The organism is Arthrobacter ginsengisoli (genome assembly GCF_031456935.1).
GTDB lineage: Bacteria > Actinomycetota > Actinomycetes > Actinomycetales > Micrococcaceae > Arthrobacter > Arthrobacter ginsengisoli.
In genome coordinates this window covers 1-230686 of sequence record NZ_JAVDVQ010000001.1, presented here as the reverse complement: position 1 = coordinate 230686, position 230686 = coordinate 1, and the positions used below count along the sequence as shown (strand labels likewise).

The window sequence follows — 230686 nt, the reverse complement described above, 5'->3', positions numbered from 1 at the left end:
GTCGCATTGAGCTCTTCGAGTACATACACCCCGACGCAATCGAGACGAAACCAACCCGTCCCAACGAGATCGGCATGCACCGTGTCGCCTTCTCTGTCGACAACATCGACGAAGCCCTCGAGATCGCCGCGAGGCACGGCTGCCACCCGCTGCGCGGCGTGGCGACCTACGGGGACGCCTACAAGCTCACCTATGTCCGCGGACCAAGCGGGATCATTGTGATGTTCGCCGAGGAGCTGAAGAAGAGCTGACCGAGGCTCGATCCGTTTTCGGGAATCGACCGCCCTGCAACCAATAGACCAGCCACCACCCCCCTTAGGGTGCCGGGCCGGCCCGCAGGTATTCGAGCTTCGTCAGGGCTGCCCGTTTGTACGGCACCCTGGGTGAGGCCTCCACGGCGAGCACGAGCAGCCGCAGGCGCAGGCCGAGTTCGGGCTTGCCCAGCAGCGCCCGCAGGGCCGGGACGGCCCGTTCGGGCTCCACATGCAGGGCGATGTCCACGGAGGTCCGCAGCGGGCTGGAGACCATCAGCCCGCCCAGGCTCACAACATCGGACGGACCAAGATGCACCTCGTGGAGCGTACAGCCACGGGTGGACCTGAGGCTGGAAATCCGCCGGGTCGAATCCACGAGCAGGGCGAGCCGGTCAGGTTCGTCGGCGCAGCCGTAAATCCACGCGGCCGTCATCCTGCCTGCGACGACGCGCTGTCGGATGGCCGGACGAATGAGGATGGACGCTGCGCGGGCCCGGAGCTGCGCCGTGGGCCGTGTCCCGGGAGGCAGATAGCCACGCTGGTAGAGCTGCGTCAGCACGCCGTCGGACGCCATCGCCTGCAGCTCGGGCCAGGAGAAAAGCGCTCCGGGGGAGTACAGCTCCGGCGGGGGCGGGTCCGGAGCGGATCGGCCTTGAACAATGACCATACGCCCATCGTGTCCGGTCCACGGAAAAGCCAACAGGCCCCGCACCGGTCATGTGGATAAACCGGTGCGGGGCCTGCCGCAAAACAGCCTGCTGCTTCGTCGCCTGACGGCTAGGAGAGCTCGCTCGCTGACTTCTCGAGCTGTTCCAGCCATGCCTCACGGGCCTCGAGGGCTTCTTTGGCGGCCTGGATCTTGCGCTCGTCGCCGGCCTTCTCGGCCTTGGCGAGGTCATCCCGGAGTCCGGCGATGGCGGACTCGAGCTGCGTCAGCGCGCTGTTCGTGCGGGCCTTCGTCTCCGGGTTGGACCGCTTCCAGTTCTCATCCTCAGCGTGGCGGACCGCGTCCTCGACCTTCCGCAGCCCGGCTTCAACCCGTCCCATGTCGCCGCGGGGAACCTTGCCGGCTTCTTCCCAGCGGTCACGGATGGACTGGAGCGCCTTTTTGGTGGCAGCGAGGTCCTTGATCGGTAGCAGCTGGTTGGCTTCCGCCAGCAGGGCTTCCTTGACCACCAGATTGGCGCCGTATTCCTGGTCGATCTCGTCGTTGGCTGCCTGGCGGTGCGTGAAGAAGACGTCCTGGGCGGCACGGAACCGGGCCCAGAGGGCGTCGTCGTCCTTGCGGCTGGCGCGCGGGGACGCTTTCCACTCATCCATCAGGCGGCGGTATTCGCCGGCGGCAAAGCCCCAATCGGTCGAGGAGGACAGCGCTTCCGCCTCGGCGATCAGTTTCTCCTTGGCGGCCTTGGCGGCCGAGTTGGTGCTGTCGAGCTGGGAGAAGTACGCGCGGCGGTGTCGGTCAAAGACCGTCCGGGCTGCCCGGAAGCGCTTCCAGAGGGCGTCCTCATTGCTGCGGCCGAGCCGGACGCCGCTCTTCTGCGCGGTCTTCCAGCTCTCGAACAGTTCGTTCATCCGGGCGCTGGAGGTCTTCCACTGGATCTGGGCCGGATCGTGGCCGGCGATCTCTTCCGCTTCGGCGACGATGGCCTCGCGGGCGGCCAACTCGGCAGCGCGGACGGCGTCGTGTTCGGCCTTCTCGGTCTTTTCGAGATCGGAGATTTGCGTGGCAAGGGTGTCCAGGCGGGCCTCGGCGGAGCGGAGATCTCCCACCATGTTGCGCTCGGCAAGCTGCTCGCGGAGGTGCGTGACAGTCTTCTGCATGTCCGTGGCGGGCGCTTTGGAACTCACGCGCTGTTCGAGCAGGAGAATCTGTGCGACGACGTCGTCGTACTTCCGGGCGAAGTACCCCAAGGCTTCGTCATTGCTGACACCCGGGTACTGGCCGACAGGATGTTCCTCGCCGTCGACGGTCAGGAACACGTGGCCGTCGCCTTCAACGCGGCCCCAGCGTGCGGCTTCGGCCAGCGACGCGGCGGATGACACTGCCGCCGGCGCGGCGGCCGGGGCAGCGGGTGAGGCCTTCGGCCGGGCAGCGAATGCCGCCGGTGATGGCGCGGGGCGGACCGCGGCGGGCGCTGCCGGTGCACTCTCCTTGACGGGAGCCTCGGAGGCGGCCTCGGGAGCGTCCTCGGCGGGAGCCTCGGGGGCGTCCTCGGCGGGTGCCTCGGCCGCGGCCTCGGCGGGAGCCTCGGGGGCGGCCTCGGCGGGAGCCTCGGGAGCGTCCTCGGGGGCGGCCTCGGCGGGAGCCTCGGGGGCGGCCTCGGCGGGAGCCTCGGGAGCGTCCTCGGGGGCGGCCTCGGCGGGAGCCTCTGGCGCCTCGGCGGTGTCCGCGGCGTCGGCCGTATCGGCCTCCGCCTCCGGCCCGGTTGCCGTCTCCGGCGCCGTGTTGGTGGGTGTGTCTGTCGACTGGGCTGTCACCGAAGCATCAGCTTCGGTTTCGTTGGCAGCTGCTGCTGACACTGTTTCGTCGGATTTCTGACTGTCTGTCACCGCTAGAAGTCTTTCGCTTGGAGGGAAATACCGGGGCCGTGGCCACAAGGGCAACGGCTGGTTACTTCAGAGAGAACGAGTCTATCGTGACTGGTTCCGCGGGGGCGCCGTCTGTGGCGTTATCCCCCGGTTTTAGTCCGGCGGCCGCAATATTGGCCACCACATCCAGGCCCGAGGTCACCTTACCCACCACGGAATAGCCTCCCGCGGCGTCGGCCGGAATGACGGTGTCCTTGTAGACAATGAAGAACTGGGTGCCGTTGCCGTAGGCGTTCCCGCCGCTCCTGGCGACGGCGATCGTCCCGGCCGGGTAGCTGTTGTCCGCCGGGGTGTTTTCCAGCGGACCCCAGGTGTAGCTCGGGTCGCTGCTTCCGTCGCCGGCCTTGGAACCGCACTGCAGCACGCCGAACGTCTCGGCCGTGGTGAGCCGGTGGCAGTTGAGCCCGGCGTAGAAGTTCTGGTCCGCGAGGGACTTGAAGACGGCGGCGGCCTGCGGGGCCCGGGTGCCGTCCAGTTCGACGCCGAGCGTGCCGCCGTTGAGCTTCAGTTCGCCGGTGAAGGTCTGTCCGGCCGCCGTTTCCGGCTTGGGGATGTTCCCGGCGTTGCTGGGGGAAGCCGGCGGCGTGGCGCCGGGCGTGGCCAGCCCGGCCTGCGCGGCGGCGTATTCGTCCTCGCTGGGATTGGAGGAGAACACCGTCAGCTGCAGTACCAGCGCCACGACGACGGCGGCCGTTCCAGCGCCGATGGCGAGGACGTTGTCGCGCTTGCGCCGCTTGTCCTGCTCCTTGCGCAGCTCGCGCTTTGCTTCCATTTGCTGGACGCGCCGCTTGGCATCGCGGGCGCTCCGTGAACTGGCCGCCAAATGTCCTCCTGGGTGTAGGGCCGAAACCGGGACAGCGCCAGGGCGCCGTCGGGGGTTCAGCGGTCATGCTGTCGGCAATCCGGCCGTACCCGGCCGCATTAGAAGATGCGGGCGGGGAAAGCATAAACTGACTGCCGCACACAGTTTATGCATGACCGGCCTGTCTGCCGCCCAACTGATCCTGTTTCGGACGCCCGTTTCGGCCCCGACGCGGCGCAGATGACTCCGGCCCGTTACCTGAGGAGAAACTCCACCATGGCACGCACCGCCTCCCTGTCCGGATTCCCCGAGTGGCTTCCCGAGGAGCGGCTGGTGGAGCTGCATGTGCTGGACACGCTCCGCCGGGTCTTTGAACTCCATGGATTTTCCTCCATTGAAACCCGCGCCGTGGAGACGGTCGGGCAGCTGCTGCGCAAGGGTGAGATCGACAAAGAGGTCTACGGGCTGAGCCGGCTGCAGGACGACGAAGGCGACGCCGCGGCGTCGCACAAGGCCGATCCGCACGCCCTGGCCCTGCACTTCGACCTCACGGTGCCGTTCGCCCGGTACGTTGTCGAAAACGCCGGCTACCTCGCTTTCCCGTTCCGCCGCTACCAGATCCAGAAGGTCTGGCGCGGTGAGCGTCCGCAGGAAGGCCGCGCCCGCGAGTTCACCCAGGCCGACATCGACATCGTGGGCGACGGCGAACTGCCGTTCCGTTATGACGTCGAGATTGCGTTGGTCATCGCCGAGGCCCTCAGTGCACTGCCGATCCCGGCATTCCTGCTTCGGATCAACAACCGCAAGCTGGCCGAGGGCTTCTACAACGGCATTGGGCTGACCGACACCGCCGGGGTGCTGCGCAGCATCGACAAGCTTGAGAAGATCGGCCCGGCCAAGGTGGCCGAACTGCTGAAGTCCGAGCTCGGCGCCACTGACGAGCAGGCCCAGTCCGCCCTCAAGCTGGCCTCGATCCGGACCGAGGACACGTCCTTCGTGGCGCAGGTCCGCGCCCTGGGAGTCAGCAATGAACTGCTGGAGGAGGGCCTGGCCGAACTGGAGCAGGTCATCGCGGCCGCCGTGCAGCGGGCACCGGGCAAAGTCGTCGCGGACCTCAGCATCGCCCGCGGCCTGGACTACTACACGGGCACGGTGGTGGAAACGGTCCTGGTGGGCCACGAACAGCTCGGCTCGATCTGCTCCGGCGGGCGCTACGACGCTCTCGCCAGCAAGGGCAACCGCAAGTTCCCCGGCGTAGGCCTCTCCATCGGCGTGACCCGGCTGGTCTCCCGGATCCTCAGCCAGGACCTCGCCAAGGCCTCACGATCCGTGCCGACGGCGGTGCTCGTGGCGCTCAACAGCGATGACAGCTGGAGCGCCGCGCAGGATGTCGCCGCGGAGCTACGCAGCCGCGGGATCGCCACCGAGGTGGCGGCAAAGGCCGAGAAGTTCGGCAAGCAGATCAAATTCGCCGACCGCCGCGGCATCCCCTTTGTCTGGTTCACCGAAGACGACGGCAAACACCAGGTCAAGGACATCCGCTCCGGCGAGCAGGTCGACGCCGATCCGGCCACCTGGACGCCGGCCGCGGAGGACCTGCACGTCCGGGTCTTCAGGGCCTAAGCGGCGGCGGCTTTGCGGCGCCGCAGCACAACGAAGCGGCCCGCGGCCCCCACGGCCAGCACCGCCGCCATGCCCAGCACCGAGGCCGGCGGCAGGGTCACCGCCAGGAGCAGGCAGCCGAGGAAGCCCAGCGCATTGAGCCAGCGCGGCGCATGCCAGGGACGCGCTGACAGGGTGAAGGCGGCGGCGTTCGTCACTGAGTAGTAGACGAGCACCCCGAAGCTGGAGAATCCCACGACTGTGAGCACGTTGCTGGTCAGCAGCAGCACGATCACGGCGGCGCCGACGGCCAGTTCGGCCAGGAACGGCACCGGGTGCGCTCCGCCCACCCGCGCCAGCGGGGACGGCAGGTCGCGTTCCCGCGCCATCGCCATCGCGGTCCGTCCCACCCCCGTGATCAGTGCCAGCAGCGCGCCGAGGCAGGCCGCGGCGGCCCCCGCCTGGACGAACGGGGCGCCGGCGCTGAGCTGTGAACTGGTGACAGCGTCGAGCAGCGGGGCCGTCGATGCGGCCAGCTGCTCCGCCGGCAGCTGCCACTGCAGCAGCAGGGCGAGCCCGAGGTAAATCACGAAGGCCGCGGCCAGCGCCGCGAGAATGGCCCGCGGAATGGTCCGGGCGGGGTCCCTGACCTCTTCGCCCAGGGTCGCGATCCGGGCATACCCGGCGAAGGCAAAGAACATCAGTCCGGCCGCCGGCAGCACACCCCAGCCGCCGGCCGCTTCGGCACCGTCCGGTGCAGCATGCGGCCCCAGCACCGCGGCGGCTGCCACGAACGCGAGGGTGGCGAGCACAACGCCCAGCAGGATCCGGGTCAGCAGGGCAGTCCGGGTGATGCCGAGCAGGTTCACGCCGGTCAGGACCACGACGGCGGCCACCGCCAGCGGCGTCGCGAATTCCGGGGCCGCGTAGTGGCCGAACGTCAGGGCCATCGCCGCGCAGGAGGCCGTCTTGCCGGTCACGAAGCCCCAGCCCGCAATGAAGCCCGGCCACTCGCCCAGCCGGATCCGTCCGTAGACGTAGGTGCCGCCGCTGGACGGGTACTTGGCGGCCAGCTGGGCCGAGGCCACCGCGTTGCAGTAGGCAATCACGCCGGCCAGGGCCACCGCGGCGGGCAGCAGGGGACCCGCCAGCGCAGCCGCCGGGGCGAAGACCACAAAAACGCCGGCGCCCAGCATGGAGCCGAGCCCGATCGCGGTCGAATCGAGGAAGCCCAGCCGGCGCTGCAGCTGCCGGGGGGTGTGCCGGTCGGGTGACGGTTGGCTCGGATACCGGCTTGCCATGGCGGGAGGCGCCTTTCCAACGGGTAAACTCGAACGGGATCGTTCCAGTAGCGATCCTATTGAACATGAGTTTTGCTTTCCCTCTGTCTTCTTCAGAAAGGCGTGCTGTGCTGCGCACACATGACCTCGGATCCCTTCGCTCCGAGCACATTGGACAAACCGTAACCCTCGCCGGCTGGGTCGGCCGGCGTCGTGACCACGGTGGTGTCGCCTTCGTTGACCTGCGTGACGCTTCGGGGGTGTCCCAGGTGGTTGTCCGTGAAGAGGAAGTCTTCCACGGCCTGCGCAACGAATACGTGCTGCAAATCGTCGGCACCGTCTCCCGGCGCCCCGAAGGCAACGAGAACCCCGCGCTGGCTACCGGCGAGATCGAGGTCATGGCCGACAAGGTCACCATCCTCAATACCTCCGATCCGCTGCCGTTCCAGATCGACGAGCACGTCGAGGTCGGCGAGGAAGCCCGCCTCAAGCACCGCTACCTGGACCTGCGCCGCCCCGGCCCCGCCCGCAACCTGCGCTTGCGCTCCGAGGCCAACCGTGTGGCCCGCGAACTGCTCCACCAGGACGGCTTCGTCGAGATCGAAACCCCCACGCTCACGCGTTCGACGCCGGAAGGCGCCCGCGACTTCGTGGTCCCCGCACGCCTCGCACCGGGGTCCTGGTACGCGCTGCCGCAGTCCCCGCAGCTGTTCAAGCAGCTCCTGCAGGTGGGCGGCTTCGAAAAGTACTACCAGATCGCGCGCTGCTACCGCGATGAGGACTTCCGTGCGGACCGCCAGCCGGAGTTCACCCAGCTCGACATCGAAGCCAGCTTCGTCGAGCAGGACGACATCATCCGGCTGGGCGAAGGCATCGTCAAGGCACTGTGGAAGCTGATCGACGTCGAGATTCCGACGCCGATCCAGCGCATCACCTACCACGACGCGATGGCCCGTTACGGCTCGGACAAGCCGGACCTGCGTTTCGGCCAGGAGCTCACCGAGCTGACCGAGTTCTTCAAGGACACCAACTTCGGCGTCTTCAAGGCACCCTATGTCGGTGCCGTCGTGATGCCGGGCGGCGCTTCCCAGGCCCGCCGGGCGCTCGATGCCTGGCAGGAATGGGCCAAGCAGCGCGGCGCCAAGGGCCTGGCGTACGTCCTGTACAAGGAGGACGGCGAACTCGCCGGCCCCGTGGCCAAGAACCTCACCGACACCGAGCGCGCCGGCCTCGCCGAGGCTGTGGGCGCCAAGCCCGGCGACTGCATCTTCTTCGCCGCCGGCGAGAAGACCCCGTCCCGCGCCCTGCTCGGTGCCGCCCGCGTGGAAATCGGCCACCGCACCGGCCTCATCAACCCGAGCGACTGGGCCTTCTGCTGGGTGGTCGACGCGCCGATGTTCGAGCCGGCCGCAGCGGCCGTCGCGTCCGGCGACGTCGCTGTCGGCGCCGGCCAGTGGACCGCCGTGCACCACGCGTTCACCTCGCCGAAGCCCGAGTTCATGGACTCCTTCGACACCGATCCCGAATCCGCGCTGTCCTACGCCTACGACATCGTCTGCAACGGCAACGAAATCGGCGGCGGATCAATCCGTATCCACGAGCGCGACGTCCAGGAGCGCGTCTTCGAGCTGATGGGCCTGGACAAGGCTGATGCCCAGACCAAGTTCGGCTTCCTGCTCGAGGGCTTCAAGTTCGGTGCGCCGCCGCACGGCGGCATCGCGTTCGGCTGGGACCGCGTGGTCGCGCTGCTGGCAGGCGTCGAGTCCATCCGCGACGTCATCGCGTTCCCGAAGTCCGGTGGCGGCTTCGACCCGCTGACCCAGGCGCCTGCCCCGATCACGGCGCAGCAGCGCAAGGAAGCCGGGGTGGACTTCAAGCCGGAGGCCAAGAAGGCGGCACCGACGACGGCGGAAGACGGCAAAACGGGCCAGGACGGCACCAAGTAGCCTGACGCCATGAACAGCAAAGGCTCCCCGGGAAACCGGGGAGCCTTTGCTGTCGCAGCATGCGCTGCCTCGGAAGTACGGGGAAACGGAGAAGAAGAAGAGCTGGACGGAGGAGGCCGGGTGGAACCGCAGGCGATGGCCGGGCTTGAGGCCCTGATGGATGCCGCGTGGCCGGCCGCCGAGCGGGAGGAGTCCGGCGGCTGGGTGCTCCGCGCCGCCTCCGGTGTGACGCAGCGGGCCAACTCGGTCTGGCCCCGCGAACCCGGGACCGACCCCCATGCGCTGCCCACCGCGCTCCGGGAGGCCCGCCTCTGGTACCGGAACCACCGGCTTCCGCTGATCCTCCAGGTTTTCGAGGACCCCCGGTACGCCCCGCTCAACGCCGTACTGGATGAGGAAGGGTTTACCCGGCAGTCCGAAACCCTGGTGCTGGTCCGGAACAGCGGCACGGATGCGCCGGCGGCTGACACCGGCGTCGAGATCTCCGCCAGGCCCCCTGCGGAGTGGCTGCGGCTGTGGTGGAGCGTCGAGGGCCGGGGCGATGACACCGCCCTCGCCGTCGCCCGCGGGATCCTTGAACGCTGCCCCTCGCTGTACGCCCTGGTGCGGGACGACGGCGGCCGGCCCGCCGCCGTCGGGCGCCTCGCTGTTCCTGTCGGCAGGGCCGACGGGGCCAGCGGGACAGGCGGGCTGTACTGCCTGGCGACCAGCCCGGACGCCCGGCGGCGGGGCCATGCCGCCCGGATCCTGCAGGCCCTGCTGCGTGCAGGTGACGCCCGGGGCCTCAGCGGCTACTGGCTGCTCGTCATGGCCTCCAATGCCGGTGCGCGGGAACTCTACGCCCGCGCCGGATTCACGGAAGCCGGGCGGTACCTCTACCGGCAGGAACGGCCGAAGCGGCACCTCACCGGCTGCTGAAACAACGCCTGCCGCCCCGAACGAATCGGGGCGGCAGACGCCGTCGGGCACTTCAGAGCAGACGGGCTCTAGCTGTCTTCGGTCTCCTCTGCGTCGGGGCGGTCAGGGAAGCTGCAGTGCCGACCGGGCCGGCTGCTGCTGCGCAATGAGTTCCTCCTGGGCCAGCAGCTCCCGGCGCCGTGCGGTTCCGGCCAGGTACGGGGCGCCCAGTTCTTCGATGGGGGTCCGGTATGTTTCGCGGGAGAAGTACACCGAGGCTGCCGCAATGAGCATGCAGACCGTCGCGAAGACGGCCACGGGAACCCAGCCGGTAACGCCCGGGGCCAGCAGCAGACCGGCGATCATCGGGCCGAAGCCGGCCACGACGAGTCCGAGCTGGTTTCCCATCGCCATGCCGGTGTAGCGCACGGGAGCGGCGAACTGCTCGGCGAAGAACGAGGGCCAGATGCCGTTGAAGCCCGAGTACAGCACCGTCATGTTCAGGAAGGCGGCCAGGAAAACGAGCACGATGTTGCCCGAGGAGAGCGCCAGGAAGTACAGGAAGATCGTGACCGAGCACCCGATAGCGGCGGTCAGGAGCACCGGCCGCCGGCCGATCCGGTCCGACAGCCGGGCGGCCAGCGGCATGGCGAACATTGACAGCCCGATCGCCACGGCGTTGACGGTCAGGATGGAGGCCCGGTCAAAACCTGCGGTGGAGGTCGCGTAGGCGAGTCCGAAGACCGTGAAGATGGTCTGCATTACGGACATGACGGACATGCCCACCACCCGCAGCACATCGGGTCCCTGGAACTTGAGCACTTCCTTGACCGGCATCGGGGCGACCTGGTGCTTTTCCTGTGCCTCCTCGAACACCGGGGTTTCATCCAGGTGCGTCCGGACCCAGTAGGCGATGCCCAGCACCACGATGGAGAGCCAGAACGGGATGCGCCAGCCCCAGCTCATCATGGCTTCCTGCGGGAGAGCGGTGACCGGGATGAAGACCAGGGTCGCCAGTACCATGCCGGAGGCGTAGCCGGTCATCACGAAGCTGGTGTAGAAGCCCCGCTTGCCTTCCGGGGAGTGTTCCAGCGTGAGCGTGGAGGCCCCGGCGGACTCGGCGCCGGCGGAGAATCCCTGGGCCAGGCGGCCGGCCACCAGCAGGATCGGCGCCCACATGCCGACCTGTTCGTAGCTGGGCAGGAATCCGATGCCCAGCGAAGCCAGGCCCATGATGCCCAGGGTGAGCAGCAGGATCTTCTTGCGGCCCAGCTTGTCGCCGAAGTGGCCCATGACCAGTCCACCCACAGGCCGTGCCACGTAGGCGACACCGAAGGTGGCAAAGGCCGCGACCAGTCCGAGGGCGGGGTCGGCGGACGGGAAAAACAGGTGCGGGAACACCAGCGCGGCGGCGGTGCCGTAGATGAAGAAGTCGTAGTACTCCAGGGTGCTGCCCAGGAACGAGGCCAGGGCAGCCTTCCGCGGCGTCTTGCGCGCGGCCAGGCGGGGAGCGGGTGCAGTGTGCATGGGGATCTCCTTAAGACAGCGTTGTCTTAGCGGCAGCCGGCTGGGCATCCCCAAAGTGGAAGTCCACCGAAAGGATCTGCTGGCTGTTGGGGAATGAGTAAGCCTTGAGCGGCTCGTGCAGCGGATGGGTGTTGTACACCTCGATGTCCTCGACCTTCTCGAAGTCCGCCACGATGGCGTAATCGAAGGACCGCTCGGTGTTGAGCAGGTCCGGGCCGTGGGTCAGGCTGAGCATGCCGGGGATGTTCCCGGTCATTTTGTTGAGTCCGGCGATCCAGGCCTGCCTGTCGGCGGGCGGGAAATCCGGCTTGAACTTGAAAAGTACGGTGTGGCGGATCATCTCAGGCACCCACCAGTTCGGCGCTGGCTGCTTCGGCGGGGGCTTCGGAACCGGAGACGAAAGCGGGGGCCTGGCCGGCGATCGTGCGTCCGGCGAGGTAGCCCATGGTCATGATCGGGCCGAGGGTGGCGCCGGCACCGGGGTAGCCGGCGGCGTAGGCGTTTTCGGTGGTGTTGCCGGCCGCGTAAAGGCCCTCGATGGGGCGGTTGTCCACGTCAAGGACGCGGGCCCGGCCGTCGGTGGCGACGCCGCCGTTGGTGCCGAAGGCGCCGTTCACTACTTCCATGGCGTAGAACGGTCCGGCCTGCAGCGGACCCAGGGACGGGTTCGGGAACGGGTTATTGTCGTCGCCCCAGTACTTGTCGTACGCGCTTTCGCCGCGGCCGAAGTCGGGGTCTTCGCCCTTGACCGCGAATTCATTGAACCGCGCCACCGTTGCGGCGAGGTTCTCCGCGGGAACGTTGATCTTTGCCGCGAGTTCCTCCAGCGTTGCCGCCTCGACCAGATAGGCAGGCGTGGGCTGGCCGGCGCGGTGGGCGAGGATGCCATACCGCTCCAGGTAGGCATGGTCGACGATCACGTGCGCAGGAGTGTTCAGCGTCTGGTTCCGGGGGGAGTCCCAGGACTGCAGGCTCCGGGCCAGATCGTTGTAGTTCTGGGATTCGTTGGCGAAACGGCGGCCGTGGCGGTTGACCATCAGGGATCCGGGGCCTTGGCGCTCGAACCGGAGCAGGGTGCCGATCGGCTGACCGTCGCGGGAGTCGCCGGTGACGGACATCGGGGCCCACCAGGCTTCACGGGTGCCGCGGGTCTGGCCGCCGATCCGCTGGGCCATCCGCAGGCCGTCGCCGGTGTTCGAGGGCGGCGAGCACATTGTGTAGAGCCGCGAGGCGAGCATCGAGTCGGCCAGCGCCTTGTCCCATTCGAAGCCGCCGGTGGCCAGCACCACGCCGTCGTTCGCCTGGAAGACTTCGCCGGATTCGAGTTCGACGCCGGTCACCCGGCTGCCGTCGGTGAGCAGCCGGTGCCCGCGGGCTCCGGTGACGAGGGCTGCGCCGTCGCGGACCAGGCTCGCCAGGAGCATGGACACGAGGGCCTGGCCCTTGGCGACGAGCCCGTCGGCCTGGCGCTGGTTGAGGTCGTCCCAGGGGAATTTGGTGAAGGCGCCCCAGTTTTCGTACTCCTGCATGGTGAACGGCGCGCGGCCGTCGGTGCGGACGTGCGCGGTGAGGGCGCCGAGCGCCACCTTGGAGTTGAACAGCTCGGGCTCGACCGTGCGGCCGCCCGCCACGGCGCCGGGCAGGTCCTGGCGGTAGTCGGGGAAGTTGTCCAGGAAGATGAAGCGCACGCCACATTCCGCTTCCACGAAGCGGAGCATCTGGTCCCCGTAATCCAGGGCGGCGTCCAGGAGCTCCTCGCGTCCGCGTCCGCGGGCCACGGCCCGGACGTACGCGGCGGCCGCTTCCTTCGAATCGGTGATGCCGGCTTTACGCGCGTGGTGGTTGTCGGCGACCCAGAGCATGCCGCCGGAGACGGCCGAGGTCCCGCCCAGCAGGGCGCTCTTCTCCAGGACAACGACGGACTTGCCGGCTCGGGCTGCGGTGGCCGCCGCGGTGAGGGCACCGGCGCCGGAGCCAACGACGACGACGTCGTAGCGGTCCGATGCGGTTCCATTGACGAATTTCATGGTGTGGCCTTTCAGGAAACAGGGAAGTGCAGGTGCGGCTGGCGGGCAGCCTCCCCGCGGAACGGGGTTCGGCGGAGAACCGGGGCGGAGACCTCAGACGGCGGTGTAGCCGCCGTCGATCACGAGCTCCGAGCCGGTGGTGAAACGGGATTCATCGGAGGCCAGGTACAGGACGCCGTAAGCGATTTCATCGGGCTCGCCCTGGCGGGGAAGCGGGTTGGAGCCGACCAACTGCTTGTAGTACTGCTCCGCGCCGATGTCGGACTGCTCGGCGGAGTGGCGGCTCATCCGGGTGTTCATGGATCCGGGGTGGATGGAGTTCACCCGGATGCCGCGGCTGCCGTAGGCGGCAGCATCGGACTTGCTCAGTAGCCGCACGGCGCCCTTCGTGGCGTGGTACAGCGGCACGTTCTTGCCGCCGGTGATGCCGTGGATCGAGGAGAAATTCACGATGCTGCCGGCACCCTTGTCGATCATTCCCGGCACCACGTACTTGGTCATCAGCCAGACGCCCTTGACGTTGACATTGAAGATGGTGTCGAAATCGGAGACGGAGGCGGTGTGGGATGCGCCGGCCGGGCCGATGATACCCGCGGCGTTCACCAGGATGTCCGGCGTGCCCAGGTCGTCGCTGACCCGTCGGATCGCCTCGGCGACGCTGTCCTCGCTGGTCACGTCGACGTCGTACTGGCGGACGCCGGCGTGGGTGGCGGCGGCCGGGACGCCAGCGACGTCGAGGCTGGCTACCTTTGCGCCGTGTTCGGCCAGCAGGGCGGCGGTGGCGCGGCCCAGATCGCCCCGACCGCCGGTAACGATTGCGGTCTTACCGGCCACGCGGTTCGCTGTGGTGTTCATGTGGTCTGCTCCTCGTAACTCCTGCAGCCTCTTTGCTGCGTCCTAGCCAGAGTGACAGCAGGGCTGTGATGGGGACCACAGGATTGCCGTTGAACGGAAAAATGGCGTTCAGCGGCTCTGGCGGAGGGCGCCCTTGAGCTCGCCCCGCCAGCCCAGGGCGCGGGAGATGCCGCGTGCGGAGGCCATGAGAACCGGAACCCGGGCGGGGACGTTCTCCTCGTTCCGGGGCACCACGACGCTGAGTGCGGCGACGACGGTGTTGTCCGGGCCGTAGACGGGGACGGCAATGCCGCTGGATTCCTTGACGATCACCCCGGGCATCACGGCGTAACCCCGCTGCCGGATCTCTGCCAGATGGCGGCGCAGCTGGGGAGGGTCGGTCAGGGTGGTTTCGGTGAACTTCGCCAGGGGCCGGGCCAGCGCGGATTCCTGGTACTCGGGCGTGGCATTGGCCAGTAGGACCAGCCCCGAGGACGTGGCGTGCAGCGGGAGGCGGCCGGCGATTTTTGTGATGTCCACAATGGTGGAATGCGAGCCGATCCGCTCGATGTACAGGACCTCATCGGAATCCAGGATGCCCAGTGTGGTCGAATGCTGGACCACGGCCTGGACGTCCTCCATGAACGGCAGGGCGGCTTCCCGCAACCCCACCATCTTGGACCCGCGCGAGACCAGCTCCCACATCCGGGTGCCGATGTGAACATTGCCGTCCGGCTCCCGGTCGAGCAGACGCTCCAGCAGCAGGTCGTTCACCAAACGGTAAGCGGTGGTCACGGGGAGGCCCGTGCGGCGGCCCAGCTCGGCGACGCTCATCGAGGGGTGGCTGTCGTCAAAGGCGCTGACGATCTTCACGAAGCGGCCGATGATCGACTCGCCCGACGCGGAGTTGGCCAATAATCCTCCTCTGGATTCCCGCTCAATGGTAATCCACCTCGCGGTGATCCGTGTCACCGGCTCTACTGGGGGTCAAGCATTCCACCCGGCTGCCGCAACGACGCGCGGCCGACTGAACGGAGCAAAACCATGAGCAAACCCGTCCATTGTGATGTCCTCGTCATCGGGTCCGGTGTGGCCGGTATGGCCGCAGCGTTGAAAGCCGCCTCGCGGGGACTGAACGTGATCGTCGCGGAGAAGGAGCAGTACTTCGGCGGCACGACGGCGATCTCCGCCGGCTGGGCCTGGGTGCCCGGCAACAAGCAGGGGCTGGAGCAGGGCGATACCCGCGAGGAAGCGGAGACCTACCTGCGCAGCCTCGCGCCGGAAACGTTCAACACGGCCGGGGTGCGTGACTTCCTGGACACCGTGCCCGAAGCCATCTCCTTCTTCGAGAACGAGACCGAGGTGAAGTTCACCTATCCGGAGAAGGCCCCGGACTACAAGATGGACCTGCCCGGCGCGAAACTCTCCGGCCGGGCAATCCTGCCGCAGGACGTCGACGCACGCGTGCTGGGGGACAAGCGGCTCCTGATGCAGCCCTACATGAGCTCCTACACCGTCTTCGGCTACATGCCGCAGGTGGGCCCGGACATCAACGAGTTCTTCCATGTGAACCAGTCGGTCAAATCGTTTGTCTACGTTGCGAAAAAGCTCCTGCGCACCTGGGCGGACGCGGCACGCTACCGGCGCCCGGTCCTGCGTTCCAACGGCAACGCGCTGATGACCCGGATGGTGAAAAGCGCCGATGACCTGGGCGTGCGACTCTGGAATTCCTCGCCGGCACTGTCCCTGACACGGGACGACGCCGGCACCATCACCGGCGCCGTCCTCGGGGGAGACCACGCCGCCTCCGTGGAGGCACGCCTGGGTGTCATCCTTGCTGCCGGCGGCTTTTCCGGCAACAAGGAACTGCGCAAGCAGTACTTCCCGCACGATCCCGACGGCGACGACCACTTCACCCCGACCGTGGGCCATGGCGGTGACGCCGCAACTCTGGCGATCAGCGCGGGCGGGCACATCGACAATTCGGTGTTCAGCGTGGGGTCCTGGGCGCCGGTCACGGTCTTCAAATACCTCAATGGCAAAGAGCGGCTCTTCCCGCACCTGCGGGCCATCGGCCTGCCGGGCCTGATCGCCGTCGACCGCCACGGCAAGCGCTTCGGGAACGAAGCCCTGAGCTACCACGACTTCGGCGGGACGATGATTGAGCACAACAAGGACGAGAACAAGACGTTCGGGTATGTGATCGGCGACGCGAAGACGATGCACAAGTACGGGATTGGCTACGCCAAGCCCTGGCCGATGCCGCGCGGCTACTTCTACAAGACCGGCTACCTGGTCAAGGGGGACACCCTGGCGGAGCTGGCCGGCAAGCTCGGCATCGACGCCGCCGGCCTGGAGGCGACAGTGTCTGGCTTCAACCCGGCCGCCGAACGCGGGGAAGACCCGGCGTTCGGCCGCGGCTCCACTCTGTACAACCACTTCCGCGGCGACATGGAGCACAAGCCGAACCCCAACCTGGCCCCGGTCGGCAAGGGACCGTTCTACGCGGCCAAGATCCAGATGGGTGACTTGGGCACCTTTGCCGGGATTGGCGTCAACGAACGCTCCGAGGTCACCACCGAAGAGGGAACGGCGGTTCCCGGCCTGATCGCCGTCGGCGCGGCGGCGGTCAGCGTCTTCGGCGGCGGCTACCCCGGCTACGGCTCACACATTGGCCCGGCCTTGGTGTTCGGCTACCGCGCGGGCCGCGACATCGCGAAACTCGCCGCCGACCGCGGGATCGTCCGCGGGGCCGGCGTCTGACCTCGGGGCGGGGAGCGCGCGTTGGCGAATTCGCCGACCGGTGAATCGGTCATCAGCCGCGTCGTGCGGCTGATGAGCGCGTTCGACCGGGATCTGCCCACGATGACGCTCTCCGGCCTTGCTCGGAGAGCGGGCCTGCCCTTGACCACCGCCCACCGACTCGTGGACGATCTGGTGCTGCACGGCCTGATCGAGCGGCTGCCGGACGGGAACCTGCGGTCGGGGATGCGGATGTGGGAACTCGCCGCCCGTGGGTCGAGGGCGCTGAACCTCCGCGAGGTCGCGCTGCCGTATATGGAAGATGTCCAGGCCGCCGTGCACCAGCACACCACCCTCGCCGTGCTGGACCACGGCACCGTGCTCTATGTCGAGCGACTGTCCTCGCCGGATTCCAGCCTGAACGCGGCCCATATCGCCCAGCGGATGCCGATTCACGCCTCGTCCTCCGGGCTGGTCCTGCTCGCGTATTCGGCGCCCGCCGTCCAGGAGGAAGTGCTCTCCGGCCGCCTGGAACAGGTCACCCCGGAGACCATCACGGAACCACAGCTGATCCGGAAGCATCTGGCTGAGATCAGGCAGCGCGGCTTCGTCGCCATCCCGGGCATCGGGGTGACCGAATGGACCGGCATCGCCGTTCCAGTCTTCGGCCCGGACGGCGCGGTCGCGGCTACGCTCAACGCCATTGTTCCGCGGGGCGAAGCAGCTGTGCCCCTAACCGTCCCGGCGCTGCTGACCGCCGCTCACGGGATCGCCCGTGCCCTCAAGGCCTCCGCCCCGGCTCCTCGCCGCCTGTAACTGTCGGCCGCTGTGATGCACTGATCATCGGCGGCGTGGAAAGTGTGTCCTGACGGCCTTGGGCCTCGTCCTGGCCGGAAAACCCAAGCGCTGTTGAATTTTGGCCGCGGAAACTGCACTCCCCGACGTCGCCACCCCCGAATTTCCCAAGTCGAAGAGTGTTCGCCATGGTCCCGCGCTGCGCGGCCGCCGGTTTCGTCAAAGTGTCAGAGGTGCCCAATATTCTGGGTTTATGGAAAGCACAGCGTGGAGTGCGGAGTGCAGGGAGGCCCTGGCGGCCGTCGCCGCGTCCGCTGCCGCGCTGACCGCCTTCGCCGGCGCGGCCGCTGACCATGCCGATCCGTCCGGCGCCGACCCTACTGAACTTTCCAGCTCGGACCCGGCTGATCCGTCCGGCGCGGAGCACACTGATCCGTTGCGGGTGCTGGCGGATGGTTGCCTGGACGGCATGGCCCTGGCGGCCCGGCTGGATGCCAGCACCGCGGCGCTGAAAGTCACGCTGGCCGCCGGCTACCTGCAGGCCACCGAAGCCCTGGCGCCCCCGGCCTTGTCACCGCACGACGCGACCTGCCAGGAAATGGCCGTGAGGGCCGAGGTCGCGTGCGTCCTGACCGTCAGCGAACAGACCGCCGGCGCGTTCCTGTCCGACTGCCAGGACCTCACGCAGGGCCTGCCGCTGACCCTCGCGGCGCTGACGGCCGGGACGATCTCCTGGGCCCACGCCCGGATCCTCGTGGCCGAAACCACCGGCCTGGATGCGGCCGGGGCGGCCGCGCTCGAGGCGCACTTCCTGGACCCCGCAGCACCGGACCCGGCCCGCGGGTGCCCGGCCGGGGACCTCGTCCCGGGACGGTTCCGCGCCAAGGCCCGCGCCTGGCGCGAACGCCACCACCCGGTCAGCATCGAAACCCGCCACACCAAGAGTGCCGCGGACCGGCGGGTCGAATACCGCCCGGACCGGGACGGGATGGCCTGGCTCTCCGCCTACCTGCCGGCCGACACCGCCGCCGGGATCTGGGACCGGACCACCGCGGCCGCCCGCGCCCTCCAGGGCCCCACCGAGGCCCGCACCCTCACCCAGCTCCGCGCCGACACCGCCGCGACCTGGCTCCTCACCACCGGCGAAACGGCGGACAACGGTGCCGGCGTGGGCGGGGGTGTGCCGTCGCCGCGGGCGCAGGTCCTGATCACCGTCCCGGTCCTGTCGCTGCTGGGCGCCGGCGAGGAACCGGCCACCCTGGACGGGTACGGGCCGATCCCGCCCTCGATGGCCCGCCGCCTCACCGCCGGCGGCGCCGGGTCCTTCTACCGGGTCCTGACCGACCCGCGGGACGGGGCCCCGCTGGAAATCGGCCGGACCAGCTACCGCCTCACCACAGCCCAACGGCACTGGCTCCAGCTCCGCGACGGCAGATGCCCCTTCCCGGGCTGCAACAACCACTCCCTGGACAACGACGCCGACCACCTCCTGGCCTGGGCCCACGGCGGCACCACCGGCATCACCAACCTCGGCCAACCCTGCCCCAAGCACCACCGGCTCAAACACAGCTCAGCCTGGACACCCGCCGGGGCCAGCAAAAACGCCCCGCCCGGCTGGACCTCCCCGTCCGGCCGGCACTACCCCAGCGAACAGCAGGACTGGGAACCACCCCACTGGCCACCCGGCCTCCTGGAAACATCCCCGGACCCGAACCCCGACGCGCACATGGACGCAGCCCCGGACCGCGGCCTCCCCCCGGACCCGGACATCGATCCGGACCGCAGCCTTCCCCCGGACCCGGACATTGATCCGGACCGCGGCCTGCCCCCGAACCCCGGCCAGGATCCAGAACAGAAACAAGAACAGGAACTTCCCCCGGATCCCTTCCCGGACTGGCACCTGCTCACGCCCGGGCACGCAGTGTCCACCGCAAAGGTGGACGATCCTGGCTGGCAAGAACCCCTCGAAGCCAGCATCCTGGAACACTTCCTGCTGCACTACGCCTGACCGGCTAAGTCGCGTCGATAGGTTGAGGTGTCTGTCCAAACCGCAGGCTGATGCGCCCCGATCCCCGGCGCGGGAACTGGGACGCAAGCCTGGACCCGCGCCAGGACCGCTGCCCTCGTAACGTGCTCCCAGGCGGCTCGTTCCGCTGCGCAGACGGCTTCTGCCTGCGTACCGTCCCGCTGCGCGCCGCCCGAAGATGATCAACACACGGATGAGCAACATCGGATTCCGATGAGCCGCCTCGCGGGTGGCATCTTCCACAACCGATGAACGGAAGCCCTATGGGGAGGACCGGTCCTCACAAGGCACTGTTGGTTGAGACGTACATCACGTCAATGCACTCCGACAGAAGGACAAAGATGTCTGCTGCCACCACTGAATTGCTGCCCGCCGACGCGCCTCCCTCCGAGCCTGCCGAACTGCCGCCTTACTCCCATGAACTCGCCTGGCCGGATGGCATGGCGCCGTTCAAGGTCGTCGACGACGGAACGCAGGGGGACCCGTACGCGCACTACGCATGGATGCGGGACAATGCCCCGGTCCTCCGCGCCGCATCACCGGTTTCGGATGTCTGGTTCATCTCTCGCTACGACGACGTCCGCAAAGCCATGCGCGCCCCCAAGGTCTTCTCCTCCCAGGTCGTGGACCCGGTACCGCTGACCTTCCTGACCCTGTTCGACGCGCCCAACCACACCCGCCTGCGCCAGGTGGTTGCCCAGGCGTTCACGCCCAAGGCGATCGCCCGCTTCGAGGAGCGGGTCCGTGAGAACGCCCACAAGTACCTCGACCCGATGATCGCGGCCGGTGGCGGCGACGCCGTCGACGACTACGCGATCCCGCTGAGCATGTCCACCATCAGCGCCCTGCTGGACGTCCCGGCGTCGGACTTCGAGAAGATGAAGTTCTGGTCCGACGAGACCTTCAGCTACTTCGGCCGGTTGGCCCGCAACGCGCAAGGCACTGGCACCGACGAACAGAGCACTTTCGAGTTTTTCGCGTACTTGAAGGACACCATGGAGCGCCTCTACGTGGAGGGAAACGAGTCAGTGGGCGGCCACATCGCGCGGATGTGGAAGGACGGCCTGCTCAGCGAGAAGGAAGCAAAGGAACTCTGCGCCTTCGTCTTCGTCGCCGGCCATGACACCACCACGATCCTGCTCGCCAACGCCTTCCGGGTCTTCAGCGAACAGCCCGAACTGCTGGACCGGATCCGGCAGAACCCCTCCGACGCGACCCTCTTCGTGGAGGAACTGGCCCGCTTCCGCGGAACGGTGCAGCGCGCCAGCCGGATCACCACCGAAGAAGTCGAGGTCGCCGGCGTGCGCATCCCCGCCGGCGCCATTGTCCGGCTGCTGCCTGCCGCCGCGAACCGCGACAGCAACAAGTACCCCGACGGCGAGTCCTTCGACATGGACCGCAACACCGACGGTCACCTCGGCTTCGGCCACGGCGTGCACAGCTGCCTTGGCGCCCCGCTGGCCCGGCTGGAAACCGTAGTGACGGTAGAACTCCTGGCCGCCAGGCTTGGCTCCCTGACCCTCAACCAGGACAAGCCGATCGAATACGTCCGGGGCAACAATCTGACCAACTCGGGACCGGAACACATGTTCGTGGAATTGGAGAAGTTCAATGCCTAGCCAGCAGCCGACCGAGAACGGCCTGAAACCAATCGTGATCGTCGGTGCCGGCCACTCCGGCGTCGCGGTGGCCGCAGGACTGCGCACCCGCGGCTGGGGCGGGGACATCCTGCTGCTCGAAGGCGAAAAGGAGACGCCCTACGAACGCCCTCCGCTGTCCAAGGAGCTCCTGAAGGCGGGCGCCCCGGATGAGTCCACCGTGCTGCGGAAAGTCAGGTTCTACGAGGACAAGCGCATTGACCGGCGGGCAGGGCTCACCGTCGATGCCATCGACCCGGCCGGCCGGACCGTCCTGCTGTCCGACGGCAGCCGCCAGGGCTACCACCGCCTCGTCATCGCCACCGGATCACGCGCCAGGTCCCTGACGGTCCCGGGGGCCGATCTTCCCGGTGTCCAGGCCCTGCGGACCCGGGATGACGCCCTCGAACTCAAGCGGGCTCTCGTCCCGGGCGCCCGGGTTGCCATCATCGGGGCCGGGTACATCGGGCTGGAAGTCGCTGCCGCCGCTTCCGCCAAGGGCTGCGAGGTCACGGTGCTCGAATACCAGGACCGCGTGATGAGCCGTGTGACCTCCGAACCGGTGTCCCGCTTCTTCGAGCAACTTCACGAGCAGAATGGCGTCCGATTCGTCTTCGGTGCAGCGGTCACCGCCATCGACGGGGCCGATCGGGCCGAGCGGGTCGTCACCGCCAACGGCACCTCCTACCCGGCCGACGTCGTGCTCGCCGGAATCGGTGTGGTGCCCAACCAGGAAATCGCCGCTGACGCCGGGCTCGAGTGCCAGGACGGGATCCTCGTGGACGGGGACGGACGGACCTCCGTCCCGGACATCTACGCCACGGGTGACGTCACGCGCTTCACCAGCAGCATCGATGGCGCCAGCCAGCGCCTCGAATGCATCCAGAACGCGATGGCACAGGCCGACAGGGTGGCAGCGGACATCACCGGCCAGGACGCCGCGGACACGGAAATCCCCTGGTTCTGGACGGTGCAGCACGGTGTCCGGCTGCAGACGGCCGGGGTCCGCCACCCCGCTGACGAGGTGATCGTGCGCGGCGCCCCGGCGGACGGCAGGTTCTCGGTGGTCTATGTTCGGGACGGGCGCCTCGCCGCCGTCGACACCATCGCAGGACTTACCGACTTCCGGCCGGCCAAGAAACTGATTGCCCAGAAGGCACGGATTGACCCGTTGCTTGCCGCAGATCCCGGCACCCCGCTGACCGACGCTGTGTTCACAGCTGCCTGACAACTAAGGAACCACCATGAGCAAGAACAAACTCACCGTCATCGACCGCGAGGGGTCCGCCCACGACCTCGAGTGGGAGCCGGACCAGACCCTGATGGAGGCCCTCCGCGACAACGACCTGCCCGTCCTGGCATCCTGCGGCGGCACAGCCTCCTGTGCCACCTGCCACGTCTTCCTCGACAAAGAGGTCTTTGACACCCTGGCCGAACGCAGCGAGGACGAACTCGAACTCCTTATCGAGGCCGAGGGCTACCAGGAATGCGGCTCCAGGCTCTCCTGCCAGCTCGACTTCAGCCAGGAACTCAACGGCGTCACCGTCACTTTGGCGCCGGAAGAATAGCCCCGCGTTCGGCACAGGACAGCGAAGAGGACGTCGTTCCATCTGCATACCTTGGGGGATGGAACGGCGCCCGTTCCTATGACGCCGGATCGGTCACCAGGATCCGCACAGAGCACAGCTCCGCGGCGGCCTTCTTCAGGACCGCTGCGCGCGGATCCGGGACGTCCAGGAACCCCAGCCGCGGCAGACCGGCGTAGCGCTTCAGCGCCGGTTCGGCGAGGACCTGATCGGCCAGGGTCCGGTCGCCGCCCGGCGCCAGGTATTCAATCCGGTGGTCCGCGAAAATCCGGGCCGCATGCCCGGCGACAGCCTCCACCAGCGCGTCCGCCTGGTTGGCGCGCCGCCGGGCGAAGCGCTGCTGGGACCAGCCGCCGGCAGCCGTCCGGGACTGGACGTGGCGGGTGCCGGTCTTGGACGCGAGCACGGCGCCGCCGCTGACCACCGCCACCGAGTACCCGCCGCGGCGGACCAGCACGGTGCCGATGCTCCGCGTTTGGGACGCCAGGGAGGCGAGACGGGCGACGGCGTCGGTCCCGCGTCCGGGCCGGCCGTCCGCGGGCCAGGGCGGCTGCAGCAGCGCCACCGCGCCGTCCGCGGCGCGCAGCTGCAGGCCGGCGTCGAGCTCCTCCTCGGCCAGCGCGCCGTGGCTCGCCGCGAAGCGGTCCACCCAGCCGGGCAGCCGGGCGCCGGAGACGAAGGCCACACGGGACTCGGGGCTGGGCATGGCAGGCACTCCCTTGCGGGGTAGGTATGGGACGGTGTCAGCGCGGGCGGGAACTAGAAGTAGCCTATCTATGTGGAAGATCTCTTTGGCGCAGGACGGGACAGCGGCAGCGCTATCGGGGACGACGACGACACCGAAGACACGGTCGACGCAGGCTCCGACCGCCGCGCCGCCTCACCGCGCAGCCCGCTCGCCGTCCGGATGCGCCCCCGGACCCTCGATGACGTGGTGGGCCAGCAGCACCTGCTCGGCCAGGGCTCCCCGCTGCGCCAGCTGGCCGCCGGCACCGACGCCACCGGCCCCGCGGGCCCCAGCTCACTGATCCTCTGGGGGCCTCCCGGCACCGGCAAGACCACCCTTGCCCACGTGATCGCGAAGGGCCCCGGCCGGAAATTCGTCGAGCTCTCCGCCATCACCGCCGGCGTCAAGGACGTCCGCCGCGTGATGGAGGAAGCCCTCACCGCCAGGGACCTCTTCAAGACCACCACCGTGCTGTTCCTGGACGAGATCCACCGCTTCAACAAGGCCCAGCAGGACGCCCTGCTGCCCGGGGTCGAGAACCGCTGGGTGGTGCTGGTCGCCGCAACCACCGAAAACCCCTCGTTCTCCGTCGTCTCCCCGCTGCTCTCGCGGTCCCTGCTGCTGACGCTCAAACCGCTCACCGACGCCGACGTCGAGGGACTGCTGCTGCGGGCCGCGGCCGACGCCCGCGGGCTGGGCGGCAAGCTGGAACTCAGCGCCGAAGCCCTGGCGCACCTGGTCAGGCTCTCCGGCGGGGACGCCCGCCGGGCCCTGACCGCGCTGGAGGCGGCCGCCGGCGTCGCGTTCGGCGACGCGGACGACACTGGCGAAGCCCCGGTGATGATCGAACTCAAGCACACCGAACGTGCCCTCGACGTCGCGTCCGTGCGCTACGACCGCGCCGGCGACCAGCACTACGACGTTGCCAGCGCCTTCATCAAGTCCATCCGCGGCTCCGACGTCGACGCCGCCCTGCACTACCTTGCCCGGATGCTTGAGGCGGGAGAGGACCCGCGGTTCGTGGCGCGGCGCATTGTTATTTCCGCGGCCGAGGACGTCGGCATGGCGGACCCGACGGCGCTGCAGACCGCCGTCGCCGCAGCCCAGGCGGTGCAGCTGATCGGCATGCCGGAAGGCAGGATCATCCTCGCGGAGGCCGTGGTCCACCTCGCCACCGCACCCAAGTCCAACGCTGCCTACTTGGGGATCAACCAGGCGATCGCGGACGTCCGCGCCGGCCTCGGCAACGGCATCCCCGCCCACCTGCGCGATGCCCACTACCCGGGGTCCAAGCAGCTGGGCCATGGACAGGGCTACAAATACGCCCATGACGCGCCACACTCGGTGGCCACCCAGCAATACCCGCCGGACGACCTGGTGGGCCGCAACTACTACGAGCCGACAGCCAACGGCGCCGAGCGCGACATTTCCACCAGGCTTGAACGGCTGCGCAGGATCATCCGCGGCACGTGACCGGCGGACCCGGAAACTCCCCGTTGACTTCCGGTCCATGAGGTCTAACGTTAATTTAAGTCAGCAAGGACCTGCTGCACGAGTCCGCGTGGTGGGGGACAGCGGCACTCACTGCCGGATCTTCGCTTTCCGGACCTCAGGTCGGCGGCCGGCACGTCAGTAGCTTGGCTTCACGCCCGGCTTCTTCGCACAAATTCCTAGGTCGTATCTCGATGTCCGTAACTTTCGTCACAGCTTTGGCCGTTAAGTCCTTTGATGTACCGGACAAGAAGCGGTGCCCCGACAACGCCGAATTCGACCTCGTCACCGTTGACGACTACTCGGTGGCGCGGTTGATCCTCGGCCCGGGCTGGCGCTGGTCCGAGTCCATCAGACCACTCGAGCAGACCGAGCAGTGCCAGCACCACCACCTCGGGTTCTGCATCTCGGGGGAGATGGAAGTGGAATCCTCGGATGGACTGCGCTCCACGATCCATGCCAACGACACCTACGCGATTCCGCCCGGCCATGATGAATGGGTCATCGGGTCCGCAGCGTTCGTGGCCGTGGAATTCCTGGGCGCTGCATCCTTCGGGCGGCGCAGCAGCCGGGGCGTGCACGCCAGGACCTGACCGTCCGCCGGCCACAGCATGGTAGGCTTGTTCGTTGTCTGGCAAGGCACAGGCGCACAATCCCCTCGATTTCAGCATTTCATGCTGCAGAGACGGGTTTGCCCTGTGCCCAGTAGCAAAAGGCAGCGGTTGGCCGATGCTCTCCATCGTGGAGGCCAGTAACACTGACACACCGCAGATATTGGAAGGACACAAGTGGCTAACAACACTCGTGCTCGCCGTACCGCACGCCTTTCGCGTGCACTCGGCATCGCTCTGACCCCCAAGGCCGCCAAGTACATGGAGCGCCGCCCGTACGGCCCCGGTGAGCATGGCCGTGCCCGCAAGAAGCAGGACTCCGACTACGCCGTACGTCTGCGCGAAAAGCAGCGTCTGCGCGCCCAGTACGGCATCCGCGAAGCCCAGATGACCCGTGCCTTCGAAGAAGCACGCCGCACCAAGGGCCTGACCGGTGAAAACCTGATCGAACTGCTCGAAATGCGTCTCGACGCCCTCGTGCTGCGTGCAGGCTTCGCCCGCACCATCGCCCAGGCCCGCCAGCTGGTTGTCCACCGCCACATCCTGGTCGACGGCATCCGCGTTGACCGCCCGTCTTTCCGCGTCTCTGAGGGCCAGCTGGTCCACGTTCACAGCCGCAGCGAGTCCATGCCTCCGTTCCAGGTTGCAGCAGCCGGCGCTCACCGCGACGTCCTGCCGATGGTTCCGGCATACCTGGACGTCAAGCTTGACGCCCTGCAGGCCCGCCTGGTCCGTCGCCCCAAGCGCTCCGAGGTCCCCGTGACCTGCGAAGAGCAGCTCGTCGTGGAATTCTACGCACGCTAGATCCAACGCGACACCTTACAAAGAAGCCCGTGGCAAGCGCCGCGGGCTTCTTTGTATGTAAGGTACTTGGGGGAGTTCTGCGGCTGCCGGCTGTGGCAGCCCGAAACCCCGCAGGGACACGACGCAACAAGGAGATGAACGACTATGACTGGTGGCGATATTGCCGGCCTGATCGCGGCCGGAGTGTTTGCAGTGCTGGTCGTGCTGCTCGCCGTGCCGATTCTGAAGCTCGGGGGAGTGCTGGACGAAGTGCGGACCTCCATCCGTTCGATCAGCGACGGCGCCACCCCGCTTATGGACGAAGTCACGGCGACCGTTTCCACCACCAATGAGCAGCTGAAGAAAGTCGACGGGATCGCGAACAACGTCTCCGACGCCTCCGCCAACATCTCGGCACTGTCCTCCCTGATGGCCGCCACCGTCGGTTCGCCGCTGATCAAGGTGGCGTCCTTCAGCTACGGCGTGCGCTCGGCCTTCACCGCCCGCAAAAAGCCCGCCACCGGCCGCCGCAGCCGCTAACCCCCGCTGGAGAACCTGACATGAACAGAATCATCTGGATGGGAATCGGCGTCGCCATCGGCGTCATCGCCTTCCGTAAGATCACCGAAGCGCAGTCCAACCTGGGCCCCGAGGGCCTCAACCGGGCGGTCGGCCGGCTCACGGACGGCCTGTACGACTTCGCCGACGCGATCCGCGAAGGCATGAACGAACGTGAGACCGAACTCCGGGGGGCCTTGGGCATCGACGCCGGCCTTGAAAAGGCCCTCGGCCACGGCACTGCCGGCCGGGATGCAGTGCGGCGCTAGCCGCGAGAGAATGAGAATTGGGCGGCACCCGGAAAGGGGCCGCCGGCACGGCCGCTGGCCGGGACCAGACCGTTCCGCGGATCACACGCGCGAACCACGAACGCAGTGAATATTGAAGGGTAAGTAATCAGCTCATGAAGTCGCAGGAGATCACCAAGCGCTGGATCGACTTTTTTGTCAGTAAGGGCCACACGGCGGTGCCCTCCGCCTCGCTGGTCTCCAGCGACCCGTCCCTGCTGTTCACGGTGGCCGGCATGGTCCCGTTTATCCCTTACCTGACGGCCCGGGAGGAAGCGCCCTACAAGCGCGCCACCAGCGTGCAGAAGTGCATCCGGACCGGCGACATCGAGGAAGTCGGCAAAACCGCCCGGCACGGCACGTTCTTCCAGATGTGCGGCAACTTCTCCTTCGGCGACTACTTCAAGGAAGACGCCATCAAGTTCGCCTGGGAACTGCTCACCACTGCGGTTGACGACGGCGGCTACGGCCTGCCGCCCGAACAGCTGTGGGTCACCGTCTACGAAGAGGACGACGAGGCCGAGCAGCTCTGGCTCAAGAACACGGGCATGCCCGCCGAACGGATCCAGCGGATGGGCAAAGCGGACAACTACTGGTCCACTGGACAGCCCGGCCCCGCCGGCCCCTGCTCCGAGATCTACTACGACCGCGGCCCCGCCTACGGCGTCGAGGGCGGTCCGATCGCCGACGAGAACCGCTACGTGGAAATCTGGAACCTCGTGTTCATGCAGTACCAGATCGACAACGTGCGCTCCAAGGTCGACTTCGACATCACCGGTGAACTGCCCCAGAAGAACATCGACACCGGCCTCGGCATGGAACGCCTCGCGATGATCCTGCAGGGCGTCGAAAACATGTACGAGACCGACCAGGTCCGCCCCGTCATCGACAAGGCGGCGGTCCTCTCCGGCCGGGAATACACCTCTGCCGAATCCGCCGAGGACCCGCACCACACCGACGACGTCCGGATGCGCGTCGTCGCCGACCACATCCGTTCCTCCCTCATGCTGATCGCCGACGGCGTCACGCCCTCCAACGAGGGCCGCGGATACGTGCTGCGCCGTCTGATCCGCCGCGCCGTGCGCTCAATGCGCCTGCTCGGCGTCGAAAAGGCCTGCCTGCCGGACCTGCTGCCCGCCTCACGGGACGCCATGAAGGGTGTCTACCCGATCGTGGAAACGGACTTCGACCGGATCAGCCGGATCGCCTACGCCGAGGAGAAGGCGTTCCTGCGCACCATCGCCTCCGGCACGGCTCGCCTCGAGGACGCCGTCAAGGAGTCCCAGGCTGCCGGCCGGGCGCTCTCCGGAGCCGACGCCTTCGCCCTGCATGACACTTACGGCTTCCCGATCGACCTCACCCTGGAAATGGCCGAGGAGGCCGGGCTGAAGGTCGACGAGCCCGAATTCCGCAAGCTCATGCTCGAACAGCGCCAGCGCGCCCAGGCCGACGCCAAGGGCAAGAAGGGCTCGCACGCGGACCTCAGCGCTTTCCAGGAACTGCTCTCCGCCGGGGAAACCGTTTTCACCGGCTACACCGAACTCACCGGCGAGTCCAAGGTCCGCGGCATCCTCGCCGGCGGCCGCAAGGTCGCCCAGGCCTCGACGGGTGACGAAATCGAACTCGTCCTGGCCGAGACACCGTTCTACGCTGAGGCCGGCGGCCAGGCTGCAGACACCGGGCTGATCACCGGCGACGGCTTCGTCGTCGAGGTTCTGGACGTCCAGCGCCCAGTCAAGGGCCTGAGCGTGCACAAGGCAATCGTCCGTGAAGGCGAAATCGGCGCCGACTCCCTCGTCCAGGCCGCCGTCGACCGGGAACGCCGGCACGCCGCCGAGCAGGCCCACAGCGGCACGCACATCGTGCACGCGGCCCTGCACCAGATCCTCGGCCCGGAAGCGCTGCAGCGCGGCTCCTACAACAAGGCCGGCTACCTGCGCTTCGACTTCGCCTGGGGTGAAGGGCTCAGCCCGGCCACCCGATCCGAGATCGAGGAAGTCTCCAACATCGCCATCCGCAACAACTACCGGGTGGAGACCAAGATCATGGGACTCGCCGAGGCCAAGGCCCTCGGAGCCATGGCCTTGTTCGGCGAGAACTACGGCAACGAAGTCCGCGTCGTGGAGATCGACGGCGCCTGGTCCCGCGAGCTCTGCGGCGGCACCCACGTCGCGAACACCTCGCTGATCGGCAGCCTGTCCCTGCTCGGGGAGCAGTCCGTCGGTTCGGGAAACCGCCGCGTCGAGGCTTTCGTCGGCATGGATGCCTTCCGGCACCTCGCCGCCGAACGCGCCCTTGTCACCGAACTCACCGAACTGCTCAAGGTTCCCTCGGGCCTGCTCGCGGACCGGATCGCCACCACCCTGACCAAGCTCAAAACGGCGGAGAAGGAACTTGAACGACTGCGCAAGGAACAGCTCACGGCGGCAGCCGCGCAGCTCGTGGGCACCGCCCAGGATGCCGCCGGCGTCAAGGTCATCGCGCACGACGCCGGCCAGGTCAGCGGCGCGGACGACCTCCGTGGCCTGGCCCTGGACCTGCGGACGCGCCTTGGCTCCGAGCCGGCCGCCGTTGCGGTCGCCGGCGTCAGCAATGACCGCCCGGTCATCCTGATCGCCACCAACGAAGCTGCCCGCGCGGCCGGCGTCAAGGCAGGCGCCCTGGTGCGCCTCGCCGCCGGAATCCTCGGCGGCGGCGGAGGCGGCAAGGATGATGTCGCCCAGGGCGGCGGCACGGACGCCGACAAGGTCGGCGCGGCCCTTGGCGCCGTCGTGGACGCCATTACCCGGCGATAACGGACGAGCCATGAACGAAGCTGCCGTGCCCGGCGACTACCCCCAGGGCGTGAAACTCGGGGTGGACGTCGGCACGGTCAGGGTGGGCGTGGCGGTCTGCGACCGGGACGGCATCCTGGCCACGCCCCTGCGCACCCTGGAACGGAACGCGAAGAAGAATACCGACGTGCGGATCCTCGCGGCCCTGGCCGTGGAACTCGGTGTAGTCGAGATCTTCGTCGGCCTGCCGCGGACAATGAAGGGCGAGGAACACGCCTCGGCCCGGATGGCCTCGGACTATGCAAAGCTACTGGCGGGTAAACTGGTGGCGTGCGGTTCCGAGGCGCCGGTATGGCTGGTCGATGAGCGGCTGAGCACCGTCACGGCCCACCGGAACCTGCACGAAGCTGGCATGAGCAGCAGAAATCACCGTAAGGTGGTTGATCAGGTTGCGGCCGCAGGTATCCTGCAACATGCGATCGATATGCAAAAGGCCAGGGGGACGGAGGTCGGAAGCCGCGTGTACGCGGAATCCGCTCCGGGGCCAACCGGGGATGGCGCTCAGACCGCTCCGGCATTAGACACACATATTGCACACCGCATTCTGCCCGAAATGGAAGGCTACAGTGAGCCCGGTCAACAGTGACGACCCCGCCGGTGATGCTTTCGGCGCCGCCGGCCGACCGCTGACGCGTAAAGAGATCAGGGCCCAGGAGAAGTTCCAGGGGACCCACGGTCACGACGCTATCCCGCCGCAGGCCTTCGAGACCGGCGAGGATACTCCGGCCGCCCCTGCCGCGGGGGCCGGGCGCGGGTACGCCGCCGTCGAGCCGGAACTTGTCGAGCCGGAGCCGGTTCAGCCGGAGCCGGTCGAGCCGGAGCCGGTTCAGCCGGAGCGGGTCGAGCCGGAGCCGATCCCGGCCGCCGACACGCCGGAACCGCCGACGGCGGCCCCTACCGTGCACCACGAGAAGTTCGACGAAGAGCCCGCGCAGCACGAGCAGTTCCACGAAGAGCCCCGCTACGACGCAACCAGCCACGAAGCGCCTGTGCACGAGTACGCGGGAGGGGTCGCCCATGAGGACATCCCCTATGCAGCAGACGCTGCGCCCGGCTACGAGCACCGCCATGATGCAGAGGTCCACGGCGACCACACGGTCCACCCCTCCCACGATGCCCACCACGGCTACGACTCCGCGGACATCCCCCCGGCCGAATACCACCACGAGGAAGACGGCCAGGTTGTCATGGCCGGAGGTGCAGCCATCCGCACAGCGAAGGGCCCATCCAAGAAGGTCCGCCGCCGCCGCCGCTTCCTTGCGCTGCTGCTGACGCTGTCCGTCTTCGTCATAGCGATCACCGTCGGCGCGCAGTTCCTGAAGCCCCTCCTCGGCGGCGATACGCTGGCAGACTACCCGGGCCCCGGAACCGGTGAGGTCGTCATCACGGTACCGCCGGGTGCCGGGCCGAAGTCCGTGGCGGCCGAGCTCCAGGACAAGAAGGTTGTCGCCAATGCCGACGCCTTCCTCCGGGACTTCATGGCCTCAGGCGGGGCGCTGGCTCCCGGTGATTTCACCATGCGCAACGAGATGAAGAACTCCGACGCCGTGGCCGTGCTCTTGAACAAGGACCAGGCCAAGGTCATGTACTTTGCCTTGAATGCCGGCCTCAGGATCGGAGAATCACTCGAGGCCATCTCCGAGGGCACCGGCGTTCCGGTCGCCCAACTCAAGGAGCTCAGTGACTCGCCCGGTCAGTTCGGCGTGTCGGCAAGGGCCCAGAACCTCGAAGGTTTCCTCGCCCCCGGCGAGCACCGGTTCGCGCTCGGCACCCCGGCCAAGGACGTGCTGCAGCAGCTCGTGACCGACACCCTGGCCGAGCTCACGGCCCAGGGCGTCACGGATCCCGAGAAACAATACGACGTCGTCACGGTCGCCAGCATCGTCCAGGCCGAAGGCGGCCAGGCCGAATACGGTGATGTGGCGGGCGCGATCTACAACCGGCTCAAGCCGGACAACACCGAGACGAACGGGCTGATCCAGTCCGACGCCACGGTCACGTACGGGCTCGGCATCAAGAGCTTCCACATTGACGAGGACCAGAAGGCCGACAAGTCCAACCCGTACAACACCTACGCGAACCCGGGCCTGCCGGTGGGACCGATCGGCTCACCGGGCAAGACGGCGATCGACGCTGCCGCCAAGCCCAAGACGAACGAGTACCTGTACTGGGTGACGATCAACCTGGACACCAAGGAGACGTTGTTCGCCAAGACGCTGGCGGAGCACAACACCTACGTGGCCCGGTACAACGCCTGGTGTGAGGGCAACCCCGGACGCTGCGTATGAGATCCCGGGCCGCCGTGCTGGGACATCCCATCGGCCATTCCAAGTCGCCGGCGCTGCACCGCGCCGCCTACGCGCATCTCGGCGTGGAGCTGGACTACACGGCGATCGACGTCACCGAGGAGGAACTCCCGGCCTTCATGGCCCGGGTCCGGCAGGACGTGCGGGAGAAGAACGACTGGCGCGGGCTGTCGGTCACCATGCCGCTCAAAGCCGGCATGGCCCGCGAAGTGGACGAGGTCCGCGGGGTGGCGCGCGAGCTCGGGGTCATCAACACGGTTGCGTTTGAGGCCCCGGCGCCGGGTGACAGCACCGGCTGCACCCGCCTGGTCGGTTACAACACGGACGTCGCGGGCATCGTCAACGCGCTGCGCCATGCGGGCGCCGTGTCAGCGCCCACCGGTGTGGTCCTGGGCGGAGGCGGCACCGCAGCCGCCGCCCTCGCAGCGCTGAAGGATCTGGGCGCGCCCGACGCGGAAATTTTTGTCCGCGATGTCAGCCGGGCCGCCGAGGCGCGGACGGCCGCTGCCGCCCTTGCCTTGCCGGTCCGGATCCTCCCGCTGAGCGAAGCAGCCGCGGCCATCGCCGCGGCCGACGTCGTGATCTGCACCCTGCCGCCCCGTGCCGCCGACCCGCTGGCGGACGAACTGGCGGAGCAGTTGGCCCGGCGCGCGGGTGAGCCGTCCCGGCAATCCGCACCGGGCCTGTCCGGTGTCCTGCTGGACGTCGCCTACGATCCCTGGCCGAGCAGGATCGCCTCCGTGTGGCAGGAGGCGGGCGGCACCGTGGTGCCCGGACTCGAGATGCTCATCTACCAGGCCGTGGAACAGGTCCGCCATTTCACCGGCCTCGGTGAGGCCGTGCCGGCCGAGGTCATAGATGTGATGTGTGACTCAGTCGGGGCACCCCGACGGGTGTTCTAGCCGCCGTACATGGCAGGATGGAAATATGCTGCGTTGGTTGACTGCCGGAGAATCCCATGGGCCGGCCCTGGTCGGAATTATTGAAGGCGTGCCCGCCGGTGTTGAACTCACCAGCGCCCAGATCGCCGACTCGCTGGCCCGCCGCCGGCTCGGCTACGGCCGCGGCGCCCGGATGAAGTTTGAGCAGGACGTGGTCACGATCCTCGGCGGCGTCCGCCACGGGATCACCCAGGGCGGCCCCATCGCCATCCAGGTCGGCAACACCGAATGGCCCAAATGGGAACAGATTATGTCTGCCGATCCCGTTGACCCGGAAATCCTCGCCGACCAGGCCCGCAACGCGCCGCTGACCCGTCCGCGTCCCGGCCATGCGGACTTCACCGGCATGCAGAAGTACGGTTTCGACGAAGCACGTCCCGTGCTGGAGCGCGCCAGCGCCCGCGAAACCGCAACCCGTGTGGCCCTCGGCACGGTCGCCTCCGCTTTCCTCCGGCAGCTCGGCATCGAGCTGGTCTCCCACACGGTATCGATCGCCAGCACATCAGTCCCGGAAGGCCGGCCGCTCCCGGTCCCGGACAACGTCCTCGCCCTCGACGCCGACCCGCTGCGCTGCTTCGACCGGGAAACCTCCGACGCCATGGTGGCCGAGGTCGACATCGCGCACAAGGAAGGCGAAACCCTCGGCGGTGTCGTCGAGGTACTCGCCTACGGGCTCCCGCCGGGACTGGGCAGCTACGTCCACTGGGACCGGCGCCTCGATTCACGCCTCGCGGCCGCCCTGATGGGCATCCAGGCCATCAAGGGCGTCGAGGTCGGCGACGGCTTCCGGACTGCAGCCCGCCGCGGCTCGGCGGCGCATGACGAGATTGTGAAGGACGCCGACGGCAGGATCATCCGCACATCCAACCGTGCCGGCGGCATCGAAGGCGGCATGAGCATCGGCGATGTGCTCCGCGTCCGCGCTGCGATGAAGCCGATCGCCACCGTGCCCCGCGCGCTGAAGACCGTCGACGTCAGCACCGGCGAAGCTGCCAAGGCCCACCACCAGCGCTCCGATGTCTGTGCGGTCCCCGCGGCCGGCGTCGTTGCCGAAGCCATGGTGGCACTGGTCCTGGCCGAAGCCGTCACGGAAAAGTTCGGCGGCGATTCCGTGCAGGAAACCGCCCGCAACATCAAGGGTTACCTGGACAACATTCCGGCGTCCCTGGACTCGATCGGCCAGTAGTGCCCGCTGAAATACCGGCAGTGCCGGCGACGAAAACTGCCCGGCCCATTGCGCTGATCGGACCGATGGCGGTCGGCAAATCCGCGATCGGCCACCAGCTGTCCCACCAGCTGGGAGCCCCGTTCGTGGACACCGACGTCGAGGTGGTGGCGAACCACGGTTCCATCGCGGAGATCTTCGCCAGCCGCGGGGAGCGCGCCTTCCGGGAGCTGGAAGCCAGGGCCGTCGCGCGTGCCATCGAAGACGCCCGGGGCAGCAACACGGTCATCTCCCTGGGCGGCGGCGCGGTGCTCGACTCCGGCACCCAGCAACTGCTCGGACAGTGCACCGTGGTCTACCTTGAGTGCGACGCGGACACCGTGGCGGAACGCATCGCCCGGAACTCGGGCCGGCCCCTGCTGGCCGGTGATGCCATGGACCGATGGAAGACGCTGTTCGCCACCCGCCGGCCGGTCTACGAACGGCTGGCCGACCTGGTCATCGACGTGCGGAGCGGATCTGTTCCCGACCTCGCGCACCGGATCGAAAATGCCCTGCGCGGTTACGCCGCCGCGGGAACCGCGGCCGTAACCACGCCAGCGGCGACAAAGGAAGTTGAAAAGTGATCACCGAATCAACAGTCATCAAGGTCACCGGGCCGACGCCCGGTGAGAACTACGATGTCGTTGTGGGCCGCGGCCTGCTGGCCAGCCTGCCGGGGCTGCTGGGGGAGCGGGTCAAGCGCGTCCTGGTCATCCACCCGCGCGCGCTGCGCCTCACCGGCGACACCGTCAGGGAAGAACTCGCCACGGCAGGGTTCACGGCACTCACCGCCGAGATTCCCGACGCCGAGGAGGGCAAGCACATCGAGGTGGCCTCCTTCTGCTGGCAGGTGCTGGGCCAGAACGATTTCACCCGCTCAGACGCCATCGTGGCCGTCGGGGGCGGGGCCGTGACCGACCTGGCCGGCTTCGTGGCCGCCACCTGGCTGCGCGGTGTCAAGGTCATCCACATGCCGACGAGCCTGCTCGGCATGGTGGACGCCGCCGTCGGGGGCAAGACCGGGATCAACACCGCCGAAGGCAAGAACCTCGTCGGGGCGTTCCACCCGCCCGCCGGTGTCCTGGCGGACCTCGACACCCTGGACACGCTGCCGAAGAACGAGATCATCTCCGGCATGGCCGAGGTCATCAAGTGCGGCTTCATCGCCGACCCCGCCATCCTGGAGCTGATCGAAAAGGATCCTGCCGCGGTCTCCGATCCCCGCTCGGACGCCGTCCGGGAACTCATTGAACGCGCCATCACAGTCAAGGCCCGGGTCGTCTCCGAAGACCTGAAGGAAACCGGCCAGCGCGAAATCCTCAACTACGGCCACACCCTGGGCCACGCCATCGAACTGGCCGAGCGCTACTCCTGGCGGCACGGCGCCGCCGTCTCCGTCGGGATGATGTTCGCCGCGGAACTGGCGCGCAGCGTCGGCCGGCTCAGTGACGCCGACGCCGACCGGCACCGCAGCATCCTGGAAAGCCTCGGGCTTCCCATCACCTACCGGCGCGACCGCTGGCAGGCCCTGCTCGACGGCATGCGGCGGGACAAGAAGTCCCGTGGCGACCTGTTGCGTTTCGTGGTGCTCGACGGCGTCGCCCGTCCCGGCATCCTCGATGTCCCGGACACCTCGCTGCTGTTTGCCGCGTACCAGGAGATCGCCTCCTGATGCCATTCATACCAGGCGGCACCAGCGACTGGCCGGATGCAGGGTTACCCGGGATCAGGATCAACCCGGACAGCCTGGTGCCGCAAATTGTCGACGACGAGGCCGTCGCCGCGGCGCTGGCAGCCTCGACCGACCCCGGTGACCTGATCTTCGTGCGGCTCGTCGAAGGGCACCCCGCCGAAGCCGCCGAGCTGCTCGCCGAGGCCCGGTATAACGACCCCGCTGCGCTGCGCCTGCGGATTTTCGAAGCGGACGTCCTGCGGGTCTCGCACCGGGTCGACCGGGCCGTCGAACTGTTCCGCCAGCTGCTTGCGGAGACGCGCGGCACGCCGGACGAGGCCGACATCCGCCAGCTGCTTGGACGCTCCTACTTCGCCAGCGGCAACATTGCCGCCGCCGTTGATAACTTTGCCAAGGAGCTGGACCTGCGCGTTTCCGGGTCCGCCGACGCGGCGCTGATCTACGCGTCCACGGTGGCGCTGCAGCGCGCCCGCGACGTGCTGGACCGCGCCTCCTGACGCGGTGCCGCCGGGACCTCGGCGGAGGTGCCGCGGAGGAGCCGCGGGGGGCGTCAGGCAACGGACCCACAAAACCGGTAGAATGGATCTTGGATTTTTGATAAATACGCGCTGGCGGGCCGTTCGGCATGCTGGCCTGGCATAGCCGGCTGGCAGCGCGAAGCCGTCAAAAACGAAACCAGAGGATACAGTGGCAACCACTAACGACATCAAGAACGGAACCGTCCTTAAGCTTGAGGGCCAGCTCTGGAACATCATCGAGTTCCAGCACGTCAAGCCCGGCAAGGGCGGCGCGTTCGTGCGCACCAAGATGCGCAACGTGATGTCCGGCAAAGTCGTCGACAAGACCTTCAACGCCGGACTCAAAATCGAGACCGCCACGGTCGACCGCCGCGACTACCAGTACCTGTACCAGGACGGCGCGGACTTCGTGTTCATGGACACGACCGACTTCGACCAGCTCACCGTTCCGGGCGCAACGGTCGGCGACGCCACCAACTTCATGCTCGAGAACCAGATGGTCAACATCGCCATCCACGAGGGCAACCCGCTCTACATCGAGCTGCCCCCGAGCGTCGTGCTCGAGATCACCTACACGGAGCCGGGCCTGCAGGGCGACCGCTCCTCGGCCGGCACCAAGCCCGCCACCCTCGAAACCGGCTACGAGATCCAGGTTCCGCTGTTCGTTGAGAACAACACCAAGGTCAAGGTCGACACCCGCGACGGCAGCTACCTCGGGCGGGTCAACGACTAGTGAGTGCACGCGGTAAGGCCCGCAACCGGGCCCTGGAGGTTCTCTTCGAGGCGGAACAGCGTTCGGTGTCGGCATTCGATGTGCTGAAGTCCCGCCGGGAGCAGACGGACCAGATCGTCAACCCGTACACCCTCGAGATCGTTGAGGGCGTCGTCTCGCACCAGCCGGCAATCGACGAATTCCTGGAAACCTATTCGCAGGGCTGGACCCTGGAGCGGATGCCCTCGGTGGACCGCATCATCCTGCGGATCGGCACCTGGGAACTTCTCTACAACGACGACGTTCCCGACGGCGTTGCCGTCAGCGAGGCCGTGGCACTGGCCAAGACCCTCTCCACGGACGAGTCGCCGTCGTTCATCAACGGCCTGCTGGGCCGCCTGCAGCAGCTGAAGCCTTCGCTGCTCGCCTAGCGCCCCGCTTCCAAGAACCCCGCCCGGGACATCCCCGGCGGGGTTCTTTCGTTCCGCCGGTTCACCCGACGACGGCGGACCGGAGGCCCGCGATTTCAGCAAGCTGGTGCCGCTCATCGAGCTGGTGCGCCGGCACGTCCCGACCGCTGAGGATCCGCTGCCGGGTGAAGGCGAGCCGGGTGGCGGCCTGGAGCAGGGCGTTCATCTGCGGGCGCCGGCCGATCGACCCGGCCCAGCGGAGGGCCGCACGCCGCCCGCCGCCGGTGGCCAGCATGTCCACCTCGGCCGCCGTGAACCAGCCTGCCGCCGCGTATTCCGTGAGCCGCTGGCGGGTGAGCCGGCGCTCCGCCAGCCGCAGCAGCACGATGACCAGGACCGCCAGCAGGAAGATCGGCACCTGTACCAGCAGGTACTGGGCCAGGAAGTCCTGGCCCATGCTGTTCCAGGCGCTGTGCAGCAGCATCGCGGGAACGAGGCCGACGCCGAACGCGAGCACGGACAGCCCGTTGTGCCAGCGTCGTGCGGCGAAGCCCATGATCAGCCCCGTGGTGCCGGTGAAAATGGCGTGGGCGAACGGTGACATGACCCCGCGGAGGAAGAACACCACCGCGAGGTCCGTGCCGGGGTCGCTGGAGGTGGCGATCGCGCGGCCGAAGTAGAGGATGTTCTCGGTGAACGCGAAGCCGGCCGCGATCGTGAAGGCGAACACCACCCCGTCGACCGGGCCGTCGAAGTGTTTCCGGGCGAAGAGCAGCAGCAAGAGCAGCCCCAGGGACTTGGCGAATTCCTCCACCACCGGCGCCTGAACGGTTACGGCGAACGTTGTGTAATCCAGTCCCGAGGCGGGACCGGCCACCAGCGTGAAGTACGGCTGGAGCAGCATCGTCACCGCAATCGAGACGACGGCTCCCCAGACGAACGCGAAGAGCAGCAGTGCCCTGGGCTCCGGCTCCCAGCGGTCGATGAAGCGTACGGTCAGCAGCACGGTCCCCAGCGGAACCAGCGAAGCGAGAAAGCCGATGACAAATCCGGACAGGCCGGTGCTGCCCAGCAGGAAGGGAAGCACCAGGAACAGGCTGATGAAAGCGAGGAAGCCGCCGGCCAGCACGAGCCCCACAACGCCGGCGGAACGAGGGCTGCGCGGGACCGCCGGGAGGGCGGGCAGCGGTGCAGCCGGAAACCGGCCGCCGTTGTGGACCGGAGCCGGCCGGTAGTCCTCCGGCCGGATCTGCCCCAGCCATGTCGGATTGGCCTGCCGGGGCAGCTGCCGCCGGCCGCCGGAGGAGGAGCCCGGGCGGTCCTGCCCCGGCCGCGGCCCGTTCGTTCTCATGCACCCGAGCCTATGTCCGTGTGAGGTTAAACGCATGCCGACGGCGCCAGGGCGCCAACCCTGCTGTGGTAATTTGGGAGCGCAAACAATCCTTTTTTAATTCCGTCCCGTGAGGCGGGGAAAGGGGAGACGAGCGTTGACTTCTGTTCCAGAAGCACCGGTTCCGGCCAAGGTTGTACTCACCCGCGTGGTACTCAACCAGGCGGACATCGACCGTGCACTCACTCGTATCGCCCATGAGATTCTCGAATCCAACAAGGGCTCCCAGGACCTGGTCCTGCTGGGCATCCCGCGGAGGGGCTACCCCCTCGCCGTCCGTCTCGCCGCCAAGATTGCCGCCGCCGATCCCACCGTGGATCCCGCCGCGATTGTGGGCCAGCTCGATGTGACGATGTTCCGCGACGACCTCTCCCACCAGGCCACGCGGCCGCCGTACCCCACCCAGTTGCCGCGCACCGGCATCGACAACAAGGTCGTCGTGCTGATCGACGACGTCCTGTACTCCGGCCGGACCATCCGGGCCGCCCTCGACGCGATCATCGACCTCGGCCGGCCCCGCATCGTCCGCCTCGCCGTGCTGATCGACCGCGGCCACCGGGAACTGCCCATCCGCGCCGACCATGTCGGCAAGAACCTCCCCACCTCCTCGTCCGAGAAGGTCCGGGTCCGGCTCGAGGAAACCGACTCCGTCGACGGCACTCCGGTCAACGAAGTAGTCATCGAGGCCACCGCATGAGGCACCTGCTCTCCACCGAGGACCTGAGCCGGTCCAACGCCATCCGCATCCTCGACACCGCCGAGGAAATGGCCGCCGTGGGGGAGCGTGAGGTCAAAAAGCTTCCCACCCTGCGCGGCCGCACCGTCGTGAACCTGTTCTTCGAGGACTCCACGCGCACCCGCATCTCCTTCGAGGCCGCCGCCAAGCGGCTCTCCGCCGACGTCATCAACTTCGCCGCGAAGGGTTCCTCCGTGTCCAAGGGCGAATCGCTCAAGGACACGGCCCAGACGCTCTCCGCGATGGGGGCCGACGCCGTCGTCATCCGGCACTGGGCCTCCGGCGCGCCGCACCGGCTCGCCGCCACGGACTGGATCGACGCCGCCGTCATCAACGCCGGCGACGGCACCCACGAACACCCCACCCAGGCGCTGCTGGACGCCTTCACCATGCGCCGGCACTGGTCGAAGCTGGCCGGCACCCCGTCCGCGGGGGCAGACCTGTCGGGCATGCGGGTCGCGATCGCCGGGGACGTGCTGCACTCCCGGGTGGCCCGCTCCAACGTCTGGCTGCTGCGCACCCTCGGTGCCGAGGTCACCCTCGTCGCCCCGCCGACGCTGCTGCCGATCGGGGTCGAAAAGTGGCCGTGCAGCGTGAGCTACGACCTCGACCAGACCCTGGCCGGCGGCGTGGATGCGATGATGATGCTGCGGGTGCAGGGCGAACGGATGAACGCGTCCTTTTTCCCCACCACCCGCGAATACTCGCGCCGCTGGGGCTTTGACGACAACCGGCTCCGCGCCCTGGACAGCCTGGGCTTCAAGGACACCATCATCATGCACCCCGGGCCGATGAACCGCGGCCTGGAGATCTCTTCCGCCGCCGCCGACTCGCCCCGCTCCACGGTCCTGGCGCAGGTCCGCAACGGCGTGTCGATCCGGATGGCGGCCCTGTACCTGCTGCTCTCCGGGGACACCCGTGAACCGGCGCACCACGCGAACTCCACCCATTCCACCCCCGCAGAGAACACCTCCGCCCTCGTCACCAAGGAGAGCCACTAATGGCATCACAGCAACCGGACGCAGGCACCGGCGCCTACCTGATCCGCGGCGCCGCCCTTCTCGGCGGAGCTCCTGAAGACCTCCTGATCCGCGGCGGGATCATCGCCGAACGCGGCCAGAACCTCGCAGCCGACGGCGCGACCGTCATTGAGGCCGCCGGACTCGTGGCCCTTCCCGGCATGGTGGACATCCACACCCACCTGCGCGAACCCGGCCGCGAAGACGCCGAAACGGTCGAGACCGGCACCCGCGCCGCGGCCCTGGGCGGCTACACCGCCGTGCACGCGATGGCGAACAGCACCCCGGTGGCGGACACCGCCGGCGTCGTCGAACAGGTCCTCACCCTCGGCCGCACGGCCGGCTGGGTCGATGTCCGCCCGGTGGGCGCGGTCACCGTCGGCCTCGCGGGGGAGCAGCTCGCCGAACTGGGCGCCATGGCCGACTCCCGCGCCCGGGTCAGGGTCTTCTCCGACGACGGCATCTGCGTCCACGATCCCGTGCTGATGCGTCGCGCGCTGGAATACGTCAAGGCGTTCGACGGCGTGGTGGCCCAGCACGCGCAGGAACCCCGGCTCACCGCCGGCGCGCAGATGAACGAAGGCGAGGTCTCCGCCGTCCTGGGACTCACCGGCTGGCCCGCCGTCGCCGAGGAAAGCATCATCGCCCGGGACGTTTTGCTCGCCCAGCACGTCGGTTCCCGGCTGCACGTCTGCCACGTCTCCACGGCCGGGTCCGTGGAGATCATCCGCTGGGCCAAGTCCCGCGGTGTCAAGGTCACGGCCGAGGTCACCCCGCACCACCTCTGGCTCACGGACGAACTCGCCCGCAGCTACGACCCGGTCTACAAGGTCAACCCTCCGCTGCGCACCGACGCCGATGTCCAGGCGCTGCGCGCCGCGCTGGCCGACGGCACGATCGACGTCGTTGGCACCGACCACGCCCCGCACCCGAGCGAGCACAAGGAATGCGAATGGGCGCAGGCCGCCATGGGCATGACCGGGCTGGAAACCGCACTGTCCGTGGTGCAGCACACCATGATCGAAACCGGGCTGATGGGCTGGGCCGACTTCGCCCGGGTCACCTCCAGTGCTCCGGCAGCCATCGGCCGGCTGGCGGACCAGGGCCGTCCGCTCGACGTCGGCGAACCCGCCAACGTCACACTCGTGGACCCGGCTGCGCGGTGGACCGTGGACCCTTCTAAGATGGCAACCATGGGCCGTAACTCTCCGTTTGCCGGCCGGGAACTTCCCGGCAAGGTGGTGGCCACGTTCTTCAAGGGCCACCCCACTGTCCTGGACGGCAAGCTCAACACCCCGTACCGCTATCCCGCGGAGGTTCCCGGCACCGCGGGGGCAGGCAGCAACTGATGGTCAAGGAACTTTCACTGCTCCTCACGCTGGTCCTGGTCGGCGTCGCGCTGATCCTGATCTGGCTCGGCTGGCGGAACCGCCTGCGCCGCCAGGCCGACGTCGACCCACTGCCGGAGATCCCGGCGGACCTCGGCACGGCGCTGGCCGCCGCCGACGGACAGTACGTTGCCTCCACCACCGCCGGGGACTGGCTGGACCGGATCGCCGTCCACAACTTAGGGCTCCGCACGAACGCGCAACTGAGCGTCCACCCGGAGGGCGTGCTCTTCGACCGCTCCGGCGCCGGCCCGGTCTTCATCCCGGCGGCCCGCCTGACCGGAGTCCGGCAGGAAAGCGGCATGGCCGGAAAGTTCGTCGAAAAGGACGGACTGCTGGTGCTCAGCTGGATGCTCGGCAGCCGCGAACTGGATTCCGGATTCCGTACCCGGCACGCCGAAGACAAAACCATCCTCCTCAACGCCCTGCAAAATTTGATCCCCGCGGCCCCTCAGGCCGATGCCGATAGTGGAAAGTAACAACGTGACCGACCCCAACTCAGTGTCAGAAAAAACAGTGTCAACAGACGCGGCAGCATCCACGCCGGCAGCCCTCGTGCTCGAGGACGGCCGGATCTTCCGCGGCACCAGCTACGGCGCCACCGGAACCGCCCTCGGCGAGGCCGTGTTCGCAACCGGCATGACCGGCTACCAGGAAACCATCACGGACCCCTCCTACGCCCGCCAGCTTGTCGTGCAGACCGCCCCGCACATCGGCAACACCGGAGTGAACAAAGACGACGCCGAGTCCCGGCGGATCTGGGTGGCAGGCTACATCGTCCGCGACGCCGCCCGCCGCCCCTCCAACTGGCGCTCCGAACGTTCCCTGGACGATGAGCTGATCGAGCAGGGCATCGTCGGCATCCAGGGCGTGGACACCCGCGCCATCACCCGCCACCTCCGTGAACACAAGACCATGCGCGCCGGGATCTTCTCCGGTGACGCGGTCCGCGCCACCGACCAGGAACTCGTGGACACCGTCCTGGCCAGTGCACCGATGGAAGGCTCCCGGCTGGCCGAGGAAGTCAGCGTCGACGAGGCCTACACCGTGGAACCCAAGGACTGGGGCTGGGACGGCGAACCGCGCTTCACCATCGCCGCTATCGACTTAGGCATCAAGCGGATGACCCCGATCCGGTTCGCCGAACGCGGCGTCCGGGTCCACGTCCTCCCGGCCACCGCGACCCTCGCCGACGTCCAGGCCGTCAACCCCGACGGCTTCTTTATGTCCAACGGCCCGGGCGACCCGGCGACCGCCGACAACCAGGTCAAGCTGCTCCGCTCGGTCCTGGACGAGAAGATCCCCTACTTTGGCATCTGCTTCGGCAACCAGATCCTGGGCCGTGCCCTGGGCTTCGGCACCTACAAGCTGCGCTACGGCCACCGCGGCATCAACCAGCCCGTGATGGACCGCCGCACCGGCAAGGTCGAGATCACTTCGCAAAACCACGGGTTCGCCGTCGACGCCCCGCTCGACGGCGCCACCCGGGCCCCCGAGGAGCGCTTCGGCCGCGTCGAGGTCAGCCACGTGAGCCTCAACGACGACGTCGTCGAGGGCCTGTCCTGCCTGGACATCCCGGCTTTCTCGGTGCAGTACCACCCGGAGGCAGCCTCCGGCCCGCACGATGCCGCCTACCTCTTCGACCGCTTCATCGAGCTGATGGCGGACACTGCTTCCGCTGCCAAGACTTCCACCGAATCCAAGACTGAGGACAAGAAGTAATGCCCAAGAGAACTGACCTTAAGAGCGTCCTGGTCATCGGTTCCGGCCCGATCGTGATCGGCCAGGCGGCCGAATTCGACTACTCCGGCACCCAGGCACTGCGCGTCCTCAAGGAGGAAGGCCTCCGCGTCATCCTCGTGAACTCCAACCCGGCCACGATCATGACCGACCCGGAGTTCGCCGACGCCACCTACATTGAGCCGATCACCCCCGAGGTGGTCGAAAAGATCATCGCGAAGGAACGCCCCGATGCGATCCTGCCTACCCTGGGCGGCCAGACGGCGCTGAACACCGCCATCGCGCTGGACAAGAACGGGGTGCTGGAGAAGTACAACGTGGAGCTGATCGGCGCCAACATCGCCGCGATCGAGCTCGGCGAGGACCGCGAGAAGTTCAAGGGCGTGGTGGAGCGCTGCGGCGCCGAATCGGCCCGCAGCCACATCATCCACACCATCGATGAGGCCCTCACCGCCGCCGAGGACCTCGGCTACCCGATGGTCGTCCGGCCCTCCTTCACCATGGGTGGCCTCGGCTCCGGACTCGCCTACGACGAGAACGACCTCCGCCGGATCGTCGGCCAGGGTCTGCAGTACAGCCCCACGTCCGAGGTGCTGCTCGAAGAGAGCATCCTCGGCTGGAAGGAATACGAACTCGAGATGATGCGGGACAAAAACGACAACGTCGTGGTCGTCTGCTCGATCGAGAACTTCGACCCGGTCGGTGTGCACACCGGCGACTCGATCACCGTGGCCCCGGCCCTGACCCTGACGGACCGCGAGTACCAGCGCCTGCGCGACATCTCCATCGCCGTCATCCGCGAAGTCGGCGTCGACACCGGCGGCTGCAACATCCAGTTCGCCGTCGAGCCGGACACCGGCCGCGTCGTCGTGATCGAGATGAACCCGCGCGTCTCCCGCTCCTCCGCCCTCGCGTCGAAGGCCACCGGCTTCGCGATCGCCAAGATCGCCACCAAGCTCTCGCTCGGCTACACCCTGGACGAGATCCCGAACGACATCACGCAGAAGACCCCCGCGTCCTTCGAGCCCACCCTGGACTACGTCGTCGTGAAGGTCCCGCGCTTCGCCTTCGAGAAGTTCCCGGCCGCGGACCCCACCCTGACCACCACCATGAAGTCGGTGGGCGAGGCCATGGCCATGGGCCGCAACTTCACCGAAGCCCTGCAGAAGGCGCTGCGCTCCCTCGAGCAGAAGGGCTCCCAGCTGGACTTCAGCCACGTCCCGGAATGGGAAGTCGCGGAGCTGATCGAGAAGTCCAAGCGGCCCACCACAGACCGCCTGCACCAGGTGCAGCGTGCCCTCCTCGGTGGCGCCACCGTGGAGCAGCTCTTCGAGGCCACGAAGATTGACCCCTGGTACCTGGACCAGCTCCAGCTGCTCAACGAGATCTCGGTCGAAATCCGCAAGGCCGCGGCCCTGACCCCGGAGATGCTCACCCGCGCCAAGCGCCACGGCTTCTCCGACGAGCAGATCGGCGCCCTGACGCACAACTCCGAAGACGTCGTCCGCGGCGTCCGGCAGGCCCTGGGCATCCGACCGGTCTACAAGACGGTGGACACCTGCGCGGCCGAATTCGCCGCGTACACGCCCTACCACTACTCCTCCTACGACGAGGAGGACGAGGTGGCGCTGCACGCCAAACCGTCCATCATCATCCTCGGATCCGGGCCGAACCGGATCGGGCAGGGCATCGAGTTCGACTACTCCTGCGTGCACGCCTCGATGGCGCTGCGCAAGGCTGGCTATGAGACCGTGATGGTCAACTGCAACCCCGAAACCGTGTCCACCGACTACGACGTCTCCACCCGGCTGTACTTCGAGCCGCTCACCCTGGAGGACGTGCTCGAGGTCATCGCGGCCGAGGAACGCACCGGCGGCGTGATGGGCGTCTTCGTCCAGCTCGGCGGCCAGACCCCGCTCAAGCTCGCCCAGCAGCTCGCCGACGCCGGCGTGCCGATCCTCGGCACCTCCCCGGAAGCGATCGACCTCGCCGAGCACCGCGGCGCCTTCTCCCGGGTGCTCGACAAGGCCGGCCTGATCTCGCCGAAGAACGGCACCGCCGTGTCCTTCGACGACGCCAAGAAAATCGCCGACGAAATCGGCTACCCCGTCCTGGTCCGCCCTTCCTATGTGCTCGGCGGCCGCGGCATGGAGATCGTCTACGACGAGCCCAACCTCTCGCGCTACATCGCCAACGCGACCGAGATCACCCCGGACCACCCGGTGCTGATCGACCGGTTCCTGGAGGACGCCGTCGAAATCGACGTCGACGCCCTCTACGACGGCACCGATATGTACCTCGGCGGGATCATGGAGCACATCGAGGAGGCCGGCATCCACTCCGGTGACTCGGCGTGTGTGCTGCCGCCCATCACGCTGGGCAACAACGTGCTGGAACGGGTCCGGACCGCCACCCTGGCGATCGCCGAGGGCGTGGGGGTCCGCGGCCTGATCAACATCCAGTTTGCCCTGGCCTCCGACGTGCTCTACGTCCTGGAAGCCAACCCGCGGGCCTCGCGCACCGTCCCGTTCGTTTCCAAGGCCACCGGGGTGCAGATGGCGAAGGCGGCGGCCCTGATCGGCACCGGCGTCACCGTCAACCAGCTCCGCACCGCCTACAAGATGCTGCCGGAAACCGGTGACGGCTCCACCCTGCCGCTGGACGCCCCGGTCTCGGTCAAGGAAGCCGTGCTGCCGTTCAGCCGCTTCCGCACCCCCGAGGGCAAGGTCGTGGACTCGCTGCTCGGGCCGGAAATGCGCTCCACCGGCGAGGTGATGGGCATCGACAAGCACTTCGACACTGCCTTCGCCAAGAGCCAGGCCGCCGCCAACAACGCGCTGCCCACCGAGGGCAAGATCTTCGTCTCGGTGGCGAACCGGGACAAGCGCTCGGTCATTATGGGCGTCAAGCGGCTCTCCGACCTCGGCTTCGAGATCGTCTCCACCGGCGGCACCGCCGATGTGCTGCGCCGCAACGGCATCCAGGCCACCCCGGTCCGGAAGGTCGCCGAGGGTTCCAGCGCCGAGGGCGAGGGCACCATCGCCGACCTCATCATCGCCGGGGAAATCGACATGGTCTTCAACACGCCCTCGGGCGGCGAAGCCCGCAGCGACGGCTACGAACTGCGCGCCGCGGCGACGTCGATCGGCATCCCCTGCATCACGACCGTGGCCGAGTTCAACGCCGCCGTCCAGGCGATCGAGGCGCAGCGCACGTACGAGTGGTCGGTCACGAGCCTGCAGGAGCACGCCGCGGCACTGTTCGCCTCGCACGAACGGGTGGCGCAGGAAGGCGTCGCGCAGAATGCCGGCTGACCGCATGTCTGACGCTGTCACCACGGACCGGCCCGGCCGGGAGTCCTTCGGCTCCCGGCTGGGCCGGGCCATGGCGGACCGGGGCCCTTTGTGCGTGGGGATTGATCCGCACCCGGCGTTGCTGCACGGCTGGGGACTGAACGACGACGTCGCCGGGCTGGAGCGCTTCTCACTCACCGTCCTGGAGGCGGTAGCTTCGCTCGCTGCCGCGGTCAAGCCGCAGGTGGCACTGTATGAGCGGCACGGCTCGGCGGGCATGGCCGTGCTGGAACGCACTCTCGCCGCGGCGGCGGAGGCCGGCGTACTGAGCATCGCCGACGCGAAGCGCGGCGACATCGGCTCCACCATGGCCGCCTACGCCGACGCCTGGCTGCGGGACGGTTCGGCCCTGGCTGCCGATTCGGTCACGCTGAGCCCGTACCTGGGCTTCGAATCGCTCCGGCCGGCCCTGGACCTCGCGGCGGAGACCGGTCGCGGCGTCTTCGTCCTGGCACTGACGTCGAACCCGGAGGGCGCCTCCGTCCAGCACGTTGGCGGGGCGGACTCCGTCGCCCGCCGGATTGTCCAGGCGGCAGCCGCGGAGAACCGGCGGTATGCGGGGGAGCTGGGTTCAACCGGCCTGGTCGTCGGCGCCACCGTCGGCTCCGCGCTCACGGACCTTGACCTGGACCTCGCGGCGGTGCGCGGCCCGATCCTCGCCCCGGGCCTGGGCGCCCAGGGCGCCACGGCCGCGGACCTGCGCCGCACCTTCGGCAGCGCCTACGACCAGGTGCTTGGCACGTCCAGCCGGGACATTCTCGGCGCCGGGCCGGGGATCCAGGCCCTCCGGGACGCCGCACAACGGACCCTCGAGGAGCTGCGCGCGGCCTAACTGCCGCTTACGGACGTCGTGCTGCGTTGGCGGGCACAGGGCGCAACGGGCACAAGGGGCACAGCGGCCCAGGAACTCCGGCGGCGAGCGGGGTTGCCGCGCTGATCCCGATACCCGGGAAACCGTCGTCACGGGGCACGGCGCGTCCATGTGACGCAAGTGGCCGCCATGGTGCCCGGAATGGCGGCCATTCGTGTCAGGTGGGCGCACCGGTGCCCGGAATGGCGGCCATTCGTGTCAGGTGGGCGCACCGGTGCCCGGAATGGCGGCCATTCGTGTCAGGTGGCCGTGGTTGGGGCGGGTATGGTGGCCATTCGTGTCAGGTGGCCGCCGTCGACTGGCCCCACGGGCTGGCCCGCCGAACTTTTCCATTGATTTCTGCCTCGCCCAGACGGTAGGTTCAGGACAAGTCCGCGGCACCGGCCGGGACGCTGTTCGGCCCGTCCGGCCGGACCGTTTGTGCGGTCCGTCCGACATATGCAGGGAGGCATTCAGTGAGTTTGCGACCCCTCACCCCGCAGGAGCGTGCCGACGCCCTCACCAAGGCAGCCGCCGCCAGGACCACCCGGGCCGCAGCAAAGGACCGGCTGAAGTCGGGCACGCTGACCATCGGGGAACTGCTCAGGGCCGGGGAGACCGATGACGCGATCGCCCGGATGAGGATCGTTGAACTGCTCGAGGCGCTGCCCGGCATCGGGCGGGTGCGGGCCGCGGCGATCATGGAACAACTCGGTATAGCGGCGTCACGCCGGGTCCGCGGCCTGGGAATTCACCAGCGCCGGGCGCTGGTAGATTTTATAGACGACAAACAGCCCGGTCCGCCGCGCTGACTCCAAACCCGCCTGAAGGAATATGTGAGCAACAAACCGGGACTGACAGTCCTCGCCGGCCCGACGGCTGTTGGCAAAGGCACCGTGTCCACCTATATCCGCGATAACTATCCCGAGGTGTGGCTGTCCGTTTCGGCGACCACCCGCCCCCCGCGGCCCGGGGAAATCGACGGAGTGCACTACTACTTCAAGTCGAAGGAGGAGTTCGAGTCCCTGGTGGCGGCAGGCGAATTGCTCGAATGGGCCGTGGTGCATGGGCAAAACACCTATGGCACCCTGAAGAGCACGGTCAACCAGGCCATCGCCGAGGGTCGCGCGGTGCTGCTGGAAATCGATCTGCAGGGAGCCCGCCAAGTCAGGCAGGCCGTTCCGGATGCCCAGTTTGTGTTCCTGGCGCCGCCCAGCTGGGACGAATTGGTGCGTCGGCTTGTGGGCCGCGGCACGGAAAGTGCCGAGGAACAGCAGCGGCGGCTGGAAACCGGTAAAGTAGAGCTTGCTGCTGAACCGGAGTTCGACCACACCGTTATTAATGACGACGTTCGCCGGGCAGCGGACGAGCTTGTTTCACTCATGGGGCTGACCCCCCACCCGCGCTAGCCGCGGGAAGCCATCAGCCCCTTAGAATTTGGAGAATTCGTGTCCACGAACCTTGAAGGCATCATCAACCCGCCGATCGACGAGCTGCTGAAGGCTGCCGATTCGAAGTACGGACTGGTAATTTTCGGCGCCAAGCGCGCACGCCAGATCAACGCGTATTACGCCCAGCTGCACGAGGGCCTGTTCGAGTACGTCGGTCCGCTGGTCGACACCAAGCTGAACGAGAAGTCCCTGTCGATCGCGCTGCGCGAGATCAACGAAGGCAAGCTCGTCTCCACGCCGATCGAAGCCACAGAGTAATTCCCTCCGCGGGAAAGCCAAATAAACAGACTGCCTGTTGACGGAGATCACGTGCGCATAGTCCTCGGAGTCGGGGGAGGGATAGCTGCCTACAAGGTGGCGTCGCTCCTCCGGCTTTTTACTGAAGCCGGCCATGACGTCACCGTCATCCCCACGGAGGCCGCAACCCGCTTCGTCGGGGTCGCCACCTGGGAAGCGCTGTCCGGGCATCCGGTCAGCAATAGCGTCTTCGACGACGTGCATACGGTCAACCACGTCCGCCTCGGGCACGAGGCCGAGCTCATTGTGGTGGCCCCCGCCACCGCCGACCTGCTGGCACGCGCCGCCACCGGCCAGGCCAGCGACCTCCTGAGCAACACGCTGCTGATGGCCGGCGATTGCCCGGTGCTGATGGCCCCCGCCATGCACACCGAGATGTGGCAGCACCCCGCGACCCAAGCCAACGTCGAGACACTCCGCAGCCGCGGCGTTACCGTCCTGGAGCCGGCGTCCGGCAGGCTGACCGGATCGGACTCCGGGCCAGGCCGGCTGCCCGAACCCGAGGCCATCTTCGAAGCGGCGCTGGCCCTCGCCGGTGCACCGGCCGTCCCCGCGACGGCCCCGCTGCCGACGTCGGAGGCAGCACTTTCCGCGCCGTTGCGTCCGCTGGCCGGGCTCACCGTCACGGTCAGCGCCGGCGGCACCCGCGAGCCCTTGGATCCCGTCCGCTTCCTCGGAAACCGTTCCTCCGGCAAACAGGGCGTGGCGCTGGCCGCCGCCGCCCGCGACGCCGGCGCGAAGGTCCGGCTGCTGGCCGCCCACATGGACGTCCCGCCGCCAGCCGGCGTGGACGTGGTCACGGTCGAGACCGCCCTGGAGCTGCGCGAGGCTGCCCTGCACGCTGCCGCCGATTCCGACGTCGTCATCATGGCCGCCGCCGTCGCGGACTTCCGCCCCGCCGATGTGTCCGGCACGAAAATCAAGAAGCGTGACGACGCAGCGGATCCCGTCATCTCGCTGGTCCGGAACCCGGACATCCTGCGGGAACTCGTCGAGATCCGCGACGCGGCCTCCCGCAACCAGCTGATCGTCGGCTTCGCGGCGGAGACCGGCGACGCCGACGGGGACGTGCTGGAGTACGCCGCTGCCAAGTTGCGCCGCAAGGCGTGCGACCTGCTGGTCGTCAACCATGTGGGACAGGACAAGGTCTTCGGCCAGGACAGCAATTCCGTAGTCATCCTTTCCCGGTCCGGCTCCGAACCCCAAGAGGCGTCGGGTTCCAAGACCGACGTTGCGGCTGCCGTGATCGACCGCATCAGCGCCGAACTGAGCCGGGTTGTTCCGCCGGCCTGAACCTGGCGCAAGCAACGTCTCCTTAGCACAGGGACACACGCCGCCGGACGTCCGTTTTCCAACCAGTAAGGTAGTTGAGTGACTTTACCGCTGCACATCCCTGACTTCCACGGGTCCACGCCCGCGTCGCTCCGGCTTTTCACATCAGAGTCGGTGACCGAGGGACACCCCGACAAGATCTGTGACCAGATCAGCGACGCGATCCTGGACGCCCTGTTGACCAAGGACCCTGAGTCCCGGGTCGCCGTGGAGACACTGGCCACTACCGGGCTGGTCCATGTCGCCGGTGAGGTCACCACTGACGCCTACGTCGAGATCCCGCAGATTGTCCGGGAGACCATCCTGGGCATCGGCTATGACTCCTCGGCCAACGGATTCGACGGCGCCCGCTGCGGCGTGTCGGTCTCGATCGGGCAGCAGTCCAACGACATCGCCGGTGGCGTCTTCAATTCGCTGGAGGCCCGCGAAGGACGCCAGGAAGACGACTACGACCTCCAGGGCGCCGGAGACCAGGGCCTCATGTTCGGCTACGCCAGCGACGAGACGCCGTCCTACATGCCGGTCCCGATCTGGCTCGCGCACCGGCTCTCCGAACGCCTGACCGAGGTCCGCAAGAGCGGCGAGCTCGCCTACCTGCGCCCTGACGGCAAGACCCAGGTCACCGTCGGCTACGACGGCGACCTGCCCGTCTCGGTCGAGACCGTCGTCATTTCCAGCCAGCACGCCGAAGGCGCCAGCCTGGACCAGCTCCGCGCGGACCTCGCCGCTTACGTCGTTGACCCGGTCATGGCGCTGTCCAACCTGGACATCTCCCGGGCACGGAACATTCTGAACCCGGCCGGTGCCTTCGTCATCGGCGGCCCGGTCGGCGACGCCGGCCTCACCGGACGCAAGATCATCGTCGACACCTACGGCGGCATGGCCCGCCACGGCGGCGGCGCCTTCTCCGGCAAGGATCCGTCCAAGGTGGACCGCTCGGCGGCCTACGCGATGCGCTGGGTCGCCAAGAACGTGGTCGCTGCCGGTCTCGCGAAGCGGGCCGAAATCCAGATCGCCTACGCGATCGGCCAGGCCCGCCCGGTGGGAACCTACGTCGAGACCTTCGGCACCGAGACCGTAGACCCGGCCAGGATCAGTGCGGCAATCGCCGAGATCTTCGACCTGCGCCCCCGGGCCATCATCGACGCCCTTGACCTTAAGCGGCCGATTTACGCCAAGACCGCCGCCCATGGCCACTTCGGCCGCGAGGATCCCGACTTCACCTGGGAGCGGCTGGACCGGGTCGACGAGCTGAAGGCATTCTTCAACGCCTGAGCCATCCCGTCACCGACCTGAAATAATGTCACTGCTTCGTGATGTGCTGTAGCCAGGCTGCCGATCCCGGCGGCCTGGCTACTCTTTGTTCAGGCCGGCACTGAACTTTTGCTGAAGGGAGAAGACGCGCGATGAGCCCCATCCATGGCGGAGCGCCGGAGGAACCCTTCCAGCTTTCGCTGCTCCAGGGCTTTCCAGCTTCCGCAGCCGCAGCGTCCGGCCCCGTACTGGCAGCCCGGCTTCCGGTGGCGCGGGTCCGGCTGGAGTCCTCCCTCCCGCACCTGGACCGTCCCTTCGACTACAGCGTGCCCGCCGGCCTCGACGCCGCGGCGCAGCCCGGGGTTCGGGTGAAAGTGAAGTTCAACGGCCAGGAACTTGCCGGTTACCTGATCGACCGGGCGGCGGAATCCGACGCCGGCCACCCGCTCGTCCCGCTGCACAAGGTGGTCTCTCCGGTTCCGGTGCTGACCTCTCCCGTTGCCGAACTCGCTGCACGCGTCGCGGCGCGCTACGCCGGCAGCGTCAGCGACGTGCTGCGCGTCGCGGTACCGCCGCGGATGGCGAAACTTGAGAAAGACCTCGCCCCCGATGGAACCCTGGATCCGTCCCTCTTCGCCGACGAGGCGGCCGGTAACGGGGCCGGAGCGGCAATCCCCGCCGGTCTCGAGGCCTCCAGCTGGATGTCCTACCGCAATGGCCCGGCCTTCCTCCAGCACCTTAGCGCGGGGGAATCGCCCCGGGCCGTGCTGAGCGCACTCCAAGGCTACGGCCCCGGCGGCTGGCCCCGGATGATCGCCGAGGCCGTCGCAGCCGTCCGGCTGTCCGGCCGCGGCGCGATCGTCGTCGTGCCCGACTACCGGGACCTGGACCGGGCCGAAGCTGCCCTCCTGCAGCTCCTGCCCGCAGGGGACGTCGCCAGGCTCACCGCGGACGACGGGCAGACACCGCGCTACCGCAGCTTCCTGCGGATCCTGTCCGGCGCGGCCGGGGTTGCCGTCGGCACGCGGTCGGCCGCCTACGCCCCGGTCAGCAATCTTGGCCTCGTGGTGAGCTGGGACGACGGCGACGATCTGCACATCGAGCAGCGCTCACCTTACGCCCACACCCGCGAAGTCCTGCTGCTGCGCGCCGGGCAGGAGAGCGCAGCCTGCCTGCTCGCCGCGCATACCCGGAGCACCGAAACGCAGCGCCTCGTCGAGTCAGGATGGGCGTGGCCGGTGGAGGCAGACCGCGCCGCTGTCCGCCGTTCCGTTCCGCGGGTGCTGAACACGGCGGACAGCTACGAACTCGAACACGATCCGCTGGCCAGGATCGCCCGGCTGCCCGGCGCCGCCTGGCGGGCCGCCAAGGACGGACTCGAACGCGGCCCGGTGCTGGTCCAGGTGGCGAGGTCCGGTTACGCGCCATCCCTTGCCTGCGAAAGCTGCCGCGAACCCGCCCGCTGTACTGCCTGCAGCGGGCCGCTGGCGATCGCCGGGGCCAGCGGGAGCTCAGCCGTGCCACAGTGCCGCTGGTGTTCGACGCCGGCGCCGGTCTGGCGCTGCGGCACATGCAACGGGGTCCGGCTCCGCCGGGGCGCCACCGGGGCGCTGCGCACGGCCGAAGAACTGGGCCGCGCCTTCCCCGGCAAGCCCGTCCTCACCTCGTCCGGGGACCGGGTGCTCGCCACCGTGCCGGACTCGAAAGCCCTGGTCGTGGCCACGGTCGGTGCGGAACCGGTTGCGGCCGGAGGCTACGCGGCGGCTCTGCTGCTCGACGGCGATTCGCTGCTGCGGCGCGAAAACCTGCGGGCGGGGGAGGACGCCGTCCGGCGCTGGTTCAACGCCGCTGCGCTGGTCCGGCCCGCGGGTGATGGCGGTCTTGTGGTCATCACCGCGGACGACGCGGCCGGCGTCGGGGCCCTGCTGCGCTGGGACCCTGCCGGCTACGCCCAGCGGGAATTGTCGCTGCGCCAGGAACTGCAGCTGCCCCCGGCCGTCCGGGTCGCCTCCATCACCGGCGGCCGGACCGCCGTCGGGCACTTCGGTGCGGCCGTCGAGCAGCAGCTGGGCCAGCAGGGGATCGTGCTGCGGACCGCCGGCCCGGCCCCCCTCGTGCTGGCCGGCGCCCCCGGCCAGGGTGGAGCGCCAGGGTCCGGCGTCGAGGACGTTCGGACGCTGTTGTTCATCCCGTACGGCCAGGCCACCCAAGTCACCCGGGTACTGCGCGCGGTCAAGGTCGCCGCTGCCGCCAAACGCACGGACGAGCCGGTCCAGTTGCGGCTCGACGGCGTGGATGTGCTCTAGGACTTTCCCGGCGACGCCGTTCGCGCAGCATAGTCCCGGGATCACCGGGATGCTGCGGGTTCGCCGTTAGGGAGATTCCGGCGACGCCGCAGGCTTCCGGCGATTTCGGCGCGGATTGGGTCTTTGTGCCGGCTACTTCCGGCCCTGCCCCGACCGGTGTGCGCGCACTGCCACGGCCTCCTCGGCGGCGGCCAGCAGCCTGCGGGCGGACTCGTCCCAGCTGAAGTCGGCGGCGCGTTCCACCGAACGCCGGGAACGGGTCTTCCACAGGTCCGGTTCCTCGAGCTTCCGGACCGCCGCGGCAAATTCCGCAGGGGCATCCGGATGGACGTAGCTGACGGCGTCGCCCCCCACTTCGCGGAAGATCGGGATGTCACTGGCGATCACGGGCGTGCCGTGGGACATGGCTTCCACGAGGGGCAGGCCGTAGCCCTCCGCCCGGGAGAGACTGACCAGGGCAGTGGTCCGTCCCAGCAGGGCCTCATATTCGGCGTCGGTCACGCCGTTGTGGAAGACGATGTCCGCGCCCGCCGGCGCCAGGGCCTCGAGTTCGGCCCGGCGTTCGGGGGTGATCCGGCTGAGCAGGTGCAGGCTCATGTCCGGGAGCTCCGCCATGCCCGTGATCATGGTCTCCACGTTCTTGTACGGCATGAAGGAACCCATGTACAACAGCGTTTTGTCGGCCCCCGCTCCGGGGTCCCGCGGCGTGTGGCCGTGCTGCGGGGCGTTGCCGACGATCCGGACGGGACGCCGCGTGAGCCGGTACTTCGCGATCAGGGCGGCGGTCGTGGAACTGATCGTGGCCACGACGTCGGCCCGGTTCAGCAGGAGCCGCTGCGGCCAGAAGGCCTTGTGGTACAGCCGCCAGAGGACGCGGACGGGACCGGGCAGGAATCCGGGCGGCGCCGGGTGTTCGTAGTAGATCAGGTCGTGCAGGGTCAGCACCAGGGCGTACTTCCGGCCCAGGCTGCCCATGGTCTGCATCGGACACACCACGACGTCGGCGCCGAGCCTGTTGATTTTGCCGGCGACAAACACTTCGGCAGGGGACAGCGGGCTGTTGATCAGGGTGTACGGAACATCCGGCAGCAGGGCCAGCTGGCGGACGTCGCTGATCAGCATGGAGACATCGGCGATCTTGGCTGTGGCCTCGATCAGGCTGGAACCGTAGCGGCTGATGCCGTCATGGTGGTCCAGCCGGGTGAAGCGGGCATCGATGAGGATTCTCACGCGGAATGGTCTTTCAGGAAGCGGCGGATGAACCCCGCGGCGGGTTCCGGGGTTTCGTAGTGGATCAGGTGGCCGACGCCCGGGATCACGTCCAGGTGCGCGTCCGGCAGCAGGGCGAGCAGCGTGTGCTGGTCCGGCAGCGTGGCGATCTCGTCCTTTTCGCCGGCGATCAGCAGCACGGGAAGGGTGAGGCTGCCGGCGACTTCTGCGACGTTGCTGCCGACTGAGGCCTTGAACGCCTCCAGCAGGCTGTCACGGTCCGCGAAGGCGGAGAAATAGGCGCTGTGCTGGGCATGCACAAAACGGCGGAGCTGCTGGTCCCGGGTCTTCGCCATCGTCTCGCTCATGACCCGCACGATCAGCTGGCTGCGCAACAGTCCCTGGCCCAGCCGGCGGGGCAGCCGTGCGGCGGCTTCGTAGTACAGGACGGCGAGTTTGGTCATGAGCCCCTTGGGCCCCTCGAGGGCGGGGGCGGCGATCGGGTTGACCAGGATCAGCGCAGCGACGGTGTCCGGGTGCGCCGCCACGTAGTGGCTGGCGATGATGGAGCCAAAGGAGTGCCCCAGCAGGACCGTGTCGGGGCCCAGACGCAGCGCCGCCAGGAAGTCGGAGATGAACCGGCCGTAGCGCTCAACAGTGTGTCCGGCAGCCGCGAACGCGGCCGAACTGCCGAAGCCTGGGAGGTCGGGCATGATCAGCCGCATCTCGGGAAGCTGGTCCGCGACCCGGAGCAGTCCGTGGTGGTCGCCGCGGAAGCCGTGAATGACCAGGATGGTCCGGGTCTCCGGCGTCACACGGACCGGCTCGTAGCTCCAGTAGGCGACCCTGGTGCCGTCCAGGACCATCCCGGCGGCATGGGTGCGGGCCTCGAGGCCGGCGCTGAACAGGGGAGTGGGGGCGGGCTCGGTGGCCACGTGTTCCATTCGATCAGTCCTAATTGACGGAGTCCGGGTGGGAGCCGGTGCGGAAGCCGCGTTCCAGACCGGCCAGGGCGTCCATGGCGGCGGCCTCGAGGCTGAAACCGAAGACGTTCAGGTTTTCCCTGATCCGGGCGTACGAGCTCGCCTTGGGGATGGTGACGTTGCCGAGCTGGACATGCCAGCGGAGGATGATCTGCGCCGGGGTCCTGCCGTGCGCGGCGGCGAGGTCCAGCACCACCGGATCCTGCAGGACCTGGCCGCGGCCCAGCGGGCTCCATGCCTCGGTGGTGATTCCCAGCCCGCCGTGCAGGGCGCGGAGTTCCTCCTGCTGGAGCCACGGGTGCAGCTCGATCTGGTTGACGGCAGGGACGACCTCTGCGGTCTGCAGCAGGCGGTCCAGGTGGGCTGGCTGGAAATTCGAGACGCCGATAGCCCGCGCCCTGCCTTCCCGGTACAGCGTCTCCATGGCGCGGTAGCTCTCGGAATACAGGCCCCGCTGCGGACACGGCCAGTGGATCAGGTACATATCCACGTATTCCAGTCCGAGGTTGGCCATGGACGTGTCGAAGGCCCGCAGCGTGGCGTCGTAGCCCTGGTCATCGTTCCAGAGTTTGGTCGTCACGAACAGGTCCTCGCGTGAAAGCGATGGGGAGGCCTCGCCGGATCCGCCCCGGGCGTCGTCGGTGCTCACGAAGCTGGACAGCGAACCAATGCCACGGGCAACGCCTGTCTCGTTCCCGTACATGGCGGCGGTGTCGAAGTGCCGGTAGCCGGCCTCGAGCGCCATGGTCACGAGTCCCGCGGCTTCGGCGGGAGGCACCTTGTAGAGTCCGAACCCCAACTGGTCGATCAGGACACCGTTGTTGAGGCTGAGCCGGGGAGAGGGTTTCATAACATCGACTTTACCGACTCCGTTGCCGGTGCTCCCCACGGCAGGCCGGGCGGGCCCGGCCGAACCGGGCAAGCCCGGCTCAGGACAAGCCGTCGAAGCTGACCAGCCGCCGGGCGCTGGCCTCGTCCAGGATGAGGTCCGTGGCCAGGCCCGCGGCGAGAGCGCCGCGCAGGCCGTTGATCTTGGAGGCACCGGACACCACACAGATCCGCCGGCGCACCTGACGCAACTGCGCAAGGTCCGGTCCGGTGGAGCGTTCGTTGAGGGTGATGCCATCAGCCGAGCCATCGGCGCGGAAGAACACAGTGGCGACATCGCCCACGACGTCGGAGTTGGCCAGAACATTCAGGTCGTCCTCATCGAGGTAACCGCCCGCGTAGACGTGGCTGGGGTAGTCGGCGTCGACCGATCCGACGCCGAAAATCGCGATGCTCATGCGGGCCTGGAGTTCAAGGATGCGTTGCACACTGCGCTCATTCCACATGGCCTTTTTGGTCGCGGCGTGGTCGAAAAACGCCGGCACCGGGAACTGTTCCACCCGCGCCCCGTAGGCGCTGCCAAAGCGGCGCATGATGTCAGAGGCATAGGTGATGCCAGTGGTTTGCATGTTGCCCGCACCGTTGAGCTGGACGATCACGCTGTCGTGGGTGATCTTCCGGGTCAGGTGCCGGCTGACGGCGCTCAGGGTTGAACCCCAGGCGACGCCGATGATGGCATTGGAGTCGACCAGGGGGCCGATGGTGCGTGCGGCCTGCATGGCCACGCGGTCAAGTGTTTCCGCCTCATTGAGCGTGTCCACGACCGGAACCACGTGCACATCGACTTTGTATTCGGCGCGGATCATGCTCGCCAGTTCGGGTCCGGTGTCCAGCGGACTGCGGATCTGGATCTGCACCAGGCCGGATTCCCGGGCCGAGGAAAGCAGCCGCGACACGGTGGACCGGGAGGTGCGGAGCTCACGGGCGATGGCGTCCATGGTCAGGTCCTGCAGGTAATACAACTGGGCCGCGCGGAGAGCGTCGGAGTGGCGTGAGGGCGTCATCCCATTTCCGTTCTGCACGTTTGTGCATAGTGCTTGACTCCATTTTCCATTAGTCCAAAGAATAGTGTTGAACGGCGCCGCGCCACGCGGCGCGCCGCACCAGAGCAAAGCAGTAGGAGCAGTTCTTGGGACAGAAGGATTCAGCCCGCAACCAGGCGCCGGCCGGCGAGCGAGCATCGGTGGAGAAGCTGCGGAAGCGGCCCCACGCGCAGGTGCTGATCATCGGAGGCGGGATCAATGGAGTGGGCACGTTCCGGGATCTGGCCCTGCAGGGTATCGACGTCGCCCTCGTGGAGCGCGGGGATTACTGCCAGGGGGCCAGCGGCGCCTCCTCACACATGATCCATGGCGGCATCCGCTACCTCGAGAACGGCGAATTCCGCCTGGTCCGGGAGTCGGTGGTGGAACGCAACCGGCTGCTGCGCATCGCGCCGCACTACGTGAAACCGCTGCAGACCACCATCCCCATCTTCAGCACGTTTTCCGGTGTCCTCGCCGCCCCGCTGCGCTTCCTGACGCACAAGCAGCAGGGCGCGCCGAAGGAACGCGGCGCCTTCCTGATCAAACTCGGGCTGAGCCTGTACGACTTCTTCTCCCGCGACGGCGGCACCGTGCCCCGGCACGAGTTCCGCGGGCGCAAGCGGGCGCTGGCGGAACTGCCGCGCCTGCACCCGGGCATCAAATACGCGGCCACGTATTTTGACGCTTCCGTCCACAACCCCGAGCGCCTGACCCTTGACGTGCTGCAGGACGGCGAGAAGGCCGGCGCCGCCGGCGCCAGTGACGCCCGGGCCAGCAACTACCTCGCGCTCGTCGCGGTCAGGGACGGTGCGGGAGCCGGGCATACCGGCAGCGTCGTGGAACTCCGGGATGAGCTCACCGGTGAACTGTTCGACTTCTCCGCGGACGTCATTGTCAACACCACCGGCGCCTGGGTCGACCTGACCAACGAGAAGATGGGCGCGCCGTCGGCCTTCATGGGCGGCACCAAGGGATCGCACATCGTGCTGGACCACCCGGAACTGCTGGCCGCCTGCAACGGGCGTGAGATCTTCTTCGAACACACCGACGGCCGGATCGTGCTGATCTATCCGATGGGCGACCGGGTCCTGGTGGGCACCACCGACGTCGACGCCGACCTGGCGGAGGACGCCGTGTGCACCGGGGCGGAGATCGACTACTTCCTCGAGCTGATTGGCCACGTCTTCCCGGATATCACCCTGGACCGGGAGCAGATCGTCTACACCTTCTCCGGAGTCCGCCCGTTGCCCAGGCACGACGCCACCCAGCCCGGCTTCGTCAGCCGGGACTACCGGATCGAACGCCGCGCCGGTTCCGGCTCCGGCAACGATGGCGGCGCCGTCGTGTTCAGTCTCGTCGGCGGAAAGTGGACCACGTTCCGGGCCCTCGCCGAGCACCTGAGCACTAACGTCCTCAATGAACTTGGCCTGGTACGGAAGGTCTCGACGGCGAAACTCGCCATCGGAGGCGGTGCCGGGTTCCCGGGCACCGGGGACGCCGTGCAGCGCTGGATCAAGGCGCACATGGCCGCAGGCCGCGACGCTGACCGTACCGCAGGGCTGCTGACCCGCTACGGCACCCGCGCCGAGGAAGTCATCAGTTTCCTCGACCGCGCCCCGGACCGGCTCCTGCACTCGACCCGCGAACTGAGCGTCCGTGAGCTGGAGTTTATGGCCCGGAACGAGCAGATCGGTCACCTGGCCGACATCCTGATCCGCCGCACCTCCCTCGCCTTCAGGGGACTGGTGACCGGCGAGCTGCTGAACGAGGTCGCCGACGTCCTCTCCGGCCCGCTGGGCTGGGACGCGGCAACACGGTCTGCCGAGATCAGCCACGCTCAGGAGGTGCTCAAGCGATTCCACGGCGTTCAGGTCCACAGCCTGGTCTCCTGATAGACCCCGGCGACCGGGCGGGGGACGTCCGGACGCAAGGACTGCGTGGTTCCTCTGGGGGACCGGCGCAGTGGCCGGCCGGCGGCGCCAACAGGCACCGGCCCAACAGCCCTTCAAACTCGCGACGGGCTGACAACAGAAAATAGAGGAGTCAAAGATGTCTCTTGGAATAGTTTTCCTGTCCGAAGTATTCGGTACCGCAATGCTGACCCTGCTGGGTTGCGGCGTTGTGGCAAACGTTGCACTCAAAGGCACCAAGGGCAACAACGGCGGGTTCCTGATGGTGACCTGGGGATGGGGCATCGCCGTCTTCTCCGGTGTCTATGTTGCTGCCCTGTCCGGTGCGCACCTGAACCCGGCCGTGACTTTTGGCCTGCTGCTCAACGGCAAGAGGTTTTACGCTCCCGGCGTTCCGGTCGACTTCGCTTCGACGCTGACGTACTTCGGCGGTGAACTGCTCGGCGCCTTCCTCGGCGCCGTGGTCATGTGGCTGGCCTACAAGCAGCACTTTGACGGCGAGCCTGTGCCCGCCAGCCAGCTGGCCGTGTTCTCCACCGGCCCGGCAATCCGCTCCAGCCAGTGGAACCTGATCACCGAGATCGTCGGCACGTTTGTCCTCGTGTTCGTCATCCTGACCTTCGGCGGGACTCCCTCCGGACTCGGCCCGCTGGCGGTGGCGCTGCTCGTTGTTGGTATCGGTGTCTCACTGGGCGGTCCCACCGGCTACGCCATCAACCCGGCACGTGACCTCGGCCCCCGCATCGCGCACGCGTTGCTGCCGATCAAGGGCAAGGGCTCGAGCGACTGGGGCTACTCCTGGATCCCCGTTGTTGGACCCCTCGTCGGCGGCGGAATCGCCGGCCTCGTGGCCGCAGTCGTGCCGATCATCGCCCCTGCAATCCCCCTCTAACCGCAGTTCAACCGCGAGGCCAAAAAAGACAAGGACGTCAACATGAACCAGTACGTAATCGCCATCGACCAGGGCACCACGAGCACCCGTGCCATCGTGTTCGACCACAGCGGACATATCGTGTCCTCGGGCCAGATGGAGCACGAGCAGATTTTTCCGCAGGCCGGCTGGGTGGAGCACGATCCCGCCGAGATCTGGGACAACACCCGTGAGGTGATCGCCTCAGCCCTCTCGAAAGCGAACCTGACCCGGCACGACATTGCCGCCGTCGGCATCACCAACCAGCGCGAAACCGCCGTCGTCTGGGACAAGACGACGGGCAAGGCGATCTATAACGCCATCGTCTGGCAGGACACGCGCACGCAGCCGATCGTGGATGAGCTGGCCCAGGACGGGGGGCCGGAGCGTTTCAAACAGAAGGTCGGCCTGCCGCTGGCCACCTACTTCTCGGGCACCAAGATCAAGTGGATCCTGGACAACGTCGAGGGGGCCCGCGCCAAGGCCGAGGCCGGGGACCTGGTCTTCGGCAACACCGACTGCTGGGTGCTCTGGAATCTCACCGGAGGGATCGACGGCGGTGTGCACGTCACGGATGTCACCAACGCCTCGAGGACCATGTTCATGGACCTGGAGACGCTCTCCTGGGACCAGGGGATCCTCGACGCCTTCGGGGTGCCGGCGTCCATGATGCCTGCGATCAAGTCCTCCTCCGAGGTCTACGGCACGGTGCACACCTCGCAGCTGCTGCGTGAAGTCCCCGTCGCCGGCATCCTGGGCGACCAGCAGGCGGCCACGTTCGGCCAGGCGGCCTTCGAGGCCGGCGAAGCCAAGAACACCTACGGCACCGGCTGCTTCCTCATCTTCAACACCGGTGAGGAAATCGTCCACTCCAAGAACGGGCTGCTGACCACCGTCGGCTACAAGCTCGGCGACGCCGCCCCGCACTACGCCCTGGAAGGCTCCATCGCCGTCACCGGGTCGCTGGTCCAGTGGCTGCGTGACAACCTCGGGATGATCAGCAGCGCCCCGGAAATCGAGTCGCTTGCGGCCTCGGTCGAGAACAACGGCGGCGTGTATATCGTTCCGGCGTTCTCCGGCCTGTTCGCCCCGTATTGGCGTTCCGACGCCCGCGGCGCGATTGTCGGCCTGACCCGCTTTGTGAACAAGAACCACATCGCCCGCGCGGCGCTGGAGGCCACCGCCTTCCAGACCCGCGAGGTACTCGACGCCGTCAATGCGGACTCGGGCGTGCCGCTGACGGAACTGAAGGTCGACGGCGGCATGGTCGCTAACGACGCGCTGATGCAGTTCCAGGCGGATATCCTCGGTGTTCCGGTGATCCGGCCCAAGGTGGTGGAGACCACCGCGCTGGGCGCCGCCTACGCCGCCGGGCTCGCCGTCGGCTTCTGGAAGGACCTCGGGGAATGTTCCGCCAACTGGTCCGAGGACAAGCGCTGGGAGCCGACGATGGACCAGTCCGAGCGCGAGCGCCAGATGCGCCTGTGGAAGAAGGCCATCACCAAGTCCATGGACTGGGTCGACGACGACGTCAGGTAGCCGTTCCCCGGGCCTCACGGCAAGAAAGTGCTCCGGGCCAGCGATGCTGGCCCGGAGCACTTTCTTGGCTGCGCCCCGCGAAGGATGTGGAGCGTCAGTGCCCGCGGCGCGGAGCCAAGCCGTGAAGCGTTTTCATGGGAGGGCCATGTCCCTGGCGTCTTTCTTGGTAGTAGTGGACCGCTGCTAGACGGCGGGTGCCGGCTGCGGCTGGTTGGGCCGGCGCTCACGCTTTGGACCCTTCTTGGCGAAGCGCAGGTAGAGCGACGGAACGATGAACAGGTTGACGAGCGTCGACGTGACGAGGCCGCCCAGAATCACCACCGCCATGGGATGTTCAATCTCATGGCCCGGAATGTTCCCCATCACCACCAGCGGCACGAGGGCGAGGGCGGTGGCAAGCGTGGTCATCAGGATCGGTGACAACCGTTCGGAGGCCCCCCGGAGCACCAGCGCCGGTCCGAAGGCCATCCCCTCGTACTGCTCCAGGTGCTGGCAGTGGTTGATGAGCAGGATGCCGTTGCGGGCCGCGATCCCCATCAGCGTCAGGAAGCCGACCAGCGAACCCAGCGACAGGATCCCGCCGCTGAGGTGGGCCGCAATCACCCCCCCCACCAAGGCGACCGGCAGCGTCAGGAGGGCCAGGATGGCCAACCGCCAGCTCCGGAAGGCCGCCTGGAGCAGGAGGAAGACCACAATGACCGCGCCGGCCGAGTAGAGCAGCAGGCGCTGTGTCGCGGCCTGGCGTTCCGCGTATTCGCCCAGGACCACCGCTTCATAACCGATCGGGAACTGGACCGACTCCATCTCTGACTTCAATTTCTCGACGACCTTCGCAAGGTCCCCTTCCTTGACGTTGGCGCTGACATCGATGCGCCTGGATCCCTCCGACCGCTCAATGACATTGGGGGTGGGTTTGACGGAAATCGTGGCGACGTCAGCCATCCGGATCCTTTCTCCGCCCGGGGTATCGAGTGGGAGGTTTTCAATGCTCGTGACACTGGTCCGGATCTCCGGCGGGCTCCACACCTGGACGTCGTAGGCTTTGCCGTCCCGGAAGACGTCTCCGACTTCCTCCCCGGCGACCAGGGTCGCGGCGGCGCGGCGAACGTCGCCCGGCTTCAGCCCGTATCGGTTCGCGGCATCCAGATTAACTTCCACGTTGATCTGGGGAATGTTGGCCTGGAGGGCAACCTTCGCACCGATGGCGCCCTCGATACCGCCGAGAATGCCCTTGATCTTGTCAGCCTCCTGGCGCAGCGTCGCAAGATCGTCGCCATAGACCCGCACGACGACGGCGTAGCCAGTTCCTGTCAGGACCTCGCGGATGCGTTCCTTGAGGTAGGTCTGGACGTCCCGGACGATGCCTGGATAGCCGTCCACGACCGCCTGCACGGCGGCCAGGGTCTCGTCGTAATCGACCGCGGGGTCGACGCTGATCCAGTTCTCACCGAAGTAGACACCCACCACCTCATCGGCGTTGAAAGCCTGGCCGATGTGGGAGCCGCAGTTGTTCACGCCCGGGATCGTCATGAGTTCCTTGCAGGCCAGCTGGCTGACCCTGACCTCCTCGGCGTTGGACGTGCCGGGCTGCGTGAGCCAGTGCATCAGGAAGTCCCGCTCCTTAAACGACGGGAGCAATGACTGGCCCAACAGGGGCGCCGCCACAATACCGATGACGCCCAGGGCGCCCAGGGCAAGGTACCCCGGGGCGGGCCTGCGGACCATGGGCTGGAGCAGCCGGGCGTACCAGCGCTTCAGGATCCGCACCACGGGCGGATCCCGGTCCTCCAGTTTGGCGTTCCGGAGGAAGATGTAGGCCATCGCCGGGGTGACGGTGAGGGCAACCAGCATGGACGCCATCACCGCGAGGGTGTAGGAGGTTGCCAGCGGACGGAAGAACGCGCCGGTCAGTCCGTCCAGGAAAAAGATCGGCACCGTGGCGGCGACGATGATCAAGGTGGCGTAGACAATGGGTCCGCGCACCTCAAGCGAGGCGTTGACCACGACCCTGGCGGTGCTGCCGGCCCCGCCGCTGGCCCGGTGGTGCCGGAGCCGTCGGACGATGTTTTCCACGTCGATAATGGCATCGTCCACCACCACCCCGACGGCAATCACCAGCCCCGCAAGCACCATCGTGTTAATCGTGCCTCCGGTCCAGTAGAGCACCAGGGCCGCGGCCATCAGGGACAAGGGGATGGCCATCACGCTGACCAGCGCCGTCCGCCACTGGAACAGGAAGACGCTCAAGACCAGGATGACCAGAAGGCATCCGAGCAGCAGGGCGACGCCCAGGTTGCCGAGGGACTCCTCGATGAAGGTCGCCGGCCGGAACAGTGTGGTGTCCACGGCAATCCCGGTGAGGCCGGGCTCAAGCTGCTTCAGGGCCTCCTCCACCCCGCGCGTCACTTCGAGGGTGTTGCCCCAAGGGAGCTTCTCGACGATCAGCATGAGCCCCGGGCCGCCATTAATGACGGCATCACCGATCAGCTGCTGGTGGTCTTCCACGACGTTGGCGACGTCGGACAGGCGCAGCGGCGCCTTGCCGTCACGGTCCTCCACGGCCACCTTCGCCAGTTCCTCCGGGGAGGTGATGGGTTGTACATGCCGGATGCCAATGGCCTGGCTGGGGGTATCGATCGAGCCGCCGGTACCGATGAGGGCGCCCGGGGAGTACTGGAGCAGACCCGCGTCCAGAGCGTCGGAGGTGGAACTCATCACTGTTTCCAGCGTGACATTGTTGGCCGCCAGCCTGGCCGGATCAACCTGCACCTGAAGCATCTGGAGGCGTTCGCCCCAGATGGCGACATTGGCCACCCCCGGAACCCGGAGCAGATGAGCCCTGATGTTCCAGTAGGAAATCATCGACATCTCAATCAGCGACCGTGTGTCCGAGGACAGGCCGATCTTCATCACGCGGCTGGTCGAGGACAAAGGCTGCAGCATCAGCGGCGGGGCAGCCCACGTGGGCAGGGTCGGGATGACCGTAGCCATCCGCTCGGACACCAGCTGCCTTGCGGTCAGCAGATCCGTGCCGTTCTCGAATTCCATCACAATTGACGAGAGCTGCGGCACGGACTTGGACCTCATGTGGTCGAGGCCGTCGATTCCGTTAAACGCCTCTTCCATCGGAACCGACACGAGTTCTTCGACCTCGGCGGCGGTAAGTCCCAGGCAGGCTGTCTGGACTTCCACCTTGGGCGGCGCGAACTCGGGGAACACGTCCACCGAGGCGCTGCTGAGTTGCGCGCCGCCCACGATCATCAGCGCAGCTGCCAGCGCGATGATGATCGATCTGAACTTCAGGCTGGCTGCGACTATCCGGCGCATGTCATTTCCCCGTGTTGAACTCGGCGCCGAACAGTTCAACCGCGCCGACTGTTACAACCGGAGTCCCCACGGCGGGACCTTGGCTGGCGGTGACCACGCCGGACTCGACCTTGCTGACGGTGACTGCCTGGCGTTCAAACACCCGCGGGGCGGGGTTGGTGTAGACCCAGGTCTTGCCGTTCGCATCGTAGAGCAGCGAGGCGTACGGCAGCAGCACGTCCGATCCCGCACCGGCGGCAACAGTTGCCGTCTGCAGATCGATGCGGCTCAGGCCGTGTTCGGTCAGGGTCAGCTTGGCGATGCCGGTCGTGGAGTTCTTCTCCACTTTCGCAGGGGCCTCGCCAACCGATGCGGGCGTCACCGCCGCGGGCTGCGCGCAGGCCGGGAGGGCGAAGAGGAGAGCGGCGCAGACAGCGGCCGCCAGGGGCAGATGCCGTTGGGGCTTCTGGCTGGTCATTTTACTTCCACCTTTTCCTGCGTATCGGGCTGAACGGGGACTTCCGCTTCGTACACTTCCGACCACTCTTCCGGTGCGGTGCGGGGACCGAACCATAGGGCCAGCAGAGGGAGCACCAGCAGGGCCACGAGGGTTGTGGTCACGAGGCCTCCGGCGATGATGAGCAGCATCGGGGCAATCACGGCCTGGCCGACGGTCCCGCCGAACACCGCGGGCGGAACCAGCACGAGTGCGGTGATCAGGGCAGCCTTCAATACCGGAGCTACCCGGTCCCTGGCTGCCACCATGATGATCTCCCCGCGTAATGACTTCGGCTGGGTACGCCACAGTTCATCGATACGCCCGGACAGCACGGTTGTGTTGCGGGCGGCGATGGCCAGGACCGCGGCAAAGGCCGTCATGGCAATCCAGGAGATCGTGGCGGCGCCGATCCAGGCGGCCACGGCCGCTCCGGCCAGCGCAGCCGGCAGTGCCAGGAAGTTGGCGAGGGCCAGCTTCCAGCTCCGGACCGCCGTCTGCAGCAGCAGGAATACGCCGAGGAGGGCGGCGGCGGCAATCCACAGCACCAGCGTGTCGGCGGCCTGCAACTGGCCGTACTTCGCCGGGATCTCGGCGTGGTACTCGAGCGGGAACTGGATTTGCTTGATCGTGGCTTCGATGTCGCGCTGCACGTCGGCCAGCGGCCGTCCGCTGACGTCGGCCAGGATATCGATCCGCCGCGACGTGTCGTCGTGCATGACGACGACTTCATTGGGCACCATCCGGATCACGGCGATCTGGCCCAGTTGGACGTGGCCGCCGGACGGAGTATCGATGAGCAGTTCACGGATGCTGGTCAGGTCATCCCTGACGTCAACCGCGCCGCGCACGACGACCTCGAAGACCTTCTGCTCTTCAAAGAGGTTGCCTACGACGACCCCCTGCATCAGCGTCGCGGCGGCGCGTCTGGCGTCACCGGGCTTGATGCCGAACTTCTGGGCAGCCTCCAGGTTGACCTCGACCTCCACGATCGGAGTCATAGCCGCTGCGTTGATGGTCGGGTTCTTGACCCCGTTGATGTTCTCCAGGGCCTTGCGGATCTCTTCGGCCTTTTCCCGCAGGACGGGCATTTCCGTGCCGTACACGCGGACCCCGAAACCGGGCTCCAGGCTGCTGTGCATGTCGCCGATCTTCTGCTCCGAGTAGTTCACAACGTTGTGCGTGATGCCGGGGTAGCCCTGCACCACGTCCCGGACGGCCTGCTCCGTCTCACTGAAGTTGGCCCCGGGATCAATTGACACCCACAACTCCGCCGCGCTGTTTCCGACGACCTGGTCGGAGGTGATGGCCCGGCCGATGTGCCCACCGACCCCGGTTACCCCCGGCAGGGCCTTGAGTTCGTCAGAGGCCCTGGACGCGATCCGGCGCACCTCGTCGTTGGAGGTGCCGGCCATCGAGTCCCACTGGACCAGCAGGGTCCTGTCCGGCAGCGTCGGAACAACCGGCCGGTTCCCCACCAACTGGGATCCGGCGGCCAGACCAAGCACGCCGACAACAGCTACGGCCACCAGGGTGAGGGTCCGGCGGGAGCGGGCGCCATCGAGCGCGCGCTCGTAGTTCGCGCGGGCGCGACCGGCTGCCGGAGGCTCCTTGCGGGGCGCCGCGTCGCGGGGCAGCAGGAGCTGCACCAGCACCGGCGTGACCGAGAGGCCGACGAGCAGGCCGATCACCAGGGCCAGCACCAGGGACCAAAACAGCGGAGTGAAGAAGGAGCCGCCGACCCCGGGTACGAACAGCGTCGGGATGAGGACGAGCACCATAATCAGTGAGGCCAGGAATATGGGCGTCCTGACACTCCGCACCACCGACACGATCCGGGACCGCAGCGTGGCCTCGGTTTCCGTGGCCTCGGTGACCAGGGGCCGACGTCGCTGGGCCTGGACGTCATCGACGATGTCGCCCACAATCACGGACATTCCGAGGATCATGCCGACCAGGACGGCGAGGTTCAACGTGGCGTCTTGCGCGTAGAGGACCACTGCCGCCGTCGTGACGGTCGTGGCAATGGCCGCGAGGGCAATTACCGCCACGCGCCACGAGCGGAAGAGCAGCCAGAAGAGTCCGACGGCGATCAGCAGGCTGATCAACAGGGCCAGGCCCAGGCCGGTCACCGAGTCCTGGACTGCGGTCGCGGGGCGGAACACTGTGGTGTCCAGCTGCACGCCGGACAGGCCGGGTTCCATGTCCTTGAGGGCGGCCTCAATAGCCTCGGTCACCTCAACTGCGCTGGTACTGGGGAACTTCTCGATGACGAGCATCAGCCCGGCGTCCTGTCCGACGACGGCGTCGCCGATCAGGGGCTGGTGGTCTTCCCTGACCTGGGCAATATCGCCAAGCAGCATGGCGGGGGACGAATCCTCCACGCTGACTTTGGAAAGGTCGGCCGGAGTCCGGATCGGGAGGACGTGCTGGATGCCGAGCCGCTGGCTGGGAGACTCGACGAAACCGCCTGTGCCCGGGGTGGACGCCTCGAGGAAACTCAACGGCGACACCCACACCGCGTTGCCGGTCGTCTTGATGACCTGTTCGAGGGTGATTCCCTTGTCACGGAGCTGCGTGGGGGTGACCTCGACCTGGAGTTGCTGCTCGCGCTGGCCCCAAATGGAAACGTTCGCCACGCCGGGAATGCCGATCAGCCGTGGTTTGATCTTCCACCGGGCCAGGACCGACATTTCAATGCCGGAGAGCTGCTTCGAGTTCATCTTCACCATCAGCACGCGGCTGGTGGAGGACATGGGCTGCATGATCAGCGGGGGAGCGGAGACGTTCGGCAGCGCCACGGCCTGGGTCATTCGTTCCGCGACGAGCTGGCGTGCGCGCAACAGGTCCGTGCCGGGCGCGAAGACGAGCTCGATGGAGGACAGCCCCGGGACGGATTTCGAGCGGATCTCGTCCAGCCAGGCCACCCCGTTGAGGAGGTCGGCTTCCATCGGGGAAGTAATCAGCTGTTCAACTTCCACAGCAGAAAGGCCAAGGGCCTCGGTCTGGATTTCGACTTGCGCCGGTGCGAATTCCGGCATTGTGTCCACGGCGATGCGGGGGACATTAATTATGCCGAAGGCGACAATTCCGGCTGCAAGCGCGAGCACCAGGATACGGAACTGCAAGCTGAAACGAGTAATCCAGCCAAACATGGCTAGACCGTTTCCGGGCTGCGTCCGGACGCGGCGCACCGCTCGGCCGGATCGATGATTGGTGGCAGGCTACAACTGCGCATGACAGACATGTCAGGCTCCTCAACCCGAGACCTGTTGCGAAATTCCCCAGCGGCCTTGAGTGCATAGTGTTCCTCCTTAGAGTGTTTGGCAAGGAGTAAATATTCACCCGGGATTGTCGAATCTGCATGGCCGCTCTCATGTAGGCACCAATTTGTCAATGGGTAAGTTCCCATTACCCGGACACGCGGCAAATGTACTTGGGTTGGTCTGGAAATCCACTTGGCAAATTGCGGCATGTACTTTCTGCGGGAGAGGCTGGTGGCCCGGCAGGATCGTCATTGTTGGCGTAAGTACACGTCTCTTCCGGGTGGTGCATTTATAACAATTCGGAATTGTCAGCTCGGGTGACGATCGCCGTGCCCCGCTCTTCGGCCGGCCGTACCGTTGGCGGCCCGGCTCCCGCAAGTCCGCTGAGGTTTCCCCGCGAACCGGCTGGAGGCGCTAAAGTAGAGCTATGCGTGCGATGCTCCTGCTTAGCTAGCCGCCCGGCATCCCGACGAGAACTCGGTTTGCCGAGCGGCAGCCCCTCCGTGTCGAGGGGCTTTTGTGTGTCTGGACCCTTTTGGGCGGACGGCAGGGGAGCGGGCGGGGCATCGCCTCCGCCTGAGAGATTTGACGGTACAAGACTTGACGGACCATAAGGCTTGACAGAACAGAAGAGGCCAGCAGTGAGCGTTCAGCCGGAGACAGAGACCGGAACACCAGCAGTCGCAGCGGAGATCCCCGACGAGGGTGCCTACAGCTTCGCGGCCATGGAGGCCAAGTGGCCCCAGGTGTGGGAGGACCTCAAGGTCTTCACGCCCGTCGACGACGGCTCGAAGGAGCGGCGGTACGTGCTGGACATGTTCCCGTACCCCTCCGGCGACCTTCACATGGGCCACGCGGAAGCGTTCGCGATGGGCGACGTCGTCGCCCGGTACCTGCGCCAAAAGGGTTTTGACGTGCTGCACCCGATCGGCTGGGATTCCTTCGGGCTTCCCGCCGAGAACGCCGCCATCAAGCGCAATGCCCACCCCAGCGAGTGGACCTACGCCAATATCGAGACCCAGGCGGCATCGTTCAAACGCTATGCCATCTCCGCCGACTGGTCCCGCCGGATCCACACGTCCGACCCGGAGTACTACCGCTGGACGCAGTGGCTCTTCAAGCGCTTTCACGAGCGCGGCCTGGCCTACCGCAAGAATTCCCCCGTCAACTGGTGCCCCAAGGACCAGACGGTGCTGGCCAACGAGCAGGTCGTCAACGGTGCCTGTGAGCGCTGCGGCACCCCGGTCACCAAGAAGTCGCTCAACCAGTGGTACTTCAAGATCACCGATTACGCCGACCGACTGCTCGACGATATGGACGAACTGCGCGGCCACTGGCCCGAACGCGTCCTCGCCATGCAGAAGAACTGGATCGGACGGTCCGAAGGCGCGCACGTCAACTTCGTGATCGAAGCCGACGGCGGCCGACCCGCCAAGGACGTCACAGTATTCACAACACGTCCCGACACCCTGTACGGCGCGACGTTCTTCGTCGTCGCCGCCGACGCGCCGATCGCCGTCGAACTGGTCACGGAGGAGCATGCCGCTGCCTTGGACGCCTACCGCGATCAGGTCAAGGCGCTCTCCGAAATTGAACGCCAGTCCACCGAGCGGGAGAAGACCGGCGTCTTCACCGGCCGGTACGCCATCAACCCGCTGAACGGCGAGAAGCTGCCTGTCTGGGCCGCCGACTACGTGCTGGCCGACTACGGCACCGGCGCCATCATGGCCGTCCCGGCCCACGACCAGCGCGACCTCGACTTCGCCCGGACGTTCGACCTGCCGGTCCGGGCCGTGCTGGACACGGGCGAGGAAGATCCCGCGGTCAGCGGCACCGCAACCTCCGGCGAGGGAACGCTGATCAACTCCGGCGCCCTGGACGGAATGCCCAAGGCAGAAGCCATCCCGGCTGCCATAGCGATCCTGGAGCAGCAAGGCACCGGCGAGAAATTCGTGAACTTCCGCCTGCGCGACTGGCTGCTCAGCCGGCAGCGCTTCTGGGGTACCCCGATCCCGATCATCCACTGCCCCGCCTGCGGGGAAGTCCCGGTCCCGGACGATCAGCTGCCCGTCACACTGCCCGCCGACCTGCGTGGCGAAGACCTGTCCCCGAAGGGCACCTCCCCGCTGGCCGCCGTCGAAAACTGGGTCAACGTCGAGTGCCCCAGCTGCAACGGCCCGGCCAAACGGGACACGGACACCATGGACACCTTCGTGGATTCCTCCTGGTACTTCCTGCGTTTCGTCTCCCCGCAGTTCACCGAGGGTCCGTTCGATCCGGAGAAGATCAACGACTGGATGCCGGTCGGCCAGTACGTGGGTGGCGTGGAGCACGCCATCCTGCACTTGCTCTACGCGCGCTTCTTCACCAAGGTTATCCACGACCTGGGCATGATCGACGCCGACGAACCGTTCAGCGCGCTGCTGAACCAGGGCCAGGTGCTCAACGGCGGCAAGGCGATGAGCAAGTCCCTGGGCAACGGGGTCGATCTGGGTGAACAGCTGGACAAGTTTGGTGTGGACGCCGTCCGGCTCACCATGATCTTCGCCTCCCCGCCGGAGGACGACGTCGACTGGGCCGACGTTTCGCCGTCGGGCTCCGCGAAGTTCCTGGCCCGGGCCTGGCGGCTGGGACAGGACGTCACCAGCGCCCCCGGCGTCGACTACGCCGCCGGCGACCGGGCCCTGCGCGCCGTCACGCACCGCACGATCGCCGACGCGGAAGCCCTGCTGGACCACAACAAGTTCAACGTGGTCGTGGCGAAGCTGATGGAACTGGTGAACGCGACCCGCAAGACGACCGACACCGGGGCAGGCGGCGCCGATCCGGCGGTCCGGGAAGCCGTCGAGACTGTGGCGGTCATCCTGAGCCTCTTCGCGCCCTACACGGCCGAGGACCTCTGGAACGTGCTGGGGCACCCCGCCTCGGTGGCCAATGCCGGCTGGCCGACACACGACGCGGCACTCCTCGTGCAGGACACGGTGACCGCCGTCGTCCAGGTCCAGGGCAAGGTGCGGGACCGCTTGGAAGTCCCGCCGGGGATCAGCGAGGACGAGCTGCGTGAACTGGCGCTGGCCTCGGAAAACGTCCAGCGTGCCCTTGACGGCCGCGGGATCCGCACGGTGATCGTCCGGGCGCCTAAACTGGTCAACATCGTCCCGGCCTAGCCTTTCAGGCTGGCCTGGCCGGCCGCCGGTGTAAGCCGGCGGCCAGCCGTCAGAGCGTGTCCCGACAGCAAGCGCAGACGCCAGGAGGTGCTTCGTGCCCGACCGCGATACCGCGGGGTGGCTCTGGCTGAAGGAGCGCCTCATCCCGCTCCGTCTGGCCAGGCGGCCCGAAGCGGTTCCCGAGGCGGCCCCCGCCGCCCGCACGGCCGTGGTCACCGACTCGGCCGCGGCACTGCCCGCCGACTGGGTCCGGGCCTTCTCCGCGGACGGACGGCTGACCGTCGTTCCGATGCCCGTGATGGTGGGCGCGGAAATCTACGGCGAAGGTGAGGACGACATCGCCGACAAGATCGCCGTGGCCCTTGCCAGCGGCAAGCCCGTCAAGACCTCGCGCCCTTCACCCGGACAGTTCGAACAGGCTTATCTGGCGGCCCAGCGGCGCGGATTTGAGTCTGTCGTGTCGGTCCACATTTCCAGCGAATTGTCCGGGACCGCGGACTCGGCCCGCCTCGCCGCCGCGCGGGTTTCCATTCCCGTGGAAGTCGTTGACTCGCGGACTGTCGGCATGGCGCAGGGGATGGGGGTCCAGAGCGCCGTTACCGCAGCGGCGGCCGGCCGGCCGCCGGCTGAAGTGCGGGAGTTCGCCGAGCAACAGCTGGCCCGCACCAGGGTGTACTTCTACGTGCCGAGTCTCGAACAATTACGGCGCGGCGGACGGATCGGGGCCGCCGCCTCGCTCTGGGGGACCATGTTCTCGATCAAGCCCATCCTCGCGCTCGAGGACGGCCGGGTGGTTCCGGTAGAGAAGGTGCGGTCGGCGCCGAAGGCCATCGCGCGGCTCCAGGAGATCGTTGTGGCCGATGCCGCCGGCCGGCCCGCGGGGCAGGCCCGGCTTGCAGTCCACCATTTCGGCAACCCGGCCGAGGCCGAACAGCTCGCAGCGCAGCTGGCCGAATCGGTTCCCGGCTGTGCTCCGGTCCAGATCAGCGCGCTGCCGGCCGTGCTGGCGGCCCATGCCGGACTCGGTGTGCTGGCCGTGATCGTCGGGGAGAGCCGCACCCCGGCACCCCAGGACACCACCGGCGCGTCGTAGTCCGGTGCGGCGCCCAAGGGCTGTTCGCTGTGCTTCCCGGACTCGCACCTCGTCACGGCCTGGCACCAATTTACCGCCGCATAGACGGACGCTGCCCGACGCTCCCGCGCAGTTCCTTCAGTATCCACATAGAACGCGCGGGCCCTGAGCCGGGACCTCGAAGCTTCGTACGATGGGCGCATGCCGCGCCACGACCTAGAAGACCCATCCAGAGACCAACCGGGCCCTGCCGGCCGCGGGTTGTTGTTCGCGGGCGGTAACAGGGACGGCGCCGATCCGCCAGGGGAACCGCCGCTGGTGACCCGGTCCGCGGCACAGCGCACCGCCGACGATTCGCCGGGCAGCCCCGCGCCCCGCCTCCGGTGGCGCACCGGACGGCAGGCTGCCACGCTGCTGTGCCTGCTGGCCACGGCCCTCCTGGGCTGGTTCTGGTGGCAGGCCGCGAACGTCACAGCGGCCGTCAGCCCGCTCAGTTCCGTCAGCGGTCCGGACAACGGCCAAGCGCCCACGCCGGAACCGGAGGACAGTTCCACTCCCGCCGCGGACCGCGCTCCGGCAGGCAGCGGAGCCGAATCGCCCGGAAAGATCATCGTCCATGTGGCCGGTGCCGTTGTCCGCGCCGGAATTGTCGAGTTGCCGCAGGGCAGCCGCCTGCACGAGGCCATTGCGGCTGCGGGAGGAAGCGCCCAGGACGCGGACCCCGACCAGCTCAATCTCGCGGCTGTCCTTGAGGACGGGCAGAAAGTGCTGGTGCCGCGGCAGGGCGAGACCGCCCCGGCCGGTCCTGCCCCCGGGGGTGACGCGGGAGCCGGGGAAAGCCCGACGGGCGGCGACGGATCCCCTCCCGCAGGGAAAATCAATCTGAACACCGCCGGACCGGATGAACTGGCAACCCTGCCGCGCGTGGGCCCGGTGCTTGCCCAGCGGATTGTGGACTGGCGAACGGAGCACGGCCACTTCCAGCGGGTCGAGGAACTGGACGCCGTGGACGGGGTTGGGCCCAAGCTGCTCGCGGCCCTGCTGCCCCTGGTCCGGGTTTGAGAGGCGTGACATGGAACGGCGGAGTCGCTGGCAGGGGTTCGTAGACGCCGCGGCAGGCCGGGAGCCGGGGCACTCCGGTTCACCGCCGCCCGCCCGGGCCAGGCCGGACCGGCAGCAAGCCAGCGGGAAGGAATCCCGGGGGACACGGCTCCGAGACCGGATTCCGTCATTCTTCCTTCCGGAGCGCAGCACTCCGGCCTCGGACGAACTGCTGCGCAGGACGGATGTACGTATGGTCCCCGCGGCACTGCTGGTTTGGTCGGCAGCGGCGGCGGCACACCACCTGAACCCCCTTGCGCTGGCCGTGCTCTGCCTCGTCCTGGTGGCAGGTTCCGGGCTGCTTCTGCTTCGGGCGTCGTCCAGCGCCGGCGCGCGGGCACTGGACGGCCGGCCCCGGCGGAGCTTCCCCGCGACGCTGGCCGTGGCGCTGCTCCTCGCCGCCGCGGCCGGGGGGAACGCAGCCGACGAGTCCTCGCGGCGGCATCAAAGTGCCGTGGCCGCGGCAGCCACGGCACACACAGCCGTCACGGTGGAAGTGGAGGTGACCGGGGCGCCGCGTCGGCTCAAGACGCCCGGGCGTTCCGGACTGGCGGACCGGTGGGCAGTACCGGTCACCCTGATCGACATGTCCTTCGATTCGCACCAGGTGCAAGCGCGGGCCAGGCTGCTGGTCCTGGGTGGCGCCGGCTGGGAAGATGCAGCCCCGGGGCAGCGGATCCGTACCACCGGAAAACTCAAGCCGTCCGAGCCCGGGCAGCCGGAAGCGGCAGTCCTGTCGGCGAGCTCTGCCCCGCTTACACTCGGGCCGCCGGGTCTGTGGCAGCAGGGCCCTGGCGAGCTTCGCGGGCGTTTCACCGCTGCCGCCGGGCACTTCGACGGCGACGCCCGGGGGCTCCTGCCGGGAATGGTCACCGGTGACACGAGCGCCCTGGACGCCGAGCTGGACACGGCCATGAAATCCGTCGGAATGACCCATCTGACTGCGGTCAGCGGGGCCAATTGCAGCCTGATCCTGGGTGCGCTGCTGCTGGCCGCCCGCAACCTGCGCTGCAGCCGGGCTTCCGCGGCAGTCCTCAGTCTCTTGGGGCTCGGACTCTTTGTGCTGATGGTTGGCCCGGACGCCAGTGTCCTGCGCGCCTCGGTGATGGGAGCCATTGGACTCGTGGCGCTGGCCGGCGGCCGACCCGGACGGGGTTTGAGCTTCCTGTGCCTGGCCGTGATCGGTCTGCTCCTGGCCCAGCCGGAGCTGTCCATCAGCTTCGGATTCCTGCTGTCCGTGCTGGCAACCCTCGGCATCGTCATGACAGGGCGGCCGATCATGTCCTGGTTCCCGGCGGCGGTCCCGCGCTGGGTGGCAGCGGCAGTCGCCGTTCCGTTGTCCGCGCAGGCCTTCTGCGGCCCGGTGATTGTGCTGCTTCAGCCGCAGTTCAGCAGTTACGCCCTGCCAGCCAACATGGCCGCCGCGGTCCTCGTCGCCCCGGTCACGCTGCTGGGGACCGCGGCAGTGCCGCTGGTGCCGCTGTCCCCGGTGCTCGCCGCTGCGCCCCTGGGCGTCGCTGCTGCCTTCGCGAACGGCGTGGGAGGAGTCGCCCGCTTCTTCGCCGGCCTTCCGGGCGCGGTCCTCCCGTGGCCGGAGGGAGCCTTCGGCGCCGTCACGATGGCGCTCTTCTCCGCCGTCTGCCTCGCCGCCTGGTGGCTGGCGTTCCACCCCGCCCGGACCGCAGGCCTGGCTCTGGCCGCACACGGGCGGACCGTCACCCTGCTCGGCCGGATGCCACGGTTCCCCGATGGCCTGCGGGCGCTGTGGCGAGGGCGTCGGACCGGCTTGGTGCACCGCCCGGGGCGTGGCAGGCTTAGAGTCTGCAATCAATCTTCCGGGAGGAAACCTCAGTGGCTGCTGCCCAGACCCCACGCGCCCGGCCCGCGGCATCGAAGACCGCCACCTGGCGCGATGTGACGCCGGCCGCCGTCGTGCTGGTTGGCGGACCGGAAGATTATCTGGGTTCGCGGGCCATGGACCGCGTCCGGGCCCAGGTCCGCGCCGCGGACCCCGACGTCGAAGTCACCAGGCTGAATGCCTCCAGTTATGAGCCCGGCTCCCTCGCCATGAATGTCAGCCCGTCCCTCTTCGGCGAACGGAAGCTCATCGAGGTGGAAGGCCTGGAGGGCATGAACGATGCGTTTTTGGCAGACGCGCTCAAGTACCTCGCCCGGCCCGAACCCGATGCTGTCCTGGTCCTCCGCCATGGAGGCGGTGTGCGGGGAAAGAAGCTCCTGGACGCGATCAAGGCCGGCGGGTGGCCGGTGGTGGACTGCCAGCCGCTGAAGAAGGACGCCGACAAGATCGCCTTCGTCACCTCGGAGTTCAAGGCGGCGTCCCGGCGTATTGATCCCGACGCAGTGCACGCCCTGGTCAACGCCGTCGGAGCCCATCTGGCCGAACTGGCGGCGGCCTGCAGCCAATTGATCGCCGACGCTGCCACCGGGGTGGACTCGGCCATGGTGGACCGGTATTACGGCGGCAGGGTGGAAGCCAGTGCTTTCAAGGTCGCCGATGCCGCCATGGCAGGGAACGCCCCGCTGGCGCTGTCCACGCTCCGGCACGCCCTCGCGACGGGGGCGGACCCGGTTCCGCTGGTGGCTGCGCTGGCATCGAAGCTCCGCACCCTCGCCAAGGTCGCTGGTGCCCAGGGATCCTCGTCCCAGATTGCCAAGCAGCTGGGCATGCAGCCCTGGCTGGTCGAGCAGGCGCAGCGGGAAGTGCGGCGGTGGACTCCGGACGGCCTCGTCCGGTCCATCCAGGTGACTGCCGAGGCCGACGCGCAGGTCAAGGGCCTTTCCCGGGACCCGGTCTACGCCGTGGAGCATGCCGTGACGGTGATTGCGACGTCTGTGCGCCGCTGACCTTGGACCAGTCTGCACCGCACTGTCGGGACAGCGCCGCTGCCGCCTTTTTGGCTGTTTAACTGGAAGTGGCCGGCACCCGAGGGTGCCGGCCACAATCATCAGTTCAGTGAACTGGAAACCTTACAGCGCGTTGACCTTCTTGGAGATGGCCGACTTGCGGTTTGCAGCGTTGTTCTTGTGGAGAACGCCCTTGCTGACAGCCTTGTCCAGCTTGCGGCTGGCGGAAAGCATTGCGGCCGCCGCAGCATCCTTGTCGGTGGACTCAACGGCGGTGTTGACGGCGCGGATGGCCGTCTTCAGCTCGGACTTGACTGCGTTGTTGCGCAGGCGTGCCTTCTCGTTGGTGAGGATGCGCTTCTTCTGGGACTTAATATTAGCCACGTGTGAACTCTCTTTTTCAATGCGGAAAATGGTCTAGAGGGCTTTCAGATTGGCCATTGACTGAGCGGCGTGGGGATACCTATGGCGACCAACCATCTGTGGCCGTCGACCTGCACGGACACACAGCTGTCAATAGTAGCAGAGACGCCGGCAGGGTGGTGATTCGAGGCCGTTCAGCGCCAGCCCTGGCGGGTCTGCAGGGCAGTGGCGATGGCGCCGAACCTTCGTGCGTCGAGAATGGCGCCCTCCCGGCGGACATCCTCCGGATTAATCTGCAGGATGCGGTCCAGTTTCGCCTCGCTGGGGCGCCCCTGCCGGTCCCAGGGGCCGGTACCGATGTCCACGTAGTCGTCGGCGCGGCGCGCGTCGCCGTCGTGGTCCTTGCTGGTCAGCATGAGGCCAAGCAGATAGCGGCCGCTGGTGCCCACCAGCAGCACCGGCCGGTCCTTGCCCCGCGAGTGATCCTCTTCATAGGGCACCCAGGTCCAGACAATCTCGCCTGGCTCCGGGCGGCCGTTGGGGGAGGGGGCGTAACTGGCTTTCGCCGTTCCGTGAAAGTCGCCGGGATAGCTGCCGGTCACCCCGGCCGCACCGGACCTGGCCTTGGTGCCGGAGCCGCCGGGCGCGCCGGAGCTCGCCTTGGTGGTGCCGGAGCTCCCGGGTGCGGAGCCGGGGCGGCCCTCCAGGAGGCGCAACGTACTGCGGACCGCATTGCTGATCGAGCGTAAGTTCCAAGCCATGGGGCCACCCTACCGGCAGCGCGGCCACGGGCGGGGCCCGCGGCCAAAAGCGGGAACGAGGATCTGCGGGGAAAACTGAGTCGGCGCCGGAATGCACGGATGCACTCCCACAGGCCCGGACGTGGGAGACTGTAGGTTCAGATATGCGGCACGTCGCAGTTGGGAACCCAGCCTCATCGCCGACCGTGCACAGCCAACAGAATGCCAAGAGTAAGGACCCTGCGTGTCTCCCATGGCCCGCACCGCCCCGGTGCCCGCCGCAACAGATCCGGCCATTATCCGGAACTTTTGCATCATTGCGCACATTGACCACGGCAAATCCACACTGGCCGACCGGATGCTCCAGTACACCGGCGTTGTCCAGTCCCGTGACATGAAGGCCCAGTACCTGGACCGCATGGACATTGAGCGCGAACGCGGCATCACGATCAAGTCCCAGGCCGTCCGTATGCCCTGGGAGCTCGACGGAACCAGCTATGCGCTGAACATGATCGACACGCCCGGACACGTTGACTTCACCTACGAGGTTTCCCGCTCGCTCGCTGCCTGCGAAGGCGCAGTGCTGCTCGTCGACGCCGCGCAGGGCATCGAGGCCCAAACCCTCGCCAACCTCTACCTGGCGATGGAAAACAACCTCACGATCATCCCGGTCCTGAACAAGATCGACCTCCCGGCTGCCCAGCCCGAGAAGTACGCGGCGGAACTCGCCAGCCTGATCGGCGGCGACCCCGACGACGTGCTCCGCGTCTCCGGCAAGACCGGCATGGGCGTCGAAGTCCTGCTCGACAAGATCGTCCGCGACCTTCCCGCCCCCGTCGGTGACCCGAACGCCCCGGCCCGCGCCATGATCTTCGACTCGGTCTACGACACCTACCGCGGCGTGGTCACCTACGTACGTGTCGTTGACGGCATGCTGCACCCCCGCGAACGCATCCAGATGATGTCCACCCGGGCCACGCACGAACTCCTCGAGATCGGCGTGAGCTCCCCGGAGCCCACCCCGTCCAAGGGCCTCGGCGTCGGCGAAGTGGGCTACCTCATCACCGGTGTGAAGGACGTCCGCCTGTCCAAGGTGGGCGACACCGTCACCAACCTGGCCAAGCCGGCGACCGAATCCCTGCCCGGCTACGCGGATGCCAAGCCCATGGTCTTCTCCGGCCTGTACCCGCTGGATGGCACGGACTATCCGGTGCTCCGGGACGCGTTGGAAAAGCTGATGCTCAACGACGCCGCACTGGTCTACGAGCCCGAAACGTCAGCCGCCCTGGGTTTCGGGTTCCGCGTTGGTTTCCTCGGCCTGCTGCACCTGGAAATCACCCGTGAGCGGCTCGAACGCGAGTACAAGCTGGATCTGATCTCCACCGCCCCCAACGTGGAATACGAGGTGACGCTGGAGGACAAGAGAGTCGTCCACGTCACGAACCCCAGCGAATACCCGAGCGGCAAAATCGCCGAAGTCCGCGAACCGATGGTCGCCGCCACCATCCTGGCGCCGAACGAGTTTGTCGGCGCCATCATGGAGCTGTGCCAGAGCCGGCGCGGCGTCATGGGCGGCATGGACTATCTCTCCGAGGACCGGGTGGAAATCCGTTACCGCCTGCCGCTGGCCGAGATCGTGTTCGATTTCTTCGACATCCTCAAGTCCAAGACCCGCGGCTACGGGTCGCTGGACTGGAAGGCCGACGGCGAGCAGGTCGCCGATCTGGTCAAGGTCGACATTATGCTCCAGGGCGAGCAGGTGGACGCGTTCTCGGCCATCACACACCGCGACAAGGCCTACGCCTACGGTGTGATGATGACCGGCAAGCTGCGTGAACTCATTCCGCGCCAGCAGTTCGAGGTGCCCATCCAGGCCGCCATTGGCTCCCGGATCATCGCCCGGGAAAGCATCCGCGCCATCCGCAAGGACGTGCTCGCCAAGTGCTACGGCGGCGACATCACCCGGAAGCGGAAACTGCTGGAAAAGCAGAAGGAAGGCAAGAAGCGCATGAAGATGGTGGGCCGCGTCGAGGTCCCGCAGGAGGCCTTCATCGCCGCCCTCACCACGGACGAGTCCAAGGACAAGGCCAAGAAGTAGCGGTGCTGGTGAAGACTGTCCCGATGCAGGCCGGCGGCGCCCGTGCCTAGCGCCCTTCCGCTGGGCGACCCGGCCCCGCCCGACGGGCTGCTGCCCGGCCAGGCGCTCGACGGCGCCGCGGGCCGCGCCTTCGGGCTCTACGTGCACATTCCGTTCTGCGCCGTGCGCTGCGGGTACTGCGACTTCAACACCTACACCGCCACGGAACTTGGCGGCGGGGCGTCCCAGGACGCCTACGCCGGCACTGCCGTCGCGGAAGTCGACTTCGCAGCCGCTGTCCTGAAAAACAGCGGCCTGCCCGCGCGTCCGCTCAGCACGGTCTTTTTCGGCGGCGGCACGCCCACGCTGCTGCCGGCCGAAGACCTGGCCCGCATCCTCAGGGCCGCCGTCGCGGCGTGGGGCCTCGAGCCCGGCGCCGAGGTGACCACCGAAGCAAACCCGGATTCCGTCACCCCCGCTTCACTCCAGCTGCTCGCCGACGCCGGCTTCACCCGGGTGTCCTTCGGCATGCAGTCGGCCGTGCCGCACGTCCTTAAGGTGCTGGACCGCACCCACACGCCCAGCCGCGTGCCCGAGGCGGTCCGGTGGGCCCGGGACGCGGGCCTGGACGTCAGCCTCGACCTGATCTACGGGACGCCGGGGGAGTCGCTGGAGGACTGGCGCTTCTCACTCGAGACGGCACTGTCCTACGCCCCCGACCACATCAGCGCCTACGCGCTCATTGTCGAGGACGGCACCAAACTGGCCGCGCAGATCCGCCGCGGCGAGGTGCCGGAAATCGACGACGACGATCACGCGGCCAAGTACGAACTCGCCGATGAACTCATCTCCGCGGCCGGGCTCGCCTGGTACGAGGTCAGCAACTGGTCCCGCACCCCGGAGCAGGCCTGCCGGCACAACCTGGCCTACTGGCGGGGGGACGACTGGTGGGGCATCGGCCCCGGTGCGCACTCGCACGTCGGCGGCGTCCGGTGGTGGAACGTCAAGCACCCCACCGCTTATGCGAACCGCCTGGGTGCCGGGCTGTCGCCTGCCGCCGGCCGGGAGACCCTTGATTCCCAGACCCGCAACGTGGAGCGCGTCATGCTGGAGGCCCGCCTGAACTCCGGGCTCGACATCCCAAGCCTCGGGGGCCTGGGTGACACCGGGCGGCACGCCGTCGCCGGTCTCATCGCCGACGGCCTCGTGGACCCCGCGGCTGCATTCAAGGGCCGGCTCGTCCTCACGCTCAAGGGCCGGCTGCTGGCCGACGCCGTGGTCCGCAGGATCCTGCCGGACTAAGCCAGCGGACCAGGCCGCCCGAAAAGGCTCCGCACAAAAAAGCCGGCCGCCAGCCCTGATGGGCAGCGGCCGGCTCCAATGCCCGGGTGCGGGCTCAGCTATTTAATCCAGCGGAGGTTGAACTCGTAGCGGTGCGGCTGGCCGCGGTTGACGTGGATGCCCGCAGCCACCGAGAAGCACGTCACAGCGATCCAGATGAGCGTGGCCAGGACGGCGAAAATATTGCCCACGACCGGTACAAACACCAGCAGGTTGCACAACACGGCCGCAATCGTGGGAGGCAGCGTAAAGTTCAGGGCCTCCTTGGACTCCTGCGCCGTGAAGGGGCCCCGGTCCTTGAAGATCAGGTAGATCAGCAGCGCGGGAACGCAGCCCAGGATGCCCCCGAAGTGGGCAAGCGTGGCCCACTGCCGGTCCTCATTCGCCGTCAGCGGCAGCGCATTCGCGGGAACGCCATGGTACGGGGGCTGGCCATGGCCAAGCTGATTGCCAGTCTGGTCGCGTGCGTCATCTGCCACGGTGTCGTCCTTCGGATTGCGGTGCTGCGTCGGTGCGTGGAGTTGCCGGGGCCGTGCCAGGAGCACAGCCGCCGTACCAAGAATACTTGCTCGGGGGCCGAATCGAGGATCGGCCCGCTGGCGGCGGCCCGCCGCGGCGTTCCTCAGGGAACGGTGAGGAAGTCAATGACCTCTTCCACCCGGCCCAGCAGGGAGGGCTCCAGGTCCGCGTAGCTGCGGACCGCACCGAGGAGCTTCTGCCAGCCCAGGCCAATGTCCTCCTTGGTGCTGTGCGGCCAGCCGAACGCCGTCAGGATGCCGGTCTTCCAATCCACCCCGCGCGGGATCACCGGCCACTTCTCGATTCCCAGCACGGACGGCCGGATCGCCTGCCAGACATCCACATAGGGATGGCCCACAATCAGCACGTTCCCCGCAGCCCCGGGGGAGGCCATCACGGCTTGGGCGATCCGGGACTCCTTGGAATCCGGCACCAGGTGGTCCACCAGGACGCCCAGCCGGCGTCCGGGTCCGGGCCGGAAGGCGGCGACGGCGCCGGCCAGGTCGTCAATGCCGTGCAACGGCTCGACCACGATGCCCTCCACCCGGAGATCGTCGCCCCAGACCCTTTCGACGAGTTCGGCGTCGTGCTTGCCCTCCACCCAGATCCGGCTTGCCTTTGCGACCTGGGCGCGCTGGCCCTGTACGCGGACAGAGCCCGAGGCGGTGCGGGTTCCTGCCGCCGCGGCGCGCGGCGCCGGTGGCATCAGCCGGATCGGCTGTCCCTCCAGCAGGAAGCCAAAGCCGAGCCTGAAGGACCGGGACTTGCCGCGGCGGTCTTCAAGGGCGACGACGTGCATCCCGCCGGACTTCTCCACGCGGGTGACGGCGCCGACCCAACCGGACTGCACATCTTCGAGCACCATGCCGCGTTCCACCGGCACTTCCGGCAGTTGCGTCTTGGCGGGGGCGGACAGGTCCTGCGGACCCCAGTTCTGGTACGACATCGGTTACACACTGCTTTGCACTCGGATTGCTGCGGCGGGCTGTGCCCGAAAACACCAGCCCCAGGAAGAACGCCCGGAGCGAATCCAATGCTAACAACGCGGCGACTCATATTAGACTGGTTAGCACTTAGGCATGTCGAGTGCTAACACAGCGCGTCCGGAGCGGCCGCTACGGCGGCATCGGATGCGGGACAGTCGATTGGAGGTGGAGCGTGAGCGAACCGCGCAAACTCGAAGTGCTGCGCGCCATCGTGGAGGACTACGTCCATTCACGGGAACCCGTCGGCTCCAAGGCCCTCGTCGAGCGGCACCACCTGGGCGTGTCCAGCGCCACGATCCGCAATGACATGGCGGCCCTGGAAGATGATGGCCTCATCACCGCACCGCATACGAGTGCCGGGCGGATTCCCACCGACAAGGGCTACCGGCTCTTCGTGGACCAGATTTCGGCGGTCAAACCGCTCTCCCCGGCGGAACGGCGCGCCATCCAGGCCTTGCTGGAGGGCTCCGACGACCTCGACGACGTGCTGGAGCGCACCGTGCGGCTGCTCTCGCAGCTGACCCACCAGGTCGCCGTGGTGCAATATCCGCATCTGAGCAGGGCCAAGGTACGGCACATCGAATTCGTCCTGTTGGCACCCCGTAAGGTGCTCGTGGTGTTGATCGCGGACACCGGCAAAGTGGAACAGCGCGTCATTGACGTGGGGCAGGACCTGTCCGAGGAGGCCCTGTCCGAGCTGCGGACGCGTTTCCTCGGAAGCCTCTCCGGGACACCGCTGAACCTGCTGCCGCAATCGTTGAAGTCCGTGGTTGTCACCTGCCCGGCCGCGCGCCGCGCCGACGCACAGGCCTTGGCCCGGGGCCTGGAGGCGCTGGCCGCGAGCAGCCGCGAGGAGCGCATGGTCATGGCCGGAACCGCCAACCTCGCCCGCTCCAACGTGGACTTCCCGCTCAGCATCGGCCCGGTACTGGAAGCGCTCGAGGAGCAGGTGGTCATGCTCCGCCTGCTGGGTGACATGGCCGCGGACCCGAGGGGTGTGACCGTCAGTATTGGCCGGGAGAATCCATACGACGGGCTCGCGGAGGCCTCGGTGGTGGCGACCGGCTACGGCCCGGACGCGAGCTCGAAGATCGGCGTCCTTGGCCCCACCAGGATGGACTATCCGACCACCATGGCCGCGGTCCGGGCGGTGGCCCGCTACCTGTCCAGGATTCTGGGCCCCTGACGGATCACGGCCGACCGTCCGGAACCCACCGGGACACACCGGACGTCCCACCCCACAAGGCTTCTTGCCCCTAACCGGCAGTACAACCAGGAAGAGATACAAAACTTTGAGCAGCCATTACGACGTTCTTGGAGTCTCCCGTGAAGCCACGGGCGAAGAAATCAAGAAGGCCTACCGCAAGCTGGCACGCAACCTCCACCCGGATGTCAATCCCGGGGATGACGCGTCGGACCGTTTCAAGGCCGTCACGCACGCATACGAGGTGCTTTCCGATCCGCAGAAGCGCCGGATCTACGACACCACGGGCAACGAGAACGGCACCGACAACGGCTTCGGCGGCGGCAGCTACTCCGGCCAGGGCTTCGCGTTCCAGGATATTTTCGACACGTTCTTCGGCGCCGGCGGCCAGGCCGGGCCGGCCTCACGGGTCCGCCGCGGCCAGGACGCCCTGATCAGCGTTCGGATCGACCTCCGCGACGCCGTGTTCGGTGTCAACAAGAAGATCGAAGTCGACACGGCCGTCACCTGCCCCACCTGTGAGGGCTCGTGCTGCCGTGAGGGCAGCCACCCGGAACGCTGCGACATCTGCGGCGGCAGCGGCCAGGTCCAGCGCGCCGTGCGCTCCATCCTCGGCCAGGTCATGACGTCTGCCCCCTGCGGTTCCTGCGCGGGCTTCGGCACCGTCATCAACGACCCCTGCAACGAATGCGCCGGCCAGGGCCGGATCCGCAGCCGGCGCACGCTGACAGTCAAGGTTCCCGCCGGCGTCGCCACCGGCACCCGCATCCAGCTCTCCGGCCAGGGCGAGGCCGGACCCGCCGGCGGACCCGCGGGCGACCTCTATGTGGAGATCCGGGTCAACAATGACGCCACCTACGTGCGAGACGGCGATGACCTCCACGCCAGCCTCAACATCCCGATGACTGCCGCCGCGCTGGGCACCGAGATCTCGCTCGACACTTTCGACGGCCGGCAGGAGATCGATGTCAAAGCCGGCACGCAGTCCGGCGAGGTCATCACCCTCCGCGGGCTGGGCGTCACCCACCTGCGCGGCTACGGCCGCGGCGACCTCAAGGTCCACCTGCAGGTGGACACGCCGGCGAAACTCGACCCGGCCCAGGAGGAGCTGCTCCGCCAGCTCGCCAAGCTGCGCGGGGAACACTTCACCGAAGGCAAGCTCGCCGGGACCGGCGGCGTCTTCTCGAAGCTCCGGGACCGGCTCGGTAACCTGTAGCGGTGAGCAACCCGGTCTTTTTCACTGCCCCCGGCACCCTGGACGGGCTGGCCCCCGGCGGCGTCTTCGTCCTTGACGGACCCGAGGCACGCCACGCGGTCACGGTGAAGCGTCTTGCCGTGGGGGAAGCGGTGGATATCGCCGACGGTGCCGGCAAACGGCTCAGCGGAACTGTCGCCGCCGTCGCACCCGGGGAGCTGACGGTGGAATGCACCGCCGTCTCCGACGAGCCCCGGCCTGCGGTCCGGCTCGTCCTGGTCCAGGCCCTCGCGAAAGGGGACCGGGATGAGCTCGCCGCCGAGACTGCCACCGAACTGGGGATCGATGCCGTCATCCCCTGGCAGGCCGAGCGATCGATAGTGCGCTGGAAGGCGGAGCGTGCGGCCAAGGCCCATGCGAAGTGGCAGTCCGTCGTCACGGCGGCCGCCAAGCAGGCCCGCCGGGCCTGGATCCCGGAGGTCCGCACCGCCGTCGACGGCGCCGGGCTGCAGGCGGCAGTGGCTGCCGCCGATCTCGCCATCATCCTGCACGAGGACGCCGTGCGCCCGCTGCGGCAGGTGCTGGAGGCCTGGCAGGGGGCCCGGCCCGCCGGCGACGGGGCGGAGCAGGACGGTGAGGTGCTGCTGATCGTGGGCCCTGAGGGCGGCATCAGCCCGCGGGAAGTCACCAGGCTCTGCGGCGCCGGTGCAGTCACGGCCCTGCTGGGCCACCATGTGCTGCGCTCGTCGACGGCAGGTCCAGCCGCGACGGTCCTCGCCAGCGACATCCTGGGCCGCTGGTAGCCGGTCCGGCTACTTAACCGTGAACCCGCGGGTGTCGACGTTGAGGTCCTCCGCCGGATTGCCGTCCTCAAGCTGGGACACGCGGACCTCATAGTTGCCCGGGCCCAGGTTGACCAAGAGGCTGAAGGCACCTGATTGTCCGGCCTCGGCCGAGGCGGTCATGGTCCCGTTCAGGTATGCGGTCTTGACGTTGCCGTCGATCCGCAGAATCTCCCACCGGAGCCTGCCTCCCGGCGCGGTACTGCGGCCGGAGATCTTGACCGCGCCGTCCGCGATGGAGGTCCCTTCCTGCGGATCAATGATCCACACCGGCGCGACCATCCCGACGCCGCGTGCGGTCGGGGAGCCCAGCCGGACGTGGTTGAACGCGACAAAGTCGGTATGCCCGTCCACGAGCACCACTACCTGGATCTGCTGGCCGGCGTCGATCAGTCCCGCACTCGCGGCGGCCGCCGTCGCCGTGTAGACAAGCTGCTGTACGGCACGCTCGGCCATGGCGGGATCCACATTGGAGTTGAAGGCGTCCGCCGACAGGTCCACCGTGATGACGTTCTTGCCCGAGATGGAGCTTGCCAGCTTCTTCGGATTCTGCCACGGCGTGAAGAAATCCGGGTCGAGCGGCTTCTGGGACATCATGACCCGCAGTGCCCGCGTGACCGGGTTGTCCTGTTCCGGAACTTCACGGAACTCCCGGTACAGGAACGTGCTCTCGTTGCTCCGCCCGATCCAGTACACCGGCGCCTTGTTGGATGCCTGCGTGGTTTCCAGCGGCGCGCTCGTGGTCGGCACCTGGGCAGACGTGACCTGCGACGGAGTACTGGAGTCCGTGATGCCGGGCTGCGGCGTGGCCACGCAGCCGGACAGGGCCAGCGCAGCGGGCAGTACCAACAGCAGCAGGCCAGGACGGAACCGCCTGCCTGCTGTTCTCTGGTCTACACCGCGCTGCCTGATTACCGCCGCCCTTTCGGCCTGGTTTCTGATGGCCCACCTGGGCCCAATCTGTCGGCCCGGCCAGCTGCAAGGCTCGTGCCGGAGGCCGATTTCCAGCATCGCACACGGGCCCGGCGCCAAACCGTGGATTCGCCCGACAGGCAGGAACTGCAACGGGAACGATATGAGGACGATACGAAGTTGATACCAAAATCCGGGAATCCCGGCAGATGACGGACCGATTGGCCGTCAGGAACGCGGCGTGCGGAGCCCCGCACTGGCGTAGGATAAGAGGATCCGCAGACACCCGGAACCAGAAGGCGAGCACCGCCGTCGGGGCCGGATCCGCGGACAAACCATTTCCGAACTGGAGGGGACCAGAGGCCCGCGGGCCAACACCATGACTGAAGCAGCGAACGGCAAGGCCCGGACCAGCGCCGGAGAGCGCTCCACAGGAGAATTTCCCCACTCCCTACCAGGGTTGCGGACAGAGGTGGTCCTGTTCGACAGCTCCGACCAGATGGTCCAGTCCCTCGGAAGTCATGACGAAGCCCTGCGGTACATCGAGACCCAGTTCCCGGCCGTCGACTTCCACGTCCGCGGCAACGAGCTCGCCATCAGCGGCCCGGCAGCGGACGTGCCGCGGATCATGCGCCTGCTCAACGAGGTCCGGGGCCTCGTGGCCCGGGGCACCGTCATCACGCCCGCCGTCCTGCAGCAGCTCGCGTCGATGCTCCGGTCCCAGTCGCTGCAGAACCCGGTCGAGGTGCTTACGCACAACATCCTCTCCAGCCGCGGCAAAACCATCCGGCCGAAAACGCTGAACCAGAAGAACTACGTGGACGCGATTGACGCCAACACGGTGATCTTCGGAATTGGCCCGGCCGGTACCGGCAAGACCTACCTGGCGATGGCCAAGGCCGTCCAGGCGCTGCAGCAGAAGGAAGTCACCCGGATCATCCTGACCCGCCCCGCCGTCGAAGCGGGGGAGCGGCTGGGCTTCCTGCCCGGCACGCTCAGCGACAAGATCGACCCCTACCTGCGGCCGCTCTATGACGCCCTGCACGAAATGATGGACCCCGAATCCATCCCGCGGCTGATAGCAGCCGGCACCATCGAGGTCGCCCCGCTGGCCTACATGCGCGGACGTACGCTCAATGACGCTTTCATCATCCTGGACGAGGCCCAGAACACCACGCCGGAACAGATGAAGATGTTCCTCACCCGGCTGGGCTTCGGCTCAAAAATGGTGGTCACCGGTGACGTCACGCAGGTGGACCTGCCCTTCGGGACCCGGTCGGGCCTGCGGATCGTCGAAGAGATCCTGCAGGGCATCGAGGACGTCAACTTCACCATCCTGGACTCCTCCGACGTCGTCCGGCACCGCCTTGTGGGCGACATCGTCAACGCCTACAGCGTCTGGGACGAGATCCAGCGAAACCGCGTCAAGCACTCCGTGGCCCGGGACAAACGGGAAGAACGCGCATGAGCATCGAGGTCAACAACGAATCCGGCGTCACGGTCGATGAAGCCGAGCTGGTGCAGCTCTCCCGGTTCATTTTCGAACGGCTGTTCATCCACCCGCAGGCCGAACTGTCCATCCTGCTCGTCGACGAGCCGGCCATGGAGAAGCTGCACATCGAACTGATGGACGAACCGGGCTCCACCGACGTGCTCTCGGTGCCCATGGATGAGCTGACCCCGGGCACGCCGGACAAGCCCACCCCCCAGGGCATGCTCGGCGACATCGCCATCTGCCCGCAGGTCGCGGAGGTCCAGGCGCTGAACGCCGGCCACTCCACCCAGGACGAGATGCTGCTGCTCACGACCCACGGCATTCTGCACCTGCTCGGCTTTGATCACGCCGAGCCGGAGGAGAAGGAGGAGATGTTCGGCCTCCAGCGCGAACTGCTCTCGGCCTTCACCGGCAAAGACGCCCCGTCAGAGACGATTCAGTGACGCCACTGATCCTTGCCGGCATGGCGCTGGTGTTTCTTAGCTTTGCGGCGTTCCTGACCGCGGCGGAATCGGCTTTCAACTACCTTTCCCGGCATGATGCCGAAGCTGCGATCCTGCACAGCCGCGGCAACGCGCTGAAGCGCATCATGGCACAGCCCGTCGCTCATATGCGCGCCCTGCGATTCTGGCGCATCTGGTTCGACATGGCCTCCGCCGTCGCCGTGACGGTGTTGTTGAACAGCGTGCTCGACAACGTCTGGCTCTCAGGGCTGATCGCGACCGGCGTTATGGCCCTGCTGGGCTTCGTGATCGTCGGCGTCTCCCCGCGGCAGATCGGCCGGGTGCACTCCGCCGGCCTGGTCCGCTTCAGCGCCCCGCTGATCCGCTGGCTGTGCTGGGTGCTCGGGCCGATCCCGGGCTGGCTCGTCACCCTGGGCAGTGCCGTGGCCCCCGGTGCCCCCGCGGACAACGAGGCCTTCTTCAGCGAAGAGGAATTCCGGGAGCTCGTGGACCGCGCCACGGAGTCCGACGTGATCGAGGACAATGAGGCCGAGCTGATCCAGTCGGTCTTCGATTTCGGCGACACCCTGGTCCGCTCGGTCATGGTGCCGCGTACCGACATCCTCAGCATCGACTCCGGTTCCAGCCTGCACCGGGCGATGTCGCTGTTCCTGCGCTCGGGCTATTCCCGGATCCCCGTGATCGGCGAAAATACGGACCAGGTCCTCGGCATCGTCTACCTCAAGGATGTCGCGGCCGTCATCCATAACCTTGCCCCCGGCGAGGAGCCCCCGGTGGTGGACGAACTGGCCCGCGACGTGCGCTACGTGCCGGACTCCAAGCCGGTAAGCGAACTGCTGCGCGAACTGCAGATGGAATCGACCCACGTCGCGATCGTGATCGACGAGTACGGCGGCACCGCCGGACTCGTCACCCTGGAGGACCTGATCGAGGAAATCGTCGGGGAAATCGTGGACGAGTATGACACTGAAAGCGCGGAGGCCGTGGAGCTCGGCGACGGAAGGTACCGGGTCAGCGCACGGATGAGCATCGATGACCTCGGCGAACTCTTCGACCTGGAGCTCGACGACGACGAAGTGGACACCGTCGGCGGACTGCTCGCCAAGGCCCTCGGGCGGGTGCCGATTGTCGGCAGCACCGTCGCGGTCCACGGGCTGTCCCTCCGGGCCGACCGGCTCGAGGGCCGGCGGAACCGCGTCAGCCACATCATTGCGGCCGCCGTACCAAAGGAACAAACTGACCTTGAAGACCTTCTCGACGAGGCCGCACCAATCCAACAGGGAGTCTCACGTGAGCAAGCAGAATAAGTCCGACGGCGAAGCAGCCCACGGCGGCTACCGGGCCGGATTCGCGGTGCTGGTCGGGCGGCCCAACGCGGGCAAGTCCACCCTCACCAACGCCCTGGTCGGCCAGAAGGTCGCGATCACCTCGGCCAAGCCGCAGACCACGCGGCACACCATCCGCGGGATCGTGCACCGGGCGGACGCGCAGCTGATCCTGGTGGACACCCCGGGCCTGCACCGTCCCCGCACCCTGCTGGGGAAGCGGCTGAACGAGCTCGTCGCCGACACCCTTGCCGAGGTCGATGCGATCGGCTTCTGCCTGCCGGCCAACGAGAAGATCGGCCCGGGCGACAAGTTCATCGCCGCGCAGCTCGCCGCCATCGGCAACAAGCCAGTCATCGCCATCGTGACGAAGTCCGACACCGTCGACCGGCAGGCCCTCACCGAGCAGCTGCTCGCGGTCGCCGCCCTGGGCCGCGAGGTGCTCGGCGAGGACGGCTGGAAGGATATCGTCCCGGTCTCCGCCACCGACGGTTTCCAGGTCGAAACCCTCGCCGACGTGCTGATCGGCCACATGCCGGCGTCACCGCCGCTGTATCCGGACGGTCACCTCACAGACGAACCCGAAGCCGTGATGATCGCCGAACTGATCCGCGAGGCAGCCCTCGAAGGTGTCCGGGACGAACTGCCGCACTCCCTTGCCGTCGTCGTCGATGAGATTGTTCCGCGGGAGGGCCGGCCCGAGGACCGGCCGTTCCTCGACGTCCGGGTCAATCTCTACGTCGAGCGCCCGTCGCAGAAGGCCATTATCATTGGCAAGGGCGGCGCCCGGCTCCGCGAAGTGGGGACCAACGCGCGCAAGGCCATCGAGGCCCTGCTCGGGGCCCGGATCTACCTTGATCTGCATGTGAAAGTCGCCAAGGACTGGCAGCGTGACCCGAAGCAGCTGGTGAAGCTCGGCTTCTAGGCGCCATGCCCGGCGCAGGCGAAGCCTGCGCCGCTCCGATGGGGCCTGCCATCGGGGAATTCCCAGATTCTGACTCTAAAATGGGCGGACCCCGTTCGTGAAAGAAGGCTCAACTGTGTCTCGACCCCGTGAAGACCGTGCAGGCGGAACCGGATCCCCGGTTCGGTCAGGTTCTGTTGCCCGGCACACGGATGACCCGGCGGTCGGGCCGGCACGGCACCTGGGCATTGTCCGCCGCATGCCCGGCTGGCTGAAGATCGGGACGGCCGTTGTTTCCGTCCTGCTGGTAGGAGTACTGGCCTTTGGCGGGTACTGGGTCATCCGCCTGCAGGGCAATCTCAACAAGGCGGCCCTGGGTGCCGGCAGCGAAAAGGCCGAAGGTACGGTGGACGAATCGCGGGACCGGATGCAGATCCTGGTCCTCGGCTCGGATACCCGCGACGGCAAGAACTCGCAATACGGCACGTCCGACGACGCCACCGGCTTCGGGCACTCAGACGTCATGATGCTGCTGGACATTTCGGCCGACAACAAGCGCGTCAGCGTGGTGAGTTTTCCCCGCGACCTGCTGGTGGACACGCCGAAATGCACCGACCAGAAATCCAAACAGGAATTTCCGGCGCAAACGAACGTGATGATCAACGCGGCGATGTCCGAAGCCGGGGTCGGCTGCGCCGTGGACACCGTCAACAAACTTACGGGTCTGGAGATCGACCACTTCATGATGGCCGACTTCAATGCCGTGAAGGAACTGTCAAACACCGTGGGCGGTGTTGAGGTCTGCATCAGCGACGCCGTGTATGACCCGGATTCGAAGCTGCGGCTCCCCAAGGGAACCTCCACGGTCCAGGGCGAGCAGGCGCTGGCCTTCCTGCGCACCCGGCACGCCTTCGCCGACGGCGGCGACCTCGGCCGGATCAAGGCACAGCAGGGCTTCCTGTCCGCCCTGACGCGGAAGATGAAGGATGACGGCACGATGTCCAACCCCGCGAAAATGCTGGAGATCGCCGACGTCGTCACCAGGAACCTGACAATCGACGAGGGCCTCGCTTCCATCCCGACGCTGCTGACGGTCGGGAACCGGCTGAAGAACATCGACGTCGGAAAGGTCGCCTTCGTCGCGGTACCGACGGTCCCGGCGGACATCGACCCGAACCGGCTGCAGGTGGCCGAGCCCGCAGCCTCGCAGCTCTTCGCGGCGATGCGGAAGGACATCGACCTGACGGACCCGACGGCGTCCCCCAGCCCGTCGGCGTCCCCGGACGCCAGTGCCAGCCCCAGTGCAGAACCGACGCCCAGTGAGACGGCCGCCGGCTACGACAAGGCGCTGCAGCAGGTCACGGTGGCGAATGGTTCCGGGGTTCCGGCGCGGACCCAGGAGATCATCCAGGCCCTCACCGCCGGCGGGTTCACCCAACTCGGCCAGCTGGCCGCCGCGCCCGTAGCGACGACCGCGGTCTACTACGGGGCGGGCTACGCCGATGTGGCCGCCGACGTTGCCGCGCTGCTGGGGATCCCGGCGACGCAAGTGCGGCCGGCCGCCGGCGTTGCCGGTGTCCAGGTCTATCTGGGCAGCGACCTGGTGGGCGGCACCCCGGGCGGGGACGTCCCGGTGCAGCTGCCCTCGGACATCGTCAACCAGACTGCCGGGGACGTTGTCTGCCAGCAGGCCAACCCGGCGCTCATCGTCCGGTAGCGCCGCCCGCACGGAAAAGGGCCGGTTGCGGGACAAGTTCCCGCGGCCGGCCCTCTTCCGTTGCCCGTATGTCGGCGTCGGCGGCGTCTACCAGATGCTGACGCGCTCGTCCGCGGGCATCCACATCCCGTCCTGCTCCGCAGTGCCGAAAGCCTCGTGGAAGGCGTCGAGGTTCGCGGCGATCTGGTTGGTGCGGAACTCGTTGGGCGAGTGCGGATCCGTGGCCAGCCTGCGGATGGCTTCCTCATTCCGCATGACCTGACGCCAGCCGGCAGCCCAGGATGCAAAGAAGCGCTGCACCCCGGTCAGGCCGTCCAACACCGGCTGCTCCTGGCCGTCCAGGCTGATCAGGTAGGCCTTGTACGCAATGGTCAGGCCGCCAAGGTCGCCGATGTTTTCGCCCAGGGTCAGTTTGCCGTTGACGTTGTGCCCCGGCGCAGCGGTGGGGGAGAGGGCATCGAACTGGGCCACCAGCTTGGACGTCAGTGCCTCGAAGGCGGTCCGGTCCTCCTCCGTCCACCAGTTGCGCAGCAGGCCGCTGCCGTCGTACTGGGAGCCCTGGTCGTCGAAGCCGTGGCCGATCTCGTGGCCAATGACGGCGCCAATGCCCCCGTAGTTAACGGCATCGTCGGCGTCGGCGGTGAAGAACGGCGGCTGCAGGATGGCCGCGGGGAACACGATCTCGTTCAGCAGCGGGTGGTAGTACGCATTCACCGTCTGCGACGTCATCAGCCACTTCTCCCGGTCCACCGGCTTGCCCACTTCGTCCAGGTGCCGGTCGATGTCGGCGCTGTGCGCGCGCTCCACGTTGCCCAGCAGGTCCGTCGGGTCGATCTGCACCGCGGAATAGTCGATCCACTTGTCCGGGTAGCCGATCTTGGCCCGGAAGGAATCCAGCTTCTTGAGCGCCTCGTGTTTCGTGTCCTCGCCCATCCAGGAAAGCCCGGTGATGGATTCGCGGTAGGCCTCGATCAGGTTTTCGACCAGGGACTCCATCCGGGCCTTGTGGGTTTCCGGGAAGTGCCGTGCCACGTAGATCTGGCCGACCGCCTCGCCGAGGGCCGCCTCGACGACGGCGACCCCGCGCTTCCAGCGGTCCTTGTTGCGCGGCGTGCCGCTGAGGGTGGTGCCGTAGAAGGCGAAGTTGGCGTCCACAACCGCGGCGGACAAGTACGGTGCGGCCGCACTGACGACGCGCAGGGCGAGCCATTCCTGCCAGACCGGCAGCGGCTCCGAGTCCAGCAGTGCAGCGGCCCCGGTGAAGAAGTCCGGGGTGCTGACGATCAGTTCGGCCCGCTTCTCCGGTGCAACCCCGGCGGCGTCGAACCAGGTCGTCAGGAGCGGGAAGAGCTGCGTCGCCTCATCGGCGGATTTCAGGTTGTAGGTCTTTTGCGGGTCGCGCAGTGTGACTTTGTCCCAGTGGTGTGAGGCCAGGACCGTCTCCAGCCGCACGACGCGGCCGGCCGCTTCCGCCGGCGCGGCGACACCGGCGAGGCTGAAGACCGTCTTCACGTGATCCATGTAGGCCTGGACCACCGGCGCGAACCTCTCCTCGCGGTAGTACGACTCATCCGGCAGGCCCAGCCCGGCCTGGCCGGTGTAGAGCAGGATCCGGTCCGGGTTTCCGGCGTCAGGGGCGGGATAGATGTAGAAGAGCCCGCCCACGTCCGCGCGGAACAGGCGCCCGGACAGGGCGACGAGTTCGGCCACCGAGTCCGTGGCGAACACCTCGTCGAGCCGCTGCCTGATCGGGTCCAGTCCCTTGGCCTCCACGGCGGCCTCGTCCATGAAGCTGTTGTAGAGGTCCCCGATTTTCTGTTCGATCCCGGTGGACTGCGCGCCGCGGGCGGCCGCGTCCTCGATGATCTCCTTGACCGCGAGTTCCGAGCCGTCCCGCAGGGCCGTGAACGTCCCCTCCAGGGGACGGTCGTCCGGTATCTCGGTGCTTTTGAGCCAGGTGCCGTTGACATGCTGGTACAGGTCATCCTGCGGGCGGACAGTGGAGTCGATGTTGGACAGGGCGATCCCCGAAAGTGGCACAGATACTCCTTTGGGAAGCAGCCCGGCGCGGCCGTGTTACGGGGTGCCGGTCTGCATGATGGACGTTACGCAACGTATGGCTCCTTCATCTTACGCACCGTGTTACTGTGAAATGGTGCGCGCAGAACTGCTTCTTCTTAGCTGCCGCAGCGAGGCCTCAGACGCGATCTAGCGCAAGGCCCATCCTCGCTGCGGAGTTTGTGTTGCCCGGCCACCCTTTCACCAGGAACCACAGAAAAGGCCCCGATTGTAATGCGAAACGCACAAAAGACCTCAGGAATGCCCGTCCACCGCTACGTCCCGTTCCAGGACCTGATCACGGTTGAACTGCCGGACCGCACCTGGCCGGACAAAGTCATCACCAAGGCCCCGCGCTGGTGCGCCGTGGACCTGCGCGACGGCAACCAGGCCCTGATCGACCCGATGAGCCCGGCCCGCAAGCTGAAGATGTTCCAGCTGCTGGTCCGGATGGGCTACAAGGAAATCGAAGTCGGGTTCCCCTCCGCCTCGCAGACGGACTTCGACTTCGTCCGGCAGCTGATCGAGGGCAACCACATCCCGGACGATGTCACCATCCAGGTCCTGACCCAGGCGCGCGAGCACCTGATCGAGCGGACCTATGAGTCCCTGGTCGGCGCGCGGCAGGCCATCGTGCACCTGTACAACTCGACGTCGGTCCTGCAGCGCCGGGTCGTCTTCAACCAGGACGAGGACGGCATCCTGGACATCGCCCTGCAGGGTGCGCGGTTGTGCAAAAAATACGAAGAGACCCTCCAGGACACCCACATCACCTACGAGTACTCGCCGGAATCCTTCACCGGAACCGAGCTGGAGTACGCCGTCCGGGTCTGCAACGCCATCGCCGACGTGTTCGAGGCCTCCGCCGACAGCCAGGTCATCATCAACCTGCCGGCCACGGTGGAAATGGCCACCCCCAATGTGTATGCCGACTCCATCGAGTGGATGAGCCGCAACCTGCACCCGCGTGAGGGCATCATCCTGTCCCTGCACCCGCACAATGACCGTGGCACCGGCGTCGCGGCCGCGGAACTGGGCTACCTGGCCGGCGCGGACCGGATCGAAGGCTGCCTGTTCGGCAACGGCGAACGGACCGGCAACGTGGACCTGGTGACGCTGGGCCTGAACATGTTCGTCCAGGGCGTCGACCCGATGATTGATTTCTCCGACATCGACGAGGTCCGCCGCACCGTGGAGTACTGCAACCAGCTGCCCGTCGCCGAGCGCGCGCCCTACGGCGGGGACCTCGTTTTCACCGCTTTCTCCGGCTCGCACCAGGACGCGATCAAGAAGGGCCTGGAAGCCCTCGAGAAGGACGCAGCCGCCGCCGGCAAGGACGTTGCCGACTACCCGTGGCAGGTCCCCTACCTGCCGGTCGACCCGAAGGACCTCGGCCGCAGCTACGAGGCCGTGATCCGGGTCAACTCCCAGTCGGGCAAGGGCGGCGTCGCCTACCTGCTGAAGAACGAACACAACCTGGACCTGCCGCGCCGCGCCCAGATCGAGTTCTCCGGGGTCATCCAGCGGCAGACCGACACCATGGGCGGCGAAGTCAGCGGCGCCCAGCTCTGGCAGGCCTTCCAGGATGAATACCTGCCCTCCGGCACCGCTGATGCGCAGTGGGGCCGCTACGCCCTCGGCCCGTTCAGCACCGAGACGGACGAGGACGGCTCCATGACGCTGCACGCGGCGCTCAAGGTCGACGGCACCGTGGTCCACCGCACCGGCACCGGCAACGGTCCGATCGCGGCGCTGCTGAGCGTCCTCCGCGAAGACGGCGTCGACGTCCGGGTGCTGGACTACAGCGAGCATGCCCTGTCCGAGGGCGGCAGCGCCCTTGCCGCGGCCTACGTCGAATGCGCCGTCGGGGAACGCGTGCTCTGGGGCGTCGGGATCGACGCCAACACGAGCACGTCCTCACTCAAGGCCGTCATCTCCGCCGTGAACCGGGCCATCCGGGACGCCCGCGCCTAAGCTGCCAGGCACTGCGCCGCCGGATCATCCGGCGGCGCAGCATTCCTGAAATGCGGCGTTTCCCCAATGGCAGCGTTTCCTGCTAGGACAGTGCGAAGATTAACCGTGGCCCAACCCTCCTCCTTTGCTTCCCGCGCGTACCGTGATGACGGCGTCGTGCTGCGAACCCACAAGCTGGGGGAGGCGGACCGCATCATCACGATCCTGACCAAACACCATGGCCAGGTCCGCGCCGTGGCCAAGGGCGTCCGGCGCACCAGCAGCCGCTTCGGCGCCCGGCTGGAACCCTTTATGGTTGCGGACCTGCAGCTGATTTCGGGCCGCACCCTGGACATTGTCACGCAGGCCGTCGCCAAGGGGGCCTACGGCGGCAACATCGCCGCGGACTACGGCCGCTACACCGTGGCCGCCGCCATGACCGAGACGGCGGAGAAGCTCACCGACGTCGACGGTGAAGCGGGCACCGCGCAATACAACCTCCTTGTCGGCGCCCTGGCCTCGCTGAGCCGCGGCGACCATACCCCCGAACTCATCCTCGATTCCTACCTGCTCCGCGCCCTCGCCACCGGCGGCTGGGCGCCGAGCTTTACCGACTGTGCCCGCTGCGGGGCCCGCGGGCCGCACACCGCGTTTTCGGCACCGCTCGGCGGCATGGTCTGCGCCGACTGCCGGCCGCCGGGGTCACCGGCCCCCGCCGCGGAAACTGTCCGGCTGCTCGGCGCACTGCTGACCGGAGACTGGACGACGGCGGACGCGTCCGTCCCCGTGCACCGGCGCGAGGCCGCCGGCCTGGTGGCCAGCTACCTGCAGTGGCATCTGGAGCGTGTCCTGAAATCCCTCAAACATGTGGAGCGAACGTAACTGTGGCGTTGGGTAAAACTGTGGCGTTGGGCAAAAAGAAAAATCCGGTCCGGCAGCGGAGCACCCCCGTCGTGGGCCCGTATCCGCACCCCTCCGGGGCCGTCCCGCCGGCCATCCCGGCGGAGTTCATTCCGCGGCACGTCGCGATCGTGATGGACGGCAACGGGCGCTGGGCCAACCAGCGCGGACTGCCGCGGATCGAAGGCCACAAGGCGGGGGAGCCCGCCCTGCTGGACGTGATGGCCGGCGCGATTGAGCTCGGCATCGAGTATGTCAGTGTCTATGCCTTCTCCACGGAAAACTGGCGCCGCTCGCCCGAGGAGGTCCGCTTCCTGATGGGATTCAACAAGGACGTGCTGCGCCGGCAGCGCAACCAGCTGGATGAGTGGGGCGTCCGGATCCGCTGGTCCGGCCGGCGGCCGCGGCTGTGGGGCTCGGTGATCCGGGAACTGGAGGAGGCCGAGGACTTCACCCGGGGCAACAGCACCTGCACGTTGAACATGTGTGTTAACTACGGGGGGCGCGCCGAAATAGCCGACGCGGTCTCCGCGATCGCGGAAGAGGTGGCGGCCGGGAGGCTCAAGCCGGGCGCCATTACCGAGAAGACGATCCAGAAATACCTGGACGAGCCGGACCTGCCGGATGTCGACCTGTTCCTGCGCAGCTCCGGCGAGCAGCGGCTCTCCAACTTCATGCTCTGGCAGTCGGCCTATGCCGAGTTTGTCTTTATGGACACGCTCTGGCCCGATGTGGACCGGCGCACCTTGTGGGACGCCGTGGAGGTTTATGCCCAGCGGGACCGCCGGTACGGCGGAGCGGTTGACGCGGCCCCCGCCGGCCCGGCCTGACCCGCGGCGGCACCACGGGAACTATTAAGCGGAGCCGTCGTCGTCAAGCACATACGCGCGGAGCCAGCGGGCCAGCCGGGCGTACGCGTCGCCCCGGACCCGCGGGGCGGACAGGAACACGTCATGCAGGGCTCCGTCGATCCGTTCCAGCGTGACCGTGCGGCCCAGGCTGAGGGCGCGCAGCGCGATGGTGTTGACGTCCAGCACCGCGTCGGTCCGCCGCATGGATTCGTTCCAGAACATTCCGTTGGCGCTGGCCCCGGAGATCAGCACCAGGATGGGGACGTCGATTTTCAGCCCCCGGGCGACCTGCGCCTGGCCGGAGAGGACAGCGCTGAGCCAGCCGGCCCGGACGGGAAACGCCCGGGGCGGGCGGTAGTTGTCATCGAGCGTCCATTCGCCCTCCGCGGCGCTGCTGATGCTCCGCCAGTAGAACGAACGTTCCGGCAGACGGATGATGGCTTCGGGCCGGAACCGTGCGAGCGGTTCCACCATGGTCCGGGCCGCACGGCGCACGGCAGGACTGCCGTGCATTTCCAGCCAGGGGCTGTCCAGGATCAGTTGCGCGACCACCCCCGGGTGCCGGTGGGCCCACAGCGCGGCGATCAGCCCGCCGGTGGAATGCCCCATCAGCGCCACGGATGGCGCGGGTTCCGCTTCGGGTTGCAGCGCGGCGATGATCCCGATCGCCGCGGTGATCTCGGCGTCGTAGTCGTCCAGGTCCGCTACGTAGCCGCCGTGCGTGCCGGCGTGGAGGCTCCGCCCGTGGTTGTGCATGTCAAGGGCGAAAAAACTGAAACCCTGGCCGGTCCAGAATTCCGCGAGCTCCTCGTTGAAGAAGTAGTCGCTCCAGCCATGCAGGAACAACACGGCCCGGGGCCGGCGAACGCCGGCTGCCCCCTCGTCGGTGCCGCCGCAGTGCCGGATCAGGGTCGCGGTGCGTTCGACGCCGTCCGGGCCGGCCGCCGGGAAGGTGCAGGCTTCGAAGTCATCCCCGAGGATGTCCGGTACCCATTCCATGGCTTCATGCTAGCCCCCGGGGACGTGCCGGTTTGGTCTGGACCGCCGGAACCGCAAAACTAGAGCAATGCGCGTATATCCGACTTTCTTCCGGCTGGCCTTTTCATGGATGGACGCCGAACGCGCCCACAAAATCGGTTTCAAAGCCATCCGGCTCGTCCACTCCTGCGGCGCCGGACGGGTGCTGCAGCAAATCACTGCACCCGCGGCGTCACTGCAGACCCAGGCGTTTGGCCTGACGTTCCCCTCGCCGTTCGGCCTGGCGGCCGGCTTCGACAAGGAGGGCCACGGCATCGAGGCCCTGGCCGAGCTTGGCTTCGGCCACGTGGAGGTCGGCACCATCACCGGCCAGGCCCAGCCCGGCAACCCCGCCCCGCGGCTCTTCCGCCTGGTCCAGGACCGGGCCGTGATCAACCGGATGGGCTTCAACAATGACGGGGCCGCCGCCGTGGCGCCCCGGCTGAAGTCCGCCCGGGCGGCCCTGCAGCGCCGCCACCCGGGTGTCCGCCCGGTGATCGGGGTCAACATCGGCAAGAGCAAGGCCGTGGACCTTGAGGACGCGGTGGCGGACTACCTCATCAGCGCCCGCAGCCTGGCCCCCGCGGCCGACTACCTCGTGGTCAACGTCAGCTCCCCGAACACCCCCGGCCTGCGGCTGCTGCAGGATGTGGAAACCCTGCGCCCGCTGCTCACGGCTGTGGGGGAGGAGGCGGACAAGGCTTCCGGGCGCCACGTTCCGCTGCTGGTCAAGATCGCCCCGGACCTCAGTGATGAGGACATCGACGACGTCGCGCGCCTGGCCCTGGACCTGAAACTCGACGGAATCATCGCCACCAACACCACGATCGCCCGCACCGGGCTCTCCTCCGGCCCGGACACCGTTGCCGCCTGCGGCGCGGGCGGCCTGTCCGGCGCGCCCCTGAAGCGGCGGTCGCTGGAAGTGCTGGCCCGGCTCAAAGCCGCAACCGGCGGCAGGCTGACCCTGGTGTCGGTGGGCGGCGTCGAGACGGCGCAGGACGTCCAGCAGCGGCTCGACGCCGGCGCCACCCTCGTGCAGGGCTACACCGCGTTCCTTTACGAAGGTCCGTTTTGGGCTGCCCGCATCAACCGGCTGCTGGCGAAGCACCCGTCCCGGCGCTGAGCCCGGCAGCGGCCCCGCGGGCTCCGGAACCCCCGGACCGACCGCTAGCGTACCGGGACGACAAAGCCCCCGGCAGCGAGTCTGCCGGGGGCTTCTTGTCCAGTGGGGTCAGGCGGGGAATTCGCCGCGCTTGACGAGGGGCTTGGGCATGCGGAGGCGGCGAAACTGCAGCGAGCGCATGGAGCCGTACCAGACGGTCCCGCGCTCCACGTCGCCGAACTTCTGCTCCAGGCGCTTCTTGAGCTTCCGGGACAGGATGAACACGTCGACGAACACGGCCAGGAACATCACCCAGAACCCGCCCAGGACGTAGATCATCTGTTCGCTGGAGGCCGGGACGATGAGCGAAACGATCACGAAGATCAGGGCGCCGAACATCAGGTACTCGCCGAGGCTGAAGCGGGCGTCCACGTAGTCCCGGGCGAAGCGCTTCTGCGGGCCCTTGTCACGCAGCGGCAGGAACTTTTCGTCGCCGGTGTCCATGGCCTGCCGCATCTTGAGCCGCTGCTCCTGGACGGCTGCGCGCTCAGCGGCCTTGGAGGCCTTGCGGTCCTCCGGCACGAGCGGCCGCTTGCGGGCGGCCACCTGTGCGCTGCGCTTGGGCGTGGGCGCGCCCTTGCCGGTGGTGGAGTCCCGGGCTACTGCCCCGGCCGCCTGCTGGTCAACTCTGTCCTGCGCCGTTGGCGCTTCTTTTTTACGTCCGAACACCCCTACAGAATACCCCGCGGCGGTGTGCGCGAGACCCCGCCCACACTGCGGGGAACGCCCCGCGGCCCTGTTTGAGGTGATCCGCGACACGGGTAGTGTTCTGGCCATGACTCCATTACCCGCGGGGAACCCGCAAACCGCATCAGCCCGTGTCGGAAACGTCGACACCGAGGCCCTCCGCCAGGCCGTCACCGCATCCTTCGACACCACGATCGCCCGGTTGAAGGACCTCGTCGCCATTCCGGGCATCGCCTGGCCGAGTTTCGACCCCGCCCCGCTGAACGCCAGCGCCGACGCCGTCGCGCAACTGGTCCGGGCCAGCGGCTTCGAGGACGTGCGGATCCTGCGCTGCGATAAGGCAGACGGGACGCCCGGCGGACCCGCCGTCGTCGCACGCCGCCCCGCCGCCGCGGGCAAACCGACAATCCTGCTGTACGCGCACCACGACGTGCAGCCCACCGGCGACCTGGCCCTCTGGGAGACGGAACCGTTCACCGCCGTCGAACGCGACGGGCGTCTCTACGGACGCGGCGCGGCGGACGACAAGGCCGGCATCCTGGCCCACATCGCTGCCTACGCGGCCGTGACCCAGGTGCTGGGGGACGACCTTGGCCTCGGCGTGACCTTCTTCTTCGAAGGCGAGGAGGAAGCGGGCTCCCCGACGTTCCGCACCTTCCTCGAAACCCACCGGGAACTGCTGCGCGCCGACGTGATCGTCGTCGCCGACTCCAGCAACTGGAAGGTCGGCATCCCCGCGCTGACCACAAGCCTCCGCGGCCTGGTCGACGGCACCATCGAGGTCCAGGTCCTCGACCACGCCGTCCATTCCGGCATGTTCGGCGGCCCCGTGCTGGACGCGCCGACCCTGCTTTCCCGGCTCATCGCCACCCTGCACGACGATCAGGGCAACGTTGCGATCGCCGGCCTGGTCAGCCGCGACGACGTCTCCGTTGACCTCTCCGAAGCGGAATACCGCGCCGACGCTTCGGTCCTCGACGGCGTCCGGCTCGCCGGCACGGGAACGATCGCCTCCCGGCTGTGGACGAAACCGGCGCTGTCCATCATCGGCTTCGATGCCCCGGCCGTGGACGTCGCCTCCAACACCCTCCTGCCCCGGGCGCGGGCGAAGTTCAGCCTGCGGCTTGCCCCGGGCCAGGACCCGGCGGAGGCCATGGACGCGGTCCGCTGGCATCTGGAAGCCAACGCGCCGTTCGGCGCCCGCGTGGTCTTCACGCCGGGGGAGAGCGGCAGCGCCTTCCTCACGGACACCTCCTCCCGGGCCGCCGGCATCGCCATGTGGGCGCTCGGCGAAGCGTGGGGCGTCCCGGCCGTGGAGACAGGCATCGGCGGCTCGATTCCCTTCATCTCCGACCTGACCGAGCTGTACCCGGACGTGCAGATCCTGGTCACGGGGGTCGAGGATCCCGATTCGCGGGCGCACAGCGCCAACGAATCACTCCACCTCGGGGACTTCCGCAACGCCATCGTGGCCGAGGCGCTGATGCTGGCCCGGCTGAATGAGGACGGGCTCGCCTGAAGCGACCGGCCGGGGCTGGTTCCCAGGGAACATCCAGCCGGCCCGGACGGTTACGTCAGGAGTTAGAGCTACAGGGCTGATCGACGTAGCATGTAGCTATAGCCCGTACCGTACAAGTAGGGGCGGGTGCCGCGGAAGCGGCGCCGCCACCACCGTCGTCAGAAGGTAGGCCATGAGCACTACAACCAATGAAAACAGCGCCGACACCACCGCCACGGCGGGCGAGGAACTGGCCACGCACGAGGTCAAACTGACCGACGTCGCGGCCGGCAAGGTCCGCAGCCTGCTCGAGCAGGAAGGCCGCACCGATCTGCGACTCCGGGTGGCCGTGCAGCCTGGCGGTTGCTCCGGCCTTATCTACCAGCTCTACTTCGATGAGCGGCTCCTCGACGGAGACGCTGTCCGGGACTACGACGGCGTCGAAGTTGTCGTCGACAAGATGAGCGTCCCGTACCTCAGCGGTGCCAGCATCGACTTCGAGGACACCATCTCCAAGCAGGGCTTCACCATCGATAACCCCAACGCCGGCGGCTCCTGCGCCTGCGGTGATTCCTTCCACTAAGGCCGGGCAAACTGCCCGGCCTTAGTGCCGCAGAACCCCTAACGATCGGGACCGGCAAAAAGGTCCCGACGCACGGCGTGGACATGTGGGCGAAAACTCGCGGGGAGCGGTAAGCTCTACACCGAGTAGTAAAACTTTTAGTGTGCCCTGAACGCCATTTTCCGGCCCGGGGCGACAGCAACAAGTAGGAAGGGCCGTCTGTGAGTTCGCAGAACCGAACCGGCAGCCGACGCAAACAGATCACTACGATCACTGGCTTGGCACTCGCCGGCGCGTTGGCTTTGACTGGATGTTCACCAGAGGTACAGAAAGGGTGGTTGCCCACTGAGCGTGGCACCACCAACCACACTGACCGCATCATGGACCTCTGGGTCAACTCATGGATTGCCGCGCTGGCCGTGGGTGTTATTACCTGGGGCCTGATGATCTGGTGCATCGTCGCCTACCGGCGCCGCAAGGGCACCGTAGGGTTTCCCCGCCAGAACAGCTTCAACCTGCCCCTGGAGGTCTTCTACCTGACGATCCCGCTGTTTATGGTCCTGGTGTTCTTCTACTTCACCGACCGTGACCAGCAGGCGATCGACAACCGCTCCGTGCCCGCCGACGTCGTCGTTGACGTCCGCGGCAAGCAGTGGGCCTGGGACTTCAACTACATAAAGGGCAACGTGATCCGCGAGGATGTCCACGAAGCCGGCGTCCAGGCGCATCTCACCGGCGAGGCAGTGGACAAGGAAAAGCTGCCCACCCTGTACCTCCCGGTCAACAAATCGGTTGATGTCGAGCTGAACGCCCGCGACGTCATCCACTCCTTCTGGGTCCCCGCCTTCCTGCAGAAGCGCGACATGATCCCCGGAAAGACCAACTACATCAGGTTCACCCCCACCAAGGAGGGGACCTACGACGGCAAGTGCGCCGAACTCTGCGGCGAATACCACTCCGAAATGCTGTTCCGCGTGAAGGTCGTTTCCGACGCCGAGTTCCAGGCGCACCTGGAAAAGCTTCGCCAGGACGGCAACACCGGCCTGCTCGGCGAAGAGTACGACCGCAACCCGGCCCCGACCGAAACCAAGTAAGGGGAGCGACGTGGCAACTACCTATTCCCAGCCCACCGGGATCCTTGAGGCTCCCGTAGTACCGAAGTCCAAGGGACGCATCGTCGTCAACTGGATCACCACCACCGACCACAAGACCATCGGGTACATGTACCTGATCGCGTCGTTCGTGTTCTTCTGCTTCGGCGGAGTCATGGCGCTGCTGATCCGCGCCGAACTGTTCGAACCCGGCATGCAGATCCTGCAGACCAAAGAGCAGTACAACCAGCTCTTCACGATGCACGGCACCGTGATGCTGCTGATGTTTGCGACCCCGTTGTTCGCCGGCTTCGCGAACGTCATGATGCCGCTGCAGATCGGCGCCCCCGACGTCGCCTTCCCGCGGCTGAACGCGCTGGCCTTCTGGTTCTTCCTCTTCGGCTCCACCATCGCCGTGTCCGGCTTCATCACCCCGCAGGGTGCGGCATCGTTTGGCTGGTTCGCATACGCGCCGCTGTCCAACACGACGTTCAGCCCGGGCGTCGGCGGTGACCTTTGGGTCTTCGGCCTGGCGCTCACCGGCTTCGGTACCATCCTCGGCGCGGTCAACTTCATCACCACGATCATCTGCATGCGTGCCCCCGGCATGACCATGTGGCGGATGCCGATCTTCACCTGGAACATCCTGGTCACGTCGATCCTGGTCCTGATGGCCTTCCCGCCGCTGGCTGCAGCCCTCTTCGCGCTCGGCGCGGACCGCCGCTTCGGAGCCCACATCTTCGACCCGGAGAACGGCGGCGCCGTCCTCTGGCAGCACCTGTTCTGGTTCTTCGGACACCCCGAGGTCTACATCATCGCCCTGCCGTTCTTCGGCATCGTCTCGGAGATCTTCCCGGTCTTCAGCCGCAAGCCGATCTTCGGCTACAAGGGCCTTGTCTACGCTACGATCTCCATCGCCGCGCTGTCCGTGACCGTGTGGGCCCACCACATGTACGTCACCGGCTCGGTCCTCCTGCCGTTCTTCTCCTTCATGACAATGCTCATCGCCGTGCCCACCGGTGTGAAGTTCTTCAACTGGATCGGCACCATGTGGCGGGGTTCCATCACCTTCGAAACCCCCATGCTGTGGAGCATCGGCTTCCTGGCGACGTTCCTCTTCGGCGGCCTGACCGGCATCATCCTGGCCTCCCCGCCGCTGGACTTCCATGTCTCCGACTCCTACTTCGTGGTGGCCCACTTCCACTACGTCGTCTTCGGCACCGTCGTGTTCGCGATGTTCGCCGGCTTCTACTTCTGGTGGCCGAAGTGGACCGGCAAGATGCTCAACGAACGCCTCGGCAAGATCCACTTCTGGATGCTGTTCCTCGGCTTCCACGGCACCTTCCTCATCCAGCACTGGCTGGGCGTCGAGGGAATGCCCCGCCGCTACGCGGACTACATGCCGCAGGACAACTTCACCTGGATGAACCAGTTCTCCACCTACGCCTCCTTCCTGCTGGGCGCCTCGCTGATCCCGTTCTTCTGGAACGTCTACATCACCTGGCGCAGCAACGAACGCGTCACGGTTGATGACCCGTGGGGCTTCGGCGCCTCCCTCGAATGGGCAACCTCCTGCCCGCCGCCGCGGCACAACTTCACGTCGTTGCCGCGGATCCGGTCGGAGCGTCCGGCCTTGGACCTGCACCACCCCGAACTCTCCCAGTCATACACCGCCGACTTTCCTGCCCCGGCAGCAGCCGTGCTGGGTAACGCCGACCAGAAGGATCAAGCCCAGTGAAAATCGAATCAAGGCTTTTTGGATTCGGAGCCTTCTTCTTCTTCCCCGTCTCAGTGATCTACGGATTCCTGACCGGCTGGACTGAGTGGGTCGGCATCCTGGGCGTCCTGCTGCTCGGCGGCCTCTCCCTCATGGTCGGCGCGTACCTCGCGTTCACCGCGAAGCGCGTCGGGATGCGTCCCGAGGACCGCAGCGACGCGGAGATCCACGAGGGCGCCGGCGAGCAGGGCCACTTCAGCCCCTGGAGCTGGTGGCCGCTGGTCCTCGGCCTGGCCTGCGCCGCAGGATTCCTCGGCCTGGCCGTAGGATTCTGGATCGTCTACATCGCGGCCGGTCTTGCCCTCGTCGGTTTGGTCGGCTGGGTCTACGAATACAGCCGCGGAGACCACGCGCACTAACGTCCGCAAGGACTCTTACCGAGTCAACTACGACGGCGGGCCCCACCAAATGGTGGGGCCCGCCGTCGTTTGCTGCTGCAACAGCGCCAAGCATGCCTGCGCGGCTCCGGAAGGGCTGTCCGGCGCTCAGCGGGACCGGGCCGACTCCAGCAGTGCGCGAAGGCCGTCCAGGGCCTTCTCCACGTCCTCAGGGCTGTAGCGGACCGGGACGGCCTCGGCGGCCACGGCCAGCTGCACCACGCAGCCGAAGTGGAAGTCCTCGGTCATGACTTCGAGCAGGGAGCGGGCGTCGACGCCCGCTCGGCCGTCCTTGCTGATGGTGACAGGCAGCCCGGTTTCATGGACGGCGCGGACAAAGAGCGCCGCGGGCCGTGCGTGCAGTCCGATGGGGGCCTGCACAATTGCGTTCCGAACGGGCAACGGGACATCCTTGTCTCTCATCGATTTTGTGCTGCCGGCGGGATACCGGCGGATTAAATCCTAGCCGGGGCCGCGGTTCCGGGCGAACCGAGACGGCCGGGTGGTCTAGACCTGCCGCCGGGGTGGCTTAACCTTGAGGTATGACTCATTCCGTAAGGCCGTGCAGTGGCGCCCTCTAACGCGGCAGGTATGGCCGGCGAGATCGACCGGAACAACGGCACGCCCATTTATGTCCAGTTGCGGGAAATCCTTAGGGCCCACATCGTGAAAGCCTGCCCGCCGGGCTCGGCGCTGCCCTCCGAGCGGGACCTCGCGGAGCGCTTCGGACTGGCCCGGATGACCGTGCGCCAGGCCATCGATGCGCTCGTCGGCGAGGAAGTCATTGAACGGGTGGTCGGCCTGGGAACCTTTGTCCGCAAACCCAAACTGGACCTTCAGGTCAAGCTGACCTCCTACAGCGAGGAAATGCAGCGCCGCGGCATGGTACCGGCCGCCAAGGTCCTCAGCTTCGAGCAGATCGGCGCCAGCGCCTTCCTGGCCCGGGAACTCCAGCTGGAGGAGGGGACGCCGCTGGTCCGGTTCCGCCGCCTCCTGCTTGCGGATAACGAACCCATGAGCGTGGACGAGAATTTCATCCCCGCCCACCGGGTGCCCGGCCTGCTCGATGGCGAACCGCCGACGTCGCTGTACAACGTGCTGAGCGAGCGCTTCGGACTGGTGATGGAGTGGGGGGAGGACATGATCGAGGCGACGGCCGCCTCTCCGTCGACGGCACGCCTGCTCAACGTTGAAGTGGGATCGCCGCTGCTGAAGATCCAGCGCCACGCCTTTGTGGCCCGGGCCATGGTGGACTATTCGGTGTCCTATTACCGGGCCGACCGCTACAAGCTGTGGGTGCCCCTGCAGCGGCCCGGCGTCCGCCCGACACGCAACTACGCCTCGGGGTACCGCCCGTAGCAGGAAACGGGGGCCCAGGCCCGCCGTTCCGCTGGTCCCAGGACCCGCCGTTCCGCTGGTCCCAGGATACGCAGAAAGGCCCGGTCCTGATGGACCGGGCCTTTCTGCGTGATCATTCCAGCCGGTTAGTGGCTGAGCGTCTTCTGGGTCTCGCCAGACTCGATCGCCTCGTGTTCGCCGTGGTGGCCATGGGCCGCCGCAAGCTCAGCGGGCGTCGCCGGGGCAACCCGGTCCTCGAAGAACCACTTCGAAAGCTTCGCGCGGCGCTTTTCCTTGCCGTCGACGACGCCATGGGCGTTCGGCTCAGCGGCAAGCGGCGACGGCGACTCGAAGCCGACGAGCTTGTAGCGCTTGTACTCGTCCAGCGGGGCGTGGACCTCGATGAACTCGCCGTGGGGCAAACGCACGATGCGGCCGGTTTCGCGGCCGTGCAGGGCAATCTCGCGGTCCTTGCGCTGCAGGGCCAGGGCAATGCGCTTCGTGACGATGAAGGCGATGACCGGGCCGACGAAGAACAGTGCACGCAGCCAGTACGTCACATCGTTCAGCGACACGTGGAAGTGCGTCGCGATGAGGTCCGAGCCTGCCGCTGCCCACATCACGCAGTACCAGACAAAACCAGCCATGCCGATTGCCGTGCGGGTCGGAGCGTTCCGCGGACGGTCCAGGACGTGGTGCTCGCGGTTGTCCTTGGTGATCCAGCGTTCAATCCACGGGTAGGTGAACAGAACGGTGAAGATGATGCCCGCCGGCACCAGGGCCGGGAGCAGGACGTTGAACGAGAAGACCTGCCCGAACCAGACCTGTTCGACGCTCCAGTTGCCGATGGTGCCCGGCATCAGGCGGAGTGCGCCATCCACGAACCCGATGTACCAGTCAGGCTGGGTGCCCGCCGAAACGGGGGAGGGGTCGTAGGGGCCGTAGTTCCAGATCGGGTTGATGGTGAAGAAGCCCGCCATGAGGGCGACAACACCGAACACGATGAAGAAGAAGCCGCCGGCCTTGGCTGCGTAAACCGGGCCCAGCGGGTAACCGACAACGTTGCCGTCGTTCCGTCCCGGGCCGGGGTACTGGGTGTGCTTGTGCACGACCACCATAAAGAGGTGCAGCACGATCATCAGGAGGATGAGTGCCGGCACCAGCAGGATGTGGAGCATGTACAGCCGGCCGATGATCACCGTGCCGGGGAATTCCCCGCCGAAGAGGAAGAACGAGATGTACGTTCCAACCACCGGGATGGACTTGATCACGCCGTCGATGATGCGCAGGCCGTTGCCGGAAAGCAGGTCATCGGGGAGGGAGTAGCCGGTGAAGCCGGCAGCCATCGAGAGGATGAGCAGCACGCCGCCCACCACCCAGTTCATTTCGCGGGGCTTGCGGAAAGCGCCGGTGAAGAACACGCGGAGCATGTGGACGGACACCGAGGCGACGAACAGCAGCGCGGACCAGTGGTGGACCTGGCGCATGAACAGACCGCCGCGGACGTCGAAGGAGATGTCCAGCGACGAGCTGTAGGCCACGGACATTTCGACGTTCCTCAGCGGAGTGTAGGAACCCTGGTAGTGCGTCTCCGCCATCGAGGGGTCGAAGAAGAACGTCAGGAACGTGCCCGAGAGCAGCAGGATGACGAACGAGTACAGCGCCACTTCACCGAACATGAATGACCAGTGGTCAGGAAAGACCTTGCGGCCGAATTCGCGGAGGATCCCGGAGCCGCCGACGCGCTCGTCAACGAAGTTCGTGATGCGGCCGCCCTTGGTCTTGGCGACGAAGGCGGGGGCATTAGGCGTTGATGTTGCGCTCATGCTGCACACGCTCCCAATAGCTAGGTCCAACAGGTTCATGGAAGTCGCTCGTGGCGACCAGGTAGCCCTCGGAATCAACCGCGATTGGCAGCTGCGGGAGAGGACGGCTGGCCGGACCAAAGATAACCTTGCATTGCTGGGTCAGGTCGAAGGTTGACTGGTGGCACGGGCACAGCAGGTGGTGGGTCTGCTGCTCGTACAGGGCAACAGGGCAACCGACGTGGGTGCAGATCTTGGAGTAGGCAACAATTCCGTTGTAGGCCCAGTCCGCCCGGCCGGGGGAGGGGTGGAGCTCCTCCGGGTTCAGGCGCATGAGCAGGACAACAGACTTGGCCTTCTCATTCAGCTTGCCTTCGTGCAGTTCGTTCAGGCCTTCCGGGATGACGTGGAAAGCTGAACCGATGGTCACGTCGGCGGCCTTGATGGGGGTGCCGTCTGGATCGCGGGCGAGCCGCTTGAGCCTGCCGTCCGGGGCCGGTGCCCACATGGTGTGCGCCAGGGCGTTGTCGGGACGCGGACCCAGGTCACCGAAGACGGCGAGGGCCGGCAGGGGAGCCAGCGCCACGGCGCCCAGGAGGGTGTTGCGGATCAGCGGGCGGCGCTTGATGCCGGTTTCCTCGACGATGTCGTCGACGATCCGGACAGCGGCCTGGCGGTCATCCTCGGTGCGGATGGCATGGCGCTCTTCCGAGACTTCGTGGTCCGGCATGAGGGCCTTGGCCCAGTGCACGATTCCGGTGCCGATGCCCAGCATCGCAAAGGCGGTGCCGAGTCCCAGCAGCGCGTTTTGCAGCCGGATGGTCGCGATCGTGCTGTCATCTCCCAGATCGATGGCGAAGTACGCCACCAGGAAGATCAGGGTGCCAACGACCGACGTCCCGAATAGCAGGGCTACCTGCCGTTCGGCTCGTTTTGCGGCCTTCGGGTCCGTGTCAGCCAGGCGCAAACGGTGCGGAGGGAGTCCAGGATCCTGGAACTTCTCCACCTCATTCTGACCAGCCGTAGCTACGGTGCCCGAGTGGTTCGGACTGCCGTCACTATGGTTGCCCATAATTCGCCTCATCCCTCTCTCGTCTCGGCGAGTGCCGAGTTAGCTTTCAATTTTAAACTGCTGACGGTTCAGCAGAAAACATATACAGGTGCAACAGGTGGGCTTAGGACGTCCGGGACGTAAGCCAGATGGTGAAGGCAATGATGACGCCCAGCCCGGCGATCCAGACAAACAGACCTTCAGACACGGGACCCAAGGAACCCAGGTCGGCGCCGCCGGGTGAACCGTTGGCCTCGATCTGCTTCAGGAAGGTGATGATGTCGCGCTTGCCCTCGGGGGTGATGTTGGCGTCGTTGAAGACCGGCATGTTCTGCGGGCCCGTGACCATCGCTTCATAGATGTGCTTGCCGGACACGTCCGCCAGGGCCGGAGCGAACTTACCCCGGGTCAGCGCACCGCCGGCAGCGGCGGCGTTGTGGCACATGGCGCAGTTTACGCGGAACAGCTCGCCGCCGGCGGCGGCGTCGCCCTTCTCATCGAGGACACCTGCCTCCGGGATCGACGGGCCGGGGGCGAGTGAAGCGACGTAGGCGGACAGCTGGTGCGTCTGCTCTTCATTGAACTGTGCGGGCTTCTTGTAGGCCTGCGGTCCGTTCATCTGCATGGGCATACGCCCGGTGCCGACCTGGAAGTCAACGGCGGCAGCGCCGACGCCGACCAGGGAGGGGCCGTCTTTGGACCCGCTGGCGCCCATACCGTGGCAGGTGGCGCAGTTGGCGGCAAAGAGCTTGCCGCCTTCCTCTGCGTCATTGGTGCTGAAGCTGGTGGTGGCCTTGGCCTGGTTGACGGTGCTGGCAACGGCGTACAGCCCGCCAGTGACCAGGAGGCCCATCAGCAGCAGCGCTATTGCTGCCAGAGGGTGACGTCGCTTCTGCGAGAGTGCCTTCACGTGGTGGTTCCTTTTTTCGATCCTGCGTCGGCTCCGGGAGCCGCGTTTTGAAATCCTGGCTCTTGTAAAAGAGTCAGGTCTGGCTACTTGAGGACGTAGATGACCAGGAAGAGGCCGATCCAGACGACGTCGACGAAGTGCCAGTAGTACGAGGTGACAATCGCTGAAGTTGCCTCGAAGTGGCCGAACTTCTTCGCTGCGAAGGATCGGCCCATGATCAGGAGGAAGGCAACCAGGCCACCTATAACGTGCAGGCCGTGGAAGCCTGTGGTGATGTAGAACGCCGAGCCGTAGGCGTTGGAGGAGAGCGAGACATGCTCGGAAACGAGCATGGCGTACTCAGTCGCCTGGCCGGCCACGAAGATGGAACCCATGACGAAAGTCAGGGTGAACCATTCGTTCATTCCCCAGCGGGTGAAGCTGAGGCGGCCACCGCTTCGACGCGGCTGGAGCCGCTCAGCGGCGAAGACGCCCATCTGGCAAGTAAAGGAACTTGCCACGAGGACGATCGTGTTTACGAGCGCAAAAGGGAAGTTGAGCTTGGCTGTCTCTTCTGCCCACATCAGTCCGGAAGTCGAACGGAGTGTGAAGTACATGGCGAAGAGACCGGCGAAGAACATCAACTCACTGGACAGCCAGACAACGGTTCCAACAGAAACCATGTTCGGGCGATTCAGCGTCGGGTGCGCCGGGGTACTGGGGGCATGGGTCGCAGATGTCACATAGACATTATGTCTATAAAACTCGCTCCTGCCCAACGCAAACCGCGTTTTCGGGGGACTTTTTCTACAAAGACGCGAATTCGCGCGGAAAAGTTCCCGGCGGCGTTCACATTGGTCATTGCAGGGCGCACCTCGATAGCATCGGAACGTGACTTCTCAGGCATCTGCACAGGCGGCAGGCAACACCTGGCCGCGGCTTATCAACGCCCTCATTAACGGTACTGATCTCACTACCGGCAACACAGAGTGGGCGATGAACTCGATCATGGCAGGAGAGGCCTCGCCCGCCCAGGTGGCCGGATTCCTGGTGGCCCTGCGGTCCAAGGGCGAGACCGTGGACGAGCTCGCCGGCCTGGTCGAAGCGATGATCGCGCACGCGAGCCCTATTGATATAGCAGGGCAGAAGCTCGACATCGTGGGAACCGGCGGGGACCAGCAGAACACGGTCAACATTTCCACCATGGCCGCGCTGATCGCCGCCGGTGCCGGCGCCAAGGTGGTTAAGCACGGCAACCGTGCGGCGTCCTCCACGTCCGGTTCGGCGGACGTCCTGGAGGCGCTGGGCGTCCGGCTGGATCTGCCGATTCCGCGCGTGGCCCTCAACGCGGAAGAGGCAGGTATTACCTTCTGCTTCGCCCAGGTGTTCCATCCCTCGATGCGGCATGCCGCGGTCGCGCGCCGTGAACTTGGCGTGCCCACGGCCTTCAACTTCCTGGGTCCCATGATCAACCCCGCCCACGTGCAGGCCTCGGCAGTGGGTGTCGCCAATGAGCGGATGGCCCCGCTGGTGGCCGGGGTGCTGGCCAAGCGCGGCAGCCGCGGGCTGGTGTTCCGCGGGAATGACGGGCTCGATGAACTGACGACCACCGGTCCGTCCCGCGTGTGGGAGATCCGGAACGGCGCGGTGAGCGAGGGGATGTTCGAGCCGGGCGATCTGGGCATCCGGCGGGCAACCCTGGAGGAGCTGCGCGGCGGGGACGCCGCTGCCAACGCCGCGGTCGTTCGTACCGTGCTCGCGGGTGGCCACGGTTCCGCGCGCGATGCCGCACTGCTGAACGCCGCTGCCGGTCTGGTGGCCTTCGATCTGGACGCCGTCGGTCCGCTGACCGAGCGGATGGCCGCCGCCTTCAGGCGGGCGGAACAGTCCATCGAGTCCGGTGCCGCCGCGGCCGTACTGGACCGCTGGGTCGCGCTTTCACGCAGCTGAGTCGTTGCCGGCGGCGTACCGGCCGCGCGGCTCCGCTGCCGGCCCGGCCCGCCGGGCGCTACTGTTCGAAGCCGAGGGCGAAGGCGGCGTCCAGGTCATGCTGGGAGTATGCGCGGAAGGCAATCTGGGTGGTGGTGTGGACAACGCCGGGAACCTTGGAAAGTTTGTCCGCGATGACGTCCGCGAGATCGTCATGCTTGGGAACCCGGGCCACCGCGATAAGGTCCCACTCGCCGGTTACGGAGTAGACCTCGCTGATGCCCTGGATGGCGGAGATTTCTTCCGCGGTCTCCGGGATGCGGGAAGCGTCTGTCTTAATCAGGACGAAAGCGGTGACCACGTGTGAACCTTTCCGGATCTGTTGCGCCGTTGCCGGCCAGGCTAAGCTCCCGGATGGTACTTCCGGGCCCGGCCATGTCCCTGCAAGCCTAGTCCATCAGGCCCTGCCGCGGCGTGTGTTGCGCCGCCGGACAACTGCGGCCAGCAGGCGGTATCCCAGCAGGAAAAGCCCCAGGCTGAGCAGGGCCACAATGACGAACGGAAGGACCACCACCTGGCCGGTGGCGGCTCGCAGAAGCATGCCAACCGTGACCGCTCCCAGCCAGACGCCGACGCCGGCAGGCCAGACGGCCAGCGGGGAGCGCCACAGCCTCAGGGCCAGCCAGGCCAGTGCCCCGCCGGCGAGGAAGGGCCAGGCAGTGGCAAACACGCCCGTGATGATGTCCCCGCGCTGGTGGGCGTCCCGGCCGATGGCGGCGAAGAGAAGAATCAGGGCGGCGTCGGCGCCGGCGGCCAGTGCCGCGGTCCGCCTGCCCGCTGCAGCGGGCGATCTTTTCGCGGCGGGTCGGGGGAGCGGCGGTGTTGAAGAAGGCATGCCTCCTAGCCTAGCGGGGCAGGCCGTTGTGCCCGCCAAGCTGCCGGACTAGGCTCGGGCTGAAAAACCCGCACGGCCGCCGGACACCACCCGGCGGCACGGGCCGAACGGACGAGGATGCGCTATGGCCGAGAAAATCACCACCTGCCTGTGGTTCGACAACCAGGCGGAGGAAGCCGCCGAGTTCTACGTTTCCATCTTCGACGGCGGGAAGCTGCTGGACGTGTCCCGTTACGGGGAGGGCGGACCCGCACCGGCAGGCCAGGCGATCACCGCACGGTTCGAAATTGAGGGCCGAACCTTCACCGCGCTAAACGGGGGACCGGCCTTCACCTTCAACGAGTCGATCTCGTTTGTCATTGACTGTTCCTCCCAGGAGGAAGTCGACCGCTACTGGAACGCACTCAGCGCGGGTGGCTCCGAAAGCCGATGCGGTTGGCTCCAGGACCGGTACGGGGTCTCGTGGCAGGTGGTCCCCTCGGTTTTGGGCCAGCTGATCGGCGGCCCCGACCCCGAGGGTTCCCAACGCGCCATGCAGGCCATGCTGGCGATGCAGAAGCTTGACATCGCGGCGCTGCAGAAGGCCTACGACGGGCGCTGAGCCGGGGGGAACCGGCCCGGATTGCCGGGACGAGGCAGCGCAGTTGGCCGTTGCATCTTGCCGTGGGTTCGTCGCAGGGTGTCCAATCCAAGGAGACAGCTGTACGACGCGCGGAGGCTGGGCGGTCCGGCCGGCCGAGGGACACCGGGAGGTTCGCATGCCAGCAAAAGACGTCAAGGCTCCGGCGAGGGCCGCCGCCCGGGGCACGGCTGAGCTCCGGCGGGCCGACGCCTCCGAGACCCTGCCGCCCGAACAGCCGGAGCAGATCCGGAACGTGGCGCTGGTGGGCCATTCGGGATCCGGAAAGACGATGCTGGCGGAGGCGCTCTTGGCCGCCACCGGGGCGATTGCGCGGAAGGGCTCGATCACCGAAGGCACCACGGTCAGCGACTCGGAGCCGGCCGCGATCCACCAGCAACGCTCCGTCGCCCTCTCCGTGGTGCCCGTGCTGGCCGGCGGCGTCAAGGTAAACCTGCTCGACACGCCAGGCTACCCCGACTTCATCGGCGAACTGCGCGCCGGGCTGCGTGCAGCCGACGCGGCGCTTTTTGTCGTCTCGGGCGTTGACGATATTGACGCTGCCACCACAGCTCTCTGGGCGGAATGCCAGCGCGTCGGGGTGCCTCGTGCGGTGGTGATCAGCCGGCTCGACCACCCCCGGGCGGACTTCGACGCTGCCCTCGAGAGGTGCCAGCGCGCCTTCGGCGACACGGTGCTGCCCCTCTACCTTCCGGTGCGCACGAGTGCGGAGATCACCGGGTTGCTGGGGCTGCTCTCGGGGACTGTTTCGGAGCACCTCACGGTTGACGCGCTGCCCGCGTACCGGAACGCCGACGACGTCGAACGCGACTCCGCCGAGGCCGCGCGCGGTGCTCTCATCGAAGGGATCATCGCCGAAAGCGAGGACGAAACGTTGATGGAGCGGTACCTCGAAGGCGAGGAGATCCCGGCTGACATTCTGGTCAACGATCTTGAGACAGCAGTCTCCCGGGGATCCTTCCATCCGGTGGTCGCAACCTCCGCCGAGACCGGCGTCGGGCTGGCGGAACTCCTGGAAATGGTGGCACGGGCCTTCCCGTCTCCCAAGGAGTGCCAGCGGCCGGCGGTCTCACGTCTCGACGGGACCGCCGCAGCCATCCCTGACTGTGACCCGGCTGGGCCGCTGCTCGGTGAGGTGGTCCGCACCACGATCGACCCGTTTCTGGGCCGGGTCTGCCTGGTCCGTCTCTTTTCCGGCACCTTGCGGGAGGACTCGTCCGTCCATGTGGCCGGCCACGGCCTGGCGGACCGGGGCCATGCCGACCACGACAGCGACGAGCGCGTCACGCACCTGTATTCCCCACTGGGGGCCAGCCTCCGGCCGGTGCCGTACAGCGTGGCCGGCGACATCTGCGCCCTCACGAAGCTCGGGCCCGCCGAGACCGGGGATACGATTTCGGCCCGGGAGTCGCCGCTGTTGATCCAGCCGTGGGAGATGCCGGACCCGCTGTTGCCGGTTGCCATCGAGGCTGCCTCGCACGGCGATGAGGATGTCCTGGCCCGGAGCCTGGGCAAAGTTGCGGCCGGCGACCCGGCGCTCCGGGTGGAACGGAACGCCGAAACCCATCAGCTGATCCTCTGGTGTATGGGCGAAGCGCACGCGGACGTCGTCCTGGGCAGGCTGCGCGAGCAGGGGGTCAAGCTGCAGACGGTCGACGTTGTCACGCCGCTGCGGGAGACGTTCGCGGCACCCGCCGCGGGCCACGGCAGGCATGTCAAGCAATCAGGAGGCCACGGCCAATACGCTGTCTGCGACATCGAGGTTGAACCTCTGGAACGTGGCAGCGGTTTCGAATTTGTGGACAAGACCGTCGGCGGAGTCATCCCGGGCCCGTTCATCACCTCGGTGGAAAAAGGCGTGCGGACACAGATGCAGAAGGGCGTCTCCGCCGGCTTCCCGGTAGTGGACATCCGGGTGACCCTGCTCGGCGGCAAGGCCCACAGTGTGGATTCGTCGGACGCGGCCTTTCAGGCTGCCGGCGCGCTGGCCTTGCGGGAGGCCGCGGCAGCCGGGCGGATCCAATTGCTGGAGCCCGTCTCGGCCGTAACCATCAGCGTGTCGGACGAACACGTGGGCGCGGTGATGGGCGACCTCTCCTCGCGCCGGGCACGCCTGACCGGAACGACGTCGACCGGGGGAGACCTGACCGAAATCATGGCGGAAGTGCCGGACCAGGAGCTCTTGCGGTACGCGATCGAGCTGCGGGCCCTGACCGCAGGGAGCGGCCGGTTCGGCCGGAGCTACCTGCGCCACGAACCGGTGCCCGCGGCCGCTGCCCGGGCTGCCACCAGGGACTGAGGAGGGCGTCCAAGCCACAAAGGCATGGAACTTGCCGCTGGCCCTGTTGCGGTACATGCAGGGATCTCATCCACCCTGCGTGGCCGCAAACCCGGCGGGTGCGGCTGCTGGCAGCGGAAGGTGCAGTTTCGACGTCGCGATGGCGCTGTCCATGACCACCCGGGTCAGGACGCCCAGGTCGAACTGGCCCGCTGCCATCGCGAACAGATTCTGGATGGCAAGGCCGTAGGCTACCGGCCATTGCTCCGGACGGGGTGCAGCCTGCCGGACCGAGGCCTGCAAGGAGTCCCACATGGCCAAATAGCTGCGTGGCGTTGCGCCGGCACTGGTTCCCGGGGCGAAACGCGGCAATCCGAAGTCGGCCCCGCCCAGGGTGCTGGCGCTGTGGTGGAAGAGCTCGTTGAGGTCCGGCACCTGGCCGCCGTGCTGATTGGCTGCCCCGGCCACGAGACCCCAGACGGAGTACTGGGATTCTGCTAGCGGACGGTTGATGGCATCGCCGACGCAGTACTCGTCGCCGTTGGCGCCACCGACTGTCATCAGTGACAGTCCCTGGTACTCTGCGGCACCAGAGCTGAGCCCCTGCAGTGCGGCGACCTGGCACGCGTGTCCGGCCAGAGCACCAAGCGCTGTCGCCAGGGATTCGACGTGGACGCCGCGCGCATCTTTCATGGAGCCGAGCATCCGCTCAAGGATGATCCGGCCGGCCAGCTGAGCTCCCGGCAGGGGATCGCTGGCGGCGCCGTCCTGCGGCCCATCGTTCTTTCTGCTGAACTTTCCGAACATGTTGTCCCCCCAAAATGAAGTCCCACCGGGCAGTTCATGGCTAATGCGCCGGACGGAAAGTTGTTGCGCCGGACGGAAACCAGTGCAATCGGGACAGCATATGCTCCTCAGGAGTTCAGGGGCCAGAGCCGAGGCTGCCTGCGTGGGCCACCGACTCGTCGTGTCGGCGGGCTCCACAGACTGCCGTCCCGCCGTCCCCACGAACTCGGCGACGCTTCCGGTGCTAGTCTGGCCGCATCGGCTATGGGAGTAGGCGGCATGGAGCCATGGGAATGGGCACTGGCAGCCTTGGGTTTGTTGTCCGCGCTGTATGTTTTCGGATCGATTATCTGGGGCATTTTCGATGCGCTCCGCGAGGAACGGCTCGACCAGACGGCACGGATCCTCTGGGTTGTGGCCATGTTCACCCTGCCACTGTTCGGCATCGTGGCCTGGCTTTTTGCCAAGCCGCGGCTCTCGGCGTCCGCGGGGCCACTGCATCTCAGGAACAGGGTCCAGCCATAAGGCGATCACCGAAGAGGGCGGCCGCGTTCCCGGGATGCATCGACCGGAGGCTATGATTTTACTTGTGCCTTCAACTAGTAAACCGCAGCCCAAGTCCCGTCGCCGCGCCCTCGCCATCACCGGTACTGTCCTCGCCCTCGCCGGCGGAGGGTCCTGGTGGGCGGTCTCCGCGAACGGGTCCGCTGACGCACCCGCGGCGTCGGTGCTGGGCGCCCAGACGCGGATGGGGGCCGTGCACCTGATCACTGCGGACCTGGATCCGATGCGCGCCTACTACGTGGACGTGCTGGGCCTGGGAGTGCTGGACGAGAACGACACTGCACTGTCCCTTGGCAGGGGAGGGGATGAGGTCCTGACCATCACCGAGGATCCGGACGGCACCAAGGACAGTCCCGGCCAAGCGGGTCTCTATCATTCGGCGTTCCTCTACGAGAACGAGTCGTCCCTTGCGTCCGCGATGGCGAAAGTCGCCGGGGCTGCACCGAACAGCTTCCAGGGGAGCGCGGACCACGCCGTCAGCCTGGCCTTCTACCTCGGCGACCCCGACGGGAACGGCATCGAGCTGTACGTCGACCGGCCCGCCGACGGGTGGAAGTGGAAGGACGGCAAGGTCACGATGGGCTCTGCGCCGCTGGACCCGAACGCGTTCATCAGCAAGCACCTCGGGGCGGGAACGGCAGGCGACCCGGGTCTGGGCCACGTGCACCTGCGCGTCGGCGACCTCGAACAGGCGCGCGCCTTCTATGCCGACACCCTGGGCTTCGCGGTCACCGCCGAAGCGAACGGGGCGCTGTTCTTCGCCGCCGGCGGCTACCACCACCACATCGCCACCAACACCTGGAGCAGCCAGGGCGCCGGGACGCGCAGTAACGACCTCGGCCTGGGATCCTTCACGGTCCAGCTCGGGAGCACGGACGAGCGCACGTCCGTCGAAGCGAGGCTGAACGCCGCCGGCATTGACCACCGGAATGTTGACGGCAACCTCGTCACCAAGGACCCGTGGGGAAACACCGTCACCCTGACGGCGCCCTAAACGCCGAGACAAGCCCCAATAGCAGCCTATTAAGGTTGCTGCCGGTAACCGTCCATATTCGATCTGGAACTGTTCGGCGCTTCCACTTGGACGAGATAAGACAACTGCTCCGTCGTGAGCAAGAGAGCCTGGGGCCGACGATGATGCATCAGATGCAATAACTATTATTCCGATGGCACCCCTGCGTACCGGGGTTGTGCGAATTCGCCGCGGAACAGGCGCTAACTGCGGGATGATTCGGCGACATTCTAGCGGCCGAGCGCGCCTTGCTCGAGTCCTCGAAGAGCTCCGGGAAGTGCGTAGACACTGTTGACGAAGCCGAGCTGAATGTCGAGATCGGGCCGAACCGTCCCTTGCTCAAGGCCCCAGACCTTCGACCCCTTGCGCCGTATCCAGCCGATCGTCCGGTTGACCCAGCGTTCATAATCCACCGATACCGCGGCCATTGCATCGGCCTGCGACCCGAGCTGGCTGACGCCTATGACTTCATTGGAGAGTCCGGCGGGCTCCCAGAAGAGCACCGGGGAGGCATTCGAGTCCACCAGAGCCCGATCCGGGGGAGGGCGGAGTCGGTCCCAATTGAGCCTGTTGAAGACGCCGGCTCTCGTCGGCTCATCCATCGCGCTGTCACCTGGCCGAATAGCCGCCGGTGGGCCGAGGTGCCGATTGACTATGAACACCTGCGGGCCTGCCAGGGCCTCCTCGCGCGTGAGGACATCCAGGGGAAATCGAACAACTGGCCACGGATGCAGAGTGACTTTGTCCGGTTCCCCCAGGTAGTCGAGCAGCGTCTCTTGGTCCTCTGGGGTCGCGAAATAGAAAGCGGCAGTTACCATGCTGGGAAGTCTCGCATGGGATGACCAAATCGTGCGCTAGGCACATGACCGTTCGGGTTCAGTCTCCAGCTGGTGACCGTGCGGCATCTGGGCACGTTTTCTGGAGGGCCTCCTGCGGTCAGCGCCGCCGGGCCACAGACTGTCCTACACGCCGAATTCGGCGTGCAGGCGCCCGGCTCGCACGGCCTTCTCCAGAGTCCTGTGGTCCCGTTCCGCCTGGTCGGCATAGCGGCCAGCCCAGTCGGTGACCGCCTGGTCGAAGGCGTTTCCTTTGCCCAGATACCCGGGGATGAACGCGCTGCCGGGGCTCTGGGAATGAGCGCGGGCCAGCAGCCGGCCGCAAAGCTCGCCGTACCAGACTTCCTGGTTCGGGTTGAGTTCCTCCAGCTTGAAGGATCCCTTCATGTCCCGGAACTGGCGGATGTAATAGTCCCTGGTCTGGCCGTCATTGCCCGTGACATTCGAAATCCAGCCGAGGAACGGGTCCGACTGTGCTTGCAGGATCCGCTGGCCGCCGACCACCCGGTAGCCCTGGCCATGGGTGGTCAGGGCGTGGATCACCGAACCGGGCGGGTCGGTGATGCCCCCGTGGGTCTCGAGCACCGACCGGCCGGCTTCCTTGCCCTGGAGGAAGAGCGCTTCCCCGCCCGGGCCCTGGAGCATGAATACCCAGCAGCGCGTGCCGACGCTGCCAACGCCCACGATCCGCAGCGCGTAGTCGACCATTCTGTATTGGCTCAGCAGCAGTGCGGTGTCCGCGCGGAGGGTACTGCGGTATGTCCCGAATAGTTCGTTCATCCGGGCCATATCCTTGACCTCTGAATGTCGGACAATCGGCGGCTGGTCCGCGATCCGCGGCTCACCAGTCGCCGTCGTGACTCCCAGATTGGACAGCACCTGCTCGGAGGTGCGTTGGCGGGCCTTTCTGACTTCCGTGCTTAGCCTGGTCGGTGCCGTGGTCTTCGCCGCGGCGAGGGCATCGGTTTCCACCTGGTGGTAAAAACGTTCCGCCGCGGTCAAAGCGTAGAGCCGTCGCAGCGTACTGCGGTAGGACCGCACCGCAGCCTCCGTGGCGGTGCGGCACTGTTCCTCGGAATGGCCGTTGTTGCGCCCGCTCAGCCAGATGCTGGCCGCGAGCCGTTTGACGTCCCATTCCCAGGGGCCGGGGAAGGCCTCGTCGAAGTCATTCAGGTCAAAAACCAGCCGGCGCTCCGGCGAGGCAAACAGTCCGAAGTTGGCCAGATGTGCGTCCCCGCACGCCACGACCCGATGCCCGGATACCGGCTGCGCGGACAGGTCATGCGCCATCACGGCGGCGGAGCCGCGGTAGAAGGAGAATGGCGTTTCCAGCATCCGGCCGATGCGCACCGAAACGAGGTCAGGCACCCGGGTGGCGTGCTGCTCCTCGAGGAGCCGGACAGGATCCCGTTCCGGCACGTTGAACTCTGCATGTTCGCGGCGCGGCATGGTTTGTCGCGCTGCTTTACCGGCGGCCCGGGCCCGGACGATGGCACCTTGGCCGGAAATGGTGGGCATCTCAGCCAACAATGATGCAGGCGGTGGCCTGACGGTCTGCTCTGGATAGTCCCATGATTGCTGGAGTCCTTCCCCGACTGTGGCGCTGGTACCAGCGTAACCTCCACTGCCTTTCGATTCGGCGCCTCCTTCGTCAAAATATAGTAAGTCCCCTTGAGAGGCAACGGAACGAAACCGGGCAATAGGGGGTGTCGGGTAACGATCATCTACCGACATCCCGAACCTGCCGGCGACAGGCCTGGTGGAACCATGACCCAGCTCGAGCCGGACCGTCGACAAATGAAAGGCCTCGCACGGGAAGCCCAACACCGTGCGTAGTGCGTCGTGAATACTGCCCTGATCGAGCTGTGGGGGAGCAAGGTCCCTGGCGGGGGAGCAAAGTCCCTGACCGGCTCGCACGCGATCTGCGGGCAGGGTTCCCGCATATGCGCGCCTTCGCCGCAGCATGGAACGGGCCAGCAAGCTTCAGCCCGAATACGCCGGCAAGCTAAATTTCTACGTGACGCTCGTCGATGACGTGCTCCGGCGCCAGCGCCATAACGAAACCGTCGGAATCCTCATCTGCGGCAACAACACCGACCCCAGCGTCCGGTACAGCCTGGGACGCTCCACCCGAAGTGTCGCCGGCAGCACCTTTCCGCATGACGGTAGAAGACCCGCCGATGGGGTTCTGAGTTCTCGGCGAGCAGACGCCACGAAAACCCGGCCATGCAGCCCCTTCTGAACCCTAGGTTGACATAATGTTGATTATCGGCGTTAAAATTATGGGAGTAGAAGTGGCTGCGAGAACTCCCATCCGGCGATGAACCGGACGTTTCCTCAAGTGGGGCCATGCAGAGCAAAGCCGCCCAGTCCGGGCTCACCATCGTTCCGCACCGCCGCGCCGCGCGACAGTTAGCAAATGAGCCCGTCTCGGCGTTTGTCAGGGACTCTTATGACGTTACGACGGGCCAAAGGTCGACCCTGACGTGCTCGGGCGATAAATCGCTAGGACCTTCGATGCTGATCAGAAACTGTGTCATCCCTTTGTGGGCTGGGACCACAACGTTCATATCGGCATCTCCTACCGAGAGTGTCCCCTCTGGAGTCGAGAGGATACCCTCACCGATTGCCTGCTTGCCGTCGTCCGGCGTCACCTCGTCTTGATGCAGGGATATCGACACCGTGGCCTCTGCGAAGCCATGATCAATGTCCTCAACATCCTGAGCGTGCCGCACCATGATGACCAGCGCTCCCGACGTCGAACAGAACGGCCGCCCTGGCTCGATTTCGGGAAAATCTTCCGTCTGGCCGGGGCCTGTTACTACAGCGATTCCCCAGTGCCATGGTCGTCGAATGGTGGTGACGAGTAACGACTGCTCCATGGAGGCAGTCTCTCACGCACAGTGTTCCCCTCCCCCGAACAACCGTGAATGCCAGTCAGGGGCGGCATGCCTGACTTGTGAGTGGCAACATTTTGGCAAGCGATTGCCTTGGCGCAGGCCGGCGACATACACTGTTCAACGCTTCAAGTGCGCCTCATAGACGAGTCGTCCGTCCGTGGCATTGCGCCGTGGCGAGCCTCCGCTTCCGGCCCTTCGAGTCGGTTGTCCGAATAGGATCAGCATGTCAATCACTAAGTCCGGCCCGACCCATGTCACGAGTGAGCTGGCCGATCCGTACGCCCTGAGCCCCGAGGACGTCCAGGAGCCACCCAAGACGATTCGGGGCCGGTTCAGGTTCCTTGGCCCGGGGATGATCACTTCCGCCGCTGTCGTTGGATCCGGGGAACTCCTGACGGCAACGACGCTGGGTGCCGAGGTCGGTTTCGTTCTCCTGTGGCTGGTTCTGGTTTCCACGTTCATCAAGGTGTGGGTGCAGGTCGAGCTGGGCCGCTGGTCCATTTCGACCGGCAAGGTTGCCGTCACGGGGTACGACGAGGTTCCGCCGAGGATCGGCAAGCGCGGCTGGATGGCCTGGCTCGTGCTGCTCATGTTTGTCCAGTTCCTCACCAGTCAGGCCGGCGTCATCAGCGCGTCCGCCTTCGCCTTCTCCTCGCTGCTGCCCATTGGTGGTGGTGGCCCGTACTCCTTCGTCTCGATCGGCAGCTGGGTGGCGATTCTGGTCGCCATCGCCATCGGAATCCACCTGGCCAACAAGTACACGGTGGTCGAGCGACTCTCGACATCGCTGGTTCTGCTCGTCGCTGTCTTCGCTGTGGTCATGGTGTTCGCGATCCAAGGCACCGAGTTCTCCTGGACTCCGGACCAGCTGGGCGACGGCATGCGGTTCCAGATCGCGCTCGGCTCGATGGGCGTCGCACTGTCGATGTTCGGCCTGACCGGCGTCGGCGCCGGTGAGATCAGCGCCTACACCTACTGGTGCGTCGAAAAGGGCTACGCCGCCTGGACCGGTCAGAACGACGGTTCCGAGGCATGGGTCAAACGTGCCCGGGGCTGGATCTCCGTCATGAAGCTCGACGCGTGGGTGTCCTGGTTCGTCTACACGATCTCGACCGCTGCGTTCTACATGCTGGGTGCCGCCGTCCTGCACCCACAGGGCATCGTGCCGAAGGGCGACCAGGTCATGACCACGATCTCCAGCATCTTCTCGACGCAGGTCGGCCAGTGGGGCGCCGTCGTGTTCCTCGTTGGCGCCGGCATCGCCCTCTTCAAGACGATCATCGCCAACGTCCCGAGCCTCGGCCGTCAGGTTGGGAACACGCTGGCCGTGTTCGGCGCGTTCGATTGGAACAACCAAAAGCAGCGCGACCGCTGGATGCGTGTCATCATGATCGTTCTGCCCATCGTGTGGGGCCTGTTCGGCACCATTGTCTCGTCGCCGCTCGCCCTGGTGGTCCTCGCCGGTATTCTCAATGCCGTGTTCCTGATGGGCGTCGCGGCGGCGACCATCTACCTGTCGCACCGGCAGACTGATCCGCGGGTCAAGGACGGCAAGGCCTTCACTGTGATGCTGGTGCTCTCCGCAGCGGCCATCTTCTTCGTTGGTGTCATGGGATTGATCAATACATTCTGAGCCACCGGCAGGTGGGTAGAGAGGAGATCCGGGCGTGAAGGCAGTAGTCGTGCACGGCAAGAACGACTTGAGGGTCGAGGAGATCGCGGACCCGGTCTGCGGCAGCGGGGAGGTCCTCGTGGAGATGGAGTGGGGAGGGATCTGCGGCTCTGATGTTTCCTACTGGAAGAGCGGCGCCTCCGGCACCGCCGTCCTCAAGGATCCGCTGGTCCTGGGCCACGAGGTCGCGGGCCGGGTGGTCCAGATCGGCCCAGCCGCGGCCGCGGAACTCGCGGAAGGCGGGATCCGCGTCGGCTCGCCGGTGACGATCCACCCCGCGACCCTGGCCGGCGAGTACGACGTCGCTCCGGAGATCACCGGACGCACCAACCTCTGGCCGGAGGTTCGCTACTTCGGTTCTGCGGCGTTCCAGCCGCACGAACAAGGCGGCTTCAGCAGGTTCCGCAGCGTGCGCCCGGATCAGCTCCGCGCTGTGCCCTCGAACGTGACGACGAAGGAGGCCGCACTCGCTGAACCGTTCGGCGTCGCGCTGCATGCGGTCTCACGGGCCGGAGACGTGTCGGGCCGGACCGTACTTGTCAACGGCTGCGGTCCGATCGGTGCCTTGGCCGTCGCCGCGGCCAAGGCTGCCGGCGCGGATCGCGTGGTCGCCGTCGACCTCGCCGATGCGGCCCTGGACATTGCCCGCCGGATGGGAGCGGACGAGACGGTCAATCCCGGCCGGGGAGGCAGCCTGCCGGAGGACGTCGATGTCGCCATCGAGGCATCCGGTGCGCCGCGGGCACTCGGCGGTGTCATCGCCGCGGTCCGCCGCGGCGGGATCATCGTCCAGGTCGGCAACTTGCCGGCGGGCGAGGTGTCCGCCGCGCTTGGGAACATAGTGACCCGCGAGATCGACTACCGCGGTTCGTACCGGTTCGTCGACGAGATCTCCCGGGCGCTCGAGCTCATGGCTGATGGTGTGGACGTCGGGCCGCTCATGACACATGAGGTATCGATCGAGGACGCCGTTCGCGGTTTCGAACTCGCCGCCGACCGGACAACGGGCTCGTCGAAGGTCATGATCCACCTCGGCTGAGCGCGCGCCGCGGCCGGGTCCATTGTCTTCTGCGCCGACCTCGCTGAGAATGAACCATGACGGTCTACCTGAGGTCCCTGGAAACTGCTGTCCCGCCGACTGTGTTGATTCAAACCGAAGCCCGGGAGGTTTTTGCGGCGCAGCCGGGGCTCACCAGGCTGGGAACACGGTTGGTGGGCACGTGCTTTGACTCTGCCGCCATCGATACCCGATACACGGCCGTTGCGGAACTGACCAAGGATCACCGGGCCGAGAATCCGCAGTTTTTCGACGCCGCAACCGGCCTGCTGCTGCGGCCCAGCACGAAGGTGCGCAACGATATCTTCGCCACCGAGGCGACCAAACTCTTCATTGAGGCGGCCCAGAACGCCCTGGACGCCTGCCCCGGAATCACATCACCGGACATAACGCACCTCGTGACGGTGTCCTGCACCGGGTTCTTCAACCCCGGCCCGGACTACAAAATCGTCCGGGCCCTCGGCCTGAATCCCGCGGTGCAGCGCTACCACCTTGGATTTATGGGCTGTTACGCGGCGTTCCCTGCGCTGCGGGCCGCCAAGTCGTTCTGCGAGGCGGACCCCAGCGCCGTCGTCCTCGTGGTCTGCGCCGAGCTTTGCTCGCTGCACGTGCGGACCTCGAACGATCCGGACACCATCATGGGGTCGGCATTGTTTGCCGACGGCGCGGCGGCGGCCATCGTGACCGCGCGTGAGTTCCCGGACGAACGCGCCCTGCTGCGGCTGGACCACTTCGAAACTGTCCTGACCCCGGTCGGCGAGGAATCCATGGCGTGGAACATCGGAGACGAGGGTTTCGAGATGGTCCTGGGCAACTACGTCCCGCACATCATCGATGACCACATCATCGGCGCCCTGGAGCCGCTCCTTTCCCGGGAGGCGTCCCTGCGGGGTCTCCCCTACCGCGAGATCCGGCACTGGGCCATCCACCCGGGCGGCCGCAGCATCCTGGACAAGGTCCAGTCCAGGCTGGACCTCAGCGACGAGCAGCTGGTGCCGGCACGGGAGACCCTGCGCAACTACGGGAACATGAGCAGCGCCACTGTCCTGTTCGTGCTCCGCCACATCCTTGACCTGCCGCCGGCGGACGGGGACGACGGCGGCGACGAACGGATCTGTTCCATGGCCTTCGGGCCCGGGCTGACCGTGGAGACGGCGCTTTTCACCCGGATCAGCAGCACACGCGATGGCGGGCCAACGCCAGTGTCCGGGGACGAAGCCACGCGGCCGGCCCAGCCGGAATCGGCGCTGGCCTGAGACCACAGGTGGAATTACTGCGCGGACGCGCGGCGCACGCCGTCGAGGAAATGGACCGGCCCGGCTGCGATCCGGTCCGGCTGGAGCGCACCTACGCCCAGTTTGCCCTGGTCAACCGGGCCGTCTCCGGCTGGCGGGGCATCTATCGAAGCCAGCTCAGGCCGCGACTCAGCCACGACACCCCGGCCACGCTGCTGGACATCGGCTGCGGGGGCGGCGATGTGCCCGTACTGCTGTCCCGCTGGGCCGCCCGGGACGGGCTCCGCCTGGAGATCACGGCCATCGACCCGGATCCGCGCGCCAGCCGCTTTGCCGTGGAACGGCACCCGGCCACCGGCGTGACGTTCCGTCAGGCCACTTCGGCAGAGCTGGCCGGCGAAGGCCTCAGTTTCGACCTGGTGGTGTCCAACCATGTGCTGCACCATCTGGCGGAGGACGGGCTTCCGGCGTTCCTGGCCGAGTCCGGCAGGCTCTGCCATGGCCGGGTCATCCACAACGACCTGCGGCGCAGCCCGGTTGCCTACGGTCTCTTCTTCGCCTCGTCCTGGGCCTTCACCGGTTCCTACATCCGGCAGGACGGCCTCACCTCGATCCGCCGCAGCTACACCGCAGCCGAACTCCGGGCCGCCGCTCCCCCGGGCTGGACGGTGCGCCACCACGCCCCGTACCGCAACCTGCTGATCCTGGACAAGGACGGAGCCGGTGGCTGACGTCCTGGTGATCGGGGGCGGTCCGGTGGGACTGTTTATGGCCGCGCTGCTCCTCCAGCACGGCGTGAGCGTCCGGATCCTGGAGCAACGCACCGGGGCCGAGCCGCACTCCCGGGCGATCGGCATCCATCCCCCGTCGCTGGACGCGCTCCAGGGAATCGGCGTGGCACCGGACCTCGTGGCCGAGGGGGTCCCGATCCGGCGCGGCATCGCCCTCGGCGGCGGCTCCCGGCTTGCCGAGATGTCCTTTGCCGGCGTCTCAGACCGCTTTCCCTTCGTCCTCGCCCTGCCGCAGTCCCGGACGGAGGCGATACTGGAGGAGCGAGTCCGCCAACTCGACCCCGGCGCCATGCGCCGCGGCGTCCGCGTCACCAGACTGCACCACGACGGCGGCCAGGTCACCGCGGAAACGGGCACGGGCGGCCCGGCAGCCCGGTACACAGCCGCCATCGCGATTGCCGCCGACGGCGTCCGGTCCACCGTTCGTGCCCGGCTGGGCACGCCCGTCCGTGCGAAGGACTACCCGGACAGCTACCTGATGGGCGACTTCGCCGACACGACCGGATTCGGTCCGGACGCGGCCCTGTTCCTGGAATCCGCGGGAATCGTCGAGTCCTTTCCCCTGCCCGGAAAACTGCGCCGCTGGGTCGTGCGCCTTGCGGACGCGGCGGGCGTCGGCGACCCCGGGAGCGGCACGGACGCCCGCTGGCTCGTACAACGGATCGGGGAACGTACCGGGATCGACGTCGATCCCGGAAGCAACAGCATGCTGAGCCGCTTTGGCGTGCGCTCCCGGCTGGCGCGCAGGATGGTGACCGGCAGGACGGTGCTGATCGGCGACGCGGCCCACGAGATCAGCCCGATCGGCGGCCAGGGAATGAATCTGGGCTGGCTCGACGCCGTCGCCCTGGCGCCGGTAATTCTCGCGTCGCTGCGCGGCGAGGACATGGGGATGAAAATCCGGAACTTCGAGATCGGCCGCCAAGCAGCGGCCGCCCGGGCGGCCCGCCAGTCCGAAATCAACATGGCTCTGGGCCGTCCGCTGCCGGCAGCGGCGTGGTCGATGCGGAACCGCGCCATAGCCGCGGCCGCCGCCGTGCCGGCGGTCAACGGATTCGTGGCCCGCCGGTTCACCATGCAGTGAGTGGCAGGACCGGCCCAGAGCCGCAGGGTCACTAAGTACTAGCCGACGGCGTCGGCCAGCCGGGATCCCACCGCGCCTGCACCAGGAATACACTGGCCGCATGGGCTGCTTCCCCCCGCCGTTCCGGCGCCCGGCCGGCGGTACTCGAATCTCAACCATGTGCAGACTTGCGGCCGCCATGGCTGTCATCGCCACGGCGGTCTCCTGCAGCACGGGAGGACCGTCCGATGTCGCCAGTCCGGCCACACCCACGGCACCGGCATCGGCCGCCCCGGTGACCGCCGAGATCAACCAGCTCCGCGACAACTACGGCCGGCAAATCATCGCCATCCAGTTGACCAACACCACCTCCGGCCCGGTGACGGTCCTCGGTGCGGGTCTGGCCAGCCCGCTCTTCGCCGGCACCATCGAATGGCAGGGGACGCCCGGCGGGATCGAACTGCCGCCGGGCCAGCCCAAGATTCTGCCGGCACAACTGCGCGGCCCGGCCTGCGGACTCTCGACCCAGCAGGTGAACAAGGAACCAGTGAACGAAGAACCAGTGAACGAAGAACCGGCCGTGGAATTACGCCTTGCTGAAGCTTGGGGACCCGGGTCCGCCGCGACGGTGCCCGCGGCTGACCCCTACGGCGTGCTCAGCCGGAACAACGCGGAAATGTGCCTCGCCCAGGCGGCCGCTGCGGTCGCCGCGATCCGGCTGGAACCCGAGCTCGTGGTATCCGCCGACGGGCAGGGCGCACTGATGGGACTCACCATCACGCCGCGGAGCACTCCCGGCGCTGTGAACCCCGGTTCAAAGGGAACCCTGACCATCAACTGGATCGACCCGACCACCCTGCTCGCCGAAGACCCGTCCGCCCCGTGGCCGCGCTCCGTCTCGGCCGCCGCCGGCGGTGCCGGCCAGCAGTACTGGCTGGGGATCCGGCCCGCGCGCTGCGATCCGCACGCCGTGGCGGAGGACAAAGTGGGGACCCTGCTGCCGCTCAGGGTGTCCGTCGGCGGTCGGGACGGCGTCCTCAGGGTCGATGCCGGAGCGCTTCTGCGTGGACGAATCTACGAGTTTATTACGGCGGCGTGCGGACGCCAGTAGTCTGTTGCCATGTCTCCTGACGCTACGCCGACTGACTACAGCGCCGCCCGCATCCACGAAACCGTCCAGGAAGTGCTGACTGCGGGGGTGCTTCCCGCCATTGTGCAGGCGGGACATCCCGTGCTGCGGCAGACCGCCGCGCCGTTCAGCGGCCAGCTGAGCGACGCCGAACTCGGCCAGCTGATCGACCTGATGCGCAGCGTGATGCACAAGGCACCCGGAGTCGGCCTGGCGGCACCCCAGCTCGGCATTCCGCTGCAGCTCGCCGTGCTCGAGGACCAGTTCGAGGTCGATCCAGCCGTCGCCGCCGTCCGCGGACGGGAGCCGTTGCCGTTCTTCATCATGCTCAACCCGAGCTTCCAGCCGAGCGGCGGCACCACCGTGGCGTTCTACGAAGGCTGCCTCTCCGTGAACGGACTCCAGGCTGCCGTCTGCCGCCCCGAGTCGGTGCGGCTCGATTTCACTGCCCTGGACGGGACCCGGCAGCAGCGGGAGTTCAGCGGCTGGCAGGCACGGATCGTCCAGCACGAAACCGACCACCTGCATGGCATCCTCTACCTGGACCGCGCCGAGCTGCGCTCCCTCAGCAGCAACGCCGAATACTCCGCGCGCTGGGCGCAGCCGGACATCAGCCTTGCCCGCAAGGAGCTCGGGTTCCTTCCCGACGCCTGAGACGTCCGCCGCACCGTTGGCACCCCGTCCGCTGTCCTGCCAGGTGGCTCCTCAGTGGCGTGCCTGCCCGGTGCCGGCCGAAACCGCCGGAACGGCCGGGTTCGCCGCGGTTGGAAGGTAGCGGGCCCACCACTGCAGGATCTGGTCGAAACGCTGCCTGCGGTGGTGCGGTGTGCCGGAGCGGGAGAGTTCATGGTTCTCCCCCGGGAAAACCAGGAACGCGGCCTCGACGCCGAGCTGTTTGAGCGCTGTGAAATACCGCTGGCCCTGCTCCACCGGGCAGCGGAGATCCTCCTCACTGTGGATGACCAGCGCGGGTGTGCGCACCTGGTCCACCCGGGCCATCGGGCTCTGTGCCGCCACCTGTTCGGCAGACCGGCCGGTGTATTCCCCGCCGAAGAACCAGCCGATGTCGGAGGAACCAGTGAAACTCACGGGATCGAGGAATCCGCGTTCCACGATGGCGGCTGTGAAGCGGTGGTCGTGGCTGATGGTCCAGGCGGTCAGGTAGCCGCCGTAGGAACCTCCCATGATGCCGAGCTGACCGGCGTCGAGCTCCTCGAACTTGGCCAGCGCGCCGTCCAGAAAGGCAAGCACGTCCTGCATGTCCAGGCTGCCCATCTTCTCCTTGATGGCCCGTCCGTGCGCTTGGCCGTAACCGGCGGACCCGCGGGGGTTGCACATCAGGACCGCGTACCCTGCCGCGGCGTAGACCTGGGCCTCATCGAAAAGCGCTCCGGTGAACTGGGCAAACGGGCCGCCGTGGATGGTCAGCAGCACCGGGTGCGGTCCCTGGCCCGCCGGCTGCACGAGCCAGCCGTGGACGGGGTAGCCGTCGGCGGAAGGGACCGTGAGTTCCAGGGGTTCGATAATGCCGGCGTCGGCGCGCAGTGGCGCGGAGAAATCAGTCAGGACCCGGGGCCGGCCGCCGTCCAGGACCGCAACGTCCCCGGCGGTCGCCGCGTCGGTGAAACTGACCACGAGCGATCCGCCGCCGGCGGCGGCACCGGTGACCAAACACCCGCCGTGGAGCAGCCGGTTGCTGCCGGTCGCCTGGAACTCGAGCAGCTCGACGATGCCCCGGGTGTTGTTCAGCAGCAGGGCCGAGTCGGGGCCGCCCAGGTCGATCCGGCCGCTGCAGCCGAGGTCCATCGCCTCCGGGTCGCTCAGCCTGGTGGCGTCGCCGCCGGCCGCGGGCATCACGTACAGGGCGGTGTTGCGTGCCACGAAGTCCAGTCCCGAGCTGCCGAGATCCTGGGCGAGGAAAAACAGCCACTGTCCGTCCCGTGACTGACGGACGGCGTGGACGGTCTGCGGGCCGGTGTTGGCAGGCGCCACGGGTTCCGGCTCCGCTCCCCCGGCGCCGTCCCCAACCGTGATGCGGTAGATGCCGGTGGCAAGGTCCGCGTCGCGGCCCTCGTGCAGGGCGGCGGTGAAGTATATGGAGCTCCCGTCGGCGCCGAAGCCGGCGCCGTTGTGGTCGGCGGCGGCGGTGGTCAGTTGCTGCGCGGCCGGGAGCAGGCCCGCCGCCGAATCGGCATCGCCGGGGGTGGACGATCCCCCGGGCGAAGCCGTGGTGCGGGCTTTCAGTACCCGGCCCGTGGGGACCACCTTCGGCTCCGCGCCAAGTTCCGGAAGCTCGATGAGGAACAGCTGTACCGGTTTGTCCGCGGTATACCCGACGCCGTTCATCCGGTACTGGTAGTCGGTGATCAGCCGCGCGTCCTCGGATCCGGCGGGGACCCCCTCGGTGCTGCCGTAGCGGCCGTCCGCGGGAGTGCGGGCACCGTAGACAATGCGCCGCGAGTCGGGCGACCATGCGAACGCCGACACTCCCAACGGGGCGTCGGTGACCGGCTGCGGCTCCCCGCCACCGGCCTCCACGATGTGCAGCTGGGGTTTTCCGCCGGCGGCGGCGCGGAGGAACGCCAGCACTTGTCCGTCCGGGGAGAAATCCGGTGCCGTGTCGCGGAAACCGCGGGTCAGGCGGCGCGGGGCGTGTTCCGGCTCCAGGGGCACCGACCAGAGCTGGCCGACGTAGGCATCCGCGTCGAAGTCGGGCCGGAGCACGGACACCACGGCACGCCTGCCGTCCGGATGCACGGCGGGGGCGGACACGGAATTGATCAGCGGCAGATGTTCTGGTTTCACCTGTGCGAGCCTAGCCGCAGTTTTCCGGGCTGTGAAATAGCTCACGCAGGTGAGCCCCGGCGGGGGGCGGCCCGGCCACGCCAGGCCGGGCCGGGCACCCTAGGATGGACACTATGCCCCCCGCCTCCGCCGCTTCCCTGCTGTGTCCGGTCTGCCGGAGCCGCCTCGGATTCAGCGACGGCACCGCCCGCACCCTGGTTTGTCCGTCCGGCCACAGCTTCGACGCGGCGAAACAGGGCTATTTCAACTTCCTGGTGGGCAAAGGCACCGCATTTGAAGCGGATTCCGCCGAGATGGTCGCGGCACGCTTCGACTTCCTCTCCGCCGGGCACTACCATAAACTCGCCGATGCCGTGGCGGAACTGGCCGCCCCCTCGCTCGCCGGCGGTACCGCACGAAACCCGGGGACGGTGCTGGACGCCGGAACCGGGACCGGTCACTACCTCCGTGCCCTGCTGGACCGGACGGCGCTGGACCGGATTCCCGCAGCGGCCGTCGGCCTGGACATTTCGAAGTACGCGCTCCGCCGCGCCGCCAGGTTGAACCCCGAGGCCGTGAACCTCGTCTGCGACGTGTGGCAGCCGCTGCCGCTCACTGATGACGCGGTCGACGTCGTCACGGTGGTCTTCGCGCCGCGCAACGCGACCGAGTTCGCCCGGGTGCTCCGGCCCGGCGGCCGGCTCGTCGTGGTGACCCCCCGGCAGGGCCATCTCGAGGAAGTTGCGGGCCGGGCCGGGATGCTCGGGATCCACCCGGCGAAGGAGGAACGGCTCGCGGCCTCGCTCGCGGGATACTTTTCGGCGCTCTCCGCGGACAACCTGGACGTACCGCTCCTGCTGGCCCCGGACGACGTCGCGAGGCTGGCCTTCATGGGCCCGGCCGGACACCATCTGGACCGCGGAGCACTGGCCTCCCGCGCCGCCGCGCTCGCGCCGCTTACCTCCGTGTCGGCAAGGTTCCGGATCAGTGTTTTCGAGCCGCGCCGGTAGCCCCGTGCCGGCGTCCAGGTAACGAGTTGGCCACGTTCACCGGCGGCCTTCCGGGGCCCTCCGCAGGCCCTTGCCCTTCGGCTTAGGATGGAATCACAGTTACTGAGGGTCTGCGCCTGCAGCCCCCGGGGCGAAGGGGGAAACGATGATTGAATGGCTACCTGAAAACTTGTGGGCCCTGTGGCTCACCCTCTTCCTCATGTTTGCCGTCGTGGAGATGCTCACCCTGGACCTGTTCTTCATCATGCTCGGCGGCGGAGCCCTTGCCGGCCTGGTGGCGGCCTTCGCCGGTGCCGATTTTGGACTTCAGATTGTGGCCTTCTGCGTGGTTTCCCTCCTGATGATCGGCTTCGTACGCCCGGTCGCGCTCAAGCACCTCCACAAAGGCCCGGCGGACCGCCGGAGCAACGTCGAACGGCTGATCGGCGAATCCGCCCTGGTGATGGAGTCCGTCAGCGAAAACGGCGGCCTGGTCAAAATCGGCGGCGACGTCTGGAGCGCCCGTTCCGAGACCGGAGTCCTGGCACCCGGCCAGCACGCGATCGTCAGCGCGATCGACGGCGCCACCGCCGTCGTTGCCCCGGAGCCGGAAACCGCCATCCAGTAGCGCGCGAATTTTCCGGCGGCCGCCACCGGCACCGGCAGGCGGCGGGACACCGCCGCACACGACAGCAAGACCAAATCTGGGGAATAGGTGATGTATGGATATCGCAGTCGCAATCGTGCTGCTGGTTCTCGTTGTGTTCGTAATAATCGTGCTGGTCCGGGCGGTGCGGATTGTCCCGCAGGCCCGCGCCGGCGTCGTTGAACGCCTGGGCAAGTACCAGCGAACGCTGAATCCCGGTCTCACGATTCTGATCCCGTTTGTGGACCGGCTGCTGCCGCTGCTCGACCTGCGTGAACAGGTGGTCTCCTTCCCGCCGCAGCCGGTGATCACCGAGGACAACCTCGTGGTCTCGATCGACACTGTCGTCTACTTCCAGGTGACTGATGCCCGGGCGGCGACCTACGAGATCGCCAACTACATCCAGGCGGTCGAACAGCTCACCACCACGACGCTCCGAAACGTCGTTGGCGGCCTGAACCTCGAGGAGGCACTCACCTCCCGTGACCAGATCAACGGGCAGCTCCGGGGTGTCCTGGACGAGGCGACGGGCCGCTGGGGCATCCGGGTCTCCCGGGTCGAGCTCAAGGCGATCGATCCGCCCCACTCCATCCAAGACTCGATGGAGAAGCAGATGCGCGCCGAGCGTGACCGCCGCGCCGCCATCCTGACCGCCGAAGGCACCAAACAATCCGCCATCCTCACCGCGGAAGGCCAGCGGCAGTCGTCGATCCTGAAAGCCGAGGGTGACGCGAAGGCGGCGATCCTCCGGGCCGACGGTGAGGCGCAGGCCATCCAGAAGGTCTTCGACGCCATCCACAAGGGCAACCCGGACCAGAAGCTCCTCGCCTACCAGTACCTGCAGACGCTGCCCAAGATCGCCGAAGGCTCGGCGAACAAGCTGTGGATCATCCCCAGCGAAGTCGGCGAGGCCCTCAAAGGCATTGGCAACGCGCTGGGCGGCAGCAGGGACGGCCAGTTCAATGACGGGCTCTTCGGCCCCGGATCCGACGCCGCGGCGGAACCCGCCGCCACCCGCCCGGCTGTCCCTGGCACCGCTCCAGCCGCAGGGCCTGACGCCGCAGGCTTCCCGGGCCAGCCGGAGGCCTGATCGCTTGAAGGAACGGGGAGGCAGCCGCGCGGCTGCTTCCCCGTCCTGCTGCCCGGAACCGGGTTCACCGTGCCCGAGCCTGGACCGGACCACGGGCCGCACCCGCCGAGGCTTTGCCGGGGAAGGCCTACTCCCGTATACTTGAGTATTTGTCCGGCTGGTTCAGTCCGGCGGAACAATTAAGCCTCGCGAAGCGTTAAATCCAGTGACGATTTTTCCGGTACAGGTCCAGTGAAACAGCGCACAGCAAACAACAGTCCGGCGCGGCCTCACGGCCCCCGGATCACGCAGGTCATGACCCTGCGAACCGAATAGAGGGAGAAAAGATGAGCGATCGCAGCCTGCGGGGTATGCGCCTCGGCGCACAGAGCATGGAGACCGAATCCGGCGTCGAACCGGCTCCGCGCCAGCGGGTTGAGTACCGTTGCGCGGACGGCGAGCAGGTATTCGTGACCTTCTCCTCCGAAGCGGAAATCCCCCCGGTATGGGTGTCGAAGACCGGCAAGGAAGCCTTGCTCGTCGATGGCGAACGCCCCGTGAACCTCAACGAGAAGGCAGTCCGCACGCACTGGGACATGCTCCTGGAACGTCGCTCACTGCCTGAGCTCGAGCAGATCCTCGCAGACCGCCTGACGATTCTGCGCGAACGCCGCGGCGAACGCCGGTCAGCCTAGACCGTCCGCGCACCCGCCGCCGAAAGGGCCGGTCCCGCATCATCCGTACAGGTGATGCGGGACCGGCCCTTTTGCTTATCCCGGCTGCGGCCAGGCCGCGCACGGTGGCCCTATTTGCCGGCTGCCCTACCCGTTGCCCTACCGGCGGGCTTGCCGCTGAGCTTCCCGGCGAGCGTGTTCCAGCGCGCGGTCAGGCCCCACTTGGTGACATTGATCATGGCTTCGACCACGATGTTGCCGCTCATTTTCGAGTCGCCCAGCTCGCGCTCGACAAAAGTGATGGGGCGTTCCACGATCGTCAGCCCGAGCTTGGCCACGCGCCAGGCCAGGTCCACCTGGAAGCCGTAGCCGACAGAGTCGACTGTGTCCAGGTTCAGCTTCTCCAGGGTGCTCCGGCGGAACGCCCGGAAGCCTCCGGTCACATCCTTGATCTTCACGCCCAGCATGATCCGCGCGTAGGTGCTGCCCACCCGGGAGATCGCCTGCCGGTACAACGGCCAGTTGACGACACTCCCGCCGGGCACCCAGCGGGAGCCCATGGCGAGGTCGGCACCTTGCTCCACGGCTTCGAGGAGCTGGGGAAGCTGCTCGGGCTGGTGCGAGCCGTCGGCGTCCATCTCAACGAGGACGTCGTAGCCGGCGTCGAGCCCCCATTTGAAGCCGGCGATGTACGCTGCTCCGAGCCCGGCCTTGCCTGCGCGGTGCATCACGTGGATCTGGCTGTCCTCCGCGGCGAACCGGTCCGCCAGCTGCCCGGTGCCGTCGGGGCTGTTGTCGTCGACAACCAGGACGTCGGTGCCTGGCACGGCCGTGCGCAGCCGCGCGAGCGTCTTGGGCAACGATTCCAGCTCGTTGTAGGTCGGGATGATCGTGAGGACACGCACAGCGAGGCCTTTCCTTGAAGGGGGCGGTCAAGCGCCGGGCGGTCTGTGGTGAGCTGACACCAGGCGCAACTTTCCATTATAGGGAGTCGCCGGTCTGTCCAGGGCGCTATTCCGGTTCCCGGGCAGGTCCACCCGCCTCGGGCCAGTTGCGGCAGCCCGCGGAGTACGCCGCCGGAACCGTTTTCTGCTGCGAAGTGGACCCGCCCCCTGGGAGTACCCATGGCCACGACCAGATAAAGCTGCCGCGGATGGCGGCAACCTCGAGCTGACCGGGGGACGTCCGGAGGCTGCCGTCTGCACATCCCTCCGTTGACCCTCAATGCTACGGGCCGGTCATGATCTGTCAACCGCTCGGTGACCTGCTGTTTCATTCATCATCGCAGGTCAACACCATCTTCCGGCGCAGGAAGATTACGCGCCGGGGCGGCGGTGCCAGGGCCGGCGGTCAGCCCCGGAGCGAGCCGCTGGAGTACAGTTCCCGGCCGTCCCGGACGGTCTGCAGACAGCCGGGCTCGGAGCCGGTGTCCAGCGCCGGCAGCAGCGGCGTCCGGGCACGGGGGTCGGTGCTCCAGGACTGGACCCGGCCGTCGGCCACCTGGACCATCAGTTCCTCGACGTCCCACACCGCGAAGCTCGCCGGTGCACCGGGGACCAGCTGGCCCGCCATGGGGTTCCGGTACCGGGCGGCCCGCCAGCCCGCGCGGGTGTGTCCGAGGAAGGCCGCCCGGGCGGAGATTTGTTCCGCCGGATTGTTGTGCTGCAGGCAGGCCCGGACGCTGGCCCAGGGACGCAGCGGCGTAACCGGGCTGTCACTGCCGAAGCAGATCGGAACACCGGCGGCGTAGAAGGAAGCAAAGGGGTTCATGCCGCCGCGCCGGGAGCCAAGCCGCTGCTGGTAGAGGCTGCCCTCCCCGCCCCAGGCAGCGTCAAAGCCGGGCTGGGCACTGACCGACACGGAGTATTTGGCCAGCCGGCGGATGGCATCGGCGTCGGCGAGCTCCACGTGTTCGAAGCGGTGTCCGGCGGCACGGATTTTCTGCTCGCCGACTTCCGCCGCCGCCAGGTCGAGGGCGTCCAGCGCTGCATCCAGGCCGGCGTCGCCGATCACATGGAAGCCGGCCTGGATGCCGAGCTGCGAGCACGCCGCCAGGTGGGCCGCCGCCTCCTCAACCGTGAGGTACAGGCTGCCGCGTTCGCCAGGGGCGTCGCTGTAGTCCGCCCGCAGGGCCGCGGTGCGTGAACCGATCGAGCCGTCAACGTTCAGGTCCCCCGCCAGGCCGAGAACGGACACGCCCAGCCCGTCCAGGATGGACTGGGCCTGGTCCGCCGAGCGGGCCAGCTGTCCCCAGTAGGGCAGGACCTCCGGAACCGCGTCCGGCCCGGCGTTCCAGCCCGCGGCGAGCTGCAGGTCCGCGGTGCCGCCGATTTGCGGCGCCGCCATCTCCGCGACGGCCACGTAGCCGTTGGCTGCCGCCTCCCGCAGGGCCTGCTGCTGGTAGCCGCGGATCGCCGCGGCGGGCAGCCGGCGCGCCGCGTGCCGGGCGGCCGTGTGCGCGGCGCGCTTGACCTGGCTGCCCGCACCGGAGCCGTCGATTCCGTCGAGGCCGGCGGAGAGCGCCAGCGAGGAGGACACAAGGGCAGAGTGCACGTCGACGCGGGAGAGGTAGACCTTCCGCCCGCCGGCGGCCCGTTCCAGTTCTTCCCGGGACGGCAGGGTGCGGTCCGCCCACCGGGTCTCGTCCCAGCCGTGGCCCAGCACGGTGCCGCCCGCGCCGGAAGCAGAGACGCAGAAGCCGGCGACGGCGTCGAGCAGTTCGCGGGCGGAGCGGACGGCGCCCAGCTGCAGGGAGTCCAGGGCGATTCCGGTTTCGGTGAGGTGGATGTGCGAATCGACGAAGCCGGGAGCCACGAGCGCTCCCTGCACATCGATGACTTCCATCGAGGAGTCCGCAATCGAGGTGGCCGCCTGCTCGGAACCGACCCACGCGACCGTGTCACCGGCGACCAGCATCGCCGTCGCGAAGGGGTCGGCGGCGGTGTAGACGGAACCGTTCCGGTACAGCGTCACCTTGTTCGGCGCGGGCGTGGCTGGTGACTCGGTCATGGGTCGGGGACTCCTTGTAGCTGGTGTCCGGCGCGGGCCGGGCAGTTCGACGGCGGTGGCAGGTTCCGGCGGGACGCCGGCCGCGGCGGTCAGGCCACGGAGGAATACGCGACGACGCCGCGCTTGATGAGTTTGATTGCTTCGCTGCACAGCCGCGCGGTGCGCGGGTCCAGGGACGGGATTTTTGCCAGCTGGTCCAGCAGGTCGATAACCTGTTTCACCCAGCGGACGAAGTCGCCGGCGGCCAGGTCCGTGCCGCTGAGGACGTCCTGCAGGTGCCGGCCCTTGGCCCACTTGAAAATCGGCCAGACCAGGCCGAGCTCGGGTTCACCGGTCAGCGGGAGCTTGTTCGCTTCCTCGGTGTCCTCCAGGGCGGACCATTCATGCACCACGGTGTCCACGGCGGATTCGAGTGACACACTCGGCATCTTGGGCCGGAGTCCGCGGTCCTCACGTTTGGCCTGGTAGACCAGGACGCTGGCGAGGGCGGCGATCTCGGCGGCGTCAAGGTCGCTGAAGGCGCCGAGGCGCAGGGACTGGGAAATCAGCAGGTCCTTTTCGCCGTAGATCCGGCGCAGCCGCTGCCCGTCGGGGCTGATGGTGAGCACCCCGGCGTCGGAGGTTTCCAGGTAGCCGTAGCTGGACAGGACGCCGCACACCCGGTCGAAGGTCTTGGCGATGGTGTTGGTGCGGCCCTGGATCTGCCGCACCAGGCCGTCTGTCTCCTGGCGGAGCTTCCAGTAGCGCTCGGACCAGCGGGCGTGGTCCTCGCGTTCGCTGCAGCCGTGGCACGGGTGGGCACGGAGTTCCCGGCGCAGCTCCGCGATCTTCTTCTCCTGGTTCGGCAGGGCGGCGGCCCGGCCGAAGTCGTCGTTCCGGCTCGGCGGCGCGGGGGGACGGTTCTCCCGGAGCGCGTTGCGGACCGAGGACGCCAGGTCCCGCCGCGATTTGGGCACCTTCGCGTTGAAGGATTTCGGGATCCGGACCCTGGTGATCGGGGCGAGCGGTCCTTCCACGTCCTGGGTGCCGATCCGGCGCAGCTGGTTGTCCAGGGTCATTACCGCGGGCCGCGGTTCGCGGGACTGGTGGTCGGAGCTGAGGACGACGGCGAGACCGGGTGACCGGCCGGTGGGCACATCCACCACGTCCCCGGGGAGCAAGCGGCTCAGTGAATCCTCGGTCACGGATTTCCTGGCCCGGGAGCTGGTCTGGGAGGCGTTCCTTTCCGCGTCGGAGAGCGCCCGGCGGATCCGGGAGTATTCGGTGAAGTCGCCGAGGTGGCAGCTCATCGCCTTGCTGAACCCTGCGAGGGATTCCTCGCGGCCGCGCACCTGCTTGGCGAGCCCGACGACCGAACGGTCGGCCTGGAACTGGGCGAAGGAGGACTCGAGGATCTCCCGGGCCCGGGCCCGGCCGAACTGGGCGAGCAGGTTGATGGACATGTTGTACGTGGGTCGGAAGCTGGAATTCAGCGGGTACGTGCGGCGCGAAGCGAGGCCGGCGACGGACGCCGGATCCGTGCCGGGCTGCCACAGGACCACGGCGTGGCCCTCGACGTCGATACCGCGGCGGCCGGCGCGGCCGGTCAGCTGGGTGTACTCCCCCGCGGTGATGTTGACGTGCGCCTCACCGTTGAATTTGTCGAGTTTCTCCAGCACGACGGAACGTGCCGGCATGTTGACGCCGAGCGCGAGCGTTTCGGTCGCGAACACGGCCTTGACCAGACCGTCGACGAAGAGCTTCTCCACGACCTCCTTGAACGTGGGCAACATGCCGGCGTGGTGGGCGGCCAGTCCGCGGAGCAGCCCGTCGCGCCAGCTCCAGAAGCCCAGGACGTCCAGGTCGTCGGCCGGGATGTCCTGCGCCGCCTCATCGACGCGCCGCGCGATGATGAGCTGTTCCTGCTCGGTGGTCAGCCACAGCCCGGCGGCGACGCACTGCGCGACGGCGGCGTCGCAGCCTGCCCGGGAGAAAATGAAGGTGATGGCCGGCAGCAGGTCCTGCCGGTCCAGGCTGGCGATGACCTGCGGACGGCTGGCCTTCCGGACCGGGCTGCGCGGGCCGCCCTCCGGGGCGTCGTCGCGCTGGCGCTGGTTGCGCTGGTTGCGCTGGTTCCGGCCCGCGTGGCCGAAGCGGCCGCGGAAGTTCATCTGGCTCTCGGCGCGCGCCATCGAGAGCAGTTCGGGGTTCACTTCGAAGCCCGGGCGGGCACTCAGGTCCGCGGTTTCGGCGGTCACGGCGACCGCAGCCACGGCGGTCTCGCCGGCCGGGGCGATCTCATCGAAACTGGTGTCGCCGGCAAAGAGGTCCACGATCTTCCGGCCCACCATCACGTGCTGCCAGAGCGGGACCGGCCGGTGCTCGGAAACGATCACGTCGGTCTGGCCGCGCACAGTATCCAGCCAGGCGCCGAATTCCTCGGCGTTGGACACGGTCGCGCTGAGCGAGGCCACCTGGACTTCGCTCGGCAGGTGGATAATGACTTCCTCCCAGACGGCGCCGCGGAACCGGTCCGCCAGGTAATGGACCTCGTCCATCACGACGTAGCCGAGATCGGCCAGGGTGCTGGAGTCCGCGTAAAGCATGTTGCGGAGCACCTCGGTGGTCATCACGACGACGGGCGCGTCGCCGTTGATGCTGGTGTCGCCGGTGAGCAGCCCGACCCGGTCGGCACCGTACTTGTCCGCCAGTTCCGAGTACTTCTGGTTGCTCAGGGCTTTGATCGGGGTGGTGTAGAAGGCCTTGAGCCCGCGCTGGAGCGCCAGGTAGATGGCGAACTCGCCCACGATCGTCTTGCCGGCGCCGGTCGGCGCGGCCACCAGGACACCCCGGCCCGCCTGCAGGGACAGGCACGCCTCACGCTGGAAATCATCAAGTTCGAAGGCGAGCGAACGGATGAAACCACCCAGATAGGTCTTGGCTTCTGCGGCCCGCTCGGCACTGGCTCGGTAGCGTTCGGACGGCGATACCGGCCCGGGTAGTGAGGACATGCTTCCAGCCTAGTGCGCCACAGGCTAGAGATTCTCCAGCTCGGAGCTGGGAGTCGCCTGGCCTGCGGTTGCCTCGGTCTCGGCGGCCCGCTTGACCGCGCGCCGTTCGCGCCGGCGGTCGTTGAGCAAACAGATTCCGATGGCGGCAAAGAAGAGGAGCAGCATGGGGCCGGCGAGGTAGAACATGCTCATCGCGTCCGCGCCGGGCGCGGCCATGGCGGCGAAGAGGCAGACCAGGAAGACGGTGATGCGCCAGCTCTTCACGAGCTGTTTGCCCTTGATGACTCCCGCCAGGTTCAGCCCGACCAGGACCACGGGCAGCAGGAAGGCGATCCCGAAGGCCAGCAGCAGCCGCAGCACGAACGAGAGGTAGACCTGGGCGCTGATGAAGTTGGAGCCGCCGCTGGGGGTGAAATCGGTCAGCACGCGGACCGCGTTCGGAAGCACCAGCCACGCCAGCAGGACGCCGCCCACAAACAGCGGAACGGCGGCCGCGACGAAGGACAGTGCGAGCCGGCGTTCCTTCTTGTGCAGGCCGGGGACGATGAAGGCCCACAGCTGGTACAGCCACACCGGGCTGGCGACGATCAGGCCCAGGAAAACCGAGACCTGAATCATCAGGTCAAAGGAGCTTGCCACGCCATCAAAGTTCAGCGTCGCCTGCCGGCCCTCATGTTCATTGAGGTCGCTGATGGGTTTGATCAGCGCCGCGAGCATGGGCTGGTAGACGAGGAATCCGACGACGGTGCCCAGGACGACGGCGATCGCGGACTTGAAGAGGCGGTTCCGCAGTTCTTTCAGGTGGTCGAGGAGCGCCATCCTCCCCTCGGGGTTTGACCGGCGGCCCATCGTTACTGCCACGCGGTGTTAGGCGCGGTTCGGCGGCGGAACGTCGGTTCCGTCTCCGGCGCGGGCTTCCGTGCCGTTGGACTTCGGGTGGTTCACGACCCGGCCCTCGACCGGCTCGGAGCCGTCCGCTGCGTCCGTGGAGCCGTCCTTCTTCATCTCACGGACTTCGGACTTGAAGATGCGCATCGACTGGCCGAGGCTCCGGGCCATGCCGGGCAGCTTCGGTGCAGCGAAAAGCACCAGCGCCAGAACGATGATGATGATGAGATGCCAGCCTTCAAGCCTCATGACAGGGAGGTCCTTTCGTTTGAATACATCTTATGTCTAACTGAATTCGATGTCGTGCAGCCGCTGGGGCTGGCCGCGGTCCAGCCTGCGCTGGACGCGCCGCTGGCGGCGGACTTCCTTGCGGGCCGCCTTGGCGGCGCGGTAGTCATGCCCCATCGCCACGGGTGAGGCAAATACGGCGGATCCGGGTTCCGGCGACGCTCCGCTGCCGTACCCTGTCCCGTCGGTGTCTGCGGACGCGGGGGCCACGGACGGGAAGGCGGAGAACCGCTCCCCCGCTTCCCCGAGGTCCTTGAACGTGGCCGTGAACTTCCGGAACAACCGGATGCCGAGCACAACAAAGAACAACAGCGACAGCGCGACGAGCGCTATCCAGATCACGATCCAGGACCACCAAGGCATGCTGAGTAGTCTAGCCGCCGCACTGGCTAGTCCCCATATTGGGCCAGGGCGGCGGCTAGCCATTCGCGGGAAGCGTCGGCGAGCTCGGGTGGCTGCAGGATCCGGGCCGTCCCGCCGTGCTGTGCCACGAACATCGGCAGCCAGTCGGTGCTGCCGAATCGGATTTCGGCCAACAGGCCGCCTCCGGGCAGTTCCGCCGTCCGCTCCGCGTAGTACTCATCGGCAAGTCCGGTGCCGCGGCGGGTCAGTTCAACGAGGACCACGGTGTCGTCGTCGTTGGGGGTGAAAAGTTTGACCGGGAAACTGCCGCCCGGGGCAGCTGTCTCCGAGACCGGCCGGCCGGTGGTTTCCAGGGTTTCGATCCGGTCCAGCCGGAAGTTGCGCAGGCCCTGCGCAGAATGGCAGTAGGCCTCGAGGTACCACGTGTTGTCCAGCGAATAGAGCCGCAGCGGATCAATGTCACGTTCGGAGACGGTGTCCCGGAGGGGCGAGAAATAGCGCAGCCGCAGCTGGGTGCCGGTCCGGATGGCTTCGCGCGCGGTCTCGAGGGCGGCGGAGTTGCCGGGCGCCACTTCGGGGCCGGACAGCGCGGCCGCCTTAAGCCCCTCCGCCCCTGCCGCCGCCATGAGCTTGAGCGTCACGGATTCCAGCGCGCTGCCTTCGGCCAGTTCGGGCAGGCCGTTGAGTGTTTCCAGACCGGTCAGCAGGGCGCAGGCCTCTTCAACGGTGAAGCGGACGGGGCGTTTCAGGTCGAGGTCCTCGCTGATGGTGACGTGGTCGTCGTCCCACTGGATGTCCAGCAGCTCGTCCGGATAGCCCTCGGGCAGGCCGGAGCAGATCAGGATCCGCAGGTCCGCTTCCAGTTCCTGGCGGGTGATCCCGAAATTCGCCGCCACATCGCTGATGTGGAGGCCCTGGTTGTGAACCAGGAACGGCACAAGCTGAAGCATTCGGGTCAGCTGGTCCTCGGAGGTGCGTTTGCGGCCGCGCCGGGGTGCCGGGGCGGAGAGTGCCGGGAAGGAGATCGGCGGGAGGGGCGACACGGCGAACTCAGCCGCGGCGGCCAGGCGGCGCCGCACGGACGCTGCAAGCTCCGCCGGGGACACCACGAGGACCCGGGGCCCATACGAGGCGAGTTCCTCGGCGAGGGTCTCGGCGTCCCGGTACGGCACGCTGAGCCGGTCCCGGCCGGGGGCAGGTGCGGCAGCATCCGACCCGGCTGCGGCCGGCACGACGGCGTCCGGGAACGCCCGCTGGCGGAGGCCGTGCAGCCTGCCGGCCTGGACGTCGAGGACGGCGGTCCGGACCGGGAGTTCCGCCAGCCCGGCCAGTTCGGCGCGGACGTTGAAGTCGGCCGGCGGGGTGAAGCGTTCCTGTTCCAGCACGGTCACGGCGGACGTGAGGCGGGAGAGGCGGAAGAAGCGCTTTTCCCCGCGGGTCCTGTCCCGGGCTACGAGGTACCACTGGCCAAAGCGGCTGCCGAGGCCCCAGGGTTCCACGAACCGCTCTTCCTCCTTGCCCGTGCTGCCGGCGAGATACCGGAAGCTGACGGGATGCTGGGCGTGCATGGCGGCGACGAGGTCCTCGAACGCCTGCCCGGCGGGGCGGATCCGTGGCTGGACCCCGGCGGGGAGTTCGGCGTCGACCAGGCCGCCGGAGGCCTGCAGCTTGCGGACCGCGTTGACGGCCGCGGAGCCGAGGGCGGCCTGTTCCCAGAGTTGGGCGGCGAGGATGAGCACGGTGCACTCCGCCGCGGTGAGGCTAACGTCCGGCAGCCGGTTGGAATCCTTGCCGATCCGGTAGCGGGTGGTCGCCGGATCGTCCGAACCCCAGCCTTTGTCGGTGACGGTTTCGACGTCGAAGCCGAAGTGCCGCAGCTCGCCCTTGTCGCGTTCGAATTTCCGGCCGAAGGCGACGTCGCTGCTGGTGGTGTCGTGGTAGACCTTCTCGCGCAGTTCACTGCGGCGCAGCCCGTAGGTGGTGTTGAGCAGGGCGATAAGCAGGTTCAGGAGGCGTTCTGTACGTGAGGCGGACACCCCGCAAGGGTACTAAAGTCCTTGCCCGAAACTGCCAAAAGCGCGGCAACAGCCGGAAGAACTTTTCCGATTGTTACCGCGCTTTTGCAGTCAGGACGCCGCCCGGTGGGGCGGCCGCCGGTGTCCGCCGGGTGCTTAGCGGACGCCGACGAGGTCGACGACGAAAATCAGGGCCTCGTTGGGGCCGATCGCCCCGCCGGCGCCGCGGGAGCCGTAGGCCAGTTCGGCGGGGATCTCCAGCCGGCGGCGGCCGCCGACCTTCATGCCCAGCAGGCCCTGGTCCCAGCCCTGGATGACCTGGCCGACGCCGACGCGGAAGTCGAGCGGTGCGCCGCGGCCCCAGGAGGCGTCAAATTCTTCGCCGGTGGACCAGGCCACACCCACGTAGTGGGTGGAGACGGTGTCGCCGGCCTTGGCCTCGGCGCCGTCGCCCTCGATCAGGTCGGTGATGACGAGTTCGGTGGGAACGTCGCCCTGGGGGAAGTCAATTTCCGGCTTCTGACGGTCAATGTTGCGCTGTCCAAATGACATGGTTGCTCCTTCTGGTGTGGCTTGGGGTTGGTGCGGTGGTTACTTGGTGCCGAGGATGTCGACGACGAAGACGAGGTCGCCCTTGGCGTCGCCCTGGCCTTCGTCACCGTAGGCAAGGTCCTTGGGGATGACGAGGAGGACACGCGAGCCGACCGTCTTGCCGGCCAGGCCCTGGGTCCAGCCCTTGATCACACCGGTAAGCGGGAAGGTCGCCTTCTCGCCGCGGTCGAAGCTGGAGTCGAAGACCTTGCCTTCGGCCAGGGTCACGCCGACGTAGTTCACGGTGAGCGTGTCGGTTTCCTTGACCTCGGGGCCGGTGCCCTTGATGAGGTCCTGGGACACCAGGGCGGTCGGGGCGGCCACGCCTGCGACGGTGATCTCCGGGATGCCCTTGTCATTTTCCTTGACGGTCGGCAGGCCCGCAGACGGCGTGACGGACTCGCCCTCGGGCTTGTCCAGGACCTTGGGTGCGTCCTTGGCGGAGAGCACCTTGACGACGAGAAGCTGGGTGGGCTGCGCTTCCGTGCCTTCAGCGGCTGCGGCGCCGGGAACGGCCAGCGCCACGTGGGAGCCGACCTTCGCGCCCACGAATGCGTTGTAGATGACCGGGCTGCCGGTCTTGAGCTCCTCGTTCAGTTCGAGCTCCTCCGGGTCCTTCGGGAAAGTGTCCTCGAGGGTGGAGCCGTCCTGGCCGCTGAGGGCAATGATCGAGATCGACGCGATCTGGTTCGCCTTGACCCGGTCGCCGCTGCCTTCCGTGAGCAGCTTGACGGTGGGTTCCTTGACCTCGAGGGGCTTGGTGAATTCAACACCGGGTGCTTTCTTGTCGCCATTCTCCGTCAGCTTGAGGGAGTCCAGCTTGGCGGTGTCGCCGGCGGACTGGCTGGTGGGCTCCGGTGCTGCTGGTTCGCCGCCGCCGCAGGCAGTCAGCAGCAGCAGTCCGGGAAGAAGAATTGCTAGTAGTCGGCGCACTTAAGAACTTTCGTCGGGGCAGGATGGACGCCTCGCCGGGCAGGTGCCAGCGGCAAAGCAAGCGGTGGCCGCGAACGGCACCCCACCAGAATAACGCGGAAAGCTGGGTATCAGCCCATAGAGTTCAGCAGGGCATCCACCCGCTCATCCACGCTGCGGAACGGGTCCTTGCACAACAGGGTCTGGTGGGCGCGGTCGTTGAGCTTCAGATGCACCCAGTCCACGGTGTAGTCGCGGCCCAGTTCCTGTGCCCGCCGGACGAAGTCGCCGCGGAGCTTGGCCCGGGTAGTCTGCGGCGGGGCGTCCACCGCGTCCTTGATGGCGGTGTCATCGACCACGCGGCGCACCGCGCCGCGGGACTGGAGCAGGTAGTAGAGCCCGCGGGTGCGCGATATGTCGTGGTACGTCAGGTCCAGCTGGGCGATCCGGGGCGCGTCGAGGCCGAGGTTGTGCCGTGCGCGGTAGTTGTCCATCAGCTTCTTCTTGATCGCCCAGTCCACTTCGGTGTCGATCTTGCTGGTGTCGCCGCTTTCGATCGCATCGAGGGTGCGTTCCCACAGGTCCAGGATCAGCGGGACGTGGGCATTGTGGGCGCCCTGCTCCGCGACGAACGCCGTGACCTTGCCCAGGTATTCGCGCTGGATTTCCAGGGCCGTGAGCTGGCGGCCGTTGGCGAGCCGGACGAGCGCGCGGCCGCTGAGGTCATGGGAGATTTCCCGGATGCTGCGGATCGGGTTCTCCATCCGCATGTCCCGCATGATCACCCCGGCTTCGATCATCCGCAGGATCAGGTCAACGGTGCCGACCTTGAGCAGCGCCGTGGTCTCGGACATGTTGGAGTCGCCCACGATAACGTGCAGCCGGCGGTAGAACTCGGCGTCGGCGTGCGGCTCATCACGGGTGTTGATGATCGGTCGGGACCGGGTGGTCGCGGAGGAGACGCCCTCCCAGATGTGGTCTGCGCGCTGCGAGAAGGCAAACGTCGCGCCGTGCGGGGTCTTCAGGATCTTGCCGGCGCCTGCGATGAGCTGCCGGGTCACGAGGAACGGAATCAGGATCTCGGCCAGCCGGGAGAATTCCCCGCGCCGCGGGATGAGGTAGTTTTCGTGGCTGCCGTAGGAGTTCCCGGCGGAGTCCGTGTTGTTCTTGAACAGGTAGACCGTGCCGTTGAAGCCCTCCGCCGCGAGCCGTTCCTGCGCCTCGTCGACGAGGTCGTCCAGAATCAGTTCCCCGGCCCGGTCATGCGCGATCAGCTGGACGAGGTCGTCGCATTCGGCGGTGGCATACTCCGGGTGTGATCCGACGTCGAGATACAGCCTGGACCCGTTGGTCAGGAACACGTTGGAGGATCTCCCCCAGCTGACCACCTTGCGGAACAGGTAGCGGGCCACCTCTTCCGGGGCCAGCGGGCGGGACTCCGGGCTTGAGTAGGAAATCCCGAACTCGGTCTCAATGCCGAAAATGCGCTTGTCCATCTCAGTTCTCCTCAGCCAGCAGTGCGGTGATGTCTGCGTCGTCGAGCCGGCGGAAGGCGCGGCGGGTGCCGCGGCTGCTCTCCGAGCCGCGGTCCAGCACTGCCACTTCGATGGCCGACGCCGGCAGCGTGGTGGTTTCCTTATCGGCCACGAGGCCGGCCAGGGCGAGCCTGATGGCGCCGGCGAAGTCGAGTTCGCCCTGCCAGCCCGCCGCGACGGCCTCAGATACCTTGTCGGCCTGGCCGCCCATCACGATGAAGCCGTTCTCGTCCGCGATCGACCCGTCGAAGGTCAGCCGGTAAAGGTGGTCCTCATCCGGGGAGGAACCCACCTCGGCCACGGCCAGTTCGACCTCGAAGGGTTTCTGCTCCGCGGTAAAAACCGCCCCCAGGCTTTGCGCGTAAACACTCGCGAGGCCCCTGGCGGTGACGTCCTCCCGGTCATAGGAGTAGCCGCGCACGTCGGCGTAGCGCACCCCGGCCTGCCGGAGGCTTTCGAATTCGTTGTATTTCCCTACGGCCGCAAACGCGATCTTGTCGTAGATCTCGCCGATTTTGTGCAGCGACGGAGAGGGGTTCTCGGCGACCAGGGCGATCCCGTCCCGGCAGCTGACAACCACCACGGAGCGCCCGCGCGCAATGCCCTTCCGCGCGAAATCCGCGCGGTCCTTCATCAGTTGTTCAGGCGATACGTAGAACTGCTGGGTCATCTCAGGCCTCCCGCTGGGCCACGGCCCTGGATTCAATGATGGTGCCCGCGATGGCCGCGAGCTCGCGCTCCGGAACCCGGACGGCCCCGCTTCGGTTGACGATGTAAACCACCGGCCACAGCTGCCGGACCGGGTCCGGGCCGCCGGTCGCCGAGTCGTCGTCAGCGGCGTCATATAGCGCCTCGACGGCGACTGCGACGGCGTCCTGTTCCGGGAGGTTGGGCCGCCAGAGTTTCTTGAGCGCGCCGCGGGCGAACATCGATCCCGAACCGACGCTGTGGTGCTCCTGCTCCTCGTACCGGCCGCCGGTGACGTCGTAGGAGAAGAGCCGGCCCACGCCCGCGGGACGGTCGAAGCCGGCGAACAGCGGCACGACGGCGAGGCCCTGCATCGCCATCGGCAGGTTGCTGCGGATCATCGCGCCGAGCCGGTTGGCCTTGCCGTCGAGACTCAGCAGTGTTCCCTCGATCTTCTCGTAGTGTTCGAGTTCGACCTGGAAGAGCCGGGTGATGTCGAGGGCTATTCCCGCCGTTCCGGCGATGCCGAGCACGGAATACTGGTCCGCCGGGAACACTTTCTCGATGTGCCGGCTGGCGATGATGTTACCCATGGTGGCGCGCCGGTCGCCCGCCATCAGCACGCCGCCGGCATAGGTCAGCGCGACGATCGTTGTCCCGTGCGGCGCCTGCAGGGGGGTGGCCGCGCTGCCCGCCGGCAGTTGCTGGCCCTGGCCGGAAGGCAATTGGCCGAAGGGCAGTAAGTCGGGGCGCTGGCGCTGCAGATGTTCCGTGAAGGAGGACGTGGCGTTGGCGGTTACCTGGTTGGCGGTGGTTTCCTGCACTGGTGCACTCCCTCAACGTAGTGAATCAACGACTTGCGGACCTCATCCCTGTCCCGGCGCAGCCCTTCGGCGGCCGTAGTCCGGCGGTGCTACTGTCCGCCCTTTTGGACGAATGCCCGGACGAACTCCTCGGCGTTGGACTCCAGCACACCGTCGATCTCATCGAGCAGGTCGTCGACGCCCTGGGTGGCGGCTGACGCCTGTCCCTCAGCGGGAGCCGGCGGGGCGGCGGGGACGTCCTCTTCGACTTCCGTGTCCCGCGACTTGGGCTGCTGCTGCTCCTGGCCTGCCATTGTTTTCTCCTTCTGTCCGTCCCTTTTCGCAAGGGACATCCTGTAAGCCATATTGCCACGCCAGGGGCTCCGGCGGGGCTCTTTTCCTCAGGAACCGGGTGGGAGTCCCAGCAGCTCAGCGAGGAACGGCCCGGCTTCCCGGTGCCGCGCGAACAGGCCGCCGGTCAGGGCCTCGGTGCCACGCAGCGGCTCCCGCGTGGGGACGCGCTGCAGCCTGCCGCGGCCGGGAACATCGAAGATCACGGAGTCCCAGCTGGCACCGACAACGTCGGCCCCGAAACGGCTGACGCACCGGCCCCGGAAGAAGGCCCGGGTGTCCGACGGCGGTTCGGTGACGGCGCGCTGGATTGCGCCGTCGTCGACGATCCGCTGCATGCGGTCCCGTGCCAGCAGCCGGTAGTAGAGCCCCTTTTCGGGGCGGATATCGGCCCACTGCAGGTCCACGAGGCCCAGCCGTGCGTGTCCCCAGTCCAGCCCGTCGCGGTCCCGGTAGCCGTTCAGCAGGGAGAGTTTCGCGAGCCATTCCACCGAGGTCGCCGCCGCCGCCCGGTTGCTGCCCAGTTCGGTCAGCGTCGCCGACCAGCGTTCCAGCACCTCGTGGGTGTGGCCGTCCCCGTCCACGGCGTCAGCCACGCCGGTGTCCTGGGCGTGCTTCGCAGCCGCTTCGTAGTAGATCCACTGCAGGTCCAGGGCGGTGATCCGCCGCCCGTCGAGCAGCCGCACGGTGGCCGAGAGTGAGGTGTCATGGCTGACAGCCTGCAGCGCGGCGACCGGCTCATGGATTTCCAGCTTGGGGGCCAGGCCGGCCTCGATCAGGCTCAACACCATCGCAGTGGTGCCGAACTTGAGGAAGTTGGACGCCTGACTGAGGTTGGCGTCGCCGATGATGACGTGCAGCCGCCGGTACTTGTCCGCCGTCGCATGCGGTTCATCGCGGGTGTTGATGATAGGCCGGCGGATGGTGGTCTCCAGCCCGACTTCGGTCTCGAAGAAGTCCGCCCGCTGGCTGATCTGGTAGCCGGGGCGGGAGCCGTCCTGCTTCATGCCGACCCGGCCGGCCCCGCAGATGATCTGGCGGGTGACGAAAAACGGCGTCAGGCCGCGGACGATGTCCCCGAACGGCACCGAGCGGGGCATCAGGTAATTCTCGTGGGACCCGTAGGAGACGGACTTGTTGTCGGTGTTGTTCTTGTACAGATTGACCGGCGGCAGCTCAGGGTCGGCCGCCAGCCGCCGCACCGCCGCCAGCGCCACCAGGTCCCCGGCTGCATCCCAGGCGACGGCGGCGCGCGGGTTGGTCACTTCCGGGCTGGAATACTCGGGGTGGGCATGGTCGACGTACAACCGTGCACCGTTGCCGAGGACCATGTTCATCAGCAGGGTGCCGGATTCGTCCTCGCCGTCGGCCTCCAGCTCCTGCCGCCCGTAGGCCAGGGCGACAGCCTCGGCGTCGAGAATGGGCGGCTGGTCGGTCAGCTGGTCCGGTTCAGCCTGGCCGCGCTCCAGGGTCCAGCCGCGGGCGTCGTGCAGCGGTTCCTCGTCGGTGTAGTCCCAGCGGGTCTCGGCGCCGCCGGCGGCGCGCTGCCGGGTGACCTGCGCGTACGCCTGGATCACGCGGGCGGACATCATCGTGGCGTTGGCCCCGGGCGCGGAGGGCGCGTGGATGCCGTATTCGGTCTCCGAGCCCATCACCCGCATGGCTCCGCCCGCCGGCAGGCCGCCGGAGACACCGGCCGGCCTGCCGGGCACGGCCGACGTCACAGGTACTGGCCCGTGCTCGGCATCGTCTCGATGGACTTCCCGGGTTCCTGCCCCGCTTTGCCCTGAACGATGGTGCGGATGTAGGTGATGCGTTCGCCCTTCTTGCCTGAGATCCGTGCCCAGTCGTCCGGATTGGTGGTGTTGGGCATGTCCTCGTGCTCGCGGAACTCGTCAACGACGGCCCGCAGCAGATGGTCGATCCGGATCCCCTTCTGGCCCACAGTGAGCAGGTCCTTGATGGCGTACTTCTTGGCCCGGTCCACGACGTTCTGGACGACGGCGCCGGAGTTGAAGTCCTTGAAGTAGAGCATTTCGGTGTCACCGTTGGCGTAGGTGACCTCGAGGTATTCGTTGGACTTGTCGGTGGAGTACATGGCCTCCACGGTGCGCTGGATCATCGCGTCCACGGTGGCCTGGACGTCGCCCTGGTGCTCGGCGAGGTCGGATTCGTGGAAGGGAAGGTCTGCGGTGATGTACTTGTTGAAGATGTCCGCCGCGGCCTCCGCATCGGGGCGGTGGATCTTGACCTTGACGTCCAGCCGGCCCGGCCGCAGGATCGCGGGGTCGATCATGTCCTCGCGGTTGGACGCGCCGATCACGATCACATTGTCGAGCCGCTCCACGCCGTCAATCTCGCTGAGCAGCTGGGGGACGATCGTCGTTTCCACGTCGGAGGAGATGCCGGTGCCGCGGGTCCGGAACAGCGAATCCATTTCGTCGAAGAACACCACCACGGGGCTGCCCTCGGAAGCCTTCTCCCGGGCGCGGGCGAAGATCAGCCGGATGTGCCGTTCGGTCTCGCCGACGTACTTGTCCAGCAGCTCGGGGCCCTTGATGTTCAGGAAGTAGCTCTTCATGTCCGTTTTGCCGGTGCGCTCGGCTGCCCGGGCGGCGAGGGAATTGGCGACGGCCTTGGCAATCAGTGTCTTGCCGCAGCCCGGCGGGCCGTAGAGCAGGATGCCCTTGGGCGCCTTGAGGCCGTGTTCGCGGTACAGGTCCGGGTGCAGGAACGGCAGTTCCACGGCGTCGCGGATCTGTTCGATCTGCGGTCCCAGGCCGCCGATGTCCTGGTAGGTGATGTCCGGGACTTCCTCGAGGACGAGGTTCTCGACCTCGGAGCGGGGGATCTTTTCGAGCGCGTACCCGGTGCGGGAATCGATCGACAGGGCGTCGCCGACCCGGAGCTTCTGCGCGAGCAGGGCGCCGGAGAGCCGGATGACGCGTTCCTCGTCCGCCCGGCCGACCACCAGGGCACGGTCCGCGCCCAGCAATTCCTTCAGCGTGACAAGTTCCCCGGCCCGTTCGTAGCCCAGCCCGGCGACCACCATCAGCGCCTCGTTCAGGAGGACCTCCTGGCCGACGGCGAGCTGGTTCATGTTGACCAGCGGGCTGATCCCCACGCGCATCTTGCGTCCGGCGTTGAAGATGTCCACCGATTCCTCGGTGGCGGCCTGCCCGCCGTTGCCGGCCGCGGGATGGCGTCGCGGGTTCAGTTGCAGCACGGTGCCGAAGCTGTACGGCGGCTGGCCCTCCTGGTCGAGGGCGTTCTTGAGCCGGAGGATTTCCGCTTTCGCGGTCTCCAGCATGCCCACGAGTTTGGAGTTGTTCTGCGTCGCGGCAGCGAGCTGGCGGTCAATATGCCGGAGCTTGTCCCGGAGGATATTGACCTGCCGCTCGGCCACGGACAGGTCACCGGCGGCGTAGCGGTCGCCGTCGGCGGCCTGCGCCCGTCCCGCGGCGGCACCCGCGTCCTCTGCCGGTGTCAGGTCCGGATCAGTGTTCGGAGTCACCATCGTGCATCAGCCCCTTCCTGCGCTTCTATTAAGACATTAGCCCCAAGAAGCCGGACGCCGCTGAAGACTTCCGAAATGCGGACTACTTCGTAATATCCGGATCGTCCTTGACGTTGGTCCCGGCAATGGCGTCCCGGGCGGCCCGGCGGAGCTTCTTGTCCGACACGGCCCGCTCCCCCACGGCGCCCGGCGTCCAGGCGTTGACGTCCTCTTCATTGAAGTCGGTCTTGGACGGGCGGCGCTTCACGGAGATGCCGGTCACGCCGTCGGCCAGCCGGCGGGTGACGAGCAGGAAGCCGGTGTGCGCGACCATTCGGTGGTCCGGACGCACGGCCAGGCCCTCCAGGTGCCAGCCGCGGACCATGGATTCCCAGGCGTCGGGTTCGGTGAAGCGGCCATCGGCGCGGATGGCCTCCGCCGTCCGGGACAGCTGCGTCACGGTGGCGACATAGTTGATCCACACGCCGCCCGGGGCCAGGACGGTGGCGACGGCGTCGAGGCATTCCCACGGTGCCAGCATGTCCAGGACCACGCGGTCCACGGACCCGGCTTCCTCGGTGCGGACCACTTCCTCCTGGAAATCCCCGAGGGAGATCTGCCAGGCCGGGTGTGGTCCGCCGAAGATCGTCTCGACGTTGCCGCGGGCGATGTCCGCGAATTCCTCCCGGCGTTCAAAGGAGTGCAGGTAGCCGTTGTCCCCCACCGCGCGGAGCAGCGAGATGGACAGCGCGCCGGAGCCCACGCCGGCCTCGACGACGCGGGCGCCGGGGAAGATGTCGGCCATGGTGACGATCTGGCCGGCGTCCTTGGGGTAGACGACGGCTGCGCCACGGGGCATCGAGAGGACGAAGTCCGAGAGCAGGGGGCGCAGTGTCTGGTACTGCTGGCCGACGTTGTTGACCACGACGGAGCCGTCCGGCTTGCCGATGATCTCATCGTGGTTGAGGAAACCGCGGTGCGTGTGGAACGCGCCGCCTGCTTCGAGGCTGATCGTGTTCATCCGGCCGCGTTCGTCGGTGAGCTGCACGCGCTCGCCTTCCCGGAACGGACCGCGGCGGCGTGCCGCCCCCACCGGGGCAGCGGCCGGTGTTGTGCCGGTCGGCGCGGCAGTATGGATTGCCGCGCTGCCGGCTGTCGCGGCGTCGTCGGGGCTGGTGCTGGCGGCGGTGTCGCTGCTCATGAAGATGTTCCTCGCTCCTGTAAAGCTGGGTGGCCGCGGATGTGCCGGCGGTCCGGCTGCTGAGGCCCGGGGACTTGAGCCCGGGCCGGAAATACACGACCGGCAGGTAACTCTACCGGCTTTGGCCGTCCATCCGCTTGCCTGCCCCGGCAGCCTTGCCCGTGAGCGCGCCCAGCACGGCGGATTGCCGGAGGAGCCCGGTGACTGTCCCGTCGCGGTCCACGACCGCATACTCCAGGCCGTCGAGTTGGGACAGGTACTGGATCAGTTCCTGTCCCCTGGACCACTCAGGCACGTAGGCGCCTGCGCCGAGGGCGTAGGCCACGGCCGTGACGGGTGTGGAGGCCGCGGCGGCCGGGGGAACCGCCGCGACGGCGCCGGCGTCGACCACGGCGGCCGGGCGCCCGTCCGGGCGGTACAGCACGACGGCGGGAACTGCCCCGGTGGCGCGGTCCCGGGGCAGCGACAGCAGGTCCGCCACGGTGGCCGACTCGGGGAGGCCGACCGCAAGAGCGGCCAGGGCTCCGGCTTCGACCAGCGGAAGCCGGCCCCGCAGCCGTGCCTGCCTGATCGAGGCGGTGGCACCCATCCAGAGGAAGCCGCTGACCAGGAGCGTGATGAGCATCAGTGACGTGTCCGGCCGGCTACCGCTCAGCAGGGGCAGGGCCACGAACCAGGCCACCAGGGCGACCACGATGATCCGGCCTCCCCAGCCGGCAGCCACGGTACCCTTTTCCTGGCTGCCGGTCAGCTTCCAGACGGCGGATTCGACGATCCGGCCGCCGTCCAGCGGCAGACCGGGCAGGACGTTGAAGATGCCGATCAGCAGGTTGGCCCAGACAAAGATGTTGGCCAGGATGCCGGCAACGCCGGTGAGCCCGCCGGCGGTCAGCAGGAGCCAGCCCCCGGCAGCGAGGACGAGGTTGGCCGCGGGACCGGCCATCGCGACGAGGACCGAACGGCCCGGAGACGCGGTGAAACTCTCAAACTGGGTGTGGCCGCCCCAGAGGTTCAGGACGATTTTTTCGCTGGGCCAGCGGTAGATCTTCGCGGTCAGCGCGTGCGCGAGCTCATGTACAAGGACCGAGATCAGCAGCAGGACGGCGTAGGCGAACGCCACGACGTAGGCGCCGATGCCCAGGTCCGGGTCGTTGGCCTGCAGCACCGGGCCGTAGACGATCACCGTGAACGCCGCAATGATGAACCACGAGTAGGCGAGGATTACCGGGATGCCGGCGATGCGTCCCAGCGGGATGCCCTCTTTGCGGCCCTGTTTCTGCGGATCCTGCCCGCTGCGGGTGTCGGTGTCAGTCATGGACCGGCACCTTTGCCGTGCCGCGTCCCCGCTCACCGTCGGGGGCGGTGTCGGTCCCGGCGGCAGCGCCGAAGGTCGCGTCCGGGAACTCGTGGCGCAGCGCGACAAGGTCTTCGAGGTCGGCGACGGTGCGCCCGGCCAGGGTGTCCCACACGGCGTGGCGCGAATCATGCGGCAGGGGCATGATGTGCGGGATGGCGACGGTCAGCACCCCTGAGGCGACGGCGGACGCGACGCCCGGCACGGAATCCTCCAGCGCTATGCAGTGATGCAGGCCGAGTTCGGGGTCCTGTTCCCGCAGCAGTTCCACGGCCCGGAGGTAGGCCTCGGGGTGCGGCTTGCCCCGTGTGACGGTGTCGCCGGTGACCAGGAAATCGAAGTAGGGCTTGGGCAGGCTGGCCACAATTTCCCGGGCCAGCGGGGCTTCGGACATGGTCACGAGGGCGCAGCGGATGCCCGCGGAGTGGAGTTCGTCGAGAAGTTCACGGGCGCCCGGCCGCCAGGGCACGGAGGTGCGGACCTGGCTGATGACCTGGGCCGTCAGGATGTCGATGATCTCCCGGCGCTCCAGTGTTACGCCGGCGTCCTGCAGGATGCCGGCGGAGAAGACCAGGGACTGGCCCACCAGCTGCATGGCCTTCTCATGGGACCAGTGTCCGCCGTGCGCCGCCACGAGGGCGTGCTCGGCCTCGATCCAGTACGGTTCGGTGTCGACGATGGTGCCATCCATGTCCCAGAGCGCGGCTTTGAGCAGTGGCTGGGGAGCTGGGGATCGCATGCTTTCCAGTCTACGGTGCGGCCCTGTGAGCGGACTGATACTACGCCTTGGGCGAATATCGCGCGGGCGCCGCTAATTCCCGGCGCTTCATTCCATGCGGGGGCCGGGTCCTTGGACGTAGGGTGAAGAGATGAATAGCTTCGAGGTAGACCCCGCGGAAACGGGCGGCGTGCCCGAGCCGGAACGGCTGCTGCAGCCTGTCCCCGAGGGCCGGCGCGTCACGGTGATGCTCGCCGCCTTCGAAGGCTGGAACGATGCCGGGGAGGCTGCCAGCGACGCCTTGCGGTACCTCAACAGGCTCTGGGGTGGCAAGAAGGTCGGTTCGGTCGACGCCGACGAGTACTACGACTTCCAGTTCACCCGGCCCACGATCCGCCGCACCGCAGCCGGGGAGCGGAAGATCAAGTGGCCGTCGACCCGGATTTTCAAGGCAAGTGTTCCCGGCTCCAACGTGGACGTGATCTTCGTCCAGGGCACGGAACCGTCCTACAAGTGGCGGGCGTACACCGCCGAGCTGCTGGTCCATGCCGAGGCGCTGCATGTCGACTATGTGATCCTGGTCGGCGCACTCCTCGCCGACGTGCCGCACAGCCGGCCGATTCCGGTGAGCACGTCCACGGATGACCCGGCGCTGCGTGAGCGGATGGACCTCGAGGCCTCCCAATATGAGGGTCCGGTGGGCATTGTCGGGGTCCTCGCCGAAGTGGCGCTGCTGGCGGGCCTGCCCACCGTCTCGCTCTGGGCTGCTGTTCCGCACTATGTTGCGCAGGCCCCCTCCCCCAAGGCCCAGCTCGCGCTGCTGCACCGCATCGAGGAGCTGTTGCAGGTTCCGCTCGACACCCAGGACCTGGTCGAGGAGTCTGATGCCTGGGAGCGCGGCGTTGATGAGCTGGCCACGGAAGATCCCGAAATTGCGGCGTATGTGCGCCAGCTGGAGGAAGCGAAGGACACCGCTGACCTCCCCGAGGCCAGCGGTGAGTCGATCGCCCGGGAATTCGAGCGCTACCTCAAGCGCCGCGGCAAGGACAAGCCTTAGGGCCCGGCGCCGCCCGCCCGGAGTCCGGCTGTCAGAGTTCCGATCAGAGTTCCACGCCGAGCAGCGCGTTAACGGCGTCGCTCACGAGCGCGGCGTCCGAGGGTGAGCCGGAACCGCCCTCCTGAAGTGCCGTCCGGGCCCAGTCATCCACGGCGGCGACGGCGCCGGGGGCGTTCAGGTCGTTGGAGAGTTCGTCCCGCAGCCGGGACACCAGCGCGGCGGCGGAGCCTGCGGGGGCGGCTTCGAGGGCGTCCCGCCACGTCCGGAGGCGGTCCTTGGCCGCGGCGAAGCCGGCCTCAGTCCAGGACCAGTCGCTGCGGTAATGGTGGGCCAGGATGGCGAGCCGGATCGCGGCCGGCTCCTCGCCCTCGGCGCGGAGTTTGGACACCAGGACCAGGTTTCCCTTGGACTTGCTCATCTTCTCGCCGTCTAGTCCCACCATGCCGGAGTGCGCGAAGTGGTGGGCCAGCGGCGCTCCGGACAGTGAGTAGGCGTGCCCGGCACCCATTTCGTGGTGCGGGAAGATCAGGTCCGAGCCGCCGCCCTGCACGGTGAACGGTGCGGGCAGGTACTTTTGGGCGATGACGGTGCATTCGATGTGCCAGCCCGGCCGGCCCTCGCCGAGCCCGCCGCCGGGCCAGCTCGGTTCGCCCGCACGCGCAACCCGCCAGAGCAGCGGGTCCAGCGCCTGCCGTTTGCCGGACCGGCCGGGGTCGCCGCCGCGCTCGGCGAAGAGCTCCAGCATCTCGGCGTCGGACAGTCCGGAGATGGCGCCGAGGGTCCAGGCATCCGTGGCCTCGGCGGAGTGCTTGCCGGCCGCTTCGACGTCGTAGTAGACATCCCCGTCAGGCTCGCCGGCACTGCCGGCCACCCGGTACGCCAAACCCCGCTGCACCAGCAGCTCGATGGCGGGCACAATCAGGGGAATGGCTTCCACCGCGCCGACATAGTGGTCCGGGGCCAGCACGTTGAGCGCTTCCATGTCGGTCTGGAAGAGCTCGATCTGGCTGGCGGCGAGATCGCGCCAGTCCACACCGGTCGCCGTGGCGCGCTCCAGCAGGGGGTCGTCGACGTCGGTGACGTTCTGCACGTAGGCGACCTGCTGGCGGCCGTCCCGCCAGGCGCGGTTGAGCAGGTCGAACGCGACGTAGCTCGCCGCGTGCCCCATGTGGGTGGCGTCATACGGGGTGATTCCGCAGACATACAATGACTGTTCGCCGGTTGCCCCGAGGGTGACGACGCTGCCTTTGGCGGTGTCGAAGAGGCGGAGGGCAGCCATGCTGCCCGGGAGCTGGGGAACGGGGCGGGAGATCCAAGACTTCACAGCCCAAGCCTAGTGCTAGGCGCTGATGACGTTGAAACCGAGCAGCAGATACAGGGCCAGGCCCAGCAGAATCCGGTACCAGACGAAGAGCCGGTAGCTGTGCGTCGAGACGTACTTCAGGAACCAGCCGATGATGATGTACCCCACCACAAAGGCGACCGCCGTCGCGAGGGCCGTTTCCGCGAGGCTGTAGGGACCGGTGACGCCGTCCTTCGCCACCACTTTGTAGAGCTGGTAGAGGCCGCTGCCGAACACGGCCGGGATCGCCAGCAGGAAGGAATAGCGGGCAGCCGCTTCGCGGGTGTAGCCCATCAGCAGTCCGGCGGTGATCGTGCCGCCCGAGCGGGACACGCCGGGGATCAAGGCCATGGACTGGGCCAGTCCGAAGTAGATGCCGTGCTTGTAGCTCAGCTGGGTCAGGTCGCGATCCTGGCGCCCGATGGCGTCGGCGACGGCGAGGATCATGCCGAAGACAATCAGCATGGTGGCGACCAACCAGAGGCTGCGCAGCACGGACTCGATCTGGTCCTGGAACAGCAGACCCAGGACGATGATCGGCAGGCTGCCAAGGATCACCAGCCAGCCCATCCTGGCATCCGGGTCCTGCCGGGAGACTTTGCCCGTCAGGGAACCGGCCCAGGCTTTGACGATCCGCACGATGTCCCGCCAGAAGTACACAATCACCGCGGTTTCCGTGCCGAGCTGGGTGATCGCCGTAAATGCCGCCCCGGGGTCGGCCGCGTTGGGCAGGAAGGAGCCAACGATCCGCAGATGGGCGCTTGAGGAGATCGGGAGGAATTCTGTCAGTCCCTGCACAAGGCCCAGAAAGGCCGCTTCAAACCAGTTCACGTTTATAGACCCTACGTCATCAAACAAGGCGGATCCCCGTAAGCTTGCTGACATGCAGCAGCGTTATGTCGGCAACAGTGGGTTGCGCGTGTCGTCCCTATCCCTCGGCACCATGTCCTGGGCGCGGGAAACCGATGAGCAGGATGCCTCGGCGCTGCTCCGCACCTTCGTGGACGGCGGCGGGACCCTGATCGACACGGCCGCGTCCTACGGCGACGGCCAGGCCGAGGCGATGCTCGGCGGAATGCTGGGCGACGTTGTGGCGCGCTCCGAAGTGGTCATCTCCACGAAAGCCGGCCTCTCGACCTCCGACGGCCGGCGCAGCGTCGACACCTCCCGGAACGGGATGCTCTCCGGGCTGGACGCGAGCCTGGCAAGGCTGGGCACCGACTACGTCGATCTCTGGTTCGCCCATGCCTGGGACCCCAACGTCCCCCTGGAGGAGACCCTGTCGGCGCTCGAATTCGCCGTCCGCTCGGGCCGCGCCCGCTACGCCGGCGTCTCCAACTTCAACGGCTGGCAGACGGCGAAGGCGGCCGCTGTCGCGGGATTCCCGCTGGTCGCGAACCAGTCGGAATACTCCCTGCTGCACCGCTCCCCCGAGGCTGAGCTCATTCCCGCAATTGAGGATGCAGGCCTGGGCCTGATGGCGTGGGGTCCGTTGGGGCGCGGGGTGCTGAGCGGAAAATACCGGGGGCACATTCCCGCGGATTCGCGGGCCGCCCATTCGCGTCTGGCCGGCTACGTGGAGCCGTACCTGGAGGGGGCCGCATCCAGCGTGGTGGAGGCCGTCGCGATGGCGGCGAAGGGATTAGGGCGGACGGCACTGGATGTCTCGCTGAGCTGGCTGTTGTCCCAGCCTGGCGTCGCCACGGCGATTGTCGGCGCACGCACGCCGGTGCAGCTCAAGGAAATGCTGGATTCAACACTGGCGCCGCTGCCGCCCCAGATCGCCCAGGCGCTCGAGGATGTTTCCAGCCCCGCCTGACGTTCCGGCCCGCCTCGGCGGGTTCCTTAGCGGTATGTCGACCAGGACTCAGTCCTGGAGAATTTCGAGGTCTTCCTCGTCGTCGACGTCTTCTTCCTCGTCCTCATCGCTGTCGTCCTCGATCACCTCAAGCGGAGTCACTTCACCATACGCTTCGTAGAGCGAGTCGTCGTAGACTTCAAAGGCATCAGCAACGGCAAAAAACGCTGCCTCAACCGCCGGATCCCCGGCTCCGCGGCGTGCCGACGCCGCGGCGAGATGTTCTTCCAAGGCAGCCGTCAGGGACTGAAGCGCGACACGCGGATCGATGCTCATGACTTCACGTTAGCCGGAAAAGGTAGAAAATGGAGAGCAATGAAGGAACATTTTCTCAGCAGTTCAGTCCGGCGGGAACGGGACTATGTGAGGCAGTACGAGTACCTCGTACTGACCGTCAGTCCTGAGGATTCCCTGCCGGAAGCACGCCGCCGACTGGTGGAGCACTCCGAGTACGGGAAGTGGGAACTGGAGCGCAGCGTGCTGTATTTGGGTGGCGGCCGGCGCTTCTGGCTTCGCCGCCGGGTCACCCAGGTCCAGCGGACCGTCTAGGGTGTAGACGGTTCAGCCTGGCTCGAGCGGTCCCAGCCAGGCGTTGGCCACCGTGTTGTGCGCTGATTCGTCATCGGAGGGGTGGAACATTCCCGCCAGCACGTCCCGGTACAGCCGTTCCAGCTCGGAACCCCGGAAGTAGCTGGATCCCCCGGACACCCGGATGGCCAGGTCCACGACTGTGCGGGCTGTCTCCGTCGCACTGACTTTCAGGCCGACCAGCTTAGGGAACCACTGCCCCCCATGATCGGCCAGCGCGTCGACGTCCGAGGTGACGGTGGACAGCTGGGGGTAGAGCGCGTCCATCGCCATCGCCGCGTCCGCCACCTTCCACCGGATATCAGGATCCTGGGCATAGCTGCGTCCGCCGTTCTTGAACGATGTCCGCCGCGTCACGGCCTCGACTGCCAGCGTGAGGGCCCGCTCACCGAGGCCCGTGTACACCGCCGCCAGCAGCGTCTCGAAGCAGGCGAAGATAGCGAAGATCAGCGGGTCCGCAATTGGGCCCACCGGCAGCTTCCGGAAGATCCGTTCCGCGGGCACCACAGCACCGTCCAGGACCGTGGTGTTCGACTGGCTGGCCCGCATGCCCAGGGTGTCCCAGTCGGCGAGGACCTCGTACCCCGGAGTGTCCCTGCTCAGAAAGCCGTGGATGAGTTGCCCGTCGCCGTTCCCGGCCGAGGCGTCCTTCCCGAAAATCCCCAGCCGGGTCCAGGCCGGCGACAGGCTCGTGAAAATCTTGCGCCCGGTGAACGAGTAACCGCCTCCGGCCTGCGGCACGGCGGCAGTGCGGGAGTCGAAGAGCACCGAGTCGTTCCCCGCCTCCGAGTTCCCGAACGCGAAGATTTCGCCCTGGCCGGCCTCCCGGAGGACGAAGTCGAGCGAGGAGTCGCCCCGGGCAGCCAGGACCTGCGCGACGCCGGTCCACACCAGGTGCATGTTGATGGCCAGCGCGGTGGCCGGTGCCGCCGTCGCCAGTCGACGCTGCAGCTGCGCGGCCGCCGCGAGACCGAGTCCCAGTCCGCCGTCGGACGCCGGAACGAAGATCTTCAGGTAGCCGGCTGCGGCCAGCTCCTCCAGATCCTCGTGGAAAAAGGCGTTGTCGCGGTCGTAGCCGGCGGCGCGGCCGCGGATCCGTTCCAGCAGGGCATCGGGCAGGACGTCGGACAGGGCAGCTTCGGGGCTCATCGGCGGGGCTTCCAGGCGTCAGTAATTGGTGAGCAGGGTATCGAGCACCCGGGCGCCGAACTTCAGCGAGTCGGTGGGGACGCGTTCGTCCACGCCGTGGAACATCCCGGTGAAGTCCAGTTCGTCCGGGAGCTGGAGCGGCGCGAAGCCGTACCCGGTGATGCCGAGCCGGCTCAGGGACTTGTTGTCCGTGCCGCCGGACAGTGTGTAGGGCAGGACTTTGGCGCCCGGGTCCTCGGCGCGCAGCGCGTCGATCATGGAGTCCACGAGGTTCCCGGCGAAGGGCACCTCCAGCGAGACGTCGTTGTGGACGTAGCTCACGTCCACGCCCTTGCCGGCGAGTTCGCGGACGATTTCGAGGACGTGCTCCTCCTGGCCGGGCAGGGTCCGGCAGTCGATGAGGGCCTCGGCCGATTCGGGGATGACATTGTGCTTGTAGCCGCCCTTGAGCAGGGTGGGGTTGGTGGTGTTCTGCAGGGTCGCCCCGACGAAGCGTGCCACCGTCCCGAGCTCCTTGAGGATCTTCTCCGGATCGTCGGGATCGAATTCCACACCCGTGAGTTCCGTCACGCCGTCCAGGAACTGACGGGTGGTGGGCGTCAGTTCCACCGGCCAGCGATATTCCCCGATCCGGGACACGGCGCTGGCCAGCCGCGTAACGGCGTTGTCCGTGTTGATCTGGGAGCCGTGGCCCGCGCGGCCGTGGGCGACGAGGCGCAGCCAGGACAGGCCCTTTTCGGCGGTCTGGAGCAGGTAGGTGCGCTGGCCGCCGATGGTGGCGGAGAAGCCGCCGACCTCGGAGATGGCCTCGGTGGCGCCGTCGAAGAGTTCGGGCCGCTTCTCGATCGCGTAGCGGGCGCCGTAGGTGCCGCCGGCTTCCTCATCGGCGAAGAACGCGAAGATCAGGTCCCGCTTGGGTTTGCGTCCGGTGCGGGCGAAATTCCGCAGCACGGTGAGGATCATGGCGTCCATGTCCTTCATGTCCACGGCGCCGCGGCCCCAGATCATGCCGTCCTTGAGTTCCGCGCCGAAGGGATCCACCGACCACTGCTCGCGGAGTGCCGGGACCACGTCGAGGTGCCCGTGGACCACCAGGGCGCTGGCGGAGGGGTCCTCGCCGGCGAGCCGGGTCACCACGCTGGCACGGCCCGGGGCGGATTCGAAGATTTCGGCGTCGAGCCCCACCTCGGTCATCAGCCCCGCGGTGTATTCGGCGGCCGCCCGCTCCCCCGGGCCGGAGCCGTCCCCGTAGTTGGACGTGTCGATCCGGATCAGTTCCTGGCAGATTCTGACGACTTCGTCCTCGGGCCTGATGTCAGTCATGCTTCACTCCTCGTGGGTCGTCTCTCGTGCTGGCTTCAGCCTACCCACCTGCCCGATCGGGCCCCGATTATTTGTTTCGGGAAACTTCATGCTAGAGTCTTTCTCGCTGCTTCGGAGAAAACCGAAACGCTGAAAGGCGAAAAGGTTCACCGAATACCACCTGCGCGGGTGGCGGAATGGCAGACGCGCTAGCTTGAGGTGCTAGTCCTCGAAAGGGGGTGGGGGTTCAAGTCCCCCTCCGCGCACAACGGGAAGACCCCTGGAATCCAAGGATTCCAGGGGTCTTTTTCTGTCCCATCCATGCGGGCTCCGGTGTTGTGGCTTACCTCGACGACAGAAAACGCTCGCTGCTTATCGTCGGCGGAAATCCGATCCTTCAGGCGCCTCCGTCAGGCCGCCAGCTCGGAGCGGCGGAACCGCAGTTCCCGCAACGCACCGTTCAGGGGTGACCCGGCGAACGGCAGGGCGCTCAGGTCGACGGTCTGGGCTGCGGAAAGGGCTGTCTTGTTGGCGGCGGTGGCGGCTCGTTCTGGGAGGCCGATGCTGGCGGCGAACTCCTGCCAATGCCTGGCCTTGAGGCCTTTGACCTTCCCGTCGATGGTGAGGGCCATGCTGTCGTCGCCGTACAGCAGGGTGCACGGGATGTCGTAGACAGGGGACACGACCCAGCCGCCGCGCTGGTCCTCCAGTATCGAGGCGTTCTTGGCGTGCAGGTCCCCGTTTCCGGTCAGCCAGGCAAACACGAACTGCAGATAGAGGTTCCTGACGGCGACGGCTTTCGCTTTGCAGAGCCCGGCCAATGCCAGGACGGCTTCCTCGGAGCTCACGGCATACTTTGATGCCGGTGGAAGGTTCAAAACCTGCGCGGCGTCTTCCAGGGCCAGCCGCTGCAGGCCGTCGTCCTGGGTGCGGTCGAACCTCTCCACCAGCAGTCCTGGTAGCCCGTTTCGGTCCGTGACGACGCTGTGCCTTGCTACGGGAATTTTCAGGGCCTTTGCCGCGGTGAGGTGGGCTGCTTCGTTGATGACCAGGTGTGGGTGCCGGGGCGGATCCAGTTTGAGCAGGTAGCGGCGGTTCGCCATTGCCAGCGGCGTCGTCAGCATGGAGGCGCTGGCCTTGGCCTGAACCCCTGGCAGCCCGTGCGGATCCACTGTTTCAGCAAGGATGGCGAAGTCGAGGTCCTCCGGGCGGGACGTGTCCGCCAACGGCGGGGGCTCGGCGGGCCGCTCCCCTGCCGGAACGATCTGGACGTCTCCGGGAACATCAGCCCCAACGGCCAGGAGAAGGCTCAGTTCATCGCCCAGGCTTGTCTTCACGGCATTCTTCAGGATGGTGAGACGGTGGCCTTCGGGCAGGAGGCCAGAGAAGAAGGACGGCAATGCACCGCTTGGCGCTTCCACTGCGTCCTCGGTGAGCGGCAGTGTCGTGGCGACGGCGCGGGCGCCTGGTCCGAGGTAATCAGGTGTGTAGGAAAAGATGACGCTGCCACGGTCTGTCCGGTCCAGGTGGCCGGCCAATGCCCCGGCCTTGTACACGTCAGCGCTGCGGACGAATTTCAGGCGGCCCAGGTCCTCAGTCATCGGCAGCCTTCAGGTGCAGCCCCACCGCGTTGGCGGCCGCAACAACGGTAACGAGGGAAGGATTTCCCGTCCCCGTTTCGATGGCGTGAATGGTGCGCGAAGACGTGCCGACCAGATCGGCCAGCGTTTCCTGCGTGATGCCGGCCTCTTTGCGGGCTCGACGGATAGTGACACCGATGGCCGGAATGTCCTCCAAGCAAAATGCCTTTCTGAAATATGTTGCTGATTACAGCACTCGTGCCGCTAACCATTCCCTACAAGCCCTGAATCTGCAAGATATTTCTGCAATACCTTGACTGGTTGGTCGGTCCTGCGGGAAGAGCACCCAATCAGAACAATATTTCCTATGGGGTCCGGAAAAGAGTCAGCCGAGACGATCAGGCGGGCATGGGCCGCCTGCTTACTCCTGCCGGAACCGACGCATCCAGGTGGAGATCCACCCGGTCCTGAGGCGCGGTGCGAGCCACGTCTCGAGCTCGCCGGCGCTCCACGACGGCGCCCGCACCAGGATGACATCACGGTCCTCGCGGAGGACCTCGAGGACGCCGCCCTCACGGGATAGCTTGCGGACCAGCAGATCGACCTTGAATGAATAGACGTGGGCGATCTCGTCGCTCAGGCCGATCTCGAAGTCGTACCCGCCCGATTCGTCATTGACTTCATCCACCTCGAACGGAGGCTCCGGCTCCATCAGCCAGTCGGTGTTTTCTCCGGGCCCGTTCAGCTGGTCGATGAGCCGCCGCGCGTGGTCCGCCATCGTGTCGTCCCTCGACTCCCGCGCCCCGTGAAGGACACCGCGCGCGTCGATCAGGGGCAACGAGGGCAGGAAGTTGTGGGTCTCACCCGTTCCGCTGACCAGGACCGGGTGCTTGTTGAGCAGGTAGCCCTTGATGCGATGGCGTGCGAACTCCCAGCGGGCCAGCGGCGAACGCGCCTGCACGACTTCGGCGAGGTAGGACACCAGCCCGTCGATGAGCGTCAGCGACTCCAGGGACAGGATCGACTCCTTCCCGGGTAGGTACCGGTCCCATGACGGCACCTCCTCCGGAGGCACGGAGTTGGGGTCGGTAGCGCCGGGGGCGTCCTGGCGCGTGAAGCGGGACAGCATCCAGCGCCACAAGGGAACGAGGCTCTCAGGAGTGCCGTCGAGGACGACAGCCGGATCCTGGCCGTCGGCCACCAACCGCTCCCGGAGCCGCTCCAGGGCCGGGCCGCGCTCGTCGAGATACTCCTGGAGGGCCGCAGCGGCCCTGGCTTCGCTAAAGTCGCGATAGTTAGTCATGAAATCCCCCAATGTCGTTCTCGAAGACTACACAGCACGCCGTGAGAGGCTGCTTCTGCCCGGCAGCGCTGATGCTCTCTCTTATGCCTACATATGCAGCGGTGCGCGTCACCATCAGCATCCGGCGGCTGGCGCCGGTTCCGGAAGTCAGTCCAGGGTTTCGGAGCAGATCATGCCGAGGCCCAGGACCATGCCGCGGCAGGGCGGCCTTTCCCGACAGGCGCTGCCGGAGCGCCGGCCTTGGCAAGGCAGGGTTTTCTGGCCAGCTCCCTGCCAAGGTTGGAAGTGTCGGGTTCACCCTCCAAGGCGGCGACGGAGAGTTCGCGCATGAGGCGTGCTACGTCTGCCGTGCTGAACTTCTCCCCCAGCAGGGCCCGGGTGAGCGGCTCGTTGATCCAGAGGGCATCCAGGACCGCCTTGGCGGCAGACATAACGATGGCGGAGTGGTCGAAGGGCAGCTCCACGTTGCCTGTCAGGAGGTGGTGGACGACGCCCTCCGGCTCGCCTTCGGGGTCGATCACGGCGACGTGGGCGATTGACAGGGTCGGTCCGCGGGGATCGCGGTCCGGGTTGTCGAAGGCTCCGGTGTTCATCAGGAACAGGACGCTCTCCTCAGCGACGTTGACCTTGGTCGACAGCGCCCGAAGCGCTGCCTCTTCGAGTCGCTCCATAGGGCGCAGGAGCACGCCGGGAAGGGCGGCCTGGCCTGCGTAGGGTTCGAACTCACGGATGCCCAGGATCACGCTCCAGTGCCCGTCCCGGAGGACCAGGGCCACCGTGTCGATGGACACGAGGGGCTGCTGCGGGAGGTTCGTGTTCATGCGTCCAATTCTTCTCTAAGTTCGGCGATGATTTCGCGCCGGGAGTTGCGGCCGGCGATGTAGGCCCGGGCACCGAGAGGGGGCTGGCGCTCGAACAGCTCCAGCTCCCTCTCTGCGTTGGCCAGCCGCTGGGCGGTGCTCAGCGGGTCCGGCATGGCGGTTTCCATGGTCAGGCGATATTGCCCAGGACTGCGCGGACGTCGGCGAAGGACTGGCGGCGGATGAATTCGCCGTTGGCCCAGACCGGCTGGAGCAGGGATTCGGCTTCCTGCTCCGGAGTGGCCTTTTCGATCAGTGCGAGCTCGCCGTCGGCGTTGCGGGTCACGGCCAGGCGTCCGGTGGCGGACTTCTTGGTGCCGCTGTCGGTCTTGGGGTCCTTGAGCAGGTTGTGCTCGACCTCGTTGATTTTCGCCCAGGTGGCCTTGATGGCGGAGGCGAAGGTGTCGCGGGTGACGTACTGGTAGGAGTAGGAGCCGACGCCGAAGACGATGTTCTCGGAGGCGAAGCCCAGGGATTCCAGGCGGGTCCAGATGTCCTTGGCGCGGTCGATGGTGATCGAGTCGCCATAGATGAGGCCGATGTGGGAGTCGAGGACCTTGTAGCCCTTGGCGTTGGTGGTGCCGCCGAAGGCGTTCCAGAGCAGCTGGATGGCCCCGTAGAATTCCGGGTCGTGTTCCATGGTGCGGACCTGGGTGGTGAAGATGGCGCCGGGGCGGGACATGGTGCCGCAGATGATGTCGGCCGGGTCGCCGGAGTCGGGGCGGATGACGAGCTTGCCGTCGCGCTCCATGATCCGGGTCTTGAGGGCCGGGAGGATGACGTTCAGGACCTGGAAGAAATCGTCGGTGTCGGAGACGACGGAGACGATGCCGGACTTGTGCTTGTCCAGGATGCGCTCGAAGGTTTCGAGTTCGCTGGATTCGCTGATGCCGGCGCACATCACGGAATGCTCGGTAGCGGGGACGGAGCCGAGGACCAGTCCGTTGTCCGTACCGGCCTCGGACGGGTAGTAGCGGTTGACCCAGTCGATGGTGGCCAGAGAGTCGCTGCCGGTGAAGGAGAGCAGGTGGCCGGCGCCGCTGGCGGCCGCCGAGCCGGTGCCGGACATGCCCCGGTAGGAGAAGTCGTGCAGTTGCCAGTTCACGGCGGCGCGGTCGACGCCGGTGAGGTCGGCGGCGTCGTCCAGGACGGTGCGGTAGCTGTCGGCGATGGTGGCCGTGGTGGACGGGTGCCAGACGGCGGCGGAGAGGACCGTCTCGATGTAGTTGACCAGCCAGAAGAACTCCGGCTGGGTGTTTTCGATCGTGAAGGTCGGGACGCGCAGCGGGACGCGGGTGCCTTCCGGGACGGCCCGGAAGATCAGCGGCAGGTAGCCGACGCGGTGCAGTGCCCGGATGTGGTCCGCCGCAATCCCGTTCGGGCCGAGGATCGATTCGAGGACCGCTTCGTACTCTGCGACAGCCTCGTCCTCACCTGCGGCAAAGAACGGTGCGAACGCCTCGGTGCAGTATGACTGCAGGAACGCCTGGAGGCCGAAGTGGACGACCTTGGTGACGCCGTCGATGCGGGAACCGCGGTTGGTGTAGTTGCTCAGGATCCCGGTGGTGCCCGCCGGGTAGAGATCGCGGTGGCCCAGCTTGTAGGCGTCGGTCTCGAACAGGGCGGCGGTGACGGACGGGGCGGTGATGCGGGTGGCGGTGGCGGTGCTCATGTTAGATGCGGCCTTCCAGAAGGTGGTGGATGAGGGGTGAGACGCGGGCCCCGACTGCGGGGTTGGTGGCGCCGGGGTGGGAGTCGGTGGTGAAGATGGTGCCGTAGTGCTCGTTCAGGGCGGCGGCGTTGCCGGAGAAGACGCCGTGGCTGACCCAAAGGTCGAGGCGTTCCTTTGGGAGGCCGGTCGCTGCAGCGAGGCCGCGGAAGGTGCCGCCGCCGTCGCAGATGTCGTCGACGACGAGGAACTTGCCGGTTACCGGGAGTGCCTCGCATTCGAAGCCGGAGAGCTTGCCGGTGGTGAAGTCGCGGTGCTTCTTGGCGTAGTAGACGGGCAGACCCAGTGCGGCGGCGACTTTTTCGGTGCGGGCGTGGGCTCCCTGGTCCGGGCAGATGACCCCGGCATACTCGCCGAGGCTCTTGCGGAGGACTTTCCGGATGACCGTGTCGGAGTAGACGACGCGCAGGTTGTTCACGAATGACGGCATGACCTCGGAGTGCGGGTCGAAACAGATGACTTCGTCGGCGTCCAGGGCGTTGATCAGGTTGGCGTAAACCTTGGCTCCGAACGGGGCGTTGCGGTCCTGGCGCGCTCCGGGCAGGTACGGGATCAGGGCCGTGACCTTGTGGCCGGCCTGGTGGGCGTAGTCGATCCACATGCCTGCGGTGACGAAGTCGTTGGCGTCGGCGCCGGTGAGGTAGAAGTACAGCGGGGTTTCGCCGTCCACGACCTTGTCGGTCGTGATGTGGCATTCCCCGGCGGAGAAGCGCATCCCGGCGGCCCGGGAGTAGGAGGTCCAGCCCTGCGGGAACTTGGCGAATGTCGTGATCATGCTTCAACCGTAGCCTATTAATCGTCATTTGACGATTATTTATTGGATCCTCGTCTTCATTGCTTTTTCTCTTGCTCGACCACATGTGTGCGGAGGTCCCCGGAAGCCACCCGGGCCTTTTGTGTCAGTGTGACCCCGCAGCCGTTTATCCTCGTTATCTGTTGTCGGGGACAACGAGTACCGGGCGCTGCTGACTTTGGATCAGCGATGCGGATACGGATCCTTCGAGGAGCCTGTCCACCCAGGCCAAGGATCCTTGCCGATCGGCGCCGACAACCAGCAGGGACGCATCGGTATTCTCTGCCAGGCGGCTGAGGGCTTTGGCGACATCGCCATTGAGCACGCGGAAGGACCACGTCGCTCCGGGCGGTCCGAGAACGGATTCCAGCTTCTGTTGCAGCTGCCCGGATGGGAAGTCGGACTCTTCATTGACGGTCGGGTCCAGTGAGAGAGCCGTTCGTTGGTCCTCCGGCTCCCATTCCGTCAGGTAACTGGCGGGATCCACGAATGCGCAGACAAGGTGTTGTCCCAGATCGGCGGCGATGCCGGCAGCGATGCGGATCAGGTGCTCTGGGCACATCCACCCGACGCCCAGCACGATCGGTCCGTCCGGCCATCCTTCATCCGGCATGGGGGCCTCTGGCGCAGCGCGCTGTGAACGGGGATATCGCCGGGCCGGGCATGGCCTAGTTCCCGGTCAGCTCCGCATGCAGTTTCCGGACCCGGAACTTGATGTCGTCCCGGACCAGTCGCATGCGTTCCATGCCTTCGATGCCGCGTTCGGAGGGCTCGTCCGTTTCCCAGACTTCAAAGCGGGTGCCTTCGTGTGGTTCGAGCTTGGCTTCGGTGCCAAGGACGATGACGACGTCGACAGCGTCCAGGACCTCGCCGGAGACGGGCTTGGGGTGTTCGCCGCTGATGTCGATGCCGAGTTCGGTCAGGGACTCCACGGCCTGGGGGTTGAGGGAATGACCGGGTTTCGTGCCGGCGGAGGAGACGGTGACGGCTCCGTTGGCGAGCTGGCGCATCAGTCCCGCGGCGAGCTGGGATTTTCCGCCGTTCTTGCTGCAGACGAACAGGATGCGGGGTGTTTTCGTGGTCGCGGTCATACGTTTGATTCTTCCTTGTCTGAGCTGGGGTTGTGGAGCAGTGATGCGGCCAGTTCCTTGACCCGGTCGTGGATCTCGTCGCGGATGATCCGCACGGCCGCAACGGGCAGCCCGGCCGGGTCTGCCAGCTCCCAGTCCTCGTAGCGTTTGCCGGGGTAGATCGGGCAGGAGTCGCCGCAGCCCATCGTAATCACCACGTCCGAGGCGCGCACGACGTCGTCCGTGAGTGGTTTGGGGTAGTCCCTGGTCAGGTCCAGTCCCATTTCGGACATCGCTGCGACGACGGCGGGGTCCAGCTCGGCCGCCGGCAGGGACCCCGCGGACCGGACGTGGATCAGGCCCTTGGCCTCGACGGTGAGCAGGGCTGCGGCCATCTGGGAGCGGCCTGCGTTCTGCGCGCAGACAAACAGGACTTCGGGGACCTCGGCGGCGACTGCGCCCTTGGATTTGGCCAGCGCGGTAAGCCGGTCGTTGGCGAAGTGTTCGGTGGTGGCCGGAAGGTGGGCGGTGATCTTCGCGGTACGGGCCAGGGCCGTGTACGTCTCGAACACATAGCGTTCTACGGTTTCGGCGGCGAAGATGCCCGCGAACTTGTCGGTGAGGCGGTTGCTGATGCGGTGCAGCAGTTCGGTGTTCTCCCGTAGCCCCCGGCTGGTTTCATACCGGTTTTCGTGGTGTTCGGTCATTTCAGCACTCCAGAGTTCATGGATGGGAAGTCCGCTTCAGTTGTTGTCGCTGGAGCGGCCGTGGGACAGTCCGGTGGGGAATCCGACGAGCACCGGTTCCGGAGCCGCGCAGCACGAGGACTCCGATGCCACGGCGGCGGCTGCCGGGACGTCGCAGCTGGTGCCGGCGTCGGAGGAGCAGACGCCGGTTTCGGGGAGTTCGAGCTGGACGGTGTCAGCAGCTTCGTGGTCCCCGGCCAGGGCGGCGGCGACGGAGCGGACCTGTTCGTAGCCGGTGGCGAGCAGGAACGTCGGCGCCCTCCCGTAGGACTTCATTCCGACGATGTAGAAGTCTTTGTCCGGGTGGGCCAGCAGAGCTGCACCGTGCGGCGGGACGGTGCCGCAGGAGTGGAATTCCGGGTCGATGAGTGGGCCCAGTTCGGTGGGTGCTTCGACGGCGGGGTCCAGGTCCAGCCGGAGTTCGCGCAGGATGTCCAGGTCCGGGCGGAAGCCGGTGCAGGGAACAACGACGTCGGCCTCGAGCGTCCGGCCGTCCACGGACCCGACGGTCACGCCGGAATCCAAGGACTTCAATGATGCAATGCCAAATCGGGTGTGTAGTCCGATGGTGCCGGCTTCGACGAGGCGGCGCAGGCGGGCGCCAAGCTGGCCGCGGGCGGGCAGCCCGTCGGCGTCGCCGCCGCCGTAGACCTTCGCGGCGGATGCGCCGCGGACCGCCCAGAGGATCCGGGTGGCCGGTTTGTCCTTGGCAAGGTCGGCGAGGTTGATCAGGGTGTTCGCGGCGGAGTGCCCGGCCCCGACCACCAGGACCCGACGGCCGGCGAACGCGGTACGGTCCTTGCCGGTGACGTCCGGGAGCGGGGAGGAGATCCGGTCCGCGGCGGAGTCTTCGCCGATGGCGGGGAGCCCCGAGGTGCCCAGCGGGTTGCGGGTGGACCAAGTGCCGGAGGCGTCAATGACCCCGGCTACGGTGTGGTCGCGGGTTTCTCCGTCGGCATGCTCGACGCGGACGACGAACGGTGTGCCCTCGCGGTTACGGGTGTGGGTCTTGTCCATCCCGGCGCGGCTCACGGCAAGGACCCGCGCGCCGGTCTGCAGCCGCGAGCCGATGGCCGGGAGCGCGGCAAGCGGGGCAAGGTACCGGTCGATGAGTTCTCCGCCGTAGGGAAGGGCGGTGGGCCGGGGCGGTTCCCAGCCGGCGGCTTCGAGCAGGCGGACGGCGGCGTCGTCGATGTTGAACCGCCACGGCGAGAACAGCCGGATGTGGCGCCACTGCTCGATGGCCGCACCCGCGGAGGGCCCGGCTTCGAAGATCAGCGGCTCGAGGCCGCGTTCGATCAGGTGGGCCGCGGCGGCCAGGCCCACCGGGCCGGCGCCGATCACGGCAACGGGAAGGTTCTTCGCTGAATCCATAGTGTCCTCTGTATTATCCGTAGGTGCGGCGGTTCTTTTGGGCGGCACCTGCCGGTCCCTGGTGGGGCCGGCAGGCGGGAGGGTGTCAGCAGCAGTCCGGCATGTCATCCGGGCAGTCGTCGCAGCAGCCCGGGTCACTGCAGCATCCTGTCTTCATTCAGCTCACCCCCTCTCCGTTCGGCGTCAGGCGTGGGTGGGTTCCTCGACCAGGGCGGTGGCGATGCTGTCGGCGTCGTCCAGTGCGGCGAGGTAGCGTTCGGCGTCCAGGGCGGCGGCGCAGTCCCCGCAGGCGAAGACGCCGGAGAGGTTGGTGACCGTGGTGGGCGCGTCGACCTTGATGTATCCCTCGGCGTCGAGCTCCACCTGCCCGATGACGAGTTCGGTGCGCGGGAGGTGGCCGATCGCGACGAAGATCCCGGTCGCCCCGTGTTCCCGGGTTTCGCCGGTGCGGGTGTCGGTCAGGGTGACGCCGGTGACCTTGGATTCGCCATGGATCCTGGTGACGGCGGAGTTCCAGGCGAAACGGATTTTGGGGTTGTCCTTGGCGCGCTGGGCCATGATGTCCTGCCCGCGGAAGAAGAACCCGTCGCAGGTGGCGCACCAGGAGAGCCCGTGGCCGCTGAACTTCTTCTCTTCCGGCAGGCCGAGTTCCTTGTAGGCCGAGCCCGTGGCGAGGATGACGGCGGGCGCCTCATGGGTCCCGCCGGCGCCGGTGACCACACGCTTGAGGTGACCGGTGAGCCGGACCTCGGTGGTGTTCATCAGGGCACCGCCCGCGGTGACCGCACCGGCCAGGACCAGGGGCTTCAGCCCGGCCCGGGCAGCGTAGATCGCCGCGGTGTAGCCGGCAGGGCCGGACCCGATGATGATCAGCTGATCAGTGTTCACGAAAAGACTCCTGGTGCCCGGTACGGGTTACTTGGCGACGGGCGTGAGAGACGCGATCAGCGCCTCGATGCGGGTCCTGATCTCGTCCCGGATCGGGCGGACCGAGTCCACACCCTGCCCTGCCGGGTCCTCCAGGACCCAATCCTCGTAGCGCTTGCCGGGGAAGTACGGGCATTCATCGCCGCAACCCATGGTGATGACGACGTCGGATTCCTTCACGGCCTCGGTGGTGAGGATCCTGGGGATTTCGGCGGACATGTCGATCCCGAGTTCGGCCATGGCCGCCACGGCGGCCGGGTTGACCGTGTCCGCGGGCTGGGAGCCGGCGGAGCGGACCTCGATCCGTCCTTCGCCGAGGGTGGTGAGGAAGGCCGCGGCCATCTGGGAGCGGCCGGCGTTGTGGACGCAGACGAAGAGGACGGAGGGCTTCTTGGCGGTTTCGGTGCTCACGGGGTTTCTCCTGGAATCAGTCGGGTGTGGATCGGTTTTGATGAGGTCGTCGTCCCCGCACCACTGACTAGACATTGATGTTTGTCGATGCATGAAGTATCGAACAACAGATCGATACTTGTCAATATTTGCGGGCTTCGGGTTCTAGGCGGCGTGCAGCCGGGGTGCGAGGTCGCTGATGCGGCGGGCGATGTCAGTGAAGGCGCCCTCGAAGGCGTCCTCGGTGTTCAGTCGGAGCGGATCCGGAACGGACCAGTGAACCCCTCCCAGGTTGGGGATTTCCTCGTGGGCGTTGTCGCACACGGTCACGACGAAGTCTTCATCGTGCGCCACCTCATCCAGCCGGCGCGGGGGAAGGTCCGCGAGAGCGACGCCGTGGCGGCGTGCGACATCAATGGCGCCGGGTGCGATGCGGTCCGCAGGGTGCGTACCCGCGGAGGTCGAGGGGATTTCGCTGACCTGGTTCCAGAGTGCGACGGCCAGCTGGGACCGGGCGCTGTTCCGGGTGCAGACGAAGAGAACGCGGCGGGCTCCGTGTTCGCAGCCGGGAGTCAGTCCTTCCAGTGCCCCTGCGGCGAGCCGGATGTAGCTGCGGCGCTTATCCGCCTCCGAACGGTGGCGGGTCGCCAGGCCCGCGCCTTCCAGCGCGCGCAGATGGTGGGACAGCAGGTTTGACGGCATCCCCAGCTCTGCCTGCAGCTCCGTCGGGGAAAGATCTCCCACGGTCAGCAGGTCCACGATTCGAAGCCGCGCAGGATCCGCGAGGGCCGCATGCTTGGCGACCCGCGCCCGAAAGACTTCAACTGGGTCAGTATTCATTGGTTCAATTTTGACTGAGTAAATATCTTGAGTCAAGCTGTTCGCATGACTTCTCAACAACCTCCGCTCTGGCGCCGTGCCGTCGCCGAACTGCTTGGCACCAGCCTGCTCGTGACCATCGTCGTCGGCTCCGGGATCGCCGCACAGCAACTCTCCCCCAATGACGTTGGCCTGCAGCTCCTCCAGAACAGCACCGCCACGGTACTGGGCCTGACGGTCCTGATCCTGGTGCTCGGACCCGTGAGCGGCGCGCACTTCAACCCCGTGGTCTCCCTCGCCGACTGGATCCTGGGCCGGCGCAGCGGCACCGGCTTGGCCCTTCCGGAACTTGGCGCCTATGTGGTGGCGCAGACCGCGGGGGCGGTCGGCGGCAGCGTGGTCGCCAACGCCATGTTTGAGGTGGGCACTTCCATCTCCGCCACGGAGCGCGCCACCCCCGGGCATCTGCTGGGCGAGGTTATCGCCACTGCCGGGCTCATCCTGCTGGTCTTCGCCCTGGCGGCCACCAAGCGGGGCGTCCTCGCCGCTCCCGCGGTCGGCGCCTACATCGGAGCAGCGTACTGGTTCACGTCCTCGACGTCGTTCGCGAACCCGGCCGTGACGGTGGGCCGCATCTTCAGTGACACGTTCGCCGGCATTGCCCCGGCCTCCGTTCCCGGCTTCGTCGTGGCGCAGCTGATCGGCGCGGCAGTAGGCCTTGGCCTCCTCCTGATCCTGTTCCCCGCCGCGGCCCGCACCGCAGACGACGTCGTCCTGACCCGCGGTGCCGAACGGGCCATCTCCTAGCCTCCGCCGTACTTGGCGGGCAGACGGTAGGCGTCTCGGTGTAATCGACGCTGCGCCGCGTTGAACCCGGCCCCACCAACATATTGATGTGTATCAATATCAAGGCATAATGGCTATATGAACTCGCTGCCTGTACTCGATCCCGCCCCGGATGACACCTGCTGCGCCCCCGCAGGACCCCCTGCCCTGGGCGCCGAGGAGGCGAAGCAGAAAGCCCTGGTCTTCAAGGCGCTGGCCGATCCGAACCGGCTAAGGCTGCTCTCCATCGTCAAGGCCGATCCCTCCGGTGAATCCTGCGTGTGCGACCTGACCGAACCGCTGGACCTGGGCCAGCCCACAGTCTCCCACCACCTGAAGATCCTGGTCGACGCGGGTCTCCTGCACCGCGAGAAGCGCGGCACGTGGGCCTACTACTCCCTGGTCCCCGGCGCCTTGGAGCAGACAGCCGGGCTCCTGGCGGCCCTGTGACCCCGCGCCTGGGGCGACCGGGACACCAATTCAGCCGACGTTCCGCGGCGCGAACATAATGATGCCGACACCCGCAAGGCAGACCACGGAACCCAACACATCCCATCGGTCGGGGCGGAAACCGTCGAAGACCATGCCCCAGGCAAGAGATCCGGCCACGAACACCCCACCGTAGGCAGCCAGGATGCGGCCAAAGTGCGCGTCAGGCTGAAGTGTCGCAACAAATCCATAAATGCCCAGGGCGATGACGCCGAACCCCGCCCACCACCAGGACTTGTCCTCCCGCACGGCCTGCCAGACCAGCCAGGCCCCACCAATTTCGGCGGCAGCAGCGAGGATGAAAAGCAGCACGGATTTTGCGATCGTCATGGATCCATCATCGCCTGCCGGCCGCAACGCCACCTCAGGTGCCGGCGTCAGGGCGGAACGGAACGATGCGGGGCGTCAAGCGCCGTCGTGGGCCAGGCTGTTGGAGAGTTCGAGGTGGGCGTCGGCCTGGTCCTGGAGTTCCTTTGCCCGCGCCGCGAAGACTCCGACAGCATCGGCTCCAGCGGCGAAGCGCAGCGGCGGCTCGTCCAGTTGGGCCAGTTCGACCAGCGCGTTGGCGAGCTTGGCCGGGTCCCCGCCCTGCCGTCCGTCCATGCTTTGCCAGGCGGCGACGGTTTGCCGGGTGCGCTCGGCGTAGTCCTCGATGGTGGATTTGGCGTACCGGGTGGACTCCGGGGTGAGCAGTTCGGTGCGGAAGAACCCCGGTTCCACGATCATGGTGCGGATGCCGAACGGGGCGACTTCGGGGGCCAGGGACTCCGCCCAGCCCTCGACGCCGAACTTCGAGGCGGCGTACGCGGTGAGGAATTCCCCGCCGACGATGCCGGCGGTGGACGAGATCGTGACGACCAGACCGGAGCGCTGGGCGCGCAGCACCGGCAGGGCAGCGCGGGTGACGTTGATGGGCCCGAACATGGTGGTTTCGATCTGCGCCCGGAAGTCCTCCGGGGTGATTTCCTCGAAGAATCCGGCATTGAAATTGCCGGCGTTGTTGACCAGCACGTCAATCCGTCCGAACCGGTCCACGGCCGCCCGGACGGCCGCCGTCGCATCGGCAGGGTCGGTGACGTCGAGCTTCACGGCCAGCAGGTTCCCGTTCCCGCCGAGCGCCCGGCTGACCTTCCCCGGGTTCCGGCCGGTGGCGACCACCGCGTGGCCGGCTGCCAGAGCCGCCCGCGCAATGTCCGTCCCCAGCCCGCGGCCTGCGCCGGTGATGAACCAGACCTCCTTCCGGGGCTTGGTTTCCTTCTGTTCACTCGTGTGGTGTTGTTCTGTCATGTGATGGACCTGTCTTTCCTGGATTACGTTTGCCTGGCTGCGCGGAGAAGCGCAGGTCAGGGACGGTCGTTCCACCGGCAGCACCGCCCGCGGTGGTTTCGGGCGGCGAGGCCGCCCAGCTTGCGAGGAACGCCAGCGCGTTTTCGGACGCGGAGCCTGGCTCCGCGGTGAAGGCGAAAAGTGTCTGCCCCTCATCGCCGGGAAGGGCGAGCGTCTCGAACTGCAGCAACAAATCCCCGGCCACCGGGTGGTGGAATCGTTTGGTCCCCGTGGTGTGGATCCGCACGTCGTGCCCTGCCCATAACGCGGCGAACTGCCCGCTTCGCGTGGTCAACTCCCCGACCAGTTCATTCAGCGCCCGGTCGTGGGGGTTCCGCCCCGCTTCCGAGCGCAGCATCGCCACCGTCGTGGCTGCGATCGACCGCCAATCGGGGTAGAAGTCACTGGCGTGCGGATCAAGGAACAGGTACCGCGCCTGGTTAGGCGGCCGGCCCGGAGACTCCGGATCCGACGCCGCAGCGAAACCGAACACCTCGGCGTACAGCGCCCGGCCCAGCAGGTTGGCGGCCAGCACGTCCGAACGGCCATTTTGGACCAGGGCTACGACGCCGGTCATACCGTCCAGGAGCCGCAGCACACCGGAACGGACCCGCTGCTGCGGTGGCCGGCGCGGCGCCCGGCGCGACGGTGCGTTGGCCGTCGTCGCCAGGTGCAGCAGGTGTGCCCGCTCGGCCTCATCCAGCTGAAGGGCGGAGATGACAGCCTCGAGCACCGAATCCGAGACGCCCCGCAGGTTGCCGCGTTCCAGCCGCGTGTAGTAGTCCGTGCTCACCCCGGCGAGCTGTGCCACTTCCTCCCGGCGCAGGCCCGGCACACGGCGCAGCTCACCATAGCTCGGGATGCCCGCCTGCTCGGGGCTGATCTTCGCGCGCCGCGAGATCAGGAAGTCACGGATTTCCTGTTTACTGTCCACGTCCACCACGCTACGCAGCCCCAGCACGCGGTGGCAGTGTCTGTCAGACACCCCCATCCCTCACCGCCCGCGCAACGGCCAGGGGCTCCATCCGCCGGCCACATCCCGCAGCCGGCTCCCGGCGCCGTGGAGGCGCGAGGCGGCGACGGGGCCGGGGCCGGGTTCGCCGCTACCGCTTTCAGAGCCGGAGCCGTCGAAGGCGTTCAGTGTATATTCGCTCCACCGCCGGCTGCCCACCGGGTAGCGCTCGCTGTACCCGCCGGCGGCGACCGTGAGCACCAGCATTTCCATCCGGTCCGCCACTGTCTCAGCCGTTTCGTCGCACGCGTCGCAGCCGCAGACCGGAAACGGGAAGTCGTGCAGGACCCCGGCGTGCACGATGACTCCCGGATAGCCGGTCAGCACAAACGTCAGGGATGCAGCTCGGGGATCCCGCGGGGTGAGCTTGACCGACTGCAGCACGTTCTTGGCCTCCAGCTGCAGTTCCGCGGCCTGGACCGGATCCTCGTGGACGTCGACGTCGTAAACGGCCGTGAGATGGTCGATTAGAGCGCGGGCGACCACGTGAAGCCCGGCGAAACGCTCGGGATGGCTGTCCACACTGTAGGAATCAGGGTCGGGCCCGTCTGAGCCCCATTGCCGGCTGTATGGAATGGGCTCCCCGTCGCGGGAGTAGTAGGTCGTCGTCGGCAGGCTCGGCCGGACATAGCGGGGCTGCCCTGCCGTCAGTAGTGCCGGGACGGACTGCACAGCCAGACGCTCAGCCGGCTCTTCCCGGGCCCAGTCCGACAGCACAGAAACGAGCCCTTGCACCGCTTCATCGTCCGCGCTGCGCAGACCGTCGAGCAGGCGGTCGACCTCGAACTGCTTCGCCCGGTTCCCCACCGTGGGAGAACTGCCTTCGTAGGCAGTCCACTGCGCATCCGGCCGCAGCGCGGCGATAGTGTTTCCAGCAAAGATTGCCGCCGCAGCTTTCAGTGTGCTGTCGTTTTCAATCTGGGCGCCGAACCTGCGCAGGAACCACATGAGCCGTCCAGGGTCCGACGCCAGTTCGTCGGCCCGCGCGCCATGCGCCGCACAGAATTCAATAAACGGGGCATAGCCTCCGACATGCCTGACGGCCGCCGCAGGGCCCGCCTCTGGCCGGTACATCGCACTGCCGCGTGATATCGGCGCCGGCAGCCCGGCGGGCGGCCCTTCGAACAACTCCCCTGTCGACCCCATACCGCGATCGTAGTCCGCGCGTGGGCGCGAGACGTCCTACTTGTCGTGTTGTCGGCGCACCATCTCGGCGATCCAGCTGGGGGCGAACGGAGACGTGCAGCCGGGGGAAGTCGGGTAGTCCCTGAGCACCTCCAGGCGCTCGCCGATGTCGATTGCACGTGCGCGGTGCCCGGCGTGCTCGATCCCGATCTGCGCCAGGCAGTGGTTCATCGCCCACTGCAGCCGGTCCGGGGCGTCTCTCATCTCCGCCTCAATGACGTCCAGGAGTCCTGTGAGGTCGAGGTCCCCGGGCTGCTTCGCCACGCGTTCGGTGGTCAGCGCCCAGCCGGCGCTCGCGACCACGGGATCCGGATCGGCGGACCAGCCAAGGCGCAGCTCCTCGGAATGCGGGTTCTTCTTCACCACGTAGTTCACCAGCCAGTCGTGCACCTTGGGTATCCGCGCCTCGCGCAACATGCCGTCCAGCTCGTCACGCTCGAACGCTTTCGGGCGGCAGATCAGGATCGCCAGCAGTCTCGCCGCGGTGTCACCCGTCGCCCAGAGCCGGCGCGCAAGGTCCTGCTGCGTCTTCAGCCGCTTCGCCAGCGCGCGCAGTTTGCTGAGGTTCACACCGTGATCGTCACCGTGTTTCTCGTTCACCTCGCGTGCCCGCGGGTCCTGAAGCGCAGCCAGCTCGGCCATCACCTCGCCGACTGTCATCGCGCCCACTGTCGTCCCGCCCACCATCGTCCCGGTCACCGCAGCCTCCTGTCCATCGCGTACGAGCATCAGCCTACGTCTTTTCCGAAGCGTGGTCCCACGCTGTGTCCGCCCACCCTTGCGGCTGACGGGACGTGCCGGTGCTGGTCCAGGGCCCGGGTCCGGGCGTAGCATGAGGTCCCGGAACGGAAGGCAGGCGGGGCCCCTTGGCATGACCAACGATCTTGAACCCAACGATCTCGAACACAATGAAGCGGCGACGGGGCTCGTCGCGCTCGTGACCGGTGCGAGCCGGGGCGTCGGCCGGGGCATCGCCCTTGGCCTTCTGGCAGCAGGGTTCCGGGTTTACGGCTCGGGCCGCTCAATCGACCAGGCGGACCTGCCGCCAGGGATACGGCGCCTGCGCTGCGACCATCTCAACGACGAAGAGACGGCGCGCGTCTTTGAAACGATCCGGTCCGAGTGCAGCGGCCTCGATCTCCTCGTCAATTGCGCCTGGGGCGGCTACGAGAAGATGGTCGAAGGCGGCGTGTTCACGTGGGCTGCGCCGTTTTGGGAACAACCGCCGCATCGCTGGACCGGGATGATGGACGCCGGAGTTCGCGCGGCCTTCGTGTGTTCGGCCCACGCGGCGCGCATGATGACACCGCGGCGCCGCGGCCTCATCATCAACATCAGCTTCTGGTCGGCGCAGCGCCACCTCGGCAATACGATCTACGGCATCGCAAAAGCGGCGACGGATAAAATGACGTCCGACATGGCCGTGGAGCTGAAACCATTCGCTGTTCCGGTCATCTCGCTGTACCCCGGCCTGGTCCGAACCGAGGCAGTCCTGGCGGCGGCGAAATATGGCGCATTCGATCTCTCGACCAGCGAAAGCCCTGAGTTCATCGGCCGCGTGATCAATGCGCTGTTCCACGATCCGGACCTGATGACACGGACCGGCCAGGTGCTGGTCGCGGCCGCGGTCGCTAAGGAGTTCGGCGTACTGGACGTCGACGGAAATTCGCCCCCGGCGCTGACCCTCGCGGACATCTAGGACACTCCCCTTGACCGCGGCCTGTCCCCGGCCTGTCCCCGGCCGGCCACGCGTGGGCCCGGTGAGAGGGCCACGGCTAAGCTGTTGCCGTGACACCGTCTGCAGATCCCGTCGAAGTCTTCGTCCAGACCGGCCCCGCCGAGTGGTGGCAGGTTCTCGCCGCCCTGGGCCCTTTGGCTGTGCTGATCGCAGCCCTCATCGGTGCCGTCATCAGCCTGCGCACCCTGAACCAGCGCGCCGCCGCTGACACGGCAGCCCTGGCCCAGCAGCGGGAGGCTGACAACCGCAGTGAATGGTGGCACCGCACGCAGTGGGCCCTGGACAGCTCGCTCTCCGCCGACCCGAACCGGGCCGAACTGGGCCTGGGCATCATGGCGGTCCAGGCCGAGAGTGAACTGGCCAGTCCCGAGGAACTCGAGATCATCACGGTCGCGTGGGTCGACCCGCTGGACCGGGCACCGGCCCGGCCGACCATCGTTCCGGCACCGGAAGCGGCAGCCCCCGGGAACCGGGCGGCATCCCGGGACCGCGGTGTTCAAATCGCCGCCGCAAAGCTCCGCCTCGTCACAGACCGGCGGCTCGGCCGCGCCACCCCCGACTGGGTCAAAGAACTTGCCGCCGCGAAGCATCATGGACTCCCCTAGAAAGTCCGCCGTCCGGTCGGTTATTTCGTCCCACAGGCAGTCCCACCCCTGGCGGCCGCAGCTACACCGACATGCCCAGCTACTGTGGGCACGTCGGTGCGGTGACGGCGCCAATGTTTGGCGAAACATACGGCGAGGGGAACCGTCCGGCGTCGTTCCTCTTTGTGGCTGCTAATTGAGCAGTTCGGCCATGCCCGCGGCGCCGCGGTCATTGTCGGTCAACGGATCCAGGCCCCAGGCGTCTTCGATCGTGCGCAGCAAGGAATAGTGCGTGTATCGGGTTTCCGAGACGTAGCCTTTCCGCGCCGCGGGTCCGGCGAAGACCGTGGCAACGTGGTTGCTGGAACCGCTCCCCTCGTCATAGGTGACCACCAGCAGGGAGTTCGTGGAGCTGAACGCGGGTGCGGCGAGGATTTTGGGAACCTGCCGCGACAGCCAGTCGTCGCCGGTCCGTACCGGGCAGTCGTGAGTGTCGCTGCACATGTCCGGAGTGATGAAAACGTAGTCCGGCAGGCTCCGGCCGGTCTTCAGGTCCTCGTCCAGCCGGCTGAAGGGCACCACGCGGTCCGTGCACAACTCCCGGTCGCCGGTCACCGAGGGGTAGTACATGAACGGGTTGTGCTTCACCGCGTAGCGGCCGGAATTGCCGGCCATGCAGGGTTCGGGCATGCCTTCGGCGTACATCCGCCATACTCTTCCGGTCTCAGTGATTTCATCGGCGATGGTGCGGACCCTGGCCTGGCAGTCGCTGGCCGCGGGGTCGCAGTTGCTCGTGATACCGGCAGTAGTACCGCTGGTCAGGGCGAGGTAGTTCGGCAGGCTGGGACGGGTGACCGCGTGGTAGTTGGCGGCCAGGGCGTAGTCCTTCGCCAGGCTGTTGAGGTAGGGCGCGTCATCGGCTCCGAGAATCCGGCTGGCGACTTTGTTCTCCATCACGATGATGACGACATGATCGACGGTGCCTTGGCGGGCCGGGCCGGACGGCACCGGCGTCCCCGTGGCCGGCTGCGACGGCGGCGCTAAGCTGGCCGACGGCGACGGGTCGGGTGCCGGCTCAGGACCGATGCACCCGGCCAGGCCCAGCGCCAGGACTACGGCCAGGGAGGGTCTGGCAACGCGCCTCATCGCTACATGCTAGCCGGGCCCGGTATCCCGGGCCACAGTGCCACCTTCCCGGGGTGGCGCCAATACTGACACGTATCAGGGCAGGGGACCCGCACCGCTGCTACACCTGCTGGTGCAGCGCCGTTTTCATGGTGCCGACGAGTGAGCGGAAGCCTGGATCGTCCTGCAGCGCGTCGAGCAGGACGGGTCCGCGCGGACCGGCCAGCGGGATGCGCCAGTTGGGGTACTGCGTGCTGGTTCCGGGCTGGTTTTGGGTCCGGGTTTCGCCCACCGCATCAACCAGCGCGACTCCCAGCAACGACGAGGGCGTCAGGGTGGTGAAGGCGTACAGCGCTTCGACCGTGTCCTGCACATTCTGGCGCCCGGGCCCGGGCAGAAGGCCGCGTTCCTGCAGGAGGTCCAGCACGGCTTGCTGCTCCGCGGCCGCCTCGGCGCGTTCCACCTCGATCGGGCGCCGCAGCAATCCCAGGGATTCGCGGAGGGTCACATGGTCGCCGGCCAGATATCCGGCCGTCGGCGGCAGGTCATGGGTGTTGACGCTGGTCAGGCATTGCTGCCGGTACCGTTCCGGCGGGATCGGGCCGTCGGCGTCGTGCTCAAACCAGAGGATGGAGGTACCGAAGATGCCGCGCCCGGCCAGGTAGTCCCGCACCCACGGCTCAAACACTCCCAGGTCCTCGCCAATCACGATTGCGCCGGCCCGCTGCGCCTCCAACGCCAGAATTCCAAGCAGCGCCTCGTGGTCGTAATAGACGTAGGTTCCCTCCCCCGGCCCAGCCCCTTCGGGGATCCACCACAACCGGAACAAGCCCAGAATGTGGTCCACCCGGATCCCGCCGGCGTGCCGCAGCACGGTCCGGAGCATGTCCCGGTAGGCGGCGTAACCGGACTCGGCCAGCCGTGCCGGATGCCAGGGCGGTTGGGTCCAGTTCTGTCCCTGCTGGTTGAACATGTCCGGTGGCGCGCCGACCGTGACGCCCCGGGCCAGCACCCCGGCGAGGGACCAGTCGTCCGCCCCGCCGGGTTTCACGCCCACCGCAAGATCGTGGATGATCCCGATTTCCATGCCGGACGCCCGGGCCGAGCGCTGGGCAGCTTCAAGTTGCTGGTCGCAGAGCCATTGCAGCCAGCGGTGGAATTCGATCCGGCCGGCGAGCAGGGCACGCTGCTCCCGGCAGTAGGCGGTTTCCGGCGTGGACGCCTCCGCGGCCCACTGCGGTGCCCCCGGGGCGAGCTTCTCGGCCAGGGCGCACCAGAGGGCGAAGTCGTCGAGTCCCTGCCCCTGTTCAGTGCAGAAGTCCGCAAACGCGCCTGCCCGGGCGGGGTCGCGCGGGACTCCAAAGACCAGCTCCAGGGCAGCCAGTTTGGCCCCGTAACTGGTGTTCCGGTCAAGCAGGCCCGCGGAATGGTTGACGGCATGCTGCCCAGAGGCCAGCCGCTCTACCTCGGCCCGTCCCGCCGGGTCAAGGTAGCCGTATTCGGGGATCTCCTCCACGCGAAGGTAGAGGGGGCTGAAAAAGCGCCTTGTCATGGGCAGATAGGGCGAGTCTTCGACCGGCGGCCGGGGCTCGGCGGCATGTAACGGGTTGACCAGCAGGAAACCGGCGCCGTCCTGCCCGGTGATCGTCGCGAGGTCGGCGAGGTCTGCGAAGTCGCCGATGCCCCAGGACCGGGAGGATCGCACGGAATAGAGCTGGGCCGTTAGCCCCCAGTTCCGCCGCCCGGCGAGCGCCTCGGTCGTGCCCAGCCGCCGCGGTGTGACGACGAGCGGGCAGCGGGCTGACGCGCCTTCGTTGTCTGCCAGCAGGGTGTGCCAGCCGAGGGGCACCCGGTCCGGGACCGCGAAGGTTGCCCGGCCGGTGAGGACGCCGTCGACGTCGACCGGCGCGTCCCAGTTCTCCAGCTGTGTCGCCTCGTACCGGCTACCGTCTTCGGCGACGACCCACACGCTGACCGTGCTTCCGTGGGGCACATGGACATTGAGGTGGAACTCCTGCCCCTCACGGGCAACGGCGACCGGCGGCAGCAGCCGCCGCCACGGTGCCAGCCTGGCCTCCGCGAGGGAGCGTTCCATCCCGTCCGCGTCCCCGGCCGGGACGCCCAGCGCCGCCAGGACACTGCGCAGGGTGCCGTCCGAAACGGAGCGTTCGACGCCGTCCCAGCCCCAGTAGGAAGTGCCCACGCCGTGGGCTGCCGCGAGTTCGCGCAGGAGTGCCGCTGCCACGCTCTCGTTGTCGTGGATCATCCCGTCCGCCATGGGGCAACTCTAGACGCTGTCCCCGCCCACCGTCCCGTGATGATGGACGTCGGTCACCCCGACCAGTTCGTGCAGGCCCTCCACGGCCCGCGCCAGCGACAGTTCGGGGGAAGCCGCGATGAACGGCATCAGGAGCCGGTTCTCCTTATCGAGGTGCAGGGCGAAGATGTTCCGGATGGAGCCGGCAGCCACTGCGGCTTCCACCCCGGTGGATCCGCGCAGTTCCTCGAGCAGGCCCACGATCACCTGGTGCTCGGCCAGCATCCCCTCAACGAGGAGCCTGCCCTGCGGCATGTTCCGCGGCCCGCTGTAGAGCGGCCCCTCCTCGGCGAGCGCATGCGGGACGAGATCGTTCTCGCACCACTCCACCAGCACCTCATGGGCGTCGTGCTCCGCCACTGTATCTCCGGACTGTACGGCGTGGCTGAGCGTCGCAGCCAGGGCGTTGAGCCGCTTGAGCATGCCCGCGTGGTGCTGCTCCACCGCGGCCAGGGCCCCGGCTTCCTCGTCCGGATCTTTGTTCAGGGTGTTGGCTGGCTGCTCCATGACGTCTCCTGGCTCGGCTGAAGGGCTGCTCTCTTCCTCACTCTACGGCGGCGCCCGCCCGGAGCCACGGGCCTTTGGGCCCCTCGGTGCCGGCCCTCCCCGGCTCAGCCCGCCGGCCGCTCTTCCGGCGGTGGTTTTAGGCGCGGCACCAACGTCCGCGCTAGCCTTGCAGCCTATGGTCGACGTCGAACGGTTCCGGATTCTCCTCGACGAGGAGCGCCGCCGGAAGCTTGCGCTCCTTCCCGCACTTCGCCGGGACATCAGTTCTGTGAACGCCGCCCGGCAGGATTCGAATGTCGACGACGAACACGACCCCGAGGGCGCGACGATTGCCTTTGAGCTCTCCCAGGCTTCGGCCCTGCTGGAGCAGAGCGGACGGGTACTGGTGCAGATCGAGGCAGCCCTGGCGCGGATCGATGCCGGCACCTACGGCAGCTGCGAGGTTTGCGGCGAGGAGATTTCGGCGGGCCGGCTGGAGGCACGGCCCTGGACACCGTTTTGCATCCGGCACAGCGCAGGCCCGGCAGGCGCCGCGGGGCCACGGGGACGAACATCAATATGACCGACGCTGCCGAAACCTGGTGGGCGCGGATCGTCGCCGGATTCACGCAGTCCCCCGTCCCGCACGTCACCGGCACCGAACTCGCCCTGGTGATCCTGATCGCCGTCGCGCTCTCGCTGCCGCGGGCGACGTGGCGGTACTTCGGGCTGCTGGCCACGGTAACCCACGAACTCGGCCATGCTTTCGCTGCCCTCATGACCGGGCAGCGCCTCGGCGGCATCCGCCTCGGCCTGGACCACTCGGGCACCACCACCACCTACAGCCGGCGACCCCTGGCCGCTGTCTGGTCCACCTTCTGGGGCTACCCCGTGCCGGCCGTCGTCGGCGCCGGAATGGTCTGGAGCGGCTTCAGCGGCTGGGGCCCGGCGGCGATGTCAATCGGAACCCTCATCCTGCTGGCCTCCTTCCTGTTCATCCGCAACGGCATCGGGCTGCTCATCACCGCCGGCGCGGTGCTCGGCGCCGTCCTGCTGGTGCTGTTCGTCCCGCCGGAATTCAACGGCCATGTCATGATCGTGCTCGGCCTGGCCCTGCTGGTCGCCGCCGTCCGGGACCTCGGCAAGCTGGGCAATGTTCATCTGCGGCGCCGCGACCGGCTGGCGACGTCCGACGCGTACCTGCTCTCCCGGGCCACGCGCATCCCCGCTGCCGTCTGGATCGTACTGTTCGCCGCGGTCGTTGGTGCCGCCTGGTGGTTTGCCTGGCAGCCGATGTCGCAGGTGTTCGCATCCGTGCCTGGCGCAATGTTGCCGGGACCCGGTGGACTCCGGGCATAGGCTGGAACCATGAGTCAAACACACACGGACGACCCTGGGTTCAGCACGAGGGGTTCCTACGTCACCGGCGGCGAGGAGTTCAACCGGGACACCAACTACATCGAGGACCGGATCACCCGGGACGGCGCTCCCGGCCGGAATGGCGAGCCCGGCTGGCCGGTCGAGCCGGGGCGCTACCGGCTGGTCGCGGCCCGCGCCTGCCCGTGGGCCAACCGGACCGTGATCGTCCGGCGGCTCCTTGGCCTGGAGGACGTCATTTCCCTCGGCCAGCCCGGACCCACACACGATGCGCGTTCCTGGACCTTCGACCTGGATCCCGGCGGCAAGGACCCGGTGCTCGGGATGGAACGGATCCAGGAGGCCTACTTCCGCCGGTTCCCGGACTACCCCCGCGGCATCACCGTCCCCGCCGTCGTCGACGTCGCGAGCGGCCAGGTCGTGACCAACAACTTCCCGCAGATCACCCTGGACTTCTCCACCGAGTGGACCGAATACCATCGGCCAGGCGCCCCGGAACTCTACCCGGAGGCACTGCGCGAGGAGATTGACACGGTCAACAAGAGGGTTTTCACCGAGGTGAACAACGGTGTGTACCGCTGCGGCTTCGCCGGCTCGCAGGAAGCCTATGACGCCGCCTATCTCCGGCTCTGGACCGCCCTGGACTGGCTGGAGGAGCGCCTCACGGCCCAGCGGTACCTCGTGGGAGACACGATCACCGAGGCCGACGTCCGCCTTTTCACGACGCTGGCCCGGTTCGACGCCGTCTACCACGGACACTTCAAGTGCAACCGGCAGAAGCTCAGCGAGATGCCCGCGCTGTGGGCCTACGCCCGGGATCTGTTCCAGACCCCAGGCTTCGGCGACACCATCGACTTCGTGCAGATCAAGCAGCACTATTACATCGTCCACGAGGACATCAACCCCACCGGGATCGTTCCGGCCGGGCCGGAACTGGGCAACTGGCTGGCCCCGCACGGCCGCGAATCCCTCGGCGGACGCCCCTTTGGCCACGGCACACCGCCGGGGCCGGTCCGGGCCGGGGAAGAAGTGGCTGCCGGGCACGGGGCAGGCTGATTCCGGCAGTCCCCCGGCGGGGTCCCTCCATTTGTCGCAGCAACATCGCCCGCCTAGGGTGAGCCGGGATGACTACAACAGACGAGGCCACGCACGCCGCCGGCCCCTCCCGGCTCCGGCGCCTGTGGCAGACCGCCGCCCGCAATGTGACCTCGGCGCTGCTGTGGCCCCGGTTGCAGCTGGCCCTGAAGGCCGGACTTGCTGCGGGCATTGCCTTCGCGCTCGCGCCGTTGATGCCCGGCTCCGCGGCCGACTACCCCTATTACGCTCCGCTGGGCGCCCTGGTGGCGATGTACGAGAATGTCGCGGGCTCCGTCCGGCAGGGTGTGCAGACGCTCGTGGGGCTGGCGATCGGGGTGGGACTGGCCTTTGTGCTGTTCATCCTCGGCAGTCCGACGCCGCTGACGGTCGGCATCGTGATGGGATTCGGCGTTATCCTCGCCGGACTCCCGAAGATCGGCGCGGGCCGGGACTGGATCCCGACGGCGGCGCTCCTGGTCCTGCTGGTCGGTGGGCACAATCCGGATCAGTTCTCCTTTGGCTACCTCCTGCAGATGGGGGTCGGGGTCACGGTGGGCATCCTCGTGAACCTGCTGGTCTTCCCGCCGCTGCACTTCCGTGCCGCCGAACTCAGCATCGCGGAACTGCGCCTGGCCCTCGCCCAGCAGCTCCGGGACATGGCCAAGGCGCTGAAGGAGAGTTGGCCGCCACAGCATGAAGACTGGTCAAAGCGGTCGGACGCGCTCGAAGCCTCCGCACGCTCGGTCCGGCTGGCCGTGGAGAAGGCGGACGCCAGCCGGCGGGCGAACCCGCGGCGCCGGCTCCACCCGCGGGACATCGAGCTGGACTACCGGAACCTGCGGGACCTGGAACGGGTGACCTTCCATGTCCAGGACGTGACGCAGGTGCTTTCGGATGTCATCTGGGCCAAGGACACACCGTTTGTCGTGCCGGATGAATACGCGGAGCCACTCGCCGACGCCATGACCGCCGTTGGCGATGTCCTGCGCTCGGTCGAGGAGGAGGCCCCGGACGAGCAGCTGGAGCGGATCGAAGCGGCCGACTCCGCCGTTAAGGCGCTGACGGCACGGGTCGGCTCCCGGGAAACGGCGGCCGGCGCCCCCAGCGCCGTCGAGTCAATCCTGATGAGCCTGCACCGGATGCTTCGCGTGGCGAAATCCTCCACGGCCGGCAGCTAGAGCGGGGCAACCGCCCCGCTGAAGTGCTTGCGCCCGGAACGTGAGTTCCAGGCGACATAGTCAGAGCGTTGCCACGTCCCGTCGGCCTGCACGGTGCTGATGTCCAGCGCGACGCGGGCCGGCAGGAACACGGGCGCATCGAAGGACACATCCCAGCAGAACGCATCGCCCTTCGCCGCGCCCACGTCCGCCAGGGCCCTCGACGCCAGGTACATGCCGTGCGCGATCGACCGGCGCAACCCCAGGGCCTTGGCCGAGAGGACACTCAAGTGGATCGGGTTGAAGTCGCCGGACACGGCCGCGTAGGCGCGCCCCGTGTCCACCCCCAGCAGCCAGAGCGCGGTCGGATCCGGCGCCGAGAAGCCCGGCGGAACCGAAGCGGCCGTGGGCTTGTCGATTGCCGGCAGGAACACGCCCTTCGCCAGGTAGCTGGAGACACCGCGCCAGCGGACCTCCTCCTCACCCGCACCGCGCACCTCCGTGACCAGGTCCAGCTGGCTGCCGGACCGGTGACCGCGCAGGTTCTCCGCCCAGGCCCGGATGTCCAGGGCCTGGGTGAAGAGGATCGGCGCCGACTGCACCACCTTGTTTTCCAGGTGGATCATCCCCAGCAGCGGCAGCGGGAAATCATCCCGGTTCATCACGCTGATGGCCAGCGGGAACGCCAGCGCGTGGACAAAACCGGCCGGCAGGACATCGCTCGCGGTCTCGCCGATCAGGTGCTGGTACGCCGTGAGGTTCTCCACCGCGGCCTTCACGTCGCGGACCTCGTGCCGCGTTTCCGGGAGCCTGGCGCCCGAATGGGTGCCCAGTACCCGTCGGCGGGCGGCAGTGGCGGCCGCGTTCAGGTACAGCTTGGACAGCGACGGCATCTCGCCCAGAATGACGGGCTGCGCAGCGGTCATGCTCCGACCAGGTTTTGCCCGCAGACCCGCAGCACCTCGCCGGAGATGCCACCGGCTGCATCGCTGGCCAGGAACGCGACCGCTTCGGCGACGTCGCCGGGATGTCCGCCCTGCTGCAGGGAGTTCAGCCTGCGGGCGACCTCGCGGGTGGCGAACGGGATCTTCGCGGTCATCTCCGTCTCGATGAACCCCGGGGCGACGGCGTTGACCGAGCCGCCGTGCGTGCCGATCAGCGGTGCGGTGGCCCGGACCATGCCCATTACGCCGGCCTTCGAGGCGGCGTAGTTGGTCTGGCCGCGGTTGCCGGCGATGCCGCTGGTGGAGGCGACGGACACGATTCGCGGCGAGCTGCGGAAACGCTCTGATGCCAGCAGCGCCTCGTTGATCCGCAGCTGCGCGGCGATGTTGACCGCGATCACCGAGTTCCAGCGGTCTTCGTCCATGTTGGCCAGCAGCTTGTCCCGGGTGATTCCGGCGTTGTGGATCACGATGTCCAGGCGCCCGTGTCGTTCCACGGCGTGGTCGATGATCCGCTGGCCCGCGTCCGGACTGCTGATGTCCAGCTGCAGCGCCGTGCCGTGCACCTCGTTGGCCACCGCGGCGAGGTGGTCGCCGGCCGCGGGGATATCGACGACGACGAGGGTGGCGCCGTCGCGGTACAGCGTGCGGGCAATCGCGGCGCCGATGCCGCGCGCGGCACCGGTCACGACGGCGACCTTGCCCGCGAGCGGCTTCTCGGCGTCGGCCGGGAGTTGCCCCCCGGCGGAGCCGACGGTGAGGAACTGCCCGTCGACGAACGCCGAGCGGCCGGAGAGGAAGAACCCGAGCGCGCCCAGCGTGCTGGGGCTGGTGGTGCGGGCGCCGCCGGCGAGCAGGATGCCGTTTCCGGTGGCCCCGGCGCGGAGCTCCTTGGCCAGTGAGCGGAGCAGTCCGTCCACCCCCTGTCGCGCGGCCGCGGCGGCGGGGTCCACTGTGTCACCGGCGCTGCGGGAGACGGTGATGACGCGGGCATTGGGGGCCAGGTCGCGGAGTGAGGCGGCCGCGGTGAGCACCGGTTTCGCCAGGTCCTCCGGGCGCGCCAGCTGGTCCAGTACGAGGATGATGGCGCCGAGCTTTTCCCGGGGCACCGCATGGCGGCGCACATCGAGCTGCCAGGACAGGAGCGCTGCGGCGAGCTCATCCGCGCCGCTGCCCGCGCCCTGGACCAGGACGGGACCGGTCATCAGCGGCTGGCCCCGCTGGTGGCGCCGGAGCACCACCGGCTGGGGAAGCCCAAGTTTCCTGGCAATGTCCTTGCCGAGGCCCTTGCTCACCAGTTGTGTGTACGTGTCGGTCATCGGGTCCCCCCAGTGGCTTCAAGGATGGCGACGACGCCCTGGCCGCCGGCGGCGCAGATGGAGATCAGGCCGCGGGCCGGGCGGCCGTCCACCTGGCCCGTGGCGTGCAGCATTTTCGCGAGCGAGGCGACGATCCGTCCGCCGGTGGCGGCGAAGGGGTGTCCGGCCGCGAGGGAGGACCCGTTGACGTTGAGCCTGGACCGGTCGATGCTGCCGAAGGCCCCGTCCAGACCCAGCCGGGTGCGGCCGAAGTCTTCGTCCTCCCACGCGGCCAGGGTGCTCAGCACGGTACCGGCGAAGGCCTCATGGATTTCGAAGAAGTCGATGTCGTCGAGGCTGAGCCCGTTGCGGGCCAGCAGCCGCGGCACGGCGAAAGCCGGTGCCATGAGGAGACCGTCCTTGCCGTGGACGAAGTCGACGGCCGCTGCCTCGCCGTCGACGACGGTGGCCAGCATGGGAAGGTCATGGGCATCGGCCCACTCCTCGGAAGCGAGCAGCACGGTGGAGGCGCCGTCGGTCAGCGGCGTGGAGTTGCCGGCCGTCATGGTCGCCGCGGCGCCCAGGTTCTTGCCGAAGACGGGTTTCAGCGCCGCCAGCTTCTCAAGGCTGGTATCGGCCCGCAGGTTGGAGTCCCGGGTGAGTCCGCGGTAGGGGGTGAGCAGGTCATCGAAGAAGCCGGCTTCGTAGGCGGCGGCCAGGTTGCGGTGGCTGTTGAAGGCCAGTTCATCCTGCGCTTCGCGGGTGATTTTCCACTGTGACGTGGTGAGCGCCTGGTGCTCTCCCATGGACAGGCCGGTGCGCGGTTCGCCGGTGTCGGGGGCGTCCGGGGTGAGGTCTTTGGGTCGGAGACGGCTGAGGACCTGCAACCGCTGCGGGACTGTCTTGGCGCGGTTCAGGTCGAGCAGCACCTGGCGCAGGCCCTCGCTCACCGCGATGGGGGCGTCCGAGGCTGAGTCGACGCCGCCGGCGATGGCCGATTCGATCTGTCCGAGCTTGATCTTGTTGGCCAGGCCGAGGACTGCTTCCAGCCCGGTGGCGCATGCCTGCTGTAGGTCGTAGGCCGGGGTCTCCGCGGACAGGGCGGAGCCGAGCACGGCTTCGCGGGCCAGGTTGAAGTCACGGGAGTGTTTAAGCACGGCGCCGGCGGCCACTTCCCCGATGCGTTCGTCCTGCAGGCCGAAGCGGGCGATCAGCCCGTCCAGGGCCGCGGTCAGCATGTCCTGGTTGGAGGACTTGATATAGGCGCCCCCGGTCCGGGCGAAGGGGATGCGGTTGCCGCCGACGATGACTGCCTTGCGGAGCCGCGGCGTTCCCGCTGCCGCGGCCGGAGCAGCCGCGCTTCCTGCCGCCGGGGCCCCGGACGCGTTGGAGGCCGGCGTCGTGGCGGCGGGGGTCGAATCCTTTGGTCCGGGTGTGGACTGTCCGTTGACGGACATGGGCTGTCTCCTTCGATCAAAGCGGGTTACCGATACCCAGCGTACCTGATACGCTGGGTATCGTGAACATCCCCCAGACTGGACTTCCCGGCGGCACCACGTCCGGCTCCGCTGCCGCCGGTGCCGGCGGTGTGGACGGCCGCGCCTCGCGCTGGCAGTCGCACCGGGAGGAACGCCGCCGGGAGCTGATCAAGTCGGCCCGCAAGGCCGTGCACGTACTCGGCAGCGACGCCCCGATGGAGGACATTGCGGCGGCGGCGGGAACTTCCAAATCCGTGTTCTACCGCTATTTCGGCGACAAGGCCGGGCTGCAGCAGGCGGTGGGCGAAGTCGTGCTGAGCCAGATGCAGCGCCGCATCCAGGAAGCCGCGCAGAGCGCCCAGACCCCCCGCGAGGGACTGTTCGCGATGGTCTCCGCCTACCTGCAAATGGCGGAAACCAGCCCCAATGTGTACACGTTCGTCACGCGCTACACCCCGGGGGAAGCGGAAGCCGCGAACGGGACCATCGCCACCGCGGGTGCCCTGGGCCATTTTTTTGCGGCCATCAGCGACATGATCGCCGGCCCCATGCGCGACCACCTCGGGGACTCCGCCGGTCGCGAGGCCGTGATCGGGTACTGGCCGAACGCGGCCATCGGCCTGGTCCGGAACGCCGGCGAACAATGGCTCGCCAGCCCGGCCTCCCCCGCCAAGCCGGACCAGGAGGCGATGGCCCGCCAGATTACCGACTGGCTCTGCCTCGGCATCGCCCCCGAGCTCCGCTCCGCGCCCGCCGCGGAACAAGCACCCTTGACTTCACCGCCGTCCTTGTCAGAATCAACGAAGGAATCGACATGATCGAACTGGCCGACCGCCGCGCTGGCGCCGCCAAGAACACTCCTGCCGCAGCCGCGGCAGCCGCACGCGTTGCGGTGCCACCCCGGGCGGGCACGTCCGGAGCGCAGGCGGCGGCCCCCGTCGTCGACGTCGCCGCGCTGGGTGAACTGCTCCTCGGAAAGTGGGCCGACACCCGCCGCACCGCCCGGGCGCTGGCGGGCCGGCCGGAGCTGCACAAACTTGAGGGCCTGACCCATACCGAACACCGCCGGCGCGCCTTTGGCCAGCTCAAGATCCTGGTGGAGAACGGCGCCGTACACCGCGCCTTCCCCGCATCCGTCGGCGGCGCCGACGAACACGGCGGCAACGTGGCCGGCTTCCAGGAACTGGTCATCGCCGACCCGTCGCTGCAGATCAAAGCCGGCGTCCAGTGGGGCCTGTTCGGCTCCGCCGTGAACCACCTCGGCACCGCGGAGCACCACCGGAAGTGGCTGCCCGGCATCATGAACCTGGACATTCCCGGCTGTTTTGCCATGACCGAGACCGGGCACGGCTCGGACGTCGCCAGCATCGCCACCACCGCCACCTACGATCCGGCCACCGAGGAATTCGTGGTGCACACGCCGTTCCGGGCGGCCTGGAAAGACTACATCGGGAACGCCGCGGTGGACGGCGTGGCCGCCGTCGTCTTCGCGCAGCTCGTGACGCGGGGCGTCAACCACGGCGTCCACGCCTTCTACATGGACCTCCGCAATCCCGACACGAAGGAATTCCTGCCGGGCATCGGCGGCGAGGACGACGGCGTCAAGGGCGGACTGAATGGCATCGACAACGGCCGGCTGCACTTCACGCACGTCCGGGTCCCGCGCACCAACCTGCTCAACCGCTACGGCACCGTCGACGCCGACGGCGGCTACAGCTCCCCCATCGCCAGCCCGGGCCGACGCTTCTTCACCATGCTCGGCACCCTCGTCCAGGGCCGAGTCTCGCTCGACGGCTCTGCGGTCACGGCGTCAAAGCTGGCGCTGAAGACGGCCATCCAGTACGCCACGGAACGCCGCCAGTTCAACGCCTCCTCGCAGACCGACGAGGAAGTTCTGCTGGACTACCAGCGGCACCAGCGCCGGCTGTTCACCCGGCTGGCCCGGACCTACGCCGCCGGTTTCGCGAGCGAACAGCTGCTGCAGAAGTTCGACGACGTCTTCTCCGGCCGCGCTGACACGGACGAGGACCGCCAGGACCTGGAAACCCTCGCGGCGGCCCTCAAGCCGCTCAGCACCTGGCACGCGCTCGATACCCTGCAGGAGTGCCGCGAGGCCTGCGGCGGAGCCGGCTTCCTGATCGAGAACCGCTTTGCCTCGCTGCGCGCCGACCTCGACGTCTACGCCACCTTCGAAGGTGACAACACCGTCCTGCTGCAGCTCGTCGCCAAGCGGCTGCTGGCCGACTACGCCAAGGAATTCCGGCACGTGAACTTCGGCGTGCTGGCCCGCTACGTGGCCGGCCAGGCCACCGGTGCCGCCATCCACCGGACCGGCCTGCGCGGCGTCGCGCAGTTCATGGCGGATACCGGTTCGGTGCAGAGGGCGGCCATCGCGATCAAGGACGAAGCGAGCCAGCGCGCGCTGCTGACCGACCGGGTACAGACCATGGTCGCCGAAGTCGGGTCGGCCCTCAGGGGTGCGAACAGGCTGCCGCAGCAGCAGGGGGCTGCCCTGTTCAACAGCCACCAGAATGAACTCATCGAAGCAGCCCAGGCGCATGCCGAGCTGTTGCAGTGGGAGGCGTTCACCGAGGCTCTCGGCCAGGTCAGTGACCCGGATACCAGGAAGGTCCTGACCTGGCTCCGCGACCTCTTCGGGCTGTCCCTGATCGAAGAGAACCTGTCCTGGTACCTGATGAACGGCCGGCTCTCCATGCAGCGCGCCCGGACCGTGGGTGACTATATCAACCGGCTGCTCGTGAAGGTCCGCCCGCACGCCCTGGACCTGGTTGACGCCTTCGGCTTCGGTCCGGAACATCTCCGCGCGGAGATCGCCACCGGCGCCGAGAAGGTCCGCCAGGACGAGGCACGCGGACACTTCCGCGCCCAGCGCGCCAGCGGCGATGCTCCGGTGGACGAGAAGATCCTGTTGGCCCGCCAGGCCCACGGGACCAGGGCGCACGGCGCCTGACCCGGCTGTCATTCAACGACGGCGTATACGACGGCGGCGCCGCCCCCTTGGCCGGGGCGGCGCCGCCGTCGTCTGCCCTTCCGGTGCAGGTGTCAGGAACGAGTGGGAAGAACCGAGCGGTACACCTCAAGGGTGGTTTCCGTGATGGATTCCCAGGAGAAGTGCTCCTCGGCCCGGCGGCGGCCTGCCTGGCCCATGGCGCGGGCCCGGGCCGGATCGGACACGACCGCGGTGAGCGCCTCGGCGAAGTCGGTGACGAATTTCTCCGGGTCCAGCGGGATGCCCGTCCCGTCGGTGACCTGCTCGATGTCCACCAGCAGGCCGGTCTCCCCGTGCCGGACGACTTCGGGGATCCCGCCGGTGGCGCTGGCCACGACGGCGGCCCCGCAGGCCATCGCTTCAAGGTTCACGATGCCAAGCGGTTCGTAGATGGACGGGCAGGCGAACGCGGTCGCGTGGCTGAGCACCTGGATCACTTCGTTGCGCGGCAGCATCCGCTCAATCAGGATGACGCCGCTGCGCTGGGTCTGCAGCTGCTGGATCAGGCGTGCCGTCTCGGCCGCCAGCTCGGGGGTATCCGCGGCACCGAGGCACAGCACCAGCTGGACGTCGGCCGGCAGCTTGGCGGCCGCCCGCAGCAGGTACGGGACGCCCTTCTGGCGCGTGTTGCGGCCCACGAAGACCACGCTGGGCCGTGCCGGATCAATCCCGAGGGCGCGGATGATGTCCTCGCCCTCGTCCCGGTTCCACTGGCTCACGTCGATGCCGTTGTGCACCACCTTGACCTTGGCCGGGTCCACGTCGGGGTAGCTGCGGAGGATATCCTGGCGCATCCCCTCGGACACGGCGATGATGGCGGCCGCGGCCTCGTACGCGGTTTTTTCCACCCACGAGGACAGGGCGTAGCCGCCGCCGAGCTGCTCGGCCTTCCACGGGCGCAGCGGTTCCAGGCTGTGGGCGCTGAGCACATGCGGAATGCCATGCAGCAACGACGCGATGTGCCCCGCCATGTTGGCATACCAGGTGTGCGAGTGCACCAGGTCCGCGCCGGCGATGTCCGGGACGATCCGCAAATCAACCCCCAGGGTCTGCACCGCGGCGTTCGCCCCGCCGAGATCCTCGGGCACGGCGTACGACGTCACCGTCGCACCGTGGTACTCCGGCTCACGGGGCGCGCCGAAGGCACGCACCTGTAGATCCACGTGTTGGGCGAGCACCCTGCTGAGCTCGGCCACGTGCACCCCGGCGCCGCCATAGATTTCGGGCGGGAATTCTTTGGTCACAATGTCTATACGCACAAACCCCAAGGTAGTCGTTACGGTGGAACTGATCTAGTGTGAAGACGTTCGGGCGTGCCGGACTGTTTTGGGGAAGTACAACGGCGTTCAGGAGCGTTCACTATGCCGAATAAAAAGGTTTTGGCCATTGTCCTCGCAGGTGGCGAGGGAAACCGGCTTATGCCGCTGACGGCGGACCGGGCCAAACCCGGCGTACCGTTCGCAGGCAGTTACCGGCTCATAGACTTTGCGTTATCCAACCTGGTCAATTCCCGCTATCTGCAGATCGTTGTCCTGACGCAGTACAAGTCGCACAGTCTGGACCGCCACATTTCCGAAACCTGGCGGATGTCCACCCAGCTGGGCAACTACATCGCCTCGGTCCCGGCGCAGCAGCGCGTCGGGAAGAGCTGGTTCCTTGGCAGCGCCAACGCCATCTACCAGTCCCTGAACCTCATCCATGACGCCAACCCGGACATCGTCGTCGTTGTCGGCGCGGACCACGTCTACCGGATGGACTTCGCCCAGATGGTGGACCAGCATGTCGCCAGCGGCGCCAAGGCGACGGTCGCGGCAGTCCGCCAGCCGCTGCACATGGCGGACCAGTTCGGTGTGATCGAAGTGGACCAAACCAACCCGGAGAAGATCGCCGCCTTTGTCGAAAAGCCGTCCTCCACGCCGGGGCTGGCCGCGGACCCCTCCCAGTTCCTCGCCTCCATGGGGAACTACGTCTTCGACGCCGACGCGCTCGTCGAGGCCCTGCACGTCGACGCCGAACGGCTGGACACCAAGCACGACATGGGCGGGGACATCATTCCCTACTTCGTCGACAAGGGCGAGGCCGGCGTCTACGACTTCACCATGAACCAGATCCCCGGATCCACCGAACGCGACCGCACCTACTGGCGCGACGTCGGCACCATCGACTCTTTCTACGATGCGCACATGGACCTCATCTCGCCGGTACCGGTGTTCAACCTCTACAACTCCGAATGGCCGATCTACACACGGCAGAGCATCTCCCCGCCTGCCAAGTTCGTGCGCGGCAAGAAAAACACCGTCGGAACGGCACTCGATTCGATTGTTGCCAGCGGCACCGTGATCTCCGGTGGCATTGTGGAAGGCTCCGTGCTTTCCAACGACGTGTATGTCGGGACCTCCAGCCGGGTGCTCGACTCCGTGCTGATGGACAAGGTCAACATTGGCGAAGGCGCCGTCGTCAAGCGCGCCATCATCGATAAAAACGTCAAAGTCCCGGCGGGCGCAGCGATCGGCCTCGACCACGAACTGGACCGGGCCCGCGGTTTCAAGGTCACCGACTCCGGCATCACCGTGCTGTCGAAGGGACAGGTCGTCCCGGAACCGGGCGAGGCAGAGCGTGACTTGTCGGCCGCCAACCTGATCCTGGTGCCGGATGCGGTAAAAGCCGCCACGGAGCACTGGCCCGCCCTGCGGGATTCCGTGGACAAGGTGGCGGAGGTCCAGGCCGCTGCGGTCGGCGTCACGGCTCCGCGGTCCACCGAAGCACCCTAAGGCAGGCCTGCTGCAGCGGGAGTCCGGTACCGGCGTCGGGCCGGGCTCCCCGCAGGCTGTAAAATTGGGGCAATGAGCTCCCCCGATCTGACGCCCGAAGAAATTCAGGCCTGCCTGAAGGTCCTGAACAGCATCCATGTCTACGACGAGGAGCACCCGGACTACGTGTTGGTGCGCCGCGCCACCGGCAAGATGTTCAAGGCCGTCAAGCGCCACCGGCGGGTCAGCAAGCGCGACCTGATCGCTGATGCGGACCGCGCTGTGATCGCGCAGACGGCGACGGCGGCCCCGGACCGGATCGACGACGAAACCCGCGGCAACAAACTCGCCCCCTCCACGACGGGCAGCATCGCCGGGCACCTGATCAAGTCCAGGCCCTGCTACATCTGCAAGCAGCACTACACCCAGGTGGATGCCTTCTACCACCAGTTGTGTCCGGACTGCGCCGCCTTCAGCCACAGCAAGCGGGACGCCCGGGCGGACCTGACCGGGCGCCGGGCCCTGCTGACCGGCGGCCGGGCCAAGATCGGCATGTACATCGCGCTGCGCCTGCTCCGCGATGGCGCCCACACCACCATCACCACCCGCTTCCCCAAGGACGCGGCGCGGCGTTTTGCCGCCATGGAGGACAGCGGCGATTGGCTGCACCGGCTCCGGATCGTCGGCATTGACCTGCGCGATCCGTCCCAGGTCATGGCGCTGACCGACTCCCTGGACGCGGCGGGCCCGCTGGACATCATCATCAACAACGCAGCCCAAACCGTGCGCCGCTCCGGCAACGCGTACAAGCCGCTCGTCGACGCCGAGGATGAGCCCCTCCCCGCCGCCCTCCAGGCCGCCAATGGCGGCCCGGAACTCGTGACCTTCGGGCACGCCCACGACAAGCACCCGCTGGCCCTGGCGAGCACCGTCCTGGAGCATCCGGTGCTGGCCGGGGACGCGATCACCTCGCTGGCGCTCTCCACCGGCTCCGCCTCGCTGGAGCGGATCGCTGCCGGCACGGCGATCGACGCCGGCGGCCTGGTTCCGGACGTGGCCAGCATCAACAGCTGGACCCAGGTGGTGGACGAAGTGGATCCCCTCGAAATGCTGGAAGTCCAGTTGTGCAACGTCACCGCGCCGTTCCTGCTGGTCAGCCGGCTCCGCGCGGCGATGAAGCGCTCCACCGCGCGGCGGAAGTACATTGTGAACGTCAGCGCCATGGAGGGCCAGTTCTCGCGTGCCTACAAGGGCCCCGGCCACCCGCACACCAACATGGCCAAAGCGGCGCTGAACATGATGACCAGAACCAGCGCCCAGGAGATGCTGGACGCCGACGGCATCCTGATGACCGCCGTCGACACCGGCTGGATCACGGATGAGCGCCCGCACTACACCAAGGTCCGTCTGATGGAGGAGGGCTTCCACGCTCCCCTGGACCTCGTCGACGGGGCGGCCCGCGTCTACGACCCGATCGTCATGGGCGAATCCGGTGAGGACCAGTTCGGCGTCTTCCTGAAGGACTACAAGCCGAGCCCTTGGTAGGCAGCTCCCAATACCAGAGGCGACCGGGGCGGGCTACGGGGCTTATGGCCCTAATGAGGGGCCGGGACAGTACGTAACGTGGGTCCACATGAATACAGAGACGACCCCTGCGCCCGATTTCGGACTTTCCATTGACCAGTGCTGGATGCTGCTGGATACAGAGGTCGTGGGGCGGATCGCCCTGATCGTGGATGCCCACCCGGAGATCTTCCCGGTAAATTTCGCGCTGGAGCGCCGCTCGATTGTGTTCCGCACCGCAGGGGGCACCAAACTGTGGGCGGCCATGACGGCCAAACCCGTCGCCTTCGAAATCGACGGCTACGACGTCCACGAACAGCAGGCCTGGAGCGTTGTTGCCCGCGGCGAGGCGGAGCTGATTGAGAGCCAGCAGGAAAAGGACGCCGTCGACGCCCTGTTGCTCGAACCGTGGCAGCCCGGCGACAAGGACTACTACCTCCGGCTCTCCCCCAAGGCGCTGACCGGGCGGAGATTCAAGGTCAACAACCCGGACCTGTGGACCACCAGGCTCTCCGATCCCCGCCGGGCATCGTTCGAATAGGCTACTGGGCGGCCGTGCCCGGCTTGGCCGGGGAATGGACGACCAGCACGGGGCAATGGGCGTGGGCCACGAGGGCAGAACTCACCGACCCGATCAGCAACCCGCCAAAGCCTCCGTGCCCGCGGCGCCCCACCACCACCATGTCGGCATCCCGGCTGGCCTCGATCAGAGTGTGCCGCGGGTGCCCCTGCACGAGGCGGGACTCGACGTTCGCGGGCGTTTGCGCCCCGAACGCTTTCTGCACCGTGTCCTGCAGGATTTCCCCGGCACGGACATCGAAGTCGTCGATGCCGACGGCGACATAACCGTCGTAGACCGGAGGGACGTCCCAGCTGGCCAGCGCCACCAGCGTGGCGGAGAGCGGTACGGCGAGGCTTTGGGCCTGGCGCAGCGCCTCCACCGAGGCTTCGGAGCCATCAACTCCCACCACAATGGTCCGGATGTCCCTGGCTTCGGTCATGGCAGATCCCTTCGTCGTACAGCCGGCGCGTCCAGCCTACAGTGCCGGTCCGGAGGCGGCAGCGGCTAGGGCCAAAAGGCACGGGGACAGGGGGTCCCGGCCGGGCCCCGTTGGGACCAAGGACCCTTGCCGGTCCCCGGGGCCGGGAGGAATATTGCAATCCTCGGGAACGGAACCGGCTTCCGCAGGGGACAATGTGAATCACGAAGTCAGCTGCGATGGTCGTGAAGTCAGTTTCGTCAGCAACGATGGATGACAATGGAAACAGCAGAACCACCCGCTGGCACGATCCGTTGAGCAGCCTGGGGGCACCGCACCATAGAGGGCAGCGCAAGCCGCCGGACAGGAGAATCATGATTGCCTGGGCAGACGCAGGTCTCACTAAACCCGACGGGGCGCGGGCCGTCATCCGCGTCTTTATTCTCGATGACCACGAACTCGTCAGGCGCGGCCTTCAGGAGCTCCTGGAGGGCGAGGGCTTCCTCGTGGTGGGAAGTTCCGGTTCCGCCATCGAGGCGACCCGCCGTATCCCCGCCCTTCACCCGGATGTGTGTGTCCTCGATGCCCGGCTGCCGGACGGCACGGGAATTGAGGTCTGCCGCGACGTCCGGTCCGTGGACCCCTCGCTGAACTGCATCATCCTGACCAGTTTCGACGACGAACAGGCCCTGCGCGGCGCCGTCCTGGCAGGCGCCAGCGGCTATGTCCTCAAGGAGATCGGCGGTACCGACCTGATCGGGGCGCTGCGCCGGGCGGCCGCCGGTGAGTCGCTTTTCGCGGAGGGCGTCGCCGCCGGCATCGTTGACAGCCTGGTGGAGGCCGACGAGGTGGATCCGCGGACATCGTCCCTCACCCCGCAGGAACGCCGGGTGCTGGAGCTGGTGGGCGGCGGACTCACGAACCGCCAGATTGCCGCGGAAATGTTCCTCGCCGAGAAGACTGTCAAGAACTACGTCTCCTCACTGCTCGCCAAGCTGGGCTTCGAACGGCGGACCCAGGCCGCCGTTTTCATCGCCGGCCCCACCTCCCCGGTCCCGGCCGGCGGCCATGCCGACGGAACCCGGACGCACAAGGTCCGCTAGCCGGCTTCCCGATTCGCGGCGCCCCCGTTCCGGCGGCGCCCGCCGCTACAGCGGCACCGACCATTCGAGGCTCGTGCCGGCGTCGGGGGCGCTGGTGATCGTGCATTCCCCGTCCAGCATCCGGGCGCGGTCCTCCAGGTTGGCGAGTCCCCGGCGTTTTTCCGGTTCGTCGAAGCCGGCACCGTTGTCCGTGATGACCACCGTCACCTTGCCCTTGACGACACCCACCGAGACGGCGATGGCATCCGCGCCGGAATGCCTGATGGCGTTGCTCAGGCCTTCCGAGATGACGGCAACGACATTGTCGGCCTTGTCCGGCGTCACGGCGTCAACCGGGCCGGTGAGGGTCAGCCGCGGCGTGAAGGCCATGGACTTCGCCGAGCTGCGGGTCACCCGCCGGATCCGGCCGCTCAACAGTTCCGTCTCGCCGCTGCTGCTCTTGAGCGAGTAGATGGTGTCGCGCAGGCTCCGGATCGCTTCATCAAGCTCGCCGGTGATGTTGCGGATCCGCTCGGTGGCCAGCTCATCCTTCGTGAAGCGGGTCAGGCTCTGGACGCTCAGCCCGGCCGCGAACAGCCGCTGGATCACCAGGTCGTGCAGGTCCCGGGCGATCCTGTCCCGGTCGGTGAAGACCAGCAGCTGCTCGCGGAGCCGGTGGACGCGGGCGAGTTCCAGGGCGAGGGCCACATGGGAACCGAAAACGGCCCCCATTTCGATGTCCGTCCGGGCGTAGTGGAGGGCGTCCGGGCCGCGGACCAGCAACAGGAGCCCGTGATGCGCGCCCTGGGTGCTCAGGGCCACCGCCAGCAGCGGCCCGCTGATCCCGCCGTCGATCTCCCCGAAGAGTGCGGACGCGTCATGGAGCACGAGCGGCTCCCCGCCGTCGAGGACGCTTTCCAACAGCGGCGAATCCAGCAGCAGCGAGCGGCCGCTGAACTGCGGGCTGCGTTGACCCGCGACGCCGGCGACAATATGGCCGGGACCGTTTGCGGCAGGCGCCACCAGCAGTGCCAGCTCGGAGCCTGACTCCTGCAGTGCCCGGCTGGCGATGGGATCCAGCCCGCCGGAGGTGTAGTCGCGGTCGGTGCTGAGCATCAGCCCGGCGACGTCCATGCAGGCCTCCAGCCAGCGCGCCCGGCGCCGGGCATCGTCGTAGAGCCGGGCATTTTCAATGGCAACCCCGGCGGCGGCCGCCAGGGCGACGGCCAGACCCTCGTCCTCGGCCGAAAAGTCGCTGCCGTCTTCCTTCTCGGTCAGGTACAGGTTCCCGAAGACCACGTCCCGGACGCGCACGGGGACGCCGAGGAAGGACTTCATCGGCGGGTGGTTTGCCGGGAAGCCATAGGATTCCGGATGTCTGCGCAGGTCATGGAGCCGAAGCGGGCGGGGATCGGAAATCAGCAGACCCAGGACGCCGTGGCCGGTGGGCAGCGGCCCAATGTGGCGGGCCAGCGGTTCGTCGATGCCGACCGTGATGAAGTGGCTGAGCGCGCGGTCGTCCCCGATGACGCCCAGGGCACCATAGCGCGCATGCAGGAGACGGCAGGCGGACTGCACGACACGTTCCAGCACTGCGTCAAGGCTGAGGTCCTCAGCGACGGCGACGACAGCTTCCAGCAGCCCGGCCATTCGCTCCTGGGACTGGAGCAGTTCCTCGGCCCGGGACACGAACCCCTTGAATACACTGTCAATCCTGGGCTCTGGCCCATCGGCCGTCTGGTCCGGACGTTCCTGCATGGAGTGCATGCTCATGGCCCCCATTTCGATACAACGGACACAACGATCGTCGGCGCTGACGATGGTGATGCCAGAATACCCCGTAACGGCGACAAAGGCCTCAGATGTCGGACCGCATAGCCCCGGATTGTGACCTTCTCCCCTACTCCGCCGCCGCCGGCGTGGCGTAGGCTCGGGCGCATGAGTACTGATCCGAACCCCGGCGCACACCAGAACAAGGACCAGCGGCCACATGACGTTGAGAACCTTGACCCCCACGAATGCTGGCGGCTGTTGCGCAGCGTCACCGTGGGCAGGCTCGCTGTGTGGGTCGACGACCACCCCGACATCTTCCCGATCAACTACAAGGTGGACCACGGGTCCCTGGTGTTCCGCACGGCGGAGGGCACAAAACTCCAGGCGGCCACGGGCGACACGCCGGTAGCGGTAGAGGCCGACGGCATCGACGCGGACAGCGGCATCGCCTGGAGTGTGGTGGTCAAGGGTCAGGCCGCACCGGTGCAGGACCCGCAGGAGGTCCTCGACACGGTGGGGCTCCTGCTGTTCCCCTGGCAGGCGGGCAAAAAGGAACACTTCGTCAGGATCACTCCGGAGACCGTAACCGGACGCCGGTTCAAGGTGGTTCCGCCGCTGACGTGGTGGACACCCCTGGACGATGCGACCCGCTCCGGACTCGAATAACCCCTGCCGGGACCCCCGTTGCGCTATCAGTTCCGGCTGCCCTGAGGGCTCAGAGCAGCCGGAACTGATAGGGCATCGAAGGGATGTACCCCGGAATCAGGCCAGCCGGGTGATCTCTACTGTCACGCAGAGCGCGGAGCCGCCGCCGCCGGACAGGATGCCCTTGAGCGGAGGCACGTCCCGGTAGTCGCGGCCCCTCGCCACGGTGACGTGGAAGTCTCCGGCCGGCTTGTGGTTGGTGGGGTCCCAGCTGCGCCATTCACCGTCCCACCATTCCAGCCAGGCGTGTGACTGGCCGGCGACCGTCTCGCCGAGGGCCGCCGTCGAGCGCGGGTGCAGGTAGCCGGAGACGTAGCGGGCCGGGATGCCCCGGCTGCGGAGCGCACCGATGGCGAGGTGCGCCAGGTCCTGGCAGACGCCCTGGCGCTGGTTCCAGGCCTCCTCGGCGTTGGTGGTGACGCCGGTGGAGCCCTTCATGTAGGTCATTTCCCCGCGCATCCATTCGAAGACCGCCATGGCGGCCTCGTGCGGGTTGCGGCCCGCCACGACGCCCGGAATGATCCCGAGGACCTCGGTGCCGGGCCGGGTGAGCTGCGATTGCGGAATCCAGTCGCTGAACTTGTTGAGGGTCTCCGGGGCGTCGAGGTCCTCCCAGCCGACGATGTCCGCCTCCGCCGGGATCCGCTCCGCCCGGTGGACCTCCACGGTCGTGGTGGACAGGACCTCGAGGTGCTCGTGCGGCATCTGCATGTCGAAGGCGGTGACGCGGGTGCCCCAGTAGTCGCGGTAGCTGCTCAGTGCCGCCTGGGACGGCGAGACCTTCAGCGAGGACTCCAGGACCACCTGCTGGGGGTCAGTCAGCGGGGTCATCCGCGCCTCGTTGTAGGAGAGCGTGACGCGTTTGTTGTACTTGTACGCAGTCTTGTGGACGATACTCAGCCGGGTCATGAAACTTCTCCCACCCAGGCCAGTTCGTCTGCCTGATTGAAGTACTTACGGGAAATGGCGTCCGAGGCCTGCGACACGGCCTTCTGCACGCGTTCCATATGTTCGGGCAGCTCGGACATCAGGTCGTCGGTGCGGTGGAACTCGAGGAAGGTGCGGGCCTGGCCCACGATCCGGCGGGCGTCGTTGATAAAGCCGACGCGCTGGGCCGAGGGGTCCAGCTTGGCGAGGCACTCGTCGGCGTCGCGCAGCGCATACACGATGGACCGGGGGAACAACCGGTCCAGCAGCAGGAACTCGGCGGCGTGCTGGTCGCCGAAGGCCGCGCGGCGGGTCCGCAGGAAAGATTCGTAGGCGCCGGCGCAGCGGAGCATGTTCACCCAGGACATGCCGGCGGAGAGTACATCCCGGGTGGAGAGCATCCGGGCGGTCATGTCGGCGCGTTCCAGCGAGCGGCCGAGCACCAGGAAGAGCCAGCTTTCGTCATGGCTGACAGTCGTGTCCGCCAGGCCGCTGACCATGGCGGTGCGCTCCAGCACCCAGTTGCAGAAACGATAGGTGCCGACGACGTCCTTGCGGTGCTGGTTCAGCCCGTAGTACGTGGTGTTGAGGCTTTCCCAGAGGCCCGAGGACACCGTTTCCCGGGCGCGGCGGGCGTTCTCCCGGGCCGCGCCGAGCGAACCGGCGATGGAGGTGGCGCTGTCCTTGTCGTAGGCGAGGGCGTTGAGCAGTTCGGGCAGGCCGAAGTCCTCGCTCTGCGCCCGGGCGCCCATAACGGCGAGGAGCTCCTGCGCGACGCTGCGCTGTTCCTCCATCGGCAGGTGGTTGAGCCGTTCGAGGTGGACGTCAAGGATCCGGGCGGTGCCGTCGGCCCGTTCCACATAACGGCCGATCCAAAACAGGGACTCGGCGATCCGGCTAAGCATTCGCGGTTACCTCCAGCACATCGGAAATCTGAAAAGAGCAAATCAGCGGAAAACGGGGCGGCATCGTGCCGCGGGTCATTGCTGCTGCTCCTTCTGGCTGTCGCGCCAGTTGCTCTCGACCGGCCAGACGGAGACCCGTTCGCGGACCGTGATGGCCGGGCGCGGCAGGTTCTCCACCGGCACCTCCGGGGAGTCCGCCAGGACCCAGGTGTCCTTAGAGCCGCCGCCCTGGCTGGAGTTCACGATCAGCGAGCCTTCCTTGAGCGCCACCCGGGTCAGGCCGCCGGGCAGGACCCAGACATCGTCGCCGTCGTTGACCGCGAAGGGGCGCAGATCCACGTGCCGGGGGCCGAACTTGTCGCCGCTGAGCGTGGGAACGGTGGACAGCTGCAGGACAGGCTGGGCGATCCAGCCGCGGGGGTCCGCGATGACCCGCTTGCGCAGGGCCTCCAGTTCGTCGTTGGAGGCATCGGGACCGATCACCAGCCCCTTGCCGCCGGAACCGTCCACGGGCTTGACGACGAGTTCAGCCAGACGGTCCAGGACCTCCTCGCGGGCTTCCTTTTCTTCCAGCCGGAAGGTGTCCACATTGGCGATCACCGGTTCCTCATTGAGGTAGTAGCGGATCAGGTCCGGGACGTAGCTGTAGACCAGTTTGTCGTCGGCGACGCCGTTGCCCACGGCGTTGGCGATCGTGACGCCGCCGGCCCGGGCGGCGTTGACCAGGCCTGGGCAGCCGAGCATGGAGTCGGCCCGGAACTGGAGCGGATCGAGGAACTCGTCGTCGATGCGCTTGTAGATCACGTCCACGCGCTGTTCCCCGGCGGTGGTGCGCATGTAGACGCGGTTGCCACGGCAGATGAGGTCCCGCCCTTCGACGAGTTCGACGCCCATCAGGCCGGCGAGGAGGGTGTGCTCGAAGTAGGCGCTGTTGAAGACTCCGGGGGTCAGGACCACCACGGTGGGGTCGTCGACGCCGGTCGGCGCCGTTTTCCGCAGGGCGGACAGCAGCCGGCGCGGGTATTCCTCGACCGGCCGGATGAGCTGCTGGCCAAAGGCTTCGGGCAGGCCCTTGGCCATGGCGCGGCGGTTCTCCAGGACGTAGCTGACGCCGGAGGGGACCCGGACGTTGTCCTCCAGGACACGGAACGTCCCGGCGGCGTCGCGGACCACGTCGATGCCGGAAATATGGACGCGGACGCCTCCGGCCGGTTCGAAGCCGTGCACCTGGCGGTGGAAGTGCGCGCTGGTGGTGACGAGCTGGCGCGGGATCACACCGTCGGTGACCACAGCCATCTTGTCGTAGACATCGTTGAGGAACGCCTCGAGGGCACGGACGCGCTGCGCCACGCCCTGCTCCAGCACGGTCCACTCGTCAGCCGGGATGACCCGGGGGACGATATCGAGCGGGAAGGGGCGCTCCTCCCCCGCGAAGTCGAAGGTGACGCCGCGGTCCAGGAAGGTCCGGGCCATGGAATCGGCGCGGGCGGTGACATCGGCGAGCGAAAGCTCACGCAACGCATCGGCGACCTGCCCGTAGGACTTCCGGGCCTGCTGCCCGGGGGTGAACATCTCGTCGTAGGCGCCGGTGCGGTCGGCGGCCACCGAGTAATCCTGGAATAGGTCAGACATGCTCACTAGACAATCACCTTTTTGTTGCGAAATCATTTCCACGCCCGCAGGCGCGTGACGCCGGAGGGCTGGAGGCAACGTGCCACGAGCCGGCAGACCGGCTGGCCGGGTGCGGCGGTGACGGCTTTCCCGGACTGTTGCGGCAAGGTAGTTGCGTGCCCCTCTTTTCTTCCCGCCCGCTGCGCAGCGCCAGTCCGCTCCGCTGCGCTGGCCCGCTGCCGGGCCTGCTGGCCGCCGCGGGCGCCGTCGTTCTTGCCCTCGCCGTGCACTCCCTGGTTCCGGTGCTCCCGGCCATGACCCTTGCGGTGGCAGCCGGGCTCCTCGCCGCGAACGTCCCGGGGCTGGCCGGCTGGACCGCCGGGCCGGGCCGCGCGGGCCTTGATTTCGCCGGCAAGCACCTGATGCGCGCCGGGATCGTGGTGCTCGGACTGAAAGTCAGTCTGATGGATGTGCTCGGCCTCGGCTGGGCGGCGCTGCTGCTGATCACGGGGGTGGTCCTGGCCGCCTTCGCCGGAACCTACGCCATCAGCCGGCTGTTCCGGCTGCCGCCGCCGGTATCACTGCTGATTGCCACCGGCTTTTCCATCTGCGGGGCCTCCGCGATCGGGGCCATGGCCGCGGTGCGGCGGATCCGGCAGCACGACACCGTGCTCCCGGTCGCCCTCGTGACCCTGTGCGGCACGCTCGCCATCGGCGTGCTGCCGCTGCTCATCCGGCCACTGGGACTCGGCCCGGAAGTCTTTGGGGCCTGGGCCGGGGCCTCGGTGCACGACGTCGGACAGGTTGTCGCCACCGCCCAGACCGCGGGGGCGTCGGCGCTGGCGGTCGCCGTCGTCGTCAAACTCACGCGGGTGATCCTGCTGGCGCCGATGGTCGCCGTCGCGGGGCTGCACCACCGCAGCAGCGCCGCGTCCGGCGCCGGACTGAAGCGGCCGCCCATCGTTCCGCTGTTCGTGCTCGGCTTCGTCGCGCTGGCAGCCCTGCGCAGCACCGGCTGGCTCTCCCCCGCCGTCCTCGACGCCGCCGCAGTGCTGCAGGACATTCTGCTGGGGATGGCGCTGTTCGGCCTCGGCTCGGCGGTCAGGGTGGGCCAACTGCTGCACACCGGCGCGCGGGCCCTGCTGGCCGCGCTGGCGTCCTGGCTGCTGATTGCCGCGCTGGGGCTGGGCGCCGCGTTCCTCATGATTAGATAGCGGGGTGCCGAACCAGAACCTGCGCCGCGACGAAGCCGCAACCCGCTCAGCCCTGATCACCACCCACAGCTACGACGTCTCCCTGGACGTCCGGCAGGCTGCGGATCCGGACGTCGCCGGCTACCAGAGCCGCAGCGTGATCACCTTCTCCGCGGGTGAACCCGGGGCCTCGACGTTCCTGGATTTCATCGGCAGCGAGGTGCACAGCGTCCTCCTCAACGGCAGGAACGTCCCCGTCGCCGACGTCGTGGACGGGTCCCGGATCCGGCTCGACAACCTCCAGGCAGAGAACGAGGTCACGGTCACGGGCACCGCGCTGTACAGCACCTCCGGGGAGGGCATGCACCGCTTCTTCGACCCGGCCGACGGCCAGTGCTACCTCTACACCCAGTACGAGCCCGCCGACGCCCGCCGCGTCTTCGCCAATTTCGAACAGCCCGACCTCAAGGCGGAATTCACGTTCCACGTTATGGCACCCTCCGCCTGGCAGGTGTCCTCGAACGGCATCGAAACGCAGCGCACGCTCCTCAGCAGCGGCCCGGACACCAGCCGCTGGGACTTCGCCCCCACCAAGGCGATGTCCACGTACATCACGACGGTGCTGGCGGGCCCGTACTTCAAGGCCGAGGACTCCTGGCGCGGGACGCTCGGCGACGGCACCCGCCTGGATATCCCGCTGGCCCTCTACTGCCGCGCCTCGATGGCGCCCTCGTTCGACCCCGAAGCCCTCTTCGCCCTGACCAGGAACGGCCTGGCCTTCTTCAACCAACTCTTCGATTTCCCCTACCCGTGGGGGAAGTACGAGCAGGCTTTCGTCCCCGAGTACAACCTGGGCGCCATGGAGAACCCCGGGCTGGTGACCTTCACGGAGAGCTACGTCTTCACCTCCCGGGCCGCCGATTCGCAGTACCAGGCCCGCGCCAACACGCTGCTGCACGAGATGGCGCACATGTGGTTCGGCGACCTCGTCACGATGCAGTGGTGGGACGATCTATGGCTCAAGGAGTCCTTCGCGGACTACATGGGCACCCTCGGTGTGGACCGCACCACGGACTGGGCCACGGCCTGGGTGAACTTCGCCAACAACCGCAAGGCCTGGGCCTACGTGCAGGACCAGCTTCCGACGACGCACCCGATCGTCGCCGACATCCCCGACCTCGAGGCGGCCAAGCAAAACTTCGACGGCATCACGTACGCCAAGGGCGCCTCGGTGCTCAAGCAGCTGGTCGCCTACGTCGGTTTCGAGGCCTTCGTGGCCGGCTCGCGGCGGTACTTCAAGGACCACGCCTACGGCAACACCACGCTGACGGACCTGCTCGCCGCGCTCAGCACCGCCTCCGGCCGGGACCTCGCGGGCTGGGCCCGGCAGTGGCTGCAGACCTCCGGCATCTCCACCCTCAGCAGCGAGATCGAGGAGCACGACGGCGTTCTCGGCGCGGTAACCATCATCCAGGACGCCGAGGACCCGACGACGGGCCGGCAGGAGCCGCGGCCGCACCGGCTGCGGATCGGCCTGTACGGGATGGACGACCGCGGTGCCCTGGTCCGCACCGACAGCGTCGAAACCGACGTCAGCGGGGCCCGGACCGAGGTGACGGCCCTGGTCGGGAAGGCGCGGCCGGCCCTGCTGCTGGTCAACGACGATGACCTGAGCTACGCCAAGGTCCGGCTCGACGCGCGCTCCGAAGCCACCGTGCGGGCCTCCCTGGGCGCGCTCAGCGATCCGATGGCCCGGGCACTGTGCTGGACCGCACTCTGGGACTCGGCCCGTGACGCCGTCACGCCGTCGTCCCTCTACGTGGACGCCGTCACACGCTTCGCGCCGGCGGAAACGGGCATCGGCGTGCTGCTCAACGTCCTCGGCAACGCGGCCACGGCGATCGAACGCTATGTCCCCGGGGCCGACCGGGCCGCGGTCCGCCGCGGTTTCCTGTCCCTCGCCGCCGACGAACTCCGGCGGGCCGCGCCGGGTTCCGACCAGCAGCTGGCGTGGGCGCGCACGCTCGCCGCGGGCAGCCGCTTCGACGGCGGCCGGCTGGACCTGCTGCGCGGCATCCTGGACGGCAGCACGGTCATTGCGGGCCTGTCCGTGGATGCGGAGCTTCGCTGGAACCTCTGGCACGCCCTGGCCGCCAACGGGCAGGCCACCGTTGCGCAGCTCGACCGGGAGCTGGCCCTGGACAACACCGCCGCCGGTAAATCCGGACACGCCACCGCCCTCGCGGCCCGCCCCGAGGCTGCCGTCAAAGAGGCGGCGTGGAAGGAGGCGGTGCACGGCACCTCGCTCTCCAACCAGCTGCTCAGCGCCACCATCGCCGGTTTCAACACCGGCCCGGCACCGCTGCTGCGCGACTTTATTGACCGGTATTTCGAGTGCCTGGAAGACGTCTGGGCCGGGCGCAGTATCGAGATCGCCAGCCGGATCGTCCGGGGGCTTTACCCGGCAGGGCAGGACCTCGACGGCGGCAGCCCCGAAACGCACGACGTCATCGTCCGGACGGACAACTGGCTGGCCGAACACCCGGACGCCCCGCGGGCGCTGCGCCGCATCATCATCGAACAGCGCAGCCACCTGCTCCGCGCCCTCACGGCCCAGGCCCTGACTCCGAACCCACCATCGGCTGCTCCGTAACGGCCCTTTTCACGGCTCTAAACGGCGGTTACGGAGCAACCGATGGGGTGGCGGGGGTTCTTAGGGGACCCGGTGCAGCCACTCCGGAGTGCCGAACTTGGACTCGACCCGGTGCTGCGCGGCGGCGAGCTCGGACTCGGTGAGCTCCGAGGGCGTCGCCGCGTAGCGTTCAGCGAAGACCTCCATCATGGCCGCGACAATCTCGGTCCGCGCCAGGCCGGTCTGCCGGCGGAGCGGATCCACCCGCTTTTTGGCGCTCCGCGTGCCCTTGTCGGAAAGCTTCTCCTTGCCAATCCGCAGGACCTCGACCATCTTGTCCGCGTCAATGTCGTAGCTCATGGTCACATGGTGCAGCATGCCCCCGTTCGCGAGCCGTTTCTGCGCGGCGCCGCCGATCTTGCCCTGCTCCGTGGCGATGTCATTGAGCGGGACGTAGAAGGCGCTGATCCCCAGCTTCCCGAGGGCTGCCATCACCCACGCGTCCAGGAAGCCGTAGGAGTCGGCGAAGCTGATGCCGTCCACCAGGGTCTGCGGCAGGTACAGCGAGTAGGTGATGCAGTTGCCGGCCTCCATGAACATCGCTCCCCCGCCGCTGATCCGGCGGACCACGCTGATGCCGTGCCGTTCGACGCCGGCGGGGTCCAGTTCGTTGCGGACGGACTGAAAACTGCCGATCACCACGGACGGTTCCTCCCAGTCCCAGAAGCGCAGGGTCGGGTTGCGGCGCCCCGCGCCGACCTCTTCGGCCAGGATCTCGTCGAGGGCGACGTTGACGTGGGTGGGCAGCACGGAGGGCGCAATGATGTTCCAGTGGTGGTCCGCCCAGCCGGTGGCCTTCGCGAGGGCGCGCCGCACGGTGACTGCCACGGCGTCGGCGGAAAAGCCGAACAGGATGGCGTCGGCCGGCAGGGCCGCTGCCACGGCGGCGGAGAGGTCCGCCGCGGAGGCATCCGCCGGGAGACCGGTGAGCGCCCGGTTGATCTCCGGCAGTGCCTCGTCCGGCTCCAGGAAGAAGTCCCCGCTGAGCGAGACGTTCGCGAGGACACCGTCGACGACGTCCAAATCGGCCACGACGAGTTTGCCGCCGGGAACCTTGTACTCCCCGTGCCGCCGGGCGCCGTCGTCAGCGCTGCCGGAACCGGGGATCGGGAGAAGGGGTGTCATGCGGTTAATCCTGCCACGCGCCAAACCCGCGGCCGGCGCGGGACGCAAAAAGCCCGCACCGTCGCCGGTGCGGGCTTTTCCAACAGACCTTGGGGAGAAGAAGTTACTTCTTGCCGCCGAAGCCCTTGAAGCGAGCGTTGAAGCGCTCGACGCGGCCTGCAGAGTCCATGATGCGCTGCTTGCCCGTGTAGAACGGGTGGGACTCGGAGGAGATTTCGACGTCGATTACCGGGTAGGTGTTTCCGTCTTCCCACTCGATGGTCTTCTTGGAAGACACGGTGGACTTGGTCAGGAACTTGACGCCGGAAGCCAGGTCGTTGAAAACAACAGCTTCGTACTTCGGGTGAGTATCAGACTTCATAATTGGACCTTTGTTCGCACAACTGGATTTTGCCAGTTGCCAGGTATGAATGGGATGGCCAGCGGAATGCACCGGACGGCCAGCTATCAATGATAGCGGAAAGTCAGCGCCTTCGCCGCCTGACCAGCGCTGTTTCAGCGCAGCAGCGGTCCAGCGCAGCGGTCCAGTCAGTCCCGGGGGCGCAGCTCCCAGAAGGCGACGGCGGACGCTGCCGCGACGTTTAGCGAGTCAACGCCCGCGCGCATGGGAATCTTCACGGCGAGGTCGACGGCGGCGAGCGTGCCCGGGCTCATCCCGGCACCCTCGGTGCCGAGCACCAGGGCGAGTTTCTCCGGCCGCCGGGCGGCCAGCGCATCGAGGTCCACGGCGTCGTCCGTGAGCTCGAGCGCGGCCACGGTGAAGCCCTGGCCGCGGAGCAGCTGCAGGTCCCCCGGCCAGTCCTCCAGCCGGGCCCACGGCACCTGGAACACGGTTCCCATGCTGACCCGGACGCTCCGGCGGTACAGCGGGTCCCCGCAGCGCGGCGAGACGAGGACGGCGTCGACGCCCAGGGCCGCGGCGGAGCGGAAGATCGCACCGACATTGGTGTGGTCCACGATGTCCTCCAGCACGGCCACGCGGCGCGCCCCGGCGAGCAGCTCGGGCAGCGGCACCGGGTCCGGCCGCTGCATGGCCGCCATCGCGCCGCGGTGCAGGTGGAAACCGGTGATGTCCTCGAGCAGGGCGGCGGAACCGATGTAGGCGGGGACGTCCGGGTACTGCGCAAAGACGTCGCCGAGGTCCTCCAGCCATTTCTCTGCCAGGAAGAAGGAGCGCGGCCGGTGTCCCGCCGCGAGGGCCCGGCGCAGCACCCTGGAGGACTCGGCGATGTACATGCCCTCGGCGGGTTCCCGGAGTTTGCGCAGGTGCACGTCCGTCAGCCGGGTGTAGTCCGAGACCCGGGGGTCGTCGGCGGAGTCAAGGTGGTGGAAGGTCATGGGGAGGCCATTTCAGCGGGGGATCTCAGCGGTCATGGAACGGGTCACTTGAAGAGGTTGGCGGTCATGAACCCCAGGGCGACGAGCCCCAGGACGAAGATGACGCCGCGCAGGACCACCGGAGACAGCCGCCGGCCGACCTTGGAGCCGACGAAACCGCCGATCAGTGAACTCACCGCGATCAGTCCAACGACGGCCCAGTCGATCCGGTCGAAGGCGAAGAGCAGGTAGGAGGCTGCCGCCACGACGTTCACGCCGAGGACCAGGATGTTCTTCATGGCGTTGGCGTTCTGGATGGTTCCGGTCATGAAGATGCCAAGGATCCCGACCAGCAGAATGCCCTGGGCCGCGACAAAGTAACCGCCGTACACGCCGGCCAGGTAGACCAGAACCACGAGGAGGACGCCGTGGCCGCGGTCGCGGATGGCGTGTTCGGGATTCTCCTCCCGGTTCCGGACCCACTGCTGCAGCCGGGGCTGGAAAACAACCATCAGGAGCGCGAGCACGATCAGGACGGGTGCGGCGTAGTGGAAGACCTTCTCGGGCAGGTGCAGGAGCAGGTAGGCCCCGGTGATGCCACCCAGCAGCGAGGCCGGCAGCAGTTTGAGCAGTTGCTTCCCGCGACCGGCCAGTTCCTTGCGGTAGCCCCAGGCGCCGGCGGCATTGCCGGCCACCAGCCCCATCGCGTTGCTGATGGACGCGGTGACCGGCGGGTAGCCGAGGGCGATCAGGACCGGAAAGGTGACGAGGGTTCCGGACCCGACCACACTGTTGATGGTGCCTGCCCAGAGCCCGGCAAAGAAAATGAGGACACTATTGAGGAACTCCACGCGCGGTCAGCGGCCCGCTCAGCGGCGCGCGGTTGCCGTGTACCGGCCGGCGCTGGCGCTGACGTCCAGCGGCAGCCCGAAGGTCTCGCTCAGGTTTTCGGCCGTGAGGACACTGTCGATGGGGCCCTGCGCCACCACACCGCCGTCGCGCATCAGCATGGCGTGGGTGAAGCCCGGCGGCACCTCTTCAAGGTGGTGGGTGACCAGCACGATGGCCGGCGCGGCCTCGTCGCGGGCCAGCTCGCTGAGCCGGTGGACGAGATCCTCGCGGCCGGCAAGATCCAGCCCGGCGGCGGGCTCATCGAGGAGCAGCAGTTCGGGATCGGTCATAAGTGCCCGGGCGATCTGGACGCGTTTGCGCTCCCCCTCGGACAGCGAGGCGAACGGACGGTTGAGCAGCGGGCCCATGCCCCACTCGTTCAGCAGGGCAAAGGCGCGGCGTTCGTCGTCCCTCTCATAGCCCTCGCGCCAGCGTCCCGTGACGCCGTAAGCAGCCGTCACGACGACGTTGAGGACCTTCTCGTGCTCCGGGATCTGGTTGGCCAGCGCGGCCGAGGACAGGCCGATCCTGGGCCGGAGTTCGAACACGTCGACGGCGCCGAGGATCTCCTCCAGGATGCCCGCCATGCCGCTGGTGGGGTGGATCCTGGCGGCGGCGATCTGCAGCAGTGTGGTCTTGCCGGCGCCGTTGGGGCCCAGGATCACCCAACGCTCGCCTTCCTTGACCTGCCAGTCCACCTTGTCCAGGAGCGTTTTTGCCCCACGTACAACGCTGACGGCGGCCATTTCAAGAACATCACTCATAGGAGTAGACACTAGGACAAAACAGCGGACGACTGATAACCGGACCGCGCCGCGTGCGCGCTCCCGCGCTGCCGCGGCGTCACCGGAGCGCAACGGATTCGGACCCCGCTCCGCGTGATCGATAGGATTGCAGTCATGAACCTGTTCGTGACCGCAGTGAGTTATGCCCGGAAACTGACCCTTCCGGAGGTGCAGCAGCTCAGGTCGCTGCTCGCCGGGGCGGGCATGGCGCTGGACGCCGAAACCCGCACGGGGGACGCCCGCTTCGAGGTCTACACTGCGGACGGCAGCGTTGACGCCGGACCCGGCCCGGTCCACCCGTCGGCGGCGCTGGCCGGTCTGCGCCGGGCGGCGGCCGGGCACGGCCCGGCCGGAGTGGACACCGCCATTGTGCCCGCCTCGCTGCGCCAGGCGCGGCGGAAGCTCCTCATCATGGACGTGGACTCGACCCTGATCCAGCAGGAAGTGATTGAGCTCCTGGCCGCCCACGCCGGCAAGCGTGACGAAGTCGCGGCCGTGACCGAGGCCGCCATGCGGGGCGAGCTGGACTTCGCCCAGAGCCTGCACGCCCGTGTGGCGGTGCTCGCCGGGCTGCCCGCCGACGTCGTCGATTCCGTCCGTGCCGAGGTCACCTTGAGCCTCGGGGCGGCGTCGCTCGTGGCCGCCTTCCAGGCCGCCGGGCATGTAGTCGCCGTGGTCTCCGGCGGCTTCAACCAGATCCTCCGGCCGATTGCCGAGGGCCTGGGGCTTGACTACTGGATCGCCAACGAACTCGAAATCGTCGACGGCGCGCTGACCGGAAAGGTGGTCGGGGAGGTCATCGACCGGGCGGCGAAGGAGAAATACCTGCGCGAATGGGCCGCCAAGGAAGGCATCCCGCTGGAGCACACGATCGCCGTGGGCGACGGCGCCAACGACCTGGACATGCTCGGGGCGGCAGGGATTGGCGTGGCGTTCAACGCCAAACCGGCGGTCCGCGCTGTCGCGGATGCCGCGGTGAACCTGCCGTACCTCGACGCCGTCCGGCACATCGCCGGCGTCTAAGGCTGGACCGGAACACACAGAAGACCGGGGCGGCGTCCGCCCCGGCCTTCTGTATTTAAGCCACTAAATCCTGTGTTCAAGTCGGGGCAGTTCCTGCCTGACTACGTGATGCGCTAGTGGTTGCCCTTGTCGAAGTAGTCGGCGCCGCCGACGTATTCGGTGTGGCCGCTGGGGACGTCGGCAGTGACCATCTTGGCGATCTCCGCGGCGAACTCCTTGACCGAGTACAGCTTCCCGGCCTCGGCGCGGCGGGCCTCGATGGCGCCCGGGTTGGAGCGGTCCAACAACGTTGCCGTGACGGTGCCCTCGATCATGTCGCCGGAGACGACAACCAGCGAGATGCCCTTCTCGGCCAGATCCGGAACGAGTTCGCGGAGTGCGTCCTCACCGGCGCGCTTGCTGCGTGCCACCGGCTCGTAGTTGGCCATGGTGGGCACGGTGTTGATGAAGTGGGCCTGGTGGCTCGTTATGAAGACCACGCGGCTGCCCTCGGGCATCAGCGGCACGGCAGCGTTGAGCATGTTCAATTGGGCGTCGCGGTTGAGCTTGAGGGCATAGTCCTCCGCCATACCCGTTTCCATCCCGCCGGAGGCGTTCAGGACCAGGACATCGAGTGAGCCGAAGTTCTCCATCGCGGCGCTGGCCAGGGCCTGGACGCCTTCCTGGGTGGTGAGGTCGGCGCCGACGGCAGCGGCACGGCCGCCGGCCGCCTCGATCTCCGCGACGACCTTGTTGGCGCGCGGCGCCTTCTGGCGGTAGTTGACGACGACGGCGGCACCCTCGGCGGCAAGGAACTTGGCGACGTCAGCACCGATGCCCCTCGATGAACCGGTCACTATTGCGGTCTTGTTGTCCAGCAGTCCCATACGAGCTCCTTTGTTCCAAACATCCAAAAACGGTGGGTCTGCAGTCCATCATGCCAGCGGCGCAGGAGTTTTCCGTTGTTCGAGTTCCACAAAGAAGCCGCGGCAGGCTAGTGACGGCCCGGCCCGCAGGCGCAGGCTCGCCCGCATGGATTGTCCGCACCCCCAGCGCCACCGGGGCGGCCGGACCGCTGGTGTCCGCCCGCCCCGCCGGACCGGCCGCGGTGCGCGGCACCCAGTCCGGCTGCTACGTGTGGTCAATCCTGATCTTTTTCGCCGTTGCGTCCGACGCCTTGACCGGGGCGGGCGCCCGCACCTCAAGAACACCGTCCTTGTACGTTGCGGTGATGTCCTCTTCCCTGGCGCCGGGGGGCAGCGCGATGCTGCGCGAGAAGGAGCCATAGCGGAACTCCGAGCGGTACCCGTCCTTGCCCTTGTGCTCGGTCTTCTCCTCCCGCTCCGCCCTGATGTGCAGCATTCCCTCACTCACGGAGACGTCAACGTCCCGGTCGGGATCAATCCCCGGAACCTCAGCACGCACCACCAGGGTGGTGCCGTCCACAAACTGCTCGACCTTGATGGAGGGGGTCATTGTCAGGTCACCGTCGAGGAAACGCTTGATCGGCTCCAGCACGTCCGATGGGACCCACTTGTTCAGTTCAGCCACGATTGTCCTCCTGATTCCATGCCCCTGCCGGTGTGTGGTCAGGGGCTGTAGCCCCATTACACACCCCGGCTGTCACCGGCGCTATGGCTGAAAGTCCTGTTGTGGCTGACCCGGTGTACCCCGCCGGGCGGGCGGACAGCTACGGCGGCTCCCGCCGCCGTCGTTAGCCTTGGGGCCCTGGCCTAGTGGCCCATGCCGAGGCCGCCGTCGACGGGGATGACGGCGCCGGAAATGTAGGCGGCCTCGTCGCTGGCGATCCAGCGGACCACGTTGGCGACCTCGGAGGCTTCGGCGAAGCGGGCGGCGGGAACCCGGGACAGGTAGTCCTTCTGGGTCGCTTCGGGGAGTTCGGCCGTCATATCCGTGTTGATGAAGCCGGGTGCCACCACGTTGGCCGTGATGCCGCGGGCGCCCAGCTCGCGGGTCAGCGAGCGGGCGATGCCGACGAGTCCGGCCTTGGACGCCGAGTAGTTGATCTGGCCGGGCGCCCCGTAGAGGCCGGAAACGGAGGAAATCAGGACCACGCGGCCCTTGCGGGCCCGGATCATGCCCTTGGACGCACGCTTGATCACGCGGAACGCGCCCGTGAGGTTGGTGTCGATGACCGAGGTGAAATCGTCTTCGCTCATCCGCATCAGGAGGGTGTCCTTGGTGATGCCGGCGTTCGCCACCAGTACCTCGACGGGGCCGTGGGCGGCTTCCACCTGAGCGAACGCGGCGTCCACGGAGGCTTCGTCCGTGACGTCGGCCTTGACGCCGAGGATGCCGGCGGGGAGCGCTGATTCGCTGCGGTACGTCACCGCCACCTTGTCACCGTTGGCGAGGAAGGCTTCGGCGATGGCGAGGCCGATGCCGCGGTTCCCGCCGGTGATCAGGACACTGCGGCCGGCGGTTGCTGTTTCAGACATGGTGGGGCTCCGGAATTCTGCGGCGGGAGGGCGCCGCGCTGGGGGAGGGATTTTCCTGCCTCCGATCTTAGCGCCCGGTGCCGCCCCGTTTGGGTGGCCCTGCCGTTGGTGAGAGAATTGGATTAAGCCTTGGGAGCGTGATCTGACAGCCTTGACACTCAAAAACCGACCCGGTGTACCTGTGCCCGGGAACCCGGGAGTACCCACTGGTGATTCCGAGGTTCACAGCATTACGGATGCCGCCGCCGCGCACTCTGAAGAGATGCGCCAGCGGATGATCAAGTACGCCGTGGCGATGGGTATCCGCATGGTGTGCCTGATCCTGATTTTTGTTGTGGACGGCTGGTTTAAGATCATCCCGGTCCTCGGGGCCGTGTTTCTGCCCTGGATTGCCGTCATCATCGCGAACGGCAGCGACACGGCCGAGGTCCACGCTGACGCGCTGCTGGACTACGCGCCGCTGCCCGAACTTGAAACGCCGGCCACCGGCGGGCCGGCTGACCCGTCGTTGACGCTGCTGCAGGGCGAAATCGTCGATGATGAGGACTCCCCGGAGGATGGCCGAGGCAGCCGCGGCGCCCCCGGCGGACAATCCGACATCGACGGTGACCATGGACGGGCGGCATCGTGAACCTATTTGACCTGGCCGGGGAGGGCGCGACAGCCGGCCCGGCGGAGCCCGTCTGCTCGCGCAAGGCCTGCCGGAGCGGCGCCGAATGGCAGCTGCTCTGGAACAACCCCAAGATCCACACCCCGGAACGGCGGAAGATCTGGCTCGCCTGCGGAGAGCACCGGGCCTGGCTCGAGGACTACCTGCAGACCCGCGGGCTCTGGAAGGACACCGTGGCACTGGACCCGACAGGCAAGGCAAGCTGAATGTACCGTTTTCTTTTCTCCAGCAAGTGGCTGGGGTATCTGTTGCTGGCCGCGATTTTTGCCGCCGCGTGCGTCGGGCTGGGCCGCTGGCAGATGGACCGCCGGGCCGAGACCCTCGCCGAGATCAACCGCGTCACCTCCAACTATTCCGCCGCGCCCGTCCCTTTCGCCGAGGTCAAGGACCAGTTCCGCTCGCTGGCGGGGGAACGCGAGTGGACCCAGGTGGAACTCCGGGGCAGTTATGACGCCGCCGGGCAGCGTATCGTCCGGAACCGTCCGCTCAACGGCCAGCCCGGCTATGAAGTCGTGGTCCCCTTCAAGGTGGAAACCGGCGAGACGGTCGTGATCGACCGCGGCTGGCTGCCGATCGGCAACAACAACCCTGGCCGCCCGGACGCCGTCCCGGCTCCCCCGCAGGGGACCGTGACGGTCATCGCCCGCCTCAAACCCGCCGAGCCCGAGCTCCAGCGTGGCGCCCCGGACGGCCAGCTGGCGTCGATCGACCTCGCCGCATACTCCGGACAGTTGGGCTATCCCCTGCTGACCGGCGCCTACGGGCAGCTGGCGTCCGAGAGGCCCGCGGTAGCGGACATGCCCTTCCCGTTCCCCAAGCCTTCCACCGAAGAGGGCACCCACCTGTCCTACTCGCTGCAGTGGTTCGCTTTCGGCGTGCTGATGTTCATTGGCTTCGGGTACGCCGCCCGTCAGCAGGCCCGAAACGCGGCCATTGACGCCGCGGACGCCGAAGGCCAGGCCGCAGAAGCGGACGGCTTCCGCATGCACTCGAGCGGCCCGGTGGCCCGCCGCCGGCCCGTTCCCCGCCAGCGGAAGAACGCGACCGCCGAGGAAGAGGAAGACGCCATTCTGGACGCCCAGGGGTTCTGAGGAGTGGCCAGGCTGTTGCCGGAGCCCGTGGTCCGGGTCAAGCTGGCGCTGGCGGCGCTCGGCGCCGAGGACACCGTGACGGTGTTCGATTCGAAGGTCCCGACGGCGGCTGCGGCGGCCGCAGCGCTGGGCTGCGACCTCGCCGCCATCACGAACAGCCTGGTGTTCGACGTCGGCGGCGCGCCGCTGCTGATCCTTGCCAGCGGTGCCGGCAGGGTCGATGTCCGCAAGGTCGCGGCGCAGCTGGACGCCGGGCAGATCCGCCGGGCCTCCCCCGAGTTTGTCCTGGAACACACCGGCCAGGAAGTCGGCGGCGTGGCCCCGGTCGGGCATCCGGAGAAAATCACGACGTTGCTGGACGAGTCCCTGGCGGCCCAGCCCGTGCTCTGGGCCGGGGCAGGCGACCACCACGCAATGTTCTCCATCAGCTACGACGAACTGCGCCGGATCACCGCGGCCAGGGTGATGCCCGTCCGCTGACGAAGCAGCCCGGCGAGAGCTACGCCAGCGTGATCAGGTCCAGGTAGTCTTCGTTCCAGTGGTCCTCGATGCCGTCGGGCAGCAGCACCACACGCTCCGGGTTCAGCGCCTCAACGGCACCTTCGTCGTGGCTGACCAGCACCACGGCGCCGGTGTAGTTGCTCAGGGCGCCGAGGATTTCGGCGCGGCTGGCGGGGTCCAGGTTGTTGGTGGGCTCGTCGAGGAGCAGCACATTGGCACTCGAGGCGACGATGGTGGCCAGGGCCAGGCGGGTCTTCTCGCCGCCGGAGAGCACGCCGGCGGGCTTGTCGACGTCGTCGCCGGAGAACAGGAACGAGCCCAGGATATTGCGCACTTCCGCGTCGTTCATGTCCGGGGCGGAGGAGCGCATGTTCTGCAGCACGGTCCGGTCCACGTCGAGCGTCTCGTGCTCCTGGGCGTAGTAGCCCACCTTCAGGCCGTGGCCCGCGACGACTTCGCCGGTGTCCGGCTTGTCGACGCCGGCGAGCATGCGCAGGAGGGTGGTCTTGCCGGCGCCGTTGAGGCCGAGGATGACCACCTTGGAGCCGCGGTCGATGGCGAGGTCGACGTCGGTGAAGATCTCCAGCGAACCAAAGGACTTGCTGAGCCCGTCCGCGGTGAGCGGGGTCTTGCCGCAGGGCGACGGATCCGGGAAGCGCAGGGCTGCCACACGGTCGGTCGCGCGGACGGCTTCGAGGCCGCCCAGCAGGCGCTCGGCACGCTTGGCCATGTTCTGTGCGGCGACAGCCTTGGTGGCCTTGGCGCGCATCTTGTTGGCCTGGTCGAAGAGGACCTGGGCCTTCTTCTCGGCGTTGGCGCGCTCCCGCTTGCGGGCACGCTCGTCGGTTTCGCGCTGCTGGAGGTAGCGCTTCCAGTCCATGTTGTAGAAGTCGATCTGCGCACGGTTGGGGTCCAGCAGGAAGACCTTGTTCACCGTGGCCTCGAGCAGTTCGGTGTCGTGGCTGATCACGATCAGGCCGCCCTGGTGGTTCTTGAGGAACTCGCGCAGCCAGGTGATGGAGTCGGCGTCGAGGTGGTTCGTGGGCTCATCCAGGAGCATCGTTTCGGCGTCCGAATACAGGATGCGGGCCAGCTCCACGCGGCGGCGCTGGCCGCCGGAAAGGGTCTTGAGCGGCTGGTTCAGCAGCCGGTCCGGGAGGGCGAGGTTGGAGCAGATCGCGGCGGCCTCGGCCTCGGCAGCGTAGCCGCCGGCAGCCAGGAACTCGGATTCGAGCCGGTCGTAGCGGTTCATCGCCTTGCGCTGGACCTCGGCGTCATCGCTGGCCATGTCCTCATGGGTCTGCCGGAGTTTGCCGACGGCGATGTCCAGGCCGCGGGCGGACAGAATCCGGTCGCGGGCCAGCTGCTCCATGTCCGGGGTCCGCGGGTCCTGCGGCAGGTAGCCGATCTCGCCGCTGCGGGTGACCTTGCCGCCGGCGGGCAGGCCTTCGCCCGCGAGCACCCGGGTCAGCGTGGTCTTGCCTGCACCGTTACGGCCCACGAGGCCGATCTTGTCTCCCTTGTCGATCCGGAAGCTCACCTGGTCCATAAGGAGGCGGGCGCCGGCGCGCAGTTCGAGATCCTGGACGGTAATCAATGCAGCTAAGGCCTTTCACAACAGGGAACGCCGCGGCACAGCGGTGGAATCTGCAGGGGGCCGGGGCAGTGCGGCCGAGAGCACGGCCTCTACAAGTCTACCGGCCCTGCCCCCGCCCGATGACAAGGGCCGCGCCGTTTGCGCTAAACGACGGACGACGGCGGCGGCGCCCCACCGCTGCCCGGCACCATGGGGGGCTTTTGGTGCGGTCCTCCAGCCAGCGGGCTTCCGGTTAGTGGAGCACCTACAAAAAACCCGGCCCGCTGGGCTCGTAAAGTCAAAATCTGATGCACGTAGTGATTCACTCGCGATAGGAACTTCCCATGACACAGACCGACGGCAGCGCCGCCGCCACGCCCGCCGGACGGCGGAACCGCTGGAACGCCACCGACCTTGGCCTGATCGCGGTTTTCGCCGCGCTCGTGGCCTGCTCCGCCCTGATTGCGGCCATTCCGGTGGGCGGGATGGGGGTCCCCATTACCCTGCAGACGCTTGCCGTGATGCTCACCGGCCTCGCCCTGGGCCCCGGCAGGGCCTTTGCCGCCGTCGGGCTGTACGTTCTCCTCGGACTCGCCGGGCTGCCGATCTTCAGCGGCGGACGCAGCGGGCTCGGAGTCCTGGCCGGCCCCTCTGCGGGCTACATCATCGGCTTTGTCTTCGCCGCGACGGCCGTCGGCTGGCTGACCGTCGTCGTTCTGCGCCGCACGGCGGGCCGTCCGGGCAAGCTGCGCGCGGTCCTGCTGTTCGCCGCCGCAATGGTGAGCAGCATCATCTTTGTCCACAGCCTCGGCATCCTGGGCATGATGGTCAACGCGAAGCTGGACTTCGCAAAGGCCTTCCTGGCAGACCTGGTCTTCTACCCCGGAGATGTGATCAAGAACGTCCTCGCGGTGACCATTGCCCTGGCGCTGCACAAGGCGTTTCCGGATCTGCTGATCCGCCGGGTCCGGACCGGCGGGACCGTGACCGCCGCGGCCGGCACCGGCATTCGCAGCGCCAAGGTGGATCACCTGCCGTGAGCACCATTGTGCTGGACCGGGTGGCGGTGCGCGTGGCGGTTGACGGCCGCCCCGCACCCAAAACCCTGCTCGGGGAACTGACCCTGCGGCTCACCGAGCAGCGGATCGGCGTCATCGGCGCCAACGGTTCCGGCAAGTCCACCCTGCTGCGGCTCCTCAACGGACTCGTGGCGCCGAGCACCGGCACCGTCACGGTGGACAAATGGGACACCGTCCGCGCAGTCCGGGAGGTCCGCCGGCGGGTCGGTTTCGTCTTTACAGACCCACTGTCCCAGCTGGTGATGCCGACCGGGCGGGAGGACGTGGAACTGTCCCTCCGGCGTTCGGTCCGGAACGGCCGGGAACGCAGCCGCCAGGCGGAAGCAACCCTCGACCGCTTCGGGCTGCTGCCGCTGGCCGACCAAAGCATCTACGAGCTGTCCGGCGGGGAGCGCCAGCTCCTCGCCCTCGCCGCGGTCCTCGCCGTGAACCCCGAGGTGCTGGTCCTGGACGAGCCGTCCACCCTGCTGGACCTGCGCAACCGGGAACTGCTGCGCAGGACCCTGGCCGGACTCAGCCAGCAGATCATCCTCTCCACCCACGACCTGGAGCTCGCACTGGACCTGGACCGGGTTCTCGTGGTCGACGCCGGTGCGGTGGTGTTCGACGGCGGCCCGGCCGCCGCCGTCGACCACTACCGGGCGCTGTGCGGTGCGGGGCTCACGCGTTCCGGCGCAGGCCAAGACCGGCCGGGCCTGGACCAGCCGGGTCCGGAGCGGCCGTGAGCGGCCACGGATTCCTGCTGGCCAATTACGTGCCGGGCAGCTCGCTGCTGCACCGCACGCCGCTGTGGCTGAAGTTCCTGCTGGTCCTTGGCTGCGGCATGGCGTCGTTTTTGATTGTGGACTGGGCCGTGGCGGCCGTCGCCCTGGCGGTGATGTGCACGGTGTTCCTGCTCAGCGGGGCGGGTCTGCCGCGGCTGTTCCGGGCGGTCCGGCCGGTGCTGCCGGTCCTTGCCATGATCGGGCTGTTCCAGTGGTGGCAGCTCGGCGGACCCACCGCGGCACGGATTGTGCTCAACGTGCTGGTCTGTATTGTGGCGGCCTCGATCCTCACCGCCACCACCCCGGTGCAGCGGCTGCTGGACGGCGTGGCTTCCCTGGCGCGGCCGTTCCGGCGCTTCGGCGCGGATCCGGAGCGCTTCGCGCTGACCATCGCCATTATGCTGCGCAGCATCCCGTTCATCGCGGGGGCGTACAGCGACGTCCGGGATTCCGCCCGCGCCCGCGGCCTGGAACGCAACCCCCGTGCCCTGATCCTCCCCGTCTTCATCACCACCGTGGCCTTCGCGCGCCAGACCGGCGACGCCCTCGCCGCGCGCGGCCTGGGCGAGGCGGACACCGCGGAGCATGCCCAGCCCGCGGACCCCGCAGACCCCGTGGGACATGCCCTCCCCTGACCCGGACCACTGGACATGCCCTCCCCTGGCTGCGGCCACTGGACGTAAGCCCACTATGTCCACTGGGTGTCCCCAGGACTGGGCATGTCCCCCGGGTGGCACGGCGGGGGCTTGCGCTTCCTGTCCCAGGGTCACGGGGCATGCCCTCCCTTGATCCGGGCCACTGGACATGCACTCCCCTTGCTGCGGCCACGGGACATAAGTCCACTATGTTCACTGGGTGCGCCCGGGACTGGGCATGTCCCCCGGGTGGCACGGCGCGGGCTTGCGCTTCCTGTCCCAGGGTCACGGGGCATGCCCTCCCTTGATCCGGGCCACTGGACATGCACTCGCCTGGCTGCGGCCACTGGACATAAGCCCACTATGTCCACTGGGTGTCCCCAGGACTGGGCATGTCCCCCGGGTGGTACGGCGCGGGCTCGCGCTCCTGTCCCAGGGTCACGGGGCATGCCCTCCCCTGGCTGCGGCCACTGGACATAAGTCCACTATGTTCACTGGGTGCGCCCGGGACTGGGCATGTCCCCCGGGTGGCACGGCGCGGGCTTGCGCTTCCTGTCCCAGGGTCAC

At 67.5% G+C, this 230686-nt stretch carries 211 protein-coding genes, 1 tRNA gene and 1 pseudogene (1 of these 213 cut by a window edge); 112 read left to right on the top strand and 101 right to left on the bottom strand.

What is annotated here, in order from left to right; genetic code table 11:
- Positions 1-251 carry the 3' portion of a VOC family protein gene (locus J2X01_RS01065; RefSeq protein WP_310049750.1) on the top strand. It extends 187 nt beyond the left edge of the window, so only the last 251 of its 438 coding nucleotides appear in the window; its start codon lies beyond the left edge, outside the window; the stop codon is at positions 249-251.
- 64 nt (positions 252-315) lie between these two features.
- On the opposite strand, the gene J2X01_RS01060 is transcribed toward J2X01_RS01065, so the two are convergent.
- The 3 genes from J2X01_RS01060 to J2X01_RS01050 all read right to left on the bottom strand — a co-directional run bounded on the left by J2X01_RS01060 (position 316) and on the right by J2X01_RS01050 (position 3669).
- The gene (locus tag J2X01_RS01060) at positions 316-921 is read right to left on the bottom strand and encodes a type IV toxin-antitoxin system AbiEi family antitoxin (protein ID WP_310049748.1); all 606 of its coding nucleotides are present in this window, start codon (positions 919-921) and stop codon (positions 316-318) included.
- A 110-nt stretch (positions 922-1031) separates the two neighbouring features.
- Positions 1032-2807 (bottom strand): DUF349 domain-containing protein, encoded by a 1776-nt coding sequence (locus J2X01_RS01055; RefSeq protein WP_310049747.1) that lies wholly within the window; start codon positions 2805-2807, stop codon positions 1032-1034.
- 61 nt (positions 2808-2868) lie between these two features.
- A complete protein-coding gene (locus tag J2X01_RS01050) occupies positions 2869-3669 on the bottom strand; it encodes a peptidylprolyl isomerase (protein ID WP_310049744.1) in 801 nt (266 codons plus the stop codon).
- 255 nt (positions 3670-3924) lie between these two features.
- Here J2X01_RS01050 and hisS point away from each other — a divergent pair, with 255 nt between their 5' ends.
- Positions 3925-5271 carry a histidine--tRNA ligase gene (hisS, locus tag J2X01_RS01045; RefSeq protein ID WP_310049743.1) on the top strand — a complete coding sequence of 449 codons (1347 nt, stop codon included), beginning with the start codon at positions 3925-3927 and terminating at the stop codon, positions 5269-5271.
- On the opposite strand, the gene J2X01_RS01040 is transcribed toward hisS, so the two are convergent.
- Positions 5268-6551 carry an APC family permease gene (locus J2X01_RS01040; protein WP_310049742.1) on the bottom strand — a complete coding sequence of 428 codons (1284 nt, stop codon included), beginning with the start codon at positions 6549-6551 and terminating at the stop codon, positions 5268-5270. The two genes, hisS and J2X01_RS01040, sit on opposite strands and share 4 nt — an antisense overlap.
- 107 nt (positions 6552-6658) lie before the next feature.
- Between J2X01_RS01040 and aspS the strand changes: the two genes are divergently transcribed.
- Together aspS and J2X01_RS01030 are read left to right on the top strand one after the other, a co-directional pair.
- A complete protein-coding gene (gene aspS / locus J2X01_RS01035) occupies positions 6659-8476 on the top strand; it encodes an aspartate--tRNA ligase (protein ID WP_310049741.1) in 1818 nt (605 codons plus the stop codon).
- A gap of 135 nt (positions 8477-8611) precedes the next feature.
- On the top strand, positions 8612-9394 hold the full coding sequence (locus J2X01_RS01030) for a GNAT family N-acetyltransferase (protein ID WP_310050185.1): 783 nt from the start codon (positions 8612-8614) through the stop codon (positions 9392-9394).
- 102 nt (positions 9395-9496) lie between these two features.
- Here the strand turns inward: J2X01_RS01030 and J2X01_RS01025 are convergent, their stop codons facing one another.
- The 5 genes from J2X01_RS01025 to J2X01_RS01005 form a co-directional block, all read right to left on the bottom strand.
- Complete coding sequence (locus tag J2X01_RS01025; protein WP_310049739.1) at positions 9497-10900, bottom strand: MFS transporter; 1404 nt, start codon at positions 10898-10900, stop codon at positions 9497-9499.
- A gap of 10 nt (positions 10901-10910) precedes the next feature.
- Entirely contained in the window at positions 10911-11240 is a 330-nt protein-coding gene (locus J2X01_RS01020) for a Dabb family protein (protein WP_310050183.1), read from the bottom strand.
- A gap of 1 nt (position 11241) precedes the next feature.
- Positions 11242-12927: a 4-oxocyclohexanecarboxylate 2-dehydrogenase gene (gene chcC1 / locus J2X01_RS01015; protein ID WP_310049737.1), complete on the bottom strand. Its 1686-nt coding sequence runs from the start codon at positions 12925-12927 to the stop codon at positions 11242-11244.
- A gap of 93 nt (positions 12928-13020) precedes the next feature.
- Positions 13021-13782 carry an SDR family NAD(P)-dependent oxidoreductase gene (locus J2X01_RS01010; protein ID WP_310049735.1) on the bottom strand — a complete coding sequence of 254 codons (762 nt, stop codon included), beginning with the start codon at positions 13780-13782 and terminating at the stop codon, positions 13021-13023.
- Between the two features lie 108 nt (positions 13783-13890).
- Positions 13891-14676 (bottom strand): IclR family transcriptional regulator, encoded by a 786-nt coding sequence (locus tag J2X01_RS01005; RefSeq protein WP_310049733.1) that lies wholly within the window; start codon positions 14674-14676, stop codon positions 13891-13893.
- 129 nt (positions 14677-14805) lie between these two features.
- On the opposite strand from J2X01_RS01005, the gene chcC2 reads away from it, so the two are divergent.
- The 6 genes from chcC2 to J2X01_RS00975 all read left to right on the top strand — a co-directional run bounded on the left by chcC2 (position 14806) and on the right by J2X01_RS00975 (position 22529).
- On the top strand, positions 14806-16524 hold the full coding sequence (chcC2, locus tag J2X01_RS01000; RefSeq protein WP_310049730.1) for a 4-oxocyclohex-2-ene-1-carboxylate 5-dehydrogenase: 1719 nt from the start codon (positions 14806-14808) through the stop codon (positions 16522-16524).
- A 21-nt stretch (positions 16525-16545) separates the two neighbouring features.
- The gene (locus J2X01_RS00995; RefSeq protein ID WP_310049727.1) at positions 16546-17319 is read left to right on the top strand and encodes an IclR family transcriptional regulator; all 774 of its coding nucleotides are present in this window, start codon (positions 16546-16548) and stop codon (positions 17317-17319) included.
- Positions 17320-17551: 232 nt separating this feature from the next.
- Entirely contained in the window at positions 17552-19306 is a 1755-nt protein-coding gene (locus J2X01_RS00990) for an HNH endonuclease signature motif containing protein (protein WP_310049726.1), read from the top strand.
- 359 nt (positions 19307-19665) lie between these two features.
- Complete coding sequence (locus J2X01_RS00985) at positions 19666-20943, top strand: cytochrome P450 (RefSeq protein ID WP_310049723.1); 1278 nt, start codon at positions 19666-19668, stop codon at positions 20941-20943.
- Positions 20936-22189, top strand: coding sequence for an NAD(P)/FAD-dependent oxidoreductase (locus J2X01_RS00980; RefSeq protein ID WP_310049720.1), 1254 nt, complete (start codon positions 20936-20938; stop codon positions 22187-22189). The genes J2X01_RS00985 and J2X01_RS00980 overlap by 8 nt, the downstream gene beginning before the upstream one ends.
- A gap of 16 nt (positions 22190-22205) precedes the next feature.
- A complete protein-coding gene (locus J2X01_RS00975) occupies positions 22206-22529 on the top strand; it encodes a 2Fe-2S iron-sulfur cluster-binding protein (protein ID WP_310049717.1) in 324 nt (107 codons plus the stop codon).
- Positions 22530-22605: 76 nt separating this feature from the next.
- Here J2X01_RS00975 and J2X01_RS00970 read toward each other — a convergent pair whose 3' ends face one another.
- Positions 22606-23253, bottom strand: a complete 648-nt coding sequence (locus J2X01_RS00970; RefSeq protein WP_310049715.1) for an acVLRF1 family peptidyl-tRNA hydrolase — start codon at positions 23251-23253, stop codon at positions 22606-22608.
- Between the two features lie 72 nt (positions 23254-23325).
- Between J2X01_RS00970 and J2X01_RS00965 the strand changes: the two genes are divergently transcribed.
- The 15 genes from J2X01_RS00965 to nusB all read left to right on the top strand — a co-directional run bounded on the left by J2X01_RS00965 (position 23326) and on the right by nusB (position 37646).
- Positions 23326-24747, top strand: coding sequence for a replication-associated recombination protein A (locus J2X01_RS00965; RefSeq protein WP_310049712.1), 1422 nt, complete (start codon positions 23326-23328; stop codon positions 24745-24747).
- A gap of 212 nt (positions 24748-24959) precedes the next feature.
- Positions 24960-25358, top strand: a complete 399-nt coding sequence (locus J2X01_RS00960; RefSeq protein WP_310049709.1) for a cupin domain-containing protein — start codon at positions 24960-24962, stop codon at positions 25356-25358.
- Between the two features lie 195 nt (positions 25359-25553).
- A complete protein-coding gene (gene rpsD / locus J2X01_RS00955) occupies positions 25554-26180 on the top strand; it encodes a 30S ribosomal protein S4 (RefSeq protein ID WP_024364981.1) in 627 nt (208 codons plus the stop codon).
- A gap of 144 nt (positions 26181-26324) precedes the next feature.
- On the top strand, positions 26325-26699 hold the full coding sequence (locus tag J2X01_RS00950; RefSeq protein ID WP_310049704.1) for a DUF948 domain-containing protein: 375 nt from the start codon (positions 26325-26327) through the stop codon (positions 26697-26699).
- Between the two features lie 20 nt (positions 26700-26719).
- Positions 26720-26986: a DUF6167 family protein gene (locus J2X01_RS00945; RefSeq protein ID WP_310049700.1), complete on the top strand. Its 267-nt coding sequence runs from the start codon at positions 26720-26722 to the stop codon at positions 26984-26986.
- A gap of 134 nt (positions 26987-27120) precedes the next feature.
- Positions 27121-29799, top strand: coding sequence for an alanine--tRNA ligase (alaS, locus tag J2X01_RS00940; RefSeq protein WP_310049697.1), 2679 nt, complete (start codon positions 27121-27123; stop codon positions 29797-29799).
- 10 nt (positions 29800-29809) lie between these two features.
- A complete protein-coding gene (gene ruvX / locus J2X01_RS00935) occupies positions 29810-30424 on the top strand; it encodes a Holliday junction resolvase RuvX (protein WP_310049694.1) in 615 nt (204 codons plus the stop codon).
- Positions 30405-32126 carry an endolytic transglycosylase MltG gene (gene mltG / locus J2X01_RS00930; RefSeq protein WP_310049693.1) on the top strand — a complete coding sequence of 574 codons (1722 nt, stop codon included), beginning with the start codon at positions 30405-30407 and terminating at the stop codon, positions 32124-32126. The genes ruvX and mltG overlap by 20 nt, the downstream gene beginning before the upstream one ends.
- Complete coding sequence (locus tag J2X01_RS00925; RefSeq protein WP_310049690.1) at positions 32123-33046, top strand: shikimate dehydrogenase family protein; 924 nt, start codon at positions 32123-32125, stop codon at positions 33044-33046. Before mltG ends, J2X01_RS00925 begins: the two co-directional genes overlap by 4 nt.
- 25 nt (positions 33047-33071) lie before the next feature.
- Positions 33072-34271 (top strand): chorismate synthase, encoded by a 1200-nt coding sequence (gene aroC / locus J2X01_RS00920; protein WP_310049687.1) that lies wholly within the window; start codon positions 33072-33074, stop codon positions 34269-34271.
- A gap of 11 nt (positions 34272-34282) precedes the next feature.
- On the top strand, positions 34283-34876 hold the full coding sequence (locus J2X01_RS00915) for a shikimate kinase (RefSeq protein WP_374724911.1): 594 nt from the start codon (positions 34283-34285) through the stop codon (positions 34874-34876).
- Positions 34873-35964: a 3-dehydroquinate synthase gene (aroB, locus tag J2X01_RS00910; protein ID WP_310049685.1), complete on the top strand. Its 1092-nt coding sequence runs from the start codon at positions 34873-34875 to the stop codon at positions 35962-35964. Before J2X01_RS00915 ends, aroB begins: the two co-directional genes overlap by 4 nt.
- Entirely contained in the window at positions 35964-36482 is a 519-nt protein-coding gene (locus J2X01_RS00905; protein WP_310049684.1) for a tetratricopeptide repeat protein, read from the top strand. The genes aroB and J2X01_RS00905 overlap by 1 nt, the downstream gene beginning before the upstream one ends.
- Positions 36483-36672: 190 nt before the next feature.
- The gene (gene efp / locus J2X01_RS00900; protein ID WP_056429593.1) at positions 36673-37236 is read left to right on the top strand and encodes an elongation factor P; all 564 of its coding nucleotides are present in this window, start codon (positions 36673-36675) and stop codon (positions 37234-37236) included.
- Positions 37236-37646, top strand: coding sequence for a transcription antitermination factor NusB (gene nusB, locus J2X01_RS00895; protein WP_310049682.1), 411 nt, complete (start codon positions 37236-37238; stop codon positions 37644-37646). Before efp ends, nusB begins: the two co-directional genes overlap by 1 nt.
- Positions 37647-37707: 61 nt before the next feature.
- On the opposite strand, the gene J2X01_RS00890 is transcribed toward nusB, so the two are convergent.
- Entirely contained in the window at positions 37708-38976 is a 1269-nt protein-coding gene (locus tag J2X01_RS00890) for a PrsW family intramembrane metalloprotease (RefSeq protein ID WP_310049680.1), read from the bottom strand.
- Between the two features lie 136 nt (positions 38977-39112).
- Here J2X01_RS00890 and pyrR point away from each other — a divergent pair, with 136 nt between their 5' ends.
- From pyrR to J2X01_RS00825, 13 genes are all read left to right on the top strand, one after another.
- Positions 39113-39712: a bifunctional pyr operon transcriptional regulator/uracil phosphoribosyltransferase PyrR gene (gene pyrR, locus J2X01_RS00885; protein WP_310049678.1), complete on the top strand. Its 600-nt coding sequence runs from the start codon at positions 39113-39115 to the stop codon at positions 39710-39712.
- On the top strand, positions 39709-40752 hold the full coding sequence (locus J2X01_RS00880; protein ID WP_310049674.1) for an aspartate carbamoyltransferase catalytic subunit: 1044 nt from the start codon (positions 39709-39711) through the stop codon (positions 40750-40752). The genes pyrR and J2X01_RS00880 overlap by 4 nt, the downstream gene beginning before the upstream one ends.
- Complete coding sequence (locus J2X01_RS00875; RefSeq protein ID WP_310049671.1) at positions 40752-42119, top strand: dihydroorotase; 1368 nt, start codon at positions 40752-40754, stop codon at positions 42117-42119. The genes J2X01_RS00880 and J2X01_RS00875 overlap by 1 nt, the downstream gene beginning before the upstream one ends.
- Positions 42119-42637, top strand: coding sequence for a PH-like domain-containing protein (locus J2X01_RS00870; RefSeq protein WP_310049668.1), 519 nt, complete (start codon positions 42119-42121; stop codon positions 42635-42637). The genes J2X01_RS00875 and J2X01_RS00870 overlap by 1 nt, the downstream gene beginning before the upstream one ends.
- Positions 42618-43880: a glutamine-hydrolyzing carbamoyl-phosphate synthase small subunit gene (carA, locus tag J2X01_RS00865; protein WP_310049664.1), complete on the top strand. Its 1263-nt coding sequence runs from the start codon at positions 42618-42620 to the stop codon at positions 43878-43880. The genes J2X01_RS00870 and carA overlap by 20 nt, the downstream gene beginning before the upstream one ends.
- Positions 43880-47212, top strand: coding sequence for a carbamoyl-phosphate synthase large subunit (carB, locus tag J2X01_RS00860; RefSeq protein WP_310049661.1), 3333 nt, complete (start codon positions 43880-43882; stop codon positions 47210-47212). The genes carA and carB overlap by 1 nt, the downstream gene beginning before the upstream one ends.
- Positions 47213-47216: 4 nt before the next feature.
- Complete coding sequence (gene pyrF, locus J2X01_RS00855) at positions 47217-48083, top strand: orotidine-5'-phosphate decarboxylase (protein WP_310049658.1); 867 nt, start codon at positions 47217-47219, stop codon at positions 48081-48083.
- Between the two features lie 494 nt (positions 48084-48577).
- Positions 48578-48913 carry an integration host factor, actinobacterial type gene (gene mihF / locus J2X01_RS00850; RefSeq protein WP_310049656.1) on the top strand — a complete coding sequence of 112 codons (336 nt, stop codon included), beginning with the start codon at positions 48578-48580 and terminating at the stop codon, positions 48911-48913.
- A gap of 24 nt (positions 48914-48937) precedes the next feature.
- Positions 48938-49510, top strand: coding sequence for a guanylate kinase (gmk, locus tag J2X01_RS00845; RefSeq protein ID WP_310049654.1), 573 nt, complete (start codon positions 48938-48940; stop codon positions 49508-49510).
- Between the two features lie 39 nt (positions 49511-49549).
- Positions 49550-49810 carry a DNA-directed RNA polymerase subunit omega gene (gene rpoZ, locus J2X01_RS00840; RefSeq protein ID WP_229994566.1) on the top strand — a complete coding sequence of 87 codons (261 nt, stop codon included), beginning with the start codon at positions 49550-49552 and terminating at the stop codon, positions 49808-49810.
- Positions 49811-49861: 51 nt separating this feature from the next.
- Complete coding sequence (coaBC, locus tag J2X01_RS00835) at positions 49862-51142, top strand: bifunctional phosphopantothenoylcysteine decarboxylase/phosphopantothenate--cysteine ligase CoaBC (protein ID WP_310049649.1); 1281 nt, start codon at positions 49862-49864, stop codon at positions 51140-51142.
- 78 nt (positions 51143-51220) lie between these two features.
- The gene (gene metK / locus J2X01_RS00830) at positions 51221-52456 is read left to right on the top strand and encodes a methionine adenosyltransferase (protein ID WP_310049646.1); all 1236 of its coding nucleotides are present in this window, start codon (positions 51221-51223) and stop codon (positions 52454-52456) included.
- Between the two features lie 131 nt (positions 52457-52587).
- On the top strand, positions 52588-54741 hold the full coding sequence (locus J2X01_RS00825) for a primosomal protein N' (protein WP_310049644.1): 2154 nt from the start codon (positions 52588-52590) through the stop codon (positions 54739-54741).
- Between the two features lie 132 nt (positions 54742-54873).
- On the opposite strand, the gene J2X01_RS00820 is transcribed toward J2X01_RS00825, so the two are convergent.
- From J2X01_RS00820 to J2X01_RS00805, 4 genes are all read right to left on the bottom strand, one after another.
- The gene (locus J2X01_RS00820; RefSeq protein ID WP_310049642.1) at positions 54874-55971 is read right to left on the bottom strand and encodes a glycosyltransferase family 4 protein; all 1098 of its coding nucleotides are present in this window, start codon (positions 55969-55971) and stop codon (positions 54874-54876) included.
- Positions 55968-56894 carry an alpha/beta fold hydrolase gene (locus tag J2X01_RS00815; RefSeq protein ID WP_310049640.1) on the bottom strand — a complete coding sequence of 309 codons (927 nt, stop codon included), beginning with the start codon at positions 56892-56894 and terminating at the stop codon, positions 55968-55970. The genes J2X01_RS00820 and J2X01_RS00815 overlap by 4 nt, the downstream gene beginning before the upstream one ends.
- Positions 56895-56904: 10 nt before the next feature.
- Positions 56905-57783 (bottom strand): aldo/keto reductase, encoded by an 879-nt coding sequence (locus tag J2X01_RS00810; RefSeq protein WP_310049638.1) that lies wholly within the window; start codon positions 57781-57783, stop codon positions 56905-56907.
- Between the two features lie 79 nt (positions 57784-57862).
- Entirely contained in the window at positions 57863-58825 is a 963-nt protein-coding gene (locus J2X01_RS00805) for a sugar-binding transcriptional regulator (RefSeq protein ID WP_310049636.1), read from the bottom strand.
- A 125-nt stretch (positions 58826-58950) separates the two neighbouring features.
- Here J2X01_RS00805 and J2X01_RS00800 point away from each other — a divergent pair, with 125 nt between their 5' ends.
- From J2X01_RS00800 to glpK, 3 genes are all read left to right on the top strand, one after another.
- Positions 58951-60738 (top strand): glycerol-3-phosphate dehydrogenase/oxidase, encoded by a 1788-nt coding sequence (locus J2X01_RS00800; RefSeq protein WP_310049635.1) that lies wholly within the window; start codon positions 58951-58953, stop codon positions 60736-60738.
- Between the two features lie 157 nt (positions 60739-60895).
- On the top strand, positions 60896-61648 hold the full coding sequence (locus tag J2X01_RS00795; RefSeq protein WP_310049633.1) for an MIP/aquaporin family protein: 753 nt from the start codon (positions 60896-60898) through the stop codon (positions 61646-61648).
- 42 nt (positions 61649-61690) lie between these two features.
- Positions 61691-63205 carry a glycerol kinase GlpK gene (gene glpK / locus J2X01_RS00790; RefSeq protein ID WP_310049631.1) on the top strand — a complete coding sequence of 505 codons (1515 nt, stop codon included), beginning with the start codon at positions 61691-61693 and terminating at the stop codon, positions 63203-63205.
- 183 nt (positions 63206-63388) lie between these two features.
- On the opposite strand, the gene J2X01_RS00785 is transcribed toward glpK, so the two are convergent.
- The 3 genes from J2X01_RS00785 to J2X01_RS00775 are packed head-to-tail and all read right to left on the bottom strand — an operon-like array spanning position 63389 to position 70135.
- Positions 63389-66532, bottom strand: coding sequence for an efflux RND transporter permease subunit (locus J2X01_RS00785; RefSeq protein WP_310049630.1), 3144 nt, complete (start codon positions 66530-66532; stop codon positions 63389-63391).
- A 1-nt stretch (position 66533) separates the two neighbouring features.
- Positions 66534-66989 carry a hypothetical protein gene (locus tag J2X01_RS00780; protein ID WP_310049629.1) on the bottom strand — a complete coding sequence of 152 codons (456 nt, stop codon included), beginning with the start codon at positions 66987-66989 and terminating at the stop codon, positions 66534-66536.
- Positions 66986-70135, bottom strand: a complete 3150-nt coding sequence (locus tag J2X01_RS00775; protein WP_310049628.1) for an efflux RND transporter permease subunit — start codon at positions 70133-70135, stop codon at positions 66986-66988. The genes J2X01_RS00780 and J2X01_RS00775 overlap by 4 nt, the downstream gene beginning before the upstream one ends.
- Before the next feature lie 779 nt (positions 70136-70914).
- Here J2X01_RS00775 and leuS point away from each other — a divergent pair.
- From leuS to holA, 5 genes are all read left to right on the top strand, one after another.
- The gene (gene leuS / locus J2X01_RS00770) at positions 70915-73440 is read left to right on the top strand and encodes a leucine--tRNA ligase (protein WP_310049626.1); all 2526 of its coding nucleotides are present in this window, start codon (positions 70915-70917) and stop codon (positions 73438-73440) included.
- A gap of 94 nt (positions 73441-73534) precedes the next feature.
- Positions 73535-74533: a DegV family protein gene (locus J2X01_RS00765; RefSeq protein ID WP_310049623.1), complete on the top strand. Its 999-nt coding sequence runs from the start codon at positions 73535-73537 to the stop codon at positions 74531-74533.
- A 297-nt stretch (positions 74534-74830) separates the two neighbouring features.
- Positions 74831-75574: a helix-hairpin-helix domain-containing protein gene (locus J2X01_RS00760; protein ID WP_310049621.1), complete on the top strand. Its 744-nt coding sequence runs from the start codon at positions 74831-74833 to the stop codon at positions 75572-75574.
- A 232-nt stretch (positions 75575-75806) separates the two neighbouring features.
- Positions 75807-77531 carry a ComEC/Rec2 family competence protein gene (locus tag J2X01_RS00755; protein ID WP_310049619.1) on the top strand — a complete coding sequence of 575 codons (1725 nt, stop codon included), beginning with the start codon at positions 75807-75809 and terminating at the stop codon, positions 77529-77531.
- Complete coding sequence (gene holA / locus J2X01_RS00750; protein WP_310049616.1) at positions 77465-78478, top strand: DNA polymerase III subunit delta; 1014 nt, start codon at positions 77465-77467, stop codon at positions 78476-78478. Before J2X01_RS00755 ends, holA begins: the two co-directional genes overlap by 67 nt.
- Before the next feature lie 123 nt (positions 78479-78601).
- On the opposite strand, the gene rpsT is transcribed toward holA, so the two are convergent.
- Together rpsT and J2X01_RS00740 are read right to left on the bottom strand one after the other, a co-directional pair.
- A complete protein-coding gene (gene rpsT, locus J2X01_RS00745) occupies positions 78602-78862 on the bottom strand; it encodes a 30S ribosomal protein S20 (protein ID WP_310049613.1) in 261 nt (86 codons plus the stop codon).
- 173 nt (positions 78863-79035) lie between these two features.
- Positions 79036-79602, bottom strand: coding sequence for a type II toxin-antitoxin system PemK/MazF family toxin (locus tag J2X01_RS00740; protein WP_310049610.1), 567 nt, complete (start codon positions 79600-79602; stop codon positions 79036-79038).
- 223 nt (positions 79603-79825) lie between these two features.
- On the opposite strand from J2X01_RS00740, the gene lepA reads away from it, so the two are divergent.
- Entirely contained in the window at positions 79826-81679 is a 1854-nt protein-coding gene (gene lepA, locus J2X01_RS00735; RefSeq protein WP_310049607.1) for a translation elongation factor 4, read from the top strand.
- A gap of 42 nt (positions 81680-81721) precedes the next feature.
- Positions 81722-82960, top strand: coding sequence for a radical SAM family heme chaperone HemW (gene hemW, locus J2X01_RS00730; protein WP_310049605.1), 1239 nt, complete (start codon positions 81722-81724; stop codon positions 82958-82960).
- A 98-nt stretch (positions 82961-83058) separates the two neighbouring features.
- Here the strand turns inward: hemW and J2X01_RS00725 are convergent, their stop codons facing one another.
- Positions 83059-83478, bottom strand: a complete 420-nt coding sequence (locus tag J2X01_RS00725; protein WP_310049603.1) for a DUF4870 domain-containing protein — start codon at positions 83476-83478, stop codon at positions 83059-83061.
- A 143-nt stretch (positions 83479-83621) separates the two neighbouring features.
- A complete protein-coding gene (locus tag J2X01_RS00720; RefSeq protein ID WP_310049600.1) occupies positions 83622-84464 on the bottom strand; it encodes a DUF3097 domain-containing protein in 843 nt (280 codons plus the stop codon).
- Positions 84465-84676: 212 nt separating this feature from the next.
- Here J2X01_RS00720 and hrcA point away from each other — a divergent pair, with 212 nt between their 5' ends.
- From hrcA to J2X01_RS00705, 3 genes are all read left to right on the top strand, one after another.
- Positions 84677-85690: a heat-inducible transcriptional repressor HrcA gene (hrcA, locus tag J2X01_RS00715; RefSeq protein WP_310049595.1), complete on the top strand. Its 1014-nt coding sequence runs from the start codon at positions 84677-84679 to the stop codon at positions 85688-85690.
- Positions 85691-85796: 106 nt separating this feature from the next.
- The gene (gene dnaJ / locus J2X01_RS00710; protein ID WP_310049591.1) at positions 85797-86924 is read left to right on the top strand and encodes a molecular chaperone DnaJ; all 1128 of its coding nucleotides are present in this window, start codon (positions 85797-85799) and stop codon (positions 86922-86924) included.
- A 2-nt stretch (positions 86925-86926) separates the two neighbouring features.
- Positions 86927-87706 carry a 16S rRNA (uracil(1498)-N(3))-methyltransferase gene (locus tag J2X01_RS00705; RefSeq protein ID WP_310049589.1) on the top strand — a complete coding sequence of 260 codons (780 nt, stop codon included), beginning with the start codon at positions 86927-86929 and terminating at the stop codon, positions 87704-87706.
- A gap of 9 nt (positions 87707-87715) precedes the next feature.
- On the opposite strand, the gene J2X01_RS00700 is transcribed toward J2X01_RS00705, so the two are convergent.
- Positions 87716-88594, bottom strand: a complete 879-nt coding sequence (locus J2X01_RS00700; RefSeq protein WP_310049586.1) for a GerMN domain-containing protein — start codon at positions 88592-88594, stop codon at positions 87716-87718.
- Between the two features lie 442 nt (positions 88595-89036).
- Between J2X01_RS00700 and J2X01_RS00695 the strand changes: the two genes are divergently transcribed.
- From J2X01_RS00695 to J2X01_RS00675, 5 genes are all read left to right on the top strand, one after another.
- Positions 89037-90125, top strand: a complete 1089-nt coding sequence (locus J2X01_RS00695; RefSeq protein ID WP_310049583.1) for a PhoH family protein — start codon at positions 89037-89039, stop codon at positions 90123-90125.
- Positions 90122-90595, top strand: coding sequence for an rRNA maturation RNase YbeY (gene ybeY, locus J2X01_RS00690; RefSeq protein WP_310049578.1), 474 nt, complete (start codon positions 90122-90124; stop codon positions 90593-90595). Before J2X01_RS00695 ends, ybeY begins: the two co-directional genes overlap by 4 nt.
- A complete protein-coding gene (locus tag J2X01_RS00685; protein WP_310049575.1) occupies positions 90592-91923 on the top strand; it encodes a hemolysin family protein in 1332 nt (443 codons plus the stop codon). The genes ybeY and J2X01_RS00685 overlap by 4 nt, the downstream gene beginning before the upstream one ends.
- A complete protein-coding gene (era, locus tag J2X01_RS00680) occupies positions 91907-92866 on the top strand; it encodes a GTPase Era (RefSeq protein WP_310049572.1) in 960 nt (319 codons plus the stop codon). The genes J2X01_RS00685 and era overlap by 17 nt, the downstream gene beginning before the upstream one ends.
- Positions 92867-93104: 238 nt before the next feature.
- A complete protein-coding gene (locus J2X01_RS00675; RefSeq protein WP_310049569.1) occupies positions 93105-94562 on the top strand; it encodes an LCP family protein in 1458 nt (485 codons plus the stop codon).
- Between the two features lie 87 nt (positions 94563-94649).
- On the opposite strand, the gene J2X01_RS00670 is transcribed toward J2X01_RS00675, so the two are convergent.
- Positions 94650-96602: a M13 family metallopeptidase gene (locus J2X01_RS00670; RefSeq protein ID WP_310049567.1), complete on the bottom strand. Its 1953-nt coding sequence runs from the start codon at positions 96600-96602 to the stop codon at positions 94650-94652.
- Positions 96603-96854: 252 nt separating this feature from the next.
- Here J2X01_RS00670 and leuA point away from each other — a divergent pair, with 252 nt between their 5' ends.
- From leuA to J2X01_RS00655, 3 genes are all read left to right on the top strand, one after another.
- Entirely contained in the window at positions 96855-98594 is a 1740-nt protein-coding gene (gene leuA, locus J2X01_RS00665) for a 2-isopropylmalate synthase (RefSeq protein WP_310049566.1), read from the top strand.
- A 66-nt stretch (positions 98595-98660) separates the two neighbouring features.
- Complete coding sequence (recO, locus tag J2X01_RS00660; protein WP_374724900.1) at positions 98661-99455, top strand: DNA repair protein RecO; 795 nt, start codon at positions 98661-98663, stop codon at positions 99453-99455.
- Positions 99456-99475: 20 nt separating this feature from the next.
- Positions 99476-100303 carry an isoprenyl transferase gene (locus J2X01_RS00655; protein ID WP_310049561.1) on the top strand — a complete coding sequence of 276 codons (828 nt, stop codon included), beginning with the start codon at positions 99476-99478 and terminating at the stop codon, positions 100301-100303.
- 24 nt (positions 100304-100327) lie between these two features.
- Here the strand turns inward: J2X01_RS00655 and J2X01_RS00650 are convergent, their stop codons facing one another.
- Entirely contained in the window at positions 100328-101323 is a 996-nt protein-coding gene (locus tag J2X01_RS00650) for an alpha/beta hydrolase (RefSeq protein WP_310049559.1), read from the bottom strand.
- 67 nt (positions 101324-101390) lie between these two features.
- On the opposite strand from J2X01_RS00650, the gene J2X01_RS00645 reads away from it, so the two are divergent.
- Entirely contained in the window at positions 101391-102464 is a 1074-nt protein-coding gene (locus J2X01_RS00645) for a quinone-dependent dihydroorotate dehydrogenase (protein WP_310049556.1), read from the top strand.
- A gap of 108 nt (positions 102465-102572) precedes the next feature.
- On the opposite strand, the gene J2X01_RS00640 is transcribed toward J2X01_RS00645, so the two are convergent.
- Positions 102573-103172 carry a DUF3043 domain-containing protein gene (locus tag J2X01_RS00640; protein ID WP_310049553.1) on the bottom strand — a complete coding sequence of 200 codons (600 nt, stop codon included), beginning with the start codon at positions 103170-103172 and terminating at the stop codon, positions 102573-102575.
- A gap of 106 nt (positions 103173-103278) precedes the next feature.
- Between J2X01_RS00640 and J2X01_RS00635 the strand changes: the two genes are divergently transcribed.
- The 5 genes from J2X01_RS00635 to J2X01_RS00615 all read left to right on the top strand — a co-directional run bounded on the left by J2X01_RS00635 (position 103279) and on the right by J2X01_RS00615 (position 108477).
- A complete protein-coding gene (locus J2X01_RS00635; RefSeq protein WP_310049552.1) occupies positions 103279-104709 on the top strand; it encodes a dipeptidase in 1431 nt (476 codons plus the stop codon).
- 172 nt (positions 104710-104881) lie between these two features.
- Complete coding sequence (locus J2X01_RS00630) at positions 104882-105271, top strand: HesB/IscA family protein (RefSeq protein WP_024368088.1); 390 nt, start codon at positions 104882-104884, stop codon at positions 105269-105271.
- 200 nt (positions 105272-105471) lie between these two features.
- Entirely contained in the window at positions 105472-106344 is an 873-nt protein-coding gene (ctaC, locus tag J2X01_RS00625) for an aa3-type cytochrome oxidase subunit II (protein WP_310049548.1), read from the top strand.
- A gap of 10 nt (positions 106345-106354) precedes the next feature.
- Positions 106355-108079: an aa3-type cytochrome oxidase subunit I gene (gene ctaD / locus J2X01_RS00620; protein WP_310049544.1), complete on the top strand. Its 1725-nt coding sequence runs from the start codon at positions 106355-106357 to the stop codon at positions 108077-108079.
- Entirely contained in the window at positions 108076-108477 is a 402-nt protein-coding gene (locus J2X01_RS00615; RefSeq protein ID WP_310049539.1) for a cytochrome c oxidase subunit 4, read from the top strand. The genes ctaD and J2X01_RS00615 overlap by 4 nt, the downstream gene beginning before the upstream one ends.
- Before the next feature lie 126 nt (positions 108478-108603).
- On the opposite strand, the gene J2X01_RS00610 is transcribed toward J2X01_RS00615, so the two are convergent.
- Positions 108604-108897, bottom strand: a complete 294-nt coding sequence (locus tag J2X01_RS00610) for an HPr family phosphocarrier protein (RefSeq protein ID WP_310049535.1) — start codon at positions 108895-108897, stop codon at positions 108604-108606.
- A gap of 189 nt (positions 108898-109086) precedes the next feature.
- On the opposite strand from J2X01_RS00610, the gene J2X01_RS00605 reads away from it, so the two are divergent.
- The gene (locus J2X01_RS00605) at positions 109087-109854 is read left to right on the top strand and encodes a GntR family transcriptional regulator (RefSeq protein ID WP_310050178.1); all 768 of its coding nucleotides are present in this window, start codon (positions 109087-109089) and stop codon (positions 109852-109854) included.
- Between the two features lie 125 nt (positions 109855-109979).
- Here the strand turns inward: J2X01_RS00605 and qcrB are convergent, their stop codons facing one another.
- The 4 genes from qcrB to ctaE form a co-directional block, all read right to left on the bottom strand.
- A complete protein-coding gene (gene qcrB / locus J2X01_RS00600; protein WP_310049534.1) occupies positions 109980-111659 on the bottom strand; it encodes a cytochrome bc1 complex cytochrome b subunit in 1680 nt (559 codons plus the stop codon).
- Positions 111637-112710, bottom strand: a complete 1074-nt coding sequence (gene qcrA, locus J2X01_RS00595) for a cytochrome bc1 complex Rieske iron-sulfur subunit (protein WP_310049532.1) — start codon at positions 112708-112710, stop codon at positions 111637-111639. Before qcrA ends, qcrB begins: the two co-directional genes overlap by 23 nt.
- Positions 112711-112813: 103 nt before the next feature.
- Complete coding sequence (gene qcrC, locus J2X01_RS00590; protein ID WP_310049529.1) at positions 112814-113599, bottom strand: cytochrome bc1 complex diheme cytochrome c subunit; 786 nt, start codon at positions 113597-113599, stop codon at positions 112814-112816.
- Positions 113600-113682: 83 nt separating this feature from the next.
- Positions 113683-114357 (bottom strand): aa3-type cytochrome oxidase subunit III, encoded by a 675-nt coding sequence (ctaE, locus tag J2X01_RS00585; protein WP_445344430.1) that lies wholly within the window; start codon positions 114355-114357, stop codon positions 113683-113685.
- Positions 114358-114469: 112 nt separating this feature from the next.
- Between ctaE and trpD the strand changes: the two genes are divergently transcribed.
- Complete coding sequence (trpD, locus tag J2X01_RS00580; RefSeq protein WP_310049522.1) at positions 114470-115528, top strand: anthranilate phosphoribosyltransferase; 1059 nt, start codon at positions 114470-114472, stop codon at positions 115526-115528.
- A gap of 58 nt (positions 115529-115586) precedes the next feature.
- Here the strand turns inward: trpD and J2X01_RS00575 are convergent, their stop codons facing one another.
- Both J2X01_RS00575 and J2X01_RS00570 read right to left on the bottom strand, forming a co-directional pair.
- Positions 115587-115868: an Lrp/AsnC family transcriptional regulator gene (locus J2X01_RS00575; RefSeq protein WP_310049519.1), complete on the bottom strand. Its 282-nt coding sequence runs from the start codon at positions 115866-115868 to the stop codon at positions 115587-115589.
- 96 nt (positions 115869-115964) lie between these two features.
- Positions 115965-116402, bottom strand: a complete 438-nt coding sequence (locus tag J2X01_RS00570) for a DUF3054 domain-containing protein (RefSeq protein WP_310049515.1) — start codon at positions 116400-116402, stop codon at positions 115965-115967.
- 124 nt (positions 116403-116526) lie between these two features.
- On the opposite strand from J2X01_RS00570, the gene J2X01_RS00565 reads away from it, so the two are divergent.
- Positions 116527-117003 (top strand): VOC family protein, encoded by a 477-nt coding sequence (locus J2X01_RS00565; protein ID WP_310049512.1) that lies wholly within the window; start codon positions 116527-116529, stop codon positions 117001-117003.
- A 157-nt stretch (positions 117004-117160) separates the two neighbouring features.
- A complete protein-coding gene (locus J2X01_RS00560; protein ID WP_310049509.1) occupies positions 117161-119341 on the top strand; it encodes an elongation factor G-like protein EF-G2 in 2181 nt (726 codons plus the stop codon).
- 66 nt (positions 119342-119407) lie between these two features.
- Here the strand turns inward: J2X01_RS00560 and J2X01_RS00555 are convergent, their stop codons facing one another.
- Positions 119408-120127, bottom strand: a complete 720-nt coding sequence (locus tag J2X01_RS00555; protein WP_310049507.1) for a hypothetical protein — start codon at positions 120125-120127, stop codon at positions 119408-119410.
- Positions 120128-120385: 258 nt separating this feature from the next.
- On the opposite strand from J2X01_RS00555, the gene J2X01_RS00550 reads away from it, so the two are divergent.
- Together J2X01_RS00550 and J2X01_RS00545 are read left to right on the top strand one after the other, a co-directional pair.
- Complete coding sequence (locus J2X01_RS00550; RefSeq protein WP_310049504.1) at positions 120386-120631, top strand: PLD nuclease N-terminal domain-containing protein; 246 nt, start codon at positions 120386-120388, stop codon at positions 120629-120631.
- A 64-nt stretch (positions 120632-120695) separates the two neighbouring features.
- Positions 120696-121664, top strand: coding sequence for a VOC family protein (locus J2X01_RS00545; RefSeq protein ID WP_310049501.1), 969 nt, complete (start codon positions 120696-120698; stop codon positions 121662-121664).
- 248 nt (positions 121665-121912) lie between these two features.
- Here the strand turns inward: J2X01_RS00545 and J2X01_RS00540 are convergent, their stop codons facing one another.
- The gene (locus tag J2X01_RS00540) at positions 121913-122500 is read right to left on the bottom strand and encodes a hypothetical protein (RefSeq protein WP_310049499.1); all 588 of its coding nucleotides are present in this window, start codon (positions 122498-122500) and stop codon (positions 121913-121915) included.
- 144 nt (positions 122501-122644) lie between these two features.
- Positions 122645-124036, bottom strand: a complete 1392-nt coding sequence (locus J2X01_RS00535) for a DUF2252 domain-containing protein (protein WP_310049496.1) — start codon at positions 124034-124036, stop codon at positions 122645-122647.
- A gap of 445 nt (positions 124037-124481) precedes the next feature.
- Between J2X01_RS00535 and J2X01_RS00530 the strand changes: the two genes are divergently transcribed.
- Positions 124482-124760, top strand: a complete 279-nt coding sequence (locus J2X01_RS00530; RefSeq protein ID WP_310049493.1) for a PDDEXK nuclease domain-containing protein — start codon at positions 124482-124484, stop codon at positions 124758-124760.
- Between the two features lie 208 nt (positions 124761-124968).
- Here the strand turns inward: J2X01_RS00530 and J2X01_RS00525 are convergent, their stop codons facing one another.
- The gene (locus J2X01_RS00525; protein WP_310049490.1) at positions 124969-125400 is read right to left on the bottom strand and encodes a hypothetical protein; all 432 of its coding nucleotides are present in this window, start codon (positions 125398-125400) and stop codon (positions 124969-124971) included.
- Between the two features lie 241 nt (positions 125401-125641).
- Between J2X01_RS00525 and J2X01_RS00520 the strand changes: the two genes are divergently transcribed.
- From J2X01_RS00520 to J2X01_RS00490, 7 genes are all read left to right on the top strand, one after another.
- A complete protein-coding gene (locus J2X01_RS00520) occupies positions 125642-127051 on the top strand; it encodes an Nramp family divalent metal transporter (protein WP_310049488.1) in 1410 nt (469 codons plus the stop codon).
- Between the two features lie 34 nt (positions 127052-127085).
- On the top strand, positions 127086-128129 hold the full coding sequence (locus tag J2X01_RS00515; protein ID WP_310049486.1) for an L-idonate 5-dehydrogenase: 1044 nt from the start codon (positions 127086-127088) through the stop codon (positions 128127-128129).
- A gap of 56 nt (positions 128130-128185) precedes the next feature.
- The gene (locus J2X01_RS00510) at positions 128186-129403 is read left to right on the top strand and encodes a type III polyketide synthase (protein ID WP_310049483.1); all 1218 of its coding nucleotides are present in this window, start codon (positions 128186-128188) and stop codon (positions 129401-129403) included.
- Between the two features lie 50 nt (positions 129404-129453).
- The gene (locus tag J2X01_RS00505; protein ID WP_310050175.1) at positions 129454-130113 is read left to right on the top strand and encodes a class I SAM-dependent methyltransferase; all 660 of its coding nucleotides are present in this window, start codon (positions 129454-129456) and stop codon (positions 130111-130113) included.
- On the top strand, positions 130106-131257 hold the full coding sequence (locus tag J2X01_RS00500) for an FAD-dependent oxidoreductase (RefSeq protein ID WP_310049481.1): 1152 nt from the start codon (positions 130106-130108) through the stop codon (positions 131255-131257). Before J2X01_RS00505 ends, J2X01_RS00500 begins: the two co-directional genes overlap by 8 nt.
- 157 nt (positions 131258-131414) lie before the next feature.
- The gene (locus tag J2X01_RS00495) at positions 131415-132347 is read left to right on the top strand and encodes a hypothetical protein (protein ID WP_310049478.1); all 933 of its coding nucleotides are present in this window, start codon (positions 131415-131417) and stop codon (positions 132345-132347) included.
- A gap of 9 nt (positions 132348-132356) precedes the next feature.
- The gene (locus tag J2X01_RS00490) at positions 132357-133019 is read left to right on the top strand and encodes a peptide deformylase (RefSeq protein WP_310049476.1); all 663 of its coding nucleotides are present in this window, start codon (positions 132357-132359) and stop codon (positions 133017-133019) included.
- A gap of 51 nt (positions 133020-133070) precedes the next feature.
- Here J2X01_RS00490 and J2X01_RS00485 read toward each other — a convergent pair whose 3' ends face one another.
- Positions 133071-135170 carry a S9 family peptidase gene (locus tag J2X01_RS00485; protein ID WP_310049472.1) on the bottom strand — a complete coding sequence of 700 codons (2100 nt, stop codon included), beginning with the start codon at positions 135168-135170 and terminating at the stop codon, positions 133071-133073.
- A gap of 113 nt (positions 135171-135283) precedes the next feature.
- On the opposite strand from J2X01_RS00485, the gene J2X01_RS00480 reads away from it, so the two are divergent.
- The 4 genes from J2X01_RS00480 to J2X01_RS00465 all read left to right on the top strand — a co-directional run bounded on the left by J2X01_RS00480 (position 135284) and on the right by J2X01_RS00465 (position 138548).
- Positions 135284-136159, top strand: a complete 876-nt coding sequence (locus J2X01_RS00480) for a methyltransferase domain-containing protein (RefSeq protein WP_310049470.1) — start codon at positions 135284-135286, stop codon at positions 136157-136159.
- Between the two features lie 145 nt (positions 136160-136304).
- Complete coding sequence (locus J2X01_RS00475) at positions 136305-136766, top strand: NfeD family protein (protein ID WP_310049467.1); 462 nt, start codon at positions 136305-136307, stop codon at positions 136764-136766.
- Positions 136767-136860: 94 nt separating this feature from the next.
- Positions 136861-137874: an SPFH domain-containing protein gene (locus tag J2X01_RS00470; protein WP_310049463.1), complete on the top strand. Its 1014-nt coding sequence runs from the start codon at positions 136861-136863 to the stop codon at positions 137872-137874.
- Between the two features lie 326 nt (positions 137875-138200).
- The gene (locus J2X01_RS00465; protein ID WP_226761285.1) at positions 138201-138548 is read left to right on the top strand and encodes an RNA polymerase-binding protein RbpA; all 348 of its coding nucleotides are present in this window, start codon (positions 138201-138203) and stop codon (positions 138546-138548) included.
- Positions 138549-138658: 110 nt separating this feature from the next.
- On the opposite strand, the gene J2X01_RS00460 is transcribed toward J2X01_RS00465, so the two are convergent.
- From J2X01_RS00460 to J2X01_RS00375, 18 genes are all read right to left on the bottom strand, one after another.
- On the bottom strand, positions 138659-139432 hold the full coding sequence (locus J2X01_RS00460) for a polyprenol monophosphomannose synthase (RefSeq protein WP_310049457.1): 774 nt from the start codon (positions 139430-139432) through the stop codon (positions 138659-138661).
- A 445-nt stretch (positions 139433-139877) separates the two neighbouring features.
- The gene (locus J2X01_RS00455) at positions 139878-141536 is read right to left on the bottom strand and encodes an amidohydrolase (protein WP_310049454.1); all 1659 of its coding nucleotides are present in this window, start codon (positions 141534-141536) and stop codon (positions 139878-139880) included.
- Between the two features lie 89 nt (positions 141537-141625).
- Positions 141626-144526, bottom strand: a complete 2901-nt coding sequence (locus tag J2X01_RS00450) for a DEAD/DEAH box helicase (RefSeq protein ID WP_310049452.1) — start codon at positions 144524-144526, stop codon at positions 141626-141628.
- A 24-nt stretch (positions 144527-144550) separates the two neighbouring features.
- Entirely contained in the window at positions 144551-145345 is a 795-nt protein-coding gene (gene tatC, locus J2X01_RS00445) for a twin-arginine translocase subunit TatC (RefSeq protein ID WP_310049449.1), read from the bottom strand.
- Between the two features lie 48 nt (positions 145346-145393).
- Complete coding sequence (gene tatA / locus J2X01_RS00440) at positions 145394-145663, bottom strand: Sec-independent protein translocase subunit TatA (protein ID WP_310049447.1); 270 nt, start codon at positions 145661-145663, stop codon at positions 145394-145396.
- Between the two features lie 36 nt (positions 145664-145699).
- Positions 145700-146065: an Asp23/Gls24 family envelope stress response protein gene (locus J2X01_RS00435; protein WP_310049444.1), complete on the bottom strand. Its 366-nt coding sequence runs from the start codon at positions 146063-146065 to the stop codon at positions 145700-145702.
- A gap of 26 nt (positions 146066-146091) precedes the next feature.
- Positions 146092-148101 carry a helix-turn-helix transcriptional regulator gene (locus tag J2X01_RS00430; protein ID WP_310049443.1) on the bottom strand — a complete coding sequence of 670 codons (2010 nt, stop codon included), beginning with the start codon at positions 148099-148101 and terminating at the stop codon, positions 146092-146094.
- A 135-nt stretch (positions 148102-148236) separates the two neighbouring features.
- Positions 148237-148632: an FKBP-type peptidyl-prolyl cis-trans isomerase gene (locus J2X01_RS00425; RefSeq protein ID WP_310049439.1), complete on the bottom strand. Its 396-nt coding sequence runs from the start codon at positions 148630-148632 to the stop codon at positions 148237-148239.
- 39 nt (positions 148633-148671) lie between these two features.
- Entirely contained in the window at positions 148672-149604 is a 933-nt protein-coding gene (locus J2X01_RS00420) for an FKBP-type peptidyl-prolyl cis-trans isomerase (RefSeq protein ID WP_310049437.1), read from the bottom strand.
- Between the two features lie 110 nt (positions 149605-149714).
- Positions 149715-151079 (bottom strand): Pup--protein ligase, encoded by a 1365-nt coding sequence (gene pafA / locus J2X01_RS00415; RefSeq protein WP_310049434.1) that lies wholly within the window; start codon positions 151077-151079, stop codon positions 149715-149717.
- 1 nt (position 151080) lies between these two features.
- A complete protein-coding gene (gene prcA, locus J2X01_RS00410) occupies positions 151081-151788 on the bottom strand; it encodes a proteasome subunit alpha (protein ID WP_310049432.1) in 708 nt (235 codons plus the stop codon).
- A gap of 1 nt (position 151789) precedes the next feature.
- Positions 151790-152629, bottom strand: coding sequence for a proteasome subunit beta (prcB, locus tag J2X01_RS00405; protein ID WP_310049430.1), 840 nt, complete (start codon positions 152627-152629; stop codon positions 151790-151792).
- An 89-nt stretch (positions 152630-152718) separates the two neighbouring features.
- Positions 152719-152922, bottom strand: coding sequence for a ubiquitin-like protein Pup (locus J2X01_RS00400; protein ID WP_310049428.1), 204 nt, complete (start codon positions 152920-152922; stop codon positions 152719-152721).
- Positions 152923-153009: 87 nt separating this feature from the next.
- Positions 153010-154620, bottom strand: a complete 1611-nt coding sequence (gene dop, locus J2X01_RS00395) for a depupylase/deamidase Dop (protein WP_310050171.1) — start codon at positions 154618-154620, stop codon at positions 153010-153012.
- A gap of 59 nt (positions 154621-154679) precedes the next feature.
- Positions 154680-156476 carry a proteasome ATPase gene (gene arc, locus J2X01_RS00390; protein ID WP_310049426.1) on the bottom strand — a complete coding sequence of 599 codons (1797 nt, stop codon included), beginning with the start codon at positions 156474-156476 and terminating at the stop codon, positions 154680-154682.
- Between the two features lie 82 nt (positions 156477-156558).
- Positions 156559-157656: a tRNA (adenine-N1)-methyltransferase gene (locus tag J2X01_RS00385; RefSeq protein ID WP_310049422.1), complete on the bottom strand. Its 1098-nt coding sequence runs from the start codon at positions 157654-157656 to the stop codon at positions 156559-156561.
- A 112-nt stretch (positions 157657-157768) separates the two neighbouring features.
- On the bottom strand, positions 157769-158971 hold the full coding sequence (locus tag J2X01_RS00380; protein ID WP_310049420.1) for a site-2 protease family protein: 1203 nt from the start codon (positions 158969-158971) through the stop codon (positions 157769-157771).
- Positions 158964-159749 (bottom strand): HAD family hydrolase, encoded by a 786-nt coding sequence (locus J2X01_RS00375; protein WP_310049418.1) that lies wholly within the window; start codon positions 159747-159749, stop codon positions 158964-158966. The genes J2X01_RS00380 and J2X01_RS00375 overlap by 8 nt, the downstream gene beginning before the upstream one ends.
- A 130-nt stretch (positions 159750-159879) precedes the next feature.
- Here J2X01_RS00375 and J2X01_RS00370 point away from each other — a divergent pair, with 130 nt between their 5' ends.
- The gene (locus J2X01_RS00370; RefSeq protein ID WP_310049416.1) at positions 159880-160785 is read left to right on the top strand and encodes a PAC2 family protein; all 906 of its coding nucleotides are present in this window, start codon (positions 159880-159882) and stop codon (positions 160783-160785) included.
- 43 nt (positions 160786-160828) lie between these two features.
- Here J2X01_RS00370 and mshC read toward each other — a convergent pair whose 3' ends face one another.
- Positions 160829-162109 (bottom strand): cysteine--1-D-myo-inosityl 2-amino-2-deoxy-alpha-D-glucopyranoside ligase, encoded by a 1281-nt coding sequence (mshC, locus tag J2X01_RS00365; RefSeq protein ID WP_310049414.1) that lies wholly within the window; start codon positions 162107-162109, stop codon positions 160829-160831.
- 15 nt (positions 162110-162124) lie between these two features.
- Positions 162125-162958 (bottom strand): undecaprenyl-diphosphate phosphatase, encoded by an 834-nt coding sequence (locus J2X01_RS00360; protein ID WP_310049413.1) that lies wholly within the window; start codon positions 162956-162958, stop codon positions 162125-162127.
- Between the two features lie 52 nt (positions 162959-163010).
- Between J2X01_RS00360 and J2X01_RS00355 the strand changes: the two genes are divergently transcribed.
- Positions 163011-163946, top strand: a complete 936-nt coding sequence (locus J2X01_RS00355) for an aldo/keto reductase (RefSeq protein ID WP_310049411.1) — start codon at positions 163011-163013, stop codon at positions 163944-163946.
- Positions 163947-163994: 48 nt separating this feature from the next.
- Here the strand turns inward: J2X01_RS00355 and J2X01_RS00350 are convergent, their stop codons facing one another.
- Entirely contained in the window at positions 163995-164261 is a 267-nt protein-coding gene (locus tag J2X01_RS00350) for a hypothetical protein (RefSeq protein ID WP_310049409.1), read from the bottom strand.
- A 39-nt stretch (positions 164262-164300) separates the two neighbouring features.
- On the opposite strand from J2X01_RS00350, the gene J2X01_RS00345 reads away from it, so the two are divergent.
- Positions 164301-164534, top strand: a complete 234-nt coding sequence (locus tag J2X01_RS00345; protein WP_024366712.1) for a DUF5703 family protein — start codon at positions 164301-164303, stop codon at positions 164532-164534.
- A 12-nt stretch (positions 164535-164546) separates the two neighbouring features.
- Here the strand turns inward: J2X01_RS00345 and J2X01_RS00340 are convergent, their stop codons facing one another.
- Positions 164547-165722, bottom strand: coding sequence for an acyl-CoA dehydrogenase family protein (locus tag J2X01_RS00340; protein WP_310049404.1), 1176 nt, complete (start codon positions 165720-165722; stop codon positions 164547-164549).
- 18 nt (positions 165723-165740) lie between these two features.
- On the bottom strand, positions 165741-167045 hold the full coding sequence (locus J2X01_RS00335) for a M20/M25/M40 family metallo-hydrolase (RefSeq protein WP_310049402.1): 1305 nt from the start codon (positions 167043-167045) through the stop codon (positions 165741-165743).
- Positions 167046-167207: 162 nt separating this feature from the next.
- Here J2X01_RS00335 and J2X01_RS00330 point away from each other — a divergent pair.
- A tRNA-Leu gene (locus tag J2X01_RS00330) sits at positions 167208-167290 on the top strand.
- A 144-nt stretch (positions 167291-167434) separates the two neighbouring features.
- On the opposite strand, the gene J2X01_RS00325 is transcribed toward J2X01_RS00330, so the two are convergent.
- The 14 genes from J2X01_RS00325 to J2X01_RS00260 form a co-directional block, all read right to left on the bottom strand.
- Positions 167435-168625 carry a type II toxin-antitoxin system HipA family toxin gene (locus J2X01_RS00325; RefSeq protein ID WP_310049400.1) on the bottom strand — a complete coding sequence of 397 codons (1191 nt, stop codon included), beginning with the start codon at positions 168623-168625 and terminating at the stop codon, positions 167435-167437.
- A complete protein-coding gene (locus J2X01_RS00320; RefSeq protein ID WP_310049397.1) occupies positions 168618-168821 on the bottom strand; it encodes a helix-turn-helix transcriptional regulator in 204 nt (67 codons plus the stop codon). The genes J2X01_RS00325 and J2X01_RS00320 overlap by 8 nt, the downstream gene beginning before the upstream one ends.
- Before the next feature lie 204 nt (positions 168822-169025).
- Positions 169026-169907, bottom strand: a complete 882-nt coding sequence (locus J2X01_RS00315; RefSeq protein WP_310049395.1) for a hypothetical protein — start codon at positions 169905-169907, stop codon at positions 169026-169028.
- Positions 169908-170077: 170 nt separating this feature from the next.
- Positions 170078-170728 carry an NUDIX hydrolase gene (locus tag J2X01_RS00310; RefSeq protein ID WP_310049394.1) on the bottom strand — a complete coding sequence of 217 codons (651 nt, stop codon included), beginning with the start codon at positions 170726-170728 and terminating at the stop codon, positions 170078-170080.
- Positions 170725-170895, bottom strand: a complete 171-nt coding sequence (locus J2X01_RS00305; RefSeq protein WP_310049391.1) for a hypothetical protein — start codon at positions 170893-170895, stop codon at positions 170725-170727. Before J2X01_RS00305 ends, J2X01_RS00310 begins: the two co-directional genes overlap by 4 nt.
- Before the next feature lie 2 nt (positions 170896-170897).
- Positions 170898-172439, bottom strand: coding sequence for a nicotinate phosphoribosyltransferase (locus J2X01_RS00300; RefSeq protein WP_310049388.1), 1542 nt, complete (start codon positions 172437-172439; stop codon positions 170898-170900).
- A 1-nt stretch (position 172440) separates the two neighbouring features.
- Complete coding sequence (locus J2X01_RS00295) at positions 172441-173271, bottom strand: ribose-phosphate pyrophosphokinase-like domain-containing protein (protein ID WP_310049385.1); 831 nt, start codon at positions 173269-173271, stop codon at positions 172441-172443.
- A gap of 154 nt (positions 173272-173425) precedes the next feature.
- On the bottom strand, positions 173426-173902 hold the full coding sequence (locus J2X01_RS00290) for a universal stress protein (protein ID WP_310049383.1): 477 nt from the start codon (positions 173900-173902) through the stop codon (positions 173426-173428).
- A gap of 55 nt (positions 173903-173957) precedes the next feature.
- The gene (locus J2X01_RS00285) at positions 173958-174380 is read right to left on the bottom strand and encodes an arsenate-mycothiol transferase ArsC (RefSeq protein WP_310049381.1); all 423 of its coding nucleotides are present in this window, start codon (positions 174378-174380) and stop codon (positions 173958-173960) included.
- On the bottom strand, positions 174377-175066 hold the full coding sequence (locus J2X01_RS00280) for an arsenate reductase ArsC (RefSeq protein ID WP_310049380.1): 690 nt from the start codon (positions 175064-175066) through the stop codon (positions 174377-174379). The genes J2X01_RS00285 and J2X01_RS00280 overlap by 4 nt, the downstream gene beginning before the upstream one ends.
- Before the next feature lie 36 nt (positions 175067-175102).
- On the bottom strand, positions 175103-176479 hold the full coding sequence (locus tag J2X01_RS00275) for an FAD-dependent oxidoreductase (protein WP_310049378.1): 1377 nt from the start codon (positions 176477-176479) through the stop codon (positions 175103-175105).
- Between the two features lie 183 nt (positions 176480-176662).
- Positions 176663-177367, bottom strand: coding sequence for an NAD(P)/FAD-dependent oxidoreductase (locus J2X01_RS00270; RefSeq protein WP_310049375.1), 705 nt, complete (start codon positions 177365-177367; stop codon positions 176663-176665).
- 27 nt (positions 177368-177394) lie between these two features.
- A complete protein-coding gene (locus J2X01_RS00265) occupies positions 177395-177817 on the bottom strand; it encodes an arsenate reductase ArsC (RefSeq protein WP_310049373.1) in 423 nt (140 codons plus the stop codon).
- A gap of 144 nt (positions 177818-177961) precedes the next feature.
- Complete coding sequence (locus tag J2X01_RS00260) at positions 177962-178636, bottom strand: arsenate reductase/protein-tyrosine-phosphatase family protein (RefSeq protein ID WP_310049371.1); 675 nt, start codon at positions 178634-178636, stop codon at positions 177962-177964.
- Positions 178637-178681: 45 nt separating this feature from the next.
- Here J2X01_RS00260 and J2X01_RS00255 point away from each other — a divergent pair, with 45 nt between their 5' ends.
- Both J2X01_RS00255 and J2X01_RS00250 read left to right on the top strand, forming a co-directional pair.
- Positions 178682-179422: an aquaporin gene (locus J2X01_RS00255; RefSeq protein WP_310049370.1), complete on the top strand. Its 741-nt coding sequence runs from the start codon at positions 178682-178684 to the stop codon at positions 179420-179422.
- Between the two features lie 117 nt (positions 179423-179539).
- Positions 179540-179890 (top strand): ArsR/SmtB family transcription factor, encoded by a 351-nt coding sequence (locus J2X01_RS00250; RefSeq protein ID WP_310049367.1) that lies wholly within the window; start codon positions 179540-179542, stop codon positions 179888-179890.
- A 30-nt stretch (positions 179891-179920) separates the two neighbouring features.
- Here the strand turns inward: J2X01_RS00250 and J2X01_RS00245 are convergent, their stop codons facing one another.
- From J2X01_RS00245 to J2X01_RS00225, 5 genes are all read right to left on the bottom strand, one after another.
- The gene (locus J2X01_RS00245) at positions 179921-180259 is read right to left on the bottom strand and encodes a YnfA family protein (RefSeq protein WP_310049364.1); all 339 of its coding nucleotides are present in this window, start codon (positions 180257-180259) and stop codon (positions 179921-179923) included.
- A 75-nt stretch (positions 180260-180334) separates the two neighbouring features.
- Positions 180335-181216: an SDR family oxidoreductase gene (locus J2X01_RS00240; RefSeq protein WP_310049361.1), complete on the bottom strand. Its 882-nt coding sequence runs from the start codon at positions 181214-181216 to the stop codon at positions 180335-180337.
- Positions 181191-182189, bottom strand: a complete 999-nt coding sequence (locus tag J2X01_RS00235; protein ID WP_310049359.1) for a helix-turn-helix transcriptional regulator — start codon at positions 182187-182189, stop codon at positions 181191-181193. The genes J2X01_RS00240 and J2X01_RS00235 overlap by 26 nt, the downstream gene beginning before the upstream one ends.
- A 60-nt stretch (positions 182190-182249) precedes the next feature.
- The gene (locus J2X01_RS00230) at positions 182250-183413 is read right to left on the bottom strand and encodes a DUF6226 family protein (RefSeq protein ID WP_310049356.1); all 1164 of its coding nucleotides are present in this window, start codon (positions 183411-183413) and stop codon (positions 182250-182252) included.
- Between the two features lie 36 nt (positions 183414-183449).
- Positions 183450-184139: a DNA alkylation repair protein gene (locus J2X01_RS00225; protein ID WP_310050169.1), complete on the bottom strand. Its 690-nt coding sequence runs from the start codon at positions 184137-184139 to the stop codon at positions 183450-183452.
- Between the two features lie 184 nt (positions 184140-184323).
- On the opposite strand from J2X01_RS00225, the gene J2X01_RS00220 reads away from it, so the two are divergent.
- A complete protein-coding gene (locus J2X01_RS00220; RefSeq protein WP_310049353.1) occupies positions 184324-185151 on the top strand; it encodes an SDR family NAD(P)-dependent oxidoreductase in 828 nt (275 codons plus the stop codon).
- An 89-nt stretch (positions 185152-185240) separates the two neighbouring features.
- Positions 185241-185795 carry a hypothetical protein gene (locus J2X01_RS00215; protein WP_310049352.1) on the top strand — a complete coding sequence of 185 codons (555 nt, stop codon included), beginning with the start codon at positions 185241-185243 and terminating at the stop codon, positions 185793-185795.
- A gap of 171 nt (positions 185796-185966) precedes the next feature.
- Here J2X01_RS00215 and J2X01_RS00210 read toward each other — a convergent pair whose 3' ends face one another.
- From J2X01_RS00210 to J2X01_RS00200, 3 genes are all read right to left on the bottom strand, one after another.
- The gene (locus J2X01_RS00210; protein ID WP_310049350.1) at positions 185967-186920 is read right to left on the bottom strand and encodes an alkaline phosphatase family protein; all 954 of its coding nucleotides are present in this window, start codon (positions 186918-186920) and stop codon (positions 185967-185969) included.
- 100 nt (positions 186921-187020) lie between these two features.
- Positions 187021-189177, bottom strand: coding sequence for a 4-alpha-glucanotransferase (gene malQ / locus J2X01_RS00205; protein ID WP_310049348.1), 2157 nt, complete (start codon positions 189175-189177; stop codon positions 187021-187023).
- A gap of 9 nt (positions 189178-189186) precedes the next feature.
- Positions 189187-189723, bottom strand: a complete 537-nt coding sequence (locus J2X01_RS00200) for a hemerythrin domain-containing protein (RefSeq protein ID WP_310049346.1) — start codon at positions 189721-189723, stop codon at positions 189187-189189.
- 175 nt (positions 189724-189898) lie between these two features.
- On the opposite strand from J2X01_RS00200, the gene J2X01_RS00195 reads away from it, so the two are divergent.
- From J2X01_RS00195 to J2X01_RS00180, 4 genes are all read left to right on the top strand, one after another.
- Positions 189899-190285 carry a TraR/DksA family transcriptional regulator gene (locus J2X01_RS00195; RefSeq protein ID WP_310049343.1) on the top strand — a complete coding sequence of 129 codons (387 nt, stop codon included), beginning with the start codon at positions 189899-189901 and terminating at the stop codon, positions 190283-190285.
- Positions 190282-191061, top strand: coding sequence for a M50 family metallopeptidase (locus J2X01_RS00190; protein WP_310049341.1), 780 nt, complete (start codon positions 190282-190284; stop codon positions 191059-191061). The genes J2X01_RS00195 and J2X01_RS00190 overlap by 4 nt, the downstream gene beginning before the upstream one ends.
- Before the next feature lie 9 nt (positions 191062-191070).
- Positions 191071-192135: a glutathione S-transferase family protein gene (locus J2X01_RS00185; protein ID WP_310049340.1), complete on the top strand. Its 1065-nt coding sequence runs from the start codon at positions 191071-191073 to the stop codon at positions 192133-192135.
- Positions 192136-192203: 68 nt separating this feature from the next.
- Positions 192204-193334, top strand: a complete 1131-nt coding sequence (locus J2X01_RS00180; RefSeq protein ID WP_310049338.1) for an FUSC family protein — start codon at positions 192204-192206, stop codon at positions 193332-193334.
- Here the strand turns inward: J2X01_RS00180 and J2X01_RS00175 are convergent.
- Genes J2X01_RS00175 through J2X01_RS00165 form a run of 3 tightly spaced genes read right to left on the bottom strand, consistent with a single transcriptional unit; the run spans position 193331 to position 197012 of the window.
- Positions 193331-194239: a MaoC/PaaZ C-terminal domain-containing protein gene (locus tag J2X01_RS00175; protein WP_310049337.1), complete on the bottom strand. Its 909-nt coding sequence runs from the start codon at positions 194237-194239 to the stop codon at positions 193331-193333. The two genes, J2X01_RS00180 and J2X01_RS00175, sit on opposite strands and share 4 nt — an antisense overlap.
- A complete protein-coding gene (locus J2X01_RS00170) occupies positions 194236-195576 on the bottom strand; it encodes a 3-oxoacyl-ACP reductase (protein WP_310049336.1) in 1341 nt (446 codons plus the stop codon). The genes J2X01_RS00175 and J2X01_RS00170 overlap by 4 nt, the downstream gene beginning before the upstream one ends.
- Positions 195573-197012 carry an acetyl-CoA C-acetyltransferase gene (locus tag J2X01_RS00165; RefSeq protein WP_310049335.1) on the bottom strand — a complete coding sequence of 480 codons (1440 nt, stop codon included), beginning with the start codon at positions 197010-197012 and terminating at the stop codon, positions 195573-195575. Before J2X01_RS00165 ends, J2X01_RS00170 begins: the two co-directional genes overlap by 4 nt.
- Positions 197013-197074: 62 nt before the next feature.
- Between J2X01_RS00165 and J2X01_RS00160 the strand changes: the two genes are divergently transcribed.
- Both J2X01_RS00160 and J2X01_RS00155 read left to right on the top strand, forming a co-directional pair.
- Positions 197075-197851 carry a TetR family transcriptional regulator gene (locus J2X01_RS00160; protein ID WP_374724899.1) on the top strand — a complete coding sequence of 259 codons (777 nt, stop codon included), beginning with the start codon at positions 197075-197077 and terminating at the stop codon, positions 197849-197851.
- Positions 197848-200004 (top strand): acyl-CoA dehydrogenase family protein, encoded by a 2157-nt coding sequence (locus J2X01_RS00155; RefSeq protein WP_310049334.1) that lies wholly within the window; start codon positions 197848-197850, stop codon positions 200002-200004. The genes J2X01_RS00160 and J2X01_RS00155 overlap by 4 nt, the downstream gene beginning before the upstream one ends.
- Before the next feature lie 92 nt (positions 200005-200096).
- Here the strand turns inward: J2X01_RS00155 and glgA are convergent, their stop codons facing one another.
- Complete coding sequence (gene glgA, locus J2X01_RS00150) at positions 200097-201302, bottom strand: glycogen synthase (RefSeq protein WP_310049333.1); 1206 nt, start codon at positions 201300-201302, stop codon at positions 200097-200099.
- 102 nt (positions 201303-201404) lie between these two features.
- Between glgA and glgC the strand changes: the two genes are divergently transcribed.
- The 3 genes from glgC to J2X01_RS00135 all read left to right on the top strand — a co-directional run bounded on the left by glgC (position 201405) and on the right by J2X01_RS00135 (position 204897).
- Positions 201405-202814, top strand: a complete 1410-nt coding sequence (gene glgC / locus J2X01_RS00145; RefSeq protein WP_310049331.1) for a glucose-1-phosphate adenylyltransferase — start codon at positions 201405-201407, stop codon at positions 202812-202814.
- A 72-nt stretch (positions 202815-202886) separates the two neighbouring features.
- The gene (locus J2X01_RS00140; RefSeq protein WP_310049329.1) at positions 202887-204338 is read left to right on the top strand and encodes an SDR family NAD(P)-dependent oxidoreductase; all 1452 of its coding nucleotides are present in this window, start codon (positions 202887-202889) and stop codon (positions 204336-204338) included.
- Positions 204339-204426: 88 nt separating this feature from the next.
- Positions 204427-204897 (top strand): pyridoxamine 5'-phosphate oxidase family protein, encoded by a 471-nt coding sequence (locus tag J2X01_RS00135; protein ID WP_310049326.1) that lies wholly within the window; start codon positions 204427-204429, stop codon positions 204895-204897.
- 1 nt (position 204898) lies between these two features.
- Here the strand turns inward: J2X01_RS00135 and J2X01_RS00130 are convergent, their stop codons facing one another.
- The gene (locus J2X01_RS00130) at positions 204899-205357 is read right to left on the bottom strand and encodes a universal stress protein (RefSeq protein ID WP_310049323.1); all 459 of its coding nucleotides are present in this window, start codon (positions 205355-205357) and stop codon (positions 204899-204901) included.
- A gap of 353 nt (positions 205358-205710) precedes the next feature.
- On the opposite strand from J2X01_RS00130, the gene J2X01_RS00125 reads away from it, so the two are divergent.
- The gene (locus J2X01_RS00125) at positions 205711-206439 is read left to right on the top strand and encodes a response regulator (RefSeq protein WP_310049321.1); all 729 of its coding nucleotides are present in this window, start codon (positions 205711-205713) and stop codon (positions 206437-206439) included.
- Positions 206440-206484: 45 nt separating this feature from the next.
- Here J2X01_RS00125 and J2X01_RS00120 read toward each other — a convergent pair whose 3' ends face one another.
- Entirely contained in the window at positions 206485-208176 is a 1692-nt protein-coding gene (locus tag J2X01_RS00120) for a GAF domain-containing sensor histidine kinase (protein WP_445344431.1), read from the bottom strand.
- Positions 208177-208356: 180 nt separating this feature from the next.
- On the opposite strand from J2X01_RS00120, the gene J2X01_RS00115 reads away from it, so the two are divergent.
- The gene (locus tag J2X01_RS00115) at positions 208357-208857 is read left to right on the top strand and encodes a pyridoxamine 5'-phosphate oxidase family protein (protein ID WP_310049316.1); all 501 of its coding nucleotides are present in this window, start codon (positions 208357-208359) and stop codon (positions 208855-208857) included.
- A gap of 96 nt (positions 208858-208953) precedes the next feature.
- On the opposite strand, the gene J2X01_RS00110 is transcribed toward J2X01_RS00115, so the two are convergent.
- The 3 genes from J2X01_RS00110 to J2X01_RS00100 form a co-directional block, all read right to left on the bottom strand.
- Positions 208954-209805, bottom strand: a complete 852-nt coding sequence (locus J2X01_RS00110) for a transglutaminase family protein (protein WP_310049314.1) — start codon at positions 209803-209805, stop codon at positions 208954-208956.
- On the bottom strand, positions 209802-210728 hold the full coding sequence (locus J2X01_RS00105; protein WP_310049311.1) for an alpha-E domain-containing protein: 927 nt from the start codon (positions 210726-210728) through the stop codon (positions 209802-209804). The genes J2X01_RS00110 and J2X01_RS00105 overlap by 4 nt, the downstream gene beginning before the upstream one ends.
- 75 nt (positions 210729-210803) lie before the next feature.
- A complete protein-coding gene (locus J2X01_RS00100) occupies positions 210804-212360 on the bottom strand; it encodes a circularly permuted type 2 ATP-grasp protein (RefSeq protein ID WP_310049309.1) in 1557 nt (518 codons plus the stop codon).
- A gap of 215 nt (positions 212361-212575) precedes the next feature.
- On the opposite strand from J2X01_RS00100, the gene J2X01_RS00095 reads away from it, so the two are divergent.
- Both J2X01_RS00095 and pepN read left to right on the top strand, forming a co-directional pair.
- A complete protein-coding gene (locus J2X01_RS00095; RefSeq protein WP_310050166.1) occupies positions 212576-213553 on the top strand; it encodes a YeiH family protein in 978 nt (325 codons plus the stop codon).
- A gap of 4 nt (positions 213554-213557) precedes the next feature.
- Positions 213558-216185 carry an aminopeptidase N gene (gene pepN / locus J2X01_RS00090; protein WP_310049306.1) on the top strand — a complete coding sequence of 876 codons (2628 nt, stop codon included), beginning with the start codon at positions 213558-213560 and terminating at the stop codon, positions 216183-216185.
- A gap of 60 nt (positions 216186-216245) precedes the next feature.
- Here the strand turns inward: pepN and lplAB are convergent, their stop codons facing one another.
- From lplAB to J2X01_RS00065, 5 genes are all read right to left on the bottom strand, one after another.
- A complete protein-coding gene (lplAB, locus tag J2X01_RS00085) occupies positions 216246-217349 on the bottom strand; it encodes a lipoate-protein ligase LplAB (RefSeq protein WP_310049303.1) in 1104 nt (367 codons plus the stop codon).
- Positions 217350-217452: 103 nt separating this feature from the next.
- Entirely contained in the window at positions 217453-217710 is a 258-nt protein-coding gene (locus J2X01_RS00080; RefSeq protein WP_024365679.1) for a type B 50S ribosomal protein L31, read from the bottom strand.
- A 167-nt stretch (positions 217711-217877) separates the two neighbouring features.
- Positions 217878-218687: a TrmH family RNA methyltransferase gene (locus J2X01_RS00075; protein WP_310049290.1), complete on the bottom strand. Its 810-nt coding sequence runs from the start codon at positions 218685-218687 to the stop codon at positions 217878-217880.
- A 44-nt stretch (positions 218688-218731) separates the two neighbouring features.
- On the bottom strand, positions 218732-219517 hold the full coding sequence (locus J2X01_RS00070) for a sulfite exporter TauE/SafE family protein (protein WP_310049289.1): 786 nt from the start codon (positions 219515-219517) through the stop codon (positions 218732-218734).
- 18 nt (positions 219518-219535) lie between these two features.
- Entirely contained in the window at positions 219536-220321 is a 786-nt protein-coding gene (locus J2X01_RS00065; protein WP_310049288.1) for an ABC transporter ATP-binding protein, read from the bottom strand.
- A gap of 135 nt (positions 220322-220456) precedes the next feature.
- Here J2X01_RS00065 and serB point away from each other — a divergent pair, with 135 nt between their 5' ends.
- On the top strand, positions 220457-221365 hold the full coding sequence (gene serB / locus J2X01_RS00060; RefSeq protein WP_310049287.1) for a phosphoserine phosphatase SerB: 909 nt from the start codon (positions 220457-220459) through the stop codon (positions 221363-221365).
- Positions 221366-221478: 113 nt separating this feature from the next.
- Here the strand turns inward: serB and J2X01_RS00055 are convergent, their stop codons facing one another.
- The 3 genes from J2X01_RS00055 to fabG form a co-directional block, all read right to left on the bottom strand.
- Positions 221479-222231 carry an SDR family oxidoreductase gene (locus tag J2X01_RS00055; RefSeq protein WP_310049285.1) on the bottom strand — a complete coding sequence of 251 codons (753 nt, stop codon included), beginning with the start codon at positions 222229-222231 and terminating at the stop codon, positions 221479-221481.
- A 244-nt stretch (positions 222232-222475) separates the two neighbouring features.
- Positions 222476-222895, bottom strand: coding sequence for an Hsp20/alpha crystallin family protein (locus J2X01_RS00050; RefSeq protein ID WP_310049282.1), 420 nt, complete (start codon positions 222893-222895; stop codon positions 222476-222478).
- Positions 222896-223077: 182 nt separating this feature from the next.
- Entirely contained in the window at positions 223078-223803 is a 726-nt protein-coding gene (gene fabG / locus J2X01_RS00045) for a 3-oxoacyl-ACP reductase FabG (protein WP_310049281.1), read from the bottom strand.
- Between the two features lie 151 nt (positions 223804-223954).
- Here fabG and J2X01_RS00040 point away from each other — a divergent pair, with 151 nt between their 5' ends.
- Genes J2X01_RS00040 through J2X01_RS00025 form a run of 4 tightly spaced genes read left to right on the top strand, consistent with a single transcriptional unit; the run spans position 223955 to position 226044 of the window.
- Positions 223955-224434 (top strand): DUF3099 domain-containing protein, encoded by a 480-nt coding sequence (locus J2X01_RS00040; protein ID WP_310049278.1) that lies wholly within the window; start codon positions 223955-223957, stop codon positions 224432-224434.
- Positions 224431-224679, top strand: coding sequence for a hypothetical protein (locus tag J2X01_RS00035; RefSeq protein ID WP_310049275.1), 249 nt, complete (start codon positions 224431-224433; stop codon positions 224677-224679). Before J2X01_RS00040 ends, J2X01_RS00035 begins: the two co-directional genes overlap by 4 nt.
- A complete protein-coding gene (locus J2X01_RS00030) occupies positions 224680-225564 on the top strand; it encodes an SURF1 family cytochrome oxidase biogenesis protein (protein ID WP_310049272.1) in 885 nt (294 codons plus the stop codon).
- Between the two features lie 12 nt (positions 225565-225576).
- Positions 225577-226044, top strand: coding sequence for a YbaK/EbsC family protein (locus J2X01_RS00025; protein WP_374724910.1), 468 nt, complete (start codon positions 225577-225579; stop codon positions 226042-226044).
- 19 nt (positions 226045-226063) lie between these two features.
- Here J2X01_RS00025 and J2X01_RS00020 read toward each other — a convergent pair whose 3' ends face one another.
- Positions 226064-227662 carry an ABC-F family ATP-binding cassette domain-containing protein gene (locus tag J2X01_RS00020; RefSeq protein WP_310049265.1) on the bottom strand — a complete coding sequence of 533 codons (1599 nt, stop codon included), beginning with the start codon at positions 227660-227662 and terminating at the stop codon, positions 226064-226066.
- Positions 227663-227985: 323 nt separating this feature from the next.
- Between J2X01_RS00020 and J2X01_RS00015 the strand changes: the two genes are divergently transcribed.
- The 3 genes and pseudogenes from J2X01_RS00015 to J2X01_RS00005 all read left to right on the top strand — a co-directional run bounded on the left by J2X01_RS00015 (position 227986) and on the right by J2X01_RS00005 (position 230119).
- Entirely contained in the window at positions 227986-228681 is a 696-nt protein-coding gene (locus J2X01_RS00015) for a biotin transporter BioY (RefSeq protein WP_310049262.1), read from the top strand.
- A 98-nt stretch (positions 228682-228779) separates the two neighbouring features.
- Positions 228780-229445, top strand: a pseudogene (locus J2X01_RS00010) (energy-coupling factor ABC transporter ATP-binding protein); the annotation flags it as partial.
- Positions 229442-230119, top strand: a complete 678-nt coding sequence (locus tag J2X01_RS00005; RefSeq protein WP_310049259.1) for an energy-coupling factor transporter transmembrane component T family protein — start codon at positions 229442-229444, stop codon at positions 230117-230119. The pseudogene J2X01_RS00010 and the gene J2X01_RS00005, both read left to right, overlap by 4 nt.
- Positions 230120-230686: the final 567 nt, after the last annotated feature.

What these genes read in the sequence shown, in the direction of transcription:
- J2X01_RS00425 (WP_310049439.1), bottom strand. Translation starts at nt 148,632, where the DNA reads ATGTCATTTGGACAGCGCAACATTGACCGTCAGAAGCCGGAAATTGAC.
- J2X01_RS00950 (WP_310049704.1), top strand. Translation starts at nt 26,325, where the DNA reads ATGACTGGTGGCGATATTGCCGGCCTGATCGCGGCCGGAGTGTTTGCA.
- J2X01_RS00520 (WP_310049488.1), top strand. Translation starts at nt 125,642, where the DNA reads ATGTCAATCACTAAGTCCGGCCCGACCCATGTCACGAGTGAGCTGGCC.
- J2X01_RS00650 (WP_310049559.1), bottom strand. Translation starts at nt 101,323, where the DNA reads ATGGAATGGGTACCGGACATCCTCGGGGATGACTTCGAAGCCTGCACC.
- J2X01_RS00055 (WP_310049285.1), bottom strand. Translation starts at nt 222,231, where the DNA reads ATGGGACTGCTGGACAACAAGACCGCAATAGTGACCGGTTCATCGAGG.
- J2X01_RS00755 (WP_310049619.1), top strand. Translation starts at nt 75,807, where the DNA reads ATGGTCCCCGCGGCACTGCTGGTTTGGTCGGCAGCGGCGGCGGCACAC.
- J2X01_RS00135 (WP_310049326.1), top strand. Translation starts at nt 204,427, where the DNA reads ATGAATACAGAGACGACCCCTGCGCCCGATTTCGGACTTTCCATTGAC.
- J2X01_RS00875 (WP_310049671.1), top strand. Translation starts at nt 40,752, where the DNA reads ATGGCATCACAGCAACCGGACGCAGGCACCGGCGCCTACCTGATCCGC.
- J2X01_RS00495 (WP_310049478.1), top strand. Translation starts at nt 131,415, where the DNA reads ATGTGCAGACTTGCGGCCGCCATGGCTGTCATCGCCACGGCGGTCTCC.
- J2X01_RS00555 (WP_310049507.1), bottom strand. Translation starts at nt 120,127, where the DNA reads ATGTTCGGAAAGTTCAGCAGAAAGAACGATGGGCCGCAGGACGGCGCC.
- qcrA (WP_310049532.1), bottom strand. Translation starts at nt 112,710, where the DNA reads ATGGGCAACCATAGTGACGGCAGTCCGAACCACTCGGGCACCGTAGCT.
- leuA (WP_310049566.1), top strand. Translation starts at nt 96,855, where the DNA reads ATGCGAAACGCACAAAAGACCTCAGGAATGCCCGTCCACCGCTACGTC.
- J2X01_RS00540 (WP_310049499.1), bottom strand. Translation starts at nt 122,500, where the DNA reads ATGGTAACTGCCGCTTTCTATTTCGCGACCCCAGAGGACCAAGAGACG.
- J2X01_RS00530 (WP_310049493.1), top strand. Translation starts at nt 124,482, where the DNA reads ATGGAACGGGCCAGCAAGCTTCAGCCCGAATACGCCGGCAAGCTAAAT.
- J2X01_RS00510 (WP_310049483.1), top strand. Translation starts at nt 128,186, where the DNA reads ATGACGGTCTACCTGAGGTCCCTGGAAACTGCTGTCCCGCCGACTGTG.
- J2X01_RS00435 (WP_310049444.1), bottom strand. Translation starts at nt 146,065, where the DNA reads ATGCCTTGGTGGTCCTGGATCGTGATCTGGATAGCGCTCGTCGCGCTG.
- J2X01_RS00805 (WP_310049636.1), bottom strand. Translation starts at nt 58,825, where the DNA reads ATGACGCCCTCACGCCACTCCGACGCTCTCCGCGCGGCCCAGTTGTAT.
- J2X01_RS00635 (WP_310049552.1), top strand. Translation starts at nt 103,279, where the DNA reads ATGACTCCATTACCCGCGGGGAACCCGCAAACCGCATCAGCCCGTGTC.
- fabG (WP_310049281.1), bottom strand. Translation starts at nt 223,803, where the DNA reads ATGTCTGAAACAGCAACCGCCGGCCGCAGTGTCCTGATCACCGGCGGG.
- J2X01_RS00975 (WP_310049717.1), top strand. Translation starts at nt 22,206, where the DNA reads ATGAGCAAGAACAAACTCACCGTCATCGACCGCGAGGGGTCCGCCCAC.
- J2X01_RS00030 (WP_310049272.1), top strand. Translation starts at nt 224,680, where the DNA reads ATGTACCGTTTTCTTTTCTCCAGCAAGTGGCTGGGGTATCTGTTGCTG.
- J2X01_RS00225 (WP_310050169.1), bottom strand. Translation starts at nt 184,139, where the DNA reads ATGGTGGGCGGGACGACAGTGGGCGCGATGACAGTCGGCGAGGTGATG.
- J2X01_RS01025 (WP_310049739.1), bottom strand. Translation starts at nt 10,900, where the DNA reads ATGCACACTGCACCCGCTCCCCGCCTGGCCGCGCGCAAGACGCCGCGG.
- J2X01_RS00645 (WP_310049556.1), top strand. Translation starts at nt 101,391, where the DNA reads ATGCGCGTATATCCGACTTTCTTCCGGCTGGCCTTTTCATGGATGGAC.
- J2X01_RS00315 (WP_310049395.1), bottom strand. Translation starts at nt 169,907, where the DNA reads ATGACTAACTATCGCGACTTTAGCGAAGCCAGGGCCGCTGCGGCCCTC.
- J2X01_RS00780 (WP_310049629.1), bottom strand. Translation starts at nt 66,989, where the DNA reads ATGACCAGCCAGAAGCCCCAACGGCATCTGCCCCTGGCGGCCGCTGTC.
- dop (WP_310050171.1), bottom strand. Translation starts at nt 154,620, where the DNA reads ATGCGGGTGATGGGCTCGGAGACCGAATACGGCATCCACGCGCCCTCC.
- J2X01_RS00125 (WP_310049321.1), top strand. Translation starts at nt 205,711, where the DNA reads ATGATTGCCTGGGCAGACGCAGGTCTCACTAAACCCGACGGGGCGCGG.
- J2X01_RS00475 (WP_310049467.1), top strand. Translation starts at nt 136,305, where the DNA reads ATGATTGAATGGCTACCTGAAAACTTGTGGGCCCTGTGGCTCACCCTC.
- J2X01_RS00105 (WP_310049311.1), bottom strand. Translation starts at nt 210,728, where the DNA reads ATGCTTAGCCGGATCGCCGAGTCCCTGTTTTGGATCGGCCGTTATGTG.
- J2X01_RS00115 (WP_310049316.1), top strand. Translation starts at nt 208,357, where the DNA reads ATGAGTACTGATCCGAACCCCGGCGCACACCAGAACAAGGACCAGCGG.
- J2X01_RS00100 (WP_310049309.1), bottom strand. Translation starts at nt 212,360, where the DNA reads ATGTCTGACCTATTCCAGGATTACTCGGTGGCCGCCGACCGCACCGGC.
- lplAB (WP_310049303.1), bottom strand. Translation starts at nt 217,349, where the DNA reads ATGACACCCCTTCTCCCGATCCCCGGTTCCGGCAGCGCTGACGACGGC.
- J2X01_RS00350 (WP_310049409.1), bottom strand. Translation starts at nt 164,261, where the DNA reads ATGAGCATCGATCCGCGTGTCGCGCTTCAGTCCCTGACGGCTGCCTTG.
- J2X01_RS00295 (WP_310049385.1), bottom strand. Translation starts at nt 173,271, where the DNA reads ATGATCACGACATTCGCCAAGTTCCCGCAGGGCTGGACCTCCTACTCC.
- J2X01_RS00210 (WP_310049350.1), bottom strand. Translation starts at nt 186,920, where the DNA reads ATGAGGCGCGTTGCCAGACCCTCCCTGGCCGTAGTCCTGGCGCTGGGC.
- J2X01_RS00250 (WP_310049367.1), top strand. Translation starts at nt 179,540, where the DNA reads ATGAACTCGCTGCCTGTACTCGATCCCGCCCCGGATGACACCTGCTGC.
- arc (WP_310049426.1), bottom strand. Translation starts at nt 156,476, where the DNA reads ATGGTGACTCCGAACACTGATCCGGACCTGACACCGGCAGAGGACGCG.
- J2X01_RS00280 (WP_310049380.1), bottom strand. Translation starts at nt 175,066, where the DNA reads ATGACCGAACACCACGAAAACCGGTATGAAACCAGCCGGGGGCTACGG.
- J2X01_RS00985 (WP_310049723.1), top strand. Translation starts at nt 19,666, where the DNA reads ATGTCTGCTGCCACCACTGAATTGCTGCCCGCCGACGCGCCTCCCTCC.
- J2X01_RS01010 (WP_310049735.1), bottom strand. Translation starts at nt 13,782, where the DNA reads ATGAACACCACAGCGAACCGCGTGGCCGGTAAGACCGCAATCGTTACC.
- alaS (WP_310049697.1), top strand. Translation starts at nt 27,121, where the DNA reads ATGAAGTCGCAGGAGATCACCAAGCGCTGGATCGACTTTTTTGTCAGT.
- J2X01_RS00340 (WP_310049404.1), bottom strand. Translation starts at nt 165,722, where the DNA reads ATGAGCCCCGAAGCTGCCCTGTCCGACGTCCTGCCCGATGCCCTGCTG.
- J2X01_RS00675 (WP_310049569.1), top strand. Translation starts at nt 93,105, where the DNA reads ATGCCCGGCTGGCTGAAGATCGGGACGGCCGTTGTTTCCGTCCTGCTG.
- J2X01_RS00230 (WP_310049356.1), bottom strand. Translation starts at nt 183,413, where the DNA reads ATGGGGTCGACAGGGGAGTTGTTCGAAGGGCCGCCCGCCGGGCTGCCG.
- J2X01_RS00565 (WP_310049512.1), top strand. Translation starts at nt 116,527, where the DNA reads ATGGCCGAGAAAATCACCACCTGCCTGTGGTTCGACAACCAGGCGGAG.
- J2X01_RS00375 (WP_310049418.1), bottom strand. Translation starts at nt 159,749, where the DNA reads ATGCGATCCCCAGCTCCCCAGCCACTGCTCAAAGCCGCGCTCTGGGAC.
- pyrF (WP_310049658.1), top strand. Translation starts at nt 47,217, where the DNA reads ATGTCTGACGCTGTCACCACGGACCGGCCCGGCCGGGAGTCCTTCGGC.
- recO (WP_374724900.1), top strand. Translation starts at nt 98,661, where the DNA reads ATGGCAGCGTTTCCTGCTAGGACAGTGCGAAGATTAACCGTGGCCCAA.
- carA (WP_310049664.1), top strand. Translation starts at nt 42,618, where the DNA reads ATGCCGATAGTGGAAAGTAACAACGTGACCGACCCCAACTCAGTGTCA.
- J2X01_RS00170 (WP_310049336.1), bottom strand. Translation starts at nt 195,576, where the DNA reads ATGACCGACACGTACACACAACTGGTGAGCAAGGGCCTCGGCAAGGAC.
- J2X01_RS00465 (WP_226761285.1), top strand. Translation starts at nt 138,201, where the DNA reads ATGAGCGATCGCAGCCTGCGGGGTATGCGCCTCGGCGCACAGAGCATG.
- carB (WP_310049661.1), top strand. Translation starts at nt 43,880, where the DNA reads ATGCCCAAGAGAACTGACCTTAAGAGCGTCCTGGTCATCGGTTCCGGC.
- serB (WP_310049287.1), top strand. Translation starts at nt 220,457, where the DNA reads ATGAACCTGTTCGTGACCGCAGTGAGTTATGCCCGGAAACTGACCCTT.
- J2X01_RS00305 (WP_310049391.1), bottom strand. Translation starts at nt 170,895, where the DNA reads ATGGAAACCGCCATGCCGGACCCGCTGAGCACCGCCCAGCGGCTGGCC.
- J2X01_RS00890 (WP_310049680.1), bottom strand. Translation starts at nt 38,976, where the DNA reads ATGAGAACGAACGGGCCGCGGCCGGGGCAGGACCGCCCGGGCTCCTCC.
- J2X01_RS00505 (WP_310050175.1), top strand. Translation starts at nt 129,454, where the DNA reads ATGGACCGGCCCGGCTGCGATCCGGTCCGGCTGGAGCGCACCTACGCC.
- J2X01_RS00945 (WP_310049700.1), top strand. Translation starts at nt 26,720, where the DNA reads ATGAACAGAATCATCTGGATGGGAATCGGCGTCGCCATCGGCGTCATC.
- ruvX (WP_310049694.1), top strand. Translation starts at nt 29,810, where the DNA reads ATGAACGAAGCTGCCGTGCCCGGCGACTACCCCCAGGGCGTGAAACTC.
- J2X01_RS00200 (WP_310049346.1), bottom strand. Translation starts at nt 189,723, where the DNA reads ATGGAGCAGCCAGCCAACACCCTGAACAAAGATCCGGACGAGGAAGCC.
- J2X01_RS00905 (WP_310049684.1), top strand. Translation starts at nt 35,964, where the DNA reads ATGCCATTCATACCAGGCGGCACCAGCGACTGGCCGGATGCAGGGTTA.
- J2X01_RS00630 (WP_024368088.1), top strand. Translation starts at nt 104,882, where the DNA reads ATGAGCACTACAACCAATGAAAACAGCGCCGACACCACCGCCACGGCG.
- J2X01_RS00560 (WP_310049509.1), top strand. Translation starts at nt 117,161, where the DNA reads ATGCCAGCAAAAGACGTCAAGGCTCCGGCGAGGGCCGCCGCCCGGGGC.
- J2X01_RS00970 (WP_310049715.1), bottom strand. Translation starts at nt 23,253, where the DNA reads ATGCCCAGCCCCGAGTCCCGTGTGGCCTTCGTCTCCGGCGCCCGGCTG.
- J2X01_RS00175 (WP_310049337.1), bottom strand. Translation starts at nt 194,239, where the DNA reads ATGACCGCTGCGCAGCCCGTCATTCTGGGCGAGATGCCGTCGCTGTCC.
- J2X01_RS00285 (WP_310049381.1), bottom strand. Translation starts at nt 174,380, where the DNA reads ATGACCGCGACCACGAAAACACCCCGCATCCTGTTCGTCTGCAGCAAG.
- J2X01_RS00450 (WP_310049452.1), bottom strand. Translation starts at nt 144,526, where the DNA reads ATGTCCTCACTACCCGGGCCGGTATCGCCGTCCGAACGCTACCGAGCC.
- J2X01_RS00605 (WP_310050178.1), top strand. Translation starts at nt 109,087, where the DNA reads ATGGCCGGCGAGATCGACCGGAACAACGGCACGCCCATTTATGTCCAG.
- J2X01_RS00130 (WP_310049323.1), bottom strand. Translation starts at nt 205,357, where the DNA reads ATGACCGAAGCCAGGGACATCCGGACCATTGTGGTGGGAGTTGATGGC.
- J2X01_RS00220 (WP_310049353.1), top strand. Translation starts at nt 184,324, where the DNA reads ATGACCAACGATCTTGAACCCAACGATCTCGAACACAATGAAGCGGCG.
- J2X01_RS00720 (WP_310049600.1), bottom strand. Translation starts at nt 84,464, where the DNA reads ATGTCGTACCAGAACTGGGGTCCGCAGGACCTGTCCGCCCCCGCCAAG.
- J2X01_RS00120 (WP_445344431.1), bottom strand. Translation starts at nt 208,176, where the DNA reads ATGCAGGAACGTCCGGACCAGACGGCCGATGGGCCAGAGCCCAGGATT.
- J2X01_RS00455 (WP_310049454.1), bottom strand. Translation starts at nt 141,536, where the DNA reads ATGACCGAGTCACCAGCCACGCCCGCGCCGAACAAGGTGACGCTGTAC.
- J2X01_RS00140 (WP_310049329.1), top strand. Translation starts at nt 202,887, where the DNA reads ATGAGCTCCCCCGATCTGACGCCCGAAGAAATTCAGGCCTGCCTGAAG.
- J2X01_RS00290 (WP_310049383.1), bottom strand. Translation starts at nt 173,902, where the DNA reads ATGCCGGATGAAGGATGGCCGGACGGACCGATCGTGCTGGGCGTCGGG.
- J2X01_RS00960 (WP_310049709.1), top strand. Translation starts at nt 24,960, where the DNA reads ATGTCCGTAACTTTCGTCACAGCTTTGGCCGTTAAGTCCTTTGATGTA.
- glpK (WP_310049631.1), top strand. Translation starts at nt 61,691, where the DNA reads ATGAACCAGTACGTAATCGCCATCGACCAGGGCACCACGAGCACCCGT.
- J2X01_RS00400 (WP_310049428.1), bottom strand. Translation starts at nt 152,922, where the DNA reads ATGGCAGGCCAGGAGCAGCAGCAGCCCAAGTCGCGGGACACGGAAGTC.
- J2X01_RS00015 (WP_310049262.1), top strand. Translation starts at nt 227,986, where the DNA reads ATGACACAGACCGACGGCAGCGCCGCCGCCACGCCCGCCGGACGGCGG.
- J2X01_RS00480 (WP_310049470.1), top strand. Translation starts at nt 135,284, where the DNA reads ATGCCCCCCGCCTCCGCCGCTTCCCTGCTGTGTCCGGTCTGCCGGAGC.
- J2X01_RS00190 (WP_310049341.1), top strand. Translation starts at nt 190,282, where the DNA reads ATGACCGACGCTGCCGAAACCTGGTGGGCGCGGATCGTCGCCGGATTC.
- J2X01_RS00815 (WP_310049640.1), bottom strand. Translation starts at nt 56,894, where the DNA reads ATGGAACACGTGGCCACCGAGCCCGCCCCCACTCCCCTGTTCAGCGCC.
- J2X01_RS00810 (WP_310049638.1), bottom strand. Translation starts at nt 57,783, where the DNA reads ATGAAACCCTCTCCCCGGCTCAGCCTCAACAACGGTGTCCTGATCGAC.
- J2X01_RS00870 (WP_310049668.1), top strand. Translation starts at nt 42,119, where the DNA reads ATGGTCAAGGAACTTTCACTGCTCCTCACGCTGGTCCTGGTCGGCGTC.
- J2X01_RS00570 (WP_310049515.1), bottom strand. Translation starts at nt 116,402, where the DNA reads ATGCCTTCTTCAACACCGCCGCTCCCCCGACCCGCCGCGAAAAGATCG.
- J2X01_RS00385 (WP_310049422.1), bottom strand. Translation starts at nt 157,656, where the DNA reads ATGAGCAGCGACACCGCCGCCAGCACCAGCCCCGACGACGCCGCGACA.
- J2X01_RS00470 (WP_310049463.1), top strand. Translation starts at nt 136,861, where the DNA reads ATGGATATCGCAGTCGCAATCGTGCTGCTGGTTCTCGTTGTGTTCGTA.
- J2X01_RS00355 (WP_310049411.1), top strand. Translation starts at nt 163,011, where the DNA reads ATGCAGCAGCGTTATGTCGGCAACAGTGGGTTGCGCGTGTCGTCCCTA.
- J2X01_RS00795 (WP_310049633.1), top strand. Translation starts at nt 60,896, where the DNA reads ATGTCTCTTGGAATAGTTTTCCTGTCCGAAGTATTCGGTACCGCAATG.
- J2X01_RS00325 (WP_310049400.1), bottom strand. Translation starts at nt 168,625, where the DNA reads ATGACTGAGGACCTGGGCCGCCTGAAATTCGTCCGCAGCGCTGACGTG.
- J2X01_RS00380 (WP_310049420.1), bottom strand. Translation starts at nt 158,971, where the DNA reads ATGACTGACACCGACACCCGCAGCGGGCAGGATCCGCAGAAACAGGGC.
- J2X01_RS00260 (WP_310049371.1), bottom strand. Translation starts at nt 178,636, where the DNA reads ATGAATACTGACCCAGTTGAAGTCTTTCGGGCGCGGGTCGCCAAGCAT.
- glgC (WP_310049331.1), top strand. Translation starts at nt 201,405, where the DNA reads ATGCCGAATAAAAAGGTTTTGGCCATTGTCCTCGCAGGTGGCGAGGGA.
- J2X01_RS00075 (WP_310049290.1), bottom strand. Translation starts at nt 218,687, where the DNA reads ATGACCTTCCACCACCTTGACTCCGCCGACGACCCCCGGGTCTCGGAC.
- J2X01_RS00080 (WP_024365679.1), bottom strand. Translation starts at nt 217,710, where the DNA reads ATGAAGTCTGATACTCACCCGAAGTACGAAGCTGTTGTTTTCAACGAC.
- tatC (WP_310049449.1), bottom strand. Translation starts at nt 145,345, where the DNA reads ATGGCGCTCCTCGACCACCTGAAAGAACTGCGGAACCGCCTCTTCAAG.
- ybeY (WP_310049578.1), top strand. Translation starts at nt 90,122, where the DNA reads ATGAGCATCGAGGTCAACAACGAATCCGGCGTCACGGTCGATGAAGCC.
- chcC1 (WP_310049737.1), bottom strand. Translation starts at nt 12,927, where the DNA reads ATGAAATTCGTCAATGGAACCGCATCGGACCGCTACGACGTCGTCGTC.
- J2X01_RS01040 (WP_310049742.1), bottom strand. Translation starts at nt 6,551, where the DNA reads ATGGCAAGCCGGTATCCGAGCCAACCGTCACCCGACCGGCACACCCCC.
- J2X01_RS00490 (WP_310049476.1), top strand. Translation starts at nt 132,357, where the DNA reads ATGTCTCCTGACGCTACGCCGACTGACTACAGCGCCGCCCGCATCCAC.
- J2X01_RS00345 (WP_024366712.1), top strand. Translation starts at nt 164,301, where the DNA reads ATGAAGGAACATTTTCTCAGCAGTTCAGTCCGGCGGGAACGGGACTAT.
- J2X01_RS00785 (WP_310049630.1), bottom strand. Translation starts at nt 66,532, where the DNA reads ATGCGCCGGATAGTCGCAGCCAGCCTGAAGTTCAGATCGATCATCATC.
- J2X01_RS00300 (WP_310049388.1), bottom strand. Translation starts at nt 172,439, where the DNA reads ATGAGCACCGCCACCGCCACCCGCATCACCGCCCCGTCCGTCACCGCC.
- J2X01_RS01020 (WP_310050183.1), bottom strand. Translation starts at nt 11,240, where the DNA reads ATGATCCGCCACACCGTACTTTTCAAGTTCAAGCCGGATTTCCCGCCC.
- J2X01_RS00275 (WP_310049378.1), bottom strand. Translation starts at nt 176,479, where the DNA reads ATGGATTCAGCGAAGAACCTTCCCGTTGCCGTGATCGGCGCCGGCCCG.
- J2X01_RS00370 (WP_310049416.1), top strand. Translation starts at nt 159,880, where the DNA reads ATGAATAGCTTCGAGGTAGACCCCGCGGAAACGGGCGGCGTGCCCGAG.
- J2X01_RS00165 (WP_310049335.1), bottom strand. Translation starts at nt 197,012, where the DNA reads ATGTCCGTCAACGGACAGTCCACACCCGGACCAAAGGATTCGACCCCC.
- J2X01_RS01060 (WP_310049748.1), bottom strand. Translation starts at nt 921, where the DNA reads ATGGTCATTGTTCAAGGCCGATCCGCTCCGGACCCGCCCCCGCCGGAG.
- prcA (WP_310049432.1), bottom strand. Translation starts at nt 151,788, where the DNA reads ATGACCCAGCAGTTCTACGTATCGCCTGAACAACTGATGAAGGACCGC.
- J2X01_RS00155 (WP_310049334.1), top strand. Translation starts at nt 197,848, where the DNA reads ATGATCGAACTGGCCGACCGCCGCGCTGGCGCCGCCAAGAACACTCCT.
- J2X01_RS00335 (WP_310049402.1), bottom strand. Translation starts at nt 167,045, where the DNA reads ATGACTGACATCAGGCCCGAGGACGAAGTCGTCAGAATCTGCCAGGAA.
- J2X01_RS00740 (WP_310049610.1), bottom strand. Translation starts at nt 79,602, where the DNA reads ATGGCTTGGAACTTACGCTCGATCAGCAATGCGGTCCGCAGTACGTTG.
- J2X01_RS01030 (WP_310050185.1), top strand. Translation starts at nt 8,612, where the DNA reads ATGGCCGGGCTTGAGGCCCTGATGGATGCCGCGTGGCCGGCCGCCGAG.
- tatA (WP_310049447.1), bottom strand. Translation starts at nt 145,663, where the DNA reads ATGAGGCTTGAAGGCTGGCATCTCATCATCATCATCGTTCTGGCGCTG.
- chcC2 (WP_310049730.1), top strand. Translation starts at nt 14,806, where the DNA reads ATGAGCAAACCCGTCCATTGTGATGTCCTCGTCATCGGGTCCGGTGTG.
- J2X01_RS00695 (WP_310049583.1), top strand. Translation starts at nt 89,037, where the DNA reads ATGACTGAAGCAGCGAACGGCAAGGCCCGGACCAGCGCCGGAGAGCGC.
- J2X01_RS00550 (WP_310049504.1), top strand. Translation starts at nt 120,386, where the DNA reads ATGGAGCCATGGGAATGGGCACTGGCAGCCTTGGGTTTGTTGTCCGCG.
- J2X01_RS00110 (WP_310049314.1), bottom strand. Translation starts at nt 209,805, where the DNA reads ATGACCCGGCTGAGTATCGTCCACAAGACTGCGTACAAGTACAACAAA.
- hisS (WP_310049743.1), top strand. Translation starts at nt 3,925, where the DNA reads ATGGCACGCACCGCCTCCCTGTCCGGATTCCCCGAGTGGCTTCCCGAG.
- aroC (WP_310049687.1), top strand. Translation starts at nt 33,072, where the DNA reads ATGCTGCGTTGGTTGACTGCCGGAGAATCCCATGGGCCGGCCCTGGTC.
- J2X01_RS00255 (WP_310049370.1), top strand. Translation starts at nt 178,682, where the DNA reads ATGACTTCTCAACAACCTCCGCTCTGGCGCCGTGCCGTCGCCGAACTG.
- J2X01_RS00980 (WP_310049720.1), top strand. Translation starts at nt 20,936, where the DNA reads ATGCCTAGCCAGCAGCCGACCGAGAACGGCCTGAAACCAATCGTGATC.
- J2X01_RS00180 (WP_310049338.1), top strand. Translation starts at nt 192,204, where the DNA reads ATGACTACAACAGACGAGGCCACGCACGCCGCCGGCCCCTCCCGGCTC.
- qcrB (WP_310049534.1), bottom strand. Translation starts at nt 111,659, where the DNA reads ATGAGCGCAACATCAACGCCTAATGCCCCCGCCTTCGTCGCCAAGACC.
- J2X01_RS00925 (WP_310049690.1), top strand. Translation starts at nt 32,123, where the DNA reads ATGAGATCCCGGGCCGCCGTGCTGGGACATCCCATCGGCCATTCCAAG.
- J2X01_RS00825 (WP_310049644.1), top strand. Translation starts at nt 52,588, where the DNA reads ATGAGCCCCATCCATGGCGGAGCGCCGGAGGAACCCTTCCAGCTTTCG.
- J2X01_RS00195 (WP_310049343.1), top strand. Translation starts at nt 189,899, where the DNA reads ATGGTCGACGTCGAACGGTTCCGGATTCTCCTCGACGAGGAGCGCCGC.
- J2X01_RS00245 (WP_310049364.1), bottom strand. Translation starts at nt 180,259, where the DNA reads ATGACGATCGCAAAATCCGTGCTGCTTTTCATCCTCGCTGCTGCCGCC.
- J2X01_RS00535 (WP_310049496.1), bottom strand. Translation starts at nt 124,036, where the DNA reads ATGCCCACCATTTCCGGCCAAGGTGCCATCGTCCGGGCCCGGGCCGCC.
- J2X01_RS00880 (WP_310049674.1), top strand. Translation starts at nt 39,709, where the DNA reads ATGAGGCACCTGCTCTCCACCGAGGACCTGAGCCGGTCCAACGCCATC.
- J2X01_RS00240 (WP_310049361.1), bottom strand. Translation starts at nt 181,216, where the DNA reads ATGACAGAACAACACCACACGAGTGAACAGAAGGAAACCAAGCCCCGG.
- J2X01_RS00310 (WP_310049394.1), bottom strand. Translation starts at nt 170,728, where the DNA reads ATGAACACGAACCTCCCGCAGCAGCCCCTCGTGTCCATCGACACGGTG.
- J2X01_RS00990 (WP_310049726.1), top strand. Translation starts at nt 17,552, where the DNA reads ATGGAAAGCACAGCGTGGAGTGCGGAGTGCAGGGAGGCCCTGGCGGCC.
- pafA (WP_310049434.1), bottom strand. Translation starts at nt 151,079, where the DNA reads ATGGACAAGCGCATTTTCGGCATTGAGACCGAGTTCGGGATTTCCTAC.
- J2X01_RS00525 (WP_310049490.1), bottom strand. Translation starts at nt 125,400, where the DNA reads ATGGAGCAGTCGTTACTCGTCACCACCATTCGACGACCATGGCACTGG.
- malQ (WP_310049348.1), bottom strand. Translation starts at nt 189,177, where the DNA reads ATGGCGGACGGGATGATCCACGACAACGAGAGCGTGGCAGCGGCACTC.
- J2X01_RS00065 (WP_310049288.1), bottom strand. Translation starts at nt 220,321, where the DNA reads ATGAGTGATGTTCTTGAAATGGCCGCCGTCAGCGTTGTACGTGGGGCA.
- J2X01_RS00185 (WP_310049340.1), top strand. Translation starts at nt 191,071, where the DNA reads ATGAGTCAAACACACACGGACGACCCTGGGTTCAGCACGAGGGGTTCC.